We start from the raw sequence: 229,396 nt of genomic DNA, 5'->3' as shown, positions 1-229,396 counted from the left end.
GGATGATGAGGGATCGCATCTCGACTTCACCCATCCGCAGGCGGTGCGCTGGTGGCAGGAAAATGTCACTGAGCAGCTGCTGAAAAAGGGCATTGATTCCACGTGGAATGACAACAACGAATATGAGGTGTGGGATGGCGAAGCGCGCTGTCACGGTTTTGGTCAGCCGATTGCCATCAAGCATATCCGGCCGGTGATGCCGCTGCTGATGATGCGCGCCTCGATGGAGGCACAGCAGCAGTTCGCGCCAGACAAACGCCCCTATCTGATCTCCCGTTCCGGCTGTGCCGGGATGCAGCGCTATGTGCAGACCTGGAGCGGCGATAATCGCACCAGCTGGCAGACGCTGCGCTACAACATCCGCATGGGGCTGGGGATGAGCCTCTCAGGCCTGTTTAACGTCGGACACGATGTCGGCGGTTTCTCTGGCGATAAGCCGGATGCCGAGCTGTTTGTGCGCTGGGTTCAGAACGGGGTGATGCATCCCCGCTTTACCATCCACTCATGGAATGACGATCACACCGTGAACGAGCCGTGGATGTACCCGGACGTGACACCGATGATCCGTGAGGCAATCCGGCTGCGCTATCGCCTGATGCCTTACCTCTACACCCTCGCGTGGCAGGCCAGCGCGGAAGATGAGCCGATGCTGCGTCCGACCTTCCTCGATCATGAGCAGGATCCGCTGACCTATCAGGCGTGCGATGACTTTATGCTGGGACGCGATCTGCTGGTCGCAAGCGTCGTGGAGCAGGGGGCGCGCAGCCGTGAAGTCTATCTGCCGCGCAATCAGATCGGCTGGTATGACTGGCACAGCGGCAGGGCGTTTGCGGGCGGTGAGACCATCACGCTGGATGCACCGCTGGATCGGCTGCCGTTGCTGGTGCGTGCAGGTGCGGTGATCCCGCTGGGCGAGTGCGAAAGCACCACCGATGCGCGGCGCGATACGGTGCGGCAGTGGCAGTTGTGGCCCGCACCGGAAGGCGTAACAACCCAGGGCGAAACGTTTGACGACGATGGTGAGAGCCACGGCTGGCAGCAGGGCAATGCGCTGTGGCTGAGCTGGACGCTGTGCAGCAGCGCCAGCCGCATCGACCTGACGGTAGAAAAGCGCGGCGACTACCAGCCTGCCTGGCGGGAGATTACGCTGTTACTGCCTGCGGGTGAACGTCGTGAGCTGTGGGTGAACGGCGAGAAAGCGGCGCGTTACCGGCTGGAATAGCGGTGGCGTGGCGGCCATCAGACGGAAATAAGTCCGGCCCCGGAAAGGGGCCGACGAGGACGCTGGCAAAAGCGGGTCCGCTTTGCTGCCAGACCGTGCCTGCACAGAAAATACGGTCAGATCGGAAAGACGCTCAAGCCCGTCCCTGGGCGCTCTACCCGCGCGATGACGCACCTCATCCCTGAGGTGCGCCCCTGGCCGGGCCAGCGTGTTGCGTTGTTCAAAAACGCTCCCGGCATTTTTGTCCATGGCGCGGGACGCTTTCCTCCTCTGACCCTATTCCCTGCTATCCTGGCTTCCAGATAACTGATTAGGGAATTGTCAGCTGTCTTAATCGGTTGAGCGGCCCGATAAATATTATTCTGCGTGGTTCTCGGTGCTCATGCGACCCAGGTCTTTATCGACCAGGAACAGACCGTTGCCGCTGTTGCTGACCAGCGCCAGTTTATCCAGCACGGTTTTGAACAGCTTCTCTTCTTCATGCTGCTCGGCCACATACCACTGCAGGAAGTTGAACGTAGAATAATCCTGTGAGGTCATGGCGGCATGGGCCAGCTCATTGATTTTGCTGGTGATCAGCTGCTCATGCTCCAGCGCCTGCTGCAGAATTTCATTCAGCGAGGTGAAAGCCACTGGCGGCGCAGCAATGGTGCCCAGCACCGGCATCGCGCCGGTATCGCTCAGGTAGTCAAACAGACGCTGCATATGCTGCATCTCTTCGCGCGAATGCATCTTCAGGAAGGAAGCGGCACCCTCAAAGCCTTTGTCGCTGCACCAGGCGCTCATTTGCAGATAAAGATTGGCAGAGAAGAATTCCAGGTTCAGCTGGTCGTTTAAACGCCCAGTCATTTCAGCAGTCAGCATGGCCGAGTCCTTTTAAGAAAATGTTAAATACAGAGGTATAGTCGGTGAATTATGCATCAAACATGTTAGTAAAGTGAAGCCTTTTCGGCAAAATAAGCCATTTTATCTGATTGATTTAACTAGAATTATTTCGGAAATTGAATGCGACCAATTCTCATTTTGTATCAGCGCTTATCGGGCCACAACGTCAGGGGAATCAGCACCATGATAGTGCGGACGGGGAGTATCCTGTTGGTGCAATGGCCGCAGCAGCAGGGGAATTATTCGCAATCTGATGGCGTCCCGGAAATATAACGCCGTGGTCTGAAAAATTATTTTAAGCGCGCTAAAAGACGTCTGGCGTGGATTACACATCCGGTGGTGACGGATAAGGCATTAATAACCTTTGTCTGATGGGCTCTGGCATAAATCCTGCTTAGAACTCAGTTCCATATATTGAAACTTGCCCCGGCAGGGAACGGGTGGCAGGCCAGGTGATCAGGAGAAAATAATGTCAGATGAAAGTGTGGTTGATCCGGTAAAAATAACGGCGACCAAAGGCAGTTATATCGCGTTAATTTTTGCCATTCTGTTTTTCTCAGGGCTGTTTTATAACGTCGAGGGACTGAAATGGCTGGGTGCCTTTGACTTCACCACGCTGGGCGGCAGCTTTGGCACCATGAAAGACCCCGCCAGCAATACCTTTCTGGGCGCAGGCGGACTCAGCGCCAAAGCGGGTTTCCTGTTTGCGCTGTCCCTGACGCCGACGGTGATGCTGGCGCTGGGCGTGCTGGAAATCTTTACCCACTACGGCGCGATTCGTGCGGCGCATCGCTTGCTGACACCATTGCTTAAGCCACTGATGGGGCTGCCGGGCCGTTGCGGTCTGGCGTTAATCACGGACCTGCAAAGCACCGACGCAGGCGCGGCATTAACCAAAGAGATGGCCGACCAGAAACAGATCGGCAAAAAAGAGCTGGTGGTGATGAGCGCCTGGCAATATTCCGGTGCCGGATTAATCAATAATTACTTCGCCATTGGTTCAGCGCTGTTCGCCTCAATGACGCTGCCCATTATTATTCCGCTGTTAGTCATGTTCGTGCTGAAATTTGTCGGTGCGGCAATAACACGCGCTGTGTTAAACAGTGTTTATAAGAAGGATTTCGCCGATGGAAAGTAAAATCGAAACCCGCAGTAATCCCTTTGATGTGTTTGTGACCGGCGCACGAAAAGGCTTCCACATCGCCATTCATAATCTGATGCCCAATGTGGTAATGGCCTATGTGCTGGCAGAAGTGCTGAATCTGCTCGGCATCATGCAGTTTCTCGGGCACGTTTTTGCGCCAGTGATGGGGCTGTTCGGCCTGCCGGGCGAGGCGATTACCGTGCTGCTCACCGCCTGGCTCTCCTCGTCGGCGGGCACTGGCGTGGCGGTCAGCCTGCTGACCAAAGGGCTTTTGACCGGCGCGGATATCACGATTCTGGCACCGGCGATTTTCCTGATGGGATCGCAGCTGCAATACATGGGGCGGCTGCTGGGCGTGGCCGACGTGCCCAAAAAATACTGGCCGCTGCTGATGCTGGTGAGCATTATCAACGCGCTGATTGCAATGTCTGTTATGCGTCTGTTTATTCAGGAGTAACGCTGTGTCTAAGGTATTAGAGCATTACCACTATCTGCACGACATTCCGGAGCTGGGTTTCCAGGAGATCAAGACCTCGGCCTATATCGCCGAACAGCTGGAAAAAGCGGGCCTGAAGGTGACGCGCAACATCAATAACACCACCGGCATTGTGGCAGAGATCGACAGCGGTGTGCCGGGTCCGGTCCTGGCGCTGCGCGCAGATATGGATGCGCTGGGGCACATCATTGATGGCGTGCCGTGCGCCCGTCACACCTGTGGTCACGATGGTCACTCTTCGGTGGTGCTGACGGCGGCCTCGGCGCTGCTGCAGGAGGGCACGGTGAAACGTGGCCGGCTGAAGATTCTGTTCCAGCCCGCCGAGGAGCTGGGCACCGGTGCGCTGTCGATGATCGAGGGTGGCGTACTGGATGATGTGGAGATGATTCTGGGCTTTCATCTGCGTCCGCAGGAAGAGTGTGTGGTCGGCCAGGCGGTGCCTGCGGTGTTTTATTCAGCCTGCAGCACGCTGGAAGCGACCATTAAAGGCCAGCCCGCTCATGCGGCACGTCCGCATCTTGGCGTGAATGCGCTGGATGCGGCTGCGCAGGCGGTTCAGGCGGTCAACGCCATCCATCTGTCGCCAGGCCTGACCTGGAGCGTCAAGGCGACCCGCTTCCTGTGTGATGCCGGTGTTACCAATTCGGTGCCGGATGAAGCCCGCGTCGTGTGGGATCTGCGTTCGCAGGAGAACGGGCCGATGACCCTGCTGAAAGAGCAGGTCACGCGCGCCATTATCAACAGTGTGGCGGCACTGGGTGCGACCGCTGAAGTGCGCGTACTGAAAGAGATGCCGGCCGCCGAGATTGATGATGAGGCGACGGCGGTGATCCGCGCCGCGATTGTCGAGGTGCTGGGCGAAGAGGGCGCACTGCCAACCCGAAGCACGCCAGGCAGCGAGGACTTTTTCTACTATCCGGTGAAGCGTCCGGGTGTGAAAGCAGGCTTCTGGGGGCTGGGCACCAACCTGACGCCAGGCCTGCATCATCCTGATATGCGTTTTGATCTCAGCGCGCTGGAGACTGGCGTGCAGATTTTCAAAGCCTGCGTCAGAAAAGTGCTGGGATAACCGGGACGGGGCGGGTGCAGACCCGCCCGACGCTGTTGCGGCATTCGCTGTTCTCCAATTCTCCGCCTGTGAAATCCCGCCCTTCTCCCTGTAGGCCGCACGCGCAAAATATTGTATGCTATGCCGCCTTAAAGCTGACCAGGTAACCGGAAATCACGCCAATGTAACTTCGCGCTGACCCGCCAACGACGAAAGGTCGTTCTGGCACCGTTTACCCGCCGGTAAGGTTCTGCCGGCCACCGTGATTTATCAGCAGCGCCCGTACGTTGCGCTGCCTATTGAGAAGAATTCCATGTCTAATCCCTTTTTAGAAGAGGTGGCACGCCGCCGCACCTTCGCGATCATTTCGCACCCGGATGCCGGTAAAACCACCATTACCGAAAAAGTGTTGCTGTTCGGACAGGCTATCCAGACCGCCGGTACGGTAAAAGGCCGTGGCTCTAACCAGCACGCTAAGTCGGACTGGATGGAGATGGAGAAACAGCGTGGTATCTCCATCACCACGTCGGTGATGCAGTTCCCTTACCGCGATAGCCTGGTGAACCTGCTGGATACCCCAGGTCACGAAGATTTCTCGGAAGATACCTACCGTACGCTGACCGCGGTTGACTGCTGCCTGATGGTGATCGATGCCGCTAAAGGCGTCGAGGATCGTACCCGCAAGCTGATGGAAGTTACCCGTCTGCGCGATACGCCCATCCTGACCTTTATGAACAAACTTGACCGTGACATCCGCGATCCCATGGAGCTGCTGGATGAAGTTGAGAGCGAGCTGAAAATTGCCTGCGCACCGATCACCTGGCCTATTGGCTGCGGCAAGCTGTTCAAAGGGGTTTACCACCTTTACAAAGATGAGACCTATCTTTATCAGACCGGTAAAGGCCACACCATTCAGGATGTCCGCATCGTGAAGGGGCTGAATAACCCGGATCTGGACGCCGCCGTCGGTGAAGATCTGGCGACGCAGCTGCGTGAAGAGCTGGAGCTGGTGCAGGGGGCATCGCACGAGTTCGAGCAGGAGGCCTTCCTGAATGGCGAACTGTCGCCGGTCTTCTTCGGCACCGCGCTGGGTAACTTTGGCGTTGACCATATGCTGGACGGCCTGGTTGCCTGGGCACCGCGTCCGATGCCACGTGAGACCGACACCCGCACGGTTGAAGCGAAGGAAGAGAAGTTCACCGGCTTCGTATTTAAGATCCAGGCCAACATGGACCCGAAACACCGCGACCGCGTCGCCTTTATGCGTGTGGTCTCGGGTAAATATGAAAAAGGGATGAAACTGCGTCAGGTGCGCACCGGCAAGGATGTGGTGATCTCCGACGCCCTGACCTTTATGGCGGGTGACCGTTCACACGTGGAAGAGGCCTGGCCCGGCGATATCATCGGTCTGCATAACCACGGCACCATTCAGATTGGCGACACCTTTACCCAGGGTGAAAACATGAAGTTCACCGGCATTCCGAACTTCGCGCCAGAGCTGTTCCGCCGTATTCGTCTGCGCGATCCGCTGAAGCAGAAACAGCTGCTGAAAGGGCTGGTTCAGCTGTCGGAAGAGGGCGCGGTGCAGGTGTTCCGTCCGGTGCATAACAACGATCTGATTGTGGGCGCGGTCGGGGTACTGCAGTTTGATGTGGTGGTGGCACGTCTGAAAAGCGAATATAACGTCGAAGCAATCTATGAAGCTATCAACGTCTCTACGGCGCGCTGGGTTGAATGCAGCGACGCGAAAAAGTTTGAGGACTTCCAGCGTAAAAACGAAGTTAACCTGGCACTCGATGGCGGCAATAATTTGACTTATATCGCGCCGACCATGGTTAACCTCAATATTACTCAGGAACGTTACCCCGACGTCAGTTTCCGTAAAACGCGCGAGCACTAATCGCCTGTTTCCGGGCCATTCCAGCAGGGAATGGCCCTGATTTCTCCGCTCCAGACTCCTCCTAAAAAATCCGTTTTTCTTCTGTTTTGACGTGCGATCAACCAGTTAGCCAGGCAAAACACAAAATGCCGTCTATGATTATTTTATCGGACGGCGAAAGAGACTTCTCTTGTCCTTACGTCCTGTAACGCAGCGGCACCTGTGCCTCTGTTTCGCCCACAGTTTTGGGTGAGTTAACTGATAGAAGGAAGATATCGATGAACAAGACTAAGATTGCTAAGACCCTGATGGCCGCCATGATTGGTTCAGCACTGATCAGCGGCAGCGCACTGGCTGACGAATCGCTTTCTCAGAAAGCGTCACAGACAGCTGACAGCGCGGGTTCGAAAATCGATAGTTCTATGAAAAAAGTCGATGGTTTTATGGATGACAGCGGCATCACCGCCAAAGCCAAAGCGGCACTGGTGGATGACGACGCAATTAAAAGCACGGATATCTCGGTGAAAACGCACAGCGGCGTCGTGACCTTAAGTGGTTTCGTCACCTCACAGGATCAGGCTGAAAAGGCTGTGGCTGTGGTGCAGAAAATCGAAGGTGTTAAATCCGTCAGCGATAAACTACACGTCAGAGACAGCAAAACCTCTTCAATGAAAGGTTATGCAGGCGATGCCGCTACGACCAGCGAAATTAAAGCTAAGCTATTAGCAGATGACATTGTTCCGTCGCGCAACGTTAAAGTTGAGACTACCGACGGTGTTGTTCAGCTTTCAGGGCATGTTGCTAATCAGGCACAGTCAGACCGTGCTGAAAGCATCGCTAAAGCCATTGAAGGCGTGAAAAGCGTTAAGAATGACCTGACGGTTAAATCTTAATAGCTTGCGTGCGGTCACTCAGGTGGCCGCACGAATAAAAGACACCCATCCGGGGATGAAATAAGCAGGTCGAATTTAAATAGGGTAAGGAGAGGCTTATGTTTCGTTGGGGCATTATTTTTCTGGTGATCGCACTGATCGCTGCAGCGTTAGGTTTTGGCGGTTTAGCGGGCACAGCAGCATGGGCAGCTAAAGTTGTCTTCGTCGTTGGTATTATCCTGTTCCTCATCAGCCTGTTTACCGGCCGTAAAAAGCTTTAGCCGATGAGTCCTGCAGCGTAACACAACGCAAAGCATAGAGCGGAGACCAGTCATCTGCAGCGACTGACGTGAAGAGAGGGAGCTCTTCACATCGCTGCGATGGCAAGCCAGCCCGACTGGCCTGCCGGTTAAAGGATGATATGACTGGTTCTCCGGAATGCTGCCGTCGTCAACGGATTCCTCCTCCAGCATGCCCGGAACCCTTTCCTGAGGTTCTCACAGTGGGTATACGCATTCCTGTTACACTCGGTACTATTGAACCTCTGGCCCTGACCCCTTTCAAAGCGCAGAAAATTGCCCTGGTATGTGAAGGCGGCGGTCAGCGCGGCATTTTTACCGCAGGCGTATTAGATGAATTTCAGCGCGCCCGATTTAATCCCTTTCAGCTGATGCTCGGCACCTCTGCCGGTGCGCAAAATCTTTCTGCCTTTGTCTGTGGTCAGCCCGGTTATGCCCGCCGTGTGATTACCCGCTATACCACCAGTAAACTCTTTTTTGATCCGCTGCGCTTTGTGCGCGGAGGCAACCTGATTGACCTCGACTGGCTGATTGATATCACGCGCAGTGAGTTTCCGCTGGCGATGAGCAGCGCAGAACAGCTGTTCTCCAGCGGCCGCGAGTTTTATATGTGCGCCTGCCGCAGCGACGACTACACACCCGGCTACTTTAATCCCACGGCCGATAACTGGCTGGATTTGATTAAAGCGTCCAGTGCCATACCCGGTTTTTACCGGCTGGGCGTCAATCTGGAAGGGATCAGCTATCTTGATGGCGGCATCAGCGATGCGATTCCGGTACGCGAGGCCGCACGTCGCGGTGCCGATACCATTGTGGTGATCCGCACGGTGCCGTCGCAGATGTTCTACACCCCGAAATGGTTTAAGCGCATGGAGCGCTGGCTCAGCACTGGCGCGTTGCAGCCGATGATCAACGTGCTGAACAAGCATGAGCAGAGCTATCAGGAAATTCAGCAGTTCATTGAGAATCCCCCCGATGACTTACGCATTATCGAAATCTTTCCGCCGCGTGTGCTGGCCAGCAGTGCGCTGGGCAGTCGTGTTGCTGCGCTGAATCAGGATTATCATCTGGGGCGGCGCTGCGGTCGCTATTTCCTCGCCACGCTGGGCCAGTGGCTGAGCGACGCCGAACCGCTGACCTCCGCGCGCATCGTCACGCCGCCTGCGCCGGTCGCCAATGCACCCGATACCCGCCTGATCATCACGCCGTCGCTGGCAGAGAATGATGCGGATTACGACAAAGGATCGCTGGCATGAAGTTTATCGACACGCACTGTCATTTCGACTTTCCGCCCTTTGAAGGGGACGTTACCGCCAGCCTGGCGCGCGCCGCTGAGGCGGGTGTGGAGAAGATCATCATCCCGGCGATTGATGCCAGTCGCTTTGAGCGGGTCTGCGCGCTGGCTGCGGCCCATCCGCCACTTTACGCGGCGCTGGGCCTGCATCCCATCGTCATTGAAGATCACCAGGAGGCCCATCTCGATCAGCTGGAAACCTTTTTGCAACAGCGGGCGCGTAAGGTGGTCGCGATCGGCGAGATCGGGCTGGATCTCTATCGTGACGATCCGCAGTTTGATAAGCAGCAACGCTTTCTTGAGGCGCAGCTGAAGCTGGCGAAACGCTATCAGCTGCCGGTGATCCTGCATTCGCGCCGGACCCATGACAAGCTGGCACAGCTTCTGCGTCGTCACGACCTGCCGCGTCGTGGCGTGGTGCACGGTTTCGCGGGCAGCCTGCAACAGGCGCAGGCCTTTATTAAGCTGGGTTATGCAATTGGCATCGGCGGAACCATTACCTATGAACGCGCCAGCAAAACCCGTCAGACCGTGTCACAGCTGCCGCTCTCTGCGCTGTTGCTGGAAACTGATGCACCCGACATGCCGCTGCAGGGCTTTCAGGGTCAGCCAAACCGGCCTGAACGGGCGCGTCAGGTGTGGGAGGTGCTCTGCAGCCTGCGTGAAGAGTCACCCGACGAGATTGCCGATGCGCTCTGGCACAACAGCCAGCAGCTGTTTCAGCTCGATCCCGCTTTTCCGGCGCGGCGCAACTGACCGGCACTGCCGCATCGAATCTGCACGACGCGCTTAAATGTGATAATAGTAACATTGCGCCCGCTGGCGTATAATGGCCACTGAACGCTGTTATATGCGATTTTAATCACACTGAGCGTGGAAAAATTGCATCAATTTCTTATTCCTCTGTGACTGCTGGCACATATCAGGCCGCTTCTGAGTGTTATTATTATAACATTCCGCCGGCAAGCCGGTGGGTTGCACCCCGATCCTTTGGAGAGCCTCATGACCGACAGTAAATCTCTTGCCCTGCGCGCCCTGCAACTGATGGATTTAACGACCCTGAATGACGACGACACCGACGCAAAAGTGATCGCCCTGTGTCATCAGGCTAAATCCCCGGCAGGCAACACCGCCGCCATCTGTATCTATCCGCGCTTTATTCCGGTTGCGCGTAAAACGCTGCGGGAGCAGGGGACGCCAGAGATCCGCATCGCCACGGTGACAAATTTCCCGCACGGCAACGACGACATCGACATTGCGCTGGCAGAGACCCGCGCCGCCATCGCCTACGGTGCTGATGAAGTGGATGTGGTCTTCCCGTATCGCGCACTGATTGCCGGTAACAGCCAGGTCGGTTTCGATCTGGTGAAAGCCTGTAAATCTGCCTGTGCTGACGCGGATGTGCTGCTGAAAGTGATCATCGAAACCGGTGAGCTGAAAGAGGAAGCGCTGATCCGTCAGGCTTCTGAAATTGCTATCGACGCAGGTGCCGATTTCATTAAAACTTCCACCGGTAAAGTGCCGGTAAACGCCACGCCACAAGTCGCGCAGATCATGATGAATGTGATCCGTGATAAAGGCGTCAGCAAGCAGGTTGGCTTTAAACCTGCGGGCGGCGTGCGTACCGCTGAAGATGCCGCGATCTATCTGCAAATGGCGGAAGATACGCTGGGTGCCGACTGGGCCGATGCGCGCCATTTCCGCTTTGGTGCATCCAGCCTGCTGGCGAGCCTGCTCAACACCCTGGGTCATGACAGCGACACCAGCAAAGCGGGTTACTGATCCCTCAGGCGGTCGCTGACCGCCTGTTTCTTACCCCAATTTCCCTGAACCAGGGGGCTACCTTGTTTCTGCCACAAGAAATTATTCGCAAAAAACGTGACGGTCAGGCGCTGACTGAAGAGGAGATTCGCTTCTTCATTAACGGCGTGCGTGATAATACCGTCTCAGAAGGTCAGATTGCCGCGCTGGCAATGACCATCTATTTTCATGACATGACGCTGCCTGAGCGGGTTGCGCTGACGATGGCGATGCGTGATTCCGGTACGGTACTTAACTGGAAATCACTGAACCTTAACGGGCCGGTGGTGGATAAGCACTCGACCGGCGGCGTTGGCGATGTGACGTCGCTGATGTTAGGGCCAATGGTCGCCGCATGCGGCGGATATGTGCCGATGATCTCCGGTCGTGGCCTTGGTCATACCGGTGGCACGCTGGATAAACTGGAAGCAATTCCGGGATTCGATATCTTCCCCAGCGATGACCGCTTCCGCGACATCATTAAGCAGGTTGGTGTGGCGATTATCGGCCAGACCAGCTCGCTGGCCCCGGCGGATAAGCGCTTCTACGCGACGCGTGACATCACCGCTACCGTGGACTCCATTCCGCTGATTACCGCCTCGATTCTGGCGAAGAAGCTGGCCGAAGGACTGGATGCGCTGGTGATGGATGTCAAAGTGGGTTCCGGCGCGTTTATGCCGACCTATGACGCGTCAGAACGTCTGGCACAGTCGATTGTTGGCGTCGCCAACGGCGCAGGCTGCCAGACCACCGCGCTGCTGACGGATATGAATCAGGTGCTCGCCTCGTCTGCCGGAAACGCGCTGGAAGTGCGCGAAGCGGTGCGCTTCCTTACCGGTGAGCAGCGGAATCCGCGCCTGCTGGAAGTGACGCTGGCGCTCTGCAGCGAGATGCTCATCTCCGGCAAACTGGCCGCCAGCGACACCGAAGCGCGTCAGAAGCTGATGGCGGTACTGGATAACGGAAAAGCGGCTGAGGTGTTTGGCCGCATGGTCGCTGCCCAGCAGGGACCGGCGGATTTTGTTGAACGCTATGACACCTGGCTGCCACAGGCCACGCTGAGCAAGCCGGTCTATGCCGACCAGCCTGGTGTTGTCAGCAGCATGGATACCCGTGCGCTGGGTCTGGCGGTCGTGGCGATGGGCGGTGGACGTCAGCGCGCCAGCGACAGCATTGATTACAGCGTTGGCTTCAGCGAGATGATCACCCTGGGCGAACGTGCCGATGCGCAGCGTCCGCTGGCGGTGATTCACGCCAGCAGCGAAGACAAATGGCAGCAGGCCGCGGCGGCGGTTAAAGCCGCAATGGTACTCAGTGATTCAGCACCGGCTGAGACGCCGGTTGTCTATCGCCGTGTGAGCGATATCAGCTAACTGACCAGTAACCGGTGCCAGCCGCGATGCATTCGGGTATACTGATCTGATCGCTTTTTTTTGACTTGTCACGCGCCGATGCGCAGGAGACTTGCATGAAACGTGCTTTTATTATGGTTCTCGATTCCTTTGGAATTGGCGCCAGTAAAGATGCCGATAAATTCGGCGACGCAGGTTCAGATACCCTGGGTCACATCGCTGAAGCCTGTTTTAAAGGTGAAGCGGACAAGGGACGTCAGGGCCCTTTGCATCTGCCTAATCTCACCGCGCTGGGTCTGGGCAAAGCGGCTGAGCTGTCGACCGGCCGCTTCCCGGCGGGGCTGGATGCTGAAGCGACGATCACCGGCGCGTATGCTTACGCCAGTGAGCTTTCGTCAGGTAAAGATACGCCGTCAGGCCACTGGGAGATCGCGGGGGTACCCGTGCTGTTTGACTGGGGCTACTTCAGCGACAAAGAGAACAGCTTCCCGCAGGCACTGCTGGACAGGCTGGTTGAGCGCGCCGATCTGCCGGGCTATCTCGGCAACTGCCACTCTTCAGGTACGGTGATCCTCGACCAGCTGGGCGAAGAGCACATGAAAACCGGTAAGCCGATTTTCTATACCTCTGCGGACTCCGTGTTCCAGATCGCCTGTCATGAAGAGACCTTTGGTCTTGATCGTCTTTATGCGCTGTGCGAAATCGCCCGTGAAGAGCTGACCGAAGGGGGCTACAACATTGGCCGCGTTATCGCCCGTCCGTTTGTGGGTGACAAAGCGGGTCAGTTTGAGCGTACGGGTAACCGTCACGACCTGGCGGTCGAGCCGCCGTCAGCCACCATGCTGAAAAAGCTGGTGGATGAGAAGGGCGGTCACGTGATCTCCGTAGGTAAAATCGCTGACATCTATGCTGAGCAGGGCATTACCAAAAAGGTCAAAGCGACCGGTCTGGATGCGCTGTTTGACGCGACGATTCAGGAGATGAAAACCGCGCCGGATCAGGCGATTGTTTTCACCAACTTCGTTGATTTTGACTCGACCTGGGGACATCGCCGCGATGTAGCCGGTTATGCTGGCGGGCTGGAGCTGTTTGACCGCCGTCTGCCTGAGCTGATGGCATTGGTCGGGGAAGATGACATCCTGATCCTGACCGCTGACCACGGCTGTGACCCGACCTGGGAAGGCACGGAGCACACGCGTGAGCACATTCCGATTCTGATCTACGGCCCGAAAGTCGAGCCGGGTTCACTGGGCTACCGCGAGACTTTCGCCGATATTGGTCAGACAATTGCACACTATTTTGGCCTGTCCGAAATGGACTATGGCAAGAACATGCTGTAAATCAGCACTTTAATAAGGATTTAAACAATGGCAACCCCTCATATCAATGCTGAAATGGGTGATTTCGCAGACGTCGTGCTGATGCCCGGCGATCCGCTGCGTGCAAAACACATCGCAGAAACCTTCCTGGAAAACCCGGTTGAAGTGAACAACGTGCGTGGGATGCTGGGCTACACCGGCACCTATAAAGGCCGTAAAGTCTCTGTGATGGGTCACGGAATGGGTATCCCTTCCTGCTCCATCTACACCAAAGAGCTGATCACGGACTTCGGCGTGAAGAAGATCATTCGTGTCGGCTCCTGCGGTGCCGTGCGTGCTGATGTCAAACTGCGTGATATCGTGATCGGTATGGGTGCCTGCACCGATTCCAAAGTGAACCGTATGCGTTTCAAAGATCACGACTTTGCGGCAATTGCGGACTTCGACATGGTGCGTAACGCAGTTGATGCAGCGAAAAACCTGGGCGTTGAAGCGCGTGTCGGTAACATCTTCTCTGCCGATCTCTTCTACACCCCGGATCCGCAGATGTTCGACGTGATGGAAAAATATGGCATCCTCGGCGTTGAGATGGAAGCCGCCGGTATTTACGGTGTAGCCGCTGAGTTTGGTGCGAAAGCGCTGACCATCTGTACCGTATCGGACCATATCCGTACGCACGAGCAGACCACCGCTGCTGAGCGCCAGACAACCTTCAACGACATGATCAAAATTGCGCTGGAGTCTGTCCTGCTGGGTGATTAACCGGCGTGGCGGGTAACGTTTCCCGCCTGCTGTCTTAGCCCTGTTCAGATCCTCCTCTGCCGGAGGATCTGCCTTTCCTGCCTTGCCGTTCCGGTAACATTCACATCAAATGACACACTTTTGCCGAGGCTTGTGCATCTTCGCGCTGGCACGTCTGCGATCGCGCTTTATCATGTTACGCCACAACAGATAATAATTAATCGCCTGATAATGCCCCCTGATGAACTTTCGTAACTTCGACGCTGAAGAGAAGCTGTTTGCCCGTCGCGCCGCAATCGCCTTTGCTCTGGTCTGTATCTGTTTCACGATTCTTGGCATAAACCTTTTTCGTCTGCAGGTGCGCGACCATGCCTACTACCAGACGCGCTCCAACCAGAACGACATCAAGATGATCCCCATCGCCCCCACGCGCGGGCTGATTTATGACCGTAACGGTATCCCGCTGGTGCGCAACGTCAGCTGGTATGCCATTACGCTGACGCCTTACAAAATTACCGATATGGAAGCCACGCTGCGGGCGCTGACGCCGATCGTTAATCTGACCGCCGGGGAGATCGACACCTTTCGTCATGCGCTGAAGCAGACCAGCCGCTACAAGCCGGTGATGCTGAAAGAGGAGCTGACCGAGGAACAGGTCGCCCGCTTTGCGGTTAATCAGTTCCGCTTTACCGGTGCCAGTATTGAGACCTACCAGGATCGTGAATATCCCTATGGGGCCGATCTTGCCCATGTGATCGGTTATGTGTCGAAAATCAACGATAACGACTACAAACGGCTGAATGCAGAGGGGATTGCCGAAAACTATGCGGCTGACCATAACATCGGTAAGCAGGGAATAGAGGGCTATTACGAAGCGCTGCTGCATGGCAAGCCGGGCTATCAGGAAGTGGAAGTGGATAACCACGGCCGCATTGTGCGGGTGCTGAAAGAGGTGCCGCCGGTGGCGGGTAAAAACCTGACGCTGACGCTGGATCTTCATCTGCAACAGTATGTGGAGAGCCTGCTGGCGGGGCAGCGTGCGGCGCTGCTGATTGAAGATCCGCACGACGGCTCCGTGCTGGCGATGGTCTCCAGTCCCAGCTACGACCCCAACCCGTTTGTGAAAGGCATCAGCTATCAGGCCTATAAAAAGCTGTTGCAGGACAAAGACCTGCCGCTGATCAACCGCGTCACGCAGGGGCTGTATCCGCCCGCCTCGACGGTGAAGCCTTATATGGCGATGTCAGCGCTGCTGACCCATGTGATTACGCCGCAGTCGCAGTTCTTTGGCGCGCCCACCTGGACTTTACCGGGCACGGACCGGCGCTACCGTGACTGGAAAAAAACCGGGCACGGTATGCTGGATGTGACCCGGGCGATTGAAGAGTCGGCCGACACCTTCTTTTATCAGGTGGCTTTCATGATGGGCATTGATCGGATCCACACCATGCTTAGCCAGTTTGGCTATGGCAAATCGACCGGCATCGACCTGAATGAGGAGTACAACGGGTTGCTGCCGAGCCGTGAATGGAAGCAGAAGGTGCATAAAAAAGCCTGGTATCAGGGCGATACGGTTTCAGTAGGCATTGGCCAGGGCTACTGGATTGCGACACCGATTCAGATGGTGAAAGCGATGGTGGCGCTGATCAACAACGGTCGCGTCATCGCCCCGCATCTGCTGGAGAAAACCCAGCGCGGCACGCTTGTTGAGAACTACCATCCGCAGCAGGGCGAGACGCAGATTGGCGATCCCCATTCACCCTACTGGTCACTGGTTCGCCACGCGATGTTTGGCATGGCGAATGCACCCAACGGCACCGGCTATAAATATTTCCATACGGCCCCTTATGGCATCGCCGCAAAAAGCGGAACTTCGCAGGTGTTCAGCCTGCGTCAGAACCAGACTTATAACGCGAAGATGATCCCGGTGCGGTTGCGCGACCATATCTTTTATACCGCTTTTGCGCCTTTTAACGATCCCAAAGTGGCGGTGGCGTTGATTCTGGAGAATGGGGGCGGGGAAGGGGTAACGGCTGCGCCAGTGATGCGGGATATTCTGGACCATATCTTTATCCCGCCGGTGCCCGACGCGCCGGTTCAGGCCACACCGTAGCAAAGGGGGCGAATGCCCCCGCAGAGCATCAGACCTTCAGCGTTTTAGTGACCTGGCCGATAGCACGCACCACGTCCGTTGCGCCTTCACGGATTTCTGCAATCACGCCGCCCGCTTCCTGCGCCAGCTGTACGCCCTGATCGGCACGCTTCAGGTTTGATTCAATCCCTTTCAGCGCCCGGCTCGCCAGCAGATGGTTTTGCTGTATGCGATTTTCAATGTCGGTGGTTGCGCGATTGATATTGGCTGCCAGCGTGCGGACTTCGTTGGCCACCACCGCAAAGCTGCGGCCATGCGTTCCGGCGCGTGCCGCTTCAATGGCGGCATTCAGCGCCAGCAGGTTAGTCTGATCGGCTATCCGGCGGATACCTTCCACAATCGCGCCGATACGATCGGAAGATTCACTCAGGCCGCTGATATCCCCGGAGATGTCCTGCAGTTCACCCGCCAGCGCGTTCATGGTGTGCACGCTGCTGGCAATCACATCGGCTCCCAGCTTTGTGCTTTCATCCGTTTGCAGCGCGGTATGATAAGCCCGTTGCGCCGCGTCAGACTCCTGCTGATTTTTTTCCACCTGTGCGGTCACATCCGTGGCGAATTTTACGATTTTGTAGAGCCTGCCCTGTTCGTCGAACACGGGGTTGTAAGTGGCACGCAGCCAGACCGTCTCGCCTCGTTTATTCACCCGTGGAAACTGACCGGAGACAAATTCCCCCCGATTGAGCTGCTGCCAGAACGCGTTATATTCCCGGCTGTCACGTACTGCCTGTGAACAGAAGTGACTGTGGTGAATGCCTTCTACCTCTTCACGACGGTATCCCATGGTTTTTAAAAAGTTGTCATTGGCTTTAAGCACTTCACCCTTGAGGTTAAAGGCGATGACCGCCATCGACCGTTCAATGGCGGTGGTAATGGCGCGCTGCTCCTGTGCATCGTTGATATGGCCCGTGATGTCGGTGGCCAGTTTGACGATTTTAATCACCCGCCCATGACGGTTCTGCACCGGCACATAGTTGGCTTCCAGCCAGATCGGACGGCTGTTTTTCGCCATACGCAGAAACTTATTACTGAAGCTTTCGCCCCGGTTCAGCCGCAGCCAGAAACCCTGATAGTCCCGCGACTGAAGCTGCTCCGGCGTGCAGAACAGGCTGTGATGCTGGCCTTCAATCTCTGTCAGCGTGTAGCCCATCCGGGCCAGAAAAAGGGCGTTTGCGCTGAGAATGGTGCCATCGGGTGAGAATTCAACCATGGCGATGGAGCCGTTGAGCGAGCTCAGCGTGGCCGCTGAATGTGAGCGCTTCTGCCAGCTGTGGCGCGAAACAATTCCTGATGTAATGGTGGAAAACATGACGATCCTTATTATTAGTGTGGGATTCGCCCTATTTATCGGCATTCGCGCGGCACAATGGAGCCTTTGCAGCTCCGCTGGCTAAAATTTATCCTGACAGTCGTCACGTTTTTTGCTTAAAGCCAGCAACAGTTGGCGGGTTGATGGAAAAGCGGTCATCCGATGTGATTTTTGGTGAAAAGCGTTTGACGCTGCCGGGCCGCTTTGGTTTAATGCGCCCCGTTGCCCGAATAGCTCAGTCGGTAGAGCAGGGGATTGAAAATCCCCGTGTCCCTGGTTCGATTCCGGGTTCGGGCACCATATTTAAAGAACCCGCCTCTGGCGGGTTTTTGCGTTCTGGCGGAAACGCCTTATCAGAGCGTCGCCAGACTCGCCGCGCCTGAACATTCCCATTTTCATCTCTCACTGGTCCATTCCCCCTTTAAACCTTGTGGCAATACAAACAGATTTCACGGCGAAACCAATTTGCCGGTTCGCCTCTGTGCTGTGTTGTCAGACCCGCACCGCCTGATGTGCTGTCCAGCCTGCAATTGACCGCGACTAATCGTGTTTTATAAGCCACCCTTTACAGAATCCACCTGACAGGCACAATAGCCCTTTTTCCATTCCCGTTACGGTCATGTCAGAAGAAGCGCTGCGTCTGCAGATACAGAACCTGAAAAAGCATAATGCGCGTCTGAAGCGTATAGCGCATGACGCCCGCACAAAACTTAACGCGGCGCTGGATGGCACCGGACTGTTCCTGTGGCAGCTCGATATTCCCAGCGGCAAACTGGTGATCTTCAACCGGCGCTGGGGCGCAATGCTGGGCTTCCAGCCGAAAGAGACTGACGCCACGTTTGAATCCTGGAAAGAGAGCCTGCATCCCGACGATGCCGCCGAGGTTTTGCGGTCATTTTATGATCACATTGCCGGAAAAGCGCCTTACTACGAGGCGCTGCACCGCATGATCGCAAAAAACGGCAGCATTGCCTGGGTGCTGGATCGTGGCCGGGTCAGTGAATGGAATGCGCAGGGAGAGCCGGTTAAAGTGATCGGCACCCACATCGACATGACCAAAGAGAAGCAGTATGAAGAGCAGCTCGCCCTGCTGGCGCTGCACGATCCGCTCACGATGCTCAACAACCGCCATGCCCTGCAAAATGATTTCTGTGAGATGAAAGCGCAGGGGCCGCTCTGCGTTGTCTTTATTGACCTGGATAACTTCAAACACGTTAACGACACCCTGGGGCATCGCAGCGGTGATGAAGTGTTGATTCAGTTAAGTCAGCGATTGACTGCGCTTTCTCCGGCAGAGGTGATCATTGGCCGGCTCGGCGGCGATGAGTTCGTTCTGTTATTGCCGTTTGCGCTTAACCACCCGCAGGTCAGACAGCTGGCGCATGCCTGCCTTGACGCAGTCCTGAAACCGTTTGATTTAGCCAACGGGCACGCGACTATTGGCGCTTCAGTGGGGGTGTCACAGGTTGAGGTAAAAGATGACTTTGATACCGCACTGGCGCGTGCTGATGAAGCAATGTACCGCATTAAGAAAAACGGCAAGCGCGGTGTCGCCTTTGATCCCGCCGTGTCTCAACCGCTCTGACGCTGGCGGGCATTGACCCCTACACGACCATTCGCACACTCACTCCCCGACGGACACTGCCTGATCCCATCCGGCCTATTTTACATCCGGCCATCTGCCGCTCACGAAACCTATGAATTTCCCCACAGAAAACACTTTTTAGTACTATTCCGAAAACGCACTGTTCATCGGCGGATTACCCGGATATTACCGCTTCGCTTACGGGCGAATATCTGCACCCGCAACGGCGTGTCATTCTGATCAAAATTTTCATTAAATCAGTACAATTGATCATTTATCGATCGAAATCAGCTGTTTTCAGCAGGTAAGCTCAAAGCCTTGCGTCTCGCTTAATTTTGAGTGCCGGACAAAAGAGGTGAATTGTATTTAGCGCTTCGCTTAGGGAAATTGATCGTTTGTTGATCATCTTCACTAACTATTATTGGTGAAGTTATCCTGGTGCCGCTTCGGTTACTATTTTTTCAATTGGACATTTTTCGAAAACGATCGATTAATAGGGCGCGGCGATTTTCCTAAGGAAAGTTTTCAATGCCGCTGCTCTTTATGGAATAGAAAAGAGCGATAGTTGAAATGCGTTACCAATCTGGATGAGGGGTGAGCGACCAATAAGCAGGATTGGCAACGGCATTTTTATTTTTGTAGCTTGATCGCGCCGATTTTCTGTCTACATTTATGTTGCTGAATCGGCCTGATTAAGCATTAACTGTGCAAATTCTGATTTTAATTTTCAAAGAGGAACACAGAATGACTCAATATCGAGGTGGGGCCGGAAATTTTGCGGCCGACAAAGAGCGGGCTGCGGAAGCAGGACGCAAAGGTGGCCAGAAAAGCGGCGGGAACTTTAAGAACGATCCCGAACGTGCCATTGAAGCCGGACGCAAGGGAGGTAAGGTAAGCCGCAGAAGCTAAACGCTTTTAATGCTGCTGTAACGGCAGTTTATTGCGTTTGCGGGGCTGTACAGATTCACGTTTCCTTTGCCTGCAAGATAATTACCTCCTGAATTATGTCTCTGATTTATCATTGACACAGCGAGGCACTATTAATTAAACCGGTTGGGTTTTCCCTGCCGGTTTTTTTATTTCCGATCGAATAAAGCTATACGGTTTAATAAAAGCTTGTACAACTAAGTTTTGACTGGTGCTTTTTTTATGCGCGTAATCTGAAAAATGTATACAGCGTTTTATTGTTTTGTACAAATTCCGCCATCGCTAGCGAAGCCGCAGCCATAAAAACATTTCCCCGCTAAATGTCTGCTGTAAAAAGGAAAATGCATTTTGCATGCCACTTTTGTCTTAAATTCATACTGCCACAGCGTGCGATATTAAGAATCTCCACTAAACTTTTCAGGTGTCAACGATATGACTGGCGTTGCGTTATTACCGACGCAGCTTTTTAATCAATGAGGCTATCTTATGACAGTGAAAACGTTAAACGACCTGTTCATCCATGACCTATCCGATGTATACAGCGCTGAGAAACAGATAACCCGTGCATTGCCTAAAATGGCGCGTGCTGCCAGTGACGAAAATCTTATCGCTGCGTTTAATCAGCATCTTGAAGAGACCCGTGCTCAGATTGAACGACTCGATGAACTGGTAGACGTGACACCTGAAGTCAAAATCAAAAGAATGAAATGCCACGCGCTCGAAGGCCTGGTTGAAGAGGCGCAGGAAATTATCGACTCGGTCGAAAAAGGCGAAGTCCGCGATCAGGGGCTGATTGGTGCGGCACAGAAAGTTGAGCACTATGAGATTGCCACCTATGGCACGCTGCATGCGCTGGCGCTGAAGCTGGGTTACACCAAAGCCGCTGAGCTGCTGGCAGCTACCCTGAATGAAGAGAAACAAACGGATGAGAAACTCACCTCAGTAGCCGAGGCTATTACCGTCTCTTAAGGAGTGACACATGACTGCGATTGAACATTATCATGACTGGCTGCGCGATGCGCATGCAATGGAAAAGCAGGCAGAAAGCATGCTGAGCAAGATGGCGGGCCGTCTTGAACACTATCCGGCGCTGGAGCAGCGTCTGGCGCAACATCTGGAAGAGACTAAGCATCAGCTGACCCTGCTGGAACAGCTGCTCGACAGCCACAGTATCGATCACTCTGTAATGAAAGATGCGATGGGTAAAATGGCGGCGACCGGCCAGGCGGTGGGCGGTATGTTTAACTCAGATGAAGTCGTAAAGGGTGCCATCAGTGGCTACGTCTTTGAAAATGCTGAGATCGCCAGCTACACCAGCCTGATTGCTGCGGCAGAGCAGGTGGGCGATACGCAGGGCGTACGCATACTGAATGAGATCCGCGATCAGGAAGTGGCGATGGCGGAGTGGCTGCTGCACAACCTGCCTGACGTGACCCGGCAGTTCCTGCAACGTGCGTCGCAACCGGGTGCTGAAGCGAAGAAGTAGCGCCGGAAAGCCTGCATGAAAAAAGCCGGGGATTACCCGGCTTTTGCGTTAATGCCTGTCAGACTGTGGATCTCAGTCAGCCATCAAATGGCCATACATCGTCATCAGCTTCCGGGTAACGCCGTTAGTCCAGCCGAAACCATCCTGTAAGGGGTATTCGCCGCCGCCGCCAGGACGGGCGCGCTCGCCGCTGATGTCATACTTCTCGACCAGCTTGTGGTGAAGCTGATAGAAATTATTGACTGTGTTAAGCCAGTTCACCGCCACTTCACTCGCCAGCGTCTCTTCACCGTAATTATTCAGACCGACCACCGCCATCCACTGCATCGGTGCCCAGCCGTTGGGGCGATCCCACTGCTCACCGCTTTCCACCATTGAGGTCAGCAGGCCGCCGTTGCTCAGCAGCAGGTGACGCAGAGAGATTGCCTGCAGGTGCGCCTGATGCGGTGTTGCCAGACCCACAAACAGCGGGACCACCGAGGCCACGGTAAAGGCACCAAAACGCTCGCGACGCCAGTCGTAGTCACGGAACACACCCGCCGTGCTGTCCCACAGATAGCGGGTGATGGCACGTTTACGCGCCTCTGCTTTTTTCTGCCACGCCAGCGCCGTCAGCTCTTCGCCTTTGGCATGCGACAGGGTGGCGATCATCAGCTCCAGCTTGTACAGAAACGCGTTCAGATCGATAGGGATAAACTGCGTAGTACGGATACTCGACAGCCGTTTCGGATTACGCAGCCAGCGCGACGAGTAATCCCAGCCCGACTCCGCACCGGCACGCAGGTCACGATAGACTTCGCTGGCCGGACGTTTAGATTCACGGGCAGTTTCGACATCTTCCATCCACGACTCATCACGTGGGGTATCGCGGTCATCCCAGTAGCGGTTGAGCAGCGAGCCATTTGGCATCCGCACGACGTGACGATAGGCCTGGTTTGGCATCAGTGAACCGGCACCATCCATCCAGAACTGATACTCCTTCATCAGCTGTTCCTGATAACGCCTTGCACCGCGCACGCCATCTTCTTCGAACAGCTCTACCATCAGGGCAAAGACCGGCGGCTGAGAACGGCTGAGATAGTAAGTGCGGTTACCGTTCGGCACATGACCGTAGTTATCGATCAGCCAGGCAAAGTTATCTGCCATGTGACGCAGCAGATCATCACGGCCTGATTCAGCCAGGCCCAGCATGGTGAAATAGGAGTCCCAGTAGTAAGTTTCGCCAAAACGCCCGCCCGGCACCACATAGGGTTTCGGTAACGGCAGCAGCGATGAGTGCGGCATGTGCTGCTGCGGCATTTTGGTCAGAACCGGCCACAGGTCATCAATATGCTCGTTAAGCGTTTTATCCGGATTGGAGACATAAAAGCTTTCATTTACGCCAGGCAGATAAAAGTGATCGGCGACAAAACGCGACAGGTCGAAATCACTGCTGCGTTTCTGTCGACGATAGCGCATCAGCACATCCAGCGGATCGTACTTAGGCGAACAGTCGGGGAAGGTTTTACTGTCCTCGAAAATTCGTGACATCTGGACATGTTCAAACAGTTCCAGATAACGATCGGCAGGGGTCAGCGCATCCGGTGCCGGTAAGCCTTCAATCAGCTCCGGTTCCGGTTCAGAATCCTGCATGCGATCCAGTTTCAGTTCATGGGGATCGTATTGATACTCAACTTCCGCCCCGGCACGAACCTCTTCAGGTGCATTTTGTTGCTGGCGATGGGTATTAATAACGGCCTCCTGAGCGGTCGTGGTTGCACAAAGGAGAAATTATAGCCCTCTCATCCTGCGGAACAACAATGCAGAATATCTATGAACGTAATAAAAATTGTCTATTAATCGAGGTTTTTTAATAAATTCCAGTCAATTCAACCAAATATATCGGTGTTCACAAAAAACACATTTCGGATGAATCTCTTAGCGACATGAATAAAAAAATTTAACCTGAAGAAAACAGACGTCTGTTAACATTTTGCAAAACAAACCGCTGCGGTAAGAGGGTGCAGAAAATGGCATACGCAACGGAAAGTCAGGCAGGAGAGGGAAGCGAGCGGACCGGGTTGTCCGCTCAGAAACAGCAGAATTAACGGTTCGCCAGCGCAGCGCGAATCACTTCCTGCCAGGAGGTTGTCGGGCGACCAATCAGTTTGCTCAGCTGATGGGAATCATTAAACAAACCCCCTTTTTCTGCACCGGCATCGGAATCTGCCAGCATCTCTGCCAGACCGTCTGGCAGACCCGCGTTTTTCAGCGCGGCGGCAAAGTCATGCTGAGACAGATTAACGTAGTCGACCTGCTCACCACTCTGTGCAGCAATCTCCGCGGCAAACTCTGCCAGCGTGTAACTGTCGTCGCCCGAGAGTTCGTACACGTTGCCCGCCTGATCGTCACGGGTCATCACTTCGGCTGCGGCTTCAGCGTAATCCTGACGGGCAGCCGAGGCGATACGACCTTCACCTGCCGCGCCGATAAACGCATGATGCGTCAGCGCCGGTGGAATGCTGGCGGCGTAGTTTTCGGTGTACCAGCCGTTACGTAGCAGGGCGAAAGGGATGCCAGAGGCGCTCAGCAGCGCTTCTGTTGCGCGGTGCTCAGTGGCTAAACCCAGCGGTGAGGTATCCGCATGCAGCAGGCTGGTATAGGCGATAAAGCCCACGCCCGCCGCACGTGCCGCCTCAATGACGGCGTGATGTTGCGCTTCGCGCTTGCCCACTTCACTGCCAGAGATCAGCAGCAGCTTATCCACGCCTGCAAAAGCGGCCTCCAGCGTCTCTGGCTGCTCATAATCGGCCTGGCGGACAATCACGCCCAGCGCTGCAAGGTCGGCCGCTTTGGCGGGCGTACGCACAGCGGCAACAATCTCTGCCGCCGGGACTTTTTTCAGTAATGCATCGATAACGATTCGGCCCAGCTGGCCGGTGGCACCTGTAACGGCAATCATGTGATGACTCCTGTGGCTGTTGGTGAAATCCAGACTACGGTATAAACTAATTTTTAGTAAGTACTTACAGAATTGTTAGTTTGAGGTGAACAGATTAAATGTCTGAAAAGCTGAGTGAAAAATTTAGTCGTGGCGAACTGCTTAACGTTAACTGCCCGTCGCGCGACGTACTGAAACGGGTAACCAGCCGCTGGAGCGTACTGATTCTGCTGGCCCTGCAGGACCAGACGCTGCGCTTCAGTGCGTTGCGCCGGGCGGTCGGCGGTGTCAGTGAACGGATGCTGGCCCAGAATCTGCGTTATCTGGAAGAAGATGGCTTCGTGCAGCGCATCGCCTACGATGTGGTACCGCCGCACGTGGAATATCGTCTGACCGCACTGGGTCGCGAAGTTAGCGAACAGGTTGTGGGGCTGGCGGACTGGCTGGAGCTGAACCTGAGCCGGATTCTGGCGCAGCGTGAAAAATCGGCAGCAGAGTAGCATCCCTTCCTGTCAGCAACCTCAGCGTGATGGCGCAGGTTGCCTGGCAGGAGATGCCTGAACTGTTCTTCTCACCTTTCACGCAACGAAACCGGAATAACGTAACGGCAGCGAAAATAACCCCAGCGGCTTTTCGCAACGTTGCGGATTATTAAATCAGTTTATCAACCTCTGGCCCGGAATAATGGACCGCCCTGGGCGCGCTGTTAATTCATCACGGCTTTTTGACTCATTTTTTTAACATTTACGGCAGCGCTTAAATCCAGCTTTCTGTCTATTTCCTGCCAGAATCCAGCGCTGAATTTAGCCGGATAAAGCAAAAAAACAAACAAAGCGGTACGGGTCACCGTTTACTGATTTAACCTGCTAATAAATAAGATTATTTAAAATTCCCATTCTCAGATTTGACCTTTTTGTTATCCGGGTTTATAACAAAATAGCGTCTGAAAACAGCCGGTTGATGGCTTTTTTTAGTCAGGATTTGTGTTGCCGTTGCGAAATTTTAAAGTGACAAATACCGTAACATTAACGACACATAAACACGCTCTGATTAACCTTTAAGCCTTATTTTTAAATAAGTAATTCCCGCTAAAAACAATGATCAAAATCAACAAAGACTGTTATAGTTTTCATTAACCCCACTGTTTCTGTTTCCCCGGCGCAAATAGTTCTAAATTTGCGGCGGGAATTTCAATAAGCGCAGAGAAGTCAGCGCATCAGGCTTAAGTTGTTAATTATAAGTAAATACATGGTGTTCTATGTGGCAAAGAGGTAAGCAATGTTCGGATTAGATGCCTTTCATCTGGCCAGGATTCAGTTCGCATTTACTGTTTCCTTCCATATTATCTTTCCCGCCATCACCATCGGTCTCGCCAGTTTCCTGGCTGTACTCGAAGGTATGTGGCTCAAAACCCGCGATCAAAGCTATCGCGATCTCTACCATTTCTGGTCCAAAATCTTTGCCGTTAACTTCGGTATGGGTGTGGTATCAGGGCTGGTGATGGCGTATCAGTTCGGCACCAACTGGAGCGGCTTCTCGGAGTTTGCTGGCAGTATCACCGGTCCGCTGCTGACCTATGAAGTGCTGACGGCGTTCTTCCTGGAAGCGGGCTTCCTGGGCGTGATGCTGTTTGGCTGGAATCGCGTAGGGCCGGGTCTGCACTTCTTTGCCACCTGTATGGTCGCCCTCGGTACGCTGATTTCGACCTTCTGGATCCTGGCCTCTAACAGCTGGATGCATACCCCGCAGGGTTACATCATTCAGAATGGCATTGTGGTTCCGCAGGACTGGTTCAAAATCGTTTTTAACCCCTCTTTCCCTTACCGGTTGTTCCATATGTCGGTGGCGGCGTTCCTGGCGAGTGCCTTCTTTGTGGGGTCGTCGGCGGCCTGGCATCTGCTCAAGGGCAACAACAATCCCGCAATCCGCCGGATGTTCTCTATGGCGTTGTGGATGGCGCTGATCGTGGCACCGATTCAGGCAATGATTGGTGATGCCCACGGTCTGAACACGCTGGAACACCAGCCTGCCAAAATCGCGGCGATTGAAGGACACTGGGAAAACCCGCCGGGTGAGGCCACGCCGCTGATCCTGTTTGGTATTCCGGACATGGAGCAGGAGCGCACCAAATATGCGCTGGAAGTGCCTTACCTCGGCAGTCTGATTCTGACCCACAGTCTGGACAAGCAGGTGCCGGCCCTGAAGTCGTTCCCGAAAGAGGATCGACCCAATTCAACAGTGATTTTCTGGTCCTTCCGCGTAATGGTGGCGCTGGGCCTGCTGATGATCACGCTGGGCGTGGTCAGCCTGTGGCTGCGGTTCAAAGGGCGTCTTTTTGAGTCGCGTCCTTTCCTGTGGTTTGCGCTGCTGATGGGACCATCGGGTCTGATTGCGATTCTGGCTGGCTGGTTTACCACTGAAATCGGGCGTCAGCCGTGGGTGGTTTATGGCGTGCAGCGCACCATTGATGCGGTCTCGGCACATGGCGATATGCACATGAGCATCAGCCTGCTGGCCTTTATTCTGGTCTACAGCTCGGTGTTTGGCGTGGGGTATCACTACATGATGCGTCTGATTAAGCAGGGACCGGTTGTCGGCGAAGGTCATATCACCGAAGAGGGCGGACCGGGTCAGAAGAAAACGCCAGCGCGTCCACTTTCCGCTGCCACCTTTAAGGATGGAGACCACTAAGATGATCGATTTTTCCGTTATCTGGTTTGTGATTATCGTTTTCGCAACCCTGATGTACATCGTGATGGATGGTTTCGACCTGGGCATTGGTCTGCTGTTCCCGTTCAATAAAGATGCTGGCGAGCGCGACATGATGGTGAATACCGTTGCGCCGGTCTGGGATGGCAATGAGACCTGGCTGGTACTGGGTGGCGCAGGCCTGTTCGGTGCGTTCCCGCTGGCTTATGCGGTGATCGCCGACGCCCTGTCGATTCCGCTGACTGCGATGCTGATTGGTCTGATTTTCCGTGGTGTCGCGTTTGAATTCCGCTTTAAAGCGGTGGAAGGCCATCGTGCATTCTGGGACAAGTCGTTTATTGCCGGTTCGATCATCGCCACCTTCAGTCAGGGTGTGGCCGTGGGTGCATTACTGGATGGCATTCCGGTTGAGGGACGCCGCTTTGCCGGTTCCGCAATGGACTGGCTGGCACCGTTCCCGCTGTTCTGCGGCGTCGGTCTGGTTGTGGCCTACGCGCTGCTGGGCTGCACCTGGCTTATCATGAAAACCGAGAATGAGCTGCACCGTAAAATGTCCGCGCTGGCTACGCCGCTGGTGATTGCGCTGTTAGTGATTATTGGCATCGTCAGCCTGTGGACGCCGTTTGCGCATGCCGACATCTCTCATCGCTGGTTCAGCACGCCAAATCTGTTCCTGTTCCTGCCGGTTCCGGTGCTGGTGCTGCTCTGTTCGTGGGGCATTGTGCGCGCGATCAAACGCGAGGCGCACTATTCACCGTTCCTGCTGACGCTGGCGCTCATCTTCCTGGGCTTCTCGGGACTGGGCATCAGTATCTGGCCAAACATTATTCCGCCATCCGTGACCATCTGGGCTGCTGCTGCTCCTCCGCAGAGTCAGGCCTTCATGCTGGTGGGTAGCCTGCTGATTATCCCGATGATTCTGGGCTACACCTTCTGGAGCTACTACGTGTTCCGTGGAAAAATCAAAGCAGACGCAGGATATCATTGATATGAAAAGCCTCAGCAGCATGAAAGACCACAATCACAAGGCTGAAACGAAAGCACCGTGGTGGAAGCGTGTGATGTGGCTGGTATTTATCTATGCCGCCAGCGTGCTGGCACTGGGTGTGGTTGCCTCGCTGTTCCGAATGATGATGACTGCGGCAGGGATGCGCAGCCATTAATCGTCGCAGGCATGCGTCAGGCGGATGCCGGCTGACCGCATTCCCTTCGCAGGCTTGACCGCTGCAGAATTTATTAACACTCACAAGGCTGACGCAGGTCAGCCTTTTTTAGTTAGTAACCTAAGCAATTAATGCGGAATCGCGCCAGACGGGTGCCTGCGCCTTACCCTTTCCTTACACTGATTCGTGATTTTTGTTATTCTTTTGTAACGAAAATTCCAGTCCTAAGCCGCGTCGTAAATCGCCATCATGCTCAGTCAGGCTATTAAAAAACAGCACATCAACGATCTGGTCGAGTGGATAGAAGCCAATCTCACCGACGACCTCAATATCGATCAAATCACCCTGAAATCAGGTTATTCCAAATGGCACATGCAGCGCATGTTCAAGGAGATGACCGGACAGACGCTGGCGGCCTATACCCGCAAACGGCGTCTGACGATGGCGGCTATGGCGCTGCGTCTGACGCGCATGACGCTGATCGATATCGCCGTCCGTTTTGGTTTTGATAACCAGCAAAATTTCACAAGGGTGTTCAAAGGGCACTTTTCACTGACCCCTGGCGCGTTTCGCCGTATTCCCCATTTGCCGGTCAAAAATTTTCATGGTCGCATTCTGGTGCGATCGCTGGCGGAGCGGGCAACGCTGGTGGAACGCGAGGAAGATCTGCACCTGTGCGGCGAGACGCTGGAGTGGGAGTGTAAGTTTGGTGATTACATTGCCGATCGCGATCACCGGGTGGCCGATCAGGCACGCAAACTGGTCGCGCTGGCAGGCAGCCATGTCACGCAGGGCTGGTTAGGTTTTCAGTACGGCCCCGGCCATAGCTCTGCTGATCAGCAGAATATCAGCCTGTTTCAGGCGCTGGAGCCACAACATGTCGGGTTGCTGGGTGACAACACCGCCAGCTGGCGCGAGGTCTGCGGCCTCTATGCGTCGATCCGCTGGAGCGGCAGGCCGGAGCAGCTGACCCGCTTTATCGAAGATATCTACTATCAGCATTTGCCTGCGCTGGGTGTGTCACGCCGTCCGGGTAAAGATCTGCTGCGTCTCGATTTTGCACACTGTAAACCTGACTGGCTCAGCGGTGTTTTTTCGGTTCCGGTCATGCAGGCGTAGCCAGCAGGGCAGGGGATGGCGGTCCTGTCCGGCTTTTGCATCTTTCGTGCGGTAAACCGTGACAAACCGCACGATTTTATAAAATAAGTCCCCGTTGTGGCGTAAAATCCTCTCCCGAAACCCTGTCATATCTGAATCATCGTGCTTCTCAGGCAGGGCTGGAACATTCATCTGCTTTTCAGGCCTTTTCTGGCCAAAACGACAATCGAAGACAACTATGCGACGCTTAATGATTTCACTGATTCTGGCATTGCCTGTCATGGCGATGGCGCAGCAGGCTGAGCCTTTCTCACCGCCAGCCGGACTGCATCCCCACTCCCAGGTTTCCGGGCATGAGATTGTGGGTGACGGTGAGCTGCCGGATCACACCCGCAGTAATGCCTCCTTTTCCGGATTCAACGACACGCTGTAAGTGTTGATGCGCTGCCAGCCCCGGCGGCGCAGGATAATGCCAGGCTCCTCAGGGGCCGGACAACGTCCCCTGAACGGCCTGCCCCCGAAACACCCTGCACCTGCTGCTTCCTCTCTGACGTCAATTGACCTGCACCTGACATCGCCTTCACCACTGCCAAATCGCGGATGCACGCGTTTCACGCCTGTATTCCCTCTCTTTCAGCACCGCCTAAAATATATCTTAAACCGCTGAATCGCATTTTTCGTTCTTGTGCCGAAGATATATCATAGCTAATCTTGCAGCTTCAGATGAGAATGATTGTTATTCCATTGGTGTTTAATCATGGTCGGTATGCCCCTGAACATCGGGCACAGACCCCTGTTTCAGGAGAGAGATGTTGACTACAACAGCCGATAAGCGTGTGCCGCAGCGCGTCCGTAATGAACTGCGTTTTCGCCATATTCAGGTCGCAAGTAAAACTAAGATTGCCGGGAAATTCTGGCGCATCCGGTTCAGCGGCAGCGATCTGGCGGGCTTTACGTCGCCGGGCTTCGATGACCATATCAAAGTGTTTTTCCCTTCAGCAGAGGGTACAGCCCTGGCTCTGCCACACATCACCGACGCGGGAATTGTCTGGCCCGAAGGTTTGCGTCCGCAGGCGCGGGATTACACGCCGCTGGCATTCGATGGTGAATCTTCACTGACTCTCGATTTCTATATTCATCAGCAGGGTGTGGCCAGTGACTGGGCAGCACAGGCGCAGGTTGGGGATCAATTGATTGTTGGCGGGCCACGCGGCTCGCTGGTGGTGCCGACCGATTACGCGTTCCAGCTTTATGTCTGTGACGAAACCGGGCTGCCCGCTTTTGCCCGCCGTCAGCGCGATGCCCGTGCCCAGGCGCTGCACCTCTTTGCCTTTACCGATGACGCGACGGGCCGCGACTATTTACCCGACACGACTGGCGTCACAACACACTGGTTGGGCAGCGGTCAGATGCAGCAGGCGCAGCTCAGCCACCTGATTAGCCAGCTGGATCAGATCGCAATTCCGACGGAGGATTACTTTATCTGGCTGACCGGTGAAGGTGAGTTCGTTAAAGCGCTGTCGGATTACTTCACGACCCAGCGTGGCCTCGACAGCGACTTCGTGCGGGCGGTGGCGTACTGGCATCAGAAGTAAGCCGTGCTGGCAATTGAGTTTTGTCAGGCGGCGGACTACCATCAGTCTCCTTTTTTCAGCAGGGCAGGTCATGAAACAGCATCCGACTTCTTCTTCCACTGACGAGCAGTCTGCACGCGCAGGTGGCGGCTGCGGACGACGTAAACGACGCGAGAAGATGCTGGAAGCGAGTGAGATTCGCCTGCTGATGCTCCATTTCCTGGCGCAGAATGCCGCGCACGGCTATGAGCTGATCAAGTCCGTTGAGGAGCTGTCAAAGGGGGAGTATTCCCCCAGTCCGGGGATCATCTATCCCAATCTGACATTGCTGGAAGAGACGGAGGCGATTCAGGTGGTGGATGCGCAGGCAGCGCGTAAAGCCTACCGTCTGACGGCGGCAGGCGAGGCACTGCTGGCTGATAACCGCGACACGGTAACCCGCCTGATTATGCGTCTCTCTACGCTGGCCATTCTGGTCAACAACCGCAGTATTCCTGCTGTTGAGCAGGCGATTCATGGGCTGAAGGTTGCCCTGAACCAGCGACTGGCGCAGGAAGATATTTCAGAGGCCGCGCTGCAGACGCTGATTAAGGCGCTGCACGACGCGGCTGAAAAAATCACCCACAGTTAATTAGCTGATTTCACTCTTATTCTTGTCGATGTGGCCCAGGGTACGATCCGGGAAGCAGATATCGCGCACGCGCTGTTTCAGGGTCGTCGCATCCGGGAAACCACCATCCCGCTTACGTTCCCACAGCAGATGACCATCCAGCGTAATCTCAAAAATACCGCCGGTGCCTGGCTTCAGGGTGACCTCTGCCAGATCCTCGCCGAAGGTATGCAACAGTTCCTGTGCCATCCATGCTGACCGCATCAGCCAGTTGCACTGCATACAGTAGTGAATAACAACCACAGGTTTTTGCGCCATAACTCTGTTCCTTTACGTGTTGATAAATGCTGATGCATTCGGGTTAACAATTTGTGCGCTGTGGTTTATATCTAAATGTAAATAATATTGATAATGATTATCAGTTGCATTAAATTCGCGGCGATAAAAATGACACGTATAATGTTCCCGCTTTTACGGCTTTTATGCAGAGCCGTTTTTACCGTGCAGCAAGCAAGTGAGCGAATACTAACAATTAATCAGGTAATTCGCGCCTATGTCACCACGTTTTCGGAGATTGACGCAACCGCGTCTGTCTGAGCTGGCGTTGCTCGCCACTTTTATCAATACCACCTGCACTTACGCTGCGGGCAGTGAAACTGCCACGCTCACCCTTTCCGAACGCTATGGCAGCAGTGCTGAACCGGTCATGACGGTGACGGCACCGGAAATCAAAAAAACGGCGGGCAGTAACACCACGCTCTCTGCCCGCGATCTGCAGCAACGCGGTGCCACAGACTTTGGGTCGATCATGCGCTATGAACCGCTGGTCAGCGCCACCGGTGCCAGTGGCGGTTCCTCCGCCGGTAAGAGCGGCTTTGATCGGGCCGGCTATACCGGTTACAACATTCGCGGTCTTGAGAGCAACCGCGTGGGACTGGATGTGGATGGCATTCCGTTGCCGCAGGCCACCGGCCGCAGCTATGTGGGACGCGCCGGGCTCGACAGCTTTGGCATTGGCCGCGATTACATCGATCCGTATATGTTTGGACGTGTCGGAATTGAAAAGGGGGCCACGGCAGTGGATCAGCCGAATACCTCGATTGGCGGCAACGTCTCGTTCCGTAACAAATCCCCGGACGACTATCTGCATCCCGGTAAACCAACGTATTTTGGTTATCAAAGCGACTACGACTCCGCCAGCCGCAGCTGGCACAACGGCATGACTGCGGCAGCAGGCGATGATACGCTGCGCGGAATTTTTGCTTACAGTCGTCGTGACGGGCAGCAGACCCGCAACAACAGTGACACAGTGGATGCTTATCCGGCCAACTGGCACTCCGACGCCTTTATGACCTCCGGCATCTGGCAGCCCAGTGATCTTCACAAGTTCAGCGCGACGTTCGATTACTATCACAAAACGCACCACAGCCATTACGACAGCTGGAGCACCTCAGGTAATACCGTCTGGGGAACCGCACAGCAGCAAAGCGATACCCGACGCTGGGGTATCAGCCTGGTGGATGAGTACACCCCTTACAATAATCTGATCGACAGTCTGACGACCCGCGTTTACTGGCAGCAAACCCAGGCGCATGACAACACCTTTATGCCGTCAGGCGCGACCGCCTGGCAAACCGTCTACTCCGACTACAACAGCGACAGTTACGGTTTTGATACCCGTGCGTTGAAAAGCGTCGGGCGACATGAACTGAGTGCCGGGCTGAATGCGCGTCTGATGGATACCGAGCGGCCTTTCCGCCAGTCACCGGCGGCGAACGTCACCAGCGTGATCATGCAGCCACAGGCGAACAGCCGCAGTTACACGGTGGGCGGTTATCTGCAGGATACCATCAGCTTTGATGCTGACGGACACCGTGCGGCTATCGTGCCGGGCGTGCGTGTGGCTTACCAGAACACCCGGCCGCGTGATGTGGCGACGCTGACGACAAACAGCAGCGTGCTCGACGCCAGCGAAGTCTCTGCGCTCTACGGTTCGCCAAACAGCGACACCCAGGTGCTGCCGTCGATCGCCTTCCAGTACGATCTGACCCCGGCATTCATGACGTATCTGCAATATACCCGTGGCGCGCAGTTCCCCAATGACTCCCAGCTCTATGGCTCATGGAATCTGGGCTCCAGCTATGCAGGGCCAGCGCAGTATGCGCTGATTGGCAATGCCGATCTGAAGACCGAAACCAGCAACAACTACGAGTGGGGCGTAAAAGGCCAGGTTGCAGAGGGCGTGACGCTTAATGCTGCCGCGTTTTATAACGACTATAAAAACTTCATCGCCTTTACCCGCTACAGCCGGGCGGCTAATCCGGGTAAGTTTGTCAATGTACCCGGCAACATCTACACCACCTATCAGGCGGAGAACCGCGATAAAGCGTATATCTACGGCGCTGAAATCAGCAGCAAAGTGAACGTCGGCAGCTGGTTCAGCGAGCTCGAAGGGCTGAGCGCGAATCTGGCGTTTGGCTACACCCAGGGCGCGGCGAAGTCAGACTATCAGGGTGACCGCTATGTCGATCTGGAGAGCGTCGCGCCGATGAAAGCGATTGTCGGGCTCGCCTGGGATGATGAAACGCGCGGTTATGGTGCTGCCGTCACCGCCACGTTTGTCAAAGGCAAAAAAGCCAGTGCTACGAATCGCAACAGCTTTGCCAACACCGGCAACAGCCTGACGGATTCCAGCACCGATTACATGCGGGTGCCGGGGTATGGCCTGGTGGATATGACGGCCTACTGGCGCGTCGCGCACAACGTCAGGCTGAGCGGCGGGCTTTACAACATAACCGATCGCAAATACCGGGATTACCTCAGCAGCCGTCAGCTGACCAGCGCCACCCAGCAGGATCGTAACGATCAGGCACTGGCCGTGATGCCGGGTCGTAATTTCCAGTTAGGTGTTAATGTCGATTTCTAATCCCCGCCGTCCTGCGCAGATGCAGGGCATGATCAGGAGAACCAGAACCATGAACCCGATTTATCAGCATTATCTCGCGCTTAAAGGTGAACATCCGAAGAAATATGCCCGCGACCTGGCCGCGCTGATCGGCATCAGCGAAGCGGAACTGTGTGAAGCGCGTATTGGCGTCGATGCTGTGGCGCTGAAACACGATTTTCCGGCGCTGCTGACGGCGCTGAGCGCGGTCGGCGAAACCAAAAGCATTACCCGTAACGCCTATGCGGTGCATGAGCATTTGGGCGAATACCAGAATGTGCAGATCGGCGCACAGGGTGGGCTTGTCCTTAATCCCCGTGCGCTCGACCTGCGTCTGTTTGTCGGACAGTGGTGCAGCGCCTTTGCCCTGCAGGAGTCAGGCGCGCAGGGCGAGCGCCACAGCATTCAGATCTTTGATCGCCACGGCGATGCGGTGCTGAAAATCTATGCGACGGCGCAGACCCGCATGGCGGCATGGCACGCGCTGATCGCCGACGTCACTGACGCCGCTGCGATGCCTCTGGTGGTTGAGCCGGTTGCCGCTGCTGTCCTGAGTGAAAAGACGGATGCCACCGCCATTGACCGTGAATGGCGTGCCATGACCAATGTTCATCAGTTTTTTGCGCTGCTGAAGCGCCATCAGGTATCCCGGCCGCAGGCATTTCGCGCCGTGGGCGAGGATCTCGCCTGGCAGGTCGGTAACGATGCGCTTGAGCGTCTATTACAGATGGCACAGCAGGCGGGCAATGAGATCATGATATTTGTCGGCAACCGTGGCTGTACCCAGATTTTCACCGGCAACGTCGAGACGCTGCTGCCAGTAAATAACTGGCTCAACATCTTTAATCCCCGCTTTACGCTGCACCTGATGGCGGACCAGATCAGCGAAAGCTGGGTCACACGCAAGCCCACCGGCGATGGGTTTGTGACCAGCCTGGAACTGTTCGCCGCCGACGGCACGCAGATCGCCCAGCTCTACGGGCAGCGCACGGAAGGCACACCAGAACAGACCTGCTGGCGTGAGCAGGTAAGTACACTCCGCACGCCAGGAGCGGCGGCATGAAAAAAACGGGTCTGTTATGCCTGCTGCTGCTGACGCTGCCCTCGCTGGCGGCGGAGCGGGTGGTGTCGATTGGGGGTGACGTCACCCAGATTATCTACGCGCTGGATGCGCAGTCACAGCTGGTGGCGCGGGACAGCACCAGCCTGCGTCCGGCGCAGGCTGCAAAACTGCCGGACGTGGGCTACATGCGTCAGCTCAATGCTGAAGGTATCCTGGCGCTGAAGCCGACGCTGGTACTCGCCAGCGAGCAGGCAAAGCCGTCGCGGGTGCTGGAACAGATTGCGCACGCGGGCGTCAGGGTGGTGATGGTCAGCGGCGACAGCAGCCTGCAGGCGATTCCGCAGAAAATTACCACGGTAGGTCAGGCGTTACAGCGTGAAAGTAAAGCTCAGGCACTGACGCAGCAAATAATGCAGCAGATTCCCTCGCTGCCGCAGCCACCGCTGCCGGTAAAAGTGCTCTACATCATGGCAAACAGCGGAATGAAAACGATGGCGGCGGGAAACCAGACCGCCGCCGACAGCGCAATCCGCAGCGCCGGGCTGGAGAATGCCATGGGGACGGTGCCGCACTACCAGGCGCTGTCGCAGGAGGGCGTGATCGCCGCCGCGCCGGATCTGGTGGTCATCGGCGAGGAGGGGCTGAAAACCCTGGGCGGTGAAGCGCAGTTGTGGCAGTTACCCGGCCTGGCGCTGACGCCTGCCGGACAGCAGCAGCATCTGCTGGTCATTAACACCCAGGCGCTGCTGGGATTTGGCCTTGATACGCCTCAGGCCATTGTGACATTGCGCCAGGCTGCGGAATCGCTGAACCATGATTAATGGCAAGGCGCTGCGGGGTCTGACGCTGATGTTGAGCATGCTGCTGGTGGCGATGGTGCTGGCGGCAAATCTGGGGGCGATGCCCCTGTCGGTCAGGACGCTATGGCAGGCACCGCGCAGCGATCTCATCTGGCAGATCTGGCTGAATATCCGCCTGCCTCGTGTGCTGCTGGCGGTGGTGATCGGCATGGCGCTGGCGGTCTCTGGCGCGGTGATGCAGGGCGTTTTCCGTAACCCGCTGGCCGATCCCGGTCTGCTGGGTATCAGCAGCGGAGCAGGGCTAGCGGTCGCGCTGGCCATTGTTATGCCGCTGGCGTTGCCGCCACAGCTGGCATTGTGGCTACCGATGATCGCCGCATTTATCGGCAGCCTGCTGGTAACGCTGCTGATTTTCAGTTTCAGTCGGCTGGCACAGGGTAATCTCTCCCGGCTGCTGCTGGTGGGCATTGCGATTAATGCGCTGTGCGGTGCGGCGGTAGGCGTGTTGTCGTGGCTGAGCGATGACCAGCAACTGCGTCAGCTCTCCCTCTGGGGCATGGGCAGCCTCAGCCAGGCGCAGTGGCCGGCGCTGTTAATCTGCCTGCTCTTGATCCTGCCTGCTTTACTGTTGCTACAGAGCCGTGCCCGCCCTCTCAACCTGCTGCAGGCGGGCGAAGAGGATGCGCACTATATGGGCATTGATGTGAAACGTATCCAGCATCAGTTGCTGATCCTCAGTGCGCTGCTGGTCGGCACTGCGGTCTCGATCAGTGGCGTAATTGGTTTCGTCGGATTAGTGGTGCCGCATGTGATGCGCTTTTGTCTTGGCGGCGACCATCGCTGGCTGCTGCCTGGCTCAGCGCTGGCGGGAGCCATTCTGCTGTTGCTCGCCGATACCCTGGCACGCACCCTGGTGGTTCCGGCAGAGATGCCGGTTGGGTTACTGACCAGCCTGATTGGCGGTCCCTGGTTTCTCTGGCTGATCCTGCGTCAGCAGCGAGGATTAGTGTGATGCAAATTTTACAGGCGACGGGACTCTGTCTGGCGCACGGCGGCAAAACCGTTATCGATAATCTTGACGTCACGCTGTCAGGTGGCGAGCTGGTGGCGCTGATTGGTCCTAACGGCGCAGGCAAGTCGACACTGTTGCGAATGCTGACCGGATTTTTAGCGCCCGATCGGGGCGAGTGCTCTCTGGACAATCGGTTGATCTCAGCCTGGCCGCGTGAGCAGCTGGCGCGACGCCGGGCCGTGATGCGCCAGCAGAACAACCTGACCTTTGCACAATCGGCGCAGTCAGTGGTGGCGATGGGCCGTGCGCCCTGGCCAGCGGCGCAGACGTCGCAGATTGTGGCAGACGTGATGCGGCTTACGGGCTGTGAACCGCTGGCGCAGCGCAATTACCGCCAGCTCTCCGGCGGTGAACAGCAGCGGGTGCAGCTGGCGCGGGTTCTGGCTCAGCTCTGGCAGGATGGCAGGCCACGCGGCTGGTTGTTTCTGGATGAGCCGACCTCGGCGCTGGATCTCTTCTGGCAGCAGCAAACTCTGCGTTTACTGCGGCAGCTGACGCGTGCGGGTGATCTCACCGTCTGCACCGTGTTGCATGACCTCAATCTGGCGTCATTGTGGGCCGATCGCATACTGCTGCTGCACGCAGGCAGACTGGTGGCTCAGGGATCACCGCAGACGGTGATGACTGAAAAGACGCTGACGCGCTGGTATCAGGCCGATCTGCAGGTCGTCACACAGGCCGGGAGCGGACAGCCGCATATTCAGCTGCGGGTTTAGACCGTTTCGCTTTAAAAACATTGGCTTGCAAGCTTTTTATCACTGATTTTGCGCTATACCTGGAGTTCAGGACAGTCTTTAGGAGACCATAATGGCAAAATCATTAAATCAAACAGCTGAACAACTGGGCAATATTTTACTCTCCTCCGGGCTTCATCTGACGACCGCCGAATCCTGTACCGCCGGGCTGATCAGCATGACGCTGGCTGCGGTGGAAAGCAGCGGCGATTTCTATACCAGTGGTTTCGTGACCTACAGCGAAAATGCCAAAATCCGTCTGCTCGGGGTTCACCCTGACACGCTGAAACAGCACACGGCGGTAAGCGAACAGACGGCGCGTGAGATGGTGCAGGGTGCCTGCGCCCGCTCAGGTGAACCGGTGGGATTATCGATTACCGGCTATGCCGGACCCGAGGGTGGCGAAGATGGTACGCCAGCGGGCACTATCTGGTTTGGCTGGGTATTGCCCGACGGCGGAGATGATGCGGAGTGCCATCAGTTCAGCGGCGATCCGAAATCGGTGATGGAGCAGGGCACGCAGTTCGCGCTGGAAGGGCTGATAAAACGGCTGGCGAGCCGATCGATAAAGGCGCGGGATACGCGCCTTTAAAAACGGGTTAACGGCAGTCGACAATCAGCCTGCCCTGAACGTTGCCATCCAGCAATGCCTGCGCACCCTCTCTGGCTTCACTCAGCGGGATCACCCGGCCCAGTTTGCTGAGCCGATCGCTATCCAGCAGCTCACCGAGTCGTTGCCACGCCTGCTGACGAAGCGGTTTCGGGCACATCACACTGTCGACGCCGGTCAGCGTGACGCCACGTAAAATAAAGGGTGCGACGCTGGCTGGCAGGTCGAGTCCCTGAGCCATGCCGCAGGCAGCAACCGCGCCGTGCCGCTGGATACCGGCCAGCACGTTAGCCAGCGTGTGGCTGCCGACGCTGTCTATCGCGGCGGCCCAGCGCTCTTTTGCCAGCGGTTTGCCGGGCTCGGAAAGTTCTTTGCGGTCAATGACCGACGTGGCACCCAGCGTATCAATAAGATAGGCATGGTCGCTGGCGCGACCGCTGGAGGCTATCACCTGATAACCCAGACGCGCCAGCAGGCTCACGCTATAGCTGCCGACGCCGCCACTGGCACCGGTCACCAGCACCGGCCCGTGTTCAGGTGTGATGCCCTGTTTTTCCAGCGCCATCACGCAGAGCATTGCGGTCAGACCCGCCGTGCCGATTGCCATCGTTTGCAGCGGGCTAAGAGAAGAAGGCACGCGCACCAGCCAGTCGCCGCTGACGCTGGCCTTCTGGGCCAGGCCGCCCCACTGTTTTTCACCTACGCCCCAGCCTGTCAGCAGGGCCACATCATCCTCTTTCCAGTCAGGATGGCGGCTGGCCGTCACCCGGCCCACAAAATCGATCCCCGGCACCATCGGGAACTGGCGCACAATCGGGCCTTTGTTGCAGATAGCCAGGGCATCTTTGTAGTTCAGAGATGAGTAGCTGACGTCGAGCGTGACATCGTAGTCGGGCAGTTGGGATTCGGGGAGATCTTTCAGCAGGGAACGGTAACCTTGTTCGTCATTTTCAATGATCAGTGCCTTGAACATGCAGCCTCCGGCAGAGTGGGAATGTGGAGATCAGTTTACGCCTGCGCGTGGTAATGCGGTAGGTCAGGGGCCACCTGTTAGGGTAAAGGCGGTGGCAGGGGGCGGAAAAGTCCGCTGAAAGTGACAATGACCACAATGCATAAATCTGCATATAATTCATATAATTAGTCGAATTATGAATTTTTTATGATAATTAGGCCATAAAAATCATGCTGTTATCTTTTTGCTGCATGACTGAATAATTGCCTGGGTCGGGTTGTTCATGCATAAAAAAGATGACATTATGACCGCCACTTTTTGACCCTGTTTCTTCACCACAGAGGACGTCGCCATGTCCGGTTCACCGCGCATCTGCCCGGATTACCGTTCGCTTTTTCCGGCGCTCACCGGGTTTTCCTCTTTTCCGAACGCTCCGTTATTCACCATGCGGTGAGGCCAGCCAGGCAGCGGCTGTGGATCCGCTCTCCACGCTGCACCATGCCTTCTGACGGTTCATTATTCGCCGGGGCACTGTCCCCATAATTGTGCCTCTGGCACGTCCTCCCTGACGTTAGGGATCCTGTTATGACACCATTGAAAATTGCTGCCAGCGCCGCGGTGGCACCTAATCTGACCCTGAACACCGCACGTGATGTGGTCACGCTTGATAACACCGATTTTACGGATGTGGCGGCGGTTGTCGTCTCACTGGCAGATACCCGCAGCGGCGTGCTGGCACTGCTGCGCCACACCGGTTTTAACCTGCCGGTGTTTGTTGCCAATGCATTTGAAGAAGAGGTGATGCACTTGCCCGGCGTCAGCGGTGAGCTGAACGGTGAACCGCAGGAGTGGATGGCGCTGGAAGCGGCTGCACAGGCGTATGAAGCGGCGCTGCTGCCGCCTTTCTTCGGGACGCTGACCCGTTATGTTGATATGCAGAACAGCACCTTTGCCTGCCCCGGACATCAGGGCGGGGCGTTCTTTAAAAAGCATCCGGCGGGGAAACAGTTCTATGACTTCTACGGCGAGAATGTTTTCCGCTCTGACATGTGCAATGCCGACGTCAAACTGGGCGATTTGCTGATCCACGAAGGCTCCGCCAAAGATGCGCAGAAGTATGCGGCAAAGGTGTTTAACGCCGACAAAACCTACTTTGTGCTCAACGGCACCTCAAGCGCCAATAAAGTGGTGACCAATGCGCTGCTGACCCGTGGCGATCTGGTGCTGTTTGACCGTAACAATCACAAGTCGAACCATCATGGCGCGCTGATTCAGGCGGGCGCGACGCCGGTGTATCTTGAAGCCGCACGTAACCCCTTCGGCTTTATTGGCGGCATTGACGCGCACTGCTTTGATGAGGCCTATCTGCGTGCGCAGATCGCGGCGGTGGCTCCGCAACGTGCGGAGGAGGCGCGGCCTTTCCGTCTGGCGATCATTCAGCTGGGCACCTACGACGGTACGGTCTATAACGCGCGTCAGGTGGTGGATCGCATCGGTCATCTGTGTGATTACATCCTGTTTGATTCCGCGTGGCTCGGCTATGAGCAGTTCATTCCACTAATGGAAGGCTGTTCGCCGCTGACCCTGACGCTGAATGAGAACGATCCCGGCATTTTTGTCACGCAGTCCGTGCATAAGCAGCTGGCAGGCTTTTCGCAGACCTCGCAGATTCACAAAAAAGATAACCACATTCGCGGTCAGCGGCGCTTCTGCCCGCACAAGCGACTGAACAATGCTTTTATGCTGCATGCGTCCACCAGTCCGTTTTATCCGCTGTTTGCCGCGCTGGATATCAACGCCAGAATGCATCAGGGCGAAGCGGGGCGTCGCATGTGGGATGAGTGCGTCACGCTGGGTATTGAGGCGCGCAAAGCGATTCTGGACCGCTGTGAAATGATCCTGCCGTTTGTGCCAGAAACGGTTGCGGGGCAGCGCTGGCAGGATGCGCCCACTGAGACGATCGCCCGCGATCTGCGCTACTTCAGCTTCGAACCGCAGGAAAAATGGCACGGTTTTTCAGGATACGCACGCGATCAGTATCGGGTCGATCCCTGCAAGCTGTTGCTGACCACGCCGGGGATCGATGCCGCCAGCGGGGAATATCGTGAATTCGGGATCCCGGCAACGATCCTGGCGAACTACCTGCGTGAGAACGGCATCGTCCCGGAGAAGTGCGATCTCAACTCGATCCTGTTCCTGCTGACCCCTGCCGAAAGCCCCGAGAAGATGGCAAATCTGGTGGCGATGCTGGCGCAGTTTGAGCAGCACGTTAAAGAGGATGCGCCGCTGGCCGAAGTGTTGCCGACGATTTACCGTAAAAATGCGGAGCGCTATGCCGGATATACCCTGCGTCGCCTCTGTCAGGAGATGCACGATCTTTACGTCAGCCACAACGTGAAGGATCTGCAGCGCCTGATGTTCCGCGCTGCGGAGTTCCCGCCGGTCAGCGTCAATCCACAGGATGCGCATCAGGCGTATATTCGCGGTGACGTGGAGCTGGTGCCTGTCGCCGAGGCCAAAGGCCGTGTTGCTGCAGAAGGTGCGCTGCCTTATCCACCGGGCGTGCTGTGCGTGGTGCCAGGGGAGATCTGGGGCGGCGCGGTGCAGCGTTATTTCCTGGCGCTGGAAGCGGGGCTGAATCTGCTGCCGGGCTTCTCGCCGGAGCTGCAGGGTGTTTACACCGAAGAGGATGAGCAGGGACGCAAATATCTGGTGGCGAATATGATGGTGGGGCGCTGATCTGAGCGGGGGCAGAGGCGGGTAGCGGCCCGCCAGCCTTTGGTTCGCCTGGCGGCGGGCTTGCTATGAGCGGGTTTCGCTTGCAGCGGGCTGGCACTGAGAGGGTTTCGCTTGCAGCGGGCTGGCACTGAGAGGGTTTCGCTTGCAGCGGGCTGGTACTGAGACGGTTTCGCTTGCAGCGGGCTGGTACTGAGACGGTTTCGCTTGCAGCGGGCTGGCACAGATAAGGTTTCACTTGCAGCGGGCTGGCATTGAGAAGGTTTCGCTTGCAGCGGGCTGGCGTTGAGAAGGTTTCGCTTGCAGCGGGCTGGCGTTGAGAAGGTTTCGCTTGCAGCGGGCTGGCACTGAGAAGGTTTCGTTTGCAGCGGGCTGGCATTGAGAAGGTTTTGCTTGCAGCGGGCTGGTACTGAGAGGGTTTCGCTTGCAGCGGGCTGGCACTGAGAAGGTTTCGCCCGCCAGGCGATGGGGAGTTTCAGGTTCTCCGTGCAGGCGGACGCGTCAAGGGGCGGACGCCCGCCCCTTAACAATCCCGGCGTCCGGCCTGCTTCACCGCCGCTTCGCGGTCCCTTCGCTTCTTCCGGATTTCTCACGGACCGGCGGGACGCACCATCCCTGGCGCGAACCCGCCTCTTCGCGACATCCCTGTCGCTCGTCCTGAAATCCCTCATCCGCTCAGCGGCTCTGACGGCCTCCCCAACCCCTCGCTGTTATTTCTTATTTTTATGTTGGGTAATTTATCGCTGCGAGTATCAGCGGTTAGCTTTATGACGCGCAGGCAGCGCTTTATGACAGAAAACGTAAAGAAAATGCAGGCGGGGGAAGTGGTAGAGGCGTCCGAAGCGCTGAGGCACAACCGGAGGCCAGGATGAGCCGACAGGACGTCGGCGAAAGGACGGTTAGCGCCAGGGATGGCGCGTCCGGCCGGTCCGTTGGCCGCAGGGCGTGACGAAGGTACCCCGCGAAGCGGGGCGCGCAGGCAGCCGGACGCCGGGATTGTTAAGGGGCGGGCGTCCGCCCCTTAATACGTCCGCCTGCTCAGGCAACCTGAAACTCCCTCACGCCTGGCGGGCGGAACCCGCTCAGCGTCAGCCCGCTGCAAAGCGAACGAAACCCGCTCAGCGTCAGCCGGCTGCAAGGCGAACGGAACCCGCTCAGCGTCAGCCTACTGCAAGGCGAACGAAACCCCTCAGCGTCAGCCCGCTGCAAGGCGAACGAAACCCGCTCAGCGTCAGCCCGCTGCAAGGCGAACGAAACCCGCTCAGCGTCAGCCCGCTGCAAAGCGAACGAAACCTTCTCATCGCCCGTTCGCGCAGCGAACAATCCCCCGCTTCAGCGGCCCCGATCAGAATCCCCGATAACTCTTCTGCGCGGTACTCACCTTATAAAGATAACGGCGCGACTCCGCAGACGGATGCTGGTTCGCCAGGGTCGAATAAACCTTGCCGGGGGACATGCCGTTAATCATCGAGAACGCCCGATCTTTATCGCTGGAGAAGACGCGCAACACGCTGCCTGCACCACCGTTATAGGCGGTGATAACTGCATAGCGGCGTGACAGCGGATCCTGAATGCCGCCCAGATAGCTGCGCTGCAACAGCGACAGATAGGCGGTGCCCGCATCGATGTTGTTCTCCGGGTCCAGCAGATAGCTGCGGCTCGGCTTGCCCCATTTACCTTTCATGCGGAACACGTCAACACCGGCGGTGTGCTGCACCACCTGCATCAGACCCAGTGCATCCGAGTGGCTCACGGCGTAGGGGTTGAAGCTCGATTCGGTCTGCATAATCGCCAGAATCAGTGAGGCATCGACACCATACTGCTCGGCGGCTTTTCGCACCATCGGCAGGTATTTGTGCGCACGTTTATCCAGATGGTTTGGCACCATCGGAATCGAAATGGAGTAAATCACATGCAGACCCGAGGTGCGGCGCATCAATTTATTCTGAATCAGATAGTCAGCAAAGGCTTCTGCGCGGCCCTGCCAGCGAATGGGCTGACCGGTGTTATCCAGCACCTGCCCATACAGCAGTGGCTCTTTACTGATCTCAATGTCGTTGGCATCGGAATAGAGATCGACATTACCCGGATCTTCACCAATCAACAGGGTGGTCACGATCGCCTGACGCAGGCTGGCCATCGGATCGGTGCCAGAGATCGTCTCAATGGTCAGCTTACCGCTTTCAAAGTTGATGTGACTGCGGGTGTAATAGTTGTCGCTGTATTTGACGTAATCTTTCGGTCCGGCGATCAGGACCTCATTGATCCCCCAGATATTCTCAATATTATGAGCAAACTGGCCCATCAGAATATCGAAGCCGTTGGTGTCTTTAACCCACTCCTCGTGGGATTGCTGATTCTTTGACCCGGAACAGGAAACCAGAAGTGGTGCTATCACCAGCAGGGCGATTAATTTTTTATTCATTGGGAGTGCAAGCCTGACCTGGATAACTGGCCTCAGCGATGAGGCCCGGAATGTTTACGCTTCTGGCGGTGTATAGCCTTCGATATGAACGTCTTTACCTTCGAACAGGAAATTGATCATCTCCTTCTCCAGCACTTTACGATCGTCGGGATTCATCATGTTGAGCTTCTTCTCGTTGATCAACATGGTCTGTTTGGCCATCCACTTCTGCCAGGCTTCTTTGGAAATGTCGTTGTAAATGCGCTTACCCAGGTCGCCCGGATAGAGCTGAAAATCCTGGCCTTCCGCGTCGCGCTGTAAAAAAGTACAAAAAATGGTGCGGCTCATTACTCTTCCTCATTAATCTCACAACTGTTCAAAGCCAGTTGTCGGGGATGGCGCAGCTCGTGTAACAGGCGCTCAACGGGTGCAGCTAATCCCACAGATGGTGGCAGCGCTAAGTTATACCAGAGACCGCCTGCTTCATCCATCGCCGCCCCGGCAGAAGGCCATGCAAGCCACATTGGCACAATATCGAGATGGAAATGGCTGAAGGTGTGACGAAACGCAGTAAGCTGCTGCGGTTTTGCATGGATGCCGCGCGCCGCCAGCCAGTCGGTCAGTGCCGCTTCGGTAGTGAACTGCGGGAAGCAGAACAGGCCGCCCCACAATCCCACGGGCGGACGCTGCTCCAGCCAGACATCATCGCCATCCTGCATCATCAGAAACCAGCCGCTACGCTCCGGCAGCACCTGCTTAGGCTTCTTGCCGGGATAGCTGGCCCAGCTGCTGCTGGCGTATGCCTCACAGCCGCTGTTCAGCGGGCAGATTTCGCACTTCGGTTTTGAGCGGGTGCAGACAATCGCGCCCAGATCCATCATCGCCTGATTAAACTGGCTGACGCCCTCGGCGGGCGTGACCTCTTCGCTGATCTGCCAGAGTCGCTTTTCGACTTCTTTTTTACCCGGCCAGCCGCTGACGGCATAGCAGCGGGCCAGCACGCGCTTGACGTTGCCATCCAGAATCGGGAAATGCTGACCCAGTGACAGCGACAGAATCGCGCCCGCCGTTGAGCGGCCTACGCCGGGCAGGGCGGAGACATCATCAAAATTACGCGGGAATTCGCCCTGATGAACCTCGACAATCTGCTTTGCCGCTTTATGCAGATTACGCGCACGGGCGTAGTAGCCAAGGCCGGTCCAGAGATGCAGCACCTCATCCAGCGGTGCCGCAGCCAGATCGGTGACCGTGGGGAAGCGCGCCATAAAGCGTTCAAAATAGGGGATAACCGTGGCAACCTGGGTTTGCTGTAGCATCACTTCGGAGAGCCACACCTTATAAGGCGTTTTCTCCAGCTGCCACGGCAGGGTTTTGCGACCAAAGCGCTGATACCAGTCCAGCACCTGTTGCGCGAACTGCGGCGCTTGCATCATAAGAAGGAAATTTTCCGTGTTTACTCTACACTCAGGCAGGAATTCCAGCACATGCGCACCTGGGTGTAAACCGGAAGATTGCAAAGGCTTGCTTCTGCTTATGAACTTTGCATAATGCCCGTTTCCCGGAACAGGCTAACCAGCAGGCTTTTACATGATTAATGACGTCATCACCCCAGAATTTGATGAGAACGGGCGGCCATTGCGCCGGATCCGCAGCTTTGTGCGCCGCCAGGGTCGCTTAACCAAAGGCCAGCAGCAGGCGCTGGACACCCTGTGGCCGGTCATGGGAGTGGAATATCAGCCTGAGCCTGTTGACCTGCCCGCGCTGTTTGGACGCGAAGCACCGGTGACGCTGGAGATTGGCTTTGGCATGGGAGCATCGCTGGTGACGATGGCGCAGAACACGCCGCATCAGAACTTCCTGGGTATTGAAGTGCATGCGCCAGGCGTGGGTGCCTGTCTGGCCGCCGCCAGCGAAGCCGATCTGCAGAACCTGCGGGTGATGTGCCATGACGCGGTGGAAGTGCTGGAGAAGATGATTCCGGACAACTCGCTGCGCATGGTTCAGCTCTTCTTCCCCGATCCGTGGCATAAAGCGCGTCACAATAAGCGCCGTATTGTTCAGGTGCCCTTCGCCGAGCTGGTGATGCGTAAGCTGAAGCTGGGCGGCGTGTTCCATATGGCGACCGACTGGGAAGCCTACGCAGAGCATATGCTGGAAGTGATGAACAGCATCGATGGCTATCGCAACCAGTCAGAACAACAGAACTATGTGCCGCGTCCTGAGACGCGTCCACTGACCAAGTTTGAGCAGCGCGGGCAGCGTTTAGGCCACGGCGTATGGGATTTAATGTTTGAGAGGGTGAAATAATGGCCACACAACGCAGCCGCCGTTTACGTAAAAAACTGCACATCGACGAGTTTCAGGAACTGGGCTTCTCGGTAGCCTGGCGCTTCCCGGAAGGCACCAGCGAAAGCGAAATTGATGAGACGCTGAACCAGTTCATCAATGAAGCGATCGATCCTAACGGCCTGGCCTTTGATGGCAGCGGCTACCTGGTGTGGGAAGGTCTGGTTTGCCTGCAGAAAACCGGCAAATGCACCGATGAGCATCGTGCACTGGTGCGCAAATGGCTGGAAGATCACAAGCTGCAGGATGTGCAGATGACGGAACTCTTTGACGTCTGGTGGGACTAAATCGTCACACCGTGTCGGGCTGAGGCCCGATCAGAGAGTTTCAGAGCCGATCTTAGGGAGTGGATATGATGCGTAAAGCGCTTCTTGCTGTACTGCTGGTGGCAGCAACTCAGGCTCAGGCAGCCTATGAATGCAGCGTCAGGCCGCAGGACGATGTGGTCATCAGACCGCAGAGCGTGCAGGTGGTCGGTGCCAGTGGCAACATGGAAATCTCGCCGCAGGGCGACGTGCAGTTCAATGGACAGAAGGTCACGCTTGATACAGCCGGACGCCAGAAAGCGATCGATTACCAGAACGCGCTGCGTCGCGATCTGCCGTGGATCGACAGCGGGGCGACATCCCGTCTGGAGAAAGGGCGGGCGGCGCTGGATCGGGTTATCGTTGAAAAACTGGGCACCGACAGCAACGTGCGTAACCGCCTGACCACGCTGAATGGTCAGCTCAAACAGCAGATGAACCGCATCATTGAACACCGTGAAGACGGTCTGACGTTCCACCATCAGGCGATTGATCAGGTTCGTGCCGAAGGTGAAAGGCTGGTGCAGTCCACGCTGGGCGGCGTGATGCAGGATAGTCTGAATGAGATGGGCAGTAAGCAGGGCAGCGGCGGCAGTAACCCGTTGCAGGCGATTATGGGCAATCTGGGCGGTCTGCAACAGTCGATTCAGGCTGAATGGAGCAAGCAGGAGCAGGATTTCCAGAACTTCGGTCACGAAGTGTGTAATCGCGTTATTTCGCTGGAAGATCAGCGTAAACAGCTTACCAGCGCACTGAAAAAATAAGTTAATGCCTCAGCCTGCCGGGCTGAGGCACCTTTCTTACTCTTCCGCTAAGAACAGCTCCAGCAGCGAATTCAGAAACAGCTTCCCTTTCTCCGTAATCTGCCACTGCTCCAGGGTTTCCGTGACATAACCGGCGGCGATTGCGGCATCCATCTGCGGACGGATTGCCTGCTCGGATAAACCGGTGTAGCGGCTGAATTCATCGCGCGGCGCGGCTTCCAGCAGGCGAAAGCGGTTCATGAAATATTCAAACGGCTTGTCGCTATCAGCCACCTCATACTGCTTCTCGCGATAGTTACCCTGCATGAAGCCACGCGGATGACGGGTTTTCACCGTGCGGACAATGCGGCCATCCGGCTGCGTCAGCTTGCCGTGTGCGCCACAGCCAATTCCCAGGTAGTCGCCGAAACGCCAGTAGTTGAGGTTGTGCTCGCAGCGATAACCCGGCTTCGCGTAGGCAGAGGTTTCATACTGCTGATAACCGGCGGCCCGCAGCAGCTGGTCGCCCTGTTCGAAAATATCCCACAGCGCATCATCATCCGGCAGCACCGGCGGGCGTGAGCCAAACAGGGTGTTGGGTTCGATGGTGAGCTGATACCAGGAGAGATGCGGCGGATTAAGCGCAATCGCCTGACGCAAATCGTCGAGCGCTTCTTCCAGCGACTGGTCCGGCAGGCCATGCATCAGGTCGAGGTTGAAGCTGCGCAGTGACAGCGAGTCTGCCAGCTCAGCGGCGCGCACGGCCTCTCCCGGGCCATGAATGCGGCCCAGACGCTGCAGCTTTTGCGGACTGAAACTCTGTACGCCAATTGAAATACGGTTGATACCGGCGCGCTGATAGGCGCTGAACCGGTCTGCTTCCACGGTGCCTGGATTGGCTTCCATGGTCACTTCCGCATCCGGGGAGAGCGTCAGGCGTGCCCGCACGCCATCCATCAGCATCTGCATCGCGCTGCTGCTCAGCAGGCTGGGCGTGCCGCCACCAATGAAAATCGTGCGCACTTCCCGGCCATTAATCAGCGGCAGGTCGATCTCCAGGTCGCGTAGCAGGTGCTGCACGTATTCAACGTGCGGCACCTCATCTTTCAGCGCGTGGGAGTTAAAATCACAGTAAGGGCACTTCTGTACGCACCACGGAATGTGGATGTAGAGACTTAACGGCGGCAGATTAGGCATTACGCATCGCTTCCAGCAACAGCGTCAATGCTTTACCCCGGTGAGAAACGGCACCTTTTTCCGCTTTGCTGAGCTCAGCCGCGGTTTTACCCAGCGCCGGGACAAAGAAAATCGGGTCATAACCAAAGCCACCGGTGCCAGAGGCAGCGCGGGTGATTTCTCCCTGCCAGCTGCCGTGGAACACCAGCGGCGTCGGGTCTTCTGCATGACGCAGATAGACCAGCACGCAGTGAAACTGCGCCTGACGCTGACCGTCCGGCACGGCTTCCAGCGCTGCCAGCAGCTTATCCAGGTTCTGCTGATCGCTGGCCGCTTCACCCGCGTAGCGCGCTGAATAGATGCCGGGTGCGCCGCCCAGCGCATCCACGGCCAGGCCGGAGTCGTCGGCAATCGCCGGTAGTCCGGTGATCTGCGCCGCGTGACGCGCTTTGAGAATGGCGTTCTCGATAAAGGTCAGGCCGGTCTCTTCCGCCGATTCAACCCCAAGGTCCGTCTGTGCGACGATATCCAGACCAAAGGCGGAGAGTAACTCCGCCAGCTCACGCACTTTGCCGGGATTGCCGGTGGCGAGGACAACTTTTTGCATAACAGTTCCAGTTTGATTCATTTACAGCAGATACCAGAGACCCGGGAACAGGTCCATGCCGAGAAAATTCAGGGCATACAGCACCAGGATGACGATCATCGCAGAGAAGTCGATGCCGCCCATCGCAGGCAGAATACGGCGAACAGGGGCCATCATCGGCTCGGTTAACTGCACCAGCAGATAATCGATCGGGCCACGGCCCTGGCTGATCCAGCTCATCAGGGAGCGAATAATAATGACCCAGAAGACCAGATAGCCGGCGGATTTCACCAGCGACAGCAGGCCGACCAGCAGATTGGTGGGATCGACCGAGAACGTGCCCACCTGAATCAGCAGCAAAATCGGGTATTTCAGCGTGGTCAGCACAAAGGCCAGCAGCAGCGAGGCGGTATCAATCGGCCCCAGAGCGGGCAGTATGCGGCGCAGTGGCTTGACAACAGGCTGTGTCACTTTAACGACAAACTGCGCCACCGGATTGTAAAAATCGCAGCGGGACCACTGCATCCAGATGCGCAACAGCAGCACCATGACGTAGAGATCGATCAGCGTTTTTACTAAAAACGTCAGTGTTAACATGAAGTTCCTCTGTTATTGTTGTGAGTTGTGCGCGTAATCACGTGCGCCAAAAATGGCGGTGCCGATACGCACCATCGTACTGCCTGCGGCGATGGCCGCCTCCATGTCATCGCTCATCCCCAGCGAAAGCGTATCGATACCAGAATAGTGCTGTTGCAACTGCCGGAAGGCTTCCGCCATCTGCTGACACACCGCCAGCTGCCGCGCGTAATCACTTTCCGCCGCCGGAATCGCCATCAATCCCCGCAGCCGCAGTTGCGGCAGGGCCGCAATTTGCTCCGCCAGCCCGGAAACGGCCTCCAGCATGATGCCAGATTTGCTGTTCTCGTCACTGATATTTACCTGAATTAACACATTCAGCGGTGGCAGCGAGGCGGGCCGCTGATCGTTGAGCCGCTGCGCAATGCGCGGGCGGTCAAGGGTGTGACACCAGGCAAAATGTTCGGCCACCAGACGGCTTTTGTTCGACTGCAACGGGCCGATGAAGTGCCACTCCAGCTCAGGATGTGCGGCCAAGGCCTGGACCTTTTCAACCCCTTCCTGAACGTAATTTTCACCGAAGGCAATCTGGCCAGCGGCAAAGGCTTCTTCGACCGCGCTCGCAGGTTTGGTTTTACTGACTGCAAGCAGGGTAATTTCTTCTGGAGCGCGGCCGCAACGCGCGGCAGCGGCGGCGATTCGCTGCCGCACTTGCTGTAGGTTCTGCTGGATTGAAGTCATAGTCAGGAGACATCATGAATCTGGATGAAATGGTGGGGCTTAGTGTAAAGCATAATGCCGCCGATCTGCACCTTTGCAGCGGACATTTGCCCTACTGGCGGCGGCAGGGAAGGCTGGAGCCGATTCCGCAGCAGGCCAGGCTCTCTGCAGGCTGGATGGCGCAGTTTACGGCACGCTGGCTCAGTGACCCGCAGCGTCAGAAGCTGGAGAGTGCAGGGCAGCTCGATTTCGCCCTCAGCCTGACCTGCGGCCAGCGTCTGCGTGCAAATCTGTTTATGCAGCGCAACGGCCTGTCACTGGCGCTGCGCATTATCGCCACGGCGTGCCCGACGCTGGAGAGCCTGCAACTGCCCGCCGTTGTGCCTGCGCTGCTGGCGCAGCAGGATGGGCTGATTCTGGTGACCGGTGCGACCGGCAGCGGTAAATCCACCACGCTGGCGGCGCTGGTCGATGCGCTGAACCGTGAGCAGGCGCGCCATATCATCACGCTGGAAGACCCGATTGAATTTATCCATCACAGCCAGCAGTCGCTGATCCAGCAGCGCGAAGTTGGCCTGCACTGTGGGTCGTTTCCGCAGGGGGTAAAGGCGGCACTGCGTGAAGATCCCGACGTCATCCTGCTGGGCGAATTACGCGACAGCGACACCATTCGTCAGGCGCTGACGGCGGCAGAGACAGGCCATCTGGTGCTGGCAACGCTGCACACGCGGGGCGCTGCCCAGGCGGTGGATCGCCTGGTGGATGTTTTTCCGGCGGAGGAGAAGCAGCTGGTGCGCACGCAGCTGGCAGGCAGCCTGAAAGCGGTGATAGCACAGCGGCTGGTGCCGTCTGTTGCCGGATCGCGCATCGGGCTGTTTGAGGTGCTGATCGCCACACCGGGCATTATGAATCTGATCCGTGAGGGCAAGATGCACCAGATCCCCGCGCTGCTGCAGACCGGCGCACAGGCCGGTATGCAGACGTTTGAGCAGAGCCGGCTGGCGCGTCAGGTAGCCGGTCTGATTGAGTCAGAAGGTCAGTAATGGTTTTCGAACCAGTCCTGCAAAATGATGGCAGCGGACTGTGAATCGACCGACCCTTTATTGAGCGCACGGTAGCCGCCACGCTCAAACAGGCCAGCACGCGCTTCGACCGTACTGAGTCGTTCATCCTGTAATTCGACCCGGATGCCAAAACGACCGTGCAGGCGGTTGGCAAATTTACGCGCGCGGTCAGTCAGCGGCTGCTCAGTGCCATCCATATTCAGTGGTAAGCCGACCACCACGAAATCGGGCTGCCACTCTTTCAGCAGCTTTTCAATCACCAGCCAGTCCGGGATGCCATCCTGCGCTTTAAGGGCGGTCAGCGGACGGGCGCTGCCCGTGAGTTGCTGACCGACGGCGACACCAATACTTTTGGTGCCAAAGTCGAAACCTAACAGAGTTTGAGTTGACATCAGGCGTGTCCGGCGTCGCTGGCCATATTGTGAATATCGACGCCGATACTGCGCGCCGCTTCACGCCAGCGCTCAGAAATGGGCGTCTGGAACAGGATATTGCTGTTGGCTGGCGTGGTCAGCCAGGCATTTTCCATCAGCTCATTTTCCAGCTGATCTTTTTCCCAGGCGCAGTAACCCAGCGCCACCAGCACATTGGTGGGTTGAGACGCGGTGCCGATCGACTCCAGCACGTCACGGGACGTGGTAATGATCGTATTATCTGAGACCCGGATGCTGGAGGTAAAAGTGCGTTGTGCTGAGTGCAGAATAAAGCCGCGATCTTCCGCCAGCGGACCGCCGGTAAACACCGGTTTATCCAGCTTGATCGCCGGATCGCGATCGTCAGCAGAGATTTTCAGCTTCTTCAGAATGCCTTCAACCGTCAGATTTTCCATGGGTTTATTGATGATAAGTCCCATTGCACCCTCTTCGTTGTGTTCGCAGAGATAGACCACAGAACGTTTGAAGAAAGGATCCTGCAATGAAGGCATGGCAATCAAAAAGTGATGTTGTAAATTCATTCTCACACGATGTACCAAAAAATAACCGGCACGCTATGGCCGCACCGGTATTGGGTTGATCACGGAGCCACGCCCCGGCTTCTTGCTCAGCCCAGGCGCTTCTCAATGGCATCCATCAACATGCCGGTGATGGAGATCGGGAACGCAGCCTCAATTTCACGAATGCAGGTTGGGCTGGTCACGTTAACTTCAGTCAGTTTATCACCGATGATGTCCAGACCGACAAAAATCAGTCCTTTTGCTTTCAGCGTCGGGCCAACACGGCGTGCAATTTCCCAGTCGCTTTCGCTCAGCGCACGCGCTTCACCGCGACCACCGGCGGCGAGATTACCCCGGGTTTCACCGCCCTGCGGGATACGCGCCAGGCAGTAAGGCACGGGCTCGCCATCCACAACCAGCACGCGTTTGTCGCCTTCTTTAATCGCCGCAATGTAGTTCTGCGCCATACAGAAACGGCTCTCATGCTCGGTCAGGGTTTCGGTAATAACGCCAAAATTAGGGTCGTCTTTCTTCACGCGGAAGATTGACGCCCCGCCCATGCCATCCAGCGGCTTCATGATGATGTCGCCATGTTCCTGCCAGAATGCGCGCAGCTGCGCTTTGCTGCGGGTCACCAGGGTGTCAGGCGTGAACTCAGCAAACCAGGCGGTGTAGAGCTTTTCGTTACAGTCACGCAGGCTCTGCGGTTTGTTAACGATCAGCGTGCCCAGCTCTTCAGCGCGTTCCAGAATGTAGGTCGCATAGATGAACTCGGTGTCGAATGGCGGATCTTTACGCATCAGCACCACGTTGAGGTCAGCCAGCGGGATCACCTGCTCACTGCCAAACTGATACCAGTTGTCAGGGTTCTGCTCAACACTCAGCAGGCGGGTGCGGGCAGACGCGACGCCACCACGCATGGAGAGATCGTGCATCTCCATGTAGTGAATTTCGTAACCACGGCGCTGTGCTTCCAGCAGCATGGCGAAGCTGGAGTCTTTTTTAATATTGATGGACGAAATAGGGTCCATCACGATGCCAAGTTTAATCATTATTATCTCCTCGGTAAGGCGGCATTTGCCGCCTCGTCTGGTTCGGTCTGCAGTGGGCCGATCGGTCAGGACATCATGCCTGCGCTCTTTCCGCTGAAAGTATCGCTTAACCCAGGTCGCCAAACCTCACCTGAAGTGCCGTAATGGCCGTCAGCGCGGTGGTTTCGGTACGCAAGACCCGTGGGCCAAGCAGAATGTCAGTAAAGTCGTGCTGCGCCGTCATCGCAATCTCGTCCGCAGACAAGCCGCCTTCAGGGCCAATCAGCAGTCGTACCCGCTCAACAGGCTGTGGCAGCGTGTTGATGCTGTGGCTGGCACGGGGGTGCAGGTTGAGCTTCAGGCCGCTGTCGGCCTCTGCACACCAGGCTTCCAGCGTCATCGCGTCACGAATCTCCGGCACGCGATTACGGCCACACTGCTCGCAGGCGGCAATAGCAATTTTCTGCCACTGCTGAATCTTCTTTGCCAGACGCTCAGCATCAAGCTTTACGCCACAGCGCTCGGAAAACAACGGTGTAATGACATTCACGCCCAGTTCGATCGATTTCTGGATAGTGAACTCCATTTTTTCACCGCGCGACATCACCTGACCTAAATGCAGATGTAAGGGTGACTCGCGATCGTCCGGCTGGCTCTCTGTGACCGATACTTTTACACGCTTTTTATCAACATGCGTGATCTCTGCTGCAAAAGTCAGATTAGTGCCATCAAAGAGTTCCAGACGCTGGCCTGGCGTCATCCGGAGTACCCGGCCCACATGATTGGATGCATCTTCATCCAGGGTAATTTCACTGCCGATGTCTACTGGCCCGGCGTGGTAGATGCGAGGTATGCGCATAAGATTCCTGAGACCGGACGCCGCGCTGCAGCGGCGTCATGGAAAAAGAGCTAGTGTAGGGCAGGGATTTTAATGCTGGCAAGCCTGCTGCACATAAGGATTGTGATTGCCCTGAACCTTTGCAATACGCTGGTCGCGTTCGCATTCCCAAATCGTTACGGGATAGAGCCTGTTCCAGACGGTAAACAGCTGCGTCTGCTGGCGCGAAATGCGCAGATGATACTGGTCGCGCATATAGAAATAGGTGCGTGCAATGGCACCGCGCGCACGCGCGGGGGGCTCTGCCTGTTTAAGTTTAAAGTCGATCTTCATCTCACACTGGCCGTACTGCTTCTCGCTGCCGTTCCATTGACTGTAGGCGAAGTTACCACGGTCGCCATTCACTTCACCCACGGCGGGCTGAAGGTTATGCAAATCAGTTTCGATGCGGCGATAGTCGGGGTCCTTGCTGCAGTTTTTGCGACCACCGTCCTGCCAGCACTGGCGCTGATGGCCAAACTCCCAGGCCGGCATGACATGTTCCCACTCAATGCGCCCGGCGCGACTGGCGTTTTTGCGCACCTGATAGCCACAGCTGTTGAGATCGGGAATGCCCTTTTTGCCCTGCCACTGAATCTTACAGCCGCAATAAAAAGAGCCCGGCGCATCAGCGTTGATCGCTGCCGCAAAGGTTTTGGCCTGCTGGAAGTTATTTTGATGATAGTTGTTCAGATTGAGGGCGTCAGCGGCAGGGGCAAACAGCAGCGCAACGGCCAGACTTAGTATGCGAGACATATTACTGAATTCTTCCTGGTACGAAAAAGGGCGGCAGGTTAACAGAATGAGGAATAGGGCGGAATGGGACGTGTTCTCAGGATGCAACAAACTCGCCTGCGGTAAGCAGGCTGCCGCAGTGCACACAGCGATATTCACTCTCTTTACGCAGCACCCGATTGTGGCGACGAACCGTGAGCTGATGCTGCTGGCACTGACAGCGGTAAGCAAAGGTGTTGCTGCGCACGGAGGCGATTTCAAACTGATGGGTGCGTCGTGCCGGAACGCCCAGCACCTGCTCCATCATCCACTTCCACTCTTTGCCGTGCGGTGCAACGCGACCAAACTGTTTCCACACCAGCAGATGCGCCAGCTCGTGCGGCACCACTTCATCAATAAACGCCTGCTGGTTTTCCAGCAGCAGCACCGGATTGATGCGGATCTCCCAGGCCGCCAGCCATGCGGTGCCCGCCGCCGTACCCCGCTGCTGATAGAGCAGCGTCGGTTCCGGGTAATGCGTTTTCAGTGCCTGATTGGCACGCGCAAGCGACTGGCGCAGTGAGCGCATCACAGCCTGCTGCAGGGCAATGGGGAGACGAGGTGTTTTCATGGCGCTCAGAATAATCGCCGCCGCCCAGGAACTCAACGTTACCCGCGAAAACGGCCGCACAGCGACTATACTCATCCGCCAGTTTCACTCTGACGATCCACTGCAGGCATGCGGTCTGAAGTGCCCCTGCTATTGGCTGAAATTTCTGGATTAAATATTGTTACGGCCTTTTTTAGAATATCCTGTTAAGACGGTTCACTGCAGAGTGAATGGATCAGAAGCGGAAGGCATAGTGTACGGACAACGCAATGAAAAATAATAACATCAGGAAGCAGCGTATTGTGCTGGTTACCGATCTCATGGCAGGCCGTGGTGGTATGGAGAATGTGACCTGCCAGTTGATCACCGCCCTGAATGCGGAACCCGAAACGGAAGCAGGGCTGTTTATTATCAACAGCGGAGAAGAGAGCCACTCCCGTGCCTGGACCGCTAACGCTGTGCTGGCAGAAAGCGTCTGCACGCTACGAAATAAGAAAATAAAAAATTTTATTCACACGCTGAGAATGGCCGCCTTCTTTCGTCGCTACCAGCCCGATCATGTTCTGACCCTTAACACTATCCCCTGCCTGATGGCGCGCCGGGCCATTACGCTCTCAGGACGTAAAATCGTGTTGTCGAGCTGGATGCACCTGCCACCGCGGGAACGCTACCGTCCCCATTATCTGCTGCGGGCCGATCATCATTTTGCCATCAGTAATCAAATTAAAGAGCAGCTGGTGGAGTCAGGCGTACGCGCGACGGACGTTGACGTCATCTATAACCCAATCCGGCGCAATGACGTAGTTATCGGCAGACCCCAGGCGCTGAGGTTTCTCTACATTGGTCGCGTCCATTTTCAGCGGCAGAAACAGCTTAAAGATCTGTTTGATGCCCTGCAGCAGCTGGATGCACCCTGGACGCTGGACATTGTCGGTGACGGGGAAGATCTGACCCAGTGTCAGCATTACGTGGCACAACTGGGAATTCAGGATCGTATTACCTGGCATGGGTGGCAGGAGAACGCCTGGGAGTATGTCAGCCGCCATATTAAACAGGTGACCTGCCTGCTCATGACCTCTAACTTCGAAGGCTTTCCGCTGATCCTGCTGGAGGCGATGTCGCGGGGGGTTTACTGCGTTTCATCTGACTGCGTCAGCGGCCCGGCGGAAATTATTCAGAACGGTCTTAATGGTCAACTCTACCCCACCAATGACAGCATGGCGCTTGCCGCTATTCTCAACGCCATGAGCGGGGATTTTCACTTCCCCGAGCATCAGGTTATCAAAGCGAGCATCACCGGTTTTTATGAGGAAAATTATATGAAGCACCTGATGAGTGCGTTTAACCGCCTGACCGAGGTTAAGCATGACGAATGAAGCCAGACGCAATGGGTTAACGTTAATGGTTAATTTTTCAGTTATTGCGCTCTGTCTGGCGCTGTCGCTGAATATGTTTGTTACCGGCCTGCCGCAAAAAATATTCTATCTGGTCTCTTATCTCTCCGTCGCATCCGTGTTGTATGGCGTGATACGCAGGCGGGGGGACTTTAAAGAGAACGGTTTTTATATCGCCCTCTTTGCTGTGCTGATTGTCTTTGCGCTGATCCGTTTGTTCTGGGCCATCCACACGAAGGGGATTGAGACCGCCCCCTCAAACGATGCCATCACCAATATCGGCAACTATCTGCTGGGGGCGAAGCGGCTGTTGCTGGGAGCCTTTGTGCTGCTCAGCCTGGCGATTTACGGCAACCGGGTCTCTGTGATCACGCTGCGCGCAGGGAAAGTGTTAATCCTGGTGGGGCTGCTGATTACGCTGGGCTTCGGCATTCATGAGCACCTCTACACCGAGAATATCCGCATCAAGCTCACCACCGAAGCGGCGTCCATGTCCTCTTACATGATTCTGTTTATCTACTGTGCCTGGCTGTGGCTGAGCCGTTACGAGACGCACGCATACTGGAAGATTGCCGATATCGCTGTGCTGGCTGTGACTTTTGCCCTGCTCTACCTCTGTGGCACCCGCGTGACGCTGATTGCGCTGATTGCCGTGGGGCTTCTGTTCCTGTTGCAGACCTGGCGGCTGACGCTGCTGACAAACTGGCGCATTAGCGCACTGCTGGTGGGTGTGCTGGCGGTGCTGATCCTGATGACCAGTAACCGCTGGGTAGAGGGGGTTCAGGATATTGAGAACTATGGCTCAAACAGCTCGACCTCGCTGGGCGCACGTGTGGCTATCTGGAGCGGGGCGGTTAACTTTATTGAGCATCATGGCGGGTTTGCCACGCCGGATGCGCGTACCACCGAGGCGCGTCAGTTCATCACGGCTCACTATCCTCAGAATGTTGAAGGCTACACCAACGTTAAGTACAACATGCACAACGAGTTTCTGGAGGTGACAACGCTGCAGGGCTGGGTGGGAATGTTATCTCTGGCGCTGCTCTACTTGGCTGTACTGGCTGGCTGGCTGAAGAAGTGCGATTTGCGCGGTGCGGCGCTGCCAGTGCTGGCACTGTTTATCTGCGGCCTGACCGACTCGGTACTGCCTTACAATCAGACCGCCACCATTTTCATCATGGCGCTGGCGCTCTGTTGTTTAGGGCGGTCGCTGCCGGTAAGGCGAGTGAATACCCTTTAGGGATGCATTGAACCAATAAAAACGGCGGGGTTTCCAGAGAAACCCCGCCGTTTTTTTTACCGCGTTTTTTGCCGCGTAATGTTAGTCGCGTGAACCGATGTCGCGCAGTTTTTTACCGGCCATCAGATTACGCTCGATGTGCTCCAGCGAGACGTTTTTGGTCTCAGGGATCAGCATCAGCGTCAGCAGAATGAAGAACAGGTTAAGCAGTGCGTAGACCCAGAAGGTGTTCGCGTTGCCCAGCGTATTCAGCATCGTCAGGAAGGTTGCACCCACGATCATGTTGGCGATCCAGTTGGTGGTGGTGGATACGGTGATACCAAAATCGCGGCCTTTCAGCGGCTGAATCTCGGAACAGAGTACCCAGATCAACGGACCGGCTGACATGGCAAAGCCAACGATAAACATCAGCAGCATACCCACAGCAAAGTACTGTGCGCCCTGCGAGTGGATGCCAAAGTGCAGCATCGTACCCAGCACGCCCATACCGGCTGCCATCACCATAAAGCCCAGAATCAGGGTAGGTTTACGCCCCCAGCGATCCACCAGACCAATGGCGATAAAGGTCGCCAGTACGTTGACCAGACCGACAATCACTGTGCCCCACATCTGCTGAGTGGTGTTGGCGAAGCCCGCGATTTCAAAGATTTTTGGCGCGTAATACATGATGACGTTCATGCCGGTAAACTGCTGCATGACCTGCAACAGGATGCCGAGATAGACCGCACGACGGAAGTGGCTGCTGCTGGTGAACAGACCCCAGCCAGACTGTTTGATCTTCAGGCTTTCACGAATCTCTTCCAGCTCACGTTTTGCCTGCTCACTGGTGTCACGCAGACGATCCAGCACGCGTTGTGCATCGCGGAAGTTGCCTCGCGCCGCCAGCCAGCGTGGGCTGTTTGGCAGGAAGAACACACCGATCAGCAGCAGCAGGGCCGGGATGGTGATGATGCCCAGCATCCAGCGCCAGTTGCCGGTAAAGCTGAAGGCGGTATCAGACAGGTAAGCACCCAGAATACCGATGGTGATCATCAGCTGGTAAAGCGAAATCATACTGCCGCGAATTTTTTCCGGCGCGATCTCAGAAAGATAGAGCGGGGCGGTGTAAGAGGCGATACCCACTGCCAGACCCAGCAGAACGCGGGCGCTGATCAGCATTTCCGGGTTTGGCGACATTGCCGACCAGAGTGAACCGATAACAAACAGAATTGCACCGGCCATCAGGCTTTTTTTACGCCCCAGACGGGATGACATCCAGCCGCTGCCGATAGCACCCACCGCCGCACCAAACATCATGGAACTGACGATCCACTCCTGCTGATGAGGGGTAACGTTAAAGTCCTTTGCGATAAACGGCAGAGCACCGGCGATAACGCCGATATCCAGACCGAACAGCAGTCCCGCAAGGGCCGCCAGAAAGCAGACAAATAAGGTCATCGCCTTATTTGAAGTTCTGCTTTTGTGTGTATTGCCAGGCATTGTAGCCTCCAGGTTTATCCATCATTGTTTTTATCAATGTTAAAAAACCTTTTGCGGGAAAAAAGTGAGGCTGATCACATCAGTGTAATCGCTTACACACGCTGAAACCCTGAAATTCAGCATATTTTTCCCGGAAAGATTAATTAACCAGTGAGGTATAGCACTCATTAAGTTTCTGACAATGCTCTGTTTAATGGCTATCAGACGACGCTGAAAATAACGCATTTTCAGCATAATAACCACGTGCGTTAATTCCTAAATGCCAGAAATACAAAGCATTTCAATTTGTAATCGTTAACATTTTGTTGTCAGAAAAAGCGAAAAGAAGTGTAGCTGAGAACTGAAAGTTTGCTGCAGCGTGAAGGAGAGGCCAGGCAGATTTGTTTTTAACCCCTCAGTCGGTCGCCAGCGACAGCGCGGGTCCGGCGTTCAGCATGCGTGCGGAAGAGAGCATTCTCCGGTCAGCAATGGGGCGGAAAAGGCAATAAAAAACCCCGCCACACGGGCAGGGTTTTCATCAACAGCGGCTTTCGTTACAGGCCAGCGGCTTCACGCAGCAGCGCAGCTTTGTCGGTTTTTTCCCATGGGAAATGTTCACGACCAAAGTGACCGTAAGCAGCGGTCTCTTTATAGATTGGGTGCAGCAGATCCAGCATCTGAATCAGACCATATGGACGCAGGTCGAAGAATTCGCGGACCAGCAGGGTGAGCTGTTCGGTAGAGATTTTCTCGGTGCCGAAGGTTTCCACCATGATAGAGGTCGGTTCAGCGACGCCGATAGCGTAGGACACCTGGATTTCACAACGGTCAGCCAGACCCGCCGCCACGATGTTTTTCGCCACGTAACGCGCTGCATAGGCTGCAGAGCGGTCAACTTTGGATGGATCTTTACCCGAGAACGCACCGCCGCCATGACGTGCCATGCCGCCGTAGGTGTCCACGATAATTTTACGACCGGTCAGACCGCAATCGCCCATCGGGCCGCCGATCACAAAGCGACCGGTTGGGTTGATGTGATATTTGGTTGAGGCGCTCAGCCACTCTGCTGGCAGAACCGGCTTGATGATCTCTTCCATCACCGCTTCCTGCAGATCTTTCTGACTGATGGATTCAGCGTGCTGGGTGGAGAGCACAACGGCATCGATGCCGACGATTTTGCCATCGTCATACTGGAAAGTGACCTGGCTTTTGGCATCCGGACGCAGCCACGGCAGCGTACCGTTTTTACGGACTTCAGCCTGACGCTGGACCAGACGGTGCGCATAGGTCACCGGCGCAGGCATCAGAACGTCTGTCTCGTTGGTGGCATAGCCGAACATCAGGCCCTGGTCGCCCGCGCCCTGTTCCAGCGGATCGGTGCGGTCAACGCCCTGATTGATATCCTGAGACTGTTTACCAATCGCGCTTAATACCGCGCAGGAGTTGGCATCAAAGCCCATATCGGAATGAACATAGCCGATTTCACGTACGGTGTTGCGGGTGATCTCTTCGATATCGACCCAGGCGCTGGTGGTGATTTCACCGCCAACCAGCACCATACCGGTTTTAACGTAAGTTTCGCAGGCCACGCGCGCTTTAGGATCCTGTTCAAGGATCGCATCCAGCACAGCATCGGAGATCTGGTCGGCGATTTTATCGGGATGTCCTTCTGATACGGACTCGGACGTAAAAAGGTGTTTAGCCATTCTGTTCTTTACCTTAAATATGGTTTGAGTACGACTGCATAGCGCCAGTGAGGTTGTCTGACCTGACGCCCCTTCAGGCAAAGCCGCGAGCAGTGAGGATGTGTCAGCACAACGGGCCAACACCGCCTGGATAGTAACCTGTTTAGATGGAAAACCATCTGGACGGCTATTTTAGGATAGAGGATAAACCAATTACCAGCCCTTTTTCTGTTTCAGCATTTAACCTGTTATCGTTATCGACATAATTTGCTGACACTTCACGCAATTCCCGGATAATCTTTTTGCATTTACCGGCTGTAAACTGTATAAAATGCCGCTGCTTCGATAGCAGCAGCAAGGATGACGCCGCTGTTTGCGTCGCGCCTGTCGGACTCTGATCTGGCTTTCACCCAGGTTGTTTTCCATGTGCCCCTGGCATATGCGGAGGTGATACAAGTAATGAACCACGCTTTTTCTTCTTCCGGTTCTCTGCGCTGCGGCGTGGCGCTGGGTCTCTCCTGCTTCCCATCTGTTTCTCTTTCCTGCCGATGCGGTAATTTTACCGACACAGGCGCCGGCTAATCTTTATCTCTGCCCGATCGGTTTTGTCTCTTCCCTGCGCCCGCGCAGCGGAACGACGCAGATTATCCATGGTCAATACTGATCGGTTAAATGTTCTCTGTTTTAACGGAGATGGCCAGGGTGTTTTACACTTAACTCTCATGCGTGAATCGCGCTGACGGCAACGTCAGGAGAACAGGACAGTGCGTTTAATGTGGCAACAGGTTTTCAGATTAGCGGCCATAAAGCCGGTTAACAGTTTCATCTTTCAACGGAAAATTGAGGTTCGCGATGTCTGACGACATGAAGAATATCAAAGGTTCGTCAGCTGGCGAACAGGGTACACTCCGCTCCATGCAGGAGGTTGCAATGAACGATCAGGATGCGAGCAAAATGTTGCGCACGTACAACATCGCCTGGTGGGGCAACAACTATTACGACGTAAACGAACTGGGCCACATCAGTGTCTGCCCCGATCCGGATCGCCCGGATGTCCGCGTCGATTTAGCCCGCCTGGTGAAAGAGCGCGAAGCACAGGGGCAGCGTCTGCCCGCCTTGTTCTGCTTCCCGCAGATCCTGCAGCATCGTCTGCGCTCGATCAACGCGGCCTTTAAACGTGCGCGTGAGTCCTATGGTTACAAAGGCGACTACTTCCTGGTTTATCCGATTAAAGTTAACCAGCACAAACGCGTCATTGAGTCGCTCATCCACTGCGGCGAGCCGCTGGGACTGGAAGCTGGCTCGAAAGCAGAGCTGATGGCCGTCCTGGCTCATGCCGGACAGACCCGCTCGGTGATCGTCTGTAACGGCTATAAAGACCGCGAATATATTCGTCTGGCACTGATCGGCGAGAAGATGGGTCACAAGGTCTATCTGGTGCTGGAGAAGATGACCGAAGTGCGGCTGGTGCTGGAAGAGGCGGAGCGTCTGAATGTGGTGCCGCGTCTTGGTATCCGTGCGCGTCTGGCTTCACAGGGCTCCGGTAAATGGCAGTCGAGCGGCGGCGAAAAGTCGAAGTTTGGCCTCTCCGCTACCCAGGTGCTGAAACTGGTTGAGATCATGCGTGAAGCGGGTCGCATCGACAGTCTGCAGCTGCTGCACTTCCATCTGGGGTCGCAGATGTCTAACATCCGCGACATCGCGACCGGTGTGCGTGAGTCGGCACGCTTCTACGTTGAACTGGCGAAGCTGGGCGTCAACATCAAGTGTTTCGACGTCGGCGGCGGTCTGGGTGTCGACTACGAAGGAACGCGCTCGCAGTCTGACTGCTCAGTGAACTATGGCCTGAATGAGTACGCCAACAACGTTATCTGGGCGATTGGCGCGGCCTGTGATGAGCACGGTCTTGACCATCCGACGGTGATCACCGAGTCGGGTCGTGCCGTGACCGCGCACCACACGGTGCTGGTCTCCAACATCATCGGCGTGGAACGTAACGAGTTCAGCGAACCCGAAACGCCGGATGTGGATGCACCGCGTCCAATCCTCAGCATGTGGGAAACCTGGCAGGAGATGCACGAGCCGAACACGCGCCGTTCGCTGCGTGAATGGCTGCATGACAGCCAGATGGACCTGTTTGATATCCATACCGGCTACTCGTCCGGCACCTACGATCTCAAGCAGCGCTCCTGGGCTGAACAGCTCTACCTGAGCATCTGTCACTACATTCAGCAGCATCTTGATCCCAGCAACCGTGCGCACCGTCCGATCATCGACGAACTGCAGGAGCGGATGGCGGATAAGATCTACGTTAACTTCTCGCTGTTCCAGTCAATGCCGGATGCGTGGGGTATCGATCAGCTGTTCCCGGTGCTGCCGCTGGAAGGGCTGAACAAGAAGCCGGAGCGCCGTGCCGTGCTGCTCGACATCACCTGTGACTCCGATGGCACCATCGATCACTATGTGGATGGTGACGGTATCGCGACGACCATGCCGATGCCGGAATATGACCTTGATAACCCGCCAATGCTGGGCTTCTTCATGGTCGGTGCTTATCAGGAAATCCTGGGCAACATGCACAACCTGTTCGGTGACACCGAGGCGGTGGATGTCTACGCACGCGAAAATGGTGAAGTAGAAGTGCAGCTTTCTGATGAAGGTGACACCGTGGCAGACATGCTGCGATACGTGCAGCTTGATCCCAACGAGCTGATGGCGCTGTTCCGCAACCAGGTGCAGGCGTCCGATCTCGACGACGAGCTGCGTGCGCAGTTCCTGGAAGAGTTTGAGAGCGGCCTCTACGGATACACCTATTTAGAAGATGAATAATCGGCCGCGGCAGCCCGCAATCGCATATTGCAGTTGCCGTTAACTATGTCGATAATCTGACTCACTCAATCCCTTCCTCGTCGGGCCTAACGACACGGAGGGGATTTTTTTCATCTCAACCTTAATGGCTTGCGGGCCCGGCCCGCTTTACGCACATAGAGAGAGCAATTATGTATAACACGCTTGGCAATCAGTACGACAACTCCCTGGTTTCTAACGCCTTTGGTTTCATGCGTTTTCCGCTGAATTTCCAGCCTTACGACAGCGACGCCGAGTGGGTTATCACCGGTGTGCCGTTTGATGCCGCAACTTCAGGTCGTCCGGGCAGCCGCCTGGGGCCGGGCGCGATTCGCCAGATCTCCACAAATCTGGCCTGGGAAGGCTGCCGCTGGCCGTGGGATTTCGATCTGCGTCAGCGTCTGAACGTTGTCGATTGCGGCGATCTGGTTTACGCCTTCGGCGACTCGCAGGATCTCTCCGACAAATTACAGGCCCATGCGGAAAAACTGCTGGCCAGTGGCAAACGCATGATGACCTTTGGTGGCGATCATTACGTTACGCTGCCCCTGCTGCGCGCCCATGCGAAGCACTTCGGAAAGATGGCGCTGGTTCACTTTGATGCCCATACCGACACCTACTCCAACGGCCCGACGTTTGACCACGGCACCATGTTCTTTACCGCGCCGAAAGAGGGTCTGATCGATCCACAGCACTCCGTGCAGATCGGTATCCGTACCGAATTCGACAAGAGCCTGGGTTTCAACGTGCTGGATGCCGCGCAGGTCAATGACCGCAGCGTTGACGATATTCTTGCTGAAGTGAAACGCACCGTCGGCGATCTGCCGGTTTATCTGACCTTCGACATCGACTGTCTGGATCCGGCCCATGCGCCTGGCACCGGCACGCCGGTCATTGGTGGCCTGACCACAGACAAAGCAACCAAGCTGATTCGTGGCCTGCAGGGCATGAACATTGTCGGTATGGACCTGGTGGAAGTGGCACCAGGCTACGACCATGCAGATTTAACGGCTCTGGCCGCGGCGACGCTGGCGCTGGATATGCTGCATGTACAGGCCGTGAACAAAGGCTAATCTCCGTTCATACGCAGTAAAGCCTGCCGGATCACTCTGGCAGGCTTTGCGCCGCTGACCGATGCGGCGCACTACCCACCACGACGTCCATGCACTTCCTCTCCCCTTGCGACACCTCACGCGCCTCAGGCGTAACCGCCCATTCGCAACTAAACTGACAGATATCAATTCGCAATGTGGAGGCAATCATGGGCTTTCTTGATGAACTGGCGGGCGCGCTGCAGGGCAACCAGAGTGACGGGCATTTGCCCGGACAGCTGCAGGCGGTCTGGCACTGGGTACAGGAGCAGGGCGGCATTGAGGTGCTGCTGCAAAAATTCCAGCAGGGCGGGCTGGGTGAGGTGTTTGGTTCGTGGATTGGCACCGGGACTAATCAGCCGGTAGCACACAGCGATATTCATTCTGCTTTCGGTGACGCGGAGCTGCAGTCACTGGCGGACAAGCTGGGAACAGACGTCAGGGGTGCTGCAGGCACGCTGGCCGTTATCCTGCCGCAGCTGATTGACAGGATGTCACCGCAGGGGCGCATGGATGAAGCGTCACTGCACGAGAACAAGCTCGATTTAGGCTCGATGGTGGACCAGATATTTAAGCGCTAAACCCGGCTGAAATGTCTCATGCGCATCGCCCTGAACCGGGCCATGCGCCTGTGTTAAGCGTTATTTCGCGTCGGCAGCAATGCGATCGCGGATATGCTGAGCGCGTGCTTCTGAAGCAGGGTGGGAGTCAAACATCGAACTCTGACGGCCCTGTTCCAGCTTCGCCAGTTTCTCAAAGCTGGTGACCAGACCCATCGGGTTAATGTTACGCTTCTTCATCAGATCGTAGGAGTAGTCATCAGCCTGTGACTCCTGAGTCTGGGAGAACTGCGCGTTAACCAGTTTTTCGCCCATTTCACCCAGCTGCGACTGCGACAGTGAACCGATTACGCCCCCCACAGAAGCGGCCGCCGTCCGCGCTGCGGTTGTGGCATACGCCAGTTGCATCGCCTTGCGCGTATGGCCTAACGCCACGTGGCCCATCTCATGCCCCAGTACGCCTTCCACTTCGTTATCGGTCATCATATCCATCAGGCCGCTGTAAACGCGGATACAGCCGTTTGCCATCGCCCAGGCGTTGACATCTTTGGTTTGATAAACCTTGTAGTTGGCCGGAACGCCGTTGATGTTATCGCCCAGCGCGGCCGCGATCTTGTTCAGGCGCTGCTGATACTCACTGTTAGCAGGCGCAATCTGATTATCTTTGTCCATCTGTTCACAGGATTTATCGCTCAGTTGCTTAACCTGATCGTCGCTCAGGGTGTAGGCCTGAAACGCCTGCGCACCCGACTGCATCAGCGCATTATTGTCTAAACCCTGACAGCCTGCGAGCAGGGTTGTCAGACCCAGAGCGAACACCATTTTTTTGATCTTCATGCTGTATCCCATCCATAACAAGGTAAGAAAAACAAACACCTGAAACCGGGCCAGGTGAATAAACGATTTGGTTATAGCGTGCCAGTCTGCACTTTGCTAGCAGAGTTGGCCCGAAAAGCCATACGAAGCGGTTACATTTAGCGTTTTACAACATGTACTTTTGCCCCGATTTTCATGTACATTGATGGGCAACTTTTTCCTTGTTTTGCCCGGTAACTCATTAATAACAATAAGTTAAGGTGCGAAGCATTAATCCGACCTGGAGTAGAAAATGCCCTCTCGTAAAGAGCTTGCCAACGCCATTCGTGCGTTAAGTATGGATGCAGTACAGAAAGCGAAATCGGGACATCCGGGTGCCCCAATGGGCATGGCGGACATCGCTGAAGTACTCTGGCGCGGCTACCTGAACCATAACCCAACCAACCCACTGTGGGCTGACCGCGACCGTTTCGTCCTCTCTAACGGTCACGGCTCAATGCTGATCTACAGCCTGCTGCACCTGACCGGCTACGATCTGCCAATGAGCGAACTGGAAAACTTCCGCCAGCTGCACTCTAAAACTCCAGGTCACCCGGAATATGGCTACACCGCAGGTGTTGAAACCACCACCGGTCCGCTGGGGCAGGGCATCGCTAACGCCGTGGGCTTCGCCATTGCTGAGCGCACGCTGGCTGCACAGTTCAACCGTCCGGGTCATGACATCGTAGACCACAACACCTATGTCTTCATGGGTGATGGCTGCATGATGGAAGGTATTTCGCATGAAGTCTGCTCACTCGCCGGTACGCTGAAGCTGGGTAAACTGGTTGCCTTCTATGATGACAACGGTATCTCCATCGACGGTCACATCGATGGCTGGTTCACCGATGACACCGCGAAGCGCTTTGAAGCTTACGGCTGGCACGTGGTGCGCGGCGTTGATGGTCACGATGCGGATGCAATTGCGAAGGCGATCGACGAAGCGAAAAGCGTCAGCGACAAGCCTTCACTGCTGATGTGCAAAACCGTGATCGGCTTTGGTTCACCGAACAAAGCGGGCACCCATGATTCACACGGCGCACCGCTGGGTGATGACGAAGTGGCACTGACCCGCAAACAGCTGGGCTGGAACCACGCACCTTTCGTTATTCCTTCTGAAATCTACGCGGAGTGGGACGCGAAAGAAGCGGGCCAGGCGAAAGAAGCTGCGTGGGATGAGAAATTCGCTGCTTATGCGCAGGCACACCCTGAACTGGCCGCTGAATTCAAACGTCGCGTCAGCAACGAGTTGCCAGCAAACTGGCAGGAAGAGTCGCAGAAGTTCGTTGAGCAGCTGCAGGCGAATCCGGCGAAGATCGCCAGCCGTAAAGCCTCACAGAATGCTATCGAAGCCTTTGGTAAAATTCTGCCAGAGTACCTGGGCGGCTCAGCCGATCTGGCACCGAGCAACCTGACTATCTGGTCTGGCTCTAAACCAATCAACGAAGACGCGGCAGGCAACTACATCCATTACGGCGTGCGTGAGTTTGGTATGACCGCCATCGCTAACGGACTGGCGCTGCATGGCGGCTTCCTGCCTTACACCGCCACCTTCCTGATGTTCGTTGAATATGCGCGTAATGCGGCGCGTATGGCGGCACTGATGAAGATCCGTCAGATCATGGTCTACACCCACGACTCTATCGGTCTGGGCGAAGATGGCCCGACGCACCAGCCGGTTGAACAGATGGCGAGCCTGCGCACCACGCCAAACATGAGCCTGTGGCGTCCGTGTGACCAGGTTGAATCGGCAGTGGCGTGGAAATATGCAATTGAGCGTAAAGATGGCCCGACTGCGCTGATCTTCTCCCGTCAGAACCTGGCGCAGCAGGAACGTGACGCAGCACAGCTGGCTGACGTGGCGCGCGGCGGCTACGTACTGAAAGATTGCGACGGTACGCCTGAGCTGATCCTGATCGCCACCGGTTCAGAAGTTGAACTGGCTGTGGGTGCCTGGGACAAACTCACCAGTGAAGGCCGCAAAGTGCGCGTGGTCTCTATGCCGTCAACGGATGCGTTCGACAAGCAGAGCGATGCGTACCGCGAATCTGTACTGCCGAAAGCGGTCAGCGCTCGCGTCGCTATCGAAGCAGGCATCGCGGATTACTGGTTCAAATACACCGGCCTGAATGGCGCTATCGTGGGCATGACCAGCTTCGGTGAATCAGCACCTGCAGATCAGCTGTTCGAACTGTTTGGCTTCACCGTCGACAACGTTGTCGCGAAAGCGAAAGCGCTGCTGGCGTAAACACCGGCCAGGCGGGAAGGTTCCGTCTGGCAGTACTAAACCCGGGACAAAGTTTTCGTCCCGGGTTCTTATTATTCCTCCAGTAATAACTGACAATAGCCAGAATTTGTGACGCAGATCCAAATTTAAGCAGTCAGATTGATCACAGTCATTCCTGTTATTCCTTCCTTCTATTATTGTGGCTGAACCGTTTCAGTCGCTGCGCAGACCGGCCTGATTTCGGACAATGCCGGGTAAGAATCTCCTGTACAAAATGCAGTGAAACGCTCAGGCTAACGGCACGTTTTTTTCAGTCTGACGTGGCAGGAGAGAAATGACGGTACGGGTAGCGATAAATGGTTTCGGCCGGATTGGACGCAACGTCCTGCGCGCGCTGTATGAAACGGGCCGGCGTGCAGAGATCACCGTGGTCGCAATTAACGAGCTGGCAGAGGCCACCGGTATGGCGCATCTGCTGAAGTACGATACCAGCCATGGCCGTTTTGCTTTCGATGTCCGTCAGGAGCGCGATGTCATGTGGGTGGGTGGCGATACCCTGCGCATTTTGCATCGTGCAGCCATTGCCGACCTGCCGTGGCGTGAACTCGACGTGGATGTGGTGCTGGACTGCACCGGCGTCTATGGTTCACGCGCTGATGGCGAAGCGCATCTGCAGGCTGGTGCCCGAAAAGTGCTGTTCTCCCATCCCGGCGGCAACGATCTCGACGCCACGGTGGTGTATGGCGTTAACCAGCAGGCACTGACCGCCAGCGACTGCATCGTTTCCAACGCGTCCTGTACGACGAACTGCATTATTCCGGTGATTAAGCTTCTGGACGATGCGTATGGAATCGAATCCGGCACCGTCACCACGATCCACTCGGCGATGCACGATCAGCAGGTGATCGACGCCTATCACAGCGATCTGCGCCGCACGCGCGCTGCCAGTCAGTCGATCATCCCGGTGGATACGCGTCTGGCGGCAGGCATTACCCGTATTTTTCCGAAATTCAACGATCGCTTTGAGGCGATAGCCGTTCGCGTCCCGACCATCAACGTGACGGCCATTGATCTCAGCGTTTCTGTGCATAACGCCGTGTCAGCGTGTGACGTTAACACCCTGTTGCGAAGCGCGGCAGAAGGGGCATTTCGTGGTATAGTTGACTATACGGAATTACCGTTAGTCTCAGTCGATTTTAACCATGATCCGCACAGTGCCATTGTGGATGGAACACAAACGCGGGTCAGCGGTCAACACCTTATCAAGACCCTGGTCTGGTGTGACAACGAATGGGGCTTTGCTAACCGAATGCTCGACACGACGTTAGCGATGGCCGCAAGCGGTTTCAGGTAAGACGCGGTTTGCGTCTGGCAAAACTTATGAGAATCAACGAGAGGGTTCACCATGTCTGTAATTAAGATGACCGATCTGGATCTGGCTGGCAAACGCGTTCTGATCCGTGCCGATCTGAACGTTCCGGTTAAAGAAGGTAAAGTGACGTCTGATGCACGTATCCGTGCTTCTCTGCCAACCATTGAAGCGGCGTTGAAACAGGGCGCGAAAGTGATGGTTACCTCTCACCTGGGTCGTCCGACTGAAGGTGAATACAACGAAGAGTTCTCGCTGCTGCCGGTAGTTAACTACCTGAAAGAGAAGCTGAGCGGCACCAATGTGACCCTGGCTAAAGATTACCTCGATGGCGTTGACGTCGGCGCGGGCGAACTGGTTGTGCTGGAAAACGTTCGCTTTAACAAAGGCGAAAAGAAAGACGACGAAGCGCTGTCTAAAAAATATGCTGCGCTGTGCGACGTATTCGTGATGGACGCCTTTGGTACTGCGCACCGTGCGCAGGCGTCGACCCACGGCGTGGGCAAATTCGCCCCTATCGCCTGTGCAGGTCCGCTGCTTTCTGCCGAACTGGAAGCGCTGGGTAAAGTCATGAGCAATCCTGAGCGTCCGCTGGTGGCTGTCGTCGGCGGTTCTAAAGTCTCAACCAAATTTGACGTGCTGCAGTCACTGGTCAAAATCGCGGACACCGTGATTGTGGGCGGCGGCATTGCCAACACCTTCGTGGCTATCGACAACAAAGTCGGTAAATCACTTTATGAGCCAGACTTCGTTGAAGCGGCCAAAGGCCTGCGCGACCAGCACGGTATCCCGGTTCCGACTGACTCACGTGTCGGCACAGAATTCTCTGAAACTGCGCCAGCGACCGTGAAAAAGGTTTCGGAAGTCGCAGATAACGAAGAGATTATGGACTTTGGCGATGAAACTGCGCAGGCCATGGCAGCCATTCTGAAGGACGCTAAAACCATCCTGTGGAACGGCCCGGTGGGCGTGTTTGAGTTCCCTAACTTCCGTAAAGGCACTGAGATCGTGGCTAACGCCATTGCAGACAGCGATGCCTTCTCTGTTGCTGGCGGCGGCGATACCTTAGCGGCTATCGACCTGTTCGGCATTGAAGACAAAATTTCCTACATCTCTACCGGCGGCGGCGCGTTCCTTGAGTTCGTGGAAGGCAAAAAACTGCCTGCAGTTGCTATGCTGGAAGAGCGTGCGAAGCAGTAATCCTTTGGGGGCGATGCCTGGTGGCATCGCCTGAAGTCTTGCCCGTCTGGGCGTTTAAATCGGGGTTCCTCAAGGGGAACAACGGTCACGAAACAGGACACAATCATGTCTAAAATTTTTGATTTCGTAAAACCCGGCGTCGTCACTGGTGATGACGTTCAGAAGATCTTCAAAGTTGCGAAAGAGAACAAATTCGCACTGCCAGCCGTAAACTGCGTCGGCACCGACTCTATCAATGCCGCACTGGAAGCCGCTGCGAAAGTTAAAGCGCCAATCATCATCCAGTTCTCTAACGGCGGTGCCGCCTTTATCGCAGGTAAAGGCTTCAAAACTGACAAGCCACAGGGCGCGGCCATTTTCGGCGCTATCGCAGGTGCACACCATGTTCACCTGATGGCTGAGCAGTATGGCGTGCCGGTTATCCTGCACACCGACCACTGTGCCAAGAAACTGCTGCCATGGATCGACGGTCTGCTGGACGCAGGTGAAGAATACTTCCAGAAAAACGGTAAGCCGCTGTTCTCTTCTCACATGATCGACCTGTCAGAAGAGTCTCTGGAAGAGAACATCGAGATCAGCAGCAAATACCTGGCGCGCATGGCGAAACTCGACATGACCCTGGAAATCGAACTGGGCTGCACAGGCGGTGAAGAAGATGGCGTGGACAACAGCCATATGGACGCGTCTGCACTTTACACCCAGCCAGAAGATGTGAACTACGCGTACGAAAAACTGCATGCTATCAGCCCGCGCTTCACCATTGCGGCCTCATTCGGTAACGTGCACGGCGTTTACAAGCCAGGTAACGTGAAACTGACCCCAACCATTCTGCGTGATTCGCAGAAATATGTGTGTGAAAAACATGGCCTGCCGCACAACGCGCTGGACTTCGTTTTCCACGGCGGTTCAGGTTCTTCAGCTGCAGAAATCGAAGAGTCTATCAGCTACGGCGTGATCAAGATGAACATCGATACCGACACCCAGTGGGCAACCTGGGATGGCATCCTGCAGTACTACAAAAAGAACGAAGGCTATCTGCAGTCGCAGCTGGGTAACCCGGAAGGCGACGACAAGCCAAACAAAAAATACTACGACCCACGCGTCTGGCTGCGTTCTGCGCAGGCCTCAATGGTCGTGCGTCTGGAGCAGGCTTTCAAAGAGCTTAACGCTGTCGACGTTCTGTAACTGATTCGTGGTTACTGTACAAAAAAGGCCCGAAAGGGCCTTTTTTTATGCATCATTTCCGGAAATCGGGGGCTTAAACGCCGGGCAGTTTGGCGATTCAGCTCATAATTGATTACCCTTGGTAGCAGGGTGTCGGATTACATCTGGCAGTTTTTTCATTCCCCGGTGGGAATCTAACAACAGGGCTTATTAATGGAAGAGTTACACGTCGTCGACGGCATCAATAACGCAGGCAACTGGCTGATACGCAATCAGGCACTGATCCTCAGCTATGCGGTTAATATCGTTGCCGCTATCGCCATCATTATTGTCGGGATGATTATCGCCCGCATTATCTCTAACACGGTCAACCGCCTGTTACGCGCCCGTCATATTGACGCGACGGTAGCGGATTTCCTCTCTGCACTGGTGCGCTACGGCGTTATCGCCTTTACCATTATCGCCGCGCTGGGACGTATTGGGGTGCAGACGGCGTCGGTGATTGCCGTGCTGGGTGCCGCCGGTCTTGCTGTGGGTCTGGCCTTACAGGGGTCGCTTTCAAACCTGGCCGCAGGCGTACTGCTGGTCACATTCCGTCCGTTCCGTACCGGCGAGTTTGTTGACCTGGGTGGCGTGATGGGAACCGTGCTGCATGTGCAGATTTTTTCCACCACACTCAGAACGGCTGATGGCAAATTCGTTGTGGTGCCAAACGGCAAGATTATCAGCGGAAACATCGTCAACTTCTCGCGTGAGCCGGTTCGCCGCAATGAATTTATCATTGGCGTCGCCTATGAAGCCGATGTGGATGAAGTGATCGCCTTACTGAAGCAGGTTGTTGAAGCCGACAGCCGCGTACTGAAAGAGAAGGGCATTCAGATCGGTCTTAACGAACTGGCCGCGTCTTCAATGAACTTTGTGGTGCGCTGCTGGAGCAACAGTGGAGACCTGCAGGACGTTTACTGGGACCTGCTGAAGAACTTCAAGCGTACGCTGGATTCAAAAGGCATTGGCATTCCTTTCCCGCAGATGGATGTGCATCTGCATCAGAAATCCGCGCCTGAAGCCGCAGAGACGCAGGTTCAGCCGCAGTAATCAGTCGATGGGCGGCGTCTGTCGCCCATTAATTTCTCTAATCGCAGATTAATTCTTTCAATTTCCGCTAATCATCCCCTCTCTTTATACTTCTCCACATCTGACCATGTGAGGACGTAATCCTGTGTTATCTCTCTACTTTCAGGGGCTTGCCCTGGGTGCTGCACTGATCCTGCCGCTGGGGCCGCAGAACGCTTTTGTGATGAATCAGGGCGTGAAGCGTCACTATCATCTGATGACGGCGGCACTCTGTTCGCTGAGCGATATTCTGCTGATATGCGGCGGCATCTTTGGCGGCAGCGCGTTGCTGAGCCAGTCTCCTCTGCTGCTGATGGTGATCACCTGGGCGGGCGTGGCGTTTCTGCTCTGGTATGGCTGGGGTGCGCTTCAAAGTGCGTACCGGGGGGACGCCGATATGGCGGATGGCGAGCCGTTAAAGCAGAGCAGGGGGCGTATTATCGCGACGCTGCTGGCGGTAACCTGGCTCAATCCGCACGTCTATCTCGACACCTTTGTGGTGCTGGGCAGTCTGGGCGGTCAGTTGCCGACCACCACGGCACGTCAGTGGTTCGCGCTGGGTACCATCAGCGCATCGATCCTCTGGTTCTTCGGTCTGGCGCTGCTGGCCGCGTGGCTGTCACCGCGCCTGCGCACTGCGAAAGCACAGCGCATAATCAACCTTCTGGTCGGCGCGGTAATGTGGTTTATCGCTTTGCAGCTGGCGCGCCAGGGCATGACGGGTTTTTGATCTCAGCCCTGATCCATCGCGGTAATTGCCGCGCTGCGGGCGAACTTTTGCCATAATGACCACTCAAAGCATGGCGCATACCGATGCGCTGTCGGGCTTCGCCGGTTGGAAGCCGTCATAGTGACCTTTTCAAGGAGGACTTTCATGAAACTGAAAGCATTGGCTCTGGCCGCAATCATGAGCGCCGGGGCATTGCCTGGCGTACACGCTGATGAGTTACCCAACGGACCGCACGTGGTGACCTCAGGCAAGGCAACGGTCGATGCCCGTCCTGATATCGCGACGATCTCTATCGTGGTGAACGTGTCGTCGAAAGATGCCGCAGATGCGAAAAAGCAGGCGGATAGCCGGGTTGCGCAATATTTCGATTTTCTGCAGAAAAACGGTATCGAGAAGAAAGATATCGATGCGGCTAACCTGAGCACGCAGCCAGAGTACGATTACACCAAAGAGGGTAAATCGGTCCTGAAAGGCTACCGTGCAGTGCGTCAGGTTCAGGTAACCCTGCGCCAGCTGGACAAGCTGAATGACCTGCTGGATGGGGCGCTGAAGTCAGGTCTGAATGAGGTGCGTAGCGTTGAATTGGGCGTGGCAAACCCGGAAAGCTACAAAGATCAGGCGCGTAAAGCGGCGATTAAAAACGCCACCCAGCAGGCATCTCAGCTGGCTGAAGGCTTCAATGCGAAGCTGGGATCGATCTACAGCATCCGTTATCAGGTCGCCAACTATCAGCCGATGCCTATGAACCGCATGTATAAAGCGGCTGCGGCAGCAGATACTTCGGCGCAGGAGACCTACGATCAGCAGAGCATCAACTTTGACGATCAGGTTGATGTGGTGTTTGAGCTTAAGCCCAACACGCCATAATGCAAAACGGGGCTTTCGCCCCGTTTTTGTTTTCAGGCCGCGACATCATCCTGACGCAGAACCCGATGGCCATGCGCAATCAGCGCATCGGTCACCCGACGCATTAACCGGCTTTCCGGTGCAAACCGATGCCAGTAGAGCATCCGGCGCTGACACAGCCCCGGCGTCAAATCGATTAACTCTCCGCTCGCCAGCTCACGCTCAATCTGCAGATGCGGGATCATACAGCAGGTCGAACCCTGTCGTGCCATCTGCACAAAGGCTTCAGAGGAGTTCACGATGTGGCAGGGGACGCTGCCCGGAGAGAGGTCAAAGTTCTGCTGCAGGAAGGCCTGATGCATGTCATCCAGGTGGTCAAACGCCACCGCAGGCGCTTTCAGCAGGGCAGAGCGGGTAACGCCGTTTGGGAAGAACCGGTCGGCAAAATCGCGTGACGCCACAAACAGATAGTCGAGCGCGCCGAGCTGATCCACGAGGCAGCTCGGCAGCGGCTGCGGCTGAATACTCACCGCACCCACCACTTCACCCCGACGCAGACGCTCCTGCGTGCGGGTTTCATCCTCAACCTGCAGATTCAGACGCACCGGTGAGTCTGCCAGCACATCTTTCAGTGCGGGCAGCAGCCAGGTCGCCAGACTGTCCGCATTGACCGCCAGCGACAGCAGCAGCGGCGTCGTCCCACTGTTCTCATCGCCCAGCCACTCCTCTTCCAGCAGTTCCACCTGATGCAGTAACGCCAGCAGTTTTTGCCCCTGTTCGGTCGGACGCGGCGGCACGGTGCGCACCAGCAGCGGCTGACCAAACAGGTTCTCCAGCTGCTTGATACGCTGTGAAACTGCCGACTGGGTGATACACAGCTTTTGTGCGGCACGCTCAAACCCGCGTTCGCGGATCACTGAATCCAGCGCCTGAAGCGTTCGATAATCCGGGCGTTTCATTGTTCTTTTCTCTCCTTCAGGGTGGACGTCACTATGCCACAAAAGTATCACCTGTGATGGCTCTCTTGTTTTTTGTGGGCTGGCTTCCAAAGCGATAAATCCACATCGGTCAGCCGAGCATTTTCAGCAAGCCTTGTTTTATACTACGCGCACTTCGTTGTCGCACAGGTTTTAAACATACCATGACCCAGGATGAACTGAAAAAAGCCGTTGGCTGGGCTGCACTTGACTACGTGCAGCCGGGCACCGTTGTTGGCGTAGGCACCGGATCCACGGCTGCCCACTTTATTGATGCGCTTGCCACGGTCAGGCATCAGATCGAAGGTGCCGTCTCCAGCTCAGATGCCTCTACCCAGAAGCTGAAAAGCCTGGGCATTCAGGTGTTCGACCTGAACGAGATTGACGAGCTGTCGGTGTACGTTGACGGCGCGGATGAGATCAATCCACAGATGCAGATGATCAAAGGCGGTGGGGCAGCGCTGACGCGTGAAAAAATTGTGGCCGCGGTAGCCAGGACCTTTATCTGTATCGCTGACGCCTCAAAAGAGGTGGATGTACTGGGTCGGTTCCCGCTGCCTGTGGAAGTGATTCCCATGGCGCGGAGTTACGTGGCGCGTGAGCTGGTGAAAATGGGTGGCCTGCCTGAGTATCGTCAGAACGTGGTCACGGATAACGGCAACATTATTCTCGATGTGCATAATCTGCGTATTCTCGATCCCATCGAGCTGGAAAAAGCCATCAATGCGCTGCCTGGCGTGGTCACCGTTGGCCTGTTTGCCGCGCGCGGAGCCGATATCGCATTGATCGGCGGACCAGATGGCGTGAAAACCATCAAAAAATGATCTGTCCGGCGTCGGGGCGGCGCCGGTTATTTCTGCCTGCAAATCATCTTTTCTCGCGTCGGTGAAATTTGGTGACTTATGTCACATAAGCGTCATCGGCAGCGGGTTCATTCTCTCTTATTTACCGACTTCACGATTTTGTCCGGCAATGTGCGGTTGCCAGCCGTTGCCGTGCTGGCTGCCGGGCAATCGTTTGTATTGCCGGACGCGATTTTTTTGATATTTTGACAGAAGGCTGGCTTATGGTAGTCCTCATTGAATGCTGAATAGGATCGGGAAATGGCAAAGGTATCACTGGAAAAAGATAAGATTAAGTTCCTGCTGGTGGAAGGTGTCCATCAGAGCGCGCTGGAGAACCTGCGGGCTGCAGGCTATACCAACATCGAATTCCACAAGGGCGCACTGGACTCCGACGCGTTAAAAGCATCAATCCGCGATGCGCACTTCATTGGTATCCGTTCCCGCTCCCAGCTCACTGAAGAGATTTTTGCGGCGGCCGAAAAGCTGGTCGCCGTTGGCTGTTTCTGTATCGGTACTAACCAGGTTGATCTGCAGGCGGCTGCCAGCCGGGGTATCCCGGTATTTAATGCGCCGTTCTCTAACACCCGTTCGGTGGCTGAGCTGGTCATTGGCGAGATGCTGCTGATGCTGCGTGGCATCCCGGAAGCGAATGCGAAAGCACACCGTGGCATCTGGAATAAAAATGCCAAAGGCTCATTTGAAGCGCGTGGCAAAAAGCTGGGTATCATCGGCTACGGTCATATCGGGATGCAGCTGGGCGTCCTGGCAGAAAGCCTGGGCATGCATGTCTTCTTCTACGACATTGAAAATAAGCTGCCGCTGGGTAATGCCACGCAGGTACGTCATATGGCAGATTTGCTCAACATGAGCGACGTTGTCAGCCTGCACGTCCCTGAAACCGTCTCTACACAGAATATGATGGGTGCAGAGCAGCTGGCGCAGATGAAGCCTGGTGCGCTGCTGATTAACGCCTCACGCGGTACGGTAGTGGATATCCCGGCGCTGTGTGATGCGCTGGCCAGTAAGCATGTCGGTGGCGCTGCCATCGACGTCTTCCCGGTCGAACCGGCGACTAACAGCGATCCCTTTATCTCTCCGCTCAGTGAGTTCGACAACGTGATCCTGACGCCACACATTGGCGGGTCGACGGAAGAAGCGCAGGAGAATATCGGGATTGAAGTCGCAGGCAAGCTGGCGAAATATTCCGATAACGGTTCAACCCTGTCAGCGGTGAATTTCCCGGAAGTGTCGTTGCCGATTCACGGTATCAGTGCCAGTCGTCTGCTGCACATCCATGAGAACCGTCCCGGCGTGCTGACGGCCATCAACCAGATTTTTGCTGAGCAGGGCATCAACATCGCCGCCCAGTATCTGCAAACCTCGCCGTTTATGGGCTATGTGGTCATCGATATTGATGCAGAGCCAGAAGTGGCTGAGAACGCGCTGCAGCTGATGAAAGCCATTCCGGGCACCATCCGCGCCCGTCTGCTTTACTAAGCGGATCGTTACAGCCTGTAGCGTTTAGTGGCGCTACAGGCTATTGAGACACCTGAATCTGATAAATCTCACCGCTAACAGGGCAGCAATGCCAGTAATCTCAGGCGCTTCACTGCGCCTGTTTCTTAACACTTCTACTCCCACTGCCAGAGTTTTGACGGTGTCATCACCGCAGGCAAAGGCACATCCCATTCCGCCACCGGCAGTGTATCAACCTGCTGACAGTCGTGTGCCAGACCGACGGGCAAAAAACCGTGCTGTCGCCAGTTCTGCAGGGTCCGATCGTAGAAACCGCCGCCCATCCCCAGTCGCTGCCCCTGCTGATCAAACGCCACCAGCGGCACCATCATCAGATCCAGCTGATCAAGCGTGATCAACTGCCGGATATCGAGCATCGGTTCGGGAATGCGAAGTTTATTCAGGCGCAATGGCGTTTCGGGCGAGTAGCGCAAAAACAGCAGATTACCGGGGGAGAAAGGATGTAAAACCGGCAGATAGACCGCTTTCTTAAGGTGCCAGAGCCGGGCGATCAGCGGGCGGGTATTCAGCTCCCCATCAACCGATAAAAACAGAGCAATAGTGCGTGCGGCTGAGAGCGGGGCGTAGTTAAGGGCAAGTTCAGCGAGTTGCTCAGCCGCCTGGGCCTGCTGCTCATCCGTCATCGCACGACGAAGATGACGTACCTGCTGACGAATCGCCTGACGCTGTAACATTGAAGGTGCTGATATGGAAGGTTCAGACATGATTTCCCCGCCGGATTAGCCGCTGATAAGCGACTATAACATGTCGGTCCGGGGAGTGAAGCAGGACTGCAGAAAGGGAGATCTCCGAGATGCCGCCGTAGGCTGTAACCCTTGAACCCTTGGTTCAAGGTGAACATGCCGTCGTAACCATCAGGCTTCTCGGACGAACCGAGCATGCACACAGGTTACAGAGCGTCACATTCTGTTTTTTCGAAATATCGGCTCAGGGGACTGGCCCACATGCAAACATCTCAGAGAAAATTTACCTCACCGTTACTTTGACTGTAGCAACCATGAAGTTTTATTCGAACTTCGCACCCTCACGCTCAGAGATGCGACCTTGCTCAACCAGTGCCTGTTCAATTGTCTGCTGCAGCATACGAATGCGCTGTTCCATATTAGCAGCATAATCGCGCGTTTTCACTTTCTCTTGCGCCAGCTCGTGGCAGACGTTTAACGCGGCGATGAACACCAGTTGTTCTGTATTTGTGACTCTAGTGCGAACTTTTAGATCTTGCAACCGTTGATTGAGATCTTCAGCCGCACTATTGAGCGCATCTTGCTGCTCTGGCGGACAATTCACTCTCAACGAACGACCAAAAATTTGTAAATCTACCGGTTGTGCAGACATGCCACCTTCCTGACTGATTACTTCGCTCGCAACTCCCTTAGCAGTCAATGGCTTGGGAGGCGGGCAACTATATAGACCCACGAAATAAGATACAACCCCTTTTCTGGAAACCTTGAGGCAGCTAGTGGTAGCATAACACGAACTTATTCTGCCAACGACGATGAAAACTTATGTCCTTACAGAACGCAACCCCCGATTACAACGCGCTCGCGGCAGTGCTTTCACAGCAGGGCGTTGGAATGACGCCCGCAGAAATGCACGGCCTGCTGAGCGGGATCCTTTGCGGCGGCAACCAGGACACCAGCTGGAAAACGCTGGTACACGATCTGGCTAACGAAGGCATGGCGTTTTCACACACTCTTGCTGTGCCGCTGGCGGCGCTGCATGAGCATACGGCGACCACGCTGGAAGATGACGGCTTCCTGTTCCAGCTGCTGCTGCCTGCTGACGATGACATCACCGTATTTGACCGTGCGGATGCGCTGGCGGGCTGGGTTAACCATTTTCTGCTCGGCCTGGGCGTCACACAGCCTAAACTGGATAAAGTCACCGGCGAAACCGGCGAAGCAATCGACGATCTGCGTACTATCGCACAGCTCGGTTACGAAGAAGATGAAGACCAGGAAGAGCTGGAGCAGTCGCTGGAAGAGGTGATTGAATATGTGCGCGTGGCCGCACTGCTCTGCCACGATACGTTTACCCGGCCGCAGCCTACCGCGCCAGAAGTGCAAAAACCGACGCTACACTAAGTTCAGGTCAACGAGTCTAACCGGTCAGTTTACAGGGAGTGCAGAGATGATTTCACTGGAACGATTCCTGCAGCGTCGTCAGGCGCTGCTGGCGAAGATGGTGCCAGGCAGTGCAGCGTTAATCTTTGCTGCGCCTGAAGTGACGCGCAGCAATGACACCGAATATCCGTTCCGCCAGAGCAGCGACTTCTGGTATTTCACCGGTTTCAATGAGCCACACGCACTACTGGTGCTGATCAAAAGCGATGAAAATCACAACCACAGCGTGCTGTTTAACCGCGTGCGTGACCCGGCAGCGGAAGTCTGGTCTGGCCGTCGGCTGGGCCAGGAGGCGGCCCCAGACAAACTCGGTGTTGATCGCGCCTTGCCCTGGAACGATATCGGTGAACAGCTCCACCTGCTGCTGAATGGCCTGGATGTGATTTACCATGCGCAGGGCGAATACGCCCATGCGGATACGCTGGTGTTCAGCGCGATGGATACGCTGCGTCGCGGTTTTCGCCAGAATCTCAGTGCGCCTGCCACCGTCACCGACTGGCGTCCGTGGGTGCATGAGATGCGCCTGTTTAAAGATGCGGATGAGATGGCGCTGTTACGCCGCGCCGGGGAAATCAGCGCACTGGCGCATACCCGCGCTATGCAAGCCTGCCAGCCCGGCATGTTCGAGTACCAGCTTGAAGGGGAGATTCATCACGAATTTACCCGCCATGGCGCGCGTTATCCCTCCTACAACACTATCGTGGGGGCCGGAGAGAACGGCTGCATTCTGCACTACACCGAAAACGAAAGTGAAATGCGGGATGGCGAACTGGTGCTGATCGATGCAGGCTGTGAATTCCACGGCTACGCGGGCGATATCACCCGTACCTTCCCGGTTAACGGCAAATTCAGTCCGGCACAGCGTGCGATTTATGACATCGTGCTGGCTTCACTGAACCGGGCGCTTGCGCTGTTCCGGCCCGGCATCAGCATTCGTGAAGTGAATGATGAAGTGGTGCGCATTATGGTCACCGGCCTGGTGGAGCTGGGCATTCTGGAAGGCGACGTTGATACCCTGATCGCTGAAGATGCGCATCGTCAGTTCTACATGCATGGCCTGGGGCACTGGCTGGGGCTGGATGTGCACGACGTTGGCCACTACGGCACGCCGAGCCGCGACCGGATTCTGGAACCGGGCATGGTGTTAACTGTTGAGCCGGGTCTTTATATCGGACCGGATGCGGACGTTCCCGCGCAGTATCGCGGCATTGGCGTCCGTATTGAAGATGACATTGTGATCACTGAAGCGGGCATCGAAAATCTCACCGACAGCGTGGTGAAAGAGCCCGATGCAATCGAGGCACTGATGGCGGCGGCAAAACAGGCATGACGATTCTGATTGCCGGAGGCGGCATGACCGGGGCGACGCTGGCGCTGGCGATCTCCCATCTCACCCAGGGCACCCTGCCGGTGACGCTGATTGAAAGCAGTGAGCCCGGTAGCCGGGCGCATCCCGGTTTCGATGGCCGTGCGATTGCGCTCTCTGCCGGCACCTGCCAGCAGCTGGCGGACATCAACCTGTGGCAGCGCATCGCCAGTTGTGCCACGCCGATTACCGACATCCATGTGTCCGATCGCGGTCACGCTGGCTTTGTGTCGCTGGCGGCGGCTGATTACGCGATTCCGGCGCTGGGACAGGTTGTTGAGCTGTTTGATGTCGGCCAGCGCCTGTTTGCTGAGCTGAAAAAAGCGCCAGGCGTAACCCTGCGGTGTCCGGCGCGGGTCACCCAGGCAAGCCGCAGTGAAGAGCAGGTTGAAGTCACGCTGGACAGGGGTGAAAAACTCAGCGGCAAACTGCTGGTGGCCGCAGATGGCACGCGCTCTGCCCTGGCCGCCTCGTGCGGCATTCAGTGGCAACGGGATGACTATCAGCAGCTCGCGGTAATAGCCAATGTTTCCACCGCGCTGCCTCATCAGGGCCGCGCCTTTGAACGTTTTACCGGGCATGGCCCGCTGGCGCTGCTGCCCATGTCCGGCAACCGTCTGTCGCTGGTCTGGTGCCATCCACTCTCGCAGCGTGAGCAGATAGAGAAGTGGAGCGAGGCTGAATTCCTCAGCCAGTTGCAGCGTGCATTCGGCTGGCGACTGGGCAAATTCACGCATACCGGCCAGCGTGAATATTATCCGCTGGCGCTGCAGCAGGCGACGACGCCAGTAACGCATCGCGTTGCCGTGGTGGGTAACGCGGCGCAGACGCTGCATCCGATTGCCGGACAGGGTTTTAACCTGGGTCTGCGCGATGTGATGTCGCTGGCTGAAACCCTGGCCGCCGCCCATCGGCAGCAGCAGGACCCCGGCAGCTATGCGGTGCTGAACGACTATCAGCAGCGGCGTCAGCCCGATCGTGCGGCGACCATCGGTATCACCGACGGACTGGTTCGCGTCTTTGCGAATCACTATGGTCCGCTGGTGGCAGGGCGTAACCTGGGCCTGCTGGCGATGGATCATCTGCCGTGGCTACGAAATCAACTGGCTGAGCGCACGCTTGGCTGGGTTAAGCGTTAATAAAGAGGCTCAGATGCAAACTTTTGATGTGGTGATTGCCGGTGGCGGTATGGTGGGACTGGCAGTGGCCTGCGGCTTGCAGGGCAGCGGACTGCGCATCGCCGTACTGGAAAAATCGTCAGAGCCCCCGCTGGTGCTGAGTGCGTCACCGTCAGTTCGCGTCTCGGCAATCAACGCCGCCAGCGAACGGCTGCTGCAGAAGCTGGATGTCTGGTCCACGATTCTTTCGCTGCGCTGCCGCGCATATCACGGCATGGAAGTGTGGGATAAAGACAGTTTCGGTACCATCGCCTTTGATGACCAGCAGCAGGGCTTGTCGCATCTGGGCCATATCATCGAAAATCCGGTGATCCACAACGCGCTCTGGCAACGCGCCAGCGCCTGCAGTGACGTGACGCTGATGGCACCCTCGCAGCTACAGCAGGTGGCATTTGGCGACAACGAAGCCTTTATTACCCTGCAGGATGGCAGCATGTTAAGCGCGCGCTTACTGATTGCCGCCGACGGTGCCAACTCCTGGCTGCGCAATAAAGCCGATATTCCACTGACCTTCTGGGATTACGACCACCATGCGTTAGTGGCTAACGTTCGCACTGAGAAGCCGCACGACGCAGTGGCGCGCCAGGTGTTCCACGGCGACGGCATTCTGGCTTTCCTGCCCCTGCAGGATCCGCATCTGAGTTCCATCGTCTGGTCGCTCTCGCCGCAGGAAGCGAGCCGTCTGGAAACCATGCCGGAAGCGCTGTTCAATCAGCAACTTTCGGTGGCATTTGATATGCGACTCGGCCTGTGCCAGCTGGAAAGCGAGCGTAAGTCGTTCCCGCTGGTCGCACGCTATGCCCGCAACTTCGCGGCACATCGTCTGGCGCTGGTAGGCGATGCGGCTCACACCATTCATCCGCTGGCGGGTCAGGGTGTTAACCTTGGCTTTATGGATGCCGCTGAGCTGATCGGAGAGATTCGCCGTCTGCATCAGCAGGGCAAAGACATTGGCCAGCACCTGTATCTGCGTCGCTACGAGCGCAGCCGCAAGCACAGCGCCGCCATGATGCTGGCGGGAATGCAGGGCTTCCGGGAAATGTTCGCGGGCAACAATCCGGCGAAAAAACTGCTGCGCGACGTCGGTCTGAAACTGGCTGATCGCCTGCCAGGCGTAAAACCGATGATGCTGAAGCAGGCGATGGGTCTGAACGATTTGCCCGCCTGGCTACGCTAATTCCGCTCTTCTGATAAGCCAGCGTCTGCTGGCTTTTTTTATGTCTGAATCTCCCTCTGCACCACGAAAAGGCAACGCTGCACCAGCAGGGTTCTTCGTTTGATTTATTCTAATTTTGCGCCAGAATTCGCATTACTTTATCTCATGCATAACGCATCTGGCTGCAAGATCTTTTTAACATCCTGGACGCTATCCCGCATAAATTTGCTGTGCATATTTGAAAGCCCTGCATTTATTGCGCGATTAATCACAAAATTGCAGTTTTTTATCCTGTGGCCTGCCATTCCTGGTTAGGCTGTGCATCGGCTTTCGACCCCGTTTTGCTTATGGTTAATCGTCAGATTCGGTGGTAACGTCAGCCGTAAGAGAACGTTTGCGTCGGCACTGAATCCCGGCGCACTTTTGCACCCACTCGCTTCTGCACAGGATGGTTATGACTCAGCAAACACCTCTGTTTGAACAGCATCAGGCCTGCGGTGCCCGCATGGTGGATTTTCATGGCTGGATGATGCCGCTGCACTATGGCTCCCAGATGGATGAACATCATCTGGTCCGCAGCGATGCTGGCATGTTTGATGTCTCTCACATGACCATTGTCGACCTGACGGGCCCGCGTACCCGCGAATTCCTGCGCTACCTGCTGGCAAATGATGTGGCAAAACTGACGCAGCCAGGCAAAGCGCTTTACACCGGCATGCTGAATGCATCAGGTGGCGTCATTGACGATTTAATTGTTTACTTTATGAGCGAATCGTTTTTCCGGCTGGTGGTGAACTCCGCCACCCGTGAAAAGGATCTCGCCTGGATCACGCAGCACGCGCAGGGTTACGGCATTACGCTCACCGAACGCGATGACCTGGCGCTGATTGCAGTGCAGGGTCCGCAGGCGCAGCAGAAAGCGCAGACGCTGTTCAGCGAAGAACAGCGTCAGGCTGTCGCGGGCATGAAGCCGTTCTTCGGCGTTCAGTCAGGTGACCTGTTCATTGCCACGACGGGCTATACCGGCGAAGCGGGATATGAGATTGCCCTGCCCGCAGGCGAGGCGGCGGGTTTCTGGCAGCGTCTGCTGGCCGCAGGTGTCAAACCTGCCGGACTGGGCGCGCGCGACACGCTGCGTCTGGAGGCAGGCATGAATCTTTACGGTCAGGAGATGGATGAAGGCGTTTCACCGCTGGCAGCCAATATGGGCTGGACCGTCTGCCTGGAGCCCACTGACCGCGATTTCATTGGCCGGGAAGCACTGGAACTGCAGCGTGAGCGCGGTACTGAAAAGCTGGTGGGACTGATCCTCACAGAAAAAGGGGTGCTGCGTAACGGCCTGCCGGTGCGTTTTACTGATGATCAGGGGCAACGGCAGGAAGGCATCATCACCAGTGGTTCTTTCTCACCAACGCTGGGTTACAGCATTGCTCTGGCGCGTGTTCCGGCCACTATCGGCAGCACCGCAATCGTTGAGATCCGTAACCGCCAGATGCCGGTCCAGGTTACCCGTCCCGTTTTTGTCCGCGCCGGTAAACCGGTCGCCCAGTAACTTTTATTCAGGAGAAATGGCCAATGAGCAATGTGCCGAATACGTTGAAGTACCGCGACAGCCACGAATGGGTGCGCAAAGAAGCTGATGGCAGCTACACCGTGGGAATCACGGAACATGCGCAGGAGTTACTGGGCGACATGGTGTTTGTCGATCTGCCTGAAGTCGGCGCGACGTTTGCCGCGGGTGAAGAGTGCGCGGTTGCTGAATCCGTTAAAGCGGCCTCAGATATCTATGCACCCGTCAGCGGTGAGATTGTGGCGGTTAACGATGCCCTGACTGACTCACCGGAGCAGGTCAACAGCGAGCCTTATGACGGCGGCTGGTTATTCAAAATCAAAGCCAGCGACGAGTCTGAAATTGACACGCTGCTGGATGCGGATGCTTACAAAGCCTCCATCGACGAGTAATCGTCAGGCGGCCTCGTGCAGAGGCCGCAGATTTCTGTTTGCTCTCCGGTTCCCCCAGCCCGATTCAGGATTTACTGCAAATGACTCAGACTCTCAGCCAGCTTGAACATAACGGTGCATTTATTGAGCGCCATATCGGTCCTTCTCCTGAGCAGCAGGCGCAGATGCTTGATGCTATTGGTGCCCGTTCGCTGGACGCGTTAATCAGCACGATTGTACCGGCAGACATTCAGCTGCCAGGCCCGCCAGCGGTAGGTGAAGCCGCCACTGAACAGCAGGCGCTGGCCGAGCTGAAAGCGATTGCCAGCCAGAATCTGCGTTACAAATCCTGGATCGGTATGGGCTACAGCGCGGTGATCACCCCGCCGGTCATCCTGCGAAATATGCTGGAGAATCCAGGCTGGTACACGGCCTACACGCCCTATCAGCCCGAAGTTTCTCAGGGCCGTCTGGAGGCGCTGCTGAATTTCCAGCAGTTGACGCTGGACCTCACCGGCATGGATATCGCATCCGCCTCACTGCTGGACGAAGCCACGGCTGCTGCCGAAGCGATGGCGATGGCAAAACGCGTCAGTAAGCTCAAAAACGCCAATAAATTCTTTATTGCTGATGATATTCATCCGCAGACGCTGGATGTGGTGCGAACCCGCGCAGAGACGTTCGGCTTCGAACTGATTATTGATCGCGCGGACAAAGCGGCCGATCACGACGACCTGTTTGGTGTGCTGCTGCAACAGGTGGGCACCACCGGTGAAGCGCATGACTACCGTGCGCTGATTGCCGGGCTGAAAGCACGCAAAGTGGTGGTCAGCGTGGCGGCGGACTTTATGTCACTGGTGTTACTGGAAGCGCCAGGCCAGCAGGGCGCAGATATCGTCTTTGGTTCAGCGCAGCGCTTTGGCGTGCCAATGGGTTACGGCGGTCCTCATGCGGCCTTCTTCGCCAGCCGCGACGAGCATAAACGCTCCATGCCAGGCCGCATCATTGGTGTTTCGCGTGATGCCGCTGGCAACACGGCGCTGCGCATGGCGATGCAGACCCGTGAACAACACATCCGTCGTGAAAAGGCCAACTCCAACATCTGTACTTCGCAGGTGTTGCTGGCAAACATCGCCGGTCTCTACGCGGTATTCCACGGCCCGGCCGGTCTGAAACGCATTGCCTCACGCATTCACCGCCTGACGACTATTCTGGCTGCGGGACTTCAGCAGGGCGGCCTGAAGCTGCGCCATCAGCACTGGTTCGATACGCTGACGGTGGAAGTTGCAGATAAAGCCGCCGTGCTGAACCGTGCCCTGAGCTTTGGCGTTAACCTGCGCAGCGACATTCACAACGCCGTTGGCATCACGCTGGACGAAACAACCTGCCGTGACGATATTCTGGCGCTGTTCGAGATTCTGCTGGGTGATGAACACGGCCAGGATCTGGAAAAGCTCGACAGCGAAGTTGCCAGCGAAAGCCATGCGATTCCTGCGGGCCTGCAACGCCATAGCGCTATCCTGACGCATCCGGTGTTCAACCGTCATCACAGCGAAACCGAGATGATGCGTTACATGCACAGCCTGGAGAAAAAGGATCTGGCGCTGAATCAGGCGATGATCCCGCTGGGCTCCTGCACCATGAAGCTCAATGCTGCCGCCGAGATGATCCCGATCACCTGGCCGGAATTTGCGGAGCTGCATCCGTTCTGCCCGGCGGAACAGGCCACAGGCTATCTGCAGATGATCGGCCAGCTTTCGCAGTGGCTGGTGCAGCTCACCGGCTATGATGCACTCTGTATGCAGCCGAACTCCGGCGCACAGGGTGAATATGCGGGACTGCTGGCGATCCGTCGCTATCATGAAAGTCGCGGTGAGAGCGATCGTCATCTTTGCCTGATCCCGAGTTCAGCGCACGGGACTAACCCGGCATCAGCCCAGATGGCGGGCATGGACGTGGTGGTGGTGGCCTGCGATAAACAGGGCAATATCGACCTTGGCGATCTGCGTGAAAAAGCGGCTCAGGCGGGTGATAAGCTTTCCTGCATCATGGTGACGTATCCGTCCACCCACGGTGTTTATGAAGAAACTATCCGTGAAGTGTGCCAGATTGTGCATCAGTATGGCGGCCAGGTTTATCTGGATGGCGCAAACATGAATGCGCAGGTCGGTATCACCACGCCGGGCTATATTGGCGCGGATGTGTCGCACCTCAATCTGCATAAAACTTTCTGCATTCCGCACGGCGGTGGCGGTCCGGGTATGGGACCGATTGGCGTCAAGGCGCATCTGGCTCCGTTTGTGCCGGGACACAGCGTGGTGCAGATCGACGGTGTGCTGACCCAGCAGGGCGCGGTATCCGCAGCACCCTTTGGCAGTGCCTCCATTCTGCCTATCAGCTGGATGTACATCCGCATGATGGGCGCAGAGGGGCTGAAACAGGCCAGCTCGGTTGCCATTCTGAATGCCAACTACATCGCCAGCCGCCTGCAGTCTGCCTATCCGGTGCTCTACACCGGCCGTGACGGTCGCGTGGCGCACGAATGTATCCTCGACATTCGCCCATTGAAAGAGCAGACCGGCATCAGTGAACTGGATATTGCCAAGCGCCTGATCGACTACGGGTTCCATGCGCCGACCATGTCCTTCCCGGTGGCTGGCACGCTGATGGTCGAGCCGACTGAATCTGAGAGCAAAATCGAACTGGATCGCTTTATTGATGCGATGCTGGCGATCCGCATGGAGATTGACCGGGTAACGGCAGGTGAATGGCCGCTGGACGACAACCCGCTGGTGAATGCGCCGCACACCCAGCTGGAAATCGTCAGTGAGTGGTCACATCCTTACAGCCGTGAACTGGCGGTCTTCCCGGCGGGCAGCCACAATAAATACTGGCCAACCGTGAAGCGTCTGGATGATGTGTTTGGCGACCGCAATCTGTTCTGCTCCTGCGTGCCGATGAGCGACTATCAGTAAATCGCGGCAGCAGCAGGTCATGCCATAAGGGCCGGTTCCCGGCCCTTTTTTACGGGAGAAACAGCATGAAACTGGCACTGGTTACGGGCGGCAGTCGCGGTATAGGACGGGCCACATCGCTGTTGCTGGCAGCGCGGGGGTATCGGGTTGCGGTGAACTATCGTCAGCGTGAGGCGGAAGCGCTACAGCTTGTGGCGCAAATCCAGCAGCAGGGCGGTGAGGCCGTTGCGGTTCAGGCGGATATCAGTGATGAAGCGCAGGTGATGGCGATGTTTGCGCAGCTTGACCAGCAATCCATGCCGCTGGCGTTGCTGGTGAACAACGCCGGGATTCTGTTTCAGCAGTGTCGCACCGAGCAACTGGATGCGGCGCGACTGCAAAAGGTTTTTGCCACCAACGTTATCGGAACCTTTCTCTGCTGTCGTGAGGCGGTTAAGCGGATGGGCACCCATCACGGCGGCCAGGGCGGCGCGATTGTTAACGTCTCGTCGGCGGCGTCCCGTACCGGTGCGCCCGGCGAATATGTTGATTATGCGGCCTCAAAAGGCGCGATGGACACGCTGACCAGGGGATTGTCGCTGGAAGTGGCGCAGCAGGGGATTCGGGTCAACGGCGTTCGGCCTGGGTTCATCTATACAGAGATGCATGCCGATGGCGGAGAGCCAGGCCGGGTAGACAGGCTGGCCAGCGTGATTCCGATGGGGCGTGGCGGTGTGGCAGAAGAGGTGGCAGAAGCGATCGTGTGGCTGGCCAGCGACGCGGCCTCTTACGTCACCGGCAGCATCATTGACGCTGCCGGTGGGCGTTAATTAACGTCGTCGCGAAGGCGGCGTTGCGAATTACAGGTTTACACCGTTGCTGGCGATAACCTGCTGATACCAGTTAAAACTCTTTTTCTTCGCACGGGAAAAATCGCCGCTGCCATCATCGTTTTTATTCACATGAATAAAACCGTAACGCTTATCGTACTGGCCGGTGGTGAACGATACGCAATCCAGGCAGCCCCATGGCGTATAACCCATTAATTCGACACCATCATACGCCACGGCTTTCTTCATCTCTTCGATGTGCGCACGCAGGTAGTCGATGCGGTAATCATCTTCAATCACGCCGTCAGCGTTGGGCTTATCGATAGCACCAAAGCCGTTTTCCACGATAAACAGCGGTTTCTGATAACGCTCATAGAGTTCGTTCAGGGCGTAACGCAGGCCAACCGGATCAATCTGCCAGCCCCAGTCTGATGCTTTCACATGTGGGTTTTTCACCACCCCTTCGAAGCCGGTGATGGGATCATCAACGCCGCTGGCATCCGTCTTCACGGCGTTGCTCATGTAGTAGCTGAAACCGACATAGTCGGCGCAGCCCTGGCGCAGTGTTTCAGCATCGTCAGCGTCCATCTGAATGTCATACCCTTTGCGCGCCCACTCTTTCAGGGTATAGGCCGGGTAGGCACCGCGCATCTGCACGTCGCTGAACACATAGCGCTGATGCATCGATTCCTGCGCCAGCACCACATCGTCCGGATGGCAGGAGAACGGGTAGACCGGCACCATGGCGATCATGCAGCCAATCTGAAAGTCCGGGTTGATGTCGTGGCCGAGTTTCACCACTTTTGCGCTGGCAACAAACTGATGGTGCATGACCTGATACATTGCTTCTTCAGGCTTCTCGTGATCAGTGAAGATTACGCCTGAACAGCAGTAACCAAACAGCGGATACTGCCAGTTGCGCTGGTTGTTGATCTCGTTAAAGGTCATCCAGTATTTCACTTTGTTTTTATAGCGGTTCAGCACCACTTCGCTGAAGCGCACAAAGAAGTCGACCACTTTACGGTTGTGCCAGCCGCCATACTCTTTAACCAGGTGATAAGGCATTTCAAAGTGCGAAAGGGTGATGACCGGTTCAATGCCATACTTCAGCAGTTCATCAAACAGGTCGTCATAGAATTGCAGGCCCGCTTCGTTGGGCTGCTGCTCATCCCCGTTGGGGAAGATGCGGGTCCATGCAATGGAGGTGCGGAAGCATTTGAAGCCCATCTCGGCAAACAGCGCGACATCCTGTTTGTAGTGGGAGTAAAACTCCACGCCTTTGTGGTTTGGATAGAAATGGCCGGGCTGCACGCCGTCGGTGATCACCCGGTCAACGCCATGTGAACCGCCGGTCAGCACATCAGCAATGCTGACGCCTTTGCCGCCCTGATCCCAGCCGCCTTCAACCTGATGTGCTGCTACCGCGCCGCCCCAAAGAAAGCCTTCAGGTAACTGCCATTCTGCACTCATGCTTCACCCCATTACGGATATTGAAATTGAGCTGAGTGTAGCAAGGCAATAATGAAAGTCACGATATAACAGCATGCGAATAATTGCGTTTGTTACATCTGAAAAACAGGCTGTTTTATTTCCCCAGCTGGCGGCCAATCGCTTCAATTATATAGGTGACCGGCACCTGAGTCGTAATATCTGAATTGTCCGCCATACGGATAATCGGTACGTGATAGCACAGCGTGAAATCACCAATTTTCGCCAGTGAACAGCTCTCCGTGTTGGTGATTGCAATGATTTTGCACTTATTCAGGCTGAACTGGCTGGCAATGCGCAGGATCTCTTCCGTTTCACCGGAGACCGATAAAATGATAGCCACGGCATTTTCATACAGATCAGGGCTGACCGGATAATAGGGATCGTCAATGGCGTGGCTGAATTTCCCAAGGTTAGAGAAAAAACGTGCGCCATATTTTGCCAGGCTGCCGGAGGTGCCGACGCCAATAAAGAAGACCCGCTCAGCCTGATTAATTTTTTGCGCGGCCTGCGTGATGAGCTGTTCAAACTCCGGGTTATTAATACTCTTAAAAAAGCTCAGCATCTCGCTGACGCCTGCCGTATTAAGCAGCGGCGCACTCTGTTGTTCGCTTAAGCGAAGGCGGATGCGGAATTCCGACCAGCCCTGGCAGTCCATCTTGCGGCAGAAACGCAGCACGGTAGTGGTGGAGACACCCGCCTGCTCAGCCAGTTCGCGGATCGTCATGTAGCTGACGCCTTCACGGTGCTTAATGATGAACTGATAGACCTGCATTTCCAGATCGTTAAGGCGGGCGAGATCGCGATGCGAAAACATGGAGTACTCATTGAACAGTTGACCGGCGGTCAGTTTACCAGATTCATCATCCGGTTTAACGGAGAGCGAAATCTATCAGATTATTTTAGCGTACACGTGTACACTGAAAAAATTGTTGGCTACGCTGGATAGCAGTCATTACTGCTATCAGCTGTTCAGGAACCTGTTATGACCACCACACTTTCTCAAAAGCCTCAACACGCAGCGGGCTATGTGTTTGCTGAAGAAATTGCTAACAGTATCAGTCACGGTCTGGGGTGCCTGTTCGGCATCGTCGGACTGGTGCTGATGCTCAATCAGGCAATGGAGAGTCAGGCAGATACCCTCACCGTTATCAGTTACAGCCTCTATGGCGGCAGCATGATCCTGCTGTTTCTTGCCTCAACGCTCTATCATGCCATCCCGGATGGCCCGGCCAGACCCTGGCTGAAAAAGCTGGATCACTGTGCCATCTATCTGCTGATTGCCGGTACCTATACGCCGTTTCTGCTGGTCGGTCTGAGAACGCCGCTGGCGTATGGATTAATGGCGGTGATCTGGGGGCTGGCACTGGCAGGCATTCTTTTCAAACTCACTATTGCGCATCGCTTTAAAGCGCTGTCGCTGGTGACCTATCTCTGCATGGGCTGGCTGTCGCTGATTGTGGTTTATCAGCTGGCGATGATCCTGCCGCCGGGCTGCATCTGGTTACTTGCCGCAGGCGGGATTGTCTATTCGCTGGGGGTCATTTTCTATGTGGCGCGCCGCATTCCCTTTAACCACGCTATCTGGCATGGATTCGTGCTGGGCGGCAGTCTCTGTCACTTCTGCGCGATTTACTTTTATGTGCGCTGATCTGAAGTGCAGCACGGGCCCTTCCCTGAACAGAAGGGCCATGTGGCTTAATCAGCTCTCATCCAGTGAGTAGGGCAGCGGCTGAATGGTCAGATGTCCGCCTTCGTCACCTTCAACCCGCAGCACGCTGTCCGGCTCCAGATCGTTATTCAGCACCACCTGAATCCAGCTGAGGCCGTCATCTAACTGCACCGCAGCCAGCACGCTGCCGGTACGACGCCAGCGGTCACCCATCTGCAATTCCAGCGGGGCATTGGCCTCGGGAAGATGGCTTGCCTGACCCGCCAGCCAGTAGAGTGCGCGTTTATTGGCACCACGATATTTCGCTCTGGCGACCATCTCCTGACCGGCATAGCAGCCCTTTTTAAAGCTGATTGCATCCAGCGCCTGCAGGTTGGTGGCCTGCGGAATAAACTGCACGCTGGTGGCGGGATCGATAACCGGAATCCCCGCTTCAATATCCAGCGCCAGCCACTGCTGACTGTCATTGAACTGCGCATCATCGTTGAGTTTCTGCTTCAGCGTCTCAGCCTGTGCCTGCGAGGTGGCAATCAGAAAACGTTCGGCGGGATGGGCAAACCACAGTAGCGTGGTGTCTCCCTGCTGCACTACCGGCTTCTCGCTGTCGGGCAGGCTGTCAAACAGACCGGCCAGCGCCGCACGCGCCTGAAAACCGGCGACGCCCAGTAGCACGGACGCCTCGTCAGCGGCCATCGTCACTTTCGAAAACACGGCATACTTCTTTAACTCGGTCAGCTGGGTGTCGCGCAGTTCACGGCGGATCAGATAGGCGTAGCCTTCGCCGCGATGGAACAGGCGCAGGTTGCTCCACATTTTGCCTTTGGCATCGCAGTGGGCGGCGGGCGAATGGTGGTCTGCATCCAGTGCCGCAACATCCAGGGTTAACTGACCCTGCAGGTAAGCGGTGCTGTCGGCACCGGTAACGGAAACCAGCGCCCAGCTGTCCAGTGACATCAGGGTTAACGGCAGACGAGACGACGCGGCAGGCTGGCGCGGCGGTAAAGTAAAAGTGGGCATGGAGATATCCTGTTTAAGAAGGTTCATCCGGAACATTGTCTTCAATGTTAAAAGAGCCGACTGGCAATGCAACCTGTTTACGGAAAACGGCGCACAAAAGGCGTGATAACCCTGAAAACAGATGCGCTGAAATGTGGCAGGTTGCACAGCCTGCGATGCTGCGCCTGCGAGCCGCAGGAAACCAGGTTACACTAGCGGCCACGTTGTGAATGGTGGAAATTGATGCATGGATATTAATGATAAATCACGAATTCAGTGGGCCTGCCGTCGCGGCATGCTGGAACTGGATGTGGCTATTATGCCGTTCTTCAAATTTGAGTATGACACGCTGAGCGACACCGATAAGCAGGTCTTTGTTGCCCTTCTGAAGAGTGACGATCCTGACCTGTTTAACTGGCTGATGAATCACGGTGAGCCAGCCGATCCAGAATTTAAGCGGATGGTGAGTCTGATCCAGCAGCGTAATCATGATCGCGGCCCGGTGGCAATGTAAGCTGCGGCCCTCTCGCCTGGCGTGCGGATGTCTGTGCGCCTGGCTGGTGGCCGCCATCACGGGGGTTGTGCTGATGGCGCTGCCTGCAGGCGGCTGGCTGATCAGAGGGCCGATTATTCTGCTGTTGCTGGCCGAGGGCTGGCGGTGTTGCCGGCGATTGATTCAGCGGCACGGCCCGTTACAGCGGGAAAGCGTACATTGCTGGATCTGGCAGGGAAAACGCTGGCGGCCTGTTCAGCCGCTACGCTGGTTACCGGCTGGCGTGCTGCTGGTAGCGAAAAGCGAACAGGGGGCTGTGCTGCGCTGGTGGCTGATGCGGGACAATATGCAGCCTGGCGAATGGCGGGCGTTACGCGCCTGCTGCTTCAGCAAAGCGCGACATTAAAAGCCCGCAGGCAGGCAAGTGCGATAACTGCCGTTCAGCGGCGCGTGCTCCGGTGCAACAACGGCAGGCGCTCACCTTTGGCCGATCAGAGCAGTGCAGCGGTTTCGGTTAACACCTGCTCGCACCACTGCTCAACGCGCTCATCGGTAACTTCGAACTGATTAACATCATCCAGCGCCAGACCCACAAACTGTGCGCCATCAGCAGTCAGCGGTTTCGGACTGGTGAACGTATAGCCTTCAAGCGGCCAGTAACCGACAAAACGAACACCCATCGGCTGCAGCAAATCATGCAGCATGCCGAGCGCATCTAAAAACCACTCGCCATAGCCAATCTGATCGCCCATGCCATAGAGCGCGACAATCCTGTTTTGCAGATTCAGCGCGGGCAACTGCGTCCAGATAGCTTCCCAGTCCTCCTGCAACTCACCGAAATCCCAGGTCGGGATGCCCATGATCAGCAAATCGTACTGCTCCATCAGGCGCGGGTCGTCATCTTTGACGTTATGCAGCGTCACTAACTCTTCGCCAATAAAATCGCGAATTTTCTCCGCTACGATTTCGGTGTAACAGGTACTGGAACCGTAAAAAAGACCGATTTTCATGCAGATAACACTCTGTAAATACTGACTTTGGCGCAATTGTACCAGAAGCGCTGCTGAATCAGGCATAATGAGCATGATTTTACACCAGACGGCGGAGATAACGTGCAGGACAGCGAACTGACAGAACAGTTTCTTGATGCGCTCTGGATTGAACGCAATCTGGCGCAGAACACTCTCTCCTCCTATCGTCAGGATCTTCAGACGCTGACCGGCTGGCTGGCGCATCACCAGCTGACGCTGCTCAGCGTGACGCCACTGGATCTGCAGCAGTTCCTGGCCGAACGGCTGGAGGGCGGCTACAAGGCGACCAGCTCAGCGCGGCTGCTTAGCGCCATGCGCCGCCTGTTTCAGTATCTTTACCGCGAAAAGCTGCGTGCGGACGATCCCAGCGCGCTGCTGTCAGCCCCCAAACTGCCGCAGCGTTTGCCAAAAGATCTCAGTGAGGCACAGGTCGAGCGGCTGTTGCAGGCACCGGATATCGCTATTCCGCTGGAGTTGCGCGACAAAGCGATGCTGGAGCTGCTTTACGCCACCGGTCTGCGCGTCTCCGAACTGATTGGTCTGACGCTTAGCGACATCAGCCTGCGTCAGGGCGTGGTCCGGGTCATCGGTAAAGGTGATAAGGAGCGGCTGGTGCCTTTAGGTGAAGAAGCAGTTTACTGGCTGGAGCAATATATGGAACATGGTCGCCCGTGGCTGCTTAACGGACAGACGCTGGACGTGATGTTTCCCAGTAATCGGGCGCAGCAGATGACGCGCCAGACCTTCTGGCATCGCATCAAGCACTACGCCACGCTGGCGGGCATCGACAGCGAAAAGTTATCGCCGCATGTGATGCGCCATGCCTTTGCGACCCATCTGCTGAACCACGGTGCCGATTTGCGTGTCGTACAGATGCTGCTGGGACACAGCGATCTTTCCACCACCCAGATTTATACGCATGTGGCCACCGAGCGCCTGCGTCAGTTACATCAACAACACCATCCGCGAGCCTGATTCGCGGCCATAAGGATAAAAATGAACAAGCATTTTGCCCTGCTGGCTCTGTTAGCCAGCGCCTTTTCCGGTCTGGCTCAGGCCGATGACAGCGCCATTCAGCAATCACTTAAAAAGCTCGGTCTGAACCAGACGGAGATCAGCCCGTCACCGCTGCCAGGGTTTAAAACCGTGCTGTCTGAAAGCGGTGTGCTTTACGTGACTGACGATGGCAAACATATGATCCAGGGGCCGCTTTACGACGTCAGTGGCACACAGCCGGTCAACGTGACCAATCAGCTGCTGGACAAAAAAGTCGAGGCGCTGGTGCCGGAGATGATCGTCTATAAAGCGCCGAAAGAGCAGCATGTGATTACGGTCTTCACCGACATCACCTGTGGCTATTGCCACAAGCTGCACGAGCAGATGGCTGACTATAATGCGCTCGGCATTACCGTGCGCTACCTGGCGTTTCCGCGTGAAGGGCTGAAGGGTCAGATTGAACCGGCCATGAAAGCGATCTGGTGCAGCGCTGACCGCAATAAAGCCTTTGATGAGGCGATGAAAGGCAATGCGCCGAAGATGGCCGCCCCGGACAGCTGCAAAATCGATATTGCTCAGCACTACAAACTTGGTGTGCTGTTCGGCATTCAGGGCACACCCGCGATGCTGACCGATACCGGCATGATGATCCCGGGTTATCAGTCGCCGCAGGAGCTGAAGCAGGTGCTGGACAATCAGAAGCGTGGTGGGTAATCGGTGGTAAAACAGGATGTGGAACTCCGTCGTCGTGAGGTGACGGTTGACGATGCGCTTCCGGCGACGCTGCCGCCGCTGCTGAAACGACTCTACCTGCAACGCGGCGTGTGCGACGCCGCTGAGCTGGAGCGCGGTGCGAAAAACCTGCTGCCGTATCAGTCCCTGAGCGGGATTGAGAGTGCAGTAGCGCTGCTGCACCAGGCGCTGCTGGACGGGCGTCGCATTATGGTGGTGGGCGACTTTGATGCCGATGGCGCGACCAGTACCGCACTGACGGTCATGGCGCTGCGCAGCATGGGTGGCGGCAACGTGCAGTATCTGGTGCCTAACCGCTTTGAAGATGGTTATGGCCTCAGTCCGGAAGTGGTGGAGCAGGCGCGTGCGCGGGGTGCCGCGATGATCCTGACGGTCGATAACGGCATCTCTTCGCATGCCGGGGTAGCGTGCGCGCATCAGCACGGTATTCCGGTGCTGATTACCGACCATCACCTGCCGGGCGAGACCTTACCGGCCGCTGACGCGATCGTTAACCCCAACCTGCCAGACTGCAACTTTCCCTCACGCGCGCTGGCAGGCGTTGGCGTTGCGTTCTATCTGATGCTGGCGCTGCGTGCCCATTTGCGCACGCAGGGGTGGTTTGGCGCGACCCGTACTGAACCGAATCTGGCGGAGATGCTCGATCTGGTGGCGCTTGGCACGGTAGCCGATGTGGTGCCGCTCGACGTTAACAACCGCATTCTGGTGTGGCAGGGGCTCAGCCGCATCCGGGCCGGAAAATGCCGGCCAGGCATCCGGGCGCTGCTGGAGATAGCGAATCGCGATGCGCGTCAGCTGGCCGCCAGCGACCTGGGTTTTGCACTGGGTCCCCGGCTTAACGCCGCGGGCCGTCTCGACGATATGTCGGTGGGCGTGGCGCTGTTAATGACAGACGATCTCAGCCAGGCACGCATGTTAGCCAGTGAACTGGACGCGCTGAATCAGACGCGAAAAGAGATAGAGCAGGGCATGCAGAGCGAAGCGCTGGCGCTGTGTCAGGCGCTGGAGCGCGAGCAGCGCGATCTGCCGCTGGGTCTGGCTTTCTATCATCCCGAATGGCATCAGGGCGTGGTGGGCATCCTCGCTTCACGTCTGAAAGAGCGCTTCCATCGTCCGGTCATTGCCTTTGCGCCAGCGGGCGACGGGACGCTGAAAGGTTCGGGCCGTTCGATTGCCGGGCTGCATCTGCGTGATGCGCTGGAGCGACTGGACACGCTGAATCCCGGCCTGATGCTGAAGTTCGGCGGTCACGCCATGGCCGCGGGTTTATCGCTGGAAACCGCACGCTACGAGGAGTTTCGCCAGCGCTTTGCCGATCTGATTGGTGAGTGGCTGGATGGCGAATCGCTGCAGGGCATCATCTGGTCTGATGGCGCGCTGCAGCCGCAGGAGTTTTCGCTGCAGACCGCGGAGACGCTGCGCGAAGCCGGTCCCTGGGGCCAGGCGTTCCCGGAACCCGCGTTTGACGGCAAATTTAAGCTGCTGCAACAACGGCTGGTGGGGGAGCGCCATCTGAAAGTGATGGTTGAGCCGCTGGATGGCGGTCCGCTGATCGACGGTATCGCCTTTAATATCGATACCACCCTCTGGCCCGACAGCAGCATTCGTCAGGTCGAACTGGCGTATAAGCTGGATATCAACGAGTATCGCGGCAACCGTTCGGTGCAGCTGATCATCGATCATATCTGGCCACTGAACTGAGTGAACAGGGCGCGCTTCTGCGGTCACAACAGCGGCGCGTCAGCCCGCCTGCTGCTTTCGCTCACCGTGCGGTAAGCGAGGAGGGTGCCGCGGCCCGATAAGCAAATGCGCCGTGTCATCTCATCAGGGCATCCGCCCGCTGTCTCAGCGCTACAAACTGCCGCCAGTTTCGGGTAAACTTGTGCGTTAATTTTCCTGTCCCATCGAACATAAGAAAGACGCTAAAGCCATGTTTGAAATTAACCCGGTCAAAAACCGTATTCAGGACCTCAGTGAGCGCAGCGACGTTCTTCGGGGGTATCTTTGACTACGATGCCAAGAAAGAACGCCTCGAAGAAGTAAACGCCGAGCTGGAACAGCCCGATGTCTGGAATGAACCTGAGCGTGCTCAGGCGCTGGGCAAAGAGCGCTCCTCGCTGGAAGCCATCGTGCAGACGCTGGAACAGATGTCGCAGGGCCTTGAAGATGTGCAGGGTCTGCTTGAACTGGCGGTAGAAGCAGAAGACGAAGAGACCTTCAACGAAGCCGTTGCCGAGCTGGATGGGCTTGAGGGCAAGCTGGGCGAACTGGAATTCCGCCGCATGTTCTCTGGCGAATATGACAGCGCCGACTGCTACATCGATCTGCAGGCGGGGTCTGGCGGCACCGAAGCGCAGGACTGGGCCAGCATGCTGATGCGTATGTATCTGCGTTGGGCTGAAGCCAAAGGCTTCAAAACCGAAATTATCGAAGAGTCTGAAGGTGAAGTCGCGGGCATCAAGTCTGTGACCATTCGCGTGTCAGGCGACTACGCGTTTGGCTGGTTACGCACTGAAACGGGCGTGCATCGCCTGGTGCGTAAGAGCCCATTTGACTCCGGCGGTCGTCGTCACACCTCATTCAGCTCCGCCTTTATCTATCCGGAAGTGGATGACGATATTGATATCGACATCAACCCGGCCGACCTGCGCATTGACGTTTATCGCGCTTCGGGTGCGGGCGGTCAGCACGTTAACCGGACGGAATCAGCGGTTCGTATTACCCATATTCCAACCGGTACCGTCACCCAGTGTCAGAATGACCGTTCTCAGCACAAGAACAAAGATCAGGCGATGAAGCAGATGAAAGCGAAGCTGTACGAGCTTGAGATGCAGAAGAAAAATGCTGAGAAACAGGCGCTGGAGGACAACAAGTCCGACATCGGCTGGGGAAGTCAGATCCGTTCTTACGTTCTCGATGATGCCCGCATCAAAGATCTGCGCACCGGCGTAGAGACGCGTAACACCCAGGCGGTGCTGGACGGCGATCTGGATCGATTCATTGAAGCTAGTTTAAAAGCAGGGTTATAAGGAACCGACATGTCTGAACAACAACCGCAGAGCGCTGATGCCGCCGTTGAGTTAAATAACGAACTGAAAGCGCGTCGCGAAAAGCTGAGCGTGCTGCGTGCAAATGGCGTGGCGTTTCCTAACGATTTCCGTCGTGACAGCCTCTCAAACCAGCTGCATGAGCGCTATGGCGAGAAGAGCAACGAAGAGCTTGAAGATCTCGGCATCGAAGTCAGCGTCGCCGGACGCATGATGACCCGCCGTATCATGGGTAAGGCCTCTTTCGTGACCCTGCAGGATACAGGCGGCCGGATTCAGCTTTACGTCTCACGTGACGACCTGGCTGAAGGCATCTACAACGAGCAGTTCAAAAAGTGGGATCTCGGCGATATCCTTGGCGCACGTGGCAAACTGTTCAAAACGAAAACCGGCGAACTGTCGATTCACTGTTCTGAACTGCGCCTGCTGACCAAAGCGCTGCGCCCGCTGCCGGACAAGTTCCACGGCCTTGCCGATCAGGAAACCCGTTATCGTCAGCGTTACCTTGATCTCATCGCCAATGATGAGTCACGCAACACCTTCAGAATTCGTTCGCAGATCATGGCTGGCATTCGTCAGTTCATGGTGGGCCGCGACTTTATGGAAGTGGAAACCCCGATGATGCAGGTGATCCCGGGCGGTGCCTCTGCGCGTCCGTTTATCACCCATCACAATGCGCTGGATATCGACATGTATCTGCGTATTGCACCAGAGCTTTATCTGAAGCGTCTGGTGGTAGGCGGATTCGATCGCGTGTTCGAGATCAACCGTAACTTCCGTAACGAAGGGATTTCGCCACGTCATAACCCAGAGTTCACCATGATGGAACTCTATATGGCTTATGCGGATTACAAAGATCTGATCGAGCTGACCGAAAGCCTGTTCCGCACACTGGCGCAGGATGTGCTGGGCAGCACCGTTGTGCCTTACGGTGAGCAGACGTTTGATTTCGGTAAGCCGTTTGAAAAACTGACCATGCGCGAAGCCATCAAAAAGTATCGCCCGGAAACCGATCTGGCCGATCTGGAAGACTTCGATAAAGCGGTGGCGATTGCACAATCTCTGCACATCAAAGTGGAGAAGAGCTGGGGTCTGGGCCGCGTCGTAACGGAAATCTTTGAAGAGACGGCAGAGGCGAATCTGATTCAGCCGACCTTCATTACCGAATACCCGGCAGAAGTGTCGCCGCTGGCCCGTCGCAACGACGATAACCCGGAAATCACCGATCGCTTTGAGTTCTTCATTGGCGGTCGTGAAATCGGTAACGGCTTCTCCGAGCTGAACGATGCGGAAGATCAGGCTGAGCGTTTCCTGCAGCAGGTGAATGCCAAAGATGCGGGTGACGACGAAGCGATGTTCTACGACGAAGACTACGTTACCGCACTGGAACATGGTCTGCCGCCAACCGCAGGTCTGGGCATCGGTATCGACCGTATGGTGATGCTGTTTACCAACAGCCATACCATCCGTGACGTCATTCTGTTCCCGGCACTGCGTCCAGGCAGCAAATAAGTCTTACTGTTCTCAGAAAAGGCCGGGGTATCCCGGCTTTTTTATGTCTGCCGTTCGCCGCGTGATGCTTGAGTCATGCCGTTCCCTCTGCCAGGCTGAAGGTCTTAACCTGGAGCAATCATCATGACGCAACGTCCCGACTGTATTCGCCACTGGCAGGCGCTGGAAGGCGAGGATAACGAACATTATGACGACAGCGATGAGCGCATGTCGATCGGTGCGCCACTGGGGCGGCTGCTGGGATTAACCCGCCTTGGTATTCATCATGAAAGGCTTTTGCCCGGACGCCGCCTGTCTTATCCCCATGCGGAGAGCGCGGAAGAAGAGTTCATCTTTGTGCTTGAAGGTCAGCCTGACGCCTGGATCAACGGCGAGCTTTACCCGCTATCGCCGGGCGATGCAGTGGCCTTTCCGGCGGGGACGGGCATTTGCCACACCTTCATCAATAACAGCGATCGCGAAGCACGCTTTCTGGTGGTGGGGGAGACCCGCAAGCCAGAAAATCGTATTACTTATCCTCTTAACCCGGATTACGAAGCAACCCGTCAAGACAGATGGCTGAATCCGCCCGAACATCCTATGGGCAACCATCCCGGCTTGCCTGACAAAAAGCCTTAGGATTTCAGGGCATTATCCAGCCAGGTCTGGAACCGCGAATAGGGCACATAGAGCGCAACATTCTTATAAAGTGTCTTGCCGCTGGCATTGTCATTGATGTTATTGCTGTAGCCGATAATCACCCCTGCCAGCGTATCGTCTGACGCGTTATAAACCGCGCCGCCCGACATCCCCTTCACCACACCCGCATTCGCCGCTACCACGACGCAGTCTGGCTTGTTCCAGCTGTTTGCCAGCGTGGTATTGATCAGGTTCTGCCCGCTGGAACTGACCGGCATAGCCGAAATAAAGCTGTAGCCGTAAAGGTTTACCTGGTCGCCGATATGGCTGTTGCGGAAACTGGGGGGCAGGTTCGCTTCGCTGTTTTTGTGATAGACCACCGCCAGGTCGCACTGCGGATGCCAGGCTTTGACCCGATAAAGCGAAAACTTCGCTACGTGCGCGGCGGTCAGGCTGTATTCCGGCGTCAGCGGGATAGTGGTGCCAAGCGTGCCGATACCCAGTATGGTCGGAATGCCGGTCACGGTCATATCAACCCGCTTTTCAGCTTCTTTACTGTACTCATAATGACCAACGGAGCAGCCGGTCAGGGCAAAGACCATCAAGGCTATGAGTCGCTGCATTCTCTCTCCCTGCGTCAAAAGTTGATAACTACACCTGGCAATTGATTAGGGATATATCGGCAACGTTGCGAAATAATTAATGAGTTACATATAAAAAAGGGTAATCGGTTAACAGGAAATGGCAACCTGGCCCGGTGCAGGCAGACGCCGCACGGCTCTGCCTCTGACCGTCTGACGCGGAGGGATGGCATCAGGAGGGCAGGATTATTGCGGCAGCAGCAATAATCCTTTGCGCGCGACAGGCTAGGTGGCTAACCGGCGCTGTGCTGTAATACTCACTGTGACGCAGATCAAATTTTAATAAGCGTCGAAGGGCTGCGCGTCTGCGCGGTTCACCTGCAAATAAGACTGGGAGAGTGTTATGCCTGTTGCATTACTGGCGCTGGCGTTGAGTGCGTTCGCCATCGGAACCACCGAGTTTGTCATCATGGGATTATTGCCGGAGGTGGCGCGTGACCTTCAGGTGTCCATTCCGTTGGCGGGCTGGCTAATCAGTGGCTATGCGCTGGGGGTGGCGATAGGTGCGCCGATTATGGCGCTGCTCACCGCCAGACTGCCGCGCAAAAAAACGCTGATTCTGCTGATGGTGATCTTTATTGTCGGCAACCTGCTGTGTGCGCTGGCATACAACTATAACCTGCTGATGCTGGCGCGAATCGTTACCGCGCTCTGTCATGGTGCATTCTTTGGTATTGGCGCGGTCGTTGCTGCCAGCCTGGTGCCTGCCGGTCGTCAGGCATCCGCTGTGGCGCTCATGTTTACCGGGCTGACCTTAGCGAATGTGCTGGGCGTTCCGCTGGGCACCAGCTTCGGACAGATGTTTGGCTGGCGGGCCACGTTCTGGGGCGTGGCGGTCATTGGCGTGCTGGCGTTTATCGCCCTGATCGTGAGTCTGCCCAACAATAAAGAGGAGAAGCCGGTTCATCTGGCGAGTGAAATCGGTGCGCTGGCCAACGGGAAACTCTGGCTGTCGCTGCTGATGACGGTCTTCTTTGCCGCGGCGATGTTCGCGCTGTTCAGCTACATTGCGCCGCTGCTGTTAGAGGTGACGGGCATCAGCGATCGGGGCGTCAGCTGGACGCTGTTCCTGATTGGCGCAGGGCTGACGGTGGGGAATATTCTTGGCGGCAAACTGGCCGACTGGAAAGTCTCTTTCAGCCTGATCCTCAGCTTCTCACTGATCGCCATTTTTTCGCTGCTGTTCAGCTGGACCAGTCATGCGCTGTGGCTGGCGGAGATCACCCTGTTCCTGTGGGCGATGGCGACCTTTGCGACGGTGCCAGGCCTGCAAATTAACGTGGTCCGTCACGGTAAAGAGGCACCAAACCTGGTTTCAACCCTGAACATTTCGGCGTTTAACGTCGGTAATGCGCTGGGTGCCTGGGTCGGCGGCGCGGTTATCGGGCGTGGATTTGGCCTGACGACAGTACCGGTCGCGGCGGCTGCGCTGGCAGCCATCGGCCTGCTGATCTGCCTGATCACCTTCCGTAAATCGGGCCGCGCAGCCGCCAGGGTTCGCGCTTAAGCCAGACGGGCGGCGATACGTGCCGGAAAGTCAGCCACCTGCTGTTGCAGATGGCTGACAAAGGCATCGACCAGCGCCGATGCAGGGCGGTGCTGCGGCCTCACCAGGCTGACGGTAAACGGCACCGCCACGCTGAATGTCCGCATCACCACACCGCTGTCGGCGTAATCCAGCGCCGTCAGCGGATTCACAATCGAAATGCCCACGCCCGCTCTCACCATTGCGCACACCGAAGCTGCGCTGTGCGTCTCCATGACCAGCCGCCGTTCGACGCCCTGCTCCTGGAACAGCGCATCCAGCAGCTGACGATAGCTGTCGTTGCGCGACAGGCTCACATACTGTTCGCCCGCAAAATCGTGCGGCGTCAGCACGTCACGCTGACTCAGCGGATGCTGCTGCGGCAACACGCACACTTCATTGCAGGTCAGCAGAGCAAGGCGGTCCGTTCCGGCCGGGGCGTGCTGGGTTTCGGTTAAGCCAAGGTCATAGCGCTGTGCTGACAGCCACTCCTCCAGCAGCGGCGACTCCTGCGGAATTACATTCAGGCTCACATCGGGGTAGCGCTGTAAAAAGGGCTGGCACAGCGGTGGCAGCAGCGACTGCGAAAAAACCGGCAGACAGGCGATCGACAGCTCACCCTGACGGAACTGACGCAGGCCTTCCGCTGCTTCCATGATGCGATCCAGACCGTACCAGGATCGCTGCACCTCTTCAAACAGGCGTAACCCCTGCACGGTCGGTTGCAGGCGACCGCGTACTCGTCCAAACAGCGCTAATCCCAGCTGCTGCTCCAGTCGCGCCAGCTCCCGGCTTACCGTAGGTTGGGAAGTATGCAGCAGCGTGGCGGCCTGAGTCAGGTTGCCGCTGGTCATCACCGCATGAAAAATCTCGATATGCCGCCAGTTAATGTTTGCCACGCCGCTTTCCTATATCCATTCTGCATAGATGCTATTAAAACAGATATTTTTCGCTATGACACGATTCTGGCTTAATGCAGTTATCGCCACAGGAGACTTGTTATGCCACGTTCTTTACAGAGTACCGAAACGGCCCTCAACGCCGCTAACCTGCTGCCACTTGCACGCCGTTATGCCGGGCCATTCTGGGCTTATGATGCGCAGATTATTCAGGCGCGTATTGCTCAGCTGCAGGCGTTTGATGTGGTGCGCTTTGCACAGAAAGCCTGCTCAAATGTGCATATCCTGCGCCTGATGCGCGACGCAGGGGTGAAAGTGGATTCGGTATCGCTGGGCGAGATCGAACGTGCGCTGGCCGCTGGCTATCAGCCCGGCGGTGACGACATCGTTTTTACTGCGGATCTGTTTGACCAGCCGACGCTGGCGCGTGTTACCGCGCTAAAGGTGCCGGTTAACGCCGGTTCAATTGACATGCTGCATCAGCTTGGCGCGGTTTCACCGGGGCACGCGGTGTGGCTGCGGGTTAATCCTGGCTTCGGTCACGGCCACAGCCAGAAAACCAACACCGGCGGCGAAAACAGCAAGCACGGTATCTGGCACGGCGATTTAGCCGACGCGCTGGCAGCGATTGAACAGCACGGCCTGACGCTGGTGGGCATTCACATGCACATCGGCTCAGGCGTTGATTATGCGCATCTGCAGCAGGTCTGTGATGCGATGGTCGGACTGGTGATGGCATCGGGTCAGGATCTGACAGCCATCTCCGCAGGCGGCGGGCTTTCAATTCCTTACCGCTACGGCGAAGAGGCGATCGATACCGGTCACTATTTTGGCCTGTGGGACGCGGCACGGCAGCGCATCGCTCAGCATCTGGGTCACGCGGTTAAGCTGGAGATCGAACCGGGCCGTTTTCTGGTTGCCGAAGCTGGCGTTCTGGTCTCACAGGTGCGGGCGGTTAAGTCGATGGGCAGCCGTCACTTCGTGCTGGTCGATGCCGGTTTCAGTGACCTGATGCGCCCCTCAATGTATGGCAGCTATCACCATATCTCGCTGATGGCGGGCGATGATCGGGCGATTGATGCGCAGCACACCATCGACACGGTTGTCGCGGGTCCGCTGTGCGAATCGGGCGATGTTTTCACCCAGCTGGAGGGCGGCATGGTCGAACCACGCGCAATGCCGGCGGCACAGGTAGGCGATTATCTGGTGTTCCACGACACCGGTGCTTACGGGGCCTCTATGTCCTCAAACTACAACAGCCGTCCCTTGATCCCGGAAGTCCTGTTTGAGCAGGGCCAGCCGCGCGAAATACGTCGTGCGCAGACCATTGCGTCATTACTGGCGCTGGAGATCGGCTAATCATCTCACTCAGGCGGCCAGCGTGCCGCCGGTTTTACGCACCGGGCTTGCGCGAAAGGTGACACCGGCCTGTCAGCACAGAGGCGGCTTCCTGGCGCAGTGTGCAGCGATATCTTAACGTCGGACGCTTAAGGAATTCATGTGATGGAGATTGTCTCGCTCAGCGATGTGCCGCAGTTTGCCGATCAGATCATCGACTGGCAGTGGCGCGCGTTTGGCGAAGCCAGCAGCCGGGCGTTCTTCGCCAGCGTGGTAAACAGCAGCCTGACCGGCGCTGATTTTCCGGTAACGTTTGTTGCTGTGGAGGCGGGCAGGGCAATCGGCACGGCAGGATTCTGGCGCTGCGATCTGATCAGCCGTCAGGATCTCTTTCCGTGGCTGGCGGCGCTCTATGTGGATGAGTCGGTGCGCGGCCAGGGCGTCAGCGAGGCGCTGCAGCAGCATGTGATTGCTTATGCACAGGCACGCGGCTATCCACGGCTGTGGTTATGGTCAACGTTTGGGGGGTACTACGAACGGTATGGCTGGCTGCCGCAGGGAGAGGCGCTGGAGTATCCCGACAAGCCGGTAACGCTCTACTATCGCGATCTGTGAAATGCCAGCCGCCATCGCGGCAGCTGGCAACAAGGCGCTTATGGCGCAGGATAAGTGTAACGGCGGTGGATCGCCTCAATACCTTCCAGAATCTCTGCATTTAAGGTCAGATTGACGCTGTCGATATTCATCTGCAACTGCTCAGTTGTTGTGGCACCCAGCAGCGTACTGGCTACAAACGGCTGCTGACGCACATAGGCCAGCGCCATCTGCGACGGGTCGATCTGATGCTGTTGCGCTAACGCCACATATTCGGCAATCGCCTTCTGCGACTGCTCGCCGCTATAGCGGGTAAAGCGGCTGAACAGCGTGTTGCGTGCGCCCGCAGGCTGTGCGCCATTCAGATACTTGCCGCTTAACGTACCAAACGCCAGGCTTGAATAGGCCAGCAGCTCTACACCTTCATGCTGGCTGATTTCGGCAAGACCGACTTCAAAGCTGCGGTTCAGCAGGCTGTAAGGATTCTGGATGCTGACAATGCGCGGCAGTTCATGCTTCTCCGCCAGCTGCAGGTAGCGCATCACGCCCCATGCGGTTTCGTTCGACACCCCGATATAACGAATTTTGCCTGCACGCACCTGCTCGGTCAGCGCCTCCAGCGTCTCCAGCAGCGTCACCTGCGCGGTGGTCTCGCTGTACTGATAGCCAAGCTTGCCAAAAAAGTTGGTCTGGCGCTGTGGCCAGTGCAGCTGATAGAGATCAAGGTAGTCGGTGTTCAGGCGTTTCAGGCTGGCATCAAGTGCGGCGCGGATGTTTTTACGGTCCAGCGCCATGTCAGGACGAATTGACGCGTCGTTGCCACGGGAAGGGCCCGCGACTTTACTGGCCAGAATGATTTTGTCGCGGCTGCCGCGCTGTTTCAGCCAGCTGCCAATGTATTGTTCGGTCAGACCCTGGGTTTCCGGGCGCGGTGGCACCGGATACATCTCGGCGGTATCAATAAAGTTGATGCCGGAACGGATAGCCAAATCCAGTTGAGCATGGGCGTCGGCTTCGCTGTTCTGTTCGCCAAACGTCATAGTGCCCAACCCCAGCTGACTCACTTCCAGCGTGCTGTGGGGAATACGATGATAGTGCATTGCCAGCTTCCTTTTTTTATGGAATGGAATGTTGTGTCCTCAGGGACTATAGCGCGAGCAATGGCGGGGAAGGAAGGGGGAAAAGTCGGGGAAATCACCTGCCAGCGTGGAATCGGTGGCAGGGGATTAAATGGCGCACTTAACGTTCAATGATCGTAGAGACCTCATCGCTGTTAATCTGCACCTCGTGACCGGTCTGATCGGTGTACTGCACCAGGCCGGTCTCTTTATCAATGCTCGGCTTGCCTTCGGTCATGATCATCCGGCCATCTTTGGTCGCCATGACATAATCAGAACTGCATCCACTTAAGAACGCGGCGGTTACCATCACCATTGCTACGCCTGCCCACCCTTTCATCACGCCTTATCCTCACCAATCGTTATGTGCAAAAAGTGTAGTAATAAATGGTTTTGCCGGCAGGGTTAATCGTAGGAATCTGAAAATAACCGGGCGAGCAGGCTCGCCCTTGACTTTCTCAGGCGTGCTTTTTCTTGCTACGCATCAGGTTAAGGCACTCAACCGCCATTGAGAAGAACATAGCGAAATAAATGTAACCTTTTGGTACGTGAACCGCGAAACTCTCCAGAATCAGGGTAAAACCGACCAGAATCAGGAAGGAGAGTGCCAGCATTTTTACTGACGGATGGCGTTCAACAAACTCACCAATAGCGCGTGCCGCAAACATCATCATCAGCACAGCAATGACCACGGCCGCCATCATAATAAACAGATGATCGGAAAGGCCGATGGCGGTGATCACCGAGTCGAGGCTGAAAATAATGTCGAGCATCATGATCTGCACAATCGCGCCAAGGAACGAATGAACGCGGGTATTGTGCTCGCCTTCGCTGCCTTCAATCGTTTCATGGATCTCCATGCTCGATTTCCACAGCAGGAACAGTCCACCAAACAGCAGAATCAGATCGCGTGCCGAGAAGGCGTGGTCCATTAACGTAAACAGCGGGTTAGTCAGACGGGCTACCCATGCGATAGAGGCCAGCAGGCCAAGACGCATCAGCATCGCGCCCATCAGACCAATGCGGCGAGCACTGGCTTGCTGATGTTTTGGCAGTTTAGCAACCACCAGTGACAGGAAAATGATGTTATCAATACCCAGCACCACCTCAAGGATGGTCAGGGTGCCCAGCGCCAGCCAGGCGTTGGGATCGGAAATCCACTCAAACATACCGGCATTCAATCCTAAACGAAAAGTAAACGGCGATTATACGCATTGAATTCGCCAATCTCCCACAAAATTGCGATGCTGGTCGCGCAGGGTGAATGATTTACAGAAGAAAATGGCGTGCCAGCAGCGGGCCGGTGAAGCTCTTCTTCAGGTAAAAGCCGCGTGGCAGGGTCATGATTGGCTGGCCCTGGTCGCCGATTCCCTCTGTCAGTGCTTTACTGTTGGCGGCTTTGGGCCGGATCTGCAGCCAGGCGCCATGCCGTGCGGTAATCTGCTCAACGCGTCCGAGCACAATCATATCCATCAGCTCTTCCCAGTCCTGACGCAGCATCTCCTCTTCGTCCGCATCCGGGCTCCAGAGCAGCGGTGCACCGACACGGCGTTCCCGCAGGGGAATCTCACGCCCGCCTTCAACCGGGATCCACAGCACCCGGGCCAGTTTGTGACGCACATGGCTGGTGAGCCATGTCACGCCGCTGTTACCGGTCAGTGGCGCGACGCAGACAAAGGTGGTTTCCAGCGGCTTGCCCTGGGCATCAATCGGGATGGTTTTCAGTTCGATACCCAGATGGGCAAAATCCTGTTCCGCTTTGCTGCCCGCGCTCGCCCCAAGGTGCCACTCCAGCAGCATACCGACCCAGCCTTTATCGCGTTTAAGGTCCGCAGGCATGGGCAGACCGGCACGTGCGGCCAGCATCTCCAGGGTTAATCCGGCTAAATCCTGCGCACGTGCCAGCAGGCTGGCTTCATCTTCGGGTGGTCCTGGCGGATAACGCATGTTGATAACTCACGCTGGTTAAAATTGGTACAGATGCGGGTGGGTAAGTTGTCCCGCGAAAATAAAGGGCGTCCGGGATCGATAATAACATGATAGATCGTGCTTTTTTTAGCGGATTGCCCCTGCGTCATCTGTAGTAGGGCAGGGTTATCCCAGCTTACCCGCAACAATGAACAGGATCTCCAGCCGGGTTATCCACAGAAAAATGGGATAACCCCCCTATCTCTGCGGTACTGGTTCCATTTACAGCCTTGACTTTTCTCTTTTTGACCATAATTTCACCGCTCTGACCTAACCCTGAGCGATTATCTGTGGATAAAAAGCGCGGTGATGATAATTTAATCAATTGTCAGTGGCCGTAAAAATATTCGCTGTTTATAAAAAGGCTGAGAAGCGTGATTCTGGGTTAATTTTATTTAAAATCATGAAGATGAATGGTTATCTCTTTTCCGGTCATCAGCGTGCAATGGAAGGGTTATTCAGTTAACTCCCGCGTTCTGCACAAAGCTATCCACAGAAAAGGTGAATAAGATCGATCTTTTTTGCGGTCTTTGTTTATAACTTTGCCCTTTTCTGTGAGTTATCCCGCTATTGCAGGCGTTACCCCCCATGAATCCAGTGGTTTACCGCCTGTAAGGAGTGTGAAACAATCAGGCCATTCAAATTTTGCTTTGAGGTAGTCCGGTGATCGATGATGATGGCTACCGCCCGAATGTTGGTATCGTAATCTGTAACCGGCAGGGACAAGTGTTATGGGCCAGGCGCTTTGGACAGCACTCCTGGCAATTTCCTCAGGGAGGCATCAATCCCGGTGAAACCGCAGAACAGGCGATGTATCGCGAACTGTTTGAAGAGGTCGGCTTACACCGGAAAGATGTTCGAATACTTGGCTCTACCCGCAACTGGTTACGTTACAAGTTGCCAAAACGTTTGGTGCGTTGGGACACAAAGCCGGTATGTATCGGCCAGAAACAAAAGTGGTTTCTTCTGCAGTTAATGTGTAATGACGCGGATATCAATGTGCAGCACAGCAGCACGCCGGAGTTTGACGGCTGGCGCTGGGTCAGTTTCTGGTATCCGGTGCGTCAGGTTGTCTCCTTCAAGCGCGATGTCTATCGTCGGGTGATGAAGGAATTCGCTGGCGTGGTGATGTCTATGCAGGAGAGTGCGGGGCAGCGAAATAATCCTGCCCATCGACGTAAGAGAGGATAGGCCACGCCCTTTATGCTCACTCAGTTGCGCGAAATTGTAGAAAAAGTGGCGAGTGCGCCGCGTCTCAATGAAGCACTCGACATCCTGGTTAATGAGATCTGTCTGGCGATGGATACGGAAGTCTGTTCCGTATATCTCGCCGACCACGATCGTCGCTGCTATTACCTGATGGCGACGCGCGGACTCAAAAAACCGCGTGGCCGCACCGTGACGCTGGCGTTTGACGAGGGAATCGTCGGTTTAGTGGGCCGTCTGGCCGAACCGATTAACCTTGCTGACGCCCAGAGTCATCCCAGCTTTAAATATATCCCCGCAGTGAAAGAGGAACGCTATCGTTCCTTCCTTGGCGTGCCCATCATCAGCCGTCGCCAGCTTCTTGGCGTACTGGTGGTGCAGCAGCGCGAACACCGCCAGTTTGATGAAAGCGAAGAGTCCTTTCTGGTCACGCTGGCTACCCAGATGGCGGCCCTGCTGTCGCAATCTCAGATGGGCCAGCTGTTTGGTCAGTTCAGGCAGACGCGGGTGCGCGCCATTGCGGCAGCGCCTGGCGTGGCAGTGGCACCGGGTTGGGTCGATGAAACTCAACCGCTGCTCGATCAGGTCTCGGCCGCCTCGACGCTGGATGTTCAGCGCGAACGAGAGCGTCTGTCGCTCGCCATGAGTGAGGCCGCCAGTGAATTCCGCCGCTTTAGCAAACGTTTCAGCGCCAGCGCACAGAAAGAGAGCGCGGCGATCTTCGATCTCTACTCACACCTGTTAACCGATGCCCGGCTGAAGAAAGATCTGTTCGATGAGATCGAGCGCGGATCGGTCGCGGAATGGGCGGTGAAACAGGTGATCGAGAAGTTTGCTGAACAGTTCGCCAGCCTGACAGACAACTACCTGCGTGAACGTGCAGGGGATCTGCGGGTGCTGGGCCAGCGTCTGCTGTTTCACCTCGATGACACACTGGTTGGCACCAATGCCTGGCCGGAACGCTTTGTGCTGGTGGCCGATGAGCTGACCGCCACCACTTTAGCGGAGTTACCGCAGGAGCGGCTGGCGGGTGTGGTCGTGCGTGACGGCGCAGCCAATTCCCATGCAGCGATTCTGACCCGCGCCATGGGGATCCCGACGGTCATGGGCGCTGATATCCAGCCTCATCAGCTTAACAAACGCCTGCTGATCGTTGACGGCTATCGCGGTGAGCTGCTGATCGATCCTGAGCCGGTGCTGGTGCAGGAGTATCAGCGGCTGATCAGCGAAGAAAACGCGCTGAGCAAAATGGCGGAGGGCGTGGTCGATCAGCCGGGTGAGCTGAAAAGTGGCGAACGCGTGCAGGTGATGCTGAATGCCGGATTAAGCCCGGAACATGAGCAGGCGCTGGGTAGCTGGGTTGATGGTATCGGCCTCTACCGCACCGAAATCCCGTTTATGCTGCAGAACGGCTTTCCGTCGGAAGAGGAGCAGGTGGCACAGTATCAGGGCATGTTGCAGCTGTTCCACAATAAGCCAGTGACGCTGCGAACGCTGGATGTGGGCGCAGATAAACAGCTGCCCTACATGCCGATCAGCGAGGAAAACCCTTGTCTGGGCTGGCGCGGCATTCGCCTGACGCTCGACCAGCCGGAAATTTTCCTGGTGCAGGTGCGTGCAATGCTGCGTGCCAACGCTGCCTCCGGCAACCTCAGTATCCTGCTGCCGATGATCAGTCATATCGATGAGATCGACGATGCAAAACAGCTGATCGATCGTGCCGGACGCGAAGTGGAAGAGATGCTGGGTTATGCGATTCCTGCGCCGCGTATCGGCATTATGATTGAAGTGCCGTCGATGCTGTTTATGATCCCGCATCTGGCGTCACGGGTCGATTTTGTCTCGGTCGGCACCAACGACCTGACGCAGTATCTGCTGGCGGTGGACCGCAACAATACCCGCGTCGCTAACCTTTACGACTCGCTGCATCCGGCGATGCTGCGTGCGCTGAATGCGATTGCGAAGGAAGCCCGTCTGGCCAATCTGGAATTGTGCCTGTGTGGTGAAATGGCCGGAGATCCGATGTGCGTGGCACTGCTGGTTGGTCTGGGATATCACCATCTCAGCATGAACGGTAAAAACGTACCGCGTGTTAAGTATCTGCTGCGTCATCTGGATCACGAGGAGGTCCAGAAGCTCAGCGAGCAGGGGATGAATGCCCATACTGCCACCGAAGTGCGCCATCTGGTCTCGGCCTTTATGGAGCGGCGTGGTCTGGGGGGATTAATTCGCGGCGGTCGCTAACCGCCTGGCCCGTCAGGGCGGCCCTGAAGGGGCGAGCACAGCGGGTCATCCTCACGTATGACGTGTACTCCGGTTGTTTCGCGCTGTCCGCGTCCAGACTGGCTGCAACACTGTACGCCTGACGGACCAGGTTTTACGTGTTTACATTTGCGCGACAATTCACAAAACCGGCTGTGCTATGATGCGCAGCCTTAATTTATGTGCCTGACAACACCCCTTTTCAGGGTTGAAAAATAGACGGTGAATGATGAATAACGGCTATATTGCATTTCCGCAGTTCGATCCGGTGATCTTCTCGGTCGGACCAGTTTCGCTTCACTGGTACGGTCTGATGTATCTGGTGGGCTTTGTTTTCGCCATGTGGCTGGCAGTACGCCGCGCCAATCAGCCTGGCAGCGGCTGGAAAAAAGAGGAAGTTGAGAACCTGCTGTACGCCGGTTTCCTGGGGGTCTTCCTCGGCGGCCGTATCGGCTATGTGCTGTTCTACAACTTACCGCTGTTCCTGGAAAATCCTCTTTATCTGTTCAAAGTCTGGGATGGCGGCATGTCGTTCCACGGTGGCCTGATTGGGGTGATTGTGGTGATGCTGATCTTTGCCCGCCGCACTAAACGTAACTTCTTCCAGGTCTCTGATTTCATTGCGCCGCTGATCCCGTTTGGTCTGGGTGCCGGTCGTCTCGGTAACTTCATTAACGGCGAGCTCTGGGGCCGTGTCGATCCGGGCTTCCGCTATGCGATGCTATTCCCTGGCTCCCGCAGCGAAGATGTGGCGCTGGCCGCGACCAATCCGCAATATCAGGAACTGCTTAACACCTACGGCGTGCTGCCACGTCACGCTTCGCAGCTCTACGAACTGGCGCTGGAAGGTGTGGTGCTGTTTATCATTCTGAACCTGTTTATTCGTAAGCCGCGCCCGATGGGCAGCGTTTCTGGCCTGTTCCTGATTGGCTATGGTGCCTTCCGTATTATCGTTGAGTTCTTCCGCCAGCCGGATGCGCAGCTTGGCCTGTTCGAAGGCGGAATCAGTATGGGACAGATCCTCTCTGTGCCGATGATTATTGCCGGTATTATTATGATGATCTGGGCGTATCGTCGTCGCCCGCAGCCACAATTTCGCGAGGAAAAATGAAACAGTATCTGGATTTAATGCAACATGTGCTGCACGAAGGCACGCCAAAAGCTGACCGTACCGGCACCGGTACGCTTTCAATTTTTGGTCACCAGATGCGTTTCAATCTGCAGGATGGTTTTCCGCTGGTCACCACCAAGAAATGTCATATCCGCTCCATTATTCATGAGCTGCTGTGGTTCCTGAAAGGTGACACCAACATTGGTTATCTGAAGGAAAACAACGTCTCAATCTGGGACGAGTGGGCCGATGAACAGGGCGATCTTGGCCCGGTTTATGGCAAACAGTGGCGCAGCTGGGGAACGGCCAGCGGCCAGGAGATTGACCAGTTAAGCCAGGTGATAGAGCAGCTGAAGCGCGATCCCGACTCACGGCGGATTATTGTTTCCGCCTGGAACGTCGGCGAACTGAGTGAGATGGCGCTGGCACCCTGCCACGCGTTCTTCCAGTTCTACGTGGCGGATGGCAAGCTATCCTGCCAGCTTTATCAGCGTTCATGCGACATCTTCCTGGGCCTGCCTTTTAACATCGCCAGCTATGCGCTGCTGGTGCATATGGTGGCGCAGCAGTGCGATCTGCAGGTGGGCGACTTCGTCTGGACCGGCGGTGATACGCACCTCTACAGCAACCATCTGGAGCAGGCGCGCCTGCAGCTGACGCGCGAACCGCGTCCACTGCCAACGCTGGTTATTAAGCGCAAACCGGCGTCACTGTTTGACTATCAGTTCGACGATTTTGAGATCGAAGGCTACGATCCGCATCCAGCGATCAAAGCGCCTGTCGCCATCTGATCGGCAATAAAAGATAACGCCCTGGCACGCCGCCGGGGCTTTTTTTTGCGCCTAAATCAGTCAATCTGCGACACCCCTCGCACGCGTCTGAATCTGCCTGTCGGCGGTGAACATTCTCTGCGGCACGCTTTCCAGCCTGCCACAACACCGCTTGTTTCACCTGTCTGTAACCCGCAGTCTGACGCCATGAAAACAGCCCACTTACGCGGTTTCACCCTGCCGGAACTGCTGCTGGTCATGGTGATTGCCGGTATGCTAAGCCTTGCGGCGCTGCACGGCTGGCAGAGCTGGCAACAGCGGCAGCAACTGCGCGACAGCGCCCAGCAGCTGCAGGGATTCCTGCTTCGTTTACGTGCCCAGGCCAACCGGCAAAATAGCGACCTGGTGTTATGGTCACAACCTGGCGAGCCCTGGTGCATCGGGGCCGGAAGTCGCCCCGATGCCGGTTGCAGTTACGGGAAACGGCTGCATTTTCTGGCACCGCATTCTGGCGTCGCGCTTTATGGCTTCCGGGGAGAACCGGGCTTCTATGGCCGTCGAAACGTAGCCAGAGCAGGCAGCATTGAACTGGGAAACAGCGCAGGGCGTATAAGGCTGATTATCTCGGCCAGAGCCCGAATTCGCCTCTGTATGACGGATGAGGAGACATGCCGTTGAAAATCGCCGGATTCAGCCTGCTGGAGATGCTGATCGCCCTGGCGATTAGCGCAGTCGTGATGTTAAGCGCCGGTCGTTTTCTGCCATTACTGCTGGCAGAAAATGCTGGCGTACTGCAACAGGCGCAACTGCGTCAGGAGTTACAGCAGATTATGGCCACGCTGGAAAAGGCGGTGCGGCGTGCCGGTTATTGTCACGGTGAGTGCGGCAGGGGCGCACTGAAAATCCGTGAGAACTGCCTGCTGCTGCGCTGGGATGAGAACAGCAACGGTAAATGGGAAGCGGTGAGCCATGCGGAAAGTGACTACTACGGCTATCGCCTGCGGCAACAGCAGCTTGAGATGCAGCGAGGTGTTGACCAGTGTCAGTCTGCGGGCTGGGAGCGGCTCTCCGATCCGGCATTTATGACGCTACAGCAGTTCAGCGTCAGCCAGCAGGGCGCACTGATCAGGATCGTCCTGCAGGGACGGGCCGGACGGTGGCTTGAAACGGTAGAGAGCTGGGTGGAGGGCGTGAACCTGTGAAACAGCGAGGCAGCAGTGCGCTGGGCATGGTGTTGATGATTATGGTTATCGGCAGCTTCACGCTGCATGCCAGCCGAAAGATGTCTGAGCAGGGAATGCGACTGCTGGCGGATGAGCAGCAGTATGTTCAGGATTTCTGGCGGGCACAGTCGGCGCTGCAATGGGGTCTTTCCATGAGCTGGTCAGCGGCTAAGCCTGCGCTGTGTCAGCAGGATGATCGCCAGGGCTGGCGCAGCTGTTTACAGCGAGGTGAAAATAATGAAGGTCTGCTTAAAGGTGAGGCCAGCGGCAGGGGGATGGCGGTCTGGCATTGGGTGCGTTTACGGGGCAACCAGATTACTGCACTGCCGCACGGCTGGATCGATTACTGCCCGCTCACGTCCCCGGCAACCTGTCAGTAAAGGCGGTGGATTCAGTCTGCCAGAGGTGTTGTTTGCTCTGCTGCTAATGGCATTAAGCACCAGCACGCTGTTGCACTACCATCGCGCACTGGCGCTGGCGCTCAGTCAGCAGTGGTATCAGCGCGAGGCCTGGCGGGTTGCGGAGCAGCGGCTGAACGGTCATGAGGTCGCGGGATGGCGATCCACACTGCAACAGCAGAGCAGCGCCTCAGGCTGCATCCTGGATCGGGCAGACGTGACGGGGCCTTATCAGCGCAGCGCTACTCTGACGCGGCTGCGATGTTCAACACGCGGGACGCCCTTTTGATGGGTTTCAACCGCGATACGCGGTAAAGTGACAGGGCCGCAATACCGCAGTCACGTTCTGAGTTATCACAGGAGTTTTCATGTTTCACGTTTATCACTCAAATCAGCTTGATGTGCTGAAGATTCTGGCGGCGGCGGTGATTAAACATGATCCTCTTGATGATCCTTTCGCCTCAGAAATGGTGCTGGTGCAGAGTCCGGGTATGGCGCAGTGGCTGCAGATGGAGCTGGCACAAACCTTTGGCATTGCGGCCAATATTGAATTTCCGCTGCCCGCCAGTTTTATCTGGGAGATGTTCGTCCGCGTGTTGCCGGATATCCCGGTAGAAAGTGCCTTCAGCAAGGCCAGCATGGCCTGGAAGCTGATGCACCGTCTGCCAGTGATGCTCGAACATGAAGAGTTTGGCGCTTTACGCCACTATCTCTATGACGACGACGACAGGCGAAAACTCTATCAGCTCAGTTCCCGCGTGGCCGATCTGTTTGACCAGTATCTGGTCTATCGTGCCGACTGGCTCAACAGCTGGGAACGCGGGGAAACCATTGACGGGCTGGGTGACGCACAGCGCTGGCAGGCTGCACTGTGGCGCGATCTGGTGAGTTATACCCAGGCCCTGCGCCAGCCCGAATGGCACCGTGCCAACCTTTATGCGCGATTTATCCAGACGCTGGATCAGGCGAAAACCACACCAGCCAATCTGCCCAAACGGGTTTTTATCTGTGGCATCTCAGCGCTGCCGCCGGTCTATCTGCAGGCGTTGCAGGCGCTGGGACGTCACATCGACATTCATCTGCTGTTCACCAATCCCTGCCGCGATTACTGGGGCGACATTCAGGATTATGCATTTCTGGCCAGACTGCAAAGCCGTCAGCGCCGGCGTCATGGTGCCGATGAATCCCGCGGACTCTTCCGGGATGCCGATCAGGCACCGGCGCTGTTTAACGATGCCGGTGAGCAGCAACTGACGAACCCGCTGCTCGCCTCATGGGGCAAGCTGGGACGAGACAACCTGTTTCTGCTCAGTCAGATGGAGTCGATTGACGATATCGATGCGTTTGTGGATGTTGAGCCGGACAACCTGCTGCACTGTATGCAGCACGATCTCCTCAATCTGCAGGACAACGCCATCATCGGACTGAATGCAGCGGAACTGGCGCACAGCGATCAGAAACGCTGCCTTGATCCCGCTGATCGCTCCATTGCGGTGCAGGTCTGTCACAGTGCCCAGCGTGAAGTTGAAGTGTTACAGGATCATCTGCTGGCAATGATGGAGGCCGACCCGACGCTGAAAGCGCGTGACATTATTGTCATGGTGGCGGATATCGACGCCTACGCGCCGTTTATTCAGGCGGTGTTCGCTAATGCCCCGGCCGATCGCTATCTGCCTTTTGCGATTTCAGACCGGCGGGCCAGTCAGGCGCATCCGGCTATTGTGGCATTTCTGAATCTGCTGGCGCTGCCGGACAGCCGTTTCGTTTCAGAAGATGTGCTGGCGCTGCTGGATGTCCCGGCGCTGGCTGCCCACTTCTCCATTGATGAAAGTGGTCTGCGCTTACTGCGGCGCTGGGTCAGCGAATCGGGTGTGCGCTGGGGGCTGGATGATGCCAGCGTAGAAGCCCTGTCGTTGCCGATTACCGGTCAGCACACCTGGCGCTTTGGCCTGCAGCGTATGCTGCTGGGCTATGCAATGGAGAGCCACAACGGTGACTGGGAAGGAATTCTGCCTTACGACGAATCGAGTGGTCTTGTCGGGGAACTGGCGGGACATCTGGCAGAGCTGCTTTCGCGGCTTAATCACTGGCGACAGCTGCTGGCTGAACCCCGGCCACTGACGGCCTGGCTGCCCCTGTGCCGGGAATTGCTGAACGCCTTCTTCAGTCCCGATGCCGAAACCGAGGCTGCCCTGCTGCTGGTCGAAGAGCAGTGGCAGCAATTGATTGAATATGGCATGGATGCACGGTTTGAAGAGGCGATTCCGGTGGCGCTGTTGCGCGATGATCTGCGCAGCCGGCTCGATCAGCAGCGCATCAGCCAGCGTTTTCTGGCCGGGCAGATTAACTTCTGTACCCTGATGCCGATGCGCTCCATTCCTTTTCAGCTGGTCTGCTTGCTGGGCATGAACGATGGCGTCTATCCACGCACCCTGGCACCGTTAGGCTTTGACCTGATGCAGCAGCAGTCCCGTAAAGGCGACCGCAGCCGCCGCGATGATGACCGTTACCTCTTTCTGGAGGCGATGATTTCGGCGCAGCAGCAGCTTTACATCAGTTATATCGGCCGGGCGATTCAGGATAATACGGAACGCTACCCGTCAGTGCTGGTCACAGAACTGCTGGATTACATTGGACAGAGCTTTTATCTGGACGGTGATGGTCATCTTGAGCTGGATGAGAGCGCCGGGCGGGTGCGGATGCACCTGCAGCACCTGCACAGCCGGATGCCGTTTGCCGCAGAAAACTTCCAGCGAGCCGCCAGGCTGCAGAGTTTCGCCCGTGAATGGCTGCCTGCCGCGCAGGGGGCGGGGAAGCCGCAACCCGATTTTGTTCAGCCGCTGGACGCGCCGCCAATGGATGCGCTGACGCTGGAAGCATTTCTGCGCTTCTGGCGTCATCCGGTCCGCGCCTGGTTCCATCAGCGGCTTGGCGTAAGTTTCTGGCTGGAGGAGAACGAACTGCCCGACAGCGAGCCGTTTGCGCTCGACAACCTGGAGCGTTACCAGATCAATGCGCAGTTGCTGAATGCCCTCGTTGAAGGCGAGGATACCCAGCGGCTTTATGCGCACCATCGTGCGGCCGGTAATCTGCCTTACGGTGCATTCGGTGAGCTGTTCTGGCAGGCGCAGCGGGATGAAATGCAGGAAGTGGCGGCTGAAGTGGTTGATCAGCGCAGCGACGGTGAGAGCTGGGAAGTGAATCTGCAGCTGGAGCAGGTCAGCTTAACTGGCTGGCTGACGCAGGTGCAGGGTGATGGATTACTGCGCTGGCGGCCTGGCGTGCTCAACATGAACGACGGACTGTTACTCTGGCTGGAGCATCTGGTTTACTGCGCGCTGGGAGGCACCGGCAGCAGCCGGATGTTTGGCCGACAGAAGAGTCGCTGGTGTTTCCTCGCGGTGCCGCAGACAGAAGCGATTGCTGCATTGAATGAGTACGCCGCGGGCTATCTCGCCGGTATGCGACAGCCGCTGATGCTGCTCAGTAAAAGTGGCGGTGCGTGGCTCACCGCCAGCTATGACAAAAAAAGCCAGCAGTTGCTGACCGATGACGCGACTCAGCTCAAAGCGCGTAATCGCCTGCTGACCGCCTGGCAGGGTAACTATCAGGTTGAGGGCGAGGGCGGCGATCCCTATCTGCAACGCCTTTGCCGTGTGCTGGATGAGCCACAACTACAGCAGATAACTGAGGCGGCACAGCGCTGGTATTTACCGGTGCTGGCTGCACATCAGGATGATGAATAGCAGGTCAGAGCGCGTTTTGCTGACTGATTTATAACACAGAAATTTTGCTCTGCTTTGAGCCGCCGCGTCAGAGATTGGCGGCTTATCGGGAAACGAGAGGGGTTGACATGCGGGTACACGCACGCTGGATAGCGGCGCTATTGTTAAGCCTGGTGGCTTGCACAGCACAGGCGCAGGCATCTTCAGGCTGGCAGCCTGTTAACGACACCATTCGCAAAAGTGAACAGGATCCTCGCCACTATCAGGCGATCCGGCTTGATAACGGGATGACGGTGTTGCTGGTTTCCGATCCAGTCGCACCAAAATCGCTGGCGGCGCTGACGCTGCCGATAGGATCGCTGGACGATCCCGATCAGCAGGCGGGACTGGCGCACTACCTTGAGCATATGGTGCTGATGGGCTCAAAGCACTACCCGCAGCCGGATAACCTGGCCGAATTCCTGAAAAAGCATGGTGGCAGCCACAACGCCAGTACGGCCTCTTACCGCACCGCTTTTTATCTGGAAGTGGAAAACGATTCGCTGGAACCGGCGGTTGATCGCCTGGCGGATGCGGTGGCTGAGCCACTGCTGGATCCGGTTAACGCTGACCGCGAACGCCACGCCGTAAACGCCGAGCTCACCATGGCGCGCTCGCGTGACGGCCTGCGCATGGCCCAGGTCGGTGCTGAAACCCTGAACCCGGCGCATCCGGCGTCACGTTTCTCGGGCGGCAATCTTGAGACCCTGAAAGATAAACCCGGCAGCAAACTGCACCAGGCGCTGCTGGATTTTTATCATACCCATTACTCCGCTAACCTGATGAAGGCGGTGATCTACAGCAATAAACTGTTGCCGGAGATGGCCTCAATTGCGGCCAAAACCTTTGGCCGGGTGAAAAACAACAACGCCAGCGTGCCGCAGATTACGGTGCCGGTGGTGACGGATGCCCAGCAGGGCATCATTATTCATTACGTCCCCGCCCAGCCGCGCAAGCAGCTCAGGATTGAATTCCGCATTGCCAACAACAGCGACCGCTTCCGCAGTAAAACCGACACGCTGATCAGCTATTTAATCAGTAACCGCAGCGCAAACACGCTGACCGAATGGCTGCAAAAGCAGGGGCTGGCCGACGGCGTAAATGCGGGCGCTGACCCGGTGACAGAGCGTAACAGCGGCGTATTTGCAATTACCGCTTCACTCACTGATAAAGGCCTGGCACAGCGTGACGAAGTGGTAGCGGCCATATTCAGCTACATCAATCTGCTGCGCCAGCAGAGCGATGATAAGCGCTATTTCGATGAAGTTTCACACGTGCTGGCGCTCGACTTCCGCTATCCCTCCATCACCCGCGATATGGATTACATTGAATGGCTGGTTGACACCATGCTGCGCGTGCCGGTGGAACACACGCTGGATGCGCCTTATCTGGCGGATCAGTATGATGCCGCCGCGATTAAAGCCCGGCTGGACGAGATGACTCCGCAGCGTGCGCGCATCTGGTATATCAGCCCGCAGGAGCCGCACAATAAAACCGCCTACTTTGTGGATGCGCCTTATCAGGTTGAGAAGATCACCCCACAAACCTTTGCAGACTGGCAGCAGCGTGGCAGTCAGATTACGCTGGCGATGCCCGTGCTGAACCCCTATATCCCGGATGATTTCACCCTGTTGCCGTCAGACGGAAAAACGTATCAGCATCCGATCAGACTGGATAACAATGACGGTATGCGCATTTACTGGATGCCCAGCCGTTATTATGCCAGCGAGCCGAAAGCGGCCATAACCCTGGCGTTACGAAACAGGCACGCCATCAGCGATGCCCGCCAGCAGGTGCTGTTCGGCCTTAATGATTACCTCTCCAGCCTGGCACTGGACGCGCTTAATTCTCAGGCTTCGGTGGGCGGCATCAGCTTCTCAATCGGTGAAGATGAGGGGCTGGTGTTCAGCGCCAACGGTTTTACGCAGCGCCTGCCAACGCTGCTGAAGAAACTGGTCGAAGGCTATGCCACCTTCCAGCCGACAGAGCAGCAGCTGGAGCAGGCCAAATCCTGGTATCTGGAGCGGCTGGACGCGGCGGAAAAAGGCAAGGCGTTTGAGCAGGCGATTCAGCCGATGCAGCTGTTGTCGCAACTGCCTTATACCCAGCGAGAAACCCGCCGTAAGCTGGTAAGCACAATCTCTCTTAATGATGTGACGACCTACCGCGATACGCTGTTCCGCGACGCGACGCCAGAGATGCTGGTAGTGGGGAACCTCAGTGCTGACAGCGTGACGCAACTGGGACACGAGCTGAAACAGCAGATGCAGAGCAATGCGACCCGCAACTGGCAAAGCCAGTATGTGACCATTAAAAAACCGCTGAAAGCCAACCTGCAACAGCAGGGCAGCAGCACCGACTCCGCTCTTGCCGCCCTCTATGTGCCACTGGGGTACAGTGAATATCAAAGCATGGCGCACAGCGCTATGCTGAGCCAGATTGTGCAGCCGTGGTTCTACAACCAGCTGCGGACTAAAGAGCAGCTCGGCTATGCGGTGTTTGCCTTCCAGATGCCGGTGGGCCGCCAGTGGGGTGTCGGCTTCCTGCTGCAAAGCAACAGTAAACAGCCAGACTGGCTGTTACAGCGTTACCAGGCCTTCTATCCACAGGCAGAAAAACGGTTACGCAGCATGAGCCAGGCAGATTTTGCCCAGTATCAGCAGGCGATGATCAACGACTTACAGCAACGCCCTCAGACGCTCTTTGAGGAAGCGGACCGTTTTAACCGCGACTTCGACAGGCAGAATGATCAATTTGATACCCGGCAAAAAATGACAGAGCAGGTTCAGCGGCTGACTCCGGCCAGCCTGGCTGACTTTTTTCGGCAGGCGGTGATTGAACACAAGGGCATGGTGATGACTTCGCAAATTGCAGGCACCGGCAATGGCAAAACTGCATTTGCCCGCCAGCCTGGCTGGAAAACCTGGAATGAAGTGGCGCAACTGCAGCAGTCGCTGCCGGTAAAGAGTGAGACCCAATGACGCAGTTACCTCCCGTATCGCTGAATCCTTTAACGCTGCCGCTCAGAGGTGAGCGACTGATTGAGGCGTCAGCGGGCACCGGAAAAACCTTTACCATTGGTCTGCTCTATCTGCGCCTGCTGCTTGGACTGGGCGGAGAAAACGCCTATAGCCGGCCGCTCCCGGTAGAAGAAATTTTAGTGGTGACCTTCACCGAGGCCGCGACAGCAGAATTGCGCGGGCGCATCCGCGAAAATATTCATCAGTTACGTCTGGCCTGTATCCGCGGGAAAAGCAGCAATCCAATGCATCAGCTACTGCTGGAGCAAATGGCGGATCTGAGTCAGGCCGCCGCGCAGTTGCTGGCTGCTGAACGCCAGATGGATGAAGCCGCCATCTTCACGATTCACGGCTTCTGTCAGCGGATGCTGAATCTCAACGCCTTTGAATCAGGCATGCTCTTTGAGCTGGAGTTAATTGAAGATGAGCAGGCGCTGCTGAAGCAGTCGACCGCTGATTTCTGGCGTCGTCAGTGCTATCCCCTGTCGCTGGATGTGGCGCGAATCATTGCCGCAGAGTGGAGCGGGCCCGACAGCCTGTTGACCACGCTGCGCCCCTGGCTTCAGGGTGAATCGCCCAGCCTGAAGCGTCCACCCGCCGCTGATGAGACGCTGGCCTCACGTCATGCCCGTAATCTGGCGCGCATTGACGCCATCAAGCAGCAGTGGCAGGCGCTCAGCGCCGATGTTGAGGGTATGATCAGCACCTCGGGCGTGGATAAGCGCAGCTACAGCAGCAAACATCTGCCGAACTGGGTCGCAAAAGTCACGCAGTGGGCCAGCAGCGAGACGCTGGATTATCAGTTGCCGAAAGAGCTGGAGCGCTTTGGTCAGCAGGTGCTGGATGAGAAAACCAAAAAGGGCGAAGCCCCGCGACATTCGCTGTTTGAAGCGATCGATCAGTTTCTGGCGGAACCGTTGTCGCTGCGGGATGTGATCATTGCGCAGGCGCTGACTGATGTGCGTGCCACGGTACAGCGCGAGAAACGGTTACGTGCACTGTTAGGCTTCGACGATCTGCTCAGTAAGCTGGATGAGGCGTTGCAGCAGCCTGGCGGCGTGTTACTGGCAGAAACTATCCGGGCGCGATTCCCGGTGGCCCTGATTGATGAATTCCAGGATACCGATCCGCAGCAGTATCGCATCTTCCGCACGCTCTATCTTAATCAGCCTGAACAGGCGTTGTTTCTGATCGGCGATCCCAAACAGGCGATCTATGCGTTTCGCGGCGCGGATATTTTTACCTATCTGCGGGCCAGAAACGAAGTCAGTGCTCACTACACGCTGGATACCAACTGGCGTTCTTCACCTGAGATGGTAGAGAGCGTCAACCGCCTCTTTTCTCAGCTGGATTCGCCTTTCCTCTTCTCGGCAATTCCTTTCCAGCCGGTCAGGCCCGCTGCACCCAATCAGTCGCTGAAGCTGATTTTTGACCAGCAACAGCAACCGGCATTACGTTTCTGGCTGCAGCCTGGCGAAGGCGTCGGTAACAGCGACTACCAGCAGTTTATGGCGCAGCAGTGTGCCGCTGACATCAGCCGCTGGCTGGTGGCAGGACAGCAGGGACGCGCCTGGCTGGGTAAAGACGAGGCGCTGCAGCCGGTGCGGGCTTCCGATATCACCGTGCTGGTGCGCAGTCGCAATGAGGCGGGATTAATCCGTGACGCGCTGAATGCGCTGTCGATTCCCTCGGTCTACCTCTCCAGTCGGGACAGCGTCTACAGCACGCCCGAAGCGCGCGAATTACTCTGGTTGCTGCAGGCGATACAGGCTCCTGAGCAGGAACGGCTGCTGCGCAGTGCGCTGGCGACCTCCATTTTCGCTATTGATGCGGCAACGCTGGACGCGCTGACGCAGAATGAGCGCGAATGGGATGCGCTGGTGGAGCAGTTTGCCCTCTGGCAGCAGCTGTGGCATCAGCGCGGCGTGTTACCCATGCTGCGAGATGTCATGATCAAACGGCAGCTGGCAGAGAATATGCTGGCTTCGGAGAACGGTGAACGTCGCCTGACAGACCTGATGCATCTGGGTGAACTGCTGCAGGAAGCCTCGGTGCAGCTGGAGAGTCCGCACGCGCTGGTGCGCTTCCTGGCGCAGCAGATTGCCCGGCCAAACAGCCAGGCCTCCAGCCAGCAGCTGCGTCTGGAAAGTGACCGCCATCTGGTGCAGATCATCACCATCCATAAATCGAAAGGGCTGCAATATCCGCTGGTCTGGCTGCCCTTCGCTGCCGGATTCCGTGAGGCAGCCAGCGCGCTCTATCACGACCGCGACACGTTCACGGCACTGCTGGATGTGCAGGGCGATGCCGGAAGTCTGGCGCTGGCCGAAGAGGAGCGTCTGGCTGAGGATCTGCGCCTGCTCTACGTGGCGCTGACCCGTTCGGTTTATCATTGCAGCGTGGGCATTGCTCCGCTGATCAAGGGCACCCGCAAAAAAGAGGGTGAAAGCGATCTCCACAAGAGCGCACTGGGTTACCTGGTGCAGAAGGGGGAAGCAACCGATGCGCAGCAGCTCAGTCAGCGGCTGAAGGCGTTAACCGGTGAGGGCATTGCGCTGGTTGACGACGATCTGCTGCCGGGTGAAATATGGCAGGATGCGCAGCAGGGCGATGAGGCGTTAAGCAGTCGCGACGTGACCCGCGCACTGGGCGATGTCTGGCGGGTAACCAGTTATTCTGGCCTGCAACAGCACCACAGCTCGCCGTTGCTGGATGCGCTGCCCAATTTCGATATTGATGCCGCAGGTGAAGAAGAGCGTGGTGAAGAGGCGGCATTGACGCCGCATCACTTTCCGCGCGGTGCGGCACCCGGCACCTTCCTGCACGGTCTGTTTGAGTCGATTGATTTTACCGAACCGCCGGATCGCGTCTGGCTGGAAGATCAGCTACAGCACAATGGTTACCCCCTGAGCTGGTTGCCGGTTCTGGAACAGTGGATTGATCGGGTCTTACATACGCCGCTCAATGCCGAAGGACTGACGCTGTCGGCGATAAAAAGCAGCGAGCGCCTCATTGAGATGGAGTTTTATCTGCCGATCAATAATCTGCTGACCGCAGCGGATCTTGACGATTTGCTACGCCGGCACGACCGTCTCTCTCAGCAGGCTGCCGCCCTGGATTTTCGTCAGGTGCGCGGCATGCTGAAAGGCTTTATCGATCTGGTCTTCCGCTGGCAGGGTAAATATTATCTGCTCGACTACAAGTCGAACTGGCTGGGAGAGAGTCATGCTGCTTATACGCCAGAGGCGATGGCGCAGGCGATGACTGGCCACCGCTACGACCTGCAGTATCAGCTCTATACGCTGGCGCTGCATCGCTATCTGCAGCATCGCCTGCCGGATTACCGCTATGAGCGTGATTTTGGTGGGGTGTTTTATCTGTTTTTACGCGGAATGGATGGCAGTTCGCCGGACAACGGCATTTTTGCCACCCGACCTTCCGAAGCCTTTGTGGAGGAGATTGATGCGCTGTTTGGTGAAACCGGAGAGAGGTTATGAGTGACATGCTGAATCTGCTGTTGCAGGCCGTTGAGAAGCGTCTCCTGCGGCCGCTGGATATTCAGTTTGCCCGTCTGGTGGCGCCGGAATCACAGCCTGCGCTGCTGCTTGCAGCCGCCTGCGTCAGCGCGGAGGCGGGCGAAGGGCACGTCTGTTTGCCGCTGAGCAACCTTTGTGAAGCAAACCTGTTTGCCGGGCGTCAGCCTGCGCTGGCCCAGGCCATCTGGCAGGCTGCGGGCGCGCCGGATGACTGGCCATCACGCCTGGCTGACTGGTCGGCCGTCAGTGATGGTAGCCTGATTACGCCGCTGGTGCTGAGCAACCAGCGTTTGTATCTGCATCGGCTGTGGCACAGCGAAGGCCGGGTTGCCGACTTCTTTGCTGTGCAGGACGTGAAAACCGCGTTTGATATGCGTGCAGCAGGCGACGTGCTCAACAGCCTGTTTGGTGACGATCCGGAAAACTGGCAGAAAATTGCTGCGGCCGTGGCGCTGACCCGCAAGACGGCGGTCATTTCCGGCGGCCCCGGCACCGGTAAAACCACGACCGTGGCGAAACTCCTCGCCGCCCTGATTCGCCTGAATCCTGGTGCGCTGCGGATTCAGCTGGCGGCACCAACCGGCAAAGCGGCTGCGCGGCTGACTGAGTCACTGGGCCGGGCGCTGCAGGATCTGGCGGTCACTGACGAAGAACGGCGGCGTTTTCCTGCCGAAGCCACCACGCTGCATCGCCTGCTGGGCGCACAGCCCGATACCCAGCGGCTCCGCTACCATGCCGGTAATCCGCTGCATCTGGATGTGCTGGTGGTGGATGAGGCCTCGATGGTCGATCTTTCGATGATGGCAAAACTGATTGCCGCGCTGCCTGCCCATGCCCGTGTGGTGTTCCTGGGCGATCGCGACCAGCTGGCCTCTGTTGAAGCGGGTGCGGTGCTGGGCGATATCTGCCGCTGCACGGAAAGCGGCTACAGCCTGGCGCGGGCAGAACAGCTTGCCCTGCTGACCGGCTGTACACTGCAGGGCAGCGACGACGGGCTTGCACCGGCAGTGCGTGACAGCATCTGTCTGCTGCAGAAAAGTTACCGTTTTGACGCCTCATCAGGCATCGGCCAGCTGGCAAAAGCGATCAACCTTGGCGATGCTGAGCAGGTCAGGGCAGTGTTTGCTGCGGCTCATGAAGATGTCAGTTATCAGCCGCTGAACAGCGCGGAAGCGTATCAGGTGATGCTCGATGAAGTGGCACAGGGCTATCAGCCTTTCCTGCAGCTCATCAGACAACAGGCTCCGCCTGCTGAGGTAATTGCTGCATTTGGCCGTTATCAGCTGTTGTGTGCATTACGTGACGGGCCCTTTGGCGTGCAGGGGCTGAACCAGCGCATTGAGCAGCGACTGATGCAGCTGCAGCGCATCCGGCGTCCCGGTATCGGCAGCCGCTGGTATGCCGGACGTCCGGTGATGATCGCCCGGAATGACAGTGCGCTCGGACTGTTTAACGGCGACATCGGCATTACGCTGCGGGATGAAGAGGGTAACCTGAAGGTCTTTTTCGCGCTGCCGGATGGCTCAATCAAGGCGATCCAGCCGAGCCGGTTACCGTCGCATGAAACGGCCTGGGTAATGACGGTGCATAAATCGCAGGGGTCAGAGTTCGACCACACTGCGCTGGTGATGCCGACGCAGTTTCTGCCGGTGCTGACCCGTGAACTGGTCTACACCGCGATTACGCGCGCGCGTAAACAACTGACTATTTACAGTGAAACTGGCGTATTTCAGCGTGCAGTGCAGCTGCGAACGCAGCGACGCAGCGGTCTGGTGGAACGACTGGGGGAAACCGGCTGAGAAGAAGGGGGACAGGCCATGAGGAGTGGCCCGTCCCTTCAGCATTGAATCAGGTGAGGTCGGCCATCAGCACCTTGGAGCGGCGCTGATAGTTATACATCTCTTTCTTACTCTCGGGCAGTGACTCAATATCGACCGGCGTAAAGCCGCGCTCCTGGAACCAGTGGATGCTGCGGGTGGTTAATACAAACAGCTTTTGCAGCCCCATTTGCTTCGCCTGCAACGCCACGCGCTGCAGCAGCATCTCACCGCGTGAAGAGCTGCGATAGTCAGGATGAACCGCCACACAGGCCATTTCGCCAATCTTCTCATCCATAAACGGATAGAGCGCGGCACAGGCGATGGTCAGATTGTCGCGCTGAATAATCGTGAACTTATCGATCTCCATCTCCAGCTGCTCGCGGGAGCGACGCACCAGAATGCCCTGCTGCTCCAGCGGGCGGATCAGTTCGAGGATACCGCCGATGTCATTGATATTGGCGCGCCGGATCTGTTCGGCTGACTCCATAACAATCTGCGTTCCGATACCGTCGCGTGAGAAGAGCTCCTGTAACAGCGCGCCATCTTCCTGATAGCTGATTAAATGGCTGCGGCGCACGCCACTGCGGCAGGCCTTCACCGCGCCTCGAAGGAAGCGGACCGTCCCGGAAAGATAATCCCCTTCTTTTTCAATCTCGTCGATGCGGGCCTGCGCATCGTTAGGGAACAGCTCGGAGATGATTTCACCTTCGCTGTTCAGCACGCCCTGCTCAGAGCAGAAACCGATCATCTTTTCGGCTTTGAGCTTAATTGCCAGCTGGGTAGCCACTTCTTCAGACGTCAGATTAAAGCTCTCGCCGGTCACAGAGACCGCAACCGGACCCAGCAGTACGATGGCATCGTTATCCAGCTGGCGATGAATCGCCTCTTCATCAATACGACGGATGCGTCCGCTGTGACAGTAATCCACGCCATCATCCACACCCAGCGGCTGTGAAATAATGAAATTGCCGCTGACCACATTAATGTGCGCGCCCTGCAGCGGGGTGTTGTTGAGACTCATCGAGAGGCGGGCAGTGATATCTAGCTGCAGCCGACCGGCAGCCTGTTTCACTAACTCCAGCGATTGCGCGTCCGTCACCCGGGTAAATTTATGATAAACCGGCTCCAGCTGCTGCTGGGCCAGGCTGGCGTCAATCTGAGGCCGTGCGCCATAAACCACCACCAGGCGGATGCCCAGGCTGTGCAACAGGCCGATATCATTAACGATGCCAGAGAAGTTCTCATGCTCAATCGCTTCGCCACCCAGCATGATGACAAAAGTTTTACCCCGGTGGGCATTGATATAGGGAACGGTATGGCGAAAACCCTGAACCAGTTCGGTACTACGTTCCTTCACGGCCAACCCTCAGTGAATGTTTATTCGTATTTTTTGTATTTTTATGCTTTTACGTCCGGTTTTGCAAGCCTTAATCCTGACGAAAATTTACGTTTTTTCGGGTGTCAAAGCCGCTAACAGCCTGCATTATTTAGGGTTTCCGGGGTGACATCATGCTGCGGATTGGATAAAGTTTTCGCCGCCACTTGATTAACTGGCGTTTTTTTAGACACAACACAGTAGCTGGAGCGGCATGTCAGACGGTAATTCCCATTTTTCACGCAGACGATTTTTACAGGGGACGGGTGCCTTACTGCTGTTGAGCGTCAGCCGGACAGGGCTGGCGGCAAAGAACCACATTGTAGCGGTGCGTATCTGGCCCTCATCCACCTACTCGCGCATGACGCTGGAATCAAACGTTGCACTGAAGTACAGGCAGTTTGCGCTGAGCAATCCTGAACGGCTGGTGATCGATATTCAGGGCCTGCACCTTAATCCGGTCCTGAAAGGGGTAGATAAGCAGGTACGGGTTGAAGATCCCTTTATTAAACATGCCCGGGTCGGCCAGTTCGACAGCAACACAGTGCGCGTTGTTCTGGAGTTAAAGCGCAACGTCGCACCGAAGATCTTCAATCTGGCACCGGTCGCCGGGATCAATCACCGGCTGGTGGTCGATCTCTATCCGAGCCAGAACGCTGTGGAAGACGACCCGCTGCTGGCCCTGCTGAAAGATTATAATCAGGGTGAGCTGGAGAAAGATGAAGGGGTGCAGGCACCGTTACCAGGCAAAGCGGGGCGCGATCGCCCGATTATCATCATGATCGATCCTGGCCACGGCGGCGAAGATCCCGGTGCGCACGGCAAATATAAAACCCGCGAAAAAGATATTGTGCTGAAGATAGGACGGCGACTCAAAGCGTTGATCGATAAAGAGTCCCACATGAAAGCCTACATGACGCGCAACGAAGATGTCTTTATTCCGCTGCGCGTCAGGGTCGCAAAAGCCCGTAAACAGCGTGCCGACCTCTTTGTGTCGATTCATGCGGATGCATTTACCAGCCGGGCGGCACGCGGCTCTTCGGTGTTTGCCTTATCAACCAGCGGTGCTACATCAGCAGCAGCCCGTTTCCTGGCGCAGACCCAGAATGAATCCGACCTGATTGGCGGCGTCAGCAAAAGCGGCGACCGCTATCTTGATCACACCATGTTCGATATGGTGCAGCGCCAGACCATTCACGACAGCCTGAAGTTTGGTAAAGAGGTGCTGCATCGCATGGGGCGCATCAACCATCTGCACAAACGTACCGTTGATCAGGCCGGATTTGCGGTGCTGAAAGCCCCGGATATTCCGTCCATCCTGGTGGAGACCGCGTTTATCAGTAATGTGGAAGAGGAACGAAAATTACGCACCACGCGCTATCAGCATCAGGTTGCGGAAGCGATTCTTAACGGTATCAAAGCGTATGTGGAGAGTGGGGCGGCACTGGCCCATCGATAAAAAGGGGTGCGGATAGCCACGGCTATTCGTGCGCTTGTCAGCGGGAGAAAGGCGTAAGAGGGATTTTCAAACGGCAGAAACAAAAAAACACCCTTTCAGGTGTTTAAATGATTGGTTGCGGGGGCCGGATTTGAACCGACGACCTTCGGGTTATGAGCCCGACGAGCTACCAGGCTGCTCCACCCCGCGTCCGTATTGCGCTTTGCGACTTTTCACATTGTGACTTCTGTAAAACTGCTGCAGAAGTATTGGTTGCGGGGGCCGGATTTGAACCGACGACCTTCGGGTTATGAGCCCGACGAGCTACCAGGCTGCTCCACCCCGCGTCCGTGGAAGCGCACTATACTCTCCGCGCTAATTGATGCAACCCCTTTTTAAAGATAAAGGCCAAATTAACAGCCAGTTGCTGAAGGATTCAGCCATCTGATTAATTATTGAACTGATATGCGCTGCGTCAAAGCGGATGCATTTCATTATGTCGGGCGCTTTGCTATCGTCGCGGGGCGAACAGTTATAAAAAGAGAAGATAATGAAACCACATTGGGTGAAGTATGCACTCACTGGCGCGTTAATCACGCTGCTGGCGGCCTGTAGCTCTAAACCGACCGATCGCGGTCAGCAATATAAAGATGGCAAACTGGAACAGCCGCTGGCGCTGGTGAATCAGCCCAATGCCAAAGGCGCACCGGTGAATGGCAAAGACTTTGGCGATCAGGTCCGTCAGATTCAGTCCGCCTCATCCGCCCTTTACAGTCGTCAGAACGGCACTTATAGCGCGATTGAAAGCTGGCTGATGGCGGGTGCAGATACCCGACAGCTCCGTCAGTATGGTCTGAACGCCTGGCAGATGGAGGGCACGGACAACTACGGTAACGTGCAGTTCACCGGTTATTACACGCCGGTCGTGGAAGCGCGCTACACCCGTCAGGGCGAGTTCCAGTATCCAATCTACCGTATGCCGCCGCGCAAACGGGGTGAAAAATTACCGAGCCGCGCCTCAATCTACAGTGGCGGGCTCGATGACCGCTACGTTATTGCCTACAGCAACTCGCTGATTGATAACTTCATGATGGATGTGCAGGGCAGTGGTTATGTCGACTTTGGCGATGGCCGGCCGATGACCTTCTTTGGTTACGCCGGTAAAAATGGCTGGGGCTATCACAGTATCGGTAAAGAGCTGATCGATCGCGGCGAAGTGAAGCGCGAAGATATGTCGATGCAGGCGATTCGCCAGTGGGCGCAGGAGCACTCCCCGCAGGAGGTGCGTGCGCTGCTGGAAACTAACCCTTCATTCGTCTTCTTTAAGGCTGAGCCGTTTACGCCAGTCCGTGGTGCCAGCGCCGTTCCGCTGGTGGCAAAAGCCTCGGTGGCATCTGACCGCTCCATTATTCCGGCGGGTACGGTACTGCTGGCTGAAGTGCCGCAGTTGAATGAGAAAGGCAAATTCAACGGCAAATATGAGATGCGCCTGATGGTGGCTCTGGATGTAGGTGGGGCGATTAAAGGCCAACACTTTGATATCTATCAGGGTATCGGACCGGATGCCGCACATCTGGCGGGCTTCTATAATCACTACGGACGCGTCTGGGTGCTGAAAGCCGCGCCGGGTGCCGGACAGCCGCTGTTCTCCAGCCCGCAAAACGGTAATAATGGTTCACTGCTTCTCGGTTCCAACTAATTTCTTCTCTGCGGGCCTCCGGGCCCGCACGACGTAACAGGTTCAACTATGAAAGTGTTAAATGACGCCTGGCATCAGCGCTTTGGCGGCACAGCACGTCTCTATGGTCAGGATGCGCTGCAACGTTTTGCTGACGCACACTTCTGCGTCATCGGTATTGGCGGGGTCGGTTCGTGGGCGGCGGAAGCGCTGGTGCGCACCGGGATTGGTAAGATCACCCTGATCGACATGGATGATGTCTGTATCACCAACACCAACCGGCAGCTTCATGCGTTGCAGGGCAACGTCGGCAAAGCTAAAACAGACGTCATGGCAGAACGGCTGCGTGCGATCAATCCTGACTGCGAAGTGATCTGCATTGATGATTTTATTACGCCCGACAACACCGCGGAACTGATGGCTGCGGGCTTCGACTATGTGATCGACGCTATCGACAGCGTGCGCCCTAAAGCGGCACTGATCGCCTGGTGTCGCCGGAATAAGATCCCGCTGATCACCACCGGTGGCGCGGGTGGGCAGATTGATCCGACTCAAATACAGGTCGCCGATCTGGCAAAAACCATTCAGGATCCGCTGGCGGCGAAGCTGCGCGAACGGCTGAAAAGTCTGGGCGTGGTGAAAAGCAGTAAAGGCAAACTCGGCATCGACTGTGTCTTTTCTACTGAAGCGCTGGTCTATCCGCAGGCTGACGGCAGCGTCTGTGCTTCACGCAGCACCGCAGAAGGCCCGAAGAGAATGGATTGCACATCCGGTTTTGGCGCGGCCACCATGGTGACCGCCACCTTCGGCTTTGTTGCCGTTTCGCATGCGCTGAAGAAATTTCTGGCGCGTGCGGCGCGTCAGGAGGCCGTCAGTGCCTGACGCGCCGCGTGCTCAACCGCAGCAGCCAGCGCCTGCAGGCCACTGCTGCGGGAGGCACTGAGCTGGGCGCGCAGGCCCAGCTCATCAAACAGGTGTAAGGGGTCCGTTGCCAGCAGCTGTTGCGGCGTCTTGCCTTCTGCCGCAGTCAGCAGCACAGCCAGCAGACCGCGCACGATGCGTCCTTCACTGTCACCGTAGAAATGCAGCGAGCCATCCTCACGCAACTGACTGCCCAGCCAGACACGGTTTTCACAGCCGCTGAGTTCAATGTCCGCTGCTTTCAGCGCCTCCGGTAATGGGGGCAACTGACGGCTTAGCTGGATCAGCTGTCGATAACGATCTTCCCACTGATGAAAGTGACTGAAGCTCTCTTTCAGGCTGGCAACGGTAATCTGTTCGCCAAACGGGTGTGGCGCTAAAAGCGGTGAAGGCATAATCAAAACTCCGATAACAGCGTGATGGCGCTCGTCATGGCGCGCACCAGCGCATCCACATCCTGCAGATTATTATAGGGTGCAAAAGAAGCACGCAGGGTGCCGCTGACGCCCAGCGCTGCCAGCAACGGCTGGGCACAGTGCTGACCGGCACGCAGCGCGATGCCCTGTTCAGCCAGCAGCGTCACCAGATCGCTGTGATGCAGGCCAGCGAATTCAAAGGCCAGCAGGCTGGCGTTGCCACAGCGGAAGCTGCGAAAGCCGGGTAATTCTGCCAGCTGCTCTTCCGCCCGTGTCGCAAGCTGCTGACTCCAGCGCTCAGCTTCGGGCAGGTTGACCTGCGCCAGCCAGCTCAGTGCCGCACTTAATCCCACCACCCCCGCCACATTCGGCGTGCCAGCTTCAAATCGCCACGGCACCGGCTGCGGTGTGAAGCCATTGAAATCCACATCCGTTATCATTTTGCCGCCGCCCTGCCAGGGGGCCATCGCCTCCAGCAGGTCCGCTTTGCCATATAACGCGCCAATGCCCATCGGGCCGTAAATCTTATGGCCGGAAAAGGCATAAAAGTCGATGTCCAGCGCCTGTACATCCGGCGGGCAGTGCACCACGCCCTGCGCACCATCAACCATCACTTTCGCGCCAGCAGCGTGTGCCAGCGAAATCGCCCCGGCGAGATCGGGACAACCGCCGGTGACGTTTGACATCTGACCGACAGCCAGCAGGCGGGTGCGGCTGTTGAGCAGGGCGGGTAGCAGGCTGATATCGGGCAGACGGTCTGGCCCTAATGGCCATTTTACAACGCGGGCACCGCACGCCTGCGCAGCCATCAGCCAGGGAACCAGGTTGGCGTGGTGTTCTGCCTCGCTTACCACAATCTCATCACCGGGCTGCAGGCGCGGACGCAGCCAGCTGTTCGCCACCAGGTTTATCGCTTCGGTGGTGCCGCGCGTCCAGACAATCTCACGATCGTCTGCGGCATTCAGCCAGCGGGCAACCTGATTGCGCGCCTGCTCATAGCGATGGGTTAAGGCCTGGGCCGCGGCAAACTGGCTGCGGTGAACTGTCCCAGCGCTAAGGCTGTAAAACTGCTGCGTGCTGTCAATGACGGCCAGCGGCTTCAGCGTGGTCGCGGCGCTGTCGAGATAAACGCCGGCGTCGGCGAGTGCGGGAAACTGCTGGCGAAATGCGATGGGATTAAATGCGGTCATGCCTGGTCCATGATAAGGAAAATTAGGACCACACTGAAAGAATGGTCTGCGTCTGGCAAAGCTGGAAAAGCGCGTTATGCTGAATATTGCAAGGTTTAAACTAAACCCGCATAACGATCGGACGTTTACTAGTCGAACTCACTTTTCGGCTGCCTCTGGTTAGCGTAACGCGGGTGGTTTGATGCAATCAATCTACAAGGAGATAGCAGATGAAAAAACTTACCGCAGTACTGGCCGTGTGTACTCTTGCTTTTACCCTGAGTGCCTGTTCAAGCAATTACGTGATGCATACCAACGATGGGCGCACCATCGTGGCTGCCGGCAAGCCTAAAGTCGATAACGATACCGGCATGATCAGCTATAAAGATGCGAACGGCAACGAGCAGCAGATTAACCGCTCTGATGTGAAAGAAATGGTTGAGTCGAAGTAAGCAGCAAAAAAAAAAGCACCGCAATTTGCGGTGCTATTCAAAAATCACTATGGACAGACAGGGTAAATCTACAGGAATTAAGCGTTCGATCCGCAATCGTCGGATCAAAAATTGCAAACACAACATCACGACCACAAGCCAAAAGCTTTCAGAAAATCTGCGAACTCACTCACAAATCTAAAAACTTTTCGTTCCGGCTCAGGAAGTGCGGCAACTATAGGTATTTGCTGGAGGTTCCTCAACGGACAAATTATAATGCCTCGGATTAAAAATTCTAATACGTGAACGCTTTTCATAAGCCTGCGTATTTTTCGCCGATCCGGATACGCAAAACCATGTCGAAACGCCTTCCTCCTCTTAACGCACTGCGGGTTTTTGATGCCGCTGCGCGCCATTTAAGCTTTACCAAAGCCGCTGAAGAGCTGTTTGTTACCCAGGCTGCTGTAAGCCATCAGATTAAATCTCTGGAAGATTTTCTGGGGTTAAAGCTGTTTCGCCGGAGGAATCGTTCGCTGTTGCTGACCGAAGAAGGACAAAGCTACTACCTCGACATCAAAGAGATTTTCTCGGCGATTAACGAAGCGACGCGCAAACTGCAGGCGCGCAGTGCCAAGGGGGCGCTGACGGTCAGTTTACTGCCGAGTTTTGCCATTCAGTGGCTGGTTCCCCGTCTCTCCAGCTTTAATATGGCTTATCCGGGAATCGACGTCCGTATTCAAGCGGTTGACCGCGACGAAGAGAAACTGGCTGATGATGTCGACGTGGCGATTTTTTACGGCCGGGGCAACTGGCCCGGCCTGCGGGTTGAAAAACTCTATGCCGAATATCTGTTGCCGGTCTGTTCGCCGTCGCTGATGACCGGGGATAACCCGCTGAAAACGCCGGTGGACCTGTCGCGCTTTACGCTGCTGCATGATGCTTCCCGCCGTGACTGGCAATCTTATATCCGGCAGTTGGGCCTGCAGCATATTAACGTGCAGCAGGGGCCGATTTTCAGTCACAGCGCCATGGTGTTGCAGGCGGCGATTCATGGTCAGGGCGTGGCGCTGGCGAACAACGTCATGGCGCAGAGCGAAATAGAGGCCGGACGATTAATCTGCCCGTTTAATGATGTATTAGTCAGTAAAAACGCTTTTTATCTGGTTTGTCATGACAGTCAGGCAGAACTGGGTAAAATAGCCGCCTTCCGACAGTGGATTCTGGAAAAAGCTGCAACCGAACAAGAAAAATTCCGCTTTCGCTATCAACAATAACCTTTTGATTTATTTGCATTACGATGCAAAAGCACCCTGAGGATCGGTTAATGTCCAGTCGTGCCATGTTTGTTTTTGCGGCTATCAGCGGATTTCTGCTGGTGGCTTTTGGCGCATTTGGTGCCCACGTTTTGAGTCGGTCGCTTGGTGCGGCTGAGATGGCCTGGATTCATACCGGGCTGGAATATCAGGCTTATCACACCTTAGCGGTGATGGGACTGGGTGCTGCGATGCTTCGCCGCGCCAATATCTGGTTTTACTGGAGCAGTGCGCTGATGGCGCTCGGCACCGTGCTGTTCAGTGGCAGCCTCTATTGTCTGGCGCTGTCACATCTGAAGTTTTGGGTTTTTATCACACCCGTGGGCGGGGTCTGTTTCCTCGCTGGTTGGGTATTGATGTTGATTGGCGCGCTGCGTCTTAAACGAAAGGCAGAACGCCATGAATAAAGTTTTACTCTATTGTCGTCCCGGTTTTGAAAAAGAGTGTGCGGCGGAAATCAGCGCCAAAGCGGCTGAACGTGAGATTTACGGTTTTCCACGGGTTAAAGATGACGCTGGCTACGTGCTGTTTGAGTGCTATCAGTTTGAAGACGCTGAGCGTCTGGCGCGTGAGCTGCCGTTTGACGACCTGATCTTTGCCCGCCAGATGCTGGTTGTGGGAGAGCTGCTGCGTGATCTGCCGCAGGAAGATCGTATTAGCCCGATCGTGGGCATGCTGACTGGCGTGGTGGAGAAGGGCGGCGAACTGCGTGTTGAAGTGCCGGACACCAATGAAGCGAAAGAGCTGACAAAATTCTGCCGTAAATTCACCGTGCCGCTGCGTGCGGCACTGCGTGAAAGCAAGATCCTGCTGAATTATGAAAGCCCGAAACGCCCTGTCGTGCATGTGTTTTTCATTGCGCCAGGCACGTGCTACGTTGGTTATTCCATCCGGGAAAACAGCTCGCCGTTTTACATGGGGATTCCACGGCTTAAATTCCCCTCCGATGCGCCAAGCCGTTCAACCCTTAAGCTGGAAGAGGCGTTCCATGTCTTTATTCCTGCGGATGAGTGGGATGAGCGTTTAGCCAGCGGCATGTACGCCGTGGATCTCGGTGCCTGTCCGGGCGGCTGGACGTATCAGCTGGTCCAGCGCAGCATGATGGTCTATGCCGTAGACAACGGTCCGATGGCACCGAGCCTGATGGATACCGGTCAGGTGATGCATGAAAAAGCCGATGGATTTAAATTCCGTCCGCCCCGCACCAACATCAGCTGGCTGGTGTGTGACATGGTGGAGAAGCCGGTGCGTGTGGCTAACCTCATGACCGACTGGCTGGTCAACGGCTGGTGCCGTGAAGCCATCTTCAACCTCAAGCTGCCGATGAAAAAGCGGTATGAAGAGGTTACGCAGAACCTCGCCATGATGCAGGAACGGTTTGATGATAATGGCATTAATGTGCAGATTCGCGCCCGCCAGCTCTATCATGACCGCGAAGAGGTGACGGTACATGTGCGTCGCATCTGGGCGGCTGTGGGTGGTCGTCGCGACGAACGTTAATTGCCGGGCTGAGTGCAGCTGCACTCAGCCTGTATAACGCAGCGTATTCAGATTCCCCTGCAACACCAGATCCCGCTTCAGTGTGGCCACCTGACGGCTGATTTCTGCCATCTGCTGGCCTTCAGCGAGCTTTTCCTGCCATTTAGCGGGCACCTTATCCAGTTGCTGATAAATGCCCTCAAGCGTCTGAAACTCTGCCAGCAGCTGTTTCGCGCTTTTCGGGCCGATGCCGGTGATGCCCGGAATCTTACTGCTGCTGATGCCGCACAAGCCCCAGTAGTCGGGTAACAACTGAGGTGCCACGCCAAATTCAGCCTCGATAAAGGGCAGATCGAGCCAGCGTTTCTGGAAGTAGTCGCGGAGGCGGATTTCCGGGGCCAGCAGCTGACAGTAACCTTTGTCAGTGGAAACGATGGTAGCCTGATGTCCGGCCTGAGCCATTTTTACCGCCAGCGTCGCCGCTAAATCATCCGCCTCATCCTCGCCCGCTATCCAGCAGCTTACGCCCGCGTCGCGGAAAGCCTCCTGCAACGCTGGCATCTCTGCCTGTAAATCATCTGGCATTGGCGGACGACCGCTTTTGTAATCGGGTAGCAGCTGATGACGCCAGCCCTGATGGCGCGCTTCGCCATCAAAAACCGCCACAGCGTGAGTCGGACGGGCGTGGCCCAGAATCTGACGCAGCGCAGCCACGCAGCCGTCGACACAGGGGGAGCCCTGAACCGCATGCAGACGGCGAATCAGGTTCAGCGCGTCAACAATAACAAGATGAAGATCCATGAGAGTATGGGCAGCCCGGGGGCTGCCTCCTGGTTTATTTGATGATTTCGTAGCAGGGGATGTAGGCGGTGCCGGGCAGTTTCATACGTTGCTGGGCAACGAATCCCTGAAGCAGCTCATCCATGCGGTGCATGATGTCGGGGTCACCATGCAGTTTGTAGCGTCCCTTCTCGCGGATTTCGCGGATACCCATCTCTTTGACGTTACCCGCGACGATGCCTGAGAAGGCACGGCGCAGGTCGGCCGCCAGCTTCTCGGGAGGCTGATTGGTATAGAGATTGAGGTTGGCCATATTTTCATGGGTTGGCATGAAGGGCACCTGCAGATCGGGCTCAATGCGAATCGACCAGTTAAAGCTATACGCATCGCCGGTTTCGCGCCGGTTCTCTTTCACCTGCGGCATCGCTTTCTTCATCAGACGCGCAACTTCGGCTGCATCGTTGATAATGATCTGATAATGCTTACGCGCCTGTTCACCCAGTGTGTTAACGATGAAATCATCCAGCACGCGGAAGTAATCGGCGCTCTCTTCCGGGCCGGTCAGAATCAGCGGCAACACCTGATCGTTGTTTTGCGGATTCATCAGGATGCCCAGCAGATAGAGCAACTCTTCTGCCGTACCTACGCCACCTGGGAAGATGATGATGCCGTGGGCGATACGCACAAAAGCCTCCAGACGTTTTTCAATGTCCGGCATGATGATCAGCTCATTCACCAGTGGATTCGGCGGTTCAGCGGCAATGATCGAGGGTTCAGTCAGGCCAATAAAGCGGCTGTCACGATAGCGCTGCTGCGCATGACCAACCGCTGCACCTTTCATCGGTGCTTCCATCACGCCCGGCCCGCAGCCGGTACAGATATTCAGCTCACGCAAGCCAAGCTGCGTCCCGACATTGCGGCAATACTGGTACTCAACGGCGTTAATTGAGTGCCCGCCCCAGCAGACCACGGTGTTGGGATACTCGCCGATATGCAGTGCCCGCGCATTACGCAGAATGGAAAACACCGTGTTGGTGATGGTGGCAGAATCATTCTCTTCGGCTGCGCTTAACCGGCCGGGCATGTTGAGCTGGCCGCTGACAAACAGGATGTCACGCAGCACCGCAAACAGGTTAGCCTGCAGTGAGCGGATGATACGGCCATCCACAAACGCCTCTTCCGGCGGGTTGATCAGCTCCAGTTTGACGCCGCGCTCCTGGCGCAGCACGTTGATGTCGAAGTTTTCAAAGCGGGAGAGCAGTTCGTGGCTGCTGTCAGTCTGGCTGCCGGAGTTAAGCACGGCCAGAGAGCAATTACGAAACAGCTGATAGAGGTCGCTGCTGGCTGTGCGCTTGAGCATATCGACTTCCAGCTGCGAGAGCAGATCCATTGAGCCAAGAGGGCTGATATGGGTAATCAAATGAACTCCTTTACACCCGCCTGGGTGCGTGTTGGCACTGCCACAGCAGTGACGAAAATCCCTGGTCGGCCATCCGCAGGATGCCGCCATCCCCAGAGTAGCCTTGTCGGCCCGCACAGCTCAAGCGGAACTGCGCTTGCAGCACGCAGCCTGCGAGAAGTCTCGCAAACTACTGACGGACCAGCCGCGAAAAACCGGGCGAGAAGGGCACGTTGGTGCGCCACGGGTTAATATCCAGCCCGCCACGGCGCGTGTAGCGCGCATAAACTGTCAGTGCGTCCGGATGACAGAATCGCATCACATCATTGAAGATGCGCTCAACACACTGCTCGTGAAATTCGTTGTGCTGGCGGAATGAGACCAGATAGCGCAGCAGGGCTTCACGCCCGATACGGGGGCCTTTGTAGCGGATCATCACTGAGCCCCAGTCGGGCTGGTTGGTAATCAGGCAGTTTGACTTGAGCAGATGACTGACCAGCGTCTCTTCGACGATTTCACTGCCTGCGGCATTGGCCAGATAGTCAGCATTGAAGCGGTAATCTTCTATCTCGATATCCTGCTCATCAATACAGCACCCCTCGAAATGACCGAGAGGCTGACCTTCGACTTCACTGAGCCGGAACAGCGCGACCCGTACTTCACCTTCAGCACAGGCGCTCAGATCCCGCTCCAGCGTCTGACGGACTTCACCCCAGTCGGCAAAACGGGTTTGATTGAAACTATTAAGATAGAGCTTGAAGCTTTTAGACTCGATAAGATTGCGGCTCTGCGCATCCAGCACCACTTCGCCAACGGCAACCTGGGGCAGGCCTTTGCTGTTGAGCCACGAGAGTTCATACAGCGTCCAGATATCGCTGCCGGTGAAGGGCAGGCTATCGGGAAACAGGCCCAGCGGTTCACGGTTCAGGCTGCGCGGCACCGACTGCAGTAAGCTGTTGTCATACTGATCGTGATAGGCTGTAGGTTTGCCCAGCGTCAGGTTACTGAGCGCCTGATCCTGTTCGTGAGTAGTCATTGCGGTTACCACCAAAATTAATCAAAGTGGCTAAGTGTAACCCATCAGAAGTGAGAATATGAATGATGCAGCAAACTGCCGCCGCGTTGCGCGACTTTACCACCCGATACTGCCAGCACTGGCTTCAGCAGGCCGGGCATGCGCCGGCCAGCAGCGATCTCTATGGCATCCCGTCGCCCTGCGCAATCGAAGATCGCGATCAGCGGGTCCTCTGGCAGCCGCAGCCATTCACTCTGCCATCGACGCTTGATGCGGTTGAGCGGGCGGTTGACATCCAGCTCCAGCCGCCGATCGCGGCGTTCTACACCACGCAGTTTGCCGGGGATATGCAGGCCCGTTTTGGTGAGAATTCGCTGACGCTGTTACAGGTGTGGAGTGAAGAGGATTTCCTGCGGTTACAGGAGAATCTGATTGGTCATCTGGTGATGCAGCGCCGCCTCAGACAGTCGCCTACGCTGTTTATTGCCACCACCGATTCAGAAGAGGCGATCATTTCCCTCTCTAATCTCAGCGGCGAAGTCATTCTGGAGCAGCCTGGTCGTAAACAGCGTGTCGTCCTGGCACAAAGTCTTGAGACATTTCTTATTTCATTACAACCGGTTATCATCTGAATTGCAGTCATTTGCTGCCTGGATTGTGAGACATCTCTTACATCTGCTGTAAGAGATCGCCATATAACATTTAAGACGTCCGGAAGGCTGCGATGTAAAAATATTGTGAATCATAAACTTAATGGCATTAATCTGAATTCAGGCAGCACAATTCGTAAAGTTTCGCTGTAAGTCCCTTGTACACGTAACGAGTTCTGTCAAAATGTTTGCCACTGCAGGACGCTCAGGAAACAGATATCGTCAGGATGATGATAAGCCATGAGGCAGGAACGTAACGGAGCTTACGGCACACGGAAGGTTTCAGGACGAAACAGGATCGCTCAGGAGTGAGCAAGGGACACCTCCAGGATGGAGAATGAGAACCCCTCAGAAGAGGTGGTGGGCCAGGATGCTAAGGATACATCAGGACGATGCGCGACAGGAGTTCGCACTGGACAAGTTGTCATGGAAGAGCAGGGAGCAAAAACGTAGCAGGAAGGCTGCAAACGAACCGGGAGCACTGTTTATACAGTGCTCCCTTTTTTTTGTGCCTGGGCTAACAAATGTTATGCTTGCCGCCCATTTTTGATTGCTCGCTGGAGGTGGCGTATGACGCCTGAACAATTGATTACGCAGCGGCTGGAGCAACTGGAAGCGGTGATGCGTGAGCACCATCTGTGGCAGAGTTCGCCTCCAGACAGGTGCGCGCTCGAAAGCCGTGAACCCTTTTGCGTGGATACGCTGGAGCCGCTCCAGTGGCTCCAGTGGGTTCTGATACCGCGAATGCATGCCCTGATTGCCGCAAGACATCCGTTACCGCAAAATTTTGCTGTTGCCAATTACTTCGAGATGGCGCTGGCACCTGACCAGCCCGGTGTTGCGCCGCTGCTGCTGACGCTGCGTCAACTTGATGCGTTATTCACGGATGCTGCCCACTGATGCTGGAAATTATCTATCAGGATGAATGGCTGGTTGCCGTCAACAAACCCAGCGGCTGGCTGGTTCACCGCAGCTGGCTGGATCGGCATGAAACGGTCTTTGTAATGCAGACCGTTCGCGATCAGATTGGACAGCATGTGTTTACCGCGCATCGTCTGGACAAGCCCACCTCCGGGGTGCTGCTGATGGGGCTGTCCAGTGAGGTCGGCCGTCTGCTTTCGCTGCAGTTTGAACAGCACGAGATGCAGAAAACCTACCACGCTGTCGTGCGCGGCTGGCTGGAAAGCAGCGGTACGCTCGATTACCCGCTGGTTGAAGAGCTGGATAAAATTGCGGACAGGCACGCTACTGAACCGCGCACTGCCCAGCCCGCAGTCACCGATTATCAGTCACTGGCAACGGTTGAGATGCCGGTCGGCATCGGCCGTTATCCCACCTCGCGTTATAGCCTGGTTGAAATGGCCCCGAAAACCGGCCGCAAGCATCAGCTGCGTCGTCATATGTCACACCTGCGTCACCCGATTATTGGCGATTCGGCGCACGGCGATCTGCGCCAGAACCGGGGGGCCGCCGAACACTTTGGCGCTAACCGGCTGATGCTGCACGCCAGCAGTCTGGCACTGACCCATCCGGTGACCGGTGAGCCTTTGCTGCTGCGCGCCGGACTGGATAGAGTCTGGCAGAACCTGATGAACCAGTTTGGCTGGCAGGATCGCATTCCTGAGGTGCCGCGTGTTGAGTTTAACGCAGCGCCAGGACAGGATAACGTTTCAGAATAAGGGAGAGAGCAAATGGCAAAGATTGGCATTTTTGTGGGCACGGTATACGGCAATGCGCTGCTGGTGGCAGAAGAAGCGGAGTCCGTTCTGCAGCAGCAGGGGCACAGCGTCACCGTGTTTGACGATCCGACGCTGGCAGACTGGCAGAACTACGCCAGCGACGTGGCGTTAATCGTCACCTCAACCACCGGGCAGGGCGATTTTCCCGACACGATTTCAGGTCTGTTCCATGCGGTTAAAGATAAGCTCGGTCATCAGCCCGCCCTGCGCTATGGCGTGATTGCGCTGGGTGACAGCAGTTACGACCATTTTTGTGGCGCGGGTAAAGCTTTCGATGCGCTGCTGCAGGAGCAGGGTGCGCAGCGGGTCGGTGAGGTGTTACTGGTTGATGCCACTGAAAATCCAGAGCCGGAAGCGGTCACCTCTCCCTGGGTTGAAGCCTGGGGCGCGCAGCTCTGATGGCGATGCCAGGCTTATCGCTGCCTCAGCAGCATAGTGATAAGCCTGGCCTGCATGCACAGGAATGTCAGGTAACCGGTGCCGGGTTAAACACCGCCAGCTGATTACGGATGCCCCAGCGATCGGACCAGGTCTGCTTCCTGCCACTGGCAATGTCCAGAATCAACTCAAACAGCCGCCAGCCCACCTGCTCAATACTCTCTTCACCGGTTGCAATCGTCCCGGCATTAATGTCCATCAGATCGTGCCAGCGCTCTGCCAGCGCATTGCGCGTCGCCATCTTGATTACCGGAATCGCAGCCAGGCCGTAAGGCGTACCGCGACCGGTGGTAAACACCTGCAGGGTGATACCGGACGCCAGCTGCTGTGTTCCGCAGACAAAATCGCTGGCGGGCGTCGCCGCGTAGATCAGGCCACGTCGCGTCGGCCGCTGACCGGGCGAGAGCACTTCTGTAATGGCGCTCCGTCCCGATTTAGCGATAGACCCCAGCGCTTTTTCCACCACGTTCGCCAGTCCGCCTTTTTTATTGCCCGGCGACGGATTAGCGCTGCGATCGGTCTGGCCCTGGTCGAGGTAGTTGTCATACCAGGCCATCTCCTCCAGTAAGCGCTTACCAACTTCCTGGTTAATCACGCGTGGGGTCAGCAGGTGAATCGCATCCCGCACTTCCGTCACTTCCGAGAACATCACGGTCGCGCCGCAACGCACCAGCAGGTCGGACGCGAAGCCCACGGCCGGATTCGCCGTCACGCCTGAGAATGCATCGCTGCCACCACACTGCATGCCGACAATCAAGTCTGCAGCAGAGCAGGTTTCGCGCTGGCGCTGATTCAGTCGCTGAAGATGACGCTCCGCCACCTGCAGAATCTCATTCACCATCGCGCCAAACCCTGACAGCTTTTCATCCTGCAAACGCACGATGTCATGATCGTCCAGCGAAATTGCCTGCACGTCGGGCGTGCCGGTCAGCAGACGCTCCGGCTGTAACTTTTCACAGCCCAGGCTGACAATCATTACCTCGCCACCGAAATTCGCATTCAGCGCCAGGTTGTGAATGGTACGAATTGGCACTACCGCAGCGGGTGCATTAATGGCTACGCCGCAGCCATAAAGGTGGTTCAGGGCGACCACGCCATCGACATTCGGATAGCGCGGCAGTAAATCCCGTTCAATGATCTGTACGACATGATCCACCACACCGGCCACACAGTGAACGCTGGTGGTGATGCCGAGCAGGTTACGGGTGCCGACGCTGCCATCCGCATTGCGATAACCTTCAAAGGTATACCCCTCCAGGGGCGGCAATTCAGGCGGAACCTGCGTGGCTAACGGCAGGCTTGCCAGCGGAGGCGCTTCCGGCAGCGTCACCAGCGACTCATCAATCCAGCTGCCCTGGGCAATATCCCGCACCGCATAGCCTATGACTTCACCATAACGCACGATTTCTGCACCCTGGCGAATCGCGCTCAGCGCCACTTTGTGGCCCTGTGGCACGTGCTCTGTAAGCGTCAGGCCATCAGCGAACTGTGTGCCAGCTGGCAGACCCAGGCTGTTCACTACAATCGCGACATTGTCGTGCTCATGGACTTTGATATAGAGCGGTTGTTCGTCTGTTTTAAGGTTCATCGCTCACCTTCCCGTCTGTCGTGCCGTACTTGTGCGGCACGCTGTAATAATCTGACCTGTCACACGTTTGTTTGCCAGCTCCAGTATAGGGAGGCGGCGTGGGTCGCGCATTGTGCAAATGACCACCATTAAGACAATTCGTCCTGTCGTTTTGGGTCGATTATCCAAAAGCAAGTGAAGACCCTCACAAACAGCGGGGGAAAGCGTGCATTAAGGCGTTTTACGCACGGGTATTTGCCGCTTTCGTGAGCCACGCCGCAGGGTTTTGTGCATACGCCAGACAATCACTTCTTTACAGCCATTATTCCAGGGCGATGCACCAATGTGATCGCCACAGGCTGTTCTTATACTGGGTTCCGTTAGCCAAAGTCAGGTTATCTGTCACGACGTATTACTCATCCGCAGCAGGTTCAGAGGCGCATTGGCTGCCCCCTCGCAGATGGATAAATAAAGGTTTGCCAGAACAAAACGATCGCCGTGTTTAACCCAACTTCTCTCTGATACCCAACGCGATGTGTATGCAGTCAGAGCGAATGTAGCTCAAGCTATATTTCAGGAGTGCATCATGAATAGTTTCAGCCAGACTGCGGAAACGGTGCAGAAGCGCACCAATGCCCGCTACTGGATTGTGGTGATGCTGTTTATCGTCACCTCATTCAACTACGGTGACCGCGCAACCATCTCGATTGCCGGTTCCGCGATGTCCAAAGATATTGGTCTCGATTCGGTCGGGCTTGGCTATATCTTCTCTGCCTTCTCATGGGCGTATGTTATCGGGCAGATTCCGGGCGGCTGGCTGCTCGATCGCTTCGGCTCAAAACGCGTCTATTTCTGGAGTATCTTTACCTGGTCGCTGTTTACGCTGCTGCAGGGATTCGTGGATATCTTCAGCGGCTTCGGCATCATCATGTCACTGTTTATCCTGCGTTTCCTCGTGGGTCTGGCTGAGGCACCGTCCTTCCCGGGCAATAGCCGGATTGTGGCCGCCTGGTTCCCGGCGCAGGAGCGCGGCACGGCGGTGGCCATCTTCAACTCTGCGCAATACTTCGCCACCGTGATCTTCGCGCCCATTATGGGCTGGCTGGTCTCTGAAGTGGGCTGGGCGCACGTCTTCTGGTTCATGGGCGGCCTGGGCATCATCCTCAGCTTTATCTGGCTGAAAGTTATCCACGATCCCACCGATCATCCCGGCGTAAATAAAGCTGAACTGACGTATATGGAGCAGGGCGGCGCGCTGATCAACATGGATGTCAAAAAGGATACCCGCAAAGTGAGCTGGAGCGAGAAGTGGTTCCAGATCAAACAGCTGCTGACGTCACGCATGATGCTGGGTATCTACCTTGGTCAGTACTGTGTTAACGCCTTAACTTACTTCTTTATTACCTGGTTCCCGGTCTATCTGGTGCAGGCACGTGGCATGTCGATTCTTAAAGCGGGCTTTATCGCCTCGATTCCGGCGGTGTGCGGCTTCCTTGGCGGCGTTCTGGGCGGGGTTATCTCCGACTGGCTGATGCGAAAAACCGGCTCGCTGAATATCGCACGTAAAACCCCCATTGTGCTTGGCATGCTGCTCTCTATTTCGATGGTGATGTGCAACTACACCGAAACCGAATGGGTGGTGGTGTTCTTCATGGCACTGGCGTTCTTTGGTAAAGGCATTGGTGCGCTGGGCTGGGCGGTGATGGCCGATACCGCGCCAAAAGAGATCAGCGGCCTCAGCGGCGGCCTGTTTAACATGTTCGGTAACTTCTCCGGCATCGTGACCCCTATTGCTATCGGTTACATCATTGCCACCAGTGGTTCCTTTGAAGGTGCGCTGATCTATGTTGGCATTCATGCCTTTGTCGCGGCCTTCAGCTTCCTTGTGATTGCTGGCGATATCAAACGTGTTGAACTGAAATCCTGGCACGGTAAGGACGCATCATGAATACGCAAAGTTCCCCCGTCATTACGGATATGCGGGTTATCCCGGTCGCCGGTTACGACAGCATGCTGCTCAATATTGGCGGGGCGCACAACGCCTGTTTTACCCGCAACATTGTGGTGCTCACTGACAGCGCCGGTCACACCGGCGTGGGTGAAGCGCCCGGCGGCGACACCATCTATCAGACGCTGACAGAGGCGATTCCGCAGGTGAAAGGCCAGCAGATTGCCCGGATGAACCGTCTGGTGCAGCAGGTACACAAGGGCAATCAGTCGGCTGACTTCACGACCTTTGGCAACGGGGCCTGGACCTTTGAGCTGCGGGTCAATGCGGTAGCCGCGCTGGAAGCCGCGCTGCTCGATCTGCTGGGACAGTGCCTTGGCGTGCCCGTGGCTGAACTGCTGGGACCGGGAAAGCAGCGTGATCACGTCACGGTGCTGGGCTATCTGTTCTATCTGGGCGACCGTCGCAAAACAGATCTGCCCTATCTGAGTGGCGATCAGGCAAGTCACGACTGGTATCACCTGCGTCATCAGGAAGCGCTGACCAGCGATGCTGTAGTCCGGCTGGCTGAAGCGGCACAGGATAAGTACGGCTTCAAAGATTTCAAACTCAAAGGCGGCGTGCTGCCGGGCGAGCAGGAGATCGCCACGGCGACGGCGCTAAAGCAGCGTTTTCCCGAGGCGCGCATTACGGTTGACCCCAACGGTGCCTGGCGGCTGGATGAGGCGATAGCGCTCTGCAAAGGGATGCAGCATGTACTGAGCTACGCCGAAGATCCGTGCGGCGCGGAGCAGGGCTATTCGGGGCGTGAAGTGATGGCCGAGTTCCGGCGCGCAACGGGCCTGCCGGTGGCGACCAATATGATCGCCACCAACTGGCGTGAGATGAATCACGCGGTAATGGTTAACGCGGTCGATATTCCGCTGGCCGATCCTCACTTCTGGACGCTGAGCGGTGCCGTGCGTGTCGCCCAGCTGTGCGATGAGTGGGGCCTCACCTGGGGCTGCCACTCCAATAACCACTTTGATATTTCCCTGGCGATGTTCACGCATGTGGGGGCGGCAGCGCCCGGCAATCCCACCGCGATTGATACCCACTGGATCTGGCAGGAGGGCGATCAGCGCCTGACGAAAAATCCGCTGCAAATCCGCAACGGAAAAATTGCCGTACCGGATGCACCGGGTCTGGGCATTGAGCTCGACTGGGAGCAGGTAAACAAAGCCCATCAGCTTTATCAGTCACTGCCTGCCGGTGCGCGAAACGACGCGACGGCGATGCAGTATCTGATCCCCGGCTGGACTTTTGATCGCAAGCGCCCGGCATTTGGCCGGGAAACAGCATAAGGAGCAGGAGATGAGTTCAACACCGAAAGTGACCGCCATGCAGGTTATCCCGGTTGCAGGCCACGACAGCATGCTGCTGAACCTCAGCGGCGCTCACTCGCCATTCTTTACCCGCAACATTGTGATTATCAAAGATAACGCCGGACACACTGGCGTCGGTGAAATTCCTGGCGGCGAGAAGATTCGTCAGACGCTGGAAGATGCCGCCTCGCTGGTCATCGGCAAAACGCTGGGTGAGTATAAAAATACCCTCAGTCTGGTGCGCACTACCTTTGCTGACCGCGATGCGGGCGGGCGCGGGAACCAGACGTTTGATCTGCGCACCACGATTCATGTGGTGACCGGCATTGAAGCGGCACTGCTTGATCTGCTGGGTCAGCACCTGGGCGTGAACGTCGCCTCGCTGCTGGGTGACGGGCAGCAGCGTGACCGCGTTGAGATGCTTGGCTACCTGTTCTACATCGGCGACCGCAATAAAACCTCGCTCTCTTATCAGCATCAGCAGAGCGATCCCTGTGACTGGTATCGTCTGCGCCATGAAGAGGCGTTAACGCCGGATGCGGTGGTACGTCTGGCGGAAGCCGCCTATGAGAAATATGGCTTTAACGACTTCAAGCTCAAGGGGGGCGTGCTGCGCGGTGGCGAAGAGGCCGAAGCCGTTACGGCGCTGGCAAAACGTTTTCCTGAAGCCCGAATCACCCTCGATCCCAACGGAGCCTGGTCGCTCAACGAGGCGATCATGCTCGGCAAACAGCTAAAAGATGTGCTGGCCTACGCAGAAGATCCCTGTGGCGCAGAGCAGGGCTACTCCGGTCGTGAAGTGATGGCGGAGTTCCGCCGCGCCACCGGTATGCCAACCGCCACCAATATGATCGCCACCGACTGGCGACAGATGGGGCATACCCTGTCGCTGCAGTCGGTGGATATTCCGCTGGCCGATCCGCACTTCTGGACCATGCAGGGCTCGGTGCGGGTGGCGCAGATGTGTCACGACTTTGGCCTGACCTGGGGTTCACACTCCAATAACCACTTCGACATTTCGCTGGCGATGTTTACCCACGTTGCCGCCGCCGCGCCGGGCGCGATTACCGCCATTGATACCCACTGGATCTGGCAGGAGGGCAACCAGCGCCTGACGAAAGAGCCGTTTCAGATCAAAGGCGGCATGGTGCAGGTGCCGCAGAAACCGGGTCTCGGCGTTGAGCTGGACATGGATCAGGTGATGCAGGCCAATGCGCTCTATCAGAAGCATGGCCTTGGCGCACGTGACGATGCAGAAGCGATGCAATTTTTAGTGCCGGGATGGACTTTCGACAACAAACGTCCGTGCCTGGTACGTTAACTTTTTTTGGCTCCCGCCGTGGAGCCACCGTCACAGGAGTTCAACCATGAGTAATGCAGCCTGGCCTAATGGATTTCGTCGTCGCCTGTTAGCGGGTGATACCCTGATTGGCAGCTGGTGTGCGCTGGCCAGTCCAATCTCAACTGAAATCCTGGGGCTGGCCGGTTTCGACTGGCTGGTACTGGATGGGGAGCATGCGCCCAACGATATCACGACCTTTGTGCCGCAGCTGATGGCGCTGAAAGGCAGCCACAGCGCGCCCGTGGTGCGTCCGCCCTGCAACGAGCCGGTGATCATTAAGCGTCTGCTGGATATCGGGTTTAACAACTTTCTGGTGCCGTTTGTCGAGACCGAAGAGGAGGCACTGCGTGCCGTCGCCTCAACCCGCTATCCGCCAGCCGGAATTCGCGGTGTCTCGGTGTCGCACCGCAGCAACATGTACGGCACGTTGCCGGATTACAACAGCACCATCAATGACAACATCACGGTACTGGTGCAGATCGAAACTCAGCAGGCGGTCGACAACATTGACGCCATCGCGGCGGTGGAGGGCGTCGACGGTATTTTTGTCGGGCCGGGGGATCTCTCTGCTGCGCTGGGCTATCTCGGTCAGCCCGCGCATCCGGAAGTGCTGAACGTGATTAAACACATTTTTGAACGTGCCAAAGCCGCCGGTAAGCCGAGCGGTATTCTGGCACCGGTGGAAGCAGACGCGCGTCGCTATCTGGAATGGGGCGCTACTTTTGTGGCCGTCGGCAGTGATGTCGGGATGTTCCGCAACGCGTCGCAGGCGTTATGCGACAAATTTAAGCGCTAATCAATCAAGGGGAAACGCAATGAAAATTGGATTTATCGGCCTGGGCATCATGGGCAAACCAATGAGTAAAAATCTGGTGAAAGCCGGTTATTCGCTGGTGGTACGCGATCACAACGCCGAAAGCGAAGCGGAACTGACTGAACTGGGCGCGACCGTGGCGACATCGCCCAAAGCGGTGGCTGAACAGTGCGATGTGGTGATTACGATGGTGCCCAACTCGCCACAGGTTATTGAAGTCTGTCTGGGCAAAAATGGCATTATCGAAGGCGCGAAACCCGGCCTGGTGGTGATCGACATGAGTTCGATTGCGCCGCTGGCGAGCCGTGAAGTCCATGATGCGCTGGCAGAAAAAGGAATCAAAATGCTGGACGCGCCGGTCAGCGGCGGTGAACCCAAAGCGATTGAAGGCACGCTCTCTGTGATGGTCGGCGGCGACAAAGCGGTGTTCGATTCCTGCTATGACATCATGAAAGCGATGGCGGGATCGGTCGTGCATACCGGCGACATCGGCGCAGGTAACGTCACCAAGCTGGCTAACCAGGTGATTGTGGCGCTGAATATTGCGGCGATGTCCGAGGCGCTGTCGCTGGCAACCAAAGCGGGCGTGAATCCGGATCTGGTGTATCAGGCGATTCGCGGGGGGCTGGCCGGTAGCACGGTGCTGGATGCCAAAGCGCCGATGGTGATGGATCGCAACTTCAAGCCCGGCTTCCGTATCGACCTGCATATCAAAGATCTGGCGAACGCACTGGATACCTCGCACGGCATCGGCGCACATCTGCCGTTGACTGCGGCGGTGATGGAGATGATGCAGGCGCTGCGCAACGATGGTCAGGGAAGCGCCGACCACAGTGCGCTGGCCTGCTATTATGAGAAGTTAGCGAAGGTTGAAATCGCCCGCTAAAACCCGGTGCCGGTCTCTGCGGAAACCGGACTGGTTAAGAGCCGTTTCAATTACCCAACTGCGCTCGGATTGCCTATGAAAATCGTAATCGCACCGGATTCATATAAAGAGAGTTTATCCGCCCTGGATGTGGCATCGGCGATTGAAGCGGGTTTCCGTGACATTTTCCCCGATGCGCATTACGTGAAAATACCGGTCGCCGACGGCGGCGAAGGAACGGTAGAAGCGATGGTGGCGGCGACGAAGGGAAAGATCGTCAGGTTGAAGGTGACAGGTCCGTTAGGCACGCAGGTTGATGCCTTTTATGGTCTGTCGGGAGATGAAAGCACCGCCTATATCGAAATGGCGGCGGCCAGCGGGCTGGAGCGGGTGCCCGCTGCACAGCGTGATCCGCTGATCACGACTTCGTTTGGCACCGGCGAGTTGATCAAAAATGCACTGGATAAGGGCGTAGGCCACATCATCATTGGCATTGGTGGCAGCGCCACCAATGATGGCGGGGCCGGGATGATGCAGGCGCTGGGGGCCCGGTTGCTGGATACCACAGGGAAGGAGATCGGTCAGGGCGGCGGTGCGCTCGCCGATCTTGCCAGCATTGATATTGACGCGCTGGATGCCCGCATTCATCAATGCCGCATTGAAGTGGCCTGTGACGTGACGAATCCGCTGACCGGAAAAGAGGGCGCATCGGCCATTTTCGGTCCGCAGAAAGGGGCGACGCCAGCGCTGGTGCAGCAGCTTGATCAGGCGCTGGCCCATTACGCCGCGATTATTCATCGCGACCTCGACATCGATGTGCTGCCTATTCCCGGCGGCGGCGCAGCGGGCGGTATGGGCGCGGCGCTGCACGCCTTTTGTCAGGCGGAACTGCGGCGCGGCATCGAAATTGTCACGGAGGCGCTGGGGCTGGCAGATGAAGTAAAAGATGCTGACCTGGTGATTACCGGTGAAGGACGTATCGACAGCCAGAGTATCAATGGCAAGGTGCCGATTGGGGTCGCCAGTGTGGCAAAGCGCTTTAATAAGCCGGTGATTGGCATTGCCGGTAGCCTGACGCCAGATGTTGGCGTGGTGCATCAGCACGGGATCGATGCGGTGTTCAGCGTGCTCTACAGCATCTGTACGCTGGATGAGGCACTCGCCAGCGCCGGAAAGAATGTTCAGATGACGGCGCGTAACGTGGCCGCGACGTTAAAGCTGGCTGGCTTTCACTGACCGTCAGACGTACCCGGTCAGCGGTCAGCAGGCCGTGCTGCGTGGGCTAAGCCAGACCTTTACGGCGTCAGCCCGTTACCACGGCGTGACGTGCGTCAGCGAAAGCGGATGCACGTCACGGTTAGCTTTTATGCGAGTGACAGCCGTGGCAGCAGGCCCGTCAGACGGCCCCGAACCCTAACAGCCGCCGGGCTTCTCTGGCGACGTTCTCCATCTCATCCTGCAGCTCCAGCAGTTCCGGCTCCAGCGCAGCGATGTCGCTGGCCTCCAGCAGCCCCCGTTCCAGCTGATGACAGAGCTGCTTCATGCGCGGCACGCCGCTGTAGCTGGCACTGCCGTGCAGCTTGTGAATAATCTCACGCAGGGCGTTGACCTCATTGGCCGCCATAAACTGCGCCATTTTCGTATGCACTTCCGGTAAAAACTCCAGCAGCATCCGCAGTAAATCACGCGCCAGGTCGGGTTTGTTCGCCGCCTGGCGCAGCGCCAGTTGCCAGTCCAGCGTCGGTAATATCGGCTGCAGTTCCGGCATCGAGACCACCGGCGGCGGCGTATAGCGCGCCAGCAGCTGCCTCAATTTGCTCTCATCAATTGGCTTGGCAAGATAGTCATTCATGCCCGCCTTGATCAGCTGCTCACGCTCGCCATCAATCGCGTGCGCGGTCACCGCCACAATCGGGGTATTAGCGTGATGCGGCAGACCCCGGATAATTTCGCTGGCGCGAATGCCATCAATCTCAGGCATCTGAATATCCATCAGAATCACATCCAGCGACTGCTGACGTGCCTCGCGGATGGCGTGTTCGGCGCTGCTGCACAGCAGGATGTTCTGCACCTGCTCCTCCAGCAGCGCACCAATCAGTTTGAGGTTAGCGGGGTTATCATCCACCGCCATCACCGTCAGCGGCAGACGCGGTGAGAGCGGCAGCTCACTGATCTGACGGGTATGAAGATCCAGTAACATGGGCAGAAGGCGCGTCAGCGAGATCGGTTTCGCGATGCAGCCGTCTATGCCACGTACCTTCAGCTCATCAGCCAGCAACATCATGGGACTGGGGAGCGCCATCAGCACGTTGTCTGCCCGATCCAACAGCCCGTTGATCAGGCGCTCATTAAGCAGCTCAGGCTGGCTGGTATCGACCGGCATTGCCATCAGCAGCAGCGGATAGTGAGACGCTTTCAGCCCCTCCAGCGTTTCGCTGTAGTCGATCTGCAACGGGGTCGCGCTCAGCATCTCCAGCGCGGCGCTGGCAACGTTAGCATCCGCTTCCACATAAGCAATACGCGCATGAGACAACGCATCCAGCACGCGGGGCATGCCGGGCGCGTTGGGGTTGAGATCCAGCTGCACGCGGATCACAAAGGTTGATCCCTGCTCCGGCTGGCTGCTGAAGGTGATATCACCCCCCATCTCCCGCACCAGTTTCTGGGTGATGACCAGCCCCAGCCCGGTGCCGCCATGACGACGCGAAATGCTGGCATCAGCCTGACGGAACGCCTGGAAGAGTTGGGTCTGCTGCTGCTCAGAGATACCGATGCCGCTATCCTCAACCTGAATTTCCAGCTCCACGCGTGACTGGGTAATCACCCGCTGTCCGACGCGCAGGCCAATGTATCCCTGTTCGGTAAACTTGATGGCGTTGCCAATCAGGTTGATCAGGATCTGTTGCAGGCGCAGCGCATCGCCAATCACGTTGTCCGGCACGCTGCTGTCACACACTACCGTCAGCTCCAGCCCTTTTTCATGTGCCGACGGGGCCAGCAGCACCAGGGTTTCATCCAGCGTGGCGCGCAGCGGGAAGGGGATTGCCTCAAGCATGAGTTTGCCCGCTTCCAGCTTCGAAAAATCAAGTACGTCATTGATAATGCTGAGCAGGTTATTGGCCGAACGTTCAATGGTTTGCATATAGTCGCGCTGGGTAGTGCGCAGCTGGGTTTTCAGCATCTGTCGGGTAAAGCCCAGCACGCCATTGAGCGGCGTTCGCAGCTCATGCGACATATTGGCGAGAAACTCAGATTTGATCCGCGCCGCTTCCTGGGCGCGTTTCTTCGCCAGATCCAGCTCAACGTTCTGGATTTCCAGCTGTTCCAGCGTCTCCCTCAAATCCCAGGTCGCCTGGTCGATATTGTGCTGCATCTCTTCGTGATAGGCGGTCAGTGACATCGCCATCGCGTTAATCCCGTTTTTCAGAATGCTGAGTTCACCCAGCATGTAGCCCTCAACGCGGCTGTCGAGCTGGCCGCGACGGATGCGGTCAACGGTGGTGACCATATTGCGGATCGGGCCGGTGACATCGCGCATCAGACGATAAGCAAACAGCATGGCAAGACAGAGGCAGAAGAGCAGCATCAGCGTGGCAACAAACACCTCTTTGTACTGCTGCAGGCGCACCGACTGCAGGTCCAGTTCTATCGCCACGTAACCCAGCGGATTGCCCGCTGGCTTGGCATCTTCATCCGGTAATTCATCCACATCATAACGCTCGGTGGTAATCGGCGTGCGCAGGATCAGTATGCTGCCGTGGCGCTCCATTGAGACATCATCAGGCAGGGCGCGGATATCATCCTGTTGCAGCAGGCTGAGGTTTTGTTTGTGATTGGAGGTGACATAGAGCTGGTTGTGGTTATCAAACACCGAGATTGCCCGGACGATGCCGGAATGGCGGCGGTGCAGCAGGCTGACCAGTTCACGCATCGCATCACGGTTGTTCCAGGTCATGCTGTATTCGCTGGAGATCGCCAGGGGTTCGATGATGTTGGATCCGGCGTCGATCACCTGGCGCTGCAGTTCGTTGTAGCGGTGCACCACAAAAAATGAGCTGAGCAGCAGGCCAACCATCAGCGTGGGTGCCAGAATTAAAATCATCATTCGCGCCCGCAGGCTGTATTTGGTCATAATAGTCGCCTGGCTACTCCGGCATTAACGTCCCTGTGCTTGCTGTCCGCAAACACGGTGCAGGTCGTTTTCGATAAAGAGAATAGATAACACTATGGCGCAATTTTACGTTGCAAAACAGCGCGTGACGACGCAACAACGCATCACCGTCACCATTGATGAGCTCGATCCGTTCGGACAGGGCGTGGCGCGCCACAAGGGTAAAACCCTGTTTGTCAGCGGAGCCCTGCCGGGTGAACAGGCGGAAATCGTGCTGACAGAGGATAAACGTCAATTTGCCCGGGCGAAAGTGACACGACTGATTAGCCGCAGTCCGGCGCGTGTCACGCCGCGCTGTCCGCACTATGAACGCTGTGGTGGCTGCCAGCAGCAGCATGCGGATGTGACGCTGCAGCAGCAGAGCAAAGCCCAGGCGCTGAGCCGGATGCTGAGCCAGGCCGCAGCGGAGAACGTGGCGGTGGATGAGGTGATCGCCGGTCAGCCCTGGGGCTATCGCCGCCGCGCCCGTCTGGGTCTGCAATGGCAAAATAAAGCGCAACGCTTACAGATGGGCTTCCGCCAGGAAGCCAGCAACGATCTGGTCGATATCCAGCACTGCCCCATTTTAGTGCCCGAACTTGAGGCATTACTGGTGCCGCTGCACCAGTGCCTCAGCGGGTTGAGCGCCGTCAGGCGTCTCGGGCACGTGGAACTGGTGCTGGCAGACAACGGTCCGCTGATGATTCTGCGCCATCTTGATGCGCTGCATGCCGACGATCGTGAAAAACTGGAACAGTTTTCGCATAAGCATCAGCTGATGCTGTTCCTGGATTCAGGCGGTGAAGAACTGACCGCATTCAGTGCGTCGACGCCGTTTTATCAATCGCACCAGCTTAAGCTCACCTTCAGCCCACAGGATTTTATCCAGGTTAACGATGCGGTTAATCAGCAGATGGTCGCGAAGGCGATCGCCTGGCTCGATCTGCAACCGGAAGACCGGGTTCTGGATCTGTTTTGCGGCATGGGAAACTTCACACTTCCTGTAGGAATTTTCGTACAAAATGTGGTTGGTGTGGAGGGGATTGCAGCATTAGTGCGGCAGGCAGCGTATAATGCTGATTTGAATAATCTTAAAAATGTCAGTTTCTTTCAGCATAATCTGGAAGAAGAGGTGTCGCGCCAGCCGTGGGCGGCACAGGGATTTAACAAGGTTTTACTCGATCCGGCACGCGCCGGGGCTGCGGGCGTCATGGCGCATGTGGTTAAACTTGCACCAGAACGCGTGGTCTATGTTTCGTGTAATCCTGTGACACTGGCCCGCGACAGCCAGACATTGCTGTCGGCAGGCTACCAATTGGAAAGGGTCGCGATGCTGGATATGTTCCCACATACCCGTCATCTCGAATCCATGGTGCTGTTCAGAAAAACATAAGCGATGAATGTCGTTGTGCAGGAGAGGTTATGGTTGCGGTCAGAAGTGCGCATTTAAATACTGAGGGGGATTTCGCCCTCGACCAGTGGATCGCCAGTCTCGGTATTGCCAACCCGCAATCCTGTCAACGCGTTGCCGAGACCTGGCGCTACTGCGAAGCGCAGACGCAGGGCCATCCCGACCAGTCGCTGCTGCTGTGGCGCGGTATTGAGATGGTGGAAATCCTCTCCATGCTCAGCATGGATATTGAAAGCCTGTGTGCGGCGCTGATTTTCCCGCTGGCTAACGATGAAGTGGTGAGTGAAGAGGAGCTGGAAACCGCCGTTGGCAAAGGCATCGTCTCGCTGGTACACGGCGTGCGCGATATGGACGCCATCCGCCAGCTGAAAGCGATCCACAACGACTCCATGGCCTCTGAACAGGTCGATAACGTCCGCCGTATGCTGCTGGCGATGGTGGAAGATTTCCGCTGCGTGGTGCTGAAGCTGGCCGAACGCATCATGAACCTGCGCGAAATGAAAGATGCGCCGGAAGATGAGCGGGTGCTGGCTGCCAAAGAGAGCACCAACATTTATGCCCCACTGGCCAACCGTCTGGGTATCGGCCAGCTCAAATGGGAGCTGGAAGATTACTGCTTCCGCTACCTGCATCCCGATGAATATAAGCGCATTGCTAAATTACTGCATGAGCGTCGCATCGATCGTGAGCAGTACATCGATAACTTCGTCAATAACCTGCGCAAAGAGATGGTCAAAGAGGGCGTGCGCGCCGAAGTCTATGGTCGTCCGAAACATATCTACAGCATCTGGCGCAAGATGCAGAAAAAATCGCTGGCTTTTGATGAGCTGTTTGACGTGCGTGCGGTGCGCATCGTGGCCGATCGTCTGCAGGATTGCTACGGCGCGCTGGGCACGGTGCATACGCTCTATCGCCATCTGCCCAGCGAGTTTGATGACTATGTTGCTAACCCCAAACCCAACGGCTACCAGTCGATTCATACGGTGGTGTTAGGGCCGCAGGGCAAAACGGTTGAGATCCAGATCCGTACCCGCCAGATGCATGAAGATGCTGAGCTGGGTGTGGCGGCGCACTGGAAATATAAAGAGGGGCCAACCTCCAGCAGCGCGCGTGGCGCAGCGGGTCACGAAGAGCGTATTGCGTGGCTGCGTAAGCTGATCAGCTGGCAGGAAGAGATGGCCGACTCCGGCGAGCTGCTGGAAGAGGTCCGCAGCCAGGTGTTTGATGACCGGGTCTACGTCTTTACCCCGAAAGGTGACGTGGTGGATCTGCCTGCCGGATCGACGCCGCTCGACTTTGCCTACCATATTCACAGTGACATCGGCCATCGCTGCATCGGTGCAAAAATTGGTGGCCGCATCGTGCCGTTCACCTATCAGCTGCAGATGGGCGATCAGGTTGAAGTCATCACCCAGAAACAGCCGAACCCGAGCCGCGACTGGCTCAATCCGAACCTGGGTTATATCACCACCAGCCGTGGGCGCTCGAAGATCCACAACTGGTTCCGCAAGCAGGATCGCGACAAGAACATTATTGCCGGACGGCAGATTCTGGACAACGAACTGAATCAGCTCGACATCAGCCTGCGCGAAGCGGAAAAACTGCTGCTGCCACGCTACAACGTGACCTCGCTGGAGGAGCTGCTGGCAGCAATTGGCGGCGGGGATATCCGTCTTAACCAGATGGTTAACTTCCTGCAGGCGAAGCTCAACAAGCCGAGCGCCGAAGAGGAAGATCGCGAAGCGCTGCGCCAGCTGACCCAGAAATCTTACTCGCAACCCCCACGTAAAGAGAGCGGGCGCGTCGTAGTGGAAGGCGTGGGCAATCTGATGCACCACATTGCCCGCTGCTGTCAGCCGATTCCGGGCGATGATATCGTCGGCTTCATCACCCAGGGGCGCGGCATTTCCATCCACCGCGCCGACTGCGACCAGCTTTCTGAGCTGATTTCCCATGCGCCCGAACGTATCGTCGATGCCGTGTGGGGCGAAAGCTACTCCAGCGGTTACTCGCTGGTGGTGCGCGTGACGGCTAACGATCGCAGCGGCTTGCTGCGTGACATCACCACCATTCTCGCCAACGAGAAGGTGAATGTACTGGGTGTCTCAAGCCGCAGCGACACTAAAAAACAGCTGGCAACCATCGACATGGATATTGAGATTTACAACCATCAGGTACTGGGACGTGTCCTGGCGCGCCTGAATCAGGTCTCTGATATCATTGACGCCCGCCGCCTGCACTGATATTCAGTCAGGCACTAAGCAACCTGCAGCAGGAGGTTGCGCGGGCGTTTTCTGCATCACCTTAACAGTGCCGGACGCGGTTCATCCCGTCCGGCACTGCTGCACGCCTTGCCCGCCTCCTGTCACCTGACTACTCAAGGACCCGTCTGAATGAACGCTATTGAGCGCCTGCTTGGCATCATGAAAACCCTGCGCGATCCCCACCATGGCTGCCCGTGGGATCGGGAACAGACCTTCACCTCTATCGCCCCCTACACGCTGGAAGAGACCTACGAAGTGCTGGACGCCATCCAGCGCGAAGATTTTGACGATCTGCGCGGCGAACTGGGCGATCTGCTGTTTCAGGTGGTGTTCTATGCGCAGATGGCCAGCGAACAGGATCGCTTTAATTTTGAGGACATCTGTCACGCTATAAGTGACAAGCTGGAGCGCCGTCATCCGCACATTTTTGGCGATGCCACGGCAGAAACCAGCCGCGACGTGCTGAAAAACTGGGAAGCGATTAAAACCGCCGAGCGGGCTGATAAAGCCCAGCATTCGGCGCTGGACGACATTCCTAAAGCGCTGCCTGCACTGATGCGCGCCCATAAAATTCAGAAGCGCTGTCATAATGTGGGATTCGACTGGACCACGCTGGGGCCGGTGGTGGCGAAAGTGCATGAAGAGATTGATGAAGTCATGCACGAGGCGCAGCAGAGTGTGGTGGACAGTGAAAAGCTGGAAGAGGAGATTGGCGACCTGCTGTTCGCCACAGTTAACCTGTCGCGCCATCTTGGCAGTAAAGCGGAAACTGCGCTGCAAAAGGCCAATGATAAGTTCGAGCGCCGGTTCCGCGAGGTGGAAGCGATCATCGCCGCACAGGGGTTAAGCATGCCGGGTGCCACGCTGGATCAGATGGAAGCGGCCTGGCAGCAGGTGAAATCGGGCGAGAAGCGCTGATTATTCCAGCGCTGTGCATAAAACCGCCATATGTGCTTACTCGTTTCAGCGGGGCGACAACTTTGTGACGCACATCAACATTTCATTGTCAGCTATCCGCTATGTTAAGGCGCAGCAATGCGTTGGAGGATGGCTGTGATTCATCAATTGTGGCTGATAGCGGTTTCCAGTATACTGTTTTCCCGTCCTGGTTATTCCACCGTCTTTAAACCTAAACTCTCAGGTTCAGCATGACAACGAATTATATTTTTGTGACCGGCGGGGTCGTTTCCTCTCTGGGTAAAGGCATTGCCGCCGCCTCCCTCGCAGCCATTCTCGAAGCGCGTGGTCTGAACGTGACCATCATGAAGCTGGACCCGTATATCAACGTGGACCCAGGCACCATGAGCCCAACCCAGCACGGCGAAGTTTTCGTCACTGACGACGGTGCTGAAACCGATCTCGATCTGGGTCACTACGAGCGCTTCATCCGCACCAAAATGACGCGTCGCAACAACTTCACCACGGGCCGTATCTACTCAGAAGTCCTGCGCAAAGAGCGCCGTGGCGACTATCTGGGCGCTACCATTCAGGTTATCCCGCACATCACCAACGCCATTAAAGAACGCATTATTGAAGGCGGTGAAGGTCATGATGTGGTGCTGGTCGAAATCGGCGGCACGGTCGGGGATATCGAATCACTGCCGTTCCTGGAAGCCATTCGCCAGATGGCCGTGGATGTGGGCCGTGAACACACCATGTATATGCACCTGACGCTGGTGCCGTACATGGCGGCTGCCGGTGAAGTGAAAACCAAACCTACTCAGCATTCCGTGAAAGAACTGCTGTCGATTGGTATCCAGCCAGATGTGCTGATTTGCCGTTCTGACCGTGCCGTACCGGCTAACGAACGCGCCAAAATCGCCCTGTTCTGTAACGTCCCTGAAAAAGCGGTTATCTCGCTGAAAGACGTTGATTCCATTTACAAGATTCCTGGCATGCTGAAATCGCAGGGCCTGGATGACTATATCTGCAAGCGCTTCAACCTGAATGCACCGGAAGCCAACCTGGCCGAGTGGGAGCAGGTGATCTACGAAGAAGCCAATCCGGGTGGTGAAGTCACCATCGGTATGGTGGGCAAGTATGTTGAACTGCCGGATGCCTATAAGTCCGTTATTGAAGCGCTGAAACATGGTGGCCTGAAAAATCGCGTCACCGTGAATATCAAACTGATCGATTCGCAGGATGTTGAATCACGCGGTGTCGAATTACTGAAAGATCTGGATGCGATTCTGATCCCAGGTGGCTTTGGCTACCGTGGCGTGGAAGGCAAGCTGATGACCGCACAGTACGCACGTGAAAACAACGTGCCGTACCTTGGCATCTGCCTGGGCATGCAGGTTGCGTTGATGGAGTTTGCACGCAATGTCGCCGGGATGCCGGGCGCCAACTCCACGGAATTTGTGCCAGACTGTAAATACCCGGTGGTGGCGTTAATCACCGAATGGCGCGACGAAGAGGGTAACGTCGAAGTCCGCAGCGAGCAGAGCGATCTGGGCGGCACCATGCGTCTGGGCAGCCAGCAGTGTCAGTTAACGCCGGGCAGCCAGGTTCGCCAGCTCTACGGCTCTGACATTATCGTTGAGCGCCATCGCCACCGCTATGAAGTGAACAATATGCTGTTAAAGCAGATTGAAGCAGCCGGTCTGCGCGTAGCAGGTCGCTCTGGTGATGATCAACTGGTTGAGATTATCGAAATCCCGAACCACCCGTGGTTTGTGGCCTGCCAGTTCCACCCTGAGTTTACCTCGACCCCACGCGACGGCCATCCGTTGTTTGCCGGCTTTGTTAAAGCCGCGCATGAGCATCAGAAGCGTTTAGCGAAGTAAGTTTCACAGGCAACGCGCGAACTTTTCGCGCGTTGCTTGTCTTAGGATTGACTAACTTGTACTGAGGAAAATCGTAATGTCCAAAATCGTAAAAGTCATCGGTCGCGAAATTATCGACTCACGTGGTAACCCGACTGTTGAAGCTGAAGTGCATCTGGAAGGCGGTTTTGTCGGCCTGGCCGCTGCGCCATCAGGTGCCTCTACCGGTTCACGCGAAGCGCTGGAACTGCGTGACGGTGACAAATCACGTTTCCTGGGCAAAGGCGTAACGAAAGCCGTTGCTGCAGTAAACGGTCCGATTGCTGAAGCGGTAAAAGGCAAAGACGCGAAAGATCAGGCGAACATCGATAAGATCATGATCGACCTGGACGGTACTGAGAACAAATCTAACTTCGGTGCTAACGCCATTCTGGCTGTTTCACTGGCAGCGGCTAAAGCGGCTGCAGCCTCTAAAGGCCAGGCGCTGTATGAGCACATCGCTGAGCTGAACGGCACCCCAGGCAAATACTCTATGCCACTGCCAATGATGAACATCATCAACGGCGGCGAACATGCCGACAACAACGTCGACATCCAGGAATTCATGATCCAGCCGGTTGGCGCTTCTAACGTTAAAGAAGCTATCCGTATGGGTTCTGAAGTGTTCCACAACCTGGCAAAAGTGCTGAAAAGCAAAGGCATGAGCACGGCAGTCGGTGATGAAGGTGGCTACGCGCCAAACCTGGGTTCTAACGCCGAAGCGCTGGCTGTTATCGCTGAAGCGGTAAAAGCAGCAGGCTACGAGCTGGGCAAAGATATCACCCTGGCGATGGACTGTGCGGCATCTGAGTTCTACAAAGATGGCAAATACGTTCTGGCCGGTGAAGGCGGTAAAGCGTTTACTTCTGAAGAGTTCACCCACTTCCTGGAAGATCTGACTAAACAGTATCCGATCGTGTCTATCGAAGATGGCCTGGACGAATCTGACTGGGACGGCTTCGCTTACCAGACCAAAGTTCTGGGTGACAAAATTCAGCTGGTGGGCGACGACCTGTTCGTTACCAACACCAAAATCCTGAAAGAAGGTATCGATAAAGGCATCGCTAACTCCATTCTGATCAAATTCAACCAGATCGGTTCTCTGACCGAAACCCTGGCGGCGATCAAAATGGCGAAAGACGCGGGCTACACTGCCGTGATCTCTCACCGTTCAGGCGAAACCGAAGATGCAACCATCGCTGACCTGGCGGTAGGTACTGCAGCGGGCCAGATCAAAACCGGTTCAATGAGCCGTTCTGACCGTGTTGCCAAGTACAACCAACTGATCCGTATCGAAGAAGCGCTGGGTTCTAAAGCGCCTTTCAACGGTCTGAAAGAAGTTAAAGGTCAGTAATGACCCTGTGCTGATGTCGCGTTAAGCGGCATCGCATAATCTGAAAGCCCCGCCCTGTGCGGGGCTTTTGCTTTTTCGTGTCGCACAGCTGTTGTTGTGCGGCACACGCTGGCATAATCAGCGCCCCGATTTATCCAGGCGAGTAAAAAATGTTCTACCCGATTAACGAAATGTTCCAGACACTGCAGGGCGAAGGTTATTACACCGGCGTGCCTGCCATTTTCATTCGCCTGCAGGGATGCCCGGTGGGCTGTAGCTGGTGCGATACCAAACACACCTGGGAAAAGCGGGCAGATCGGGAAACGTCGCTGGGCGATATTTTGATCAAAGCGGTGGAGAGCGACGCCTGGGGCGATGCTGATGCGGCAACCCTGCTTCGTACCATCGAACAGCAGGGCTGGACGGCGCGTCATGTGGTGATCACCGGTGGCGAACCGGCGATTTACGACCTGCGTCCGTTAACCACGATTCTGGAACAGCACGGTTTCCAGTGCCAGATTGAGACCAGCGGCACCCATGAGATCCACTGTTCTGAACAGACCTGGGTCACCGTCTCACCGAAGGTCAACATGCGCGGCGGCTACGATGTGCTGCCCCAGGCGCTGAGCCGGGCCGATGAAATCAAACATCCGGTGGCGCGTCAGCGTGATGTGGAGGCGCTGGATCTGCTGCTGGCGGGCATTGAAGATACCAAAGCCCGAATTATTGCCCTGCAGCCCATCAGCCGCAAAGAGGATGCGACCCGACTTTGCATTGAAACCTGCATTGCACGCAACTGGCGTCTGTCGATGCAGACCCATAAATATCTCAATATCGCCTGATCAGGCAGCGCGCTGAACGGTTAACCACAGGGAAGGGGCGGTTGATGCGGGATGGAAGGGGAAGGACGTCGGATCGAAAGGCTCGATCCGACAGGCTTAGCCGCGGTAAACGCAGCCTGCAGTGCAGGTTTCTTTGATCATTACCGCGCTCAACAGCGGCAGTTGCGGCTTCATCTGATCCCAGATCCATTTCGCCAGCACTTCGCTGGTGGGATTTTCCAGGCCAGGAATATCATTCAGGTAATAATGGTCGAGCCGATTGTACAGAGGCTTGAACGCCGCCTTCAGTTCAGCAAAATCCATAACCCAGCCGGTATGCGCATCCACTTCGCCGGTAATCTCCAGACGAACCAGGAACGAATGACCGTGCAGACGGCCACATTTGTGTCCGGCCGGCACATTCGGGAGATGGTGCGCGGCTTCGAACTGGAACTCTTTAAACAGGGTGGTAGACATAGTGGTTCTCAGACATTAAAAAACCGCTGGATTCTACCTGATTACCGCTTTTTTCGCACCCGCGCCGCACAAAGCGATACTTTCGGCCCCGATTGCCGGATAGCCTCCAGCTAATTAACTGATATATCACCCCTTTACTTACCACTTTTAATGATTATCCCTACCAGGAAAACCACTTAGTCATTTTGGTTATTTGATATGTCGAAGGCGTATTTAATCGTTAATATACAGCCCGGTAACCTACGCACTCTTCCGCCATTTTACGGTCCGGACTTCTGATACTGGAATTTTTAACGCGATGACGACTCAGGCACCTGGTTCAATGCTTCCGTTCTCCCCGGAACAACTCGCCCGCTTACAGGCGGCGACGACAGATTATTCCCCGACTCAACTGGCGTGGCTGTCAGGCTATTTCTGGGGCCGGGTAGAGCAGACGCCGGGGAGCGCCGTCGCCAGCAGCGCGCCGCCAGCCCCCGCCGCCGAAGCGCCGGTGATTACCCTGCTTTCTGCCTCTCAGACCGGCAACGCCCGTCGTCTGGCGGAGCAGTTGCGTGATGACCTGCTGGCCGCGAAGCTGAACGTAAACCTGGTGAATGCCGGTGATTACAAGTTCAAACAGATTGGCCAGGAAAAAATGCTGGTGGTCGTGACCTCCACGCAGGGTGAAGGTGAGCCGCCGGAAGAGGCGGTGGCGCTGCACAAATTCCTGATGTCGAAAAAGGCACCGAAAATGGAGGGGGCTGCGTTTGCGGTGTTTGGCCTCGGCGACACCTCCTATGAATTCTTCAGTCAGGCGGGCAAAGATTTTGACAGCCGTCTGGCGGAACTGGGCGGCGAGCGTCTGCTGGATCGCGTCGACGCGGATGTTGAGTATGCGGAGCAGGCAACGGCCTGGCGGACTGCGCTGACGGAGATTCTCAGACAGCGCGTTCCGACAGAATCTCCGGCGCAGGCTGCGGCGACAGCGGCAGGCAGCGTCAACGAAGTCACCACCAGTCCCTACAGCAAAGAATCTCCGCTCAGCGCCAGTCTGGCGGTGAACCAGAAAATTACCGGACGTGATTCAGACAAAGATGTGCGCCATATTGAAATCGATCTGGGTGACTCCGGTCTGCGCTACCAGCCCGGCGATGCGCTGGGCATCTGGTATGAAAACGACACGGCGCTGGTCAGCGAACTGCTTGAGCTGGTCTGGCTGAAAGGTGATGAGCCGGTAGAAATTCAGGGCAGCACCCTGCCGCTGGCTGAGGCGCTGCAGAAGCACTTCGAGCTGACAGTGAACACGGCGCAGATTGTTGCGCAGTACGCTCAGCTGTCACGTAACGCTGAGCTGCTGTCGCTGGTGGATGATAAAGCCCGGTTGCAGCACTATGCGCAGCGCTATCCGATTGTGGATATGGTGCGGCTGGCACCGGCTGAACTCAGCGCTGAACAGCTGACCGGACTGCTTCGTCCGCTGACGCCGCGTCTCTACTCCATCGCCTCTTCTCAGGCCGAAACCGATACCGAAGTCCACATCACCGTGGGTGCCGTGCGCTTCGACATTGAAGGTCGCCAGCGCGGCGGCGGCGCATCGACCTGGCTGGCCGATCGCATCGAAGAAGAGGGCGAAGTACGGGTCTTCATCGAGCACAACGATAATTTCCGTCTGCCGGCTAATCCTGACGCGCCTGTGATCATGATTGGCCCCGGCACCGGCATTGCGCCGTTCCGCGCCTTTATGCAGCAGCGTGACAACGACGGCGCCAGCGGCAAAAACTGGCTATTCTTTGGCAATCCCCACTTCACCGACGATTTCCTCTATCAGGTAGAGTGGCAGAAATATGTTAAGGATGGTCTGCTGACGAATATCGACCTCGCCTGGTCACGCGATCAGGCAGAGAAGATTTACGTACAGGATAAGATCCGCGCGAAAGGAGCCGAAGTGTGGCGCTGGATTGAAGAGGGCGCGCATCTTTATGTCTGTGGCGACGCGAATCGTATGGCAAAAGACGTCGAGCAGGCACTGCTGGATGTGGTGGTCGAACACGGCGGAATGGATCGTGAAACGGCCGACGAATTTTTAAGTGAGCTGCGCATTGAGCGCCGTTATCAGCGAGACGTTTACTAATGAGCGATAAACACCCTGGACCGCTGGTTGTAGAAGGCAAATTATCAGATGCTGAGCGTCTGAAGAAGCAGAGCAATTATCTGCGCGGCACCATCAAAGAAGATCTGGAAGAGGGTCTGACCGGCGGCTTTACCGGCGACAACTTCCTGCTGATCCGTTTCCACGGCATGTACCAGCAGGACGATCGTGACATCCGTGCCGAGCGTGCGGAGCAGAAGCTGGAGCCACGCCACGCCATGATGCTGCGCTGCCGTCTGCCGGGCGGCATCATTACGCCGACTCAGTGGCTGGCCATCGACAAATTTGCCACCGATAAAACAATCTATGGCAGCATCCGTCTGACCAACCGTCAGACCTTCCAGTTTCACGGCATTCTGAAGAAGAACGTCAAACCGACGCATCAGATGCTGCATGAAGTGGGGCTGGATGCGCTGGCGACCGCCAACGATGTAAACCGTAACGTACTCTGTACGTCGAACCCGGTTGAGTCGGCGCTGCATCAGGAAGCGTATGAGTGGGCGAAGAAGCTCTCTGAGCATCTGCTGCCGCGCACCCGTGCGTATGCCGAGATCTGGTGGGATAAAGAGAAGGTCGCGACAACAGACGAAGAACCGATTCTTGGTGAAACCTATCTGCCGCGTAAATTCAAAACCACCGTGGTGATCCCGCCGCACAACGACGTGGATCTGCACGCCAACGATCTGAACTTTGTTGCGATCGCTGAAAACGGCAAGCTGGTGGGCTTCAACCTGCTGGTGGGCGGCGGGCTGTCAATTGAGCACGGTAATAAAGCGACTTATGCGCGCACCGCCAGCGAGTTTGGTTACTTCCCGGTAGAGAAGATCCTCGATGTTGCCGAGGCGGTTGTGACCACTCAGCGTGACTGGGGTAACCGTACCGATCGTAAAAACGCGAAAACCAAGTACACCCTGGAACGCGTGGGCGTCGGCACCTTTAAAGCGGAAGTTGAAAAGCGAGCTGGCGTGACGTTTGAGCCGATTCGCCCGTACGAGTTCACCACCCGTGGCGATCGCATTGGCTGGATTAAAGGCATCGACAACCAATGGCACCTGACGCTGTTTATTGAGAATGGCCGCCTGCTCGACTATCCGGGCCGACCGCTGAAAAGCGGCATCGCAGAAATTGCGAAAATCCATCAGGGTGATTTCCGCCTGACCGCCAACCAGAATCTGATTGTGGCGGGCGTGCCGGAAAGCGAAAAAGCACAGATCGAAGCGATCGCCCGTGAACATGGTCTGATGGATCATGTTACGCCGCAGCGCGAAAACTCCATGGCCTGCGTGGCCTTCCCGACCTGTCCGCTGGCAATGGCGGAAGCAGAACGCTTCCTGCCCGCGTTCGTGACCAAAGTAGAGGGCATAATGCATGCCCACGGCGTCGGTGATGAGCACATAGTGTTACGCGTTACCGGTTGTCCGAACGGTTGTGGCCGTGCCATGCTGGCAGAGGTGGGTCTGGTGGGTAAAGCGCCAGGCCGCTATAACCTGCATCTGGGCGGAAACCGCAGCGGAACGCGTATTCCCCGTATGTACCGTGAGAACATTAACGAAAGCGAAATCCTCGCCGCCCTTGATGAGCTGGTGGGACGCTGGGCCACCGAGCGCCAGGCCGCTGAAGGCTTTGGTGACTTCACCATCCGCGCGGGCATTGTTGCGCCGGTGCTGGACCCGGCACGCGATTTTTGGGAGGAAGCAAAATGAGTCAGCCCGACCTCGCAGCACTGAATGAGATGTCCAAAGTCCAGCGTGCGATGGCGCTGGCCGCGACCAATGCGCAGCTGGAGAAGTCATCAGCGGAAGAGCGGGTCAGCTGGGCGCTGGAGAATCTGCCGGGTGCCTATGTGCTCTCCTCCAGCTTCGGTATTCAGGCCGCGGTGTCGCTGCATCTGGTGACGCGTCAGCAGCCCGATATTCCGGTGATCCTGACCGACACCGGCTATCTTTTTCCGGAGACCTATCGTTTTATTGATGAGCTGGCGGACCAGCTCAACCTCAACCTCAAAGTGTTCCGCGCCGAAACCTCACCGGCCTGGCAGGAAGCACGCTACGGCAAACTGTGGGAGCAGGGCGTTGAAGGGATTGAGAAATATAACGAGATTAACAAAGTTGAGCCGATGAATCGTGCTCTGGAAACCCTGGGTGCGCAGACCTGGTTTGCTGGCCTGCGTCGCGACCAGTCTGGCAGCCGGGCGAATCTGCCGGTGCTGGGCGTGCAGCGAGGCGTCTTTAAGCTGCTGCCGATTATCGACTGGGATAACCGCCAGATTCATCAGTACCTGGAGCAGCACAAGCTGAAGTACCACCCGCTGTGGGATGAAGGCTATCTTTCGGTCGGCGATACGCACACCACCCGCAAGTGGGAGCCGGGTATGGCAGAAGAAGAGACGCGCTTCTTTGGCCTCAAGCGCGAGTGTGGTCTGCACGAAGGCTAATGCCGTGCTTCTCTCCTCTGTAAGGGGGAGAGAAGTTCTTCGCCTCCGTCAGTTAAAGCTAAACGGCGTTTAATCCGGCAAACGCCTCCGCAGCGCGAGTCACATTCACCTTTGTCACCTCATACTGCGCCACAGCGACAAACGGATCTTCCGCCAGGATTGCATCCAGCCGTTCACGCTCAATATCCCTGACCAGTAACATGCCGCCCGTGCGCGGATCTTTACGTCCCGCAGCAATAAAACAGCCTGCCTCAAAATAGCGATCCAGCCATTCGATATGCGCAGCCAGCAGCGCTTCAACCTCGTCTACCGGACGAACGTAATTCAGAAAGACCACATACATGTCAGATCCTCACACTTTGGGATTGGTCAGTTCGCTGATCAGCGGCAGCAATATGCGGACGCTGTCGCGGGTTCGCAACGCTATCTGGCCGGGCAGCCAGCGATCGAGATAACTCAGATTATCCAGGTCAGTCTGATGACGGGTGACGCCATCCGGAAAATGGTGGCTGCGGTGACGCTGCATTGCGCCATCTTTGTTACCCAGCGTCCAGTTGCTGGCGGTGACATCCAGCAGCGGAAAGCCCGCCTTGTCGAAGCCGTTCAGACCCTTGAAGTCTTTGCGGTTCAGCGTGTGGCTGGCAGCAGGAATGCCCTGCTGACGGGCCAGTATCAGAGCGCGTTCGCTGGTCTGTTTGCGCACTGCCCGGGGCGTGTTCATGCCGCTGTTGAAATAGAGATGATCGCCGGTGATCAGGCTGTTCAGATCGATCACCAGCAGGGTGTTTTTCTTCTCACGCGCACTCATCCGCTCAACGTAATCCTCCATGCCGTGCAGGTCGTTTTCTCCGGCGCTTAGCGCCACAAAGCGGATGCCGTAGTGCAGGGGTTTGCGACTCAGCTGCTGCGCCAGCTCCAGCATCACACCCAGACCCGACGCATTATCATCAACGCCCTGCAGGCGTAAGCCGCCCACATTGTGATGAACCTGACTGGTGTTTTGCGGCGTCCAGGTATCCAGGTGCGCCACGATCAGAATCTCCTGCGGCACGCTGCCTGCGCGTGCCGCAATCACCGACGTTGCCGTGAGCTTATGCCAGCGCTGCGTGCCGTCATCTTCCTGCCACTGATAGCCGGTGTTGAACTGACGGGTATTGGTCTTATACCCCAGCGAGGTAAACTGCTGCTGCAGATAGTCAGCGGCCATCAGCTCAGCCGGACTCCCGCTCATCCGGCCAGGAAAATAAGTGGCGATGTGCCGGACCTGCTGCTCAGCAAACTGACCCGCTGGCGCGGCCAGGGCCAGCGGGGAAATGAGTGCGCTCAACAAAACTGTCGCGACCCTCAGGCGGAGGGAACAAAACATAGTGCATCCTTTTTTTTCATTATTATCCGGGATCATCCGGGAGCCGATCGGCACGCAGGCCAGGGCCCGTCATGCCGTGCGCATTATACCCTTTTTGTTCTGCGAGCTGGTTAGCGGAATCGGGCGCGGCGCGGCGTGAAAGCACGAACGCACGGTTATTGCTGGCACTTATCTGCTTTTGCCGCCCCAGGTGCGGCTGCTGTTGTGTGAGCCTGTTCACGAAAAAGCCATTAAATTTCATCTGTTAAGATCAAATTGTTCTGTGCTTTGCGACGTCGTTATTCCATTCGGTAACTACTCATTCCAATTCGTAATTTCATCTGGATAAACTCAGCGACGTATAGTCGCGTTAATACAAAGTTAAAACATCAGGGTTAACGTGGACTATTTGCCTCTTTTTGCCGATCTCTCTGGCCGCCCGGTTCTGGTTGTCGGCGGTGGAGATATTGCGGCGCGAAAAATTGAACTGCTGCGTCGCGCACGCGCGCGCGTTCAGATCGCATCTCGTGAGCTCTGCCCTGAACTGCAGGCACTGCTGGACAAGCAGGAGCTGGAATGGGTGGCGACCGCGTTTGACCCGGCCCAGCTGGATGGCGTTTTCCTGGTGATTGCCGCCACTGACGACAACCAGCTCAATACCCAGGTGTTTGAAGCTGCAAACGCACGGCATAAGCTGGTCAACGTGGTCGACGACCAGCCAAAATGCACCTTTATCTTCCCCTCGATTGTTGACCGCTCACCGCTGGTGGTGGCGATCTCCTCCAGCGGCACCGCACCGGTGCTGGCTCGTATGCTGCGCGAAAAAATCGAAACGCTGCTGCCCGCCAGCCTCGGTCAGATGGCTGAGGTGGCCGGACTCTGGCGCGATAAAGTCAAACAGCGCTTCAGCCGCATGTCTGACCGTCGGCGTTTCTGGGAGCGGGCCTTCGACGGTCTGTTCGCCAGTCAGATGTCAGCCGGTAATGTTGACGAGGCGAAGCGCACGCTGGACCGTGAACTGCAGGAAGAACCGACCCGTCAGGGCGAGATTTTTCTGGTGGGTGCCGGACCGGGTGATAGCGGGCTGCTGACGCTGCGTGGCCTGCAGGTGATGCAGTTAGCCGATGTGGTGCTCTATGACCACCTGGTCAGCGAAGAGGTGCTGGATCTTGTGCGCCGCGATGCCGATCGCATCTGCGTCGGCAAACGCGCCAGCGCGCATACATTGCCCCAGGAAGAGATCAATCAGTTGCTGGTCGCGCTGGCGCTGAAAGGCAAGCGTGTTGTCCGCCTCAAAGGGGGCGATCCCTTTATCTTTGGCCGTGGCGGTGAAGAGCTTCAGGCGGCTCAGCAGGCGGGCGTGCCGTTTCAGGTGGTGCCGGGCGTTACCGCAGCGGCTGGTGCAACGGCCTATGCCGGTATTCCACTGACGCACCGTGACTATGCGCAGAGCGTGATGTTTATTACCGGCCACTGCCGTCCCGATGGGGATGACATTGACTGGTCATCCCTGGCGCGTGCGCGTCAGACGCTGGCGATCTACATGGGGACGGTTAAAGCGGCTGCTATCAGCGAAGCGCTGATTCAGCACGGTCGTGCGCCATCCACGCCAGTGGCGGTGATCAGTCGCGGCACCCGTCAGGATCAACAGGTGCTGACCGGCACCTTAGAACAACTTGAGGCGCTGGCCGCCTCGGCACCCACTCCGGCGCTGCTGGTGATCGGAGAGGTGGTTAATCTGCACGGGCAACTCGCCTGGTTTAAACATTCAGCACAGCAGGGGACTCGCGAGTCCGCCGTTGTCAATCTGGCTTGAGGGAAAATCATGGACCAAAAACGACTCACTCATCTGCGTCAGCTGGAGGCGGAGAGTATCCATATCATTCGCGAAGTGGCGGCGGAGTTCAGCAACCCGGTGATGATGTATTCCATCGGCAAAGACTCATCAGTCATGCTGCATCTGGCGCGTAAAGCCTTTTATCCGGGCACGCTGCCGTTCCCGTTGCTGCATGTGGATACCGGCTGGAAATTCCGTGAAATGTATGAGTTTCGCGACCGCACCGTGAAAGCGATGGGCGCAGAGTTGCTGGTTCACCGCAACCCGGAAGGCGTGGCAATGGGCATTAACCCCTTTGTTCACGGCAGTGCCAAACACACTGACATCATGAAGACCGAAGGGCTGAAGCAGGCGCTGAACAAATACGGTTTTGATGCGGCCTTCGGCGGCGCACGCCGTGATGAAGAGAAGTCACGCGCCAAAGAGCGTATCTACTCCTTCCGTGACCGTTTCCATCGCTGGGACCCGAAAAACCAGCGCCCTGAGCTGTGGCACAACTATAACGGCCAGATCAACAAGGGCGAAAGCATCCGCGTTTTCCCGCTGTCGAACTGGACTGAACTGGATATCTGGCAGTACATCTTCCTGGAAAACATCGAGATTGTACCGCTCTATCTCGCGGCTCCCCGTCCGGTGCTGGAGCGTGATGGCATGCTGATGATGATCGATGACGATCGCATCAACCTGCAGCCGGGTGAAGAGATCACCCAGCGGATGGTCCGCTTCCGTACCCTCGGCTGCTGGCCGCTGACCGGCGCGGTGGAGTCCGACGCGCAGACGCTGCCGGAGATCATCGAAGAGATGCTGGTCTCCACCACCAGCGAGCGTCAGGGCCGCATGATCGACCGCGATCAGTCCGGTTCGATGGAACTGAAAAAACGCCAGGGTTACTTCTAAGGAGACGCCAGATGAATACCGTAATTGCACAACAGATTGCCGACCAGGGCGGCGTTGAAGCCTGGCTGACCGCTCAACAGCATAAGAGCCTGCTGCGTTTTCTGACCTGCGGCAGCGTTGACGATGGAAAAAGTACCCTGATTGGTCGTCTGCTGCACGACACCCGTCAGATCTATGAAGATCAGCTTTCATCTCTGCACAACGACAGCAAACGTCACGGTACCCAGGGCGAGAAGCTCGATCTGGCCCTGCTGGTGGATGGCCTGCAGGCTGAACGTGAGCAGGGCATAACGATTGATGTGGCCTACCGCTATTTCTCGACCGAAAAGCGTAAATTTATTATCGCGGATACGCCGGGACATGAGCAGTACACCCGCAACATGGCGACCGGCGCGTCAACCTGCGATCTGGCAATCCTGCTGATCGATGCGCGTAAAGGCGTACTGGATCAGACCCGCCGTCACAGCTTTATCTCAACGCTGCTGGGGATCAAACACCTGGTGGTGGCGATCAACAAGATGGATCTGGTGGCGTACGATCAGGCGCGTTTCGAGCAGATCAAACAGGATTACCTCGACTTTGCTGCCCAGCTGCCGGAAGACCTCGACATTCGCTTTGTGCCGATGTCGGCGCTGGAAGGGGACAACGTCGCCTCGGCCAGCCAGACTATGCCGTGGTACAGCGGCCCGACCCTGCTGGATGTGCTGGAAACCGTGGAGCTGAAGCGCGTCGTGGATCATCAGCCGATGCGTTTCCCGGTGCAGTACGTGAACCGTCCGAATCTGGATTTCCGTGGCTATGCCGGTACGCTGGCGTCAGGCAGCGTGCAGATGGGCCAGCGCGTTAAAGTGCTGCCGTCTGGCGTGGAATCCACTATTGCCCGCATTGTGACCTTTGATGGCGATCTGCAGGAAGCAGGCGCAGGTGAAGCGATCACGCTGGTGCTGCAGGATGAGATTGATATCAGCCGTGGCGATCTGCTGGTGGATGCCAGCGAAGCGCTTTCTGCGGTGCAGTCTGCCAGCGTTGATGTGGTCTGGATGGCGGAACAACCGCTGCAGGCCGGTCAGAGCTATGACCTGAAAATCGCCGGTAAGAAAACCCGTGGCCGGGTTGAAAAGGTGCTGCATCAGGTCGAGATCAACTCGCTGGAGACCCTTCAGGTCGATTCGCTGCCGCTGAACGGCATCGGTCGCATTGAAATTACCTTTGATGAACCGATGGTGCTCGACAGCTATCAGCAGAATCCGGTGACCGGCGGCATGATCTTTATCGATCGCCTGAGCAACGTTACCGTGGGTGCTGGCATGATCCATCAGCCAAACCAGGACGCTCCGGTTAACCGCGGTGAGTTCAGCGCGTTTGAGCTGGAACTGAATGCGCTGGTGCGCCGTCACTTCCCACACTGGAACGCACGCGACCTGCTGGGCGGTCAATAATGGCGCAGCACGATGATAACGTGGTCTGGCATGACCATCCGGTGTCACGCGCTTCACGCGAACAGCAGCACGGCCATCAGGGCGTGGTGCTGTGGTTTACCGGGCTTTCGGGCTCGGGAAAATCGACCGTTGCTGGCGCGCTGGAGCAGGCGCTGCATCGCATCGGCGTCAGCACCTATCTGCTGGATGGTGACAATGTGCGTCACGGCCTCTGCCGTGACCTCGGTTTCAGCGATGATGACCGTAAAGAGAACATCCGTCGGGTGGGTGAAGTGGCGAAACTGATGGTGGATGCCGGCCTTGTGGTACTCACCGCCTTTATTTCGCCGCATCGCGCCGAACGTCAGATGGTGCGCGACCTGCTGGGGCCAGGGCAGTTTATCGAGGTCTTTGTCGATACGCCGTTAGCGGTGTGTGAAGCGCGCGATCCGAAAGGGTTGTACCGCAAAGCACGCGCTGGTGAACTGCGTAATTTCACCGGCATTGACAGCGTCTATGAGGCACCGGATAGCCCGGAAATCCGGCTCGATGGTGAACAATTGGTTACAAAACTGGCCGCCCAATTGTTAGACCTGCTGCGCGACCGCGATATCATCAGATCCTGAAGAGACAGCGGCAAATCGTTTCTGGTTTGCCGCCCTCGCGTCAACAGGATGCCTATGCAGAACATCACCCCAATGCTCGCTCGTAAAGATGACTCCACCCCGGATGAGCCGCGCTCATTGCTGCCGGGCGGCGTTATCGGCTTTCTCGCTTACTGGTGCGCGCTGGCGATCCCCTTTCTGCTGTTCGGCTCTAACACACTGTTTTTCTTTCTTTATACCTGGCCATTCTTTCTGGCGCTGTTGCCGGTAGCCGTTGTCACCGGTATCGCACTGAATACGCTGCTGAGCGGACAGTGGCTCTGGGCTGCGCTCGCCACGGTGATTCTGGTGGTCACGCTTTTCTGGTTAATGTTCTCATTTCTCTCCGGCTGGTAAGCTCTTACTCCGCCGCGCTGATGTGCAAACGCATCGGCAGGTTACAAATCTTTTCCCGCCAGAATCGGCACTGATTATCCCGACGCGCAGCAAAGCATGCCATTTTCGCCGCTGGTGTGGAGTCCTGTGCAAAGTTATGGGATGATTGGGCCGTTTTTAGGGGGCGGGATGGGAAAACTGACGTTACTGTTATTGGTGCTGCTTGGCTGGCTGCAATATTCGTTGTGGCTGGGGAAAAACGGCATCCATGACTATACGCGCGTCAATGATGATGTCGCGGTGCAACAGGCAAACAATGCCAAACTGAAATCGCGAAACGATCAGCTGTTTGCCGAAATTGACGATCTCAATGGCGGTTCGGAAGCGATCGAGGAGCGCGCACGCAATGAACTGGGCATGATTAAGCCCGGTGAGACCTTCTATCGCCTGGTGCCTGACCAGAACAAACGCAACGCGCAACAATCTGCGCAAAACCAACAACGATAACACATGAACACTCTGGCCTCCCTTGCGGATGTGATTGCCGTGGTGCCCGCGGCCGGGATCGGCAGCCGCATGCAGGCAACCTGTCCTAAGCAGTACCTGACGATTGGTCAGCACACCCTTCTGGAACACAGCATTGCGCGTCTGTTTTCCCATCCTGCTATTAAATCGGTGATCGTCGCCCTCAGCCCTGATGACCAGCACTTCGCCTCACTGCCGCTGGCACGCGATCCGCGTGTGGTCAGGGTCACCGGCGGAGAGACCCGCGCCGAATCGGTGCTGGCTGGTCTTCAGGCCGCCCAGGGATCCGCCTGGGTGCTGGTCCATGACGCTGCGCGCCCCTGTCTGCATCCCGACGACCTCCAGCAGCTGCTTAACGTGCGCGAACAGAGCCACGTGGGCGGGATTCTGGCCGCGCCCGTGCGCGACACCATGAAACGGGGCGAGCCGGGCAAAGCGGCGGTGGCGCATACCGTGGAACGCGACGATCTCTGGCACGCTTTAACGCCGCAATTTTTCCCTCATGCGCTGCTCACCGCCTGCCTGACGCGGGCGCTGGCAGAAGGTGCCACCATCACCGATGAAGCGTCGGCGCTGGAATATTGCGGCTACCATCCGCTGCTGGTCAGCGGACGCAGTGACAACATCAAAGTCACCCGGCCAGAAGATCTGGCGCTGGCGGCTTTTTATCTGAGTCAGATTCAATTAAAGGAGAGCGCATGATGCGTATCGGTCACGGTTTTGACGTTCACGCGTTTGGCGGAGAAGGTCCGTTAGTGATTGGCGGTGTGCGGATCCCGTTTGAACAGGGTTTTATCGCGCATTCAGATGGCGATGTGGCGCTGCATGCGCTGACTGACGCGCTGCTGGGCGCGGTCGCGATGGGGGACATCGGCAAGCTGTTTCCTGACACCGATCCGGCCTTTAAAGGGGCGGACAGCCGTGGCCTGCTGCGTGAGGCCTGGCGTCGTATCGAAGCCAAAGGCTATCGCATCGGTAATGTCGATGTCACCATTATTGCTCAGGCACCGAAAATGCTGCCGCACGTGCCACAGATGCGCATCAACATCGCAGAAGATTTGGGCTGCCATATGGATGCGGTCAACGTCAAAGCGACCACCACCGAGAAGCTCGGCTTCACCGGACGCGGCGAAGGCATCGCCTGTGAAGCGGTCGCGTTAGTACTGAAAGCTGACAGCCAATGACGCTGAATTACCTGCACGGCATGCCCGTGGCCTCTGGCGTGATCAAAGCCAATCCGGAAGACTTCGTGGTGGTTGAAGACCTCGGGTATGGCGCGGATGGGGAAGGTGAGCACCTGCTGGTGCGCATCCGTAAAGTCGGGGCCAATACGCGCTTTGTCGCGGAGGCGCTGGCTAAGTATCTTGGTATTCATCAGCGCGACATGAGCTATGCCGGGATGAAAGACCGCCATGCGGTCACGGAGCAGACCCTCTGTTTTCGTCTGCCAGGTAATGCGATGCCCGATCTGCGTGGTTTCGCGCTGGAAGGCGTTGATATTCTGCAGGTGGTGCGCCACAAACGTAAGCTGCGCATCGGCGCACTGGCGGGAAACGCGTTCCGGCTGGTTATCCGTCAGATCAGCGACCGTGAAGCCGTTGAAACACGTTTGGCACAGATTCGCGATGCGGGCGTGCCGAACTATTTTGGTGAGCAGCGTTTTGGTCGTGGCGGCAATAACCTGGTGATGGCAGAAAAGTGGGCGCGCAATGAGATCATCGTTCGCGACCGCAACAAACGCAGCCTGATGCTCTCTGCCGCACGCAGCGCGCTGTTTAATCAGGTGACCAGTGCGCGTCTGCAACAGCAGGGCGGCCTGACTCAGGTGCTCAGCGGCGATGCCTTGCAGCTGACCGGTCGCGGCAGCTGGTTTGTCGCGCAGCCTGATGACCTGGCAGAGTCGCAGCGCCGGGTTGAGCAGCATGAGCTGCGTATCACCGCGCCGTTGCCGGGACGGGGTGAGCCTGGCCCGCAGGCTGACGCGCTGGCCTTTGAACAGCAGGTACTGGCGGATGCGTCGCTGCTGCCGGGATTGATCGAACGCGAGAAGGTCGATGCTGCACGCCGCGCCATGCTGGTGGTGCCACGCGATATGCAGTGGCGCTGGTGGGATGACGTCACGCTTGAACTGTCGTTCTGGCTACCAGCAGGCAGCTTTGCCACCAGCGTGGTCCGGGAACTGCTGACTCACCCGGATTCGCCCGAACAACCTGATGAGTAATCTTCGCCGCAACATGACCCACAGTGTGGATAATGTTGCGGCAAACCCCCTCCGTCGTGTGATTTACGCCTACCACTTCCTTGCATGCCTCGCTAGAATGCAAAAATCGCTGTCCAATCATCACCTGTTGCCATGCCGTTAAAACAGGTTCAGTCACGGCGACCAGTCGAATAAAAAAAGGTCAGAACGAAATGCGGATATTGCTCAGCAACGATGATGGCATTCATGCGCCAGGTATTCAGACTCTGGCAAAAGCACTGCGGCAGATTGCTGACGTGCAGGTTGTTGCCCCCGATCGTAACCGAAGCGGTGCCTCAAATTCCTTAACGCTTGAAACGCCCCTGCGCACGTTCACCCATGAAAATGGCGATATCGCGGTTCAGATGGGCACGCCCACCGATTGTGTCTATCTGGGCGTGAATGCGCTGATGCAGCCGCGTCCCGACATTGTGGTGTCAGGCATCAATGCCGGCCCCAATCTGGGCGATGATGTGATCTACTCCGGCACGGTGGCGGCGGCGATGGAAGGGCGGCATCTTGGTTTACCGGCAATAGCGGTTTCACTTAATGGCCATCAGCACTACGCCACCGCGGCGGCTGTGACCTGCGCTATCCTCAGAGCGCTCACGCACGAACCGCTGCGCACCGGCCGCATACTCAATATCAATGTGCCCGATCTCCCGCTGTCTGAAGTGAAAGGTATCCGCGTGACGCGCTGTGGCAGCCGCCATCCGGCTGATCAGGTGATTGCGCAGCAGGATCCACGCGGCAATACTCTCTACTGGATTGGACCACCAGGCGAAAAACTGGATGCGGGCCCGGATACGGACTTTGCCGCCGTGGATCAGGGCTACGTTTCTGTTACCGCCCTGCATGTCGATTTAACGGCGCACAGCGCGCAGAACGTGCTCAGTGACTGGCTGGCTAAAGCTGAGGTGAACCTGGCATGGTGAATCGGCGTATTGAGACGTTGCTGTCACAACTGCGTCAGCAGGGTATTGATGATGAAAACCTGCTGAAAGCCATTAGCGAGGTGCCACGCGAACGTTTTATCGACGAGGCTTTCGAGCATAAAGCCTGGGACAATGTGGCCTTGCCTATCGGCTCCGGGCAGACGATATCACAGCCTTATATGGTTGCGCGGATGACCGCGTTGCTCGGGCTGAATCCGCATTCGCGTGTACTTGAGATTGGTACGGGTTCAGGTTACCAGACGGCAATTCTTGCCCATCTGGTAGACCATGTTTATTCAGTGGAACGCATCAAAGGGCTGCAATGGCAGGCTAAACGTCGTCTTAAACAGCTGGACCTGCATAATGTCTCAACCCGTCATGGCGATGGCTGGCAGGGCTGGCCTTCTCGCGGTCCGTTCGATGCCATTATTGTTACCGCAGCTCCACCGGAAATTCCGATTGCGCTGATAGCACAACTGGCAGAAGGCGGCATTATGGTGCTGCCGGTTGGCGAAGATCAGCAGGTACTCAAGCGCCTGCGCCGTCAGGGCGAAGAAGTCACGGAAGAGATCATTGAACCGGTGCGTTTTGTCCCGCTGGTGCAGGGCGATCTCGCCTGACTCTCTTCGTATTTCTTCACAACTGTTTCATGGCACCACCGGGTTGATATTGTTACTATCCGGTTTATCAACGAAAACACAGATTTTATCGCGCCGCGCAGAGCATTCTGCTGGCAGGTACAGTGAAACAGATAGATCAGCGTTGCCATCACGGGGGATTAATGAGCACGGGAAGCACACTTTTTCAGTTACGCCGTCTGGCGGCACTTTCACTGGCAGGATTCTGGCTGGCTGGCTGCAGCTCCGGCGACAACTCACAGGCTCCCATCAGTCGCGTTGGCGATAATGGCAGCATGATGAACAGCCAGGCTGGCGCAGACACGGTTTCGGGTGGTGTTCCTGCCGCGCCGTCCCAGGGACAAATGTTAAGCAGAAATTCAGCATCTGTCCCCAGCAATGGTGGAATGATTAGTACCAGCGGTAATGTTGAGACGCAGAACGGCCGGATAGTGTACAACCGCAGTTACCAGAATATTCCTAAGGGTAGCTACTCCGGTGAAACATATACCGTTAAGCGCGGAGACACCTTATTTTACATTGCCTGGATTACCGGCAACGATTTCCGTGATTTAGCCCAGCGCAACAACGTTCCCGCGCCATACAGCCTGAATGTGGGTCAGACTCTGCAGATTGGCAACGGGTCTGGTCAGCCAATTACCGGTGGCAATCCCATTACCGTTGCTGATGCAACGCAGGGCGGCGTTCCGGCGGCACCACAAATTAAATCGCCTGCTGTTGCACAGCAACCTGTTATTACGTATTCTGATGATTCAGGTAATTCGGGTGGCAGCAAATTGTTGCCTTCGAAAGGAGCAAATGTTGCAACGACAACAGCTCCGGTTGTTACCGCACCCCCAACGGTTAGCAGTACGACCAACAGTTCAACGCCGGTCGGAAGCTGGCGCTGGCCGACTGACGGGAAGATTATCGATAACTTCTCTGCTGCCGAAGGCGGCAATAAAGGTATCGATATCGCCGGGACGCGCGGACAATCTGTGGTCGCCACTGCTTCAGGACGAGTGGTCTACGCAGGTAACGCACTCCGGGGTTACGGTAATTTAATCATCATTAAACACAACGATGATTACCTGAGCGCCTACGCCCACAACGATACAATGCTGGTTCGGGAACAACAGGAAGTTAAGGCGGGGCAAAAAATCGCTACCATGGGTAGCACCGGAACCAGTTCAGTCAGATTACATTTTGAAATTCGTTACAAGGGGAAATCCGTAAACCCGTTGCGTTATTTACCGCAGCGATAATCCGGCAGAACAAACCCTTTTTATGTTCTGCCCTGGAATCACGGGTAGGAGCCGCTTATGAGCCAGAATACGCTGAAAGTAAACGAGTTACATGAGAACGCGGAATTCGATGAGAACGGAGCTGAAATTTTCGACGAGAAGGCCCTTGTTGAAAATGAAGCCAGTGATAGCGACGTAGCGGAAGAAGAGTTGCTATCACAGGGTGCGACGCAACGTGTATTAGATGCGACGCAGCTCTATCTTGGGGAGATTGGCTATTCTCCGTTGTTAACGGCAGAGGAAGAAGTTTTCTTCGCTCGCCGTGCATTGCGGGGTGATATCCCTTCCCGTCGCCGTATGATCGAAAGTAACTTACGCCTGGTGGTGAAAATCGCCCGTCGTTACAGCAATCGTGGTTTAGCTCTGCTGGACCTGATTGAAGAAGGTAACCTCGGCCTGATTCGCGCCGTAGAGAAATTTGACCCGGAGCGCGGGTTCCGTTTCTCTACGTACGCCACCTGGTGGATTCGTCAGACTATTGAACGGGCGATCATGAATCAAACCCGTACTATTCGTCTGCCGATTCACATTGTTAAAGAACTGAACGTTTATCTGCGCACCGCGCGTGAGCTTTCCCACAAGCTTGACCATGAGCCAAGTGCGGAGGAGATCGCCGAACAGCTCGATAAACCGGTTGATGACGTAAGCCGTATGTTGCGTCTCAACGAACGCATTACCTCAGTTGATACGCCTTTGGGCGGTGATTCTGAAAAAGCGCTGCTGGATATCCTGGCCGATGAGAAAGACAACGGCCCGGAAGACACCACGCAGGACGATGATATGAAACAAAGCATCGTCAAGTGGCTGTTCGAACTGAACGCCAAGCAGCGTGAAGTGCTGGCTCGTCGCTTTGGCCTGTTGGGCTATGAAGCGGCAACGCTTGAGGATGTTGGTCGTGAAATCGGCTTAACCCGTGAGCGTGTACGTCAGATTCAGGTTGAAGGCTTGCGCCGTCTGCGCGAAATCCTGCAGGCGCAGGGTCTCAACATTGAAGCACTGTTTCGTGAATAACCGTCTGTAACAAGGCCTGAGTACGAATGCAAAAAGCGGTGGTGATAACCACCGCTTTTTTTATGCCTGCAGAAAGCGATCTGCGGTATAACGTCAGCACCACACCGCGTGTTCACACGATGTGGCGTGCTATCAGACCAGCGATTTAAGCCGATAAATCCAGTCAAGAGCCTGACGCGGTGTCAGCGTATCCGGATCCAGCGCTTCCAGTGCCTCGACTGCTGGCGAGGTCTCTTCCACCAGCAGCGGCAGCTGAGAACCGTCTACCGTTGATGATGCCGAGTGGTTTGAAACGGTCTCAAGCTCTTTCAGCTTGTTGCGCGCCCGCTTAATCACCTCTTTGGGCACACCAGCCAGCGCGGCGACGGCCAGACCATAACTCTTACTTGCAGCACCTTCCTGAACGCTGTGCATAAAGGCGATAGTATCGCCGTGCTCAACCGCATCCAGGTGGACGTTGACCACGCCTTCCATTTTTTCCGGCAGGGTGGTCAGCTCGAAGTAGTGGGTGGCAAACAGCGTCATCGCCTTAATGCGGTTCGCCAGGTTTTCGGCACAGGCCCAGGCCAGCGATAAACCGTCGTAGGTTGAGGTGCCGCGCCCAATTTCATCCATCAGCACCAGGCTGTTCTCGGTGGCGTTATGCAGGATGTTGGCGGTTTCGGTCATCTCAACCATAAAGGTTGAGCGCCCGGAGGCGAGATCGTCAGCGGCACCGACGCGGGTAAAGATGCGATCCAGCGGGCCAATCAGCGTTTCATCGGCAGGCACAAAACTGCCAATCCAGGCCATCAGCGCAATCAGCGCGGCCTGTCGCATATAGGTGCTTTTACCGCCCATGTTGGGGCCGGTGATGATCAGCATTCTGCGCTGCGGTGCCAGTGACAGCGGATTGGCAATAAAGGGCTCCTTCAGAACCTGCTCAACCACAGGGTGACGACCGCCACTGATTTTAATGCCGGCTTTATCCTGCAACACAGGACGGCAATAGTTCAGGGTCCAGGCACGTTCTGCCAGGTTGCTTAACACGTCCAGCTCGGCAAGCGCAGCAGCACTTAGCTGCAGCGCTTCAAGATGCGGCAGCAGCTGATCGAAGAGCGCGTCATACAGGCTTTTTTCCAGCGACAGCGCTTTGCCCTTAGAGGTGAGGACTTTGTCTTCATACTCTTTCAGTTCCGGGATGATGTAGCGCTCCGCGTTTTTCAGCGTCTGACGGCGGACATAGTGCATCGGGACCTGGTGGCTCTGTCCACGGCTGACCTGAATGTAATAGCCATGCACACCGTTAAAGCCGACCTTAAGCGTATCCAGCCCCAGCTTTTCGCGTTCGCGGATCTCCAGCCGGTCAAGGTAGTCTGTTGCGCCATCGGCCAGCGCACGCCACTCATCCAGCTCAGCGTTGTAACCGGGTGCAATAACCCCGCCGTCGCGAATCAGCACCGGCGGTGACTCAATCACTGCCTGCTCCAGCAGCTCACGTAACGCGGTGAACTCGCCCATCTGTGTGCGCAGCGTCTGCAGCTGTGGTGCCTCAACATCGGCCAGCAGCTGACGGAGTTCCGGCAGTTGCTGAAATGCGTGGCGCATACGGGCCAGGTCTCGCGGACGGGCGGTGCGCAGCGCCAGGCGCGCCAGGATTCGCTCCAGATCACCGACCTGACGCAGCACCGGTTGAAGCACGTCGCTGAGATTCTGCAGCTCAGCAATCGACGCCTGACGCTGGTTAATGATGCGCACATCGCGCAGCGGCATATGCAGCCATCGCTTCAGCATCCGGCTGCCCATCGGGGTCACGGTTTTATCCAGCACCGCTGCTAAGGTGTTGTCGGTGCCGCCTGCCAGGTTCTGGGTAATCTCCAGGTTACGGCGGGTGGCGGCATCCATGATGATGCTGTCCTGCTGCCGCTCCATGCTCAATGAACGGATGTGGGGCAGCGTAGTGCGCTGGGTATCTTTGACATATTGCAGCAGGCAGCCCGCCGCGCTCAGCGCGAGGTGCGCGTTTTCCACCCCGAAGCCACTGAGGTCGCGGGTGCCGAACTGCAGGTTCAGCTGCTGACGCGCGGTGTCGATCTCAAATTCCCACAGCGGACGGCGGCGCAGGCCACGACGCTGGTCGATCAGCGGCATCGCCTGAAAATCTTCGGGATAGAGCAGCTCGGCGGGGTTAGTGCGCTGCAGTTCTGCTGCCATGGTTTCAGCATCGGCAGGCTCGCTTAAGCGAAAACGGCCTGAGCTGATGTCGAGCGTGGCGTAGCCAAAGCCACGCGGGCTTTGCACAATCGCCGCCAGCAGGTTGTCATGCCGCTCCTGCAAGAGCGCCTCATCACTGATGGTGCCGGGTGTAACGATGCGCACCACTTTGCGCTCTACCGGGCCTTTGCTCAGCGCCGGGTCGCCTGTTTGCTCACAGATGGCAACCGATTCACCCAGCTGTACCAGCTTAGCCAGATAGCCTTCCACCGCATGATAGGGCACACCCGCCATCGGGATCGGTTCACCCGCGGACGCGCCACGTTTGGTGAGTGAAATCTCCAGCAACTGCGAAGCGCGTTTTGCATCGTCATAAAACAGCTCGTAGAAGTCACCCATACGGTAAAACAGCAGAATGTCAGGATGCTCCGCCTTGAGGCGCAGGTACTGCTGCATCATGGGGGTATGGGTGGAAAAGTCCTTTTCAGTTGGCTCTTGCATAAGGTTTTAACTCATCTTTAATGCGGTAAATTTCTGGCGGTCAACGCCAATGAAACCGAAAGGGATTCCAGGCGCGCAGGATAATCAGATGATAACGAATAGGGCAGGGCATATGCCAGCATGATGCATGGCCGTCATCCTGACCGGGTGTAACCTGACGGGCATCCTGGCAAATGTGGCGACGGCTGGCGACATAAAAGTCCGTTTTTTCATGACCCAGTCGCAAAGCTGCAGGATGGATCGCGATTTCTCCAACCGTTTACGGCGTGCAGGGCGGCACTCCACCGCACAGCAAAAAGACTCAGTGCAACCCGTTCTGCAGCGCCCAGACGGCGGCTTCAAGGCGGGATTTGAGGTTCATCTTTTTCAGCAGGTATTTGACATGAACCTTGACCGTGCTTTCACTGATAGCCAGTTTACGGGCAATCGCTTTGTTGGTCATCCCATCGCTGATCAGTTGCAGAATGTCCCGTTCACGTCGGGTCAGCTGGCTGATGTCACGCGTCTGCGCAGGCTGCGTATCACGCAACCGGGCAACCAGAATGGGGGTTAACGCTTCGCTCAGCACGATCTGCCCGGCGGCCGCCTGATGCAGTGCTTTCAGCAAAGCTTCCGGTTCCATATCTTTCAGCAGATAACCATCCGCGCCGCGCTTCAGCGCGCTGACCACATCCTCTTCATTATCGGAAACGCTGAACACTACCACCCGGCCAGAAAGGGCGATTTCGCGCAGCTGGGTCAGGGTATCCAGCCCGTTCAGGCCTGGCATATTAAGATCCAGCAGGATCAGGTCGGGATCGTGCTGTTGTGCCAGCGCCAGACCATCAATGCCATTACCCGCTTCGGCGACCACCTGCAGTCTTTCATCCAGGGCAATCAGCTGCTTCAGGCCGTTGCGCAGCATGGGATGGTCATCGATCAATAAAAGCGTAAATTTCTCTGCTGTCACCATCATTCCTGTCTCATACGCCAGCCCTGTACGGGCGAAGGTGCCTATCTTACCGGTGAAGCGGGGTCGCTATATACCCCCAATGGACTACTCCTTTATTTCCATTCAGATGCCCTTTTGCTGAAGGTGTTTGAGGCTGGAATTAAACCGCATGATTTATAAGGATTATCTGTATCCGGTCAGCTACTTAACCGGGATGGCTAAGGGGTGTCACGCCTTTGTAACCTGCATTGCCGTTGATTTGTATCAAGCAAGGTAACAGGCCGGATACGCAGGATATGCACAATTATTATTCTGCTGATGAGAGAGTTATGACCCAATCCGCCCCCTTGCAAACCCCGACACGCGGCGCGTTAATACAGGACTGGCAACCGGAAAACGAGGCGTTCTGGCAGGCGCGTGGCAAGCGCATCGCCAGCCGTAACCTGTGGATTTCTGTCTTCTGTCTGCTGCTGGGTTTCTGCGTCTGGATGCTGTTCAGCACCGTTGCGGTTAACCTGAACAAAGTCGGCTTCAACTTCAGCACCGAACAGCTCTTTTTGCTGACCGCGCTGCCATCGGTGTCTGGCGCGTTGTTGCGTGTACCTTACTCTTTCGTGATTCCCCTCTTTGGCGGCCGCCGCTGGACCGCCTTCAGCACCGGCATTCTGATCCTTCCCTGCGTGTGGCTTGGCGTTGCGGTACAGGATAGCCAGACCTCATTCACGACGTTTATGGTGATTTCCCTGCTGTGCGGATTTGGTGGCGCTAACTTCGCTTCGAGCATGGGCAACATCAGCTTCTTCTTCCCGAAAGCCCGTCAGGGCGGCGCGTTGGGTATCAATGGCGGTCTCGGTAATCTTGGCGTCAGCGTGATGCAGTTTGTTGCGCCACTGGCGATCTCCTGTGCCATTTTTGGCTTTGCCGATGTGGGGCATACCACCGTCACCGGCGACAGCATCTGGCTGGAAAATGCGGCCTGGATCTGGGTGCCGTTCCTGGCGATCGGGACGCTGGCAGCTTGGTTCGGCATGAACGACCTGGCCGCGGCGAAATCTTCGCTGCGTGAGCAGTTGCCGGTGCTGAAACGTCCACATCTCTGGATCATGGCGCTGCTCTATCTGGCGACCTTTGGCTCATTTATTGGTTTTTCTGCCGGTTTCGCCATGCTGACGAAAACGCAGTTCCCTGATGTTGTGATTATGCAGTACGCCTTTTTCGGCCCGCTGATTGGGGCGCTGGCCCGTTCCGCAGGCGGCATCGTTTCTGACCGCCTGGGCGGCACCCGTGTCACGCTGGTGAACTACATCCTGATGGCGCTGTTTGCTGCGCTGCTGTTCCTCACGCTGCCGGGTGCCGGACATGATGGCTCGTTCATTGCCTTCTTCACCGTGTTTATGGGCCTGTTCCTGACCGCCGGTCTGGGCAGTGGCTCCACCTACCAGATGATTGCGGTGATCTTCCGCAAGCTGACGCTGGAACGTATCAAAGCCGAGGGTGGCGATGAGGCGCTGGCGCAGCGTGAAGCGGCGACCGAAACCTCGGCTGCGCTCGGCTTTATCTCTGCCATTGGCGCACTGGGCGGCTTCTTTATTCCGCAGACCTTTGGCCTGTCGCTCGCGATGACCGGCTCACCCGCTGGCGCGATGAAAATCTTCCTGGTCTTTTATCTCTGCTGTATCGCGGTGACCTGGCTGGTTTACGGACGAAAATCCCGCGCCTGATAACAACAAAGTCGGTGTGGCGCACCGGCAACATTTTACTTTCTGTATCGCGACAGATGCAGAGTGAGCAATGTCTTACCAGGTCTTCAGGAGTTTTCCGGATGAGCAAGTTCCTTGATCGATTTCGTTATTTCAAACAGCTGGCCGAGCCCTTTTCCGGCCAGCATGGCCAGACCTTAAACAGTAACCGCGACTGGGAGGATGGCTATCGTAGCCGCTGGCAGCACGATAAAGTCGTGCGCTCCACTCACGGTGTTAACTGTACCGGCTCATGCAGCTGGAAAATTTACGTCAAAAATGGTCTGGTCACCTGGGAGACCCAGCAGACCGACTATCCACGTACCCGGCCCGATCTGCCGAACCATGAGCCACGCGGTTGCCCACGCGGTGCCAGCTACTCCTGGTATCTCTACAGCGCCAACCGCCTGAAGTATCCGCTGATGCGCAAGAAGCTGATTCAGCTGTGGCGCGATGCGAAAGCGCAGCACAGCGATCCGGTGGATGCCTGGGCATCCATTATCAGCAATCCGGAAAAAGCCAGAAGCTATAAACAGGCACGCGGACGCGGTGGCTTCGTCCGTTCCAGCTGGCAGGAAGTGAACGAGATGATCGCTGCTGCGAACATCTGTACGGCGAAGACGTATGGCCCGGACCGCATTATTGGATTCTCGCCGATTCCGGCGATGTCGATGGTCTCTTACGCTGCCGGCGCACGTTACCTGTCACTGATTGGCGGAACCTGCCTTAGCTTCTATGACTGGTATTGCGATCTGCCGCCTGCGTCACCGATGACCTGGGGTGAGCAGACCGACGTGCCGGAATCCGCTGACTGGTACAACTCCTCTTACATCATTGCCTGGGGCTCAAACGTACCGCAGACCCGCACCCCGGATGCGCACTTCTTCACCGAAGTTCGGTATAAAGGGACGAAAACCGTGGCGATCACCCCGGACTATGCCGAAGTCGCGAAGCTGTGCGACCAGTGGCTGAATCCGAAGCAGGGCACCGACAGCGCGATGGCGCTGGCGATGGGCCACGTGATGCTGAGAGAGTTCCATCTTGATCGTGAAGTCGGCTATTTCCGTGATTACGTGCGCCGCTACACCGATATGCCGATGCTGGTACTGCTGGAACCGCGTGAGGGCGGTTACTACGCCGCAGGCCGTCAGCTGCGCGCCAGCGATCTGGTGGATGCCCTGGGTCAGGAGAACAACCCGGAGTGGAAAACCGTGGCGCTGGATCAGGCGACCGGTGAACTGATTGCGCCGCAGGGTTCGATTGGTTTCCGCTGGGGTGAAAAAGGCAAATGGAATCTGGAGCAGCGCGACGCCCTGTCTCAAAAAGAGGTCGAGCTGCAGCTCAGCCTGCTTGGCAGCCATGATGAGGTTGTTGACGTAGGTTTTCCTTACTTTGGTGGCATCACCAGCGAGCATTTCAACAGCGTCGCGCTGGATGAGATCCTGCTGCACAAGCTGCCGGTGAAACGTCTGCAGCTCGCCGATGGCAGCGAAGCGCTGGTCACCAGCGTCTACGACCTTACCCTGGCGAACTACGGTCTGGATCGCGGTCTGGATGATGCCAACTGCGCGCACAGCTACGATGATATCAAAGCCTACAGCCCGGCCTGGGCGGAGCAGATTACGGGTGTCTCCCGTCAGAACATCATTCGCATTGCCCGTGAGTTTGCCGAAAACGCCGCGAAAACCCGCGGTCGTTCGATGATCATCGTCGGTGCCGGTATGAACCACTGGTATCACATGGACATGAACTACCGTGGCCTGATGAATATGCTGATTTTCTGCGGCTGTGTTGGTCAGAGCGGCGGGGGCTGGGCGCACTACGTCGGTCAGGAGAAACTCCGTCCGCAGACCGGCTGGTCTCCGCTGGCCTTTGGCCTCGACTGGCAGCGTCCGCCACGTCAGATGAACAGCACCTCCTTCTTCTATAACCACTCCAGTCAGTGGCGCTATGAAACCCTGGCCACCAGCGAGCTGCTGTCACCGCTGGCGGACAAACGTCGCTACAGCGGCAGCCTGATTGATCTTAACGTCCGTTCCGAACGTATGGGCTGGCTGCCTTCCGCGCCGCAGCTCAACGTCAACCCGCTGCACATTGCGGCGCAGGCGAAAGACGCCGGTCAGTCACCGCTGGAGTACACCGTAGCGAGTCTGAAGCAGGGTACGCTGCGGTTTGCCGCTGAACAGCCGGACGATCCGCAGAACTTCCCGCGTAATCTGTTTGTCTGGCGCTCCAACCTGCTCGGCTCGTCAGGTAAAGGGCATGAGTACATGCTGAAATACCTGCTGGGCACGGAAAATGGCATCCAGGGTAAGGATTTAGGCCAGCAGGGCCGCGTGAAGCCGGAAGAGGTTGAGTGGCTGGATCAGGGCGCTGAAGGGAAGCTGGATCTGGTGGTCACCCTCGACTTCCGCATGTCGAGCACCTGTCTTTACTCCGATGTCGTCCTGCCCACCGCGACCTGGTATGAAAAAGACGATATGAATACCTCGGACATGCATCCGTTTATTCATCCGCTTTCGGCGGCCGTCGATCCTGCCTGGGATTCAAAAAGCGACTGGGAGATTTACAAAGGCATCGCCAAAGCCTTCTCCGATCTCTGCCCGGGCCATTTAGGCGTAGAAACGGATGTGGTTACGCTGCCGGTGTTGCATGACTCGCCTGCCGAACTGGCGCAGCCGTTTGAGGCGAAGGACTGGAAAAAAGGGGAGTGCGACCTGATTCCGGGTAAAACCGCACCGCACATTATGGTGGTGGAACGTGACTATCCGGCGACCTGGGCGCGCTTTACCTCGCTGGGGCCGTTACTGGATACCCTGGGGAACGGTGGTAAAGGCATCAGCTGGAACACCAGTAAAGAGGTCGATTTCCTCAAACAGCTGAATTATGTCAAAGCGGATGGCCCGGCAGCGGGACGGCCAAATATCGACACGGCGATCGATGCAGCGGAAGTAATCCTGTCGCTGGCACCCGAAACCAATGGACAGGTGGCGGTGAAAGCCTGGCAGGCGCTGAGCGTCATTACCGGCCGTGACCACACCCATCTGGCACTGAACAAGGAAGATGAGAAGATCCGCTTCCGCGATATCCAGGCACAGCCGCGCAAAATTATCTCCAGCCCGACCTGGTCAGGGCTGGAAGATGAGCATGTTTCGTACAACGCCTGCTACACCAACGTTCATGAGCTGATTCCGTGGCGTACGCTGAGCGGCCGTCAGCAGCTCTATCAGGATCATGAGTGGATGCGCGCCTTCGGTGAGAGCCTGATGGTCTATCGTCCGCCAATCGATACCCGTGCGGCGAAACCGTTGCTGAACAGCAAGCCCAACGGTAACCCGGAGAAGGCGCTGAACTTCCTGACGCCACACCAGAAATGGGGCATTCACTCCACCTACAGCGACAACCTGCTGATGCTGACGTTGTCGCGTGGCGGACCGATCGTCTGGATGAGTGAAGATGACGCCCGCGAGCTGGGTATTGTGGATAACGACTGGATTGAGGCGTTTAACGCCAATGGCGCACTGACTGCACGTGCGGTCGTGAGCCAGCGCATCCCGGCCGGTATGACCATGATGTATCACGCCCAGGAGCGCATCGTGAACATCCCAGGCTCAGAGATCACCCGCCAGCGCGGCGGCATCCATAACTCGGTGACGCGAACCTGTCCGAAACCGACCCATATGATCGGCGGCTATGCCCAGCTCTCCTGGGGCTTCAACTATTACGGCACCGTCGGCTCTAACCGCGATGAGTTCGTGGTGGTAAGAAAAATGAATAACGTTAACTGGTTAGATGGCGAAGGCAACGACGCGTGCCAGGGCAGCCAGCAGGAGGTTAAACTATGAAAATTCGTTCACAGGTCGGCATGGTGCTGAACCTCGACAAATGTATCGGCTGCCACACCTGCTCGGTGACCTGTAAAAACGTCTGGACCAGCCGTGAGGGTATGGAATACGCCTGGTTCAATAACGTCGAAAGTAAGCCTGGCGTCGGCTATCCGCACGCCTGGGAAGATCAGCAGAAGTGGAAGGGCGGCTGGATCCGCAAGATCAACGGCAGGCTGGAGCCGCGCATGGGCAGTCGCGTTGGCCTGCTGTCGAAGATCTTCGCCAACCCGGATGTGCCCGCACTGGATGATTATTACGAGCCGTTCGATTTTGATTATCAGCATCTGCACACGGCACCCGCCGGTAAACATCAGCCGATTGCGCGCCCGCGCTCGCTGATCACCGGTCAGCGGATGAAAAAGATCGAAAATGGCCCGAACTGGGAAGAGATCCTCGGCGGCGAATTTGCTAAACGCTCACAGGATAAGAACTTCGACAACATCCAGAAGGAGATCTACGGTCAGTTTGAGCACACCTTTATGATGTACCTGCCACGCCTGTGTGAGCACTGCCTCAACCCGGCCTGCGTGGCGACCTGCCCGAGTGGTGCGATCTACAAACGCGGCGAAGATGGCATCGTGCTGATCGATCAGGATAAATGTCGCGGCTGGCGAATGTGCCTCACCGGCTGTCCCTACAAGAAGATCTACTTCAACTGGAAAAGCGGCAAGTCAGAAAAATGTATTTTCTGTTATCCGCGTATCGAAGCGGGCCAGCCTACCGTCTGTTCAGAAACCTGTGTTGGCCGCATCCGCTATCTTGGCGTGCTGCTCTATGACGCGGATCGCATTGAACAGGCCGCTGCCGCAGAAAACGAAAAAGATCTCTATCAGAGCCAGCTGGACATCTTCCTTGATCCTCACGATCCAATGGTCATCGCGCAGGCGCTGAAAGATGGCGTTGCGCAAAGTGTGATCGACGCGGCGCAGCGATCTCCGGTTTACAAAATGGCGATGGAGTGGAAGCTGGCGCTGCCGCTTCACCCTGAATACCGCACGCTGCCGATGGTCTGGTACGTGCCGCCATTGTCACCGATTCAGTCAGCGGTGGATGGCGGGGCGCTGGCACATACCGGCGTGCTGCCGGATGTGGAAAGCCTGCGCATTCCGGTTGCGTATCTGGCGAACCTGCTGACCGCAGGCGATACCGCGCCCGTACTGCTGGCACTGAAACGCATGCTGGCGATGCGCCATTACAAGCGCGCAGAGAGCGTGGAGGGTGAGCATGACATCCGGGCGCTGGAGCAGGTTGGCCTGACCGAAACGCAGGCGCAGGAGATGTATCGCTATCTGGCGATCGCGAATTATGAAGATCGCTTTGTAGTGCCCTCCAGCCATCGTGAGCTGGCACGCGAAGCCTTCCCGGAAAGCAAAGGCTGCGGCTTTAGCTTTGGCGATGGCTGCCACGGCAGCGACAGCAAATTCAATCTGTTCAACAGCCGCCGTATTGATGCCATCGACGTCAGCAGGAAAACCAGCCGTCAGGAGGATGCCTCATGATCACGCTGCGTGTGCTGTCACGCCTGCTGGACTACCCGGATGAGGCGCTGTTTACCCACTCTCCCGACCTTATCGCAGCGCTGGAAGAGGCGTGCGAACTCAGCCTGCAGCAGAGCGCCGGGCTGGTGCGCTTTATCAGGCAACTCTGCGCCCGGCCACTGCTGGACGTGCAGGCTGACTACTGCGAACTGTTTGATCGCGGCCGGGCTACCTCGCTGCTGCTATTTGAACATGTACACGGTGAATCCCGCGATCGCGGACAGGCGATGGTTGATCTGCTGGAACAGTATCGGGCCGATGGTCTGGAGCTGGACAGCAAAGAGCTGCCCGATTATCTGCCCCTCTACCTTGAATATCTTGCCTGTAAAAGTGATGAGGCTGCGCGTCAGGGGCTGGACGACATTGTGCCGATCCTGGCCTTGCTGGCCGCGCGTCTTGACGATCGTCAGAGTCCTTACGCCGATCTCTTCACGGTGTTACTGACGCTGTCCGGAAATGCGGTTGACCCTGCGGCTCTTAAACCGCAGGTGGCGCAGGAAGACCGCGACGATACGCCTGCCGCACTGGATGCGGTCTGGGAAGAGGAGCAGATTAAATTTCTCGGCGAACAGGGCTGCGCCTCGGCACAGCAGGCGATGCACCAGCGTCGCTTCGCCGATGCGGTCGTGCCGCAGTATCTGGATATCGCCGCGGCGACGGCGCGTACCACAGGAGAATCAGCATGAATTTTGTTAACACCTTCTTCTTCGATATTTATCCCTACCTGGCCGGAACGGTTTTCCTGGTGGGGAGCTGGTTGCGCTATGACTACGGGCAGTACAGCTGGCGAGCCGGTTCCAGTCAGATGCTGGACAAAAAAGGGATGCGGCTCGCCTCTAACCTGTTCCACATCGGCATTATCGGCATCTTTTTCGGCCATATCGTGGGGATGCTGACGCCGCACTGGATGTATGAATCTTTCCTGCCGATCGACGTGAAGCAGAAGCTGGCGATGATAGCCGGGGGCCTGTTCGGCGCACTGACGCTGGCAGGCGGTGCGCTGCTGCTGAAGCGTCGTCTGACCAATCCACGGGTAAGGGCGACCAGCAGCGTCGGCGATATTCTGATCCTGACATTGCTGGTGGCTCAGGCCACGCTGGGTTTGCTGACCATTCCCTTCTCCGCCCAGCATATGGACGGCAGTGAAATGATGAAGCTGGTGGGCTGGGCACAGGCGGTAGTGACTTTCCACGGCGGTGCTTCACAGCATCTTGAAGGCGTTGCGTTTATCTATCGCGTGCATATGGTGCTGGGAATGACGCTGTTCCTGCTGTTCCCGTTCTGTCGCCTGGTGCATATCTGGAGCGCACCGGTTGAGTATCTGACCCGCCGTTATCAGCTGGTGAAAAACCGCCGCTGAATACCGGATGGCTGCGGGCGAGATAGCGGCCCGCAGCCGTTTTAACCCCGGCTGCGTTGACGTTTTTTTAAGATTCTGGACTGTATGTCACTGCGCTGAACGTCTACTATTACCGCATCTGAAATTACCCCTCGTTTATGGATAACCGATGCGTCTCAAGTTAGCCCTCCTTGCGTTCATCCCGCTTCTGGCCTCCTGCAGCAGCAAACCTGAAGTCCCGTCCCAGCAGAAGATGCTGGCTGCGCCACAGGGCGGTTTTTTACTGCAGCCGTCGCATAGCGGACAGGCGATGTTCGGCGACTTTGCTGGTAACCCGGCAGCAGAGCAGTTCATCGATAAGATGGTGGAGAAGCATGACTTTGATCGTGAGCAGCTGCACAACATCATTGGTCAGGCTAAGCGACTGGATTATGTGCTGCGGCTGATGGACCGTCAGGCACCGAGTTATACGCCAGCGCCGGGACCTAACGGGGCCTGGATCCGCTATCGCAACAAGTTTATTACGCCAGACAACGTGCAAAATGGCGTGGCGTTCTGGAACCAGTATCAGGATGCGCTGCAACGCGCGCAGCAGGTTTACGGCGTGCCGCCGGAAATTATTGTCGGCATCATTGGCGTGGAAACCCGCTGGGGCCGCGTAATGGGGAAAACGCGGATTCTGGATGCGCTTGCGACCTTATCATTTAACTATCCGCGCCGCGCCGCGTACTTCAGCAGCGAGCTCGAAACCTTCCTGCTGATGTCGCGTAAAGAGCAGGATGACCCGCTGGCGCTCAAAGGTTCCTTCGCCGGGGCAATGGGGTATGGTCAGTTTATGCCGTCCTCTTACAATGATTATGCCGTTGATTTCAACGGTGACGGCCATGCAAACCTGTGGGATCCGGTGGATGCCATTGGCAGCGTGGCGCACTACTTCCAGAAGCATGGCTGGCGCAGCGGCGAAAATGTGGCGGTACCGGCCAGCGGCCAGGCACCGATGCTGGAAGATGGCTTCAAAACCCGTTACAGCGTAAGCATGCTGGCGGCGTCAGGCCTGTCTCCACAGGGTTCACTGGACGGTAACAATCAGGTCAGCCTGCTGCGCCTCGATTTGGGCACCAGTTACCAGTACTGGTACGGCTTACCGAATTTCTATGTCATCACCCGCTATAACCACAGTACCCATTATGCGATGGCGGTGTGGCAACTGGGTGAGGCGGTGAGCAAGGCACGGCAGGGCGGCCTGTTATAAAGGCTATCCTTGTTAACTGTAAGGTTATATGATGACGCCCTTTTTCAGGCCACACAGCCACTGATATCTCTGGAGTCGTTATGTCTTTACCTGCCTGCCCAGCCTGTCACGCCGATTACACATGGCAAGATGGCGAAAACCTCAACTGCCCTTCCTGCGGCCATATCTGGACCGAAGGAGAAGGTGACAGCAGCAATGCATTACCGGAAGTGCGTGATGCCAACGGTAATCTGCTGGCAGATGGCGATAGCGTCACGGTGATCAAAGATCTGAAGGTGAAGGGCAGCTCCTCACCGCTGAAGATTGGCACCAAAGTGAAAAGCATTCGTCTGGTTGAAGGGGACCACAACATCGACTGTAAAATCGACGGTTTTGGCCCGATGAAATTAAAATCTGAGTTCGTGAAAAAGAACTGAGTTGAGCGGCGCAGGGATGCGCCCGCTATTCTGCCTGGCTGAACAGCCTGTCGATTGCGGCGCACTGTTCCGCGTTCAGCGTACCACCGTAGTTACGTGAAACGCTGCTTATGGAGTCATAGCGTCGCGCCACCGCCGTTTTTATCGTTGTCACGAAATCATCCCCGATACTGTAAATCGCCATCAGCCGGCCAATTTGCTGCTGCAGATGCGTCAGCCCGGACAGGTTGCCTTCACGCCATGCGACCATCATCCTGGCAAAGTACTCCGGCACAATATTATTCAGGCCTGAAATCACGCCGGCTCCGCCCGCCAGCAGATTGGGAAGCAGATATTCGTCATACCCTGACAATACGGCGAAATCACTGCGTACCTTGCGGGTCTCTTCAATCATCGCCCGGTTATGCGACAGGCAATCCACGGTATCTTTAATGCCGACAAAATTGGGCAGATTCGCAGCCAGAGCGGCAACCAGCGCGGGCGTCAGATCGCAGCCGGTGCGAGCCGGAAAGTTGTAGGCAAACCATTTGCCACTCAGTTGTCCGTCAAGCGCCTCGAAGTAGTGCATCAGCTGGTGTTGCGTCTGGCCATAGTAGTAGGGCGGCAGCACCATCACCGCGTCAAAGTCATTCTTCCACGCGGCTTCGGCCAGCTCCAGCATGTCCGGCATGCAGGTCGCCGAGACGTTCGCCACCATCTTCAGCGGTGACAAGGGTCTGGCTTCCTGAATCAGCTGTAAACGCTCCTGCTGCGTCAGTGAAGCGAACTCGCCGATACTGCCCATCACCAGCAGGGTGTCGATACCGGAATCATTGAGGCGGGAAAAATGTCGCCCGAGCGCGTCGATATCAACGCCGCCCTGCGCATTGAACGGGGTAACAGAGGGACACCAGACACCCGCAAAGGCCGATATTTCACGCATAGCTGACTCCTGAGACAGATGTTAAAAGTGAAACAGTGTTTTAACTTAATAACTCCCGCCACGCTCTGCCAGCACATGATTCAAAAATGAGCAATGGGTCGCACTTTTTCGGCTTTCATCCGTCTCAGTAAGCGGAGGCATCTGATAACTGAGCGAGAGGTGATGATGAAAGAGTGGGATCCTGTGCTGTATCGCAAATTTGAAGCGGAACGAACCCGTCCGGCCCGCGAACTGCTGGCGCGCATCAGCCTGGAAGAGGTTGAGCAGGTGACCGATCTGGGCTGCGGGCCAGGCAACAGCACCGAGCTGCTCGCTGATGCCTGGCCGCTGGCGCAGATCACCGGGCTCGACAGTTCAGCGGCGATGCTGACTCAGGCCCGTGAACGCCTGCCGCATTGCCGTTTTGTCCAGGCTGACATCCGCAGCTGGCAGGCCGATGCGCCGCAGCAGGTGATTTATGCCAATGCGTCTCTGCAGTGGCTGAATAATCACGCCATGCTGTTGCCCCATCTTGTCAGCCAGCTGGCACCCGGTGGCGTGCTGGCAATCCAGATGCCTGATAACCTCAATGAGCCGTCGCACCAGCTGATGCGCGAGGTGGCGGCTACGGAGCGCTGGTATTCACGCATTGATGCCGGTGCCGCTGAACGTACCCAGCTGCTTTCTGCGGGTGAGTATTATGATGTTCTGACCCGGGCTGGCTGCGAGGTGGATATCTGGCGAACCACCTATTATCACGTGATGGCCGATGCGCAGGCGATTATCAGCTGGCTGCAGGCGACCGGCTTGCGGCCTTTCCTGGCCACGCTGAATGCGTCTGAACAGAGGGCCTTTCTCACCGATTATCATCAGCGCTTGCTCACCGCTTATCCGGCTCAGGCCGACAGTCAGGTTCTGCTCGCCTTTCCGCGTCTTTTTATGGTTGCAGTGAAAAAAAGGTGACGGTGGTGGAAAGCAGTCCGCAAAAACAGGGCAATAATGAAAGGAGCCCTTGAAAAAGTGGTTTTTCTGCACCACCTTCAATCCACGACCAGAGGGAGAATTGCAATGGATGATCAGCAATTGCAGGCGTTAAGCGCGCAGATAGGTGAGAAGCTGAAGCAGCGTAAGGCTACCGTAACCTGTGTAGAATCCTGCACGGGCGGCTGGATTGCCAAAGTCTTTACCGATATCAGCGGCAGTTCCGCCTGGTTCGAACGCGGTTTTGTGACTTACAGTAATGAGGCTAAACAGCAGCTGGTTCATGTGCAGGCTGCCTCGCTGGCGCAACATGGTGCGGTAAGTGATGCGGTGGTGCGTGAGATGGCGCTGGGTGCGCGTAAAGCGGCCCATGCTGACTTCGCGATCTCCGTCAGCGGCATTGCTGGCCCGGATGGCGGCAGTGAAGAAAAACCCGTAGGTACGGTGTGGTTTGGCTTTGCCGGACCGCAGGATAACGTATTGACTTTTCAGCAGCATTTTAACGGCGATCGTGATGCCGTTCGTCGCCAGTCGGTGGCATGGGCCCTGCAGAAACTGTATGGCGAATTTCTGACAAATTAAACTTGATACTGTATGACTATACAGTATAATTGTCGGCAACAGAAAGAGTGCAGGCACCCTGAGTGCGTGTTTACCCGGCTTGATTAGGAGTTGAAATGGCGATTGATGAAAACAAACAGAAGGCTTTAGCTGCCGCGCTGGGCCAGATTGAGAAACAATTTGGTAAAGGCTCCATCATGCGCTTGGGTGAAGACCGCTCAATGGATGTGGAAACCATCTCTACCGGTTCGCTCTCGCTGGATATCGCATTAGGTGCAGGCGGTCTGCCAATGGGCCGTATCGTTGAGATCTACGGACCCGAGTCTTCCGGTAAAACCACGCTGACCCTGCAGGTTATCGCATCTGCACAGCGTAAAGGCAAAACCTGTGCCTTTATCGATGCAGAGCATGCACTTGATCCGGTTTACGCTAAGAAACTGGGCGTAGATATCGAAAACCTGCTCTGCTCGCAGCCCGATACGGGTGAGCAGGCGCTGGAAATCTGTGATGCGCTGGCGCGCTCTGGCGCTGTTGATGTCATCATCGTCGACTCCGTTGCGGCACTGACGCCCAAAGCAGAGATCGAAGGTGAAATCGGTGACTCACACATGGGCCTTGCGGCACGTATGATGAGCCAGGCGATGCGTAAACTGGCTGGTAACCTGAAGCAGTCCAACACCCTGCTGATCTTCATCAACCAGATCCGTATGAAAATTGGTGTGATGTTTGGTAACCCGGAAACCACCACCGGTGGTAACGCGCTGAAGTTCTACGCCTCTGTCCGTCTTGATATCCGCCGTATCGGTGCAATCAAAGAGGGCGATAACGTGGTGGGCAGTGAGACACGCGTTAAAGTGGTGAAAAACAAAATCGCCGCGCCATTTAAGCAGGCTGAATTCCAGATCATGTACGGCGAAGGCATCAATACCTTTGGTGAACTGGTCGACCTCGGCGTGAAGCACAAGCTGATTGAAAAAGCGGGTGCATGGTACAGCTACAACGGTGACAAGATTGGTCAGGGTAAATCGAATGCCAGCAACTTCCTGAAAGAGAATGCTGCTGTAGCAAACGAAATTGATCTGAAGTTACGTGAAATGTTGCTCAATGGCGCGGATGAGAAACTCGCAGCAGACAAGTCTGCTGAGAACGAAAACGCACCAAGCGAAGCAAACGAAGACTTCTGATTTCTGATGCGGGAGGGGCGGAAGCCTCTCCCGTAGTTTTATCCTCTCTGATACCTTTCCTGCCTTCCCTCTGTCCTGTTCTGTCGCCATAATCTCCCTCTGTTTGTACAAGGTGCGCAGTATGACTGAATCCTCTCAGCCCCAACCCCAATCCAATGTCGTCTCTTATTCCCGTCTGCTTGACCGTGCGATGCGCATTCTGGGTCAGCGCGATCACAGCCGTGCAGAGTTATCCCGAAAGCTGCAACAATCAGCGCAGCGTGCCGCATGGGCGCAGAAAAAAGAGCCTGAAATTATCACCGAAGCACTGCTGGAGCAGGTACTGGACTGGTGTCAGGAAAGCGGCTGGTTGAATGATGAACGTTTCACCGATCGGTTTATTCAGAGCCGAAGCCGTAAAGGTTTTGGGTCGCAGCGCGTACGCCTTGAACTGGCCCAGAAAGGCATCGATCGTGAAGCCATTGATATCGCGATGGAAGAGACCGACGTGGACTGGGCAGCCTGCGCAGCTCAGCTGGCTGAACGAAAATTCGGACACCCGCTGCCCACAGAGTGGAAAGAGAAAGCGAAAGTACTACGCTATCTGCAGTCAAAGGGCTTTCAGACCGAAGATATCCAATCCGTTTTCAGAAATTTTGATGACTAAAAGCCGATGTAATTTTACTTCCCACTGAAGAAAATTTATCTTATTCCCACTTTTTGTTCCGCTAATCAGGCACCACGAGAATGTGGTCGCGCCGATCAGAGGGAACGTTCGTTAGCGTGATTCCAGGACATATATGAGCAAGAGCACTGCTGAGATCCGTCAAGCGTTTCTCGACTTTTTTCATAGCAAGGGACATGAGGTTGTAACCAGCAGCTCCCTCGTACCGAATAACGATCCAACGTTGTTGTTTACCAACGCCGGGATGAACCAGTTTAAAGATGTGTTCCTCGGTCAGGATAAACGTGATTACACCCGTGCGACTACGTCACAGCGCTGCGTTCGCGCAGGCGGTAAACACAACGATCTTGAAAACGTCGGCTACACCGCACGCCACCACACTTTCTTTGAAATGCTGGGTAACTTCAGCTTTGGTGACTACTTCAAGAGAGAGGCGATTGGTTTTGCCTGGGAACTTCTGACGAGCGAGCAGTGGTTCAGCCTGCCAATAGAGCGTCTGTGGGTGACAGTCTATGAAACCGATGATGAAGCCTACAATATCTGGGCGGATGAAATCGGGGTGCCACGCGAGCGCATTATTCGCATTGGCGACAACAAAGGCAGCGCATACGCGTCAGATAACTTCTGGCAGATGGGCGACACCGGCCCTTGCGGTCCGTGCAGCGAGATTTTCTACGATCACGGCGATCACATCTGGGGTGGCCCGCCTGGCAGCCCGGAAGAAGATGGCGACCGTTACATTGAGATCTGGAACATCGTCTTTATGCAGTTCAACCGTCAGGCTGATGGCACCATGCTGCCACTGCCAAAACCGTCGGTTGATACCGGAATGGGCCTTGAGCGCATTTCTGCCGTTCTGCAACACGTCAACTCTAACTATGAAATCGACCTGTTCCAGAAACTGATTCAGGCTGTTGCTAAAGTTACCGGTGCCACTGACCTCAGTAACAAGTCGCTGCGCGTAATAGCCGACCATATCCGCTCCTGTGCTTTCCTGATTGCCGATGGTGTCATCCCGTCGAATGAGAACCGTGGCTATGTGCTGCGTCGTATCATTCGTCGTGCCGTGCGTCATGGCAACATGCTGGGTGCTAAAGAGGCTTTCTTCTATAAGCTGGTTGCGCCACTGGTTGAGGTCATGGGTGCCGCAGGCGAAGAGTTAAAGCGTCAGCAGGCCCAGGTTGAGCAGGTATTAAAAAGCGAAGAAGATCAGTTTGCCAGAACGCTGGAGCGCGGACTGGCGCTGCTGGACGAAGAACTGGAAAAACTGCAGGGCGACACGCTGGATGGTGAAATCGTCTTCCGTCTTTACGATACCTTTGGCTTCCCGGCTGATTTAACGGCTGATGTCTGCCGTGAACGCAATCTGAAAATCGATGAAGCGGGCTTTGAGCAGGCGATGGAGCGTCAGCGTCAGCGCGCACGTGAAGCGAGTGGCTTTGGCGCTGACTACAGCAACGTTATTCGCATTGATGCCGCCTCATCCTTCAAAGGCTACGACCAGCTTGACTTAGCCGCCACTGTCAAAGCGCTCTATGTTGCGGGCGAGGCGGTTGATGAAGTGACTGCAGGTCAGGATGCCGTGGTCGTGCTGGATGAAACGCCATTTTATGGTGAATCGGGTGGTCAGGTAGGCGATACCGGTCTGCTGAAAGGGAAGAATGCTGAATTTAGCGTCCAGGATACACAAAAATATGGTCAGGCCATCGGTCATGTCGGTAAGCTGACCGCAGGACAGTTGCGTATTGGTGATCGTCTTGAGGCCCAGGTTGATGCTGCACGCCGTGCGCGTATCCGCCTCAACCACTCTGCAACCCACTTACTGCATGCCGCATTGCGTCAGGTTTTAGGTGAGCATGTGGCGCAGAAAGGCTCGCTGGTCAATGACAAGTACCTGCGTTTCGATTTCTCACATTTTGAAGCGATGAAACCTCAGGAGATTCGTCAGGTCGAAGATATCGTCAATGCGCAGATTCGTCGCAATCTGCCGGTAGAAACCGAAGTGATGGATCTTGAGGCGGCAAAGTCTAAAGGTGCAATGGCTCTGTTTGGCGAGAAATACGATCAGCGCGTACGCGTTCTGACCATGGGTGATTTCTCGGTTGAGCTGTGCGGTGGCACGCATGCTGCGCGCACCGGGGATATCGGCCTGTTCCGCATTCAGGCTGAGTCAGGTACGGCAGCCGGCATCCGTCGTATTGAAGCGATTACCGGTGAAGGGGCGCTGGCACAGGTCAATGCACAGAACAGCCAGTTGCAGGATCTTGCGCAGCTAGTGAAAGCGAACAGCAGCAACCTGAATGAGAAAGTGCGTGGTCTGGTCGATCATGTACGGGCTCTGGAGAAAGAGTTGCAGCAGCTGCGCGATCAGCAGGCCGCGCAGGAGAGCGCTTCACTGAGCAGCAATGCCATCGAGATTAAGGGAGTGAAGCTACTGGTCAGTGAGCTCAACAATGTTGAACCTAAAATGTTGCGCACTATGGTTGATGATCTTAAGAATCAGCTGGGGTCGGCGATTATTGTGCTGGCAACGGTTGCTGAAGGTAAGGTGTCGCTGATTGCGGGTGTGACTAAAGATCTGACAGACCGTGTTAAAGCAGGTGAGTTGATTGCCGGTCTGGCGCAGCAGGTTGGCGGGAAGGGCGGTGGCCGTCCTGATATGGCACAAGCTGGTGGTACGGATGCTGAAGCGCTGAAGGGCGCTCTGGCAGGGGTTGAGAGCTGGGTTAACAGCCGCCTGTAATGACATAGAATAAGGCACTGTCTGAAGCGTCAGAACCCCGGTTCCGGCGCTTTTTAATACAATGCTAAAGCAGCAAATGACAAAGTCAGGTTGATGTAGTGTATTTCGGCTAAACTAACTATCAGCAGAATGTATTGGCGCATCGATGTGCATTGGTGTATCTCTCATAGTCAATGTACAGCGTTAAATGATGGATAATGCCGGGAGCCTGTACAAGCCCGACTCTTTTAATCTTTCAAGGAGCAAAGAATGCTTATTCTAACTCGTCGAGTTGGTGAAACCCTCATGATCGGTGATGAGGTAACTGTAACGGTGCTGGGTGTTAAGGGTAACCAGGTTCGTATAGGGGTTAACGCGCCGAAAGAAGTGTCTGTGCATCGCGAAGAGATCTATCAGCGCATCCAGGCTGAAAAAACGCAACAAACCAGCGTTTAACGGATTCAGCGCCTCGCACCTGTGCGAGGCGCTACCGCTTTCTGTAAAAATCCCGCCTTTTCTTTTCTCCTTTCTCTTTCCTGTTTCGTTAACGACAACCTCTTTCATTGTTGATAATTCACTCTTTTTGTCGCCATTTTGTCCCAATTGTGTGTGATTTGCTCAATCAAACAAAGTTTCGGAAAAATTGTTTGACTTAAAAGTCCGGGAAAGTAATATGTGCGCCACGCAGTGCCGATGAGCAGAAACAAGTTCAGACGCACGGTTCGAAAGAAAGCGTAAGGTGAGGTGGCCGAGAGGCTGAAGGCGCTCCCCTGCTAAGGGAGTATACGGTCAAAAGCTGTATCGAGGGTTCGAATCCCTCCCTCACCGCCATTTTCGATGCATCCATAGCTCAGCTGGATAGAGTACTCGGCTACGAACCGAGCGGTCGGAGGTTCGAATCCTCCTGGATGCACCATATTTTCGAATATGGAGAAGTGCCTCGGTGTGACATGACGCATTAGCGTTCAGGCCGCACTAAGGAGGATAACGTTGCATCAGCAACAGCCCGCAGGGCGAAGCGCAAGCTGAGTAATCCTCCTGGATGCACCATCGAAAAGAAAGAAATAAAGTGAATTAGCAATTCCTTTCATGGTGAGTAGTTAGCACCCTGCGTTGTACAAGAATCAGATTTATGCATCCATAGCTCAGCTGGATAGAGTACTCGGCTACGAACCGAGCGGTCGGAGGTTCGAATCCTCCTGGATGCACCATATTCTCCAATATGGTTAGTGCCTCAGTGTGTCATGACGTGATTAGCGTTCAGGCAGCACTAAGGAGGATAACGTTACATCAGCAACGGCCCGCAGGGCGAAGCGCACGCTGAGTAATCCTCCTGGATGCACCATTCTTTGTAACATCCTCAGGTTGGTTTCTGAAAGTCCATAAAAAGTTACACCCCAAAAGATAGACCCCAATGCATCCATAGCTCAGCTGGATAGAGTACTCGGCTACGAACCGAGCGGTCGGAGGTTCGAATCCTCCTGGATGCACCATATTCTCCAATATGGTTAGTGCCTCAGTGTGTCATGACGTGATTAGCGTTCAGGCAGCACTAAGGAGGATAACGTTACATCAGCAACGGCCCGCAGGGCGAAGCGCACGCTGAGTAATCCTCCTGGATGCACCATTCTTTGTAACATCCTCAGGTTGGTTTCTGAAAGTCCATAAAAAGTTACACCCCAAAAGATAGACCCCAATGCATCCATAGCTCAGCTGGATAGAGTACTCGGCTACGAACCGAGCGGTCGGAGGTTCGAATCCTCCTGGATGCACCATATTCTCCAATATGGTTAGTGCCTCAGTGTGTCATGACGTGATTAGCGTTCAGGCAGCACTAAGGAGGATAACGTTGCTTTAGCAACGGCCCGCAGGGCGAAGCGCACGCTGAGTAATCCTCCTGGATGCACCGTCTTTTTTAGCCTCCGAAATTCCCTCAGTCTGTTTTAACGTCATCGTCTTCCCTCTCGCACATAAAATGCATCAGCTCCGTAATGCGAAGCCTGAAATGAAATCACTATCCAGAATCCCTCTGCAGTTTCCCGCTGGCTTTACCCGCACTGATTTCCTGCTTAACCTGACGCATTGATTCATCATTCTGACTTAAGCGACCTGTGACGCCTGTTTACCGCTTTGTCGCTCTCCGTTTTTATGCCCACGCCCATCCGCGGCTGCTTCCCGACTAAAAGAATGTTAAAAAAACGCTGAAAATTCGTACGGTTATAACTGGCTGCGGACGATCACCTTTATCTGAAAACAAAAATTGTTAATGCTTTCAAAGCATTTGCTGTTCATCCCCCCTGGCGACAACCTGTCCACATTAGGCTAAAGTAATGTCTCATTTGGTGAATGTCCGGAGTGACAATGTACGATCAATATGACGCCCTGATTTTCGATATGGACGGCACGATTCTTGATACTGAGCCGACACATCGAAAAGCGTGGCGTCAGGTACTGGCGCGTTATGGATTAACGCTGGATGAAGCTCGTATTATCGACTTCAACGGTGCTCCCGCCTGGCGGCTTGCGCAGTTCATCATTGAATCCAATCAGTCGTCTCTCGACCCTCATCTTCTTGCCGCAGAAAAAACGGCTGCTGTGAAAGCGATGCTGCTGGAAAACGTCAGACCACTGCCTTTACTGGAGGTGGTGAAAGCGTATCACGGGCGTCGTCCGATGGCGGTGGGTACCGGAAGCGAACACAGCATGGCAGAGGCGTTACTGACGCAACTGGGCGTGCGTAAGCTGTTTTCGGCCGTCGTCGGCGCTGACGACGTTCAGCGTCATAAGCCTGAGCCCGAGACCTTCTTACGTTGTGCAGAGCTGATGGGTGTAGCTCCGGCGCGTTGTGTGGTGTTCGAGGATGCGGACTTTGGTATTCAGGCCGCGAAGGCGGCAGGCATGGATGTGGTGGATGTCCGCTTACTGTGAGTGACATTCTTACCTATGCCTCAATGTTCGGCAGCAGCTTTCTGAGTGCGACGCTGCTGCCGGGAAGTTCTGAAGCACTGCTGATAGCACTATTGATAGCAAAAAAGACATCAGTTTACGGGTTGCTTTTGGCCGCATCACTGGGAAACACCTTGGGCGGCTTAACCAACATTCTTATTGGTCGCTTGCTGCCGCTAAAACGTCAGGGGCGATGGCATGACACAGCAATGACGTGGTTGCACCGACTGGGACCCGCAGCACTTTTATTTAGCTGGCTGCCGGTGATAGGTGATCTGCTCTGCGTGCTCGCAGGCTGGTTACGTTTCGCCTGGCTACCTGCAATGCTGTTTCTCGCCGTCGGTAAAACACTGCGTTATATCGTTATCGCGACTGCCACATTACAGGGTATGCAATGGTGGCATTGATTCGCACAGATTCGAGGCTACGGTTAACATTATGCTGAACAAAAATAAATTATTATCACAGCGGGGGGGTAATGTGATCCCGGACGTATCTAAAGCGCTCGCCTGGCTGGAAGCGCATCCCAATGCCCTTAAAGGGATTGGCCGTGGCATCGAGCGTGAAACGCTGCGTGTGCAGGAAAATGGCGATCTGGCAAAAAGTGGCCACCCGGAATCGCTGGGTTCGGCGCTGAAGCATGATTGGATCACCACCGATTTTGCCGAAACGCTGCTGGAGTTTATTACGCCAGTGGATCACAGTATCGATCACATGCTGGCCTTCCTGCGCGATATCCATCGTCACGTTGCCCGTGAACTGGGGGAAGAGCGCATGTGGCCCTTCAGTATGCCGTGCGTCATTGATGACGCGGACAATATTGAGCTGGCGCAATATGGCAACTCCAATATCGGCAAAATGAAGACCCTCTACCGCGAAGGCCTGAAAAACCGCTATGGCGCGTTAATGCAGACCATCTCCGGCATTCACTACAACTTCTCGCTGCCCCTTTCATTCTGGCAGGAGTGGGCTGACGTGAAAGATCAGGAAAGCGGAAAAGAGACGATTTCAGCGGGCTATCTGCGGCTGATCCGCAACTATTATCGCTTCGGCTGGGTGATCCCTTATTTGTTTGGCGCATCACCGGCAATCAGCTCCAGCTTCCTGCAGGGCCGCGAGAGCGCGCTGCCGTTTGAAACCAATGATAAAGACACGATGTGGCTGCCGTATGCCACCTCGCTGCGTCTGAGCGATTTAGGCTACACCAACAAATCGCAAAGCTCACTGGGCATCACGTTTAACTCCCTGGAAGGCTATGTCACAGCGCTGAAGAAAGCGATTAAGACCCCATCCGAAGAGTATGCGGCGATGGGCACCAAAGATGCCGACGGCAACTGGCTGCAGCTCAACACCAACGTACTGCAGATTGAAAATGAGCTTTATGCGCCTATCCGGCCTAAGCGTGTGACCCGTTCAGGTGAAGCGCCTTCAGACGCGCTGCTGCGTGGCGGCATTGAATACATCGAAGTGCGCTCACTGGATATCAACCCGTTCTCTGCCATCGGTGTCGATGAGAATCAGGTCCGCTTCCTGGACCTGTTCCTGATCTGGTGTACCCTGGCAGACGCGCCGGAAATGAGTGCTGATGAGCTGCAGTGCACCCGTAAAAACTGGAATCGGGTGGTGCTGGAAGGGCGCAAACCGGACCAGAAAATCGCTGTGGGCTGCGGAGAAGCGGAACATGCATTGGTGGACGTGGGCAAGACCCTGTTTGCCGATCTGCGTCGGGTTGCTGAAGTCTTAGACAGCAATAATCAGGACAGCACGGAATATCAGCAGGTTTGCGATCAACTGGTAGCATCGTTCGACGATCCTGAGCTAACCTACTCGGCGCGCATCCTTCAGGCAATGAAGGACAATGGTGTAACCGGAACGGGCGTTGCGCTGGCTGAACAGTATCGCCATCTGCTCTGCGAAGAGCCGCTGGAAGTACTGACAGAAGACGATTTCACACGTCAGGCGCAGGAATCTGTTGCTGCGCAGCAGCAGCTGGAAGCGGATGATAAGCTGGATTTTGAAGCGTATCTGGCGAGCCGGGAAGGGTAGAAAAGAAAAAGGCCACATCAATGTGGCCAAATTAACATCTCTGTTGTCAGGGATGATGATAACAAATGCGCGTCTTTCATATATTCAGACGTTGGGCGAACAGAAAAGTTTCATCGTTTTAAAAAAATTCTCAGAACAGGAGGTGACGTATGCCACTACTGGACAGTTTTACCGTTGATCACACCATCATGGGCGCACCGGCAGTTCGCGTTGCCAAAACCATGAAGACTCCGCATGGCGATACGATTACCGTCTTTGACCTGCGTTTTTGCCGTCCGAACATTGATATCCTTACTGAGCGTGGCATTCATACGCTGGAGCATCTCTTTGCCGGATTCATGCGTGACCACCTGAATGGTAACGGTGTGGAAATCGTCGATATCTCGCCAATGGGTTGCCGCACGGGCTTCTACATGAGCCTGATCGGTACTCCAGACGAGCAGCGCGTTGCGACAGCGTGGAAAGGGGCGATGGAAGATGTTCTGAAAGTTAAAGATCAGAACCAGATCCCTGAGCTGAATGAATATCAGTGTGGCAGCTACAAGCTGCACTCACTGGATGAAGCACAGCAGATTGCCCGCAACGTGCTGGCGCATGAGATTGGCGTTAACCGTAACGAAGATCTGAAACTGCCTGCTGAAAAGCTGAAAGAACTGCACATCTAGTCAGGACTTTTCTGCTAAAAAAAACGCCGCATCATGTCGATTGCGGCGTTTTTTTATGGCTTCAGGAACCGACCGATTTCTTCAGTGGCGTCTTTGGCGTGATACGCACCTGTTTGATCATGTTGTCCTGCACGTCCAGAATATCGACATTATAGAGGCCGATCTGGACGCGGGTGGCGATGGCGGGGATCTCCTCCAGCGCTTCCAGCAGCATACCGTTGATGGTGCGGGCTTCCTGCTCTGGCAGGTGCCAGTTAAACGCTTTGTTAATTTCACGCACGCTGGCGCTGCCTTCGATCAGCACCGAGCCATCATTCTGCGGCATCACTTCTTCTGCCAGTGACGGTGACATCGAGGTGGTGAAGTCGCCTACGATCTCCTCCAGAATGTCCTCAATTGTCACCAGCCCTTTGATGTCGCCATATTCATCGACGACCACGCCCGCTTTCTCTTTGTTGCGCTGAAACTTCACCAACTGGGTGTTCAGCGGTGTGCCTTCCGGGATGTAGTAGATCTCATCGGCGGCGCGCAGCAGCGTCTCTTTGGTGAACTCTTTTTTCTCCGTCATCATGCGCCAGGCCTCACGCACCCGCAGCATGCCAACGCAGTCATCCAGCGAGTCCCGGAACAGAACAATGCGGCCGTGTGGCGAGTGGCTCAGCTGGCGCACTACCGACTTCCAGTCATCATTAATGTTGATGCCGACAATCTCATTACGCGGCACCATGATGTCATCAACGCTGACTTTCTCCAGGTCGAGCACAGAGAGCAGCATGTCCTGATTACGGCGTGACATCAGGCTACGGGACTCATAGACGATGGTGCGTAACTCCTCCTTGCTCAGTGCGGAGTTAATGGCCCCCTCAGCGCGAATACCGGCCATTCTCATCAGCAGCCGGGTAATGGTGTTAAGCAACCAGACCAGTGGCAGCATGATGTATTGCAGCGGGACCAGCAGCAGGCTGCTGGGAAAAGCGACACGTTCGGGGTAGAGGGCGGCCACGGTTTTCGGCAGCACTTCAGCAAAGACCAGCACCACAAAGGTCAGGATACCAGTCGCAATCGCGACGCCTTCATCACCGTGAATACGCATGCCCACGATGGTGGCCAGGGCAGAGGCCAGAATATTCACCAGGTTGTTACCGATTAATACCAGACTGAGCAACCGGTCAGGGCGACGCAATAACTTTTCCACCCGGCGTGCGGCGCGATTACCGTTTTTTGCCTGATGGCGCAGCTTATAGCGGTTAAGCGTCATCATTCCGGTTTCTGACCCGGCAAACCAGGCGGAAACCAGTACCATGACGCAGAGAATAATAATCAGCGTGGTGGTTGAAACATTCTCCAACGCAGAACTTCCTTTTTAACGAGAGGTGGGGACAAGCAGATGCTGCAAAATGCGACTGCCGAAGTAAGCCATGGTTAACAGCACCGCACCGCTGCAGTTAAACCAGACGACGCGGCGACCACGCCAGCCTTCATGATAGTGCCCCCAGAGCAAAACGATATAAACAAACCACGCAATGATAGAGAGAACGGCTTTATCAACGTTTTCTGCGCTGAAGAGATCCTGCATATAAAACAGACCGGTGCAGAGCACCAGCGTCAGCAGCACGACGCCGACCTGGGTGATGTGAAACATCTTACGTTCGATGGTCAGCAGTGGCGGCATATCCTGAGTGAACGCCAGTCGCTTATTTTTTAGCTGGTAATCGATCCATGCCAGCTGCAGTGCATAGAGGGCGGCAATAATCAGCGTCGCATAGGCGAACAGCGACAGGCCGATATGGATCATCATGCCTGGCGTCGTTTCCAGATGGGTAATAAACGCATTAGGCACAAAGGTGGCGAAGGCCAGATTGATCAGCGCGAAGCTGTAAACAATCGGCAGCAGCAGCCAGCCACGGTTGCGCGACGCCACAATAGTCATGATGGCGCAGATCAACAGGCTGACCAGTGAGCCAATATTGAGCAGGCTTAAATTCTGTCCGCTATCAACCGCAAATATGCGTTGCTGCAGAGCCACCGCGTGCGTCACCAGCGCCACACAGGCAGAGAGCATCGCCATTCGCCGCCAGCCGCCGTTGCGTTTCAACAGGCTGGGAATGATCAGGGCAAGGCTTAAGGAGTAGGCGAATAGCGCCACTATCGCGAAAACGAACATAGATCCTTTCGGTTCAGTCAGATAAGGAAAAAGGCAGTATAGCGCCAGCCGAAGCAGGCTCCAAACGATCTGAGGGGCAATTGCAGAGATCCCGGAGGCTTCGTGTTATAATCCGCCGCATTCTGCCGATCAGGCGCCTCGCGATCTTTTTAAGTGAGAGACCATGTTTGATAATTTAACCGATCGTTTGTCGCAAACCCTGCGAAATATCAGCGGCCGCGGAAGGCTGACTGAAGAGAACATCAAAGAGACCCTGCGTGAAGTGCGCATGGCACTGCTTGAAGCTGACGTTGCGCTGCCAGTGGTGCGTGACTTCATTAACCGTGTGAAAGAGAGCGCGGTCGGTCATGATGTGAACAAAAGCCTGACACCCGGTCAGGAGTTCATCAAAATCGTTCGTAACGAGCTGGTTGCGGCGATGGGTGCAGAGAACAACGCACTCGACCTGGCGGCTCAGCCGCCAGCCGTCGTGCTGATGGCGGGCCTGCAGGGTGCCGGTAAAACCACCAGCGTCGGTAAGCTGGGTAAGTTCCTGCGTGAGAAGCACAAGAAGAAAGTTTTAGTGGTTTCTGCCGACGTCTATCGCCCGGCGGCAATCAAACAGCTGGAAACGCTGGCGCAGCAGGTCGGGGTGGATTTCTGTCCGTCCGATCTCAGCCAGAAGCCAGTCGATATCGTTAATAATGCGCTGCGTGAAGCCCGCCTGAAATTCTACGATGTGCTGCTGGTGGATACCGCTGGTCGTCTGCACGTTGACGAAGCGATGATGGACGAAATCAAACAGGTTCACGCCGCAGTCAAGCCGGTAGAAACGCTGTTTGTGGTCGATGCCATGACCGGTCAGGATGCCGCAAACACCGCTAAAGCCTTTAATGAAGCGCTGCCGCTGACCGGTGTGATCCTGACCAAGGTCGACGGTGATGCACGTGGTGGTGCGGCGCTGTCCATTCGCCATATTACCGGCAAGCCGATCAAATTTATGGGTGTCGGTGAAAAAACCGATGCGCTTGAGCCGTTCTATCCCGATCGTATTGCGTCACGTATCCTCGGCATGGGCGACGTACTGTCCCTGATCGAAGATATCGAAAGCAAGGTTGACCGCGATCAGGCGGAGAAACTGGCGAAGAAGCTGAAAACCGGCGACGGTTTCGATCTCAATGACTTCCTTGAGCAGCTCAAGCAGATGCGCAACATGGGTGGCATGGCCAGCCTCATGGGTAAACTGCCTGGTATGGGTCAGTTGCCGGACAATGTGAAGTCGCAGATGGATGACAAAGTGCTGGTACGCATGGAAGCCATCATCAACTCGATGACGCGCAAAGAGCGCGAGAAACCCGAGATCATCAAAGGCTCGCGCAAGCGCCGCATCGCAAATGGTTCCGGTATGCAGGTGCAGGACGTTAACCGCTTATTGAAGCAGTTCGACGACATGCAGCGTATGATGAAGAAAATGAAGAAGGGCGGTATGGCGAAAATGATGCGCGGCATGAAGGGTATGATGCCGCCAGGTTTCCCAGGCCGCTAAGCGTTCTACAAAAAAGCCCGAAAAGGCACGGTTTAGGTTGCTTTTTTCGCCAAAATGAGTAAAATTTTCGGGCTTTTTATATAGCACCCGGACCCCGTTCCTCGATGGGGGCCGGGTGTTTTATTAACTGAAGAGGATGTTATGGTAACAATTCGTTTGGCACGTCACGGCGCTAAAAAGCGTCCGTTCTATCAGGTCGTCGTCACTGACAGCCGCAATGCACGCAACGGTCGTTTCATCGAGCGCGTTGGTTTCTTCAACCCGATCGCTTCTGGTCAGGCTGAAGGTCTGCGTCTTGATATGGATCGTATCGAGCACTGGGTTGGCCAGGGCGCAACGCTTTCTGATCGCGTTAACGCGCTGGTCAAAGAAGCTAAGAAAGCAGCTTAATCTGTCACGGTGGTGAGCATGAGCAGACAACTTGCCGCACAGCCTCCTGTTAACCCGATTGTATTGGGTAAGATGGGAGCCGCCTACGGTATTCGCGGCTGGCTCAAAGTGTTTTCCTCCACTGAAGACGCTGAAAGCATCTTCAACTACCAACCCTGGTTCATCCAGCGCGCCGGTAAATGGCAGCAGGTCGAACTGGAAGGTTGGAAGCACCACAATCAGGACCTGATCATCAAAGTCAAAGGCATTGAAGATCGGGATGCGGCGGCTCAGTTAACCAATTGCGAAATTCAGGTTGACTCGACGCAGTTGCCATTGCTGGAAGAGGGTGACTACTACTGGAAAGACCTTATGGGCTGCAGAGTGGTTAACCTTGAAGGCTACGAGATGGGTAAAGTCATCGATATGATGGAAACCGGCTCGAACGACGTTCTCGTCGTTAAGGCAAACCTGAAGGATGCATTCGGTGCTCAGGAGCGGTTAATTCCGTTTCTTGATGAACAGGTTATCAGGAAAGTCGATCTCTCTACTGGCGTCATTGAGGTAGATTGGGATCCTGGTTTTTGATCTCCGAATCGAACGGTAACGTAACGGCGAATACAATGTGGATTGGTGTTATCAGCCTGTTTCCAGAAATGTTTCGCGCTATTACCGATTACGGGGTAACTGGCCGGGCTGTAAAAAACGGTCTGCTCAGCATTCAAAGCTGGAGTCCTCGTGACTTCACGCACGACCGGCACCGTACCGTGGATGATCGTCCTTACGGCGGCGGACCGGGAATGCTGATGATGGTACAACCTTTACGGGATGCCATCTCCGCAGCGAAAGCAGCGGCAGGTGATGGCGCCAGGGTGATATATCTTTCACCTCAGGGTCGCAAGCTGGACCAACAGGGCGTTTGCGAACTGGCGGCACGGGACAAGTTAATTCTGGTCTGTGGCCGTTATGAAGGGATTGATGAGCGCGTAATTCATTCCGAAATTGATGAAGAATGGTCAATCGGTGATTACGTTCTCAGTGGCGGGGAATTGCCAGCAATGACGATGATTGATGCAGTCGCCCGGTTTATTCCCGGCGTACTCGGCAAGCAGGCGTCAGCCGATGAGGATTCGTTCTCTGAAGGTTTGCTGGATTGTCCGCACTATACCCGACCTGAAGTGTTAGACGGCGTGGAGGTGCCGGCAGTATTACTGTCAGGTAACCACGCTGATATTCGCCGCTGGCGTCTGAAGCAGTCGCTAGGCCGTACCTGGCTGAGAAGACCTGAACTTCTGGAAAACCTGGCTCTGACTGAAGAGCAAGCAAGGTTGCTGAATGAGTTCCAGCAGGAATATCAGCAGCAACAAAACGATGATGTGGAAGAGTGATCTTCCCCGACTATCAGTTTACCCAGGATATGAGATTTAATTATGAGCAACATTATCAAGCAAATTGAACAAGAGCAGATGAAACAGGACGTACCTTCCTTCCGCCCGGGTGATTCCGTGGAAGTGAAAGTATGGGTCGTTGAAGGTTCTAAAAAACGTCTGCAGGCATTCGAGGGCGTGGTTATCGCTATTCGTAACCGCGGTCTGCACTCTGCATTCACTGTTCGCAAAATTTCTAACGGCGAAGGCGTTGAGCGTGTATTCCAGACTCATTCACCTGTAATTGACAGCATCGCTGTTAAACGTCGTGGCGCTGTGCGTAAAGCCAAACTGTACTACCTGCGTGAGCGTACTGGTAAGTCTGCTCGTATTAAAGAGCGTCTTAACTAAGGTATCGCTAACGCGACATCTAAAAGTTAATAGCAAACAAGGGGTTGGCATCTGCCAGCCCCTTTTTTTGTCCTGATGACTGCCTTCAGCTGCAGCTAACCGGCGTCTGGCCGCTGAAAATGATAAATTGCAGTATTCACCGGCCCTTCCTCTAATACGATCAAGCCATAACGACAGCCAATAAAATCGCCACCGCACTTTTCCGCGACGCCCCGACTGGCCAGGTTATTCTCTGCCGCCAGAATTTCAATCACGCGGGTTTCCGGGCGGGAGAATCCCAGCGGCAGCAACGCAGCCACAGCACGGCTGGCAATTCCCTGACGCTGGACGTCACTGCGAACCCAGTAACCTATTGCACTGATATCACCTGGATGACGCGCAAAACGTATTCCTGCGCCTCCCAGCAGATGATCATGTTGATCAACAATCGCAAACTCTTCTGCCTCCTCCCTCATCCGTTGCCAGTGGGTAAAGCGTATCCAGCTTTCCGCTTCGTGAGGCTGATAATCATCGTGCGCCCAGACCATCCACGGGATAAGAGTGTCCAGAGAGGCATTTACCGCAGCGGTAAAGGCGGGGACGTCACTGAGTTCAAACGGGCGCAGATAGATGTCCTGTAGCGATAGGTGCATAACTCTCTCAGTTGCAACAGATTAATTCTTTTATTCTGCCTGCGGATGGCAGAAACGCAATGCGTCACAGTGTAAATATTATATTACACATGGTGTTGTTGTCTGTTTTGGTGTTAATCTTTTTATTTATATGATTTAGTTGATAATTTTATGATTAATCTATTGGGAATTTGATGTGTGGTAATAAAGATGTACACATAATATTGCGCTCTGTATTCCCTGTGATACAGTATTCGCAATCCTCAATGAGGAGTCCATGACCGCCAATACGAGCCAAAGGATCGCCATCATGCAAAAAGACGCGCTGAACAATGTGCATATCGCCGGTGAACAGGTATTAATCACGCCTGAAGAGCTGAAAGCGAAGTTTCCACTGACTACGGAACAGCAGGATCAGGTCGCGGCATCCCGCCAGACCATTTCTGACATTATTGCTGGCCGCGATCCGCGTCTGCTGGTGGTATGCGGCCCCTGCTCGATTCACGATACCGAAGTGGCACTGGAATATGCGCGTCGTCTGCAAACGCTTTCTGAACAGCTGAAAGATCAGCTTTACATCGTGATGCGCGTCTATTTTGAAAAACCCCGTACCACCGTCGGCTGGAAAGGGCTGATCAACGATCCTTACATGGATAACTCATTTGATATGGAAGCGGGTCTGCACATCGCGCGCCAGCTGCTGGTCAACCTCGTTGAAATGGGGCTGCCGCTGGCAACTGAAGCGCTGGATCCCAATAGCCCGCAATACCTGGGCGATCTGTTCAGCTGGTCTGCCATTGGCGCAAGGACGACAGAATCTCAGACGCACCGCGAGATGGCGTCTGGCCTGTCAATGCCGGTTGGCTTTAAAAATGGTACCGATGGCAGTCTGGGAACGGCGATCAACGCCATGCGTGCCGCCGCAATGCCACATCGTTTTGTCGGAATTAACCAGGCTGGTCAGGTCTGCCTGTTGCAGACGCAGGGTAACCCGGATGGTCACGTGATCCTGCGTGGTGGCAAAGCGCCAAACTACGGCCCTGAAGATGTGGCGAAGTGTGAAAAAGAGATGCTCAAAGCGGGACTGCGTCCAGCCTTAATGATAGATTGCAGCCATGGGAATTCGAACAAAGACTACAGCCGTCAGCCTGGCGTAGCGGAATCCGCTATTGCGCAGATCAAAGACGGGAATCGTTCAATCATTGGTTTAATGCTGGAAAGCCATATCAATGAAGGTAACCAGTCTTCTGAACAGCCACGCAGCGAAATGAAGTATGGCGTTTCTGTCACCGATGCCTGCATCAACTGGGAAGTGACCGAAACGTTACTGCGTGAGATGCATCAGGATCTGCAGGGAGTGCTGTCGGCGCGTCTGTCACAAGAGGTGTAAGAGCAATGGTGGCTGAACTGACCGCGTTACGCGATCAAATTGACAGTGTTGATAAGGCGTTGCTGGATCTGCTGGCTAAACGGCTGGAGCTGGTTGCTGAAGTAGGGGAGGTCAAGAGCCGTTACGGTCTGCCTATCTATGTGCCTGAGCGTGAAGCATCGATGCTGGCTTCCCGCCGCAAAGAAGCGGAAGCTCTGGGTGTACCGCCGGACCTGATTGAAGATGTGTTGCGTCGTGTGATGCGCGAATCCTATACCAGCGAGAATGACAAAGGCTTTAAAACCCTCTGTCCTGAACTGCGCCCGGTGGTGATCGTCGGTGGTAAAGGCCAGATGGGCCGACTGTTTGAAAAAATGCTCGGTCTGTCAGGCTATACGGTAAAAACGCTGGATAAAGAGGACTGGTCACAGGCTGATACGCTGCTCAGCGATGCCGGAATGGTGATCATCAGTGTGCCTATCCACCTGACCGAGCAGGTCATTGCCCGACTGCCGCCTCTGCCGGAAGATTGTATTCTGGTTGATTTGGCGTCGGTAAAAAACCGGCCTCTTCAGGCGATGCTGGCTGCTCATAACGGTCCGGTGCTGGGCCTCCATCCGATGTTTGGTCCGGACAGCGGCAGCCTGGCAAAACAGGTGGTGGTCTGGTGTGATGGACGCCAGCCGGAAGCGTATCAGTGGTTCCTGGAGCAGATTCAGGTCTGGGGTGCGCGGCTGCATCGTATCAGCGCAGTGGAGCATGACCAGAACATGGCCTTTATTCAGGCGCTGCGTCACTTTGCTACCTTTGCCTATGGCCTGCATTTAGCCGAAGAGAACGTTAATCTGGATCAGCTGCTGGCGCTTTCATCGCCAATTTACCGGCTTGAACTGGCGATGGTAGGGCGGTTGTTCGCTCAGGATCCCCAGCTTTATGCGGATATCATCATGTCGTCAGAGAGTAACCTGGCGCTGATTAAACGCTATTACCAGCGGTTTGGTGAAGCGATAGCGTTGCTGGAACAGGGCGACAAGCAGGCGTTTATCGCCAGCTTTAACCGGGTCGAACAGTGGTTTGGCGATCACGCGAAACGCTTCCTGGTTGAAAGCCGCAGTCTGCTGCGTTCGGCCAATGACAGCCGTCCATAAATGAAAGAGGCATCCATCTGGATGCCTTTTTTCTCTTTTTTATTCGGCAGGGTCGGCCGGTACCACATTCTCGCTGGGATAGCAGCCCAGTACTTTCAGAGAGCGTGTCATGGTTTGTAGTTCCTGAAGCGCCTGCTGCATCCGTTCGGATTGCAGATTGCCCTGCACATCAATGTAAAACATCTCTTCCCACGGATTGCCATTAATCGGACGGGACTCCAGCTTGCTCATCATCAGATTGTGCTGACGCAGAACCAGCAGCGCATCAACCAGCGCACCCGCCTGCTGGCCTGTTGCCATAATCAGCGTGGTTTTAGCCGGCACCTGGTCCGATACCTCAATGGGTTTGCGGGCCAGCACAATAAAACGGGTATGGTTCTGCTGCTGATTTGCCAGATTACGTTCCAGCACCTGCAGTTGATAAAGCTCACCACCAGCTTCACTGCCCAGCGCTGCCACTTTCGGTGAGTTGAGCGCAGCCACTTTCTCCATCGCTGCCGCGGTACTTTCGGTATATTCAATTTTCCAGTGCGGGAAACGATTAATGAACTGGCTGCACTGCTGGAAGGGCTGAGGATGACTGTAAACTGTTTCTATCTGCTGTAAATCGGTAGGGCCATTCACCAGCACGCAGTGGTCAATAGGCAATGTCAGTTCACCCACAATAGAGAGGCTGGTCTGTTGCAGCAGATCATAAACGTCATTAATCGAGCCTGAACTGGTGTTCTCAATCGGCATTACGGCGTAATCGGCTACGCCGTTTTCGACCTGCCTGATGATGTCGTGAAACTTCAGGCAACCACACTCCACCATGCTATCGAAGTGACGTGACGCGTAATTGCGGGCGGCAAGGTGCGAGTAAGATCCCTTCGGGCCGAGGAATGCAATACGGGCGGCATGCGCATGGGGATGATTAAGGTTTTTTTGCAGCAGGGCCTGCTGAGTCAGCACTGAATCTTCAATTACCAGCTGGAACAGGCGGGTAATGTAGTGCGCATCCAGTTTATGCGCTTTACCCAGCACAATCAGATTCTCCAGCAGCGCGCGTTCGCGCTCCACATCCCGAATCGGGCGATGCGTCGCCAGTTTCGCCTGAGCAACTTCCACTGCCAGCAGACGACGCTCTGCCAGTAGCGTCAGAAGTTTTTTATCTACTGCGCTGATTTTATCTCGTAGCGCCAGCAATGGAGTGTCGGGATTCATAGGGCTCACCTGTATGCTATCCAATAAAAAAGCCTCCCGGTTGGGAGGCTTCGTTGTTCGTCTTCGCTTTCATTTTCACACGACGAATGGCCTCCCGTTCAGGGGAAGGTAAAAAAGAAAGCGAAGAAAAACAGATCAGGTTTCATGGGAACGTCCGAAAAAAGAGTGACCTGAGAGTAACCGTACTGGTGAAAAGCTGTCAATAAAAAACGCGCCCGGAGGCGCGTTAAGAAACTCAGGACTCTTCGTCCGCGGGGATAATGTCTTTTACGCTGGCACTGGCGCGGCGTGCTTCAGACTTGTGCTGAACTTTATTCAGTTGACGTTCGAGCTTCGCAATCAAATCGTTGATCGCGGTATACATATCATCATGCTTGGCGCTGGCCACCAGAGTCCCGTTAGGTGTGTTAATGGTGGCATCTGCAACGAATTCTTTGGGCTCTTTAGACAGAACAATATGCGGATTAATCAGGTCGGTTTGCCATTTTTCGAGCTTGGCGAGACGGTCTTCAACATGGCTTCGGATGGCCGGGGTGATTTCCATTTGCTTACTGGTAATGTTCAGAATCATCGTTCTTACCTCTCTGTCATTTCCGTCTTGGTCTTCTCAGCATAGCGCGAAAAAGCGCTGAATGTGAGATTTCTATCACGGAAAAATGTCACTTTTTGTCAGTTTTGACAATCTGTGAGAAAGGCTCGGAAACGGGCTGAAATACCTTGAAGCGAAACGATAAACGCGGCATTCTTGATGGGTTAGCTCGCTGATTTCAGATCCAGTTCTGGCTGTTCTGTGAGCAAAAAAAAGCAGCCTTTCTGGCTGCTTTTTTTATGGCTGAAACGCAGGCGTGCTATTAGCTGTTGTTAGCCGCAATGATTTTCGCCACTTTGTCGGCTTCCGCGTTCAGCTGCAGATTACGGTAAGCGTTTTCCATCAGCGGCAGGGCATCATGTGTTGCCTGGGTGTCCGGAAAATCGCGCATCATCCCTTCAACCCGGTTAACAACCGCGACATAAGCCTCACGCTTAGTATAGAATTGCGCCACTGACAGCTCATATTTCGCCAGTCGGTCTTTCAGATAGACCAGACGTTTCTGAGCATCAGCCGCATACTGGCTGTTCGGGTAACTGCGTAGCAGCTGGGAGAAGTCGCGGAAAGCATCACGCGCGTGCGTCGGATCGCGGTCAGAACGATCGATACCAAAGAAGCCCTGCAGCGCCGAGTCATCCAGCGCCATATCCGTCAGACCTTTCATATAGATGACATAATCAATGTTCGGATGTGTGGGGTTAAGACGCATAAAGCGGGCAATGGCAGCCTGTGCCAGGGGCAAATCGGCATTTTTATAGTACGCGTAGATTAAATCCAGCTGCACCTGCTGCGAATAAGGACCGAACGGATAACGATTATCCAGCGCTTCCAGTTGCTTAATCGCAGCTTTAAAGTTACCGTCCTGCAGCTTTTGCTGCGCTGTAGCATAGATTTCAGAAGGCGGGCTGTCCGGTACCGCGTCATTTGAGCCGGAACAACCAACAAGTGCCAGGCTCAGTGTGGCAGCAGCCACCAGATGTTTCATACGCGTCATGACGAAGTGATTATCCTCAAATGTTATGGCGGAAGCTGTCCGTATAGCTCCCGGTAATGACCAGGTACGATAGCACATTATATTAAACGGCATCGCCGTGAAAACCCAACGTTAACGAAGAAGCTGTATATGGCACAACAAGTTCAACTCACCGCAACGGTATCCGAATCACAACTCGGACAACGCTTAGATCAGACTTTGGCGGAATTGTTCCCTGATTATTCACGTTCCCGCATAAAAGAGTGGATCCTCGATCGTCGTGTAACGGTAAATGGCGTTATGGTCGATACACCCAAAGAAAAAGTTCTGGGCGGCGAGCTGGTCGCGATTGACGCTGAGATCGAAGAGGCACAGCGCTGGGAACCGCAGAATCTGCCACTCGACATTGTTTATGAAGATGAAGACATTATTGTCATCAACAAACCACGCGACTTTGTGGTTCACCCTGGCGCCGGTAATCCGGATGGCACGGTACTAAACGCCTTACTTCATCACTATCCGGCGATTATGGATGTGCCACGCGCGGGCATCGTACACCGTCTGGATAAAGACACCACCGGTTTGATGGTGGTCGCAAAAACTGTTCCGGCTCAGACGCATCTGGTGGACTCGCTGCAGCGTCGCGAAATTACCCGTGAATATGAAGCGGTCGCCATCGGGACTATGACGGCAGGCGGCACGGTTGAGCAGCCTATCAGCCGTCACTCAACCAAACGCACTCACATGGCGGTACACCCAATGGGTAAACCGGCGGTAACCCATTACCGCATCATGGAGCACTTCCGGGCCCATACCCGTCTGCGCCTGCGTCTGGAAACCGGTCGTACTCACCAGATTCGTGTGCACATGTCTCACATCAGTCATCCGCTGGTGGGGGATCCGCTTTACGGTGGCCGTCCGCGTCCGCCAAAAGGTGCATCAGAGGCCTTTATCACTACGCTGCGCGGCTTTGATCGTCAGGCTCTGCACGCCACTATGCTGCGTCTGTACCACCCTATCAGCGGTATTGAAATGGAATTCCATGCGGCGCTTCCGCAGGACATGGTCGATTTAATCGCGGCGTTAAAAGCTGACACCGAAGAATTTAAAGATCAGTTGAACTGGTGATGAATCTGATCACGCCCCAATGGCCTGCTCCGTCACGCGTACGGGCCTGCTCGACGCAGCGACAGGGTGGCATCAGCACATCGCCCTGGGATTCACTGAATCTTGGCGGGCACGTAGGGGATCATCCTGAGGCGGTGGCGCGTAACCGTCAGTTGCTGGTGGAAGAGGCGGGTTTGCCTGCAATGCCGCACTGGCTGGATCAGGTTCATGGCACCGGGGTTGTACGTCTTGCTGCGGGAGAAAGTGCGCCATTACGTGCTGATGCCTGCATCACCGATCAGCCCGGCGTTGTTTGCGCCATCATGACTGCCGACTGTCTGCCCGTCCTGTTCTGTTCGCAGGATGGGGCAGAAGTGGCGGCAGCACATGCAGGCTGGCGCGGACTTTGTGCGGGTGTACTGGAAAATACCCTGGCGCAGTTTCGTTCTCCACCGGATCAGATCCATGCCTGGCTGGGGCCGGCAATCGGACCTGACGCATTTGAGGTTGGTGAAGAAGTGCGTGAGGCTTTCATGGCTCAGCATCCCCATGCAGCACAGGCTTTTCGTCCATCTGGCGACCGTTTTTATGCCGACATCTGGCTGCTGGCGCGTATGCGGCTCCAGGCTGCGGGCGTCAAATCAATCGCCGCCGAGAGCCGTTGTACGTTTGCGCAGCGCGACGATTTCTTCTCCTTCCGCCGTGATGGGATCACCGGGCGTATGGCAACTTTGATCTGGCTGTTATAACCTTACGCCATAAGACGGTCCAGTTAGCGTATTTTTTACTCAAATCTCAGGTCATTAACCTTGAAATTTTGAGGGGTGACCTCATTTAATCTCCAGTAGCATTTTGACCTGTAATGGGAGGAATTATGCGTCTGGATCGTCTTACTAACAAATTTCAGCTGGCTCTCGCCGACGCGCAGTCCCTGGCTCTGGGACACGACAACCAATTCATTGAACCTCTGCATCTGATGAGCGCGCTGCTCAAACAGGAAGGCGGATCGGTTTCACCTTTACTGACTTCGGCCGGTGTCAACGTTACGCCATTTCGCGCTCAGGTTGAGCAGGCTATCGATCGTCTGCCCCAGGTTGAAGGCAGCGAAGGGGATGTACAACCTTCATCTGACCTCGTCCGGGTATTAAACCTGTGCGATAAGCTGGCGCAGAAGCGCAACGATAACTTCATTTCATCTGAATTATTTGTTCTGGCCGCACTGGAATCTCGCGGCTCACTGGCCGATCTGCTTAAAGCAGCGGGTGCAACGCGCGAAAAAATCACCCGTGCGATTGAACAGATGCGGGGAGGAGACAACGTGAACGATCAGGGGGCTGAAGATCAGCGCCAGGCATTGAAGAAATACACCATCGATCTGACCGAGCGTGCAGAGAAGGGCAAACTCGATCCGGTGATCGGTCGTGACGAAGAGATTCGCCGGACCATTCAGGTTCTGCAGCGCCGTACTAAAAATAACCCGGTGCTGATAGGTGAACCTGGCGTGGGTAAAACCGCGATTGTCGAAGGGCTGGCGCAGCGCATTATCAACGGTGAAGTCCCTGAGGGGCTGAAAGGTCGTCGGGTACTGGCGCTGGATATGGGTGCGCTGGTGGCCGGAGCGAAATATCGCGGTGAGTTTGAAGAGCGTCTGAAAGGGGTGCTGAGTGACCTGTCGAAACAGGAAGGCAACGTCATTCTGTTTATCGACGAGCTTCACACAATGGTGGGCGCCGGTAAAGCGGACGGCGCGATGGACGCCGGTAATATGCTGAAGCCTGCGCTGGCGCGGGGTGAACTGCACTGCGTAGGTGCCACCACACTTGATGAGTACCGTCAGTACATTGAAAAAGATGCTGCGCTTGAGCGCCGTTTCCAGAAAGTCTTTGTGGCTGAGCCGAGCGTGGAAGACACCATCGCTATCCTGCGTGGTCTGAAAGAGCGTTACGAACTGCATCACCATGTGCAGATCACTGACCCGGCAATTGTCGCGGCGGCAACGCTGTCTCACCGTTATATTGCTGACCGTCAGCTGCCGGATAAGGCGATTGACCTGATCGATGAGGCGGCATCCAGCATTCGTATGCAGATGGACTCGAAGCCGGAGTCACTGGATCGCCTGGAGCGCCGTATCATTCAGCTGAAACTGGAACAGCAGGCGCTGAAGAAAGAAGCCGATGATGCCAGCATCAAGCGTCTGGAGATGCTTGAAACCGAGCTGAATCAGAAAGAGCGCGAGTACGCCGAGCTGGAAGATGAGTGGAAGACAGAAAAAGCCTCTCTGTCCGGCACCCAGAACATTAAAGCTGAACTTGAGCAGGCGCGTCTGAATTTAGAGCAGGCCCGTCGTCAGGGGGATCTCGCTCAGATGTCGGAGCTGCAGTACGGTAAAATTCCGGCGCTTGAGAAACAGTTAGCCGCAGCGACTCAGGCGGAAGGTAAAACCATGAAGTTACTGCGCAACCGCGTAACGGATGTGGAAATTGCCGATGTGCTGGCACGCTGGACCGGTATTCCGGTAGCAAGAATGATGGAAGGTGAGCGTGATAAGTTACTGCGCATGGAGCAGGATCTGCATGGCCGGGTCATCGGACAGGATGAGGCGGTTGAGGCCGTATCAAATGCCATTCGCCGGAGTCGTGCCGGTCTCTCTGATCCTAACCGGCCTATTGGTTCCTTCCTGTTCCTGGGACCAACCGGGGTAGGTAAGACCGAATTGTGTAAATCGCTGGCTAACTTCCTGTTCGACAGTGACGATGCGATGGTGCGTATCGACATGTCCGAATTTATGGAGAAGCATTCAGTATCACGGCTGGTGGGCGCACCTCCGGGCTATGTCGGCTATGAAGAGGGCGGTTATCTGACCGAGGCTGTACGCCGTCGTCCTTATTCGGTGATTCTGCTGGATGAAGTCGAGAAGGCGCACCCTGATGTCTTCAATATCCTGCTGCAGGTGCTGGATGACGGGCGTCTTACAGATGGACAGGGTCGCACGGTCGATTTTCGTAACAGCGTGGTGATCATGACCTCTAACCTGGGATCAGATTTAATCCAGGAGCGGTTCGGCAATCTCAGCTACCCGGAAATGAAAGAGATTGTGATGGGCGTAGTCGGCCAGCATTTCCGTCCTGAATTCATCAACCGTATTGATGAGGTGGTGGTGTTCCATCCGCTGGCTGAGAAACACATTGCGTCTATTGCGCAGATTCAGCTGCAGCGGTTGTACAAACGTCTGGATGAACGTGGCTATCAGCTGCACATCTCTGATGATGCGATCAGACTGCTGGCAGAGAACGGATATGATCCGGTCTATGGTGCACGTCCATTGAAGCGAGCGATACAGCAGCAGATTGAGAACCCGCTGGCTCAGCAGATCCTTGCAGGTTCGCTGGTGCCGGGTAAAACCATCGAAATGGATGTGAAAAACGATGTTATTACTGCACATCAGTAATGGTGTGAGTGCAAAAACGGGCCGCTGGCCCGTTTTTTACTCTTTTGAGAGCTTTTTGCTTAGTTATTGCTCCTTTTGGTCGCAAATTGAACGGTCAGTAAAAAAGTTGTAGTTTGCACTTGCGCTATCTGAACCGTTCCCTATAATGCGCCTCCACTGACACGGCAAACCGGCAACGGGAAACGGGTTAAGAGGCACAGGAGACTGCGT

The 229,396-nt window shown here is 56.0% G+C and carries 206 protein-coding genes, 8 tRNA genes, 1 other RNA gene and 1 other annotated feature (1 of these 216 cut by a window edge); of the genes, 156 read left to right on the top strand and 59 right to left on the bottom strand.

The window, feature by feature from the left end:
- On the top strand, nt 1–1,222 hold the 3' portion of the coding sequence (locus N5J69_RS13530; protein ID WP_279770973.1) for a glycoside hydrolase family 31 protein. Its footprint begins 1,142 nt before the window's first position; only the last 1,222 of its 2,364 coding nucleotides appear in the window; its start codon lies off the left edge, out of view; the stop codon is at nt 1,220–1,222.
- Between the two features lie 357 nt (nt 1,223–1,579).
- Here the strand turns inward: N5J69_RS13530 and ftnA are convergent, their stop codons facing one another.
- Nucleotides 1,580–2,086 (bottom strand): non-heme ferritin, encoded by a 507-nt coding sequence (gene ftnA, locus N5J69_RS13525; RefSeq protein WP_279770972.1) that lies wholly within the window; start codon nt 2,084–2,086, stop codon nt 1,580–1,582.
- A gap of 490 nt (nt 2,087–2,576) precedes the next feature.
- Between ftnA and N5J69_RS13520 the strand changes: the two genes are divergently transcribed.
- The 13 genes from N5J69_RS13520 to mrdA all read left to right on the top strand — a co-directional run bounded on the left by N5J69_RS13520 (nt 2,577) and on the right by mrdA (nt 16,464).
- Nucleotides 2,577–3,245, top strand: a complete 669-nt coding sequence (locus N5J69_RS13520) for a nucleoside recognition domain-containing protein (RefSeq protein ID WP_279770971.1) — start codon at nt 2,577–2,579, stop codon at nt 3,243–3,245.
- Entirely contained in the window at nt 3,235–3,708 is a 474-nt protein-coding gene (locus N5J69_RS13515) for a YjiG family protein (protein WP_279770969.1), read from the top strand. Before N5J69_RS13520 ends, N5J69_RS13515 begins: the two co-directional genes overlap by 11 nt.
- Before the next feature lie 4 nt (nt 3,709–3,712).
- Nucleotides 3,713–4,816 carry a M20 peptidase aminoacylase family protein gene (locus tag N5J69_RS13510; RefSeq protein WP_279770967.1) on the top strand — a complete coding sequence of 368 codons (1,104 nt, stop codon included), beginning with the start codon at nt 3,713–3,715 and terminating at the stop codon, nt 4,814–4,816.
- 292 nt (nt 4,817–5,108) lie between these two features.
- Nucleotides 5,109–6,695 carry a peptide chain release factor 3 gene (prfC, locus tag N5J69_RS13505; protein WP_279770966.1) on the top strand — a complete coding sequence of 529 codons (1,587 nt, stop codon included), beginning with the start codon at nt 5,109–5,111 and terminating at the stop codon, nt 6,693–6,695.
- Nucleotides 6,696–6,952: 257 nt separating this feature from the next.
- On the top strand, nt 6,953–7,567 hold the full coding sequence (osmY, locus tag N5J69_RS13500) for a molecular chaperone OsmY (RefSeq protein WP_279770964.1): 615 nt from the start codon (nt 6,953–6,955) through the stop codon (nt 7,565–7,567).
- A 98-nt stretch (nt 7,568–7,665) separates the two neighbouring features.
- Entirely contained in the window at nt 7,666–7,827 is a 162-nt protein-coding gene (locus N5J69_RS13495; protein ID WP_003848537.1) for a DUF1328 domain-containing protein, read from the top strand.
- 221 nt (nt 7,828–8,048) lie between these two features.
- A complete protein-coding gene (locus N5J69_RS13490) occupies nt 8,049–9,101 on the top strand; it encodes a patatin family protein (RefSeq protein WP_279770962.1) in 1,053 nt (350 codons plus the stop codon).
- The gene (locus N5J69_RS13485) at nt 9,098–9,895 is read left to right on the top strand and encodes a TatD family hydrolase (RefSeq protein WP_279770960.1); all 798 of its coding nucleotides are present in this window, start codon (nt 9,098–9,100) and stop codon (nt 9,893–9,895) included. Before N5J69_RS13490 ends, N5J69_RS13485 begins: the two co-directional genes overlap by 4 nt.
- A 246-nt stretch (nt 9,896–10,141) precedes the next feature.
- Nucleotides 10,142–10,921, top strand: a complete 780-nt coding sequence (gene deoC / locus N5J69_RS13480) for a deoxyribose-phosphate aldolase (RefSeq protein WP_279770958.1) — start codon at nt 10,142–10,144, stop codon at nt 10,919–10,921.
- Nucleotides 10,922–10,983: 62 nt separating this feature from the next.
- Nucleotides 10,984–12,312 carry a thymidine phosphorylase gene (deoA, locus tag N5J69_RS13475; protein WP_279770957.1) on the top strand — a complete coding sequence of 443 codons (1,329 nt, stop codon included), beginning with the start codon at nt 10,984–10,986 and terminating at the stop codon, nt 12,310–12,312.
- A gap of 95 nt (nt 12,313–12,407) precedes the next feature.
- Nucleotides 12,408–13,631, top strand: coding sequence for a phosphopentomutase (gene deoB / locus N5J69_RS13470; RefSeq protein WP_279770956.1), 1,224 nt, complete (start codon nt 12,408–12,410; stop codon nt 13,629–13,631).
- Between the two features lie 27 nt (nt 13,632–13,658).
- Entirely contained in the window at nt 13,659–14,372 is a 714-nt protein-coding gene (gene deoD, locus N5J69_RS13465) for a purine-nucleoside phosphorylase (RefSeq protein WP_010248951.1), read from the top strand.
- Between the two features lie 220 nt (nt 14,373–14,592).
- Nucleotides 14,593–16,464 (top strand): penicillin-binding protein 2, encoded by a 1,872-nt coding sequence (mrdA, locus tag N5J69_RS13460; RefSeq protein WP_279770954.1) that lies wholly within the window; start codon nt 14,593–14,595, stop codon nt 16,462–16,464.
- Nucleotides 16,465–16,492: 28 nt separating this feature from the next.
- Here mrdA and N5J69_RS13455 read toward each other — a convergent pair whose 3' ends face one another.
- Nucleotides 16,493–17,812, bottom strand: coding sequence for a PAS domain-containing methyl-accepting chemotaxis protein (locus N5J69_RS13455; RefSeq protein ID WP_279770952.1), 1,320 nt, complete (start codon nt 17,810–17,812; stop codon nt 16,493–16,495).
- Nucleotides 17,813–18,036: 224 nt separating this feature from the next.
- Between N5J69_RS13455 and N5J69_RS13450 the strand changes: the two genes are divergently transcribed.
- The 5 genes from N5J69_RS13450 (at nt 18,037) to N5J69_RS13430 (ending at nt 21,810) form a co-directional block, all read left to right on the top strand.
- Nucleotides 18,037–18,112: transfer RNA gene (locus N5J69_RS13450), tRNA-Phe, on the top strand.
- A gap of 319 nt (nt 18,113–18,431) precedes the next feature.
- A complete protein-coding gene (locus tag N5J69_RS13445) occupies nt 18,432–19,397 on the top strand; it encodes a sensor domain-containing diguanylate cyclase (RefSeq protein WP_279770950.1) in 966 nt (321 codons plus the stop codon).
- Between the two features lie 744 nt (nt 19,398–20,141).
- Nucleotides 20,142–20,306 carry a general stress protein gene (locus N5J69_RS13440; protein ID WP_004571242.1) on the top strand — a complete coding sequence of 55 codons (165 nt, stop codon included), beginning with the start codon at nt 20,142–20,144 and terminating at the stop codon, nt 20,304–20,306.
- A 504-nt stretch (nt 20,307–20,810) separates the two neighbouring features.
- Entirely contained in the window at nt 20,811–21,293 is a 483-nt protein-coding gene (locus N5J69_RS13435; protein WP_033784034.1) for a DUF892 family protein, read from the top strand.
- Nucleotides 21,294–21,303: 10 nt separating this feature from the next.
- A complete protein-coding gene (locus N5J69_RS13430) occupies nt 21,304–21,810 on the top strand; it encodes a DUF892 family protein (RefSeq protein WP_279770948.1) in 507 nt (168 codons plus the stop codon).
- 72 nt (nt 21,811–21,882) lie between these two features.
- On the opposite strand, the gene treF is transcribed toward N5J69_RS13430, so the two are convergent.
- A complete protein-coding gene (gene treF, locus N5J69_RS13425) occupies nt 21,883–23,541 on the bottom strand; it encodes an alpha,alpha-trehalase TreF (RefSeq protein ID WP_279771226.1) in 1,659 nt (552 codons plus the stop codon).
- Between the two features lie 352 nt (nt 23,542–23,893).
- Nucleotides 23,894–24,751, bottom strand: coding sequence for an SDR family oxidoreductase (locus N5J69_RS13420; protein WP_279770946.1), 858 nt, complete (start codon nt 24,749–24,751; stop codon nt 23,894–23,896).
- Nucleotides 24,752–24,849: 98 nt separating this feature from the next.
- On the opposite strand from N5J69_RS13420, the gene N5J69_RS13415 reads away from it, so the two are divergent.
- From N5J69_RS13415 to N5J69_RS13380, 8 genes are all read left to right on the top strand, one after another.
- Nucleotides 24,850–25,230 (top strand): helix-turn-helix domain-containing protein, encoded by a 381-nt coding sequence (locus tag N5J69_RS13415; protein ID WP_279770944.1) that lies wholly within the window; start codon nt 24,850–24,852, stop codon nt 25,228–25,230.
- 778 nt (nt 25,231–26,008) lie between these two features.
- The gene (locus N5J69_RS13410) at nt 26,009–27,421 is read left to right on the top strand and encodes a cytochrome ubiquinol oxidase subunit I (protein ID WP_279770942.1); all 1,413 of its coding nucleotides are present in this window, start codon (nt 26,009–26,011) and stop codon (nt 27,419–27,421) included.
- 1 nt (nt 27,422) lies between these two features.
- Nucleotides 27,423–28,427, top strand: coding sequence for a cytochrome d ubiquinol oxidase subunit II (gene cydB, locus N5J69_RS13405; protein WP_150019338.1), 1,005 nt, complete (start codon nt 27,423–27,425; stop codon nt 28,425–28,427).
- A gap of 1 nt (nt 28,428) precedes the next feature.
- Entirely contained in the window at nt 28,429–28,602 is a 174-nt protein-coding gene (locus N5J69_RS13400) for a DUF2474 domain-containing protein (RefSeq protein WP_279770939.1), read from the top strand.
- 249 nt (nt 28,603–28,851) lie between these two features.
- A complete protein-coding gene (locus tag N5J69_RS13395; RefSeq protein ID WP_279770938.1) occupies nt 28,852–29,721 on the top strand; it encodes a helix-turn-helix domain-containing protein in 870 nt (289 codons plus the stop codon).
- Between the two features lie 229 nt (nt 29,722–29,950).
- The gene (locus N5J69_RS13390) at nt 29,951–30,133 is read left to right on the top strand and encodes a hypothetical protein (RefSeq protein ID WP_279770936.1); all 183 of its coding nucleotides are present in this window, start codon (nt 29,951–29,953) and stop codon (nt 30,131–30,133) included.
- Nucleotides 30,134–30,512: 379 nt separating this feature from the next.
- Entirely contained in the window at nt 30,513–31,295 is a 783-nt protein-coding gene (locus N5J69_RS13385) for a siderophore-interacting protein (protein ID WP_279771222.1), read from the top strand.
- Between the two features lie 70 nt (nt 31,296–31,365).
- Complete coding sequence (locus N5J69_RS13380) at nt 31,366–31,905, top strand: PadR family transcriptional regulator (RefSeq protein WP_279770935.1); 540 nt, start codon at nt 31,366–31,368, stop codon at nt 31,903–31,905.
- Here the strand turns inward: N5J69_RS13380 and N5J69_RS13375 are convergent, their stop codons facing one another.
- Nucleotides 31,906–32,202, bottom strand: coding sequence for a SelT/SelW/SelH family protein (locus N5J69_RS13375; RefSeq protein ID WP_279770934.1), 297 nt, complete (start codon nt 32,200–32,202; stop codon nt 31,906–31,908).
- 235 nt (nt 32,203–32,437) lie between these two features.
- On the opposite strand from N5J69_RS13375, the gene N5J69_RS13370 reads away from it, so the two are divergent.
- The 6 genes from N5J69_RS13370 to N5J69_RS13345 all read left to right on the top strand — a co-directional run bounded on the left by N5J69_RS13370 (nt 32,438) and on the right by N5J69_RS13345 (nt 39,089).
- A complete protein-coding gene (locus N5J69_RS13370) occupies nt 32,438–34,810 on the top strand; it encodes a TonB-dependent receptor (protein ID WP_279770932.1) in 2,373 nt (790 codons plus the stop codon).
- A 49-nt stretch (nt 34,811–34,859) separates the two neighbouring features.
- The gene (locus tag N5J69_RS13365; protein ID WP_279770930.1) at nt 34,860–35,891 is read left to right on the top strand and encodes a ChuX/HutX family heme-like substrate-binding protein; all 1,032 of its coding nucleotides are present in this window, start codon (nt 34,860–34,862) and stop codon (nt 35,889–35,891) included.
- Nucleotides 35,888–36,712 (top strand): hemin ABC transporter substrate-binding protein, encoded by an 825-nt coding sequence (locus N5J69_RS13360; protein WP_279770928.1) that lies wholly within the window; start codon nt 35,888–35,890, stop codon nt 36,710–36,712. The genes N5J69_RS13365 and N5J69_RS13360 overlap by 4 nt, the downstream gene beginning before the upstream one ends.
- Complete coding sequence (locus N5J69_RS13355; RefSeq protein ID WP_279770927.1) at nt 36,705–37,703, top strand: iron ABC transporter permease; 999 nt, start codon at nt 36,705–36,707, stop codon at nt 37,701–37,703. Before N5J69_RS13360 ends, N5J69_RS13355 begins: the two co-directional genes overlap by 8 nt.
- Nucleotides 37,703–38,479 carry a heme ABC transporter ATP-binding protein gene (locus tag N5J69_RS13350; protein ID WP_279770926.1) on the top strand — a complete coding sequence of 259 codons (777 nt, stop codon included), beginning with the start codon at nt 37,703–37,705 and terminating at the stop codon, nt 38,477–38,479. Before N5J69_RS13355 ends, N5J69_RS13350 begins: the two co-directional genes overlap by 1 nt.
- Before the next feature lie 91 nt (nt 38,480–38,570).
- A complete protein-coding gene (locus N5J69_RS13345; RefSeq protein WP_279770925.1) occupies nt 38,571–39,089 on the top strand; it encodes a CinA family protein in 519 nt (172 codons plus the stop codon).
- 7 nt (nt 39,090–39,096) lie between these two features.
- Here N5J69_RS13345 and N5J69_RS13340 read toward each other — a convergent pair whose 3' ends face one another.
- Nucleotides 39,097–40,080: an MDR family oxidoreductase gene (locus N5J69_RS13340; RefSeq protein WP_279770924.1), complete on the bottom strand. Its 984-nt coding sequence runs from the start codon at nt 40,078–40,080 to the stop codon at nt 39,097–39,099.
- Nucleotides 40,081–40,644: 564 nt separating this feature from the next.
- On the opposite strand from N5J69_RS13340, the gene N5J69_RS13335 reads away from it, so the two are divergent.
- Nucleotides 40,645–42,798, top strand: coding sequence for an ornithine decarboxylase (locus tag N5J69_RS13335; protein WP_279770923.1), 2,154 nt, complete (start codon nt 40,645–40,647; stop codon nt 42,796–42,798).
- 1,342 nt (nt 42,799–44,140) lie between these two features.
- On the opposite strand, the gene mltC is transcribed toward N5J69_RS13335, so the two are convergent.
- The 3 genes from mltC to mutY are packed head-to-tail and all read right to left on the bottom strand — an operon-like array spanning nt 44,141 to nt 46,632.
- On the bottom strand, nt 44,141–45,220 hold the full coding sequence (gene mltC / locus N5J69_RS13330) for a membrane-bound lytic murein transglycosylase MltC (RefSeq protein ID WP_033733719.1): 1,080 nt from the start codon (nt 45,218–45,220) through the stop codon (nt 44,141–44,143).
- A 54-nt stretch (nt 45,221–45,274) separates the two neighbouring features.
- Nucleotides 45,275–45,547, bottom strand: coding sequence for an oxidative damage protection protein (locus tag N5J69_RS13325; protein WP_090965909.1), 273 nt, complete (start codon nt 45,545–45,547; stop codon nt 45,275–45,277).
- A complete protein-coding gene (gene mutY / locus N5J69_RS13320) occupies nt 45,547–46,632 on the bottom strand; it encodes an A/G-specific adenine glycosylase (RefSeq protein ID WP_279770921.1) in 1,086 nt (361 codons plus the stop codon). Before mutY ends, N5J69_RS13325 begins: the two co-directional genes overlap by 1 nt.
- A gap of 154 nt (nt 46,633–46,786) precedes the next feature.
- Between mutY and trmB the strand changes: the two genes are divergently transcribed.
- The 3 genes from trmB to N5J69_RS13305 all read left to right on the top strand — a co-directional run bounded on the left by trmB (nt 46,787) and on the right by N5J69_RS13305 (nt 48,614).
- Nucleotides 46,787–47,506 (top strand): tRNA (guanosine(46)-N7)-methyltransferase TrmB, encoded by a 720-nt coding sequence (trmB, locus tag N5J69_RS13315; RefSeq protein ID WP_279770920.1) that lies wholly within the window; start codon nt 46,787–46,789, stop codon nt 47,504–47,506.
- Nucleotides 47,506–47,832: a YggL family protein gene (locus N5J69_RS13310; RefSeq protein ID WP_279770919.1), complete on the top strand. Its 327-nt coding sequence runs from the start codon at nt 47,506–47,508 to the stop codon at nt 47,830–47,832. Before trmB ends, N5J69_RS13310 begins: the two co-directional genes overlap by 1 nt.
- A 65-nt stretch (nt 47,833–47,897) precedes the next feature.
- Nucleotides 47,898–48,614: a DUF2884 domain-containing protein gene (locus tag N5J69_RS13305; protein WP_279770918.1), complete on the top strand. Its 717-nt coding sequence runs from the start codon at nt 47,898–47,900 to the stop codon at nt 48,612–48,614.
- A gap of 36 nt (nt 48,615–48,650) precedes the next feature.
- Here the strand turns inward: N5J69_RS13305 and hemW are convergent, their stop codons facing one another.
- From hemW to N5J69_RS13285, 4 genes are read right to left on the bottom strand one after another with little or no spacing between them, the layout of a single operon-like run.
- Nucleotides 48,651–49,790 (bottom strand): radical SAM family heme chaperone HemW, encoded by a 1,140-nt coding sequence (gene hemW / locus N5J69_RS13300; RefSeq protein ID WP_279770916.1) that lies wholly within the window; start codon nt 49,788–49,790, stop codon nt 48,651–48,653.
- Complete coding sequence (locus N5J69_RS13295) at nt 49,783–50,376, bottom strand: XTP/dITP diphosphatase (RefSeq protein WP_279770914.1); 594 nt, start codon at nt 50,374–50,376, stop codon at nt 49,783–49,785. Before N5J69_RS13295 ends, hemW begins: the two co-directional genes overlap by 8 nt.
- Before the next feature lie 21 nt (nt 50,377–50,397).
- Nucleotides 50,398–50,952 carry a YggT family protein gene (locus tag N5J69_RS13290; RefSeq protein WP_279770912.1) on the bottom strand — a complete coding sequence of 185 codons (555 nt, stop codon included), beginning with the start codon at nt 50,950–50,952 and terminating at the stop codon, nt 50,398–50,400.
- A 12-nt stretch (nt 50,953–50,964) separates the two neighbouring features.
- Nucleotides 50,965–51,672: a YggS family pyridoxal phosphate-dependent enzyme gene (locus tag N5J69_RS13285; protein ID WP_279770911.1), complete on the bottom strand. Its 708-nt coding sequence runs from the start codon at nt 51,670–51,672 to the stop codon at nt 50,965–50,967.
- A gap of 14 nt (nt 51,673–51,686) precedes the next feature.
- Between N5J69_RS13285 and N5J69_RS13280 the strand changes: the two genes are divergently transcribed.
- Nucleotides 51,687–52,694, top strand: coding sequence for a type IV pilus twitching motility protein PilT (locus N5J69_RS13280; protein ID WP_279770909.1), 1,008 nt, complete (start codon nt 51,687–51,689; stop codon nt 52,692–52,694).
- Here N5J69_RS13280 and ruvX read toward each other — a convergent pair.
- The 6 genes from ruvX to N5J69_RS13250 form a co-directional block, all read right to left on the bottom strand.
- Nucleotides 52,688–53,107, bottom strand: coding sequence for a Holliday junction resolvase RuvX (gene ruvX / locus N5J69_RS13275; RefSeq protein WP_003853387.1), 420 nt, complete (start codon nt 53,105–53,107; stop codon nt 52,688–52,690). The two genes, N5J69_RS13280 and ruvX, sit on opposite strands and share 7 nt — an antisense overlap.
- The gene (locus tag N5J69_RS13270; protein WP_010248870.1) at nt 53,107–53,670 is read right to left on the bottom strand and encodes a YqgE/AlgH family protein; all 564 of its coding nucleotides are present in this window, start codon (nt 53,668–53,670) and stop codon (nt 53,107–53,109) included. Before N5J69_RS13270 ends, ruvX begins: the two co-directional genes overlap by 1 nt.
- Nucleotides 53,671–53,756: 86 nt before the next feature.
- Nucleotides 53,757–54,701, bottom strand: a complete 945-nt coding sequence (gene gshB / locus N5J69_RS13265; protein ID WP_279770907.1) for a glutathione synthase — start codon at nt 54,699–54,701, stop codon at nt 53,757–53,759.
- A gap of 106 nt (nt 54,702–54,807) precedes the next feature.
- The gene (gene rsmE, locus N5J69_RS13260; RefSeq protein WP_279770906.1) at nt 54,808–55,539 is read right to left on the bottom strand and encodes a 16S rRNA (uracil(1498)-N(3))-methyltransferase; all 732 of its coding nucleotides are present in this window, start codon (nt 55,537–55,539) and stop codon (nt 54,808–54,810) included.
- A 69-nt stretch (nt 55,540–55,608) separates the two neighbouring features.
- Nucleotides 55,609–56,313 (bottom strand): deoxyribonuclease I, encoded by a 705-nt coding sequence (endA, locus tag N5J69_RS13255; protein WP_279770904.1) that lies wholly within the window; start codon nt 56,311–56,313, stop codon nt 55,609–55,611.
- Nucleotides 56,314–56,389: 76 nt separating this feature from the next.
- The gene (locus tag N5J69_RS13250) at nt 56,390–56,902 is read right to left on the bottom strand and encodes a SprT family zinc-dependent metalloprotease (RefSeq protein WP_279771218.1); all 513 of its coding nucleotides are present in this window, start codon (nt 56,900–56,902) and stop codon (nt 56,390–56,392) included.
- A 248-nt stretch (nt 56,903–57,150) separates the two neighbouring features.
- Here N5J69_RS13250 and N5J69_RS13245 point away from each other — a divergent pair, with 248 nt between their 5' ends.
- Both N5J69_RS13245 and N5J69_RS13240 read left to right on the top strand, forming a co-directional pair.
- Entirely contained in the window at nt 57,151–58,257 is a 1,107-nt protein-coding gene (locus N5J69_RS13245; protein WP_279770902.1) for a glycosyltransferase, read from the top strand.
- Nucleotides 58,258–58,282: 25 nt separating this feature from the next.
- Nucleotides 58,283–59,515, top strand: coding sequence for an O-antigen ligase family protein (locus N5J69_RS13240; RefSeq protein WP_279770900.1), 1,233 nt, complete (start codon nt 58,283–58,285; stop codon nt 59,513–59,515).
- An 81-nt stretch (nt 59,516–59,596) separates the two neighbouring features.
- Here the strand turns inward: N5J69_RS13240 and N5J69_RS13235 are convergent, their stop codons facing one another.
- Together N5J69_RS13235 and metK are read right to left on the bottom strand one after the other, a co-directional pair.
- Entirely contained in the window at nt 59,597–60,994 is a 1,398-nt protein-coding gene (locus tag N5J69_RS13235) for a sugar porter family MFS transporter (RefSeq protein WP_279770899.1), read from the bottom strand.
- Nucleotides 60,995–61,527: 533 nt separating this feature from the next.
- Nucleotides 61,528–62,679: a methionine adenosyltransferase gene (metK, locus tag N5J69_RS13230; protein ID WP_279770898.1), complete on the bottom strand. Its 1,152-nt coding sequence runs from the start codon at nt 62,677–62,679 to the stop codon at nt 61,528–61,530.
- 339 nt (nt 62,680–63,018) lie between these two features.
- On the opposite strand from metK, the gene N5J69_RS13225 reads away from it, so the two are divergent.
- From N5J69_RS13225 to N5J69_RS13210, 4 genes are all read left to right on the top strand, one after another.
- Entirely contained in the window at nt 63,019–63,240 is a 222-nt protein-coding gene (locus N5J69_RS13225; protein ID WP_279770897.1) for a hypothetical protein, read from the top strand.
- Nucleotides 63,241–63,510: 270 nt separating this feature from the next.
- Nucleotides 63,511–65,487 (top strand): biosynthetic arginine decarboxylase, encoded by a 1,977-nt coding sequence (speA, locus tag N5J69_RS13220; RefSeq protein WP_279770895.1) that lies wholly within the window; start codon nt 63,511–63,513, stop codon nt 65,485–65,487.
- Nucleotides 65,488–65,657: 170 nt separating this feature from the next.
- Nucleotides 65,658–66,578 carry an agmatinase gene (gene speB, locus N5J69_RS13215; RefSeq protein ID WP_279770894.1) on the top strand — a complete coding sequence of 307 codons (921 nt, stop codon included), beginning with the start codon at nt 65,658–65,660 and terminating at the stop codon, nt 66,576–66,578.
- A 188-nt stretch (nt 66,579–66,766) separates the two neighbouring features.
- Nucleotides 66,767–67,177: a YidB family protein gene (locus N5J69_RS13210; protein ID WP_279770892.1), complete on the top strand. Its 411-nt coding sequence runs from the start codon at nt 66,767–66,769 to the stop codon at nt 67,175–67,177.
- Nucleotides 67,178–67,237: 60 nt separating this feature from the next.
- Here N5J69_RS13210 and N5J69_RS13205 read toward each other — a convergent pair whose 3' ends face one another.
- Nucleotides 67,238–67,993 carry a M48 family metallopeptidase gene (locus N5J69_RS13205; protein WP_279770891.1) on the bottom strand — a complete coding sequence of 252 codons (756 nt, stop codon included), beginning with the start codon at nt 67,991–67,993 and terminating at the stop codon, nt 67,238–67,240.
- A gap of 271 nt (nt 67,994–68,264) precedes the next feature.
- Here N5J69_RS13205 and tkt point away from each other — a divergent pair, with 271 nt between their 5' ends.
- The 7 genes from tkt (at nt 68,265) to N5J69_RS13170 (ending at nt 76,681) form a co-directional block, all read left to right on the top strand.
- The gene (gene tkt / locus N5J69_RS13200; protein WP_279770890.1) at nt 68,265–70,259 is read left to right on the top strand and encodes a transketolase; all 1,995 of its coding nucleotides are present in this window, start codon (nt 68,265–68,267) and stop codon (nt 70,257–70,259) included.
- A gap of 313 nt (nt 70,260–70,572) precedes the next feature.
- Entirely contained in the window at nt 70,573–71,592 is a 1,020-nt protein-coding gene (epd, locus tag N5J69_RS13195) for an erythrose-4-phosphate dehydrogenase (protein WP_279770888.1), read from the top strand.
- 51 nt (nt 71,593–71,643) lie between these two features.
- Entirely contained in the window at nt 71,644–72,807 is a 1,164-nt protein-coding gene (gene pgk / locus N5J69_RS13190; protein WP_279770886.1) for a phosphoglycerate kinase, read from the top strand.
- 105 nt (nt 72,808–72,912) lie between these two features.
- A complete protein-coding gene (gene fbaA, locus N5J69_RS13185; protein ID WP_013358958.1) occupies nt 72,913–73,992 on the top strand; it encodes a class II fructose-bisphosphate aldolase in 1,080 nt (359 codons plus the stop codon).
- A gap of 192 nt (nt 73,993–74,184) precedes the next feature.
- A complete protein-coding gene (gene mscS, locus N5J69_RS13180) occupies nt 74,185–75,066 on the top strand; it encodes a small-conductance mechanosensitive channel MscS (protein WP_279770883.1) in 882 nt (293 codons plus the stop codon).
- Nucleotides 75,067–75,190: 124 nt separating this feature from the next.
- A complete protein-coding gene (argO, locus tag N5J69_RS13175) occupies nt 75,191–75,814 on the top strand; it encodes an arginine exporter ArgO (protein WP_279770881.1) in 624 nt (207 codons plus the stop codon).
- A 144-nt stretch (nt 75,815–75,958) separates the two neighbouring features.
- Entirely contained in the window at nt 75,959–76,681 is a 723-nt protein-coding gene (locus tag N5J69_RS13170; protein WP_279770879.1) for an oxidative stress defense protein, read from the top strand.
- A 32-nt stretch (nt 76,682–76,713) separates the two neighbouring features.
- Here the strand turns inward: N5J69_RS13170 and N5J69_RS13165 are convergent, their stop codons facing one another.
- The gene (locus N5J69_RS13165) at nt 76,714–77,619 is read right to left on the bottom strand and encodes a LysR family transcriptional regulator ArgP (protein ID WP_010248822.1); all 906 of its coding nucleotides are present in this window, start codon (nt 77,617–77,619) and stop codon (nt 76,714–76,716) included.
- Nucleotides 77,620–77,801: 182 nt separating this feature from the next.
- Here N5J69_RS13165 and rpiA point away from each other — a divergent pair, with 182 nt between their 5' ends.
- Nucleotides 77,802–78,461 (top strand): ribose-5-phosphate isomerase RpiA, encoded by a 660-nt coding sequence (rpiA, locus tag N5J69_RS13160; RefSeq protein WP_279770877.1) that lies wholly within the window; start codon nt 77,802–77,804, stop codon nt 78,459–78,461.
- Nucleotides 78,462–78,740: 279 nt separating this feature from the next.
- Nucleotides 78,741–79,979 (top strand): phosphoglycerate dehydrogenase, encoded by a 1,239-nt coding sequence (gene serA / locus N5J69_RS13155; RefSeq protein ID WP_279770874.1) that lies wholly within the window; start codon nt 78,741–78,743, stop codon nt 79,977–79,979.
- Nucleotides 79,980–80,113: 134 nt separating this feature from the next.
- Here the strand turns inward: serA and N5J69_RS13150 are convergent, their stop codons facing one another.
- From N5J69_RS13150 to zapA, 3 genes are all read right to left on the bottom strand, one after another.
- Entirely contained in the window at nt 80,114–80,707 is a 594-nt protein-coding gene (locus N5J69_RS13150) for a 5-formyltetrahydrofolate cyclo-ligase (RefSeq protein ID WP_279771214.1), read from the bottom strand.
- Nucleotides 80,708–80,799: 92 nt separating this feature from the next.
- Nucleotides 80,800–80,983, bottom strand: a non-coding RNA gene (ssrS, locus tag N5J69_RS13145) — 6S RNA.
- 40 nt (nt 80,984–81,023) lie between these two features.
- Complete coding sequence (gene zapA / locus N5J69_RS13140; protein ID WP_008925677.1) at nt 81,024–81,353, bottom strand: cell division protein ZapA; 330 nt, start codon at nt 81,351–81,353, stop codon at nt 81,024–81,026.
- 170 nt (nt 81,354–81,523) lie between these two features.
- Here zapA and N5J69_RS13135 point away from each other — a divergent pair, with 170 nt between their 5' ends.
- The 8 genes from N5J69_RS13135 to N5J69_RS13100 all read left to right on the top strand — a co-directional run bounded on the left by N5J69_RS13135 (nt 81,524) and on the right by N5J69_RS13100 (nt 91,566).
- Entirely contained in the window at nt 81,524–82,102 is a 579-nt protein-coding gene (locus N5J69_RS13135; RefSeq protein WP_279770872.1) for a YecA family protein, read from the top strand.
- A gap of 46 nt (nt 82,103–82,148) precedes the next feature.
- Nucleotides 82,149–83,471, top strand: a complete 1,323-nt coding sequence (pepP, locus tag N5J69_RS13130; RefSeq protein WP_279770871.1) for a Xaa-Pro aminopeptidase — start codon at nt 82,149–82,151, stop codon at nt 83,469–83,471.
- A complete protein-coding gene (gene ubiH, locus N5J69_RS13125; RefSeq protein ID WP_279770869.1) occupies nt 83,468–84,646 on the top strand; it encodes a 2-octaprenyl-6-methoxyphenyl hydroxylase in 1,179 nt (392 codons plus the stop codon). Before pepP ends, ubiH begins: the two co-directional genes overlap by 4 nt.
- Before the next feature lie 13 nt (nt 84,647–84,659).
- Nucleotides 84,660–85,862: an FAD-dependent 2-octaprenylphenol hydroxylase gene (ubiI, locus tag N5J69_RS13120; protein ID WP_279770868.1), complete on the top strand. Its 1,203-nt coding sequence runs from the start codon at nt 84,660–84,662 to the stop codon at nt 85,860–85,862.
- A gap of 433 nt (nt 85,863–86,295) precedes the next feature.
- Nucleotides 86,296–87,393, top strand: coding sequence for a glycine cleavage system aminomethyltransferase GcvT (gene gcvT / locus N5J69_RS13115; protein ID WP_279770867.1), 1,098 nt, complete (start codon nt 86,296–86,298; stop codon nt 87,391–87,393).
- 23 nt (nt 87,394–87,416) lie between these two features.
- The gene (gcvH, locus tag N5J69_RS13110; RefSeq protein WP_279770866.1) at nt 87,417–87,803 is read left to right on the top strand and encodes a glycine cleavage system protein GcvH; all 387 of its coding nucleotides are present in this window, start codon (nt 87,417–87,419) and stop codon (nt 87,801–87,803) included.
- 80 nt (nt 87,804–87,883) lie between these two features.
- Entirely contained in the window at nt 87,884–90,757 is a 2,874-nt protein-coding gene (gene gcvP / locus N5J69_RS13105) for an aminomethyl-transferring glycine dehydrogenase (RefSeq protein ID WP_279770865.1), read from the top strand.
- Between the two features lie 65 nt (nt 90,758–90,822).
- Nucleotides 90,823–91,566 carry an SDR family oxidoreductase gene (locus N5J69_RS13100; RefSeq protein WP_279770863.1) on the top strand — a complete coding sequence of 248 codons (744 nt, stop codon included), beginning with the start codon at nt 90,823–90,825 and terminating at the stop codon, nt 91,564–91,566.
- Between the two features lie 30 nt (nt 91,567–91,596).
- Here N5J69_RS13100 and N5J69_RS13095 read toward each other — a convergent pair whose 3' ends face one another.
- On the bottom strand, nt 91,597–93,036 hold the full coding sequence (locus tag N5J69_RS13095) for a 6-phospho-beta-glucosidase (protein ID WP_279770861.1): 1,440 nt from the start codon (nt 93,034–93,036) through the stop codon (nt 91,597–91,599).
- Between the two features lie 115 nt (nt 93,037–93,151).
- Nucleotides 93,152–93,871 (bottom strand): MurR/RpiR family transcriptional regulator, encoded by a 720-nt coding sequence (locus tag N5J69_RS13090; RefSeq protein WP_279770859.1) that lies wholly within the window; start codon nt 93,869–93,871, stop codon nt 93,152–93,154.
- Between the two features lie 168 nt (nt 93,872–94,039).
- Between N5J69_RS13090 and N5J69_RS13085 the strand changes: the two genes are divergently transcribed.
- Nucleotides 94,040–94,705, top strand: coding sequence for a hemolysin III family protein (locus tag N5J69_RS13085; RefSeq protein WP_279770857.1), 666 nt, complete (start codon nt 94,040–94,042; stop codon nt 94,703–94,705).
- Nucleotides 94,706–94,756: 51 nt separating this feature from the next.
- On the opposite strand, the gene ygfZ is transcribed toward N5J69_RS13085, so the two are convergent.
- Nucleotides 94,757–95,743 (bottom strand): tRNA-modifying protein YgfZ, encoded by a 987-nt coding sequence (gene ygfZ, locus N5J69_RS13080; protein WP_279770854.1) that lies wholly within the window; start codon nt 95,741–95,743, stop codon nt 94,757–94,759.
- A 226-nt stretch (nt 95,744–95,969) separates the two neighbouring features.
- Here ygfZ and sdhE point away from each other — a divergent pair, with 226 nt between their 5' ends.
- Both sdhE and N5J69_RS13070 read left to right on the top strand, forming a co-directional pair.
- Entirely contained in the window at nt 95,970–96,236 is a 267-nt protein-coding gene (gene sdhE, locus N5J69_RS13075) for an FAD assembly factor SdhE (RefSeq protein ID WP_279770852.1), read from the top strand.
- Nucleotides 96,211–96,621, top strand: coding sequence for a protein YgfX (locus N5J69_RS13070; RefSeq protein WP_279770851.1), 411 nt, complete (start codon nt 96,211–96,213; stop codon nt 96,619–96,621). Before sdhE ends, N5J69_RS13070 begins: the two co-directional genes overlap by 26 nt.
- An 85-nt stretch (nt 96,622–96,706) precedes the next feature.
- Here the strand turns inward: N5J69_RS13070 and fldB are convergent, their stop codons facing one another.
- On the bottom strand, nt 96,707–97,225 hold the full coding sequence (gene fldB, locus N5J69_RS13065; RefSeq protein ID WP_279770850.1) for a flavodoxin FldB: 519 nt from the start codon (nt 97,223–97,225) through the stop codon (nt 96,707–96,709).
- 102 nt (nt 97,226–97,327) lie between these two features.
- Between fldB and xerD the strand changes: the two genes are divergently transcribed.
- From xerD to N5J69_RS13035, 6 genes are all read left to right on the top strand, one after another.
- Nucleotides 97,328–98,221, top strand: a complete 894-nt coding sequence (gene xerD, locus N5J69_RS13060; RefSeq protein WP_279770849.1) for a site-specific tyrosine recombinase XerD — start codon at nt 97,328–97,330, stop codon at nt 98,219–98,221.
- Between the two features lie 21 nt (nt 98,222–98,242).
- Nucleotides 98,243–98,956, top strand: coding sequence for a bifunctional protein-disulfide isomerase/oxidoreductase DsbC (gene dsbC, locus N5J69_RS13055; protein WP_279770848.1), 714 nt, complete (start codon nt 98,243–98,245; stop codon nt 98,954–98,956).
- 3 nt (nt 98,957–98,959) lie between these two features.
- A complete protein-coding gene (recJ, locus tag N5J69_RS13050) occupies nt 98,960–100,696 on the top strand; it encodes a single-stranded-DNA-specific exonuclease RecJ (RefSeq protein ID WP_279770846.1) in 1,737 nt (578 codons plus the stop codon).
- A gap of 229 nt (nt 100,697–100,925) precedes the next feature.
- Nucleotides 100,926–102,024, top strand: a protein-coding gene (prfB, locus tag N5J69_RS13045) for a peptide chain release factor 2 (RefSeq protein ID WP_279770843.1) whose coding sequence is annotated in 2 segments (ribosomal slippage) — nt 100,926–101,000 and nt 101,002–102,024 — 1,098 coding nt in all. Because the reading frame shifts where the segments join, the coding sequence is not laid out codon by codon here.
- A 9-nt stretch (nt 102,025–102,033) separates the two neighbouring features.
- A complete protein-coding gene (gene lysS, locus N5J69_RS13040; protein ID WP_279770841.1) occupies nt 102,034–103,554 on the top strand; it encodes a lysine--tRNA ligase in 1,521 nt (506 codons plus the stop codon).
- 123 nt (nt 103,555–103,677) lie between these two features.
- Nucleotides 103,678–104,172 (top strand): cupin domain-containing protein, encoded by a 495-nt coding sequence (locus tag N5J69_RS13035; protein ID WP_279770838.1) that lies wholly within the window; start codon nt 103,678–103,680, stop codon nt 104,170–104,172.
- Here the strand turns inward: N5J69_RS13035 and N5J69_RS13030 are convergent.
- On the bottom strand, nt 104,169–104,795 hold the full coding sequence (locus N5J69_RS13030) for a serine protease (protein WP_279770835.1): 627 nt from the start codon (nt 104,793–104,795) through the stop codon (nt 104,169–104,171). The genes N5J69_RS13035 and N5J69_RS13030 overlap by 4 nt on opposite strands.
- Nucleotides 104,796–105,156: 361 nt before the next feature.
- Here N5J69_RS13030 and N5J69_RS13025 point away from each other — a divergent pair, with 361 nt between their 5' ends.
- On the top strand, nt 105,157–106,320 hold the full coding sequence (locus N5J69_RS13025) for an MFS transporter (RefSeq protein WP_279770834.1): 1,164 nt from the start codon (nt 105,157–105,159) through the stop codon (nt 106,318–106,320).
- Here N5J69_RS13025 and N5J69_RS13020 read toward each other — a convergent pair.
- A complete protein-coding gene (locus N5J69_RS13020; protein ID WP_279770832.1) occupies nt 106,317–107,237 on the bottom strand; it encodes a LysR family transcriptional regulator in 921 nt (306 codons plus the stop codon). The two genes, N5J69_RS13025 and N5J69_RS13020, sit on opposite strands and share 4 nt — an antisense overlap.
- Before the next feature lie 102 nt (nt 107,238–107,339).
- Between N5J69_RS13020 and lysA the strand changes: the two genes are divergently transcribed.
- Together lysA and N5J69_RS13010 are read left to right on the top strand one after the other, a co-directional pair.
- Nucleotides 107,340–108,596 (top strand): diaminopimelate decarboxylase, encoded by a 1,257-nt coding sequence (lysA, locus tag N5J69_RS13015; RefSeq protein ID WP_279770830.1) that lies wholly within the window; start codon nt 107,340–107,342, stop codon nt 108,594–108,596.
- Nucleotides 108,597–108,737: 141 nt separating this feature from the next.
- Entirely contained in the window at nt 108,738–109,190 is a 453-nt protein-coding gene (locus N5J69_RS13010) for a GNAT family N-acetyltransferase (RefSeq protein ID WP_279770828.1), read from the top strand.
- 38 nt (nt 109,191–109,228) lie between these two features.
- On the opposite strand, the gene N5J69_RS13005 is transcribed toward N5J69_RS13010, so the two are convergent.
- The 4 genes from N5J69_RS13005 to mutH form a co-directional block, all read right to left on the bottom strand.
- Complete coding sequence (locus tag N5J69_RS13005; RefSeq protein WP_279770826.1) at nt 109,229–110,269, bottom strand: NADP(H)-dependent aldo-keto reductase; 1,041 nt, start codon at nt 110,267–110,269, stop codon at nt 109,229–109,231.
- Between the two features lie 139 nt (nt 110,270–110,408).
- Nucleotides 110,409–110,627, bottom strand: coding sequence for a YgdI/YgdR family lipoprotein (locus N5J69_RS13000; RefSeq protein ID WP_150014112.1), 219 nt, complete (start codon nt 110,625–110,627; stop codon nt 110,409–110,411).
- Nucleotides 110,628–110,745: 118 nt separating this feature from the next.
- Nucleotides 110,746–111,456, bottom strand: coding sequence for a TerC family protein (locus N5J69_RS12995; protein WP_003853954.1), 711 nt, complete (start codon nt 111,454–111,456; stop codon nt 110,746–110,748).
- 100 nt (nt 111,457–111,556) lie between these two features.
- Entirely contained in the window at nt 111,557–112,234 is a 678-nt protein-coding gene (gene mutH, locus N5J69_RS12990; protein ID WP_279770822.1) for a DNA mismatch repair endonuclease MutH, read from the bottom strand.
- 684 nt (nt 112,235–112,918) lie between these two features.
- Between mutH and rppH the strand changes: the two genes are divergently transcribed.
- The 12 genes from rppH (at nt 112,919) to recD (ending at nt 131,344) form a co-directional block, all read left to right on the top strand.
- Complete coding sequence (gene rppH / locus N5J69_RS12985; RefSeq protein WP_279770821.1) at nt 112,919–113,446, top strand: RNA pyrophosphohydrolase; 528 nt, start codon at nt 112,919–112,921, stop codon at nt 113,444–113,446.
- 12 nt (nt 113,447–113,458) lie between these two features.
- Nucleotides 113,459–115,705 carry a phosphoenolpyruvate--protein phosphotransferase gene (gene ptsP / locus N5J69_RS12980; RefSeq protein WP_279770819.1) on the top strand — a complete coding sequence of 749 codons (2,247 nt, stop codon included), beginning with the start codon at nt 113,459–113,461 and terminating at the stop codon, nt 115,703–115,705.
- Nucleotides 115,706–115,952: 247 nt separating this feature from the next.
- Nucleotides 115,953–116,834 carry a prolipoprotein diacylglyceryl transferase gene (lgt, locus tag N5J69_RS12975; RefSeq protein ID WP_279770817.1) on the top strand — a complete coding sequence of 294 codons (882 nt, stop codon included), beginning with the start codon at nt 115,953–115,955 and terminating at the stop codon, nt 116,832–116,834.
- Entirely contained in the window at nt 116,831–117,625 is a 795-nt protein-coding gene (thyA, locus tag N5J69_RS12970; protein ID WP_279770816.1) for a thymidylate synthase, read from the top strand. Before lgt ends, thyA begins: the two co-directional genes overlap by 4 nt.
- A 186-nt stretch (nt 117,626–117,811) precedes the next feature.
- The gene (locus N5J69_RS12965) at nt 117,812–118,282 is read left to right on the top strand and encodes a prepilin-type N-terminal cleavage/methylation domain-containing protein (protein ID WP_279770815.1); all 471 of its coding nucleotides are present in this window, start codon (nt 117,812–117,814) and stop codon (nt 118,280–118,282) included.
- Entirely contained in the window at nt 118,279–118,806 is a 528-nt protein-coding gene (locus N5J69_RS12960; RefSeq protein ID WP_279771210.1) for a prepilin peptidase-dependent protein, read from the top strand. The genes N5J69_RS12965 and N5J69_RS12960 overlap by 4 nt, the downstream gene beginning before the upstream one ends.
- Nucleotides 118,803–119,207 carry a DUF2509 family protein gene (locus tag N5J69_RS12955; RefSeq protein ID WP_279770813.1) on the top strand — a complete coding sequence of 135 codons (405 nt, stop codon included), beginning with the start codon at nt 118,803–118,805 and terminating at the stop codon, nt 119,205–119,207. Before N5J69_RS12960 ends, N5J69_RS12955 begins: the two co-directional genes overlap by 4 nt.
- A 46-nt stretch (nt 119,208–119,253) precedes the next feature.
- Nucleotides 119,254–119,514 carry a prepilin-type N-terminal cleavage/methylation domain-containing protein gene (locus tag N5J69_RS12950; protein WP_279770811.1) on the top strand — a complete coding sequence of 87 codons (261 nt, stop codon included), beginning with the start codon at nt 119,254–119,256 and terminating at the stop codon, nt 119,512–119,514.
- Between the two features lie 79 nt (nt 119,515–119,593).
- On the top strand, nt 119,594–122,971 hold the full coding sequence (gene recC, locus N5J69_RS12945) for an exodeoxyribonuclease V subunit gamma (protein ID WP_279770809.1): 3,378 nt from the start codon (nt 119,594–119,596) through the stop codon (nt 122,969–122,971).
- A 107-nt stretch (nt 122,972–123,078) separates the two neighbouring features.
- Nucleotides 123,079–125,970, top strand: coding sequence for a pitrilysin (gene ptrA / locus N5J69_RS12940; protein ID WP_279770808.1), 2,892 nt, complete (start codon nt 123,079–123,081; stop codon nt 125,968–125,970).
- On the top strand, nt 125,967–129,506 hold the full coding sequence (gene recB, locus N5J69_RS12935; protein ID WP_279770807.1) for an exodeoxyribonuclease V subunit beta: 3,540 nt from the start codon (nt 125,967–125,969) through the stop codon (nt 129,504–129,506). Before ptrA ends, recB begins: the two co-directional genes overlap by 4 nt.
- Nucleotides 129,503–131,344, top strand: coding sequence for an exodeoxyribonuclease V subunit alpha (gene recD, locus N5J69_RS12930; RefSeq protein WP_279770806.1), 1,842 nt, complete (start codon nt 129,503–129,505; stop codon nt 131,342–131,344). Before recB ends, recD begins: the two co-directional genes overlap by 4 nt.
- A 49-nt stretch (nt 131,345–131,393) precedes the next feature.
- Here recD and argA read toward each other — a convergent pair whose 3' ends face one another.
- A complete protein-coding gene (gene argA, locus N5J69_RS12925; protein WP_279770804.1) occupies nt 131,394–132,722 on the bottom strand; it encodes an amino-acid N-acetyltransferase in 1,329 nt (442 codons plus the stop codon).
- A gap of 232 nt (nt 132,723–132,954) precedes the next feature.
- On the opposite strand from argA, the gene amiC reads away from it, so the two are divergent.
- Nucleotides 132,955–134,199, top strand: coding sequence for an N-acetylmuramoyl-L-alanine amidase AmiC (amiC, locus tag N5J69_RS12920; protein WP_279770802.1), 1,245 nt, complete (start codon nt 132,955–132,957; stop codon nt 134,197–134,199).
- A gap of 112 nt (nt 134,200–134,311) precedes the next feature.
- Here amiC and N5J69_RS12915 read toward each other — a convergent pair.
- Both N5J69_RS12915 and N5J69_RS12910 read right to left on the bottom strand, forming a co-directional pair.
- Nucleotides 134,312–134,388 (bottom strand) — tRNA-Met (locus tag N5J69_RS12915).
- Nucleotides 134,389–134,448: 60 nt separating this feature from the next.
- Nucleotides 134,449–134,525, bottom strand: a tRNA-Met gene (locus N5J69_RS12910).
- 203 nt (nt 134,526–134,728) lie between these two features.
- On the opposite strand from N5J69_RS12910, the gene mltA reads away from it, so the two are divergent.
- On the top strand, nt 134,729–135,877 hold the full coding sequence (gene mltA, locus N5J69_RS12905; protein WP_279770800.1) for a murein transglycosylase A: 1,149 nt from the start codon (nt 134,729–134,731) through the stop codon (nt 135,875–135,877).
- A gap of 48 nt (nt 135,878–135,925) precedes the next feature.
- Nucleotides 135,926–136,738 carry a tRNA cyclic N6-threonylcarbamoyladenosine(37) synthase TcdA gene (gene tcdA, locus N5J69_RS12900; protein WP_279770799.1) on the top strand — a complete coding sequence of 271 codons (813 nt, stop codon included), beginning with the start codon at nt 135,926–135,928 and terminating at the stop codon, nt 136,736–136,738.
- On the opposite strand, the gene csdE is transcribed toward tcdA, so the two are convergent.
- The gene (csdE, locus tag N5J69_RS12895) at nt 136,717–137,172 is read right to left on the bottom strand and encodes a cysteine desulfurase sulfur acceptor subunit CsdE (protein ID WP_279770798.1); all 456 of its coding nucleotides are present in this window, start codon (nt 137,170–137,172) and stop codon (nt 136,717–136,719) included. The two genes, tcdA and csdE, sit on opposite strands and share 22 nt — an antisense overlap.
- A gap of 2 nt (nt 137,173–137,174) precedes the next feature.
- Nucleotides 137,175–138,383, bottom strand: coding sequence for a cysteine desulfurase CsdA (gene csdA, locus N5J69_RS12890; RefSeq protein ID WP_279770796.1), 1,209 nt, complete (start codon nt 138,381–138,383; stop codon nt 137,175–137,177).
- A 209-nt stretch (nt 138,384–138,592) separates the two neighbouring features.
- Between csdA and N5J69_RS12885 the strand changes: the two genes are divergently transcribed.
- The 4 genes from N5J69_RS12885 to rlmM all read left to right on the top strand — a co-directional run bounded on the left by N5J69_RS12885 (nt 138,593) and on the right by rlmM (nt 141,606).
- Entirely contained in the window at nt 138,593–138,814 is a 222-nt protein-coding gene (locus N5J69_RS12885; RefSeq protein WP_003854643.1) for a YgdI/YgdR family lipoprotein, read from the top strand.
- A 335-nt stretch (nt 138,815–139,149) separates the two neighbouring features.
- Entirely contained in the window at nt 139,150–140,067 is a 918-nt protein-coding gene (locus tag N5J69_RS12880; RefSeq protein WP_033733638.1) for a transcriptional regulator GcvA, read from the top strand.
- 50 nt (nt 140,068–140,117) lie between these two features.
- Nucleotides 140,118–140,513 carry a DUF423 domain-containing protein gene (locus tag N5J69_RS12875; protein ID WP_279770794.1) on the top strand — a complete coding sequence of 132 codons (396 nt, stop codon included), beginning with the start codon at nt 140,118–140,120 and terminating at the stop codon, nt 140,511–140,513.
- Nucleotides 140,506–141,606, top strand: coding sequence for a 23S rRNA (cytidine(2498)-2'-O)-methyltransferase RlmM (gene rlmM, locus N5J69_RS12870; RefSeq protein WP_279770792.1), 1,101 nt, complete (start codon nt 140,506–140,508; stop codon nt 141,604–141,606). The genes N5J69_RS12875 and rlmM overlap by 8 nt, the downstream gene beginning before the upstream one ends.
- A 24-nt stretch (nt 141,607–141,630) precedes the next feature.
- On the opposite strand, the gene xni is transcribed toward rlmM, so the two are convergent.
- The 3 genes from xni to queF form a co-directional block, all read right to left on the bottom strand.
- Nucleotides 141,631–142,386: a flap endonuclease Xni gene (xni, locus tag N5J69_RS12865; protein WP_279770790.1), complete on the bottom strand. Its 756-nt coding sequence runs from the start codon at nt 142,384–142,386 to the stop codon at nt 141,631–141,633.
- Nucleotides 142,387–142,420: 34 nt separating this feature from the next.
- The gene (gene ppnN, locus N5J69_RS12860) at nt 142,421–143,785 is read right to left on the bottom strand and encodes a nucleotide 5'-monophosphate nucleosidase PpnN (RefSeq protein ID WP_279770789.1); all 1,365 of its coding nucleotides are present in this window, start codon (nt 143,783–143,785) and stop codon (nt 142,421–142,423) included.
- Nucleotides 143,786–143,954: 169 nt separating this feature from the next.
- Nucleotides 143,955–144,800, bottom strand: coding sequence for an NADPH-dependent 7-cyano-7-deazaguanine reductase QueF (gene queF, locus N5J69_RS12855; protein ID WP_279770787.1), 846 nt, complete (start codon nt 144,798–144,800; stop codon nt 143,955–143,957).
- A 62-nt stretch (nt 144,801–144,862) separates the two neighbouring features.
- Between queF and syd the strand changes: the two genes are divergently transcribed.
- The 4 genes from syd (at nt 144,863) to N5J69_RS12835 (ending at nt 147,567) form a co-directional block, all read left to right on the top strand.
- Complete coding sequence (syd, locus tag N5J69_RS12850) at nt 144,863–145,411, top strand: SecY-interacting protein (RefSeq protein WP_279770786.1); 549 nt, start codon at nt 144,863–144,865, stop codon at nt 145,409–145,411.
- A 588-nt stretch (nt 145,412–145,999) separates the two neighbouring features.
- On the top strand, nt 146,000–146,329 hold the full coding sequence (locus N5J69_RS12845) for a YqcC family protein (protein ID WP_279770783.1): 330 nt from the start codon (nt 146,000–146,002) through the stop codon (nt 146,327–146,329).
- Nucleotides 146,329–147,108 carry a tRNA pseudouridine(65) synthase TruC gene (gene truC, locus N5J69_RS12840; RefSeq protein WP_279770781.1) on the top strand — a complete coding sequence of 260 codons (780 nt, stop codon included), beginning with the start codon at nt 146,329–146,331 and terminating at the stop codon, nt 147,106–147,108. The genes N5J69_RS12845 and truC overlap by 1 nt, the downstream gene beginning before the upstream one ends.
- Nucleotides 147,109–147,120: 12 nt before the next feature.
- Nucleotides 147,121–147,567 (top strand): flavodoxin, encoded by a 447-nt coding sequence (locus N5J69_RS12835; RefSeq protein ID WP_279770779.1) that lies wholly within the window; start codon nt 147,121–147,123, stop codon nt 147,565–147,567.
- Between the two features lie 67 nt (nt 147,568–147,634).
- Here N5J69_RS12835 and garD read toward each other — a convergent pair whose 3' ends face one another.
- On the bottom strand, nt 147,635–149,194 hold the full coding sequence (gene garD, locus N5J69_RS12830; protein ID WP_279770776.1) for a galactarate dehydratase: 1,560 nt from the start codon (nt 149,192–149,194) through the stop codon (nt 147,635–147,637).
- A 565-nt stretch (nt 149,195–149,759) separates the two neighbouring features.
- On the opposite strand from garD, the gene N5J69_RS12825 reads away from it, so the two are divergent.
- From N5J69_RS12825 to N5J69_RS12800, 6 genes are all read left to right on the top strand, one after another.
- Nucleotides 149,760–151,121, top strand: a complete 1,362-nt coding sequence (locus tag N5J69_RS12825; RefSeq protein ID WP_279770775.1) for an MFS transporter — start codon at nt 149,760–149,762, stop codon at nt 151,119–151,121.
- Nucleotides 151,118–152,464: an enolase C-terminal domain-like protein gene (locus N5J69_RS12820; RefSeq protein ID WP_279770773.1), complete on the top strand. Its 1,347-nt coding sequence runs from the start codon at nt 151,118–151,120 to the stop codon at nt 152,462–152,464. The genes N5J69_RS12825 and N5J69_RS12820 overlap by 4 nt, the downstream gene beginning before the upstream one ends.
- Before the next feature lie 10 nt (nt 152,465–152,474).
- Entirely contained in the window at nt 152,475–153,806 is a 1,332-nt protein-coding gene (gene gudD / locus N5J69_RS12815; protein ID WP_279770771.1) for a glucarate dehydratase, read from the top strand.
- Between the two features lie 46 nt (nt 153,807–153,852).
- Complete coding sequence (gene garL / locus N5J69_RS12810) at nt 153,853–154,623, top strand: 2-dehydro-3-deoxyglucarate aldolase (RefSeq protein WP_279770769.1); 771 nt, start codon at nt 153,853–153,855, stop codon at nt 154,621–154,623.
- Between the two features lie 19 nt (nt 154,624–154,642).
- Nucleotides 154,643–155,527, top strand: a complete 885-nt coding sequence (gene garR / locus N5J69_RS12805; protein ID WP_279770767.1) for a 2-hydroxy-3-oxopropionate reductase — start codon at nt 154,643–154,645, stop codon at nt 155,525–155,527.
- A 75-nt stretch (nt 155,528–155,602) separates the two neighbouring features.
- Complete coding sequence (locus N5J69_RS12800) at nt 155,603–156,742, top strand: glycerate kinase (RefSeq protein WP_279770765.1); 1,140 nt, start codon at nt 155,603–155,605, stop codon at nt 156,740–156,742.
- A 160-nt stretch (nt 156,743–156,902) separates the two neighbouring features.
- On the opposite strand, the gene barA is transcribed toward N5J69_RS12800, so the two are convergent.
- Nucleotides 156,903–159,638 (bottom strand): two-component sensor histidine kinase BarA, encoded by a 2,736-nt coding sequence (gene barA / locus N5J69_RS12795; protein WP_279770763.1) that lies wholly within the window; start codon nt 159,636–159,638, stop codon nt 156,903–156,905.
- A 94-nt stretch (nt 159,639–159,732) separates the two neighbouring features.
- On the opposite strand from barA, the gene rlmD reads away from it, so the two are divergent.
- The 6 genes from rlmD to queE all read left to right on the top strand — a co-directional run bounded on the left by rlmD (nt 159,733) and on the right by queE (nt 168,310).
- The gene (gene rlmD, locus N5J69_RS12790; protein ID WP_279770760.1) at nt 159,733–161,049 is read left to right on the top strand and encodes a 23S rRNA (uracil(1939)-C(5))-methyltransferase RlmD; all 1,317 of its coding nucleotides are present in this window, start codon (nt 159,733–159,735) and stop codon (nt 161,047–161,049) included.
- Between the two features lie 29 nt (nt 161,050–161,078).
- Nucleotides 161,079–163,310, top strand: coding sequence for a GTP diphosphokinase (gene relA, locus N5J69_RS12785; protein WP_279770758.1), 2,232 nt, complete (start codon nt 161,079–161,081; stop codon nt 163,308–163,310).
- A gap of 150 nt (nt 163,311–163,460) precedes the next feature.
- Nucleotides 163,461–164,249 (top strand): nucleoside triphosphate pyrophosphohydrolase, encoded by a 789-nt coding sequence (gene mazG / locus N5J69_RS12780; RefSeq protein WP_279770756.1) that lies wholly within the window; start codon nt 163,461–163,463, stop codon nt 164,247–164,249.
- A gap of 230 nt (nt 164,250–164,479) precedes the next feature.
- On the top strand, nt 164,480–166,117 hold the full coding sequence (gene pyrG, locus N5J69_RS12775) for a CTP synthase (glutamine hydrolyzing) (protein WP_279770755.1): 1,638 nt from the start codon (nt 164,480–164,482) through the stop codon (nt 166,115–166,117).
- 76 nt (nt 166,118–166,193) lie between these two features.
- Nucleotides 166,194–167,489 (top strand): phosphopyruvate hydratase, encoded by a 1,296-nt coding sequence (eno, locus tag N5J69_RS12770; protein ID WP_013358880.1) that lies wholly within the window; start codon nt 166,194–166,196, stop codon nt 167,487–167,489.
- 149 nt (nt 167,490–167,638) lie between these two features.
- The gene (gene queE / locus N5J69_RS12765; RefSeq protein WP_279770753.1) at nt 167,639–168,310 is read left to right on the top strand and encodes a 7-carboxy-7-deazaguanine synthase QueE; all 672 of its coding nucleotides are present in this window, start codon (nt 167,639–167,641) and stop codon (nt 168,308–168,310) included.
- Between the two features lie 96 nt (nt 168,311–168,406).
- On the opposite strand, the gene queD is transcribed toward queE, so the two are convergent.
- Nucleotides 168,407–168,766: a 6-carboxytetrahydropterin synthase QueD gene (gene queD, locus N5J69_RS12760; protein ID WP_013358878.1), complete on the bottom strand. Its 360-nt coding sequence runs from the start codon at nt 168,764–168,766 to the stop codon at nt 168,407–168,409.
- Nucleotides 168,767–169,064: 298 nt separating this feature from the next.
- Between queD and cysJ the strand changes: the two genes are divergently transcribed.
- Genes cysJ through N5J69_RS12745 form a run of 3 tightly spaced genes read left to right on the top strand, consistent with a single transcriptional unit; the run spans nt 169,065 to nt 173,328 of the window.
- Nucleotides 169,065–170,876, top strand: coding sequence for an NADPH-dependent assimilatory sulfite reductase flavoprotein subunit (cysJ, locus tag N5J69_RS12755; RefSeq protein WP_279770752.1), 1,812 nt, complete (start codon nt 169,065–169,067; stop codon nt 170,874–170,876).
- Nucleotides 170,876–172,597, top strand: a complete 1,722-nt coding sequence (gene cysI, locus N5J69_RS12750) for an assimilatory sulfite reductase (NADPH) hemoprotein subunit (protein ID WP_279770751.1) — start codon at nt 170,876–170,878, stop codon at nt 172,595–172,597. Before cysJ ends, cysI begins: the two co-directional genes overlap by 1 nt.
- Complete coding sequence (locus N5J69_RS12745) at nt 172,594–173,328, top strand: phosphoadenylyl-sulfate reductase (RefSeq protein ID WP_279770749.1); 735 nt, start codon at nt 172,594–172,596, stop codon at nt 173,326–173,328. Before cysI ends, N5J69_RS12745 begins: the two co-directional genes overlap by 4 nt.
- A 58-nt stretch (nt 173,329–173,386) precedes the next feature.
- Here N5J69_RS12745 and N5J69_RS12740 read toward each other — a convergent pair whose 3' ends face one another.
- Nucleotides 173,387–173,671 (bottom strand): YciI family protein, encoded by a 285-nt coding sequence (locus N5J69_RS12740; RefSeq protein WP_279770747.1) that lies wholly within the window; start codon nt 173,669–173,671, stop codon nt 173,387–173,389.
- Nucleotides 173,672–173,680: 9 nt separating this feature from the next.
- Nucleotides 173,681–174,694 (bottom strand): aminopeptidase, encoded by a 1,014-nt coding sequence (locus N5J69_RS12735; protein ID WP_279770746.1) that lies wholly within the window; start codon nt 174,692–174,694, stop codon nt 173,681–173,683.
- A 379-nt stretch (nt 174,695–175,073) separates the two neighbouring features.
- On the opposite strand from N5J69_RS12735, the gene cysG reads away from it, so the two are divergent.
- From cysG to rpoS, 13 genes are all read left to right on the top strand, one after another.
- Entirely contained in the window at nt 175,074–176,489 is a 1,416-nt protein-coding gene (gene cysG / locus N5J69_RS12730) for a siroheme synthase CysG (protein WP_279770745.1), read from the top strand.
- 9 nt (nt 176,490–176,498) lie between these two features.
- Entirely contained in the window at nt 176,499–177,407 is a 909-nt protein-coding gene (gene cysD, locus N5J69_RS12725) for a sulfate adenylyltransferase subunit CysD (RefSeq protein WP_004571204.1), read from the top strand.
- Between the two features lie 11 nt (nt 177,408–177,418).
- Nucleotides 177,419–178,846 carry a sulfate adenylyltransferase subunit CysN gene (gene cysN, locus N5J69_RS12720; protein ID WP_279770744.1) on the top strand — a complete coding sequence of 476 codons (1,428 nt, stop codon included), beginning with the start codon at nt 177,419–177,421 and terminating at the stop codon, nt 178,844–178,846.
- Nucleotides 178,846–179,451, top strand: a complete 606-nt coding sequence (cysC, locus tag N5J69_RS12715) for an adenylyl-sulfate kinase (RefSeq protein WP_279770743.1) — start codon at nt 178,846–178,848, stop codon at nt 179,449–179,451. Before cysN ends, cysC begins: the two co-directional genes overlap by 1 nt.
- A 54-nt stretch (nt 179,452–179,505) precedes the next feature.
- Nucleotides 179,506–179,826: a DUF3561 family protein gene (locus N5J69_RS12710; protein WP_279770741.1), complete on the top strand. Its 321-nt coding sequence runs from the start codon at nt 179,506–179,508 to the stop codon at nt 179,824–179,826.
- A 168-nt stretch (nt 179,827–179,994) separates the two neighbouring features.
- On the top strand, nt 179,995–180,312 hold the full coding sequence (gene ftsB / locus N5J69_RS12705; protein WP_009086936.1) for a cell division protein FtsB: 318 nt from the start codon (nt 179,995–179,997) through the stop codon (nt 180,310–180,312).
- A 3-nt stretch (nt 180,313–180,315) separates the two neighbouring features.
- Nucleotides 180,316–181,032: a 2-C-methyl-D-erythritol 4-phosphate cytidylyltransferase gene (ispD, locus tag N5J69_RS12700; RefSeq protein WP_279770739.1), complete on the top strand. Its 717-nt coding sequence runs from the start codon at nt 180,316–180,318 to the stop codon at nt 181,030–181,032.
- The gene (gene ispF / locus N5J69_RS12695) at nt 181,032–181,514 is read left to right on the top strand and encodes a 2-C-methyl-D-erythritol 2,4-cyclodiphosphate synthase (RefSeq protein ID WP_010248541.1); all 483 of its coding nucleotides are present in this window, start codon (nt 181,032–181,034) and stop codon (nt 181,512–181,514) included. Before ispD ends, ispF begins: the two co-directional genes overlap by 1 nt.
- Complete coding sequence (truD, locus tag N5J69_RS12690; protein WP_279770737.1) at nt 181,511–182,551, top strand: tRNA pseudouridine(13) synthase TruD; 1,041 nt, start codon at nt 181,511–181,513, stop codon at nt 182,549–182,551. The genes ispF and truD overlap by 4 nt, the downstream gene beginning before the upstream one ends.
- A 191-nt stretch (nt 182,552–182,742) precedes the next feature.
- Nucleotides 182,743–183,504 carry a 5'/3'-nucleotidase SurE gene (gene surE / locus N5J69_RS12685; protein WP_279770735.1) on the top strand — a complete coding sequence of 254 codons (762 nt, stop codon included), beginning with the start codon at nt 182,743–182,745 and terminating at the stop codon, nt 183,502–183,504.
- Entirely contained in the window at nt 183,498–184,124 is a 627-nt protein-coding gene (locus N5J69_RS12680) for a protein-L-isoaspartate(D-aspartate) O-methyltransferase (RefSeq protein ID WP_013358862.1), read from the top strand. Before surE ends, N5J69_RS12680 begins: the two co-directional genes overlap by 7 nt.
- Nucleotides 184,125–184,285: 161 nt before the next feature.
- Nucleotides 184,286–185,386 (top strand): murein hydrolase activator NlpD, encoded by a 1,101-nt coding sequence (nlpD, locus tag N5J69_RS12675; RefSeq protein ID WP_279771206.1) that lies wholly within the window; start codon nt 184,286–184,288, stop codon nt 185,384–185,386.
- Between the two features lie 57 nt (nt 185,387–185,443).
- Complete coding sequence (gene rpoS / locus N5J69_RS12670; protein WP_009086923.1) at nt 185,444–186,436, top strand: RNA polymerase sigma factor RpoS; 993 nt, start codon at nt 185,444–185,446, stop codon at nt 186,434–186,436.
- 132 nt (nt 186,437–186,568) lie between these two features.
- Here the strand turns inward: rpoS and mutS are convergent, their stop codons facing one another.
- Both mutS and narL read right to left on the bottom strand, forming a co-directional pair.
- Nucleotides 186,569–189,130 (bottom strand): DNA mismatch repair protein MutS, encoded by a 2,562-nt coding sequence (mutS, locus tag N5J69_RS12665; RefSeq protein ID WP_279770731.1) that lies wholly within the window; start codon nt 189,128–189,130, stop codon nt 186,569–186,571.
- A gap of 301 nt (nt 189,131–189,431) precedes the next feature.
- Nucleotides 189,432–190,082: a two-component system response regulator NarL gene (gene narL, locus N5J69_RS12660; RefSeq protein ID WP_279771205.1), complete on the bottom strand. Its 651-nt coding sequence runs from the start codon at nt 190,080–190,082 to the stop codon at nt 189,432–189,434.
- A gap of 308 nt (nt 190,083–190,390) precedes the next feature.
- Here narL and N5J69_RS12655 point away from each other — a divergent pair, with 308 nt between their 5' ends.
- The 7 genes from N5J69_RS12655 to N5J69_RS12625 all read left to right on the top strand — a co-directional run bounded on the left by N5J69_RS12655 (nt 190,391) and on the right by N5J69_RS12625 (nt 200,232).
- Nucleotides 190,391–191,782: a NarK family nitrate/nitrite MFS transporter gene (locus tag N5J69_RS12655; protein ID WP_279770730.1), complete on the top strand. Its 1,392-nt coding sequence runs from the start codon at nt 190,391–190,393 to the stop codon at nt 191,780–191,782.
- Between the two features lie 101 nt (nt 191,783–191,883).
- Nucleotides 191,884–195,645 (top strand): nitrate reductase subunit alpha, encoded by a 3,762-nt coding sequence (locus tag N5J69_RS12650; protein WP_279770729.1) that lies wholly within the window; start codon nt 191,884–191,886, stop codon nt 195,643–195,645.
- On the top strand, nt 195,642–197,186 hold the full coding sequence (narH, locus tag N5J69_RS12645; protein WP_279770726.1) for a nitrate reductase subunit beta: 1,545 nt from the start codon (nt 195,642–195,644) through the stop codon (nt 197,184–197,186). The genes N5J69_RS12650 and narH overlap by 4 nt, the downstream gene beginning before the upstream one ends.
- Nucleotides 197,183–197,911: a nitrate reductase molybdenum cofactor assembly chaperone gene (gene narJ, locus N5J69_RS12640; RefSeq protein WP_279770725.1), complete on the top strand. Its 729-nt coding sequence runs from the start codon at nt 197,183–197,185 to the stop codon at nt 197,909–197,911. The genes narH and narJ overlap by 4 nt, the downstream gene beginning before the upstream one ends.
- Nucleotides 197,908–198,585: a respiratory nitrate reductase subunit gamma gene (gene narI, locus N5J69_RS12635; RefSeq protein ID WP_279770723.1), complete on the top strand. Its 678-nt coding sequence runs from the start codon at nt 197,908–197,910 to the stop codon at nt 198,583–198,585. Before narJ ends, narI begins: the two co-directional genes overlap by 4 nt.
- Nucleotides 198,586–198,733: 148 nt before the next feature.
- Nucleotides 198,734–199,816 (top strand): lytic murein transglycosylase B, encoded by a 1,083-nt coding sequence (gene mltB / locus N5J69_RS12630; RefSeq protein WP_279770721.1) that lies wholly within the window; start codon nt 198,734–198,736, stop codon nt 199,814–199,816.
- Between the two features lie 80 nt (nt 199,817–199,896).
- The gene (locus tag N5J69_RS12625; protein ID WP_279770718.1) at nt 199,897–200,232 is read left to right on the top strand and encodes a zinc ribbon domain-containing protein YjdM; all 336 of its coding nucleotides are present in this window, start codon (nt 199,897–199,899) and stop codon (nt 200,230–200,232) included.
- Nucleotides 200,233–200,257: 25 nt separating this feature from the next.
- On the opposite strand, the gene N5J69_RS12620 is transcribed toward N5J69_RS12625, so the two are convergent.
- Nucleotides 200,258–201,154: a dihydrodipicolinate synthase family protein gene (locus N5J69_RS12620; protein WP_279770717.1), complete on the bottom strand. Its 897-nt coding sequence runs from the start codon at nt 201,152–201,154 to the stop codon at nt 200,258–200,260.
- A 165-nt stretch (nt 201,155–201,319) separates the two neighbouring features.
- Here N5J69_RS12620 and tam point away from each other — a divergent pair, with 165 nt between their 5' ends.
- The 15 genes from tam to luxS all read left to right on the top strand — a co-directional run bounded on the left by tam (nt 201,320) and on the right by luxS (nt 212,902).
- Complete coding sequence (gene tam / locus N5J69_RS12615) at nt 201,320–202,096, top strand: trans-aconitate 2-methyltransferase (protein ID WP_279771203.1); 777 nt, start codon at nt 201,320–201,322, stop codon at nt 202,094–202,096.
- 105 nt (nt 202,097–202,201) lie between these two features.
- Nucleotides 202,202–202,696 carry a nicotinamide-nucleotide amidase gene (gene pncC, locus N5J69_RS12610; protein ID WP_279770716.1) on the top strand — a complete coding sequence of 165 codons (495 nt, stop codon included), beginning with the start codon at nt 202,202–202,204 and terminating at the stop codon, nt 202,694–202,696.
- Nucleotides 202,697–202,791: 95 nt separating this feature from the next.
- Nucleotides 202,792–203,859, top strand: coding sequence for a recombinase RecA (gene recA / locus N5J69_RS12605; RefSeq protein ID WP_279770714.1), 1,068 nt, complete (start codon nt 202,792–202,794; stop codon nt 203,857–203,859).
- 121 nt (nt 203,860–203,980) lie between these two features.
- Nucleotides 203,981–204,505: a regulatory protein RecX gene (locus tag N5J69_RS12600; protein ID WP_279770712.1), complete on the top strand. Its 525-nt coding sequence runs from the start codon at nt 203,981–203,983 to the stop codon at nt 204,503–204,505.
- 133 nt (nt 204,506–204,638) lie between these two features.
- Complete coding sequence (gene alaS, locus N5J69_RS12595; protein ID WP_279770710.1) at nt 204,639–207,266, top strand: alanine--tRNA ligase; 2,628 nt, start codon at nt 204,639–204,641, stop codon at nt 207,264–207,266.
- A gap of 249 nt (nt 207,267–207,515) precedes the next feature.
- Nucleotides 207,516–207,701, top strand: a complete 186-nt coding sequence (csrA, locus tag N5J69_RS12590; RefSeq protein WP_008927091.1) for a carbon storage regulator CsrA — start codon at nt 207,516–207,518, stop codon at nt 207,699–207,701.
- A gap of 282 nt (nt 207,702–207,983) precedes the next feature.
- Nucleotides 207,984–208,076, top strand: a tRNA-Ser gene (locus N5J69_RS12585).
- A gap of 8 nt (nt 208,077–208,084) precedes the next feature.
- Nucleotides 208,085–208,161: transfer RNA gene (locus N5J69_RS12580), tRNA-Arg, on the top strand.
- 218 nt (nt 208,162–208,379) lie between these two features.
- Nucleotides 208,380–208,456: transfer RNA gene (locus tag N5J69_RS12575), tRNA-Arg, on the top strand.
- A gap of 205 nt (nt 208,457–208,661) precedes the next feature.
- Nucleotides 208,662–208,738: transfer RNA gene (locus N5J69_RS12570), tRNA-Arg, on the top strand.
- Nucleotides 208,739–208,943: 205 nt separating this feature from the next.
- A tRNA-Arg gene (locus N5J69_RS12565) sits at nt 208,944–209,020 on the top strand.
- A gap of 586 nt (nt 209,021–209,606) precedes the next feature.
- On the top strand, nt 209,607–210,173 hold the full coding sequence (gene yqaB / locus N5J69_RS12560) for a fructose-1-phosphate/6-phosphogluconate phosphatase (RefSeq protein WP_279770708.1): 567 nt from the start codon (nt 209,607–209,609) through the stop codon (nt 210,171–210,173).
- Nucleotides 210,170–210,598 (top strand): YqaA family protein, encoded by a 429-nt coding sequence (locus tag N5J69_RS12555; protein ID WP_279770707.1) that lies wholly within the window; start codon nt 210,170–210,172, stop codon nt 210,596–210,598. Before yqaB ends, N5J69_RS12555 begins: the two co-directional genes overlap by 4 nt.
- A 31-nt stretch (nt 210,599–210,629) precedes the next feature.
- Nucleotides 210,630–212,237, top strand: a complete 1,608-nt coding sequence (gene gshA, locus N5J69_RS12550; protein ID WP_279770706.1) for a glutamate--cysteine ligase — start codon at nt 210,630–210,632, stop codon at nt 212,235–212,237.
- 149 nt (nt 212,238–212,386) lie between these two features.
- The gene (luxS, locus tag N5J69_RS12545) at nt 212,387–212,902 is read left to right on the top strand and encodes an S-ribosylhomocysteine lyase (RefSeq protein ID WP_279770705.1); all 516 of its coding nucleotides are present in this window, start codon (nt 212,387–212,389) and stop codon (nt 212,900–212,902) included.
- 61 nt (nt 212,903–212,963) lie between these two features.
- Here luxS and N5J69_RS12540 read toward each other — a convergent pair whose 3' ends face one another.
- Both N5J69_RS12540 and N5J69_RS12535 read right to left on the bottom strand, forming a co-directional pair.
- Nucleotides 212,964–214,250 (bottom strand): HlyC/CorC family transporter, encoded by a 1,287-nt coding sequence (locus N5J69_RS12540; protein ID WP_279770704.1) that lies wholly within the window; start codon nt 214,248–214,250, stop codon nt 212,964–212,966.
- A 15-nt stretch (nt 214,251–214,265) separates the two neighbouring features.
- Nucleotides 214,266–215,066 (bottom strand): inner membrane protein YpjD, encoded by an 801-nt coding sequence (locus N5J69_RS12535; RefSeq protein ID WP_010248489.1) that lies wholly within the window; start codon nt 215,064–215,066, stop codon nt 214,266–214,268.
- 163 nt (nt 215,067–215,229) lie between these two features.
- On the opposite strand from N5J69_RS12535, the gene ffh reads away from it, so the two are divergent.
- The 5 genes from ffh to rplS all read left to right on the top strand — a co-directional run bounded on the left by ffh (nt 215,230) and on the right by rplS (nt 218,738).
- Nucleotides 215,230–216,591: a signal recognition particle protein gene (gene ffh / locus N5J69_RS12530; protein WP_279770702.1), complete on the top strand. Its 1,362-nt coding sequence runs from the start codon at nt 215,230–215,232 to the stop codon at nt 216,589–216,591.
- A 141-nt stretch (nt 216,592–216,732) separates the two neighbouring features.
- Complete coding sequence (gene rpsP / locus N5J69_RS12525; protein WP_009086880.1) at nt 216,733–216,981, top strand: 30S ribosomal protein S16; 249 nt, start codon at nt 216,733–216,735, stop codon at nt 216,979–216,981.
- An 18-nt stretch (nt 216,982–216,999) separates the two neighbouring features.
- Complete coding sequence (rimM, locus tag N5J69_RS12520; RefSeq protein ID WP_279770699.1) at nt 217,000–217,548, top strand: ribosome maturation factor RimM; 549 nt, start codon at nt 217,000–217,002, stop codon at nt 217,546–217,548.
- A 35-nt stretch (nt 217,549–217,583) separates the two neighbouring features.
- A complete protein-coding gene (gene trmD, locus N5J69_RS12515) occupies nt 217,584–218,348 on the top strand; it encodes a tRNA (guanosine(37)-N1)-methyltransferase TrmD (protein WP_279770698.1) in 765 nt (254 codons plus the stop codon).
- 42 nt (nt 218,349–218,390) lie between these two features.
- Nucleotides 218,391–218,738, top strand: a complete 348-nt coding sequence (gene rplS, locus N5J69_RS12510) for a 50S ribosomal protein L19 (protein WP_003849035.1) — start codon at nt 218,391–218,393, stop codon at nt 218,736–218,738.
- Nucleotides 218,739–218,833: 95 nt separating this feature from the next.
- On the opposite strand, the gene N5J69_RS12505 is transcribed toward rplS, so the two are convergent.
- On the bottom strand, nt 218,834–219,370 hold the full coding sequence (locus N5J69_RS12505; protein WP_279770696.1) for a GNAT family N-acetyltransferase: 537 nt from the start codon (nt 219,368–219,370) through the stop codon (nt 218,834–218,836).
- A gap of 289 nt (nt 219,371–219,659) precedes the next feature.
- On the opposite strand from N5J69_RS12505, the gene N5J69_RS12500 reads away from it, so the two are divergent.
- Nucleotides 219,660–220,739 (top strand): 3-deoxy-7-phosphoheptulonate synthase, encoded by a 1,080-nt coding sequence (locus tag N5J69_RS12500; protein WP_279770694.1) that lies wholly within the window; start codon nt 219,660–219,662, stop codon nt 220,737–220,739.
- Between the two features lie 5 nt (nt 220,740–220,744).
- Nucleotides 220,745–221,866, top strand: a complete 1,122-nt coding sequence (gene tyrA, locus N5J69_RS12495; protein WP_279770691.1) for a bifunctional chorismate mutase/prephenate dehydrogenase — start codon at nt 220,745–220,747, stop codon at nt 221,864–221,866.
- 39 nt (nt 221,867–221,905) lie between these two features.
- Here tyrA and pheA read toward each other — a convergent pair whose 3' ends face one another.
- The 4 genes from pheA to bamD all read right to left on the bottom strand — a co-directional run bounded on the left by pheA (nt 221,906) and on the right by bamD (nt 224,652).
- The gene (pheA, locus tag N5J69_RS12490; protein ID WP_279770689.1) at nt 221,906–223,069 is read right to left on the bottom strand and encodes a bifunctional chorismate mutase/prephenate dehydratase; all 1,164 of its coding nucleotides are present in this window, start codon (nt 223,067–223,069) and stop codon (nt 221,906–221,908) included.
- A 22-nt stretch (nt 223,070–223,091) separates the two neighbouring features.
- Nucleotides 223,092–223,216: a sequence feature (Phe leader region), on the bottom strand.
- Nucleotides 223,168–223,215, bottom strand: coding sequence for a pheA operon leader peptide PheL (gene pheL, locus N5J69_RS12485; protein ID WP_193555295.1), 48 nt, complete (start codon nt 223,213–223,215; stop codon nt 223,168–223,170). (Overlaps the previous feature by 48 nt.)
- Before the next feature lie 88 nt (nt 223,217–223,304).
- A complete protein-coding gene (gene raiA, locus N5J69_RS12480) occupies nt 223,305–223,640 on the bottom strand; it encodes a ribosome-associated translation inhibitor RaiA (protein ID WP_013358812.1) in 336 nt (111 codons plus the stop codon).
- Between the two features lie 280 nt (nt 223,641–223,920).
- A complete protein-coding gene (gene bamD / locus N5J69_RS12475; protein ID WP_279770685.1) occupies nt 223,921–224,652 on the bottom strand; it encodes an outer membrane protein assembly factor BamD in 732 nt (243 codons plus the stop codon).
- A 129-nt stretch (nt 224,653–224,781) separates the two neighbouring features.
- On the opposite strand from bamD, the gene rluD reads away from it, so the two are divergent.
- The 3 genes from rluD (at nt 224,782) to clpB (ending at nt 229,186) form a co-directional block, all read left to right on the top strand.
- Nucleotides 224,782–225,759 carry a 23S rRNA pseudouridine(1911/1915/1917) synthase RluD gene (gene rluD, locus N5J69_RS12470; RefSeq protein WP_279770683.1) on the top strand — a complete coding sequence of 326 codons (978 nt, stop codon included), beginning with the start codon at nt 224,782–224,784 and terminating at the stop codon, nt 225,757–225,759.
- Nucleotides 225,759–226,487, top strand: a complete 729-nt coding sequence (gene yfiH, locus N5J69_RS12465) for a purine nucleoside phosphorylase YfiH (protein WP_279770681.1) — start codon at nt 225,759–225,761, stop codon at nt 226,485–226,487. Before rluD ends, yfiH begins: the two co-directional genes overlap by 1 nt.
- 113 nt (nt 226,488–226,600) lie before the next feature.
- Nucleotides 226,601–229,186: an ATP-dependent chaperone ClpB gene (clpB, locus tag N5J69_RS12460; protein ID WP_279770679.1), complete on the top strand. Its 2,586-nt coding sequence runs from the start codon at nt 226,601–226,603 to the stop codon at nt 229,184–229,186.
- The last annotated feature ends 210 nt before the right edge of the window (nt 229,187–229,396 follow it).

The organism is Pantoea sp. GD03673, from assembly GCF_029844725.1.
Classification (GTDB): domain Bacteria; phylum Pseudomonadota; class Gammaproteobacteria; order Enterobacterales; family Enterobacteriaceae; genus Pantoea.
Note: the sequence above shows the minus strand (reverse complement) of the source record. Positions and strands in the feature narration are given on the sequence as shown.

What these genes read in the sequence shown, in the direction of transcription:
- ftnA (WP_279770972.1), bottom strand. Translation starts at nt 2,086, where the DNA reads ATGCTGACTGCTGAAATGACTGGGCGTTTAAACGACCAGCTGAACCTG.
- N5J69_RS13520 (WP_279770971.1), top strand. Translation starts at nt 2,577, where the DNA reads ATGTCAGATGAAAGTGTGGTTGATCCGGTAAAAATAACGGCGACCAAA.
- N5J69_RS13515 (WP_279770969.1), top strand. Translation starts at nt 3,235, where the DNA reads ATGGAAAGTAAAATCGAAACCCGCAGTAATCCCTTTGATGTGTTTGTG.
- prfC (WP_279770966.1), top strand. Translation starts at nt 5,109, where the DNA reads ATGTCTAATCCCTTTTTAGAAGAGGTGGCACGCCGCCGCACCTTCGCG.
- osmY (WP_279770964.1), top strand. Translation starts at nt 6,953, where the DNA reads ATGAACAAGACTAAGATTGCTAAGACCCTGATGGCCGCCATGATTGGT.
- N5J69_RS13495 (WP_003848537.1), top strand. Translation starts at nt 7,666, where the DNA reads ATGTTTCGTTGGGGCATTATTTTTCTGGTGATCGCACTGATCGCTGCA.
- N5J69_RS13485 (WP_279770960.1), top strand. Translation starts at nt 9,098, where the DNA reads ATGAAGTTTATCGACACGCACTGTCATTTCGACTTTCCGCCCTTTGAA.
- deoC (WP_279770958.1), top strand. Translation starts at nt 10,142, where the DNA reads ATGACCGACAGTAAATCTCTTGCCCTGCGCGCCCTGCAACTGATGGAT.
- deoB (WP_279770956.1), top strand. Translation starts at nt 12,408, where the DNA reads ATGAAACGTGCTTTTATTATGGTTCTCGATTCCTTTGGAATTGGCGCC.
- deoD (WP_010248951.1), top strand. Translation starts at nt 13,659, where the DNA reads ATGGCAACCCCTCATATCAATGCTGAAATGGGTGATTTCGCAGACGTC.
- mrdA (WP_279770954.1), top strand. Translation starts at nt 14,593, where the DNA reads ATGAACTTTCGTAACTTCGACGCTGAAGAGAAGCTGTTTGCCCGTCGC.
- N5J69_RS13455 (WP_279770952.1), bottom strand. Translation starts at nt 17,812, where the DNA reads ATGTTTTCCACCATTACATCAGGAATTGTTTCGCGCCACAGCTGGCAG.
- N5J69_RS13445 (WP_279770950.1), top strand. Translation starts at nt 18,432, where the DNA reads ATGTCAGAAGAAGCGCTGCGTCTGCAGATACAGAACCTGAAAAAGCAT.
- N5J69_RS13440 (WP_004571242.1), top strand. Translation starts at nt 20,142, where the DNA reads ATGACTCAATATCGAGGTGGGGCCGGAAATTTTGCGGCCGACAAAGAG.
- N5J69_RS13435 (WP_033784034.1), top strand. Translation starts at nt 20,811, where the DNA reads ATGACAGTGAAAACGTTAAACGACCTGTTCATCCATGACCTATCCGAT.
- N5J69_RS13430 (WP_279770948.1), top strand. Translation starts at nt 21,304, where the DNA reads ATGACTGCGATTGAACATTATCATGACTGGCTGCGCGATGCGCATGCA.
- N5J69_RS13420 (WP_279770946.1), bottom strand. Translation starts at nt 24,751, where the DNA reads ATGATTGCCGTTACAGGTGCCACCGGCCAGCTGGGCCGAATCGTTATC.
- N5J69_RS13415 (WP_279770944.1), top strand. Translation starts at nt 24,850, where the DNA reads ATGTCTGAAAAGCTGAGTGAAAAATTTAGTCGTGGCGAACTGCTTAAC.
- N5J69_RS13410 (WP_279770942.1), top strand. Translation starts at nt 26,009, where the DNA reads ATGTTCGGATTAGATGCCTTTCATCTGGCCAGGATTCAGTTCGCATTT.
- cydB (WP_150019338.1), top strand. Translation starts at nt 27,423, where the DNA reads ATGATCGATTTTTCCGTTATCTGGTTTGTGATTATCGTTTTCGCAACC.
- N5J69_RS13400 (WP_279770939.1), top strand. Translation starts at nt 28,429, where the DNA reads ATGAAAAGCCTCAGCAGCATGAAAGACCACAATCACAAGGCTGAAACG.
- N5J69_RS13395 (WP_279770938.1), top strand. Translation starts at nt 28,852, where the DNA reads ATGCTCAGTCAGGCTATTAAAAAACAGCACATCAACGATCTGGTCGAG.
- N5J69_RS13390 (WP_279770936.1), top strand. Translation starts at nt 29,951, where the DNA reads ATGATTTCACTGATTCTGGCATTGCCTGTCATGGCGATGGCGCAGCAG.
- N5J69_RS13380 (WP_279770935.1), top strand. Translation starts at nt 31,366, where the DNA reads ATGAAACAGCATCCGACTTCTTCTTCCACTGACGAGCAGTCTGCACGC.
- N5J69_RS13375 (WP_279770934.1), bottom strand. Translation starts at nt 32,202, where the DNA reads ATGGCGCAAAAACCTGTGGTTGTTATTCACTACTGTATGCAGTGCAAC.
- N5J69_RS13370 (WP_279770932.1), top strand. Translation starts at nt 32,438, where the DNA reads ATGTCACCACGTTTTCGGAGATTGACGCAACCGCGTCTGTCTGAGCTG.
- N5J69_RS13365 (WP_279770930.1), top strand. Translation starts at nt 34,860, where the DNA reads ATGAACCCGATTTATCAGCATTATCTCGCGCTTAAAGGTGAACATCCG.
- N5J69_RS13360 (WP_279770928.1), top strand. Translation starts at nt 35,888, where the DNA reads ATGAAAAAAACGGGTCTGTTATGCCTGCTGCTGCTGACGCTGCCCTCG.
- N5J69_RS13355 (WP_279770927.1), top strand. Translation starts at nt 36,705, where the DNA reads ATGATTAATGGCAAGGCGCTGCGGGGTCTGACGCTGATGTTGAGCATG.
- N5J69_RS13350 (WP_279770926.1), top strand. Translation starts at nt 37,703, where the DNA reads ATGCAAATTTTACAGGCGACGGGACTCTGTCTGGCGCACGGCGGCAAA.
- N5J69_RS13345 (WP_279770925.1), top strand. Translation starts at nt 38,571, where the DNA reads ATGGCAAAATCATTAAATCAAACAGCTGAACAACTGGGCAATATTTTA.
- N5J69_RS13340 (WP_279770924.1), bottom strand. Translation starts at nt 40,080, where the DNA reads ATGTTCAAGGCACTGATCATTGAAAATGACGAACAAGGTTACCGTTCC.
- N5J69_RS13335 (WP_279770923.1), top strand. Translation starts at nt 40,645, where the DNA reads ATGACACCATTGAAAATTGCTGCCAGCGCCGCGGTGGCACCTAATCTG.
- mltC (WP_033733719.1), bottom strand. Translation starts at nt 45,220, where the DNA reads ATGAATAAAAAATTAATCGCCCTGCTGGTGATAGCACCACTTCTGGTT.
- N5J69_RS13325 (WP_090965909.1), bottom strand. Translation starts at nt 45,547, where the DNA reads ATGAGCCGCACCATTTTTTGTACTTTTTTACAGCGCGACGCGGAAGGC.
- mutY (WP_279770921.1), bottom strand. Translation starts at nt 46,632, where the DNA reads ATGATGCAAGCGCCGCAGTTCGCGCAACAGGTGCTGGACTGGTATCAG.
- trmB (WP_279770920.1), top strand. Translation starts at nt 46,787, where the DNA reads ATGATTAATGACGTCATCACCCCAGAATTTGATGAGAACGGGCGGCCA.
- N5J69_RS13310 (WP_279770919.1), top strand. Translation starts at nt 47,506, where the DNA reads ATGGCCACACAACGCAGCCGCCGTTTACGTAAAAAACTGCACATCGAC.
- N5J69_RS13305 (WP_279770918.1), top strand. Translation starts at nt 47,898, where the DNA reads ATGATGCGTAAAGCGCTTCTTGCTGTACTGCTGGTGGCAGCAACTCAG.
- hemW (WP_279770916.1), bottom strand. Translation starts at nt 49,790, where the DNA reads ATGCCTAATCTGCCGCCGTTAAGTCTCTACATCCACATTCCGTGGTGC.
- N5J69_RS13295 (WP_279770914.1), bottom strand. Translation starts at nt 50,376, where the DNA reads ATGCAAAAAGTTGTCCTCGCCACCGGCAATCCCGGCAAAGTGCGTGAG.
- N5J69_RS13290 (WP_279770912.1), bottom strand. Translation starts at nt 50,952, where the DNA reads ATGTTAACACTGACGTTTTTAGTAAAAACGCTGATCGATCTCTACGTC.
- N5J69_RS13285 (WP_279770911.1), bottom strand. Translation starts at nt 51,672, where the DNA reads ATGACTTCAATCCAGCAGAACCTACAGCAAGTGCGGCAGCGAATCGCC.
- N5J69_RS13280 (WP_279770909.1), top strand. Translation starts at nt 51,687, where the DNA reads ATGAATCTGGATGAAATGGTGGGGCTTAGTGTAAAGCATAATGCCGCC.
- ruvX (WP_003853387.1), bottom strand. Translation starts at nt 53,107, where the DNA reads ATGTCAACTCAAACTCTGTTAGGTTTCGACTTTGGCACCAAAAGTATT.
- N5J69_RS13270 (WP_010248870.1), bottom strand. Translation starts at nt 53,670, where the DNA reads ATGAATTTACAACATCACTTTTTGATTGCCATGCCTTCATTGCAGGAT.
- gshB (WP_279770907.1), bottom strand. Translation starts at nt 54,701, where the DNA reads ATGATTAAACTTGGCATCGTGATGGACCCTATTTCGTCCATCAATATT.
- rsmE (WP_279770906.1), bottom strand. Translation starts at nt 55,539, where the DNA reads ATGCGCATACCTCGCATCTACCACGCCGGGCCAGTAGACATCGGCAGT.
- endA (WP_279770904.1), bottom strand. Translation starts at nt 56,313, where the DNA reads ATGTCTCGCATACTAAGTCTGGCCGTTGCGCTGCTGTTTGCCCCTGCC.
- N5J69_RS13250 (WP_279771218.1), bottom strand. Translation starts at nt 56,902, where the DNA reads ATGAAAACACCTCGTCTCCCCATTGCCCTGCAGCAGGCTGTGATGCGC.
- N5J69_RS13245 (WP_279770902.1), top strand. Translation starts at nt 57,151, where the DNA reads ATGAAAAATAATAACATCAGGAAGCAGCGTATTGTGCTGGTTACCGAT.
- N5J69_RS13240 (WP_279770900.1), top strand. Translation starts at nt 58,283, where the DNA reads ATGGTTAATTTTTCAGTTATTGCGCTCTGTCTGGCGCTGTCGCTGAAT.
- N5J69_RS13235 (WP_279770899.1), bottom strand. Translation starts at nt 60,994, where the DNA reads ATGCCTGGCAATACACACAAAAGCAGAACTTCAAATAAGGCGATGACC.
- metK (WP_279770898.1), bottom strand. Translation starts at nt 62,679, where the DNA reads ATGGCTAAACACCTTTTTACGTCCGAGTCCGTATCAGAAGGACATCCC.
- N5J69_RS13225 (WP_279770897.1), top strand. Translation starts at nt 63,019, where the DNA reads ATGACGCCGCTGTTTGCGTCGCGCCTGTCGGACTCTGATCTGGCTTTC.
- speA (WP_279770895.1), top strand. Translation starts at nt 63,511, where the DNA reads ATGTCTGACGACATGAAGAATATCAAAGGTTCGTCAGCTGGCGAACAG.
- speB (WP_279770894.1), top strand. Translation starts at nt 65,658, where the DNA reads ATGTATAACACGCTTGGCAATCAGTACGACAACTCCCTGGTTTCTAAC.
- N5J69_RS13210 (WP_279770892.1), top strand. Translation starts at nt 66,767, where the DNA reads ATGGGCTTTCTTGATGAACTGGCGGGCGCGCTGCAGGGCAACCAGAGT.
- N5J69_RS13205 (WP_279770891.1), bottom strand. Translation starts at nt 67,993, where the DNA reads ATGAAGATCAAAAAAATGGTGTTCGCTCTGGGTCTGACAACCCTGCTC.
- tkt (WP_279770890.1), top strand. Translation starts at nt 68,265, where the DNA reads ATGCCCTCTCGTAAAGAGCTTGCCAACGCCATTCGTGCGTTAAGTATG.
- epd (WP_279770888.1), top strand. Translation starts at nt 70,573, where the DNA reads ATGACGGTACGGGTAGCGATAAATGGTTTCGGCCGGATTGGACGCAAC.
- pgk (WP_279770886.1), top strand. Translation starts at nt 71,644, where the DNA reads ATGTCTGTAATTAAGATGACCGATCTGGATCTGGCTGGCAAACGCGTT.
- fbaA (WP_013358958.1), top strand. Translation starts at nt 72,913, where the DNA reads ATGTCTAAAATTTTTGATTTCGTAAAACCCGGCGTCGTCACTGGTGAT.
- mscS (WP_279770883.1), top strand. Translation starts at nt 74,185, where the DNA reads ATGGAAGAGTTACACGTCGTCGACGGCATCAATAACGCAGGCAACTGG.
- N5J69_RS13170 (WP_279770879.1), top strand. Translation starts at nt 75,959, where the DNA reads ATGAAACTGAAAGCATTGGCTCTGGCCGCAATCATGAGCGCCGGGGCA.
- N5J69_RS13165 (WP_010248822.1), bottom strand. Translation starts at nt 77,619, where the DNA reads ATGAAACGCCCGGATTATCGAACGCTTCAGGCGCTGGATTCAGTGATC.
- rpiA (WP_279770877.1), top strand. Translation starts at nt 77,802, where the DNA reads ATGACCCAGGATGAACTGAAAAAAGCCGTTGGCTGGGCTGCACTTGAC.
- serA (WP_279770874.1), top strand. Translation starts at nt 78,741, where the DNA reads ATGGCAAAGGTATCACTGGAAAAAGATAAGATTAAGTTCCTGCTGGTG.
- zapA (WP_008925677.1), bottom strand. Translation starts at nt 81,353, where the DNA reads ATGTCTGCACAACCGGTAGATTTACAAATTTTTGGTCGTTCGTTGAGA.
- N5J69_RS13135 (WP_279770872.1), top strand. Translation starts at nt 81,524, where the DNA reads ATGTCCTTACAGAACGCAACCCCCGATTACAACGCGCTCGCGGCAGTG.
- pepP (WP_279770871.1), top strand. Translation starts at nt 82,149, where the DNA reads ATGATTTCACTGGAACGATTCCTGCAGCGTCGTCAGGCGCTGCTGGCG.
- ubiH (WP_279770869.1), top strand. Translation starts at nt 83,468, where the DNA reads ATGACGATTCTGATTGCCGGAGGCGGCATGACCGGGGCGACGCTGGCG.
- ubiI (WP_279770868.1), top strand. Translation starts at nt 84,660, where the DNA reads ATGCAAACTTTTGATGTGGTGATTGCCGGTGGCGGTATGGTGGGACTG.
- gcvT (WP_279770867.1), top strand. Translation starts at nt 86,296, where the DNA reads ATGACTCAGCAAACACCTCTGTTTGAACAGCATCAGGCCTGCGGTGCC.
- gcvH (WP_279770866.1), top strand. Translation starts at nt 87,417, where the DNA reads ATGAGCAATGTGCCGAATACGTTGAAGTACCGCGACAGCCACGAATGG.
- gcvP (WP_279770865.1), top strand. Translation starts at nt 87,884, where the DNA reads ATGACTCAGACTCTCAGCCAGCTTGAACATAACGGTGCATTTATTGAG.
- N5J69_RS13100 (WP_279770863.1), top strand. Translation starts at nt 90,823, where the DNA reads ATGAAACTGGCACTGGTTACGGGCGGCAGTCGCGGTATAGGACGGGCC.
- N5J69_RS13095 (WP_279770861.1), bottom strand. Translation starts at nt 93,036, where the DNA reads ATGAGTGCAGAATGGCAGTTACCTGAAGGCTTTCTTTGGGGCGGCGCG.
- N5J69_RS13090 (WP_279770859.1), bottom strand. Translation starts at nt 93,871, where the DNA reads ATGTTTTCGCATCGCGATCTCGCCCGCCTTAACGATCTGGAAATGCAG.
- N5J69_RS13085 (WP_279770857.1), top strand. Translation starts at nt 94,040, where the DNA reads ATGACCACCACACTTTCTCAAAAGCCTCAACACGCAGCGGGCTATGTG.
- ygfZ (WP_279770854.1), bottom strand. Translation starts at nt 95,743, where the DNA reads ATGCCCACTTTTACTTTACCGCCGCGCCAGCCTGCCGCGTCGTCTCGT.
- sdhE (WP_279770852.1), top strand. Translation starts at nt 95,970, where the DNA reads ATGGATATTAATGATAAATCACGAATTCAGTGGGCCTGCCGTCGCGGC.
- N5J69_RS13070 (WP_279770851.1), top strand. Translation starts at nt 96,211, where the DNA reads ATGATCGCGGCCCGGTGGCAATGTAAGCTGCGGCCCTCTCGCCTGGCG.
- fldB (WP_279770850.1), bottom strand. Translation starts at nt 97,225, where the DNA reads ATGAAAATCGGTCTTTTTTACGGTTCCAGTACCTGTTACACCGAAATC.
- dsbC (WP_279770848.1), top strand. Translation starts at nt 98,243, where the DNA reads ATGAACAAGCATTTTGCCCTGCTGGCTCTGTTAGCCAGCGCCTTTTCC.
- lysS (WP_279770841.1), top strand. Translation starts at nt 102,034, where the DNA reads ATGTCTGAACAACAACCGCAGAGCGCTGATGCCGCCGTTGAGTTAAAT.
- N5J69_RS13035 (WP_279770838.1), top strand. Translation starts at nt 103,678, where the DNA reads ATGACGCAACGTCCCGACTGTATTCGCCACTGGCAGGCGCTGGAAGGC.
- N5J69_RS13030 (WP_279770835.1), bottom strand. Translation starts at nt 104,795, where the DNA reads ATGCAGCGACTCATAGCCTTGATGGTCTTTGCCCTGACCGGCTGCTCC.
- N5J69_RS13025 (WP_279770834.1), top strand. Translation starts at nt 105,157, where the DNA reads ATGCCTGTTGCATTACTGGCGCTGGCGTTGAGTGCGTTCGCCATCGGA.
- lysA (WP_279770830.1), top strand. Translation starts at nt 107,340, where the DNA reads ATGCCACGTTCTTTACAGAGTACCGAAACGGCCCTCAACGCCGCTAAC.
- N5J69_RS13005 (WP_279770826.1), bottom strand. Translation starts at nt 110,269, where the DNA reads ATGCACTATCATCGTATTCCCCACAGCACGCTGGAAGTGAGTCAGCTG.
- N5J69_RS13000 (WP_150014112.1), bottom strand. Translation starts at nt 110,627, where the DNA reads ATGAAAGGGTGGGCAGGCGTAGCAATGGTGATGGTAACCGCCGCGTTC.
- N5J69_RS12995 (WP_003853954.1), bottom strand. Translation starts at nt 111,456, where the DNA reads ATGTTTGAGTGGATTTCCGATCCCAACGCCTGGCTGGCGCTGGGCACC.
- mutH (WP_279770822.1), bottom strand. Translation starts at nt 112,234, where the DNA reads ATGCGTTATCCGCCAGGACCACCCGAAGATGAAGCCAGCCTGCTGGCA.
- ptsP (WP_279770819.1), top strand. Translation starts at nt 113,459, where the DNA reads ATGCTCACTCAGTTGCGCGAAATTGTAGAAAAAGTGGCGAGTGCGCCG.
- lgt (WP_279770817.1), top strand. Translation starts at nt 115,953, where the DNA reads ATGAATAACGGCTATATTGCATTTCCGCAGTTCGATCCGGTGATCTTC.
- thyA (WP_279770816.1), top strand. Translation starts at nt 116,831, where the DNA reads ATGAAACAGTATCTGGATTTAATGCAACATGTGCTGCACGAAGGCACG.
- N5J69_RS12965 (WP_279770815.1), top strand. Translation starts at nt 117,812, where the DNA reads ATGAAAACAGCCCACTTACGCGGTTTCACCCTGCCGGAACTGCTGCTG.
- N5J69_RS12950 (WP_279770811.1), top strand. Translation starts at nt 119,254, where the DNA reads ATGGCATTAAGCACCAGCACGCTGTTGCACTACCATCGCGCACTGGCG.
- recC (WP_279770809.1), top strand. Translation starts at nt 119,594, where the DNA reads ATGTTTCACGTTTATCACTCAAATCAGCTTGATGTGCTGAAGATTCTG.
- ptrA (WP_279770808.1), top strand. Translation starts at nt 123,079, where the DNA reads ATGCGGGTACACGCACGCTGGATAGCGGCGCTATTGTTAAGCCTGGTG.
- recB (WP_279770807.1), top strand. Translation starts at nt 125,967, where the DNA reads ATGACGCAGTTACCTCCCGTATCGCTGAATCCTTTAACGCTGCCGCTC.
- recD (WP_279770806.1), top strand. Translation starts at nt 129,503, where the DNA reads ATGAGTGACATGCTGAATCTGCTGTTGCAGGCCGTTGAGAAGCGTCTC.
- amiC (WP_279770802.1), top strand. Translation starts at nt 132,955, where the DNA reads ATGTCAGACGGTAATTCCCATTTTTCACGCAGACGATTTTTACAGGGG.
- mltA (WP_279770800.1), top strand. Translation starts at nt 134,729, where the DNA reads ATGAAACCACATTGGGTGAAGTATGCACTCACTGGCGCGTTAATCACG.
- tcdA (WP_279770799.1), top strand. Translation starts at nt 135,926, where the DNA reads ATGAAAGTGTTAAATGACGCCTGGCATCAGCGCTTTGGCGGCACAGCA.
- csdE (WP_279770798.1), bottom strand. Translation starts at nt 137,172, where the DNA reads ATGCCTTCACCGCTTTTAGCGCCACACCCGTTTGGCGAACAGATTACC.
- csdA (WP_279770796.1), bottom strand. Translation starts at nt 138,383, where the DNA reads ATGACCGCATTTAATCCCATCGCATTTCGCCAGCAGTTTCCCGCACTC.
- N5J69_RS12885 (WP_003854643.1), top strand. Translation starts at nt 138,593, where the DNA reads ATGAAAAAACTTACCGCAGTACTGGCCGTGTGTACTCTTGCTTTTACC.
- N5J69_RS12880 (WP_033733638.1), top strand. Translation starts at nt 139,150, where the DNA reads ATGTCGAAACGCCTTCCTCCTCTTAACGCACTGCGGGTTTTTGATGCC.
- N5J69_RS12875 (WP_279770794.1), top strand. Translation starts at nt 140,118, where the DNA reads ATGTCCAGTCGTGCCATGTTTGTTTTTGCGGCTATCAGCGGATTTCTG.
- rlmM (WP_279770792.1), top strand. Translation starts at nt 140,506, where the DNA reads ATGAATAAAGTTTTACTCTATTGTCGTCCCGGTTTTGAAAAAGAGTGT.
- xni (WP_279770790.1), bottom strand. Translation starts at nt 142,386, where the DNA reads ATGGATCTTCATCTTGTTATTGTTGACGCGCTGAACCTGATTCGCCGT.
- queF (WP_279770787.1), bottom strand. Translation starts at nt 144,800, where the DNA reads ATGACTACTCACGAACAGGATCAGGCGCTCAGTAACCTGACGCTGGGC.
- syd (WP_279770786.1), top strand. Translation starts at nt 144,863, where the DNA reads ATGATGCAGCAAACTGCCGCCGCGTTGCGCGACTTTACCACCCGATAC.
- N5J69_RS12845 (WP_279770783.1), top strand. Translation starts at nt 146,000, where the DNA reads ATGACGCCTGAACAATTGATTACGCAGCGGCTGGAGCAACTGGAAGCG.
- truC (WP_279770781.1), top strand. Translation starts at nt 146,329, where the DNA reads ATGCTGGAAATTATCTATCAGGATGAATGGCTGGTTGCCGTCAACAAA.
- N5J69_RS12835 (WP_279770779.1), top strand. Translation starts at nt 147,121, where the DNA reads ATGGCAAAGATTGGCATTTTTGTGGGCACGGTATACGGCAATGCGCTG.
- garD (WP_279770776.1), bottom strand. Translation starts at nt 149,194, where the DNA reads ATGAACCTTAAAACAGACGAACAACCGCTCTATATCAAAGTCCATGAG.
- N5J69_RS12825 (WP_279770775.1), top strand. Translation starts at nt 149,760, where the DNA reads ATGAATAGTTTCAGCCAGACTGCGGAAACGGTGCAGAAGCGCACCAAT.
- N5J69_RS12820 (WP_279770773.1), top strand. Translation starts at nt 151,118, where the DNA reads ATGAATACGCAAAGTTCCCCCGTCATTACGGATATGCGGGTTATCCCG.
- gudD (WP_279770771.1), top strand. Translation starts at nt 152,475, where the DNA reads ATGAGTTCAACACCGAAAGTGACCGCCATGCAGGTTATCCCGGTTGCA.
- garL (WP_279770769.1), top strand. Translation starts at nt 153,853, where the DNA reads ATGAGTAATGCAGCCTGGCCTAATGGATTTCGTCGTCGCCTGTTAGCG.
- garR (WP_279770767.1), top strand. Translation starts at nt 154,643, where the DNA reads ATGAAAATTGGATTTATCGGCCTGGGCATCATGGGCAAACCAATGAGT.
- N5J69_RS12800 (WP_279770765.1), top strand. Translation starts at nt 155,603, where the DNA reads ATGAAAATCGTAATCGCACCGGATTCATATAAAGAGAGTTTATCCGCC.
- barA (WP_279770763.1), bottom strand. Translation starts at nt 159,638, where the DNA reads ATGACCAAATACAGCCTGCGGGCGCGAATGATGATTTTAATTCTGGCA.
- rlmD (WP_279770760.1), top strand. Translation starts at nt 159,733, where the DNA reads ATGGCGCAATTTTACGTTGCAAAACAGCGCGTGACGACGCAACAACGC.
- relA (WP_279770758.1), top strand. Translation starts at nt 161,079, where the DNA reads ATGGTTGCGGTCAGAAGTGCGCATTTAAATACTGAGGGGGATTTCGCC.
- mazG (WP_279770756.1), top strand. Translation starts at nt 163,461, where the DNA reads ATGAACGCTATTGAGCGCCTGCTTGGCATCATGAAAACCCTGCGCGAT.
- pyrG (WP_279770755.1), top strand. Translation starts at nt 164,480, where the DNA reads ATGACAACGAATTATATTTTTGTGACCGGCGGGGTCGTTTCCTCTCTG.
- eno (WP_013358880.1), top strand. Translation starts at nt 166,194, where the DNA reads ATGTCCAAAATCGTAAAAGTCATCGGTCGCGAAATTATCGACTCACGT.
- queE (WP_279770753.1), top strand. Translation starts at nt 167,639, where the DNA reads ATGTTCTACCCGATTAACGAAATGTTCCAGACACTGCAGGGCGAAGGT.
- queD (WP_013358878.1), bottom strand. Translation starts at nt 168,766, where the DNA reads ATGTCTACCACCCTGTTTAAAGAGTTCCAGTTCGAAGCCGCGCACCAT.
- cysJ (WP_279770752.1), top strand. Translation starts at nt 169,065, where the DNA reads ATGACGACTCAGGCACCTGGTTCAATGCTTCCGTTCTCCCCGGAACAA.
- cysI (WP_279770751.1), top strand. Translation starts at nt 170,876, where the DNA reads ATGAGCGATAAACACCCTGGACCGCTGGTTGTAGAAGGCAAATTATCA.
- N5J69_RS12745 (WP_279770749.1), top strand. Translation starts at nt 172,594, where the DNA reads ATGAGTCAGCCCGACCTCGCAGCACTGAATGAGATGTCCAAAGTCCAG.
- N5J69_RS12740 (WP_279770747.1), bottom strand. Translation starts at nt 173,671, where the DNA reads ATGTATGTGGTCTTTCTGAATTACGTTCGTCCGGTAGACGAGGTTGAA.
- N5J69_RS12735 (WP_279770746.1), bottom strand. Translation starts at nt 174,694, where the DNA reads ATGTTTTGTTCCCTCCGCCTGAGGGTCGCGACAGTTTTGTTGAGCGCA.
- cysD (WP_004571204.1), top strand. Translation starts at nt 176,499, where the DNA reads ATGGACCAAAAACGACTCACTCATCTGCGTCAGCTGGAGGCGGAGAGT.
- cysN (WP_279770744.1), top strand. Translation starts at nt 177,419, where the DNA reads ATGAATACCGTAATTGCACAACAGATTGCCGACCAGGGCGGCGTTGAA.
- cysC (WP_279770743.1), top strand. Translation starts at nt 178,846, where the DNA reads ATGGCGCAGCACGATGATAACGTGGTCTGGCATGACCATCCGGTGTCA.
- N5J69_RS12710 (WP_279770741.1), top strand. Translation starts at nt 179,506, where the DNA reads ATGCAGAACATCACCCCAATGCTCGCTCGTAAAGATGACTCCACCCCG.
- ftsB (WP_009086936.1), top strand. Translation starts at nt 179,995, where the DNA reads ATGGGAAAACTGACGTTACTGTTATTGGTGCTGCTTGGCTGGCTGCAA.
- ispD (WP_279770739.1), top strand. Translation starts at nt 180,316, where the DNA reads ATGAACACTCTGGCCTCCCTTGCGGATGTGATTGCCGTGGTGCCCGCG.
- ispF (WP_010248541.1), top strand. Translation starts at nt 181,032, where the DNA reads ATGCGTATCGGTCACGGTTTTGACGTTCACGCGTTTGGCGGAGAAGGT.
- truD (WP_279770737.1), top strand. Translation starts at nt 181,511, where the DNA reads ATGACGCTGAATTACCTGCACGGCATGCCCGTGGCCTCTGGCGTGATC.
- surE (WP_279770735.1), top strand. Translation starts at nt 182,743, where the DNA reads ATGCGGATATTGCTCAGCAACGATGATGGCATTCATGCGCCAGGTATT.
- N5J69_RS12680 (WP_013358862.1), top strand. Translation starts at nt 183,498, where the DNA reads ATGGTGAATCGGCGTATTGAGACGTTGCTGTCACAACTGCGTCAGCAG.
- nlpD (WP_279771206.1), top strand. Translation starts at nt 184,286, where the DNA reads ATGAGCACGGGAAGCACACTTTTTCAGTTACGCCGTCTGGCGGCACTT.
- rpoS (WP_009086923.1), top strand. Translation starts at nt 185,444, where the DNA reads ATGAGCCAGAATACGCTGAAAGTAAACGAGTTACATGAGAACGCGGAA.
- mutS (WP_279770731.1), bottom strand. Translation starts at nt 189,130, where the DNA reads ATGCAAGAGCCAACTGAAAAGGACTTTTCCACCCATACCCCCATGATG.
- narL (WP_279771205.1), bottom strand. Translation starts at nt 190,082, where the DNA reads ATGGTGACAGCAGAGAAATTTACGCTTTTATTGATCGATGACCATCCC.
- N5J69_RS12655 (WP_279770730.1), top strand. Translation starts at nt 190,391, where the DNA reads ATGACCCAATCCGCCCCCTTGCAAACCCCGACACGCGGCGCGTTAATA.
- N5J69_RS12650 (WP_279770729.1), top strand. Translation starts at nt 191,884, where the DNA reads ATGAGCAAGTTCCTTGATCGATTTCGTTATTTCAAACAGCTGGCCGAG.
- narH (WP_279770726.1), top strand. Translation starts at nt 195,642, where the DNA reads ATGAAAATTCGTTCACAGGTCGGCATGGTGCTGAACCTCGACAAATGT.
- narJ (WP_279770725.1), top strand. Translation starts at nt 197,183, where the DNA reads ATGATCACGCTGCGTGTGCTGTCACGCCTGCTGGACTACCCGGATGAG.
- narI (WP_279770723.1), top strand. Translation starts at nt 197,908, where the DNA reads ATGAATTTTGTTAACACCTTCTTCTTCGATATTTATCCCTACCTGGCC.
- mltB (WP_279770721.1), top strand. Translation starts at nt 198,734, where the DNA reads ATGCGTCTCAAGTTAGCCCTCCTTGCGTTCATCCCGCTTCTGGCCTCC.
- N5J69_RS12625 (WP_279770718.1), top strand. Translation starts at nt 199,897, where the DNA reads ATGTCTTTACCTGCCTGCCCAGCCTGTCACGCCGATTACACATGGCAA.
- N5J69_RS12620 (WP_279770717.1), bottom strand. Translation starts at nt 201,154, where the DNA reads ATGCGTGAAATATCGGCCTTTGCGGGTGTCTGGTGTCCCTCTGTTACC.
- tam (WP_279771203.1), top strand. Translation starts at nt 201,320, where the DNA reads ATGAAAGAGTGGGATCCTGTGCTGTATCGCAAATTTGAAGCGGAACGA.
- pncC (WP_279770716.1), top strand. Translation starts at nt 202,202, where the DNA reads ATGGATGATCAGCAATTGCAGGCGTTAAGCGCGCAGATAGGTGAGAAG.
- recA (WP_279770714.1), top strand. Translation starts at nt 202,792, where the DNA reads ATGGCGATTGATGAAAACAAACAGAAGGCTTTAGCTGCCGCGCTGGGC.
- N5J69_RS12600 (WP_279770712.1), top strand. Translation starts at nt 203,981, where the DNA reads ATGACTGAATCCTCTCAGCCCCAACCCCAATCCAATGTCGTCTCTTAT.
- alaS (WP_279770710.1), top strand. Translation starts at nt 204,639, where the DNA reads ATGAGCAAGAGCACTGCTGAGATCCGTCAAGCGTTTCTCGACTTTTTT.
- csrA (WP_008927091.1), top strand. Translation starts at nt 207,516, where the DNA reads ATGCTTATTCTAACTCGTCGAGTTGGTGAAACCCTCATGATCGGTGAT.
- yqaB (WP_279770708.1), top strand. Translation starts at nt 209,607, where the DNA reads ATGTACGATCAATATGACGCCCTGATTTTCGATATGGACGGCACGATT.
- gshA (WP_279770706.1), top strand. Translation starts at nt 210,630, where the DNA reads ATGCTGAACAAAAATAAATTATTATCACAGCGGGGGGGTAATGTGATC.
- luxS (WP_279770705.1), top strand. Translation starts at nt 212,387, where the DNA reads ATGCCACTACTGGACAGTTTTACCGTTGATCACACCATCATGGGCGCA.
- N5J69_RS12535 (WP_010248489.1), bottom strand. Translation starts at nt 215,066, where the DNA reads ATGTTCGTTTTCGCGATAGTGGCGCTATTCGCCTACTCCTTAAGCCTT.
- ffh (WP_279770702.1), top strand. Translation starts at nt 215,230, where the DNA reads ATGTTTGATAATTTAACCGATCGTTTGTCGCAAACCCTGCGAAATATC.
- rpsP (WP_009086880.1), top strand. Translation starts at nt 216,733, where the DNA reads ATGGTAACAATTCGTTTGGCACGTCACGGCGCTAAAAAGCGTCCGTTC.
- rimM (WP_279770699.1), top strand. Translation starts at nt 217,000, where the DNA reads ATGAGCAGACAACTTGCCGCACAGCCTCCTGTTAACCCGATTGTATTG.
- trmD (WP_279770698.1), top strand. Translation starts at nt 217,584, where the DNA reads ATGTGGATTGGTGTTATCAGCCTGTTTCCAGAAATGTTTCGCGCTATT.
- rplS (WP_003849035.1), top strand. Translation starts at nt 218,391, where the DNA reads ATGAGCAACATTATCAAGCAAATTGAACAAGAGCAGATGAAACAGGAC.
- N5J69_RS12505 (WP_279770696.1), bottom strand. Translation starts at nt 219,370, where the DNA reads ATGCACCTATCGCTACAGGACATCTATCTGCGCCCGTTTGAACTCAGT.
- N5J69_RS12500 (WP_279770694.1), top strand. Translation starts at nt 219,660, where the DNA reads ATGCAAAAAGACGCGCTGAACAATGTGCATATCGCCGGTGAACAGGTA.
- tyrA (WP_279770691.1), top strand. Translation starts at nt 220,745, where the DNA reads ATGGTGGCTGAACTGACCGCGTTACGCGATCAAATTGACAGTGTTGAT.
- pheA (WP_279770689.1), bottom strand. Translation starts at nt 223,069, where the DNA reads ATGAATCCCGACACTCCATTGCTGGCGCTACGAGATAAAATCAGCGCA.
- raiA (WP_013358812.1), bottom strand. Translation starts at nt 223,640, where the DNA reads ATGATTCTGAACATTACCAGTAAGCAAATGGAAATCACCCCGGCCATC.
- bamD (WP_279770685.1), bottom strand. Translation starts at nt 224,652, where the DNA reads ATGACGCGTATGAAACATCTGGTGGCTGCTGCCACACTGAGCCTGGCA.
- rluD (WP_279770683.1), top strand. Translation starts at nt 224,782, where the DNA reads ATGGCACAACAAGTTCAACTCACCGCAACGGTATCCGAATCACAACTC.
- yfiH (WP_279770681.1), top strand. Translation starts at nt 225,759, where the DNA reads ATGAATCTGATCACGCCCCAATGGCCTGCTCCGTCACGCGTACGGGCC.
- clpB (WP_279770679.1), top strand. Translation starts at nt 226,601, where the DNA reads ATGGGAGGAATTATGCGTCTGGATCGTCTTACTAACAAATTTCAGCTG.